General features: G+C 62.2%; 156 protein-coding genes, 3 tRNA genes and 3 pseudogenes. 75 read left to right on the plus strand and 87 right to left on the minus strand.

The window, feature by feature from the left end; translation table 11 throughout:
- Window positions 1–444 (minus strand): membrane dipeptidase (locus tag ACQKPZ_RS08500; RefSeq protein WP_427536917.1); only part of this gene is annotated, 444 nt, incomplete at its 3' end.
- Between the two features lie 285 nt (window positions 445–729).
- Between ACQKPZ_RS08500 and ACQKPZ_RS08505 the strand changes: the two genes are divergently transcribed.
- Window positions 730–1,131 (plus strand): lysozyme inhibitor LprI family protein, encoded by a 402-nt coding sequence (locus tag ACQKPZ_RS08505; RefSeq protein ID WP_427536919.1) that lies wholly within the window; start codon window positions 730–732, stop codon window positions 1,129–1,131.
- Window positions 1,132–1,297: 166 nt separating this feature from the next.
- On the opposite strand, the gene ACQKPZ_RS08510 is transcribed toward ACQKPZ_RS08505, so the two are convergent.
- Window positions 1,298–2,242: a GlxA family transcriptional regulator gene (locus ACQKPZ_RS08510; RefSeq protein WP_391128292.1), complete on the minus strand. Its 945-nt coding sequence runs from the start codon at window positions 2,240–2,242 to the stop codon at window positions 1,298–1,300.
- Between the two features lie 147 nt (window positions 2,243–2,389).
- Here ACQKPZ_RS08510 and choX point away from each other — a divergent pair, with 147 nt between their 5' ends.
- From choX to ACQKPZ_RS08535, 5 genes are all read left to right on the plus strand, one after another.
- Window positions 2,390–3,334 carry a choline ABC transporter substrate-binding protein gene (choX, locus tag ACQKPZ_RS08515; protein WP_391128295.1) on the plus strand — a complete coding sequence of 315 codons (945 nt, stop codon included), beginning with the start codon at window positions 2,390–2,392 and terminating at the stop codon, window positions 3,332–3,334.
- A 61-nt stretch (window positions 3,335–3,395) separates the two neighbouring features.
- Window positions 3,396–4,280, plus strand: coding sequence for a 3-keto-5-aminohexanoate cleavage protein (locus ACQKPZ_RS08520; RefSeq protein WP_427536920.1), 885 nt, complete (start codon window positions 3,396–3,398; stop codon window positions 4,278–4,280).
- A 165-nt stretch (window positions 4,281–4,445) separates the two neighbouring features.
- Window positions 4,446–5,411 carry an L-carnitine dehydrogenase gene (locus tag ACQKPZ_RS08525; RefSeq protein ID WP_427536922.1) on the plus strand — a complete coding sequence of 322 codons (966 nt, stop codon included), beginning with the start codon at window positions 4,446–4,448 and terminating at the stop codon, window positions 5,409–5,411.
- A 10-nt stretch (window positions 5,412–5,421) separates the two neighbouring features.
- Window positions 5,422–5,895, plus strand: coding sequence for a thioesterase family protein (locus ACQKPZ_RS08530; protein WP_427536924.1), 474 nt, complete (start codon window positions 5,422–5,424; stop codon window positions 5,893–5,895).
- Between the two features lie 255 nt (window positions 5,896–6,150).
- The gene (locus ACQKPZ_RS08535; RefSeq protein WP_159412923.1) at window positions 6,151–6,408 is read left to right on the plus strand and encodes a hypothetical protein; all 258 of its coding nucleotides are present in this window, start codon (window positions 6,151–6,153) and stop codon (window positions 6,406–6,408) included.
- 115 nt (window positions 6,409–6,523) lie between these two features.
- Here the strand turns inward: ACQKPZ_RS08535 and ACQKPZ_RS08540 are convergent, their stop codons facing one another.
- The 7 genes from ACQKPZ_RS08540 to ACQKPZ_RS08570 form a co-directional block, all read right to left on the minus strand.
- Complete coding sequence (locus ACQKPZ_RS08540; RefSeq protein ID WP_427536926.1) at window positions 6,524–8,191, minus strand: ABC transporter ATP-binding protein/permease; 1,668 nt, start codon at window positions 8,189–8,191, stop codon at window positions 6,524–6,526.
- Window positions 8,188–10,971 carry an insulinase family protein gene (locus ACQKPZ_RS08545; RefSeq protein WP_427536928.1) on the minus strand — a complete coding sequence of 928 codons (2,784 nt, stop codon included), beginning with the start codon at window positions 10,969–10,971 and terminating at the stop codon, window positions 8,188–8,190. Before ACQKPZ_RS08545 ends, ACQKPZ_RS08540 begins: the two co-directional genes overlap by 4 nt.
- 28 nt (window positions 10,972–10,999) lie before the next feature.
- Entirely contained in the window at window positions 11,000–13,732 is a 2,733-nt protein-coding gene (locus ACQKPZ_RS08550) for a secretin and TonB N-terminal domain-containing protein (protein ID WP_427537116.1), read from the minus strand.
- Window positions 13,733–14,105: 373 nt separating this feature from the next.
- Entirely contained in the window at window positions 14,106–15,068 is a 963-nt protein-coding gene (locus tag ACQKPZ_RS08555) for a FecR family protein (RefSeq protein ID WP_427536930.1), read from the minus strand.
- Between the two features lie 88 nt (window positions 15,069–15,156).
- On the minus strand, window positions 15,157–15,657 hold the full coding sequence (locus ACQKPZ_RS08560) for a sigma-70 family RNA polymerase sigma factor (protein WP_403194199.1): 501 nt from the start codon (window positions 15,655–15,657) through the stop codon (window positions 15,157–15,159).
- A gap of 182 nt (window positions 15,658–15,839) precedes the next feature.
- Window positions 15,840–16,946, minus strand: coding sequence for a GlxA family transcriptional regulator (locus ACQKPZ_RS08565; protein WP_264387346.1), 1,107 nt, complete (start codon window positions 16,944–16,946; stop codon window positions 15,840–15,842).
- Between the two features lie 514 nt (window positions 16,947–17,460).
- Window positions 17,461–18,837, minus strand: coding sequence for an L-serine ammonia-lyase (locus tag ACQKPZ_RS08570; protein WP_427536932.1), 1,377 nt, complete (start codon window positions 18,835–18,837; stop codon window positions 17,461–17,463).
- A gap of 453 nt (window positions 18,838–19,290) precedes the next feature.
- Here ACQKPZ_RS08570 and ACQKPZ_RS08575 point away from each other — a divergent pair, with 453 nt between their 5' ends.
- The 3 genes from ACQKPZ_RS08575 (at window position 19,291) to choV (ending at window position 22,343) form a co-directional block, all read left to right on the plus strand.
- The gene (locus ACQKPZ_RS08575; RefSeq protein ID WP_427536934.1) at window positions 19,291–20,238 is read left to right on the plus strand and encodes a choline ABC transporter substrate-binding protein; all 948 of its coding nucleotides are present in this window, start codon (window positions 19,291–19,293) and stop codon (window positions 20,236–20,238) included.
- An 81-nt stretch (window positions 20,239–20,319) separates the two neighbouring features.
- Window positions 20,320–21,168: a choline ABC transporter permease subunit gene (gene choW / locus ACQKPZ_RS08580; RefSeq protein WP_300032697.1), complete on the plus strand. Its 849-nt coding sequence runs from the start codon at window positions 20,320–20,322 to the stop codon at window positions 21,166–21,168.
- Window positions 21,165–22,343 (plus strand): choline ABC transporter ATP-binding protein, encoded by a 1,179-nt coding sequence (gene choV / locus ACQKPZ_RS08585; RefSeq protein WP_403194191.1) that lies wholly within the window; start codon window positions 21,165–21,167, stop codon window positions 22,341–22,343. The genes choW and choV overlap by 4 nt, the downstream gene beginning before the upstream one ends.
- A gap of 117 nt (window positions 22,344–22,460) precedes the next feature.
- On the opposite strand, the gene hisF is transcribed toward choV, so the two are convergent.
- The 6 genes from hisF to ACQKPZ_RS08615 form a co-directional block, all read right to left on the minus strand.
- A complete protein-coding gene (gene hisF, locus ACQKPZ_RS08590; protein WP_079226229.1) occupies window positions 22,461–23,231 on the minus strand; it encodes an imidazole glycerol phosphate synthase subunit HisF in 771 nt (256 codons plus the stop codon).
- Window positions 23,232–23,241: 10 nt separating this feature from the next.
- Window positions 23,242–23,979 carry a 1-(5-phosphoribosyl)-5-[(5-phosphoribosylamino)methylideneamino]imidazole-4-carboxamide isomerase gene (gene hisA / locus ACQKPZ_RS08595; RefSeq protein ID WP_016714501.1) on the minus strand — a complete coding sequence of 246 codons (738 nt, stop codon included), beginning with the start codon at window positions 23,977–23,979 and terminating at the stop codon, window positions 23,242–23,244.
- Window positions 23,980–24,006: 27 nt separating this feature from the next.
- Window positions 24,007–24,267, minus strand: coding sequence for a DUF2164 domain-containing protein (locus ACQKPZ_RS08600; protein ID WP_016714500.1), 261 nt, complete (start codon window positions 24,265–24,267; stop codon window positions 24,007–24,009).
- A complete protein-coding gene (gene hisH / locus ACQKPZ_RS08605) occupies window positions 24,268–24,906 on the minus strand; it encodes an imidazole glycerol phosphate synthase subunit HisH (protein WP_427536936.1) in 639 nt (212 codons plus the stop codon).
- Window positions 24,907–25,500 carry an imidazoleglycerol-phosphate dehydratase HisB gene (gene hisB, locus ACQKPZ_RS08610; protein ID WP_009682881.1) on the minus strand — a complete coding sequence of 198 codons (594 nt, stop codon included), beginning with the start codon at window positions 25,498–25,500 and terminating at the stop codon, window positions 24,907–24,909.
- 281 nt (window positions 25,501–25,781) lie between these two features.
- Window positions 25,782–27,440, minus strand: coding sequence for an OFA family MFS transporter (locus tag ACQKPZ_RS08615; protein WP_427536938.1), 1,659 nt, complete (start codon window positions 27,438–27,440; stop codon window positions 25,782–25,784).
- A gap of 369 nt (window positions 27,441–27,809) precedes the next feature.
- On the opposite strand from ACQKPZ_RS08615, the gene ACQKPZ_RS08620 reads away from it, so the two are divergent.
- From ACQKPZ_RS08620 to ACQKPZ_RS08635, 4 genes are all read left to right on the plus strand, one after another.
- Window positions 27,810–30,056 (plus strand): AsmA family protein, encoded by a 2,247-nt coding sequence (locus ACQKPZ_RS08620; protein ID WP_427536940.1) that lies wholly within the window; start codon window positions 27,810–27,812, stop codon window positions 30,054–30,056.
- Window positions 30,053–31,120: an A/G-specific adenine glycosylase gene (gene mutY / locus ACQKPZ_RS08625; RefSeq protein ID WP_427536942.1), complete on the plus strand. Its 1,068-nt coding sequence runs from the start codon at window positions 30,053–30,055 to the stop codon at window positions 31,118–31,120. Before ACQKPZ_RS08620 ends, mutY begins: the two co-directional genes overlap by 4 nt.
- Complete coding sequence (locus ACQKPZ_RS08630) at window positions 31,117–31,389, plus strand: oxidative damage protection protein (RefSeq protein WP_391128347.1); 273 nt, start codon at window positions 31,117–31,119, stop codon at window positions 31,387–31,389. Before mutY ends, ACQKPZ_RS08630 begins: the two co-directional genes overlap by 4 nt.
- 90 nt (window positions 31,390–31,479) lie before the next feature.
- Window positions 31,480–31,555 (plus strand) — tRNA-Phe (locus ACQKPZ_RS08635).
- 134 nt (window positions 31,556–31,689) lie between these two features.
- Here the strand turns inward: ACQKPZ_RS08635 and ACQKPZ_RS08640 are convergent.
- On the minus strand, window positions 31,690–32,223 hold the full coding sequence (locus ACQKPZ_RS08640) for a hypothetical protein (protein ID WP_427536944.1): 534 nt from the start codon (window positions 32,221–32,223) through the stop codon (window positions 31,690–31,692).
- Between the two features lie 129 nt (window positions 32,224–32,352).
- On the opposite strand from ACQKPZ_RS08640, the gene ACQKPZ_RS08645 reads away from it, so the two are divergent.
- The gene (locus tag ACQKPZ_RS08645) at window positions 32,353–32,796 is read left to right on the plus strand and encodes a hypothetical protein (protein ID WP_012270086.1); all 444 of its coding nucleotides are present in this window, start codon (window positions 32,353–32,355) and stop codon (window positions 32,794–32,796) included.
- Between the two features lie 182 nt (window positions 32,797–32,978).
- On the opposite strand, the gene gabP is transcribed toward ACQKPZ_RS08645, so the two are convergent.
- Window positions 32,979–34,364 (minus strand): GABA permease, encoded by a 1,386-nt coding sequence (gene gabP, locus ACQKPZ_RS08650; protein WP_019096869.1) that lies wholly within the window; start codon window positions 34,362–34,364, stop codon window positions 32,979–32,981.
- Between the two features lie 642 nt (window positions 34,365–35,006).
- Here gabP and ACQKPZ_RS08655 point away from each other — a divergent pair.
- From ACQKPZ_RS08655 to ACQKPZ_RS08675, 5 genes are all read left to right on the plus strand, one after another.
- Window positions 35,007–35,780, plus strand: coding sequence for an ABC transporter ATP-binding protein (locus tag ACQKPZ_RS08655; protein WP_391128362.1), 774 nt, complete (start codon window positions 35,007–35,009; stop codon window positions 35,778–35,780).
- Window positions 35,781–35,791: 11 nt separating this feature from the next.
- Window positions 35,792–36,544: an ABC transporter substrate-binding protein gene (locus tag ACQKPZ_RS08660; RefSeq protein ID WP_427536946.1), complete on the plus strand. Its 753-nt coding sequence runs from the start codon at window positions 35,792–35,794 to the stop codon at window positions 36,542–36,544.
- A gap of 54 nt (window positions 36,545–36,598) precedes the next feature.
- The gene (locus ACQKPZ_RS08665; RefSeq protein ID WP_105947365.1) at window positions 36,599–37,291 is read left to right on the plus strand and encodes an ABC transporter permease; all 693 of its coding nucleotides are present in this window, start codon (window positions 36,599–36,601) and stop codon (window positions 37,289–37,291) included.
- The gene (locus ACQKPZ_RS08670; RefSeq protein ID WP_016497592.1) at window positions 37,291–37,980 is read left to right on the plus strand and encodes an ABC transporter permease; all 690 of its coding nucleotides are present in this window, start codon (window positions 37,291–37,293) and stop codon (window positions 37,978–37,980) included. Before ACQKPZ_RS08665 ends, ACQKPZ_RS08670 begins: the two co-directional genes overlap by 1 nt.
- Window positions 37,981–38,108: 128 nt before the next feature.
- Complete coding sequence (locus ACQKPZ_RS08675; RefSeq protein WP_427536948.1) at window positions 38,109–39,314, plus strand: methyltransferase; 1,206 nt, start codon at window positions 38,109–38,111, stop codon at window positions 39,312–39,314.
- Between the two features lie 358 nt (window positions 39,315–39,672).
- Here ACQKPZ_RS08675 and ACQKPZ_RS08680 read toward each other — a convergent pair whose 3' ends face one another.
- Complete coding sequence (locus ACQKPZ_RS08680; RefSeq protein WP_427536950.1) at window positions 39,673–39,948, minus strand: DUF3077 domain-containing protein; 276 nt, start codon at window positions 39,946–39,948, stop codon at window positions 39,673–39,675.
- A gap of 564 nt (window positions 39,949–40,512) precedes the next feature.
- Here ACQKPZ_RS08680 and ACQKPZ_RS08685 point away from each other — a divergent pair.
- The 5 genes and pseudogenes from ACQKPZ_RS08685 to ACQKPZ_RS08705 form a co-directional block, all read left to right on the plus strand.
- Window positions 40,513–40,761 (plus strand): hypothetical protein, encoded by a 249-nt coding sequence (locus ACQKPZ_RS08685; protein ID WP_391128374.1) that lies wholly within the window; start codon window positions 40,513–40,515, stop codon window positions 40,759–40,761.
- A gap of 98 nt (window positions 40,762–40,859) precedes the next feature.
- A tRNA-Thr gene (locus ACQKPZ_RS08690) sits at window positions 40,860–40,935 on the plus strand.
- 165 nt (window positions 40,936–41,100) lie between these two features.
- Window positions 41,101–42,429: pseudogene (locus tag ACQKPZ_RS08695) on the plus strand (tyrosine-type recombinase/integrase).
- Between the two features lie 231 nt (window positions 42,430–42,660).
- Entirely contained in the window at window positions 42,661–43,053 is a 393-nt protein-coding gene (locus ACQKPZ_RS08700) for a hypothetical protein (protein ID WP_427536952.1), read from the plus strand.
- Between the two features lie 307 nt (window positions 43,054–43,360).
- A pseudogene (locus ACQKPZ_RS08705) lies at window positions 43,361–43,526 on the plus strand (integrase domain-containing protein); the annotation flags it as partial.
- A 248-nt stretch (window positions 43,527–43,774) separates the two neighbouring features.
- Here the strand turns inward: ACQKPZ_RS08705 and ACQKPZ_RS08710 are convergent.
- A complete protein-coding gene (locus tag ACQKPZ_RS08710) occupies window positions 43,775–47,737 on the minus strand; it encodes an NACHT domain-containing protein (RefSeq protein WP_427536954.1) in 3,963 nt (1,320 codons plus the stop codon).
- A 1,419-nt stretch (window positions 47,738–49,156) separates the two neighbouring features.
- On the opposite strand from ACQKPZ_RS08710, the gene ACQKPZ_RS08715 reads away from it, so the two are divergent.
- From ACQKPZ_RS08715 to ACQKPZ_RS08725, 3 genes are all read left to right on the plus strand, one after another.
- Window positions 49,157–49,672, plus strand: a complete 516-nt coding sequence (locus ACQKPZ_RS08715) for a sigma-70 family RNA polymerase sigma factor (RefSeq protein WP_427536956.1) — start codon at window positions 49,157–49,159, stop codon at window positions 49,670–49,672.
- Window positions 49,669–50,652 (plus strand): FecR domain-containing protein, encoded by a 984-nt coding sequence (locus tag ACQKPZ_RS08720; RefSeq protein WP_427536958.1) that lies wholly within the window; start codon window positions 49,669–49,671, stop codon window positions 50,650–50,652. The genes ACQKPZ_RS08715 and ACQKPZ_RS08720 overlap by 4 nt, the downstream gene beginning before the upstream one ends.
- A 100-nt stretch (window positions 50,653–50,752) precedes the next feature.
- On the plus strand, window positions 50,753–53,269 hold the full coding sequence (locus ACQKPZ_RS08725) for a TonB-dependent siderophore receptor (RefSeq protein WP_427536960.1): 2,517 nt from the start codon (window positions 50,753–50,755) through the stop codon (window positions 53,267–53,269).
- Between the two features lie 386 nt (window positions 53,270–53,655).
- On the opposite strand, the gene ACQKPZ_RS08730 is transcribed toward ACQKPZ_RS08725, so the two are convergent.
- Window positions 53,656–55,953 (minus strand): TonB-dependent siderophore receptor, encoded by a 2,298-nt coding sequence (locus ACQKPZ_RS08730; protein ID WP_427536962.1) that lies wholly within the window; start codon window positions 55,951–55,953, stop codon window positions 53,656–53,658.
- A gap of 140 nt (window positions 55,954–56,093) precedes the next feature.
- Between ACQKPZ_RS08730 and ACQKPZ_RS08735 the strand changes: the two genes are divergently transcribed.
- The 3 genes from ACQKPZ_RS08735 to ACQKPZ_RS08745 all read left to right on the plus strand — a co-directional run bounded on the left by ACQKPZ_RS08735 (window position 56,094) and on the right by ACQKPZ_RS08745 (window position 60,108).
- The gene (locus ACQKPZ_RS08735) at window positions 56,094–56,816 is read left to right on the plus strand and encodes a response regulator (RefSeq protein WP_427536964.1); all 723 of its coding nucleotides are present in this window, start codon (window positions 56,094–56,096) and stop codon (window positions 56,814–56,816) included.
- A 1-nt stretch (window position 56,817) separates the two neighbouring features.
- Entirely contained in the window at window positions 56,818–58,185 is a 1,368-nt protein-coding gene (locus ACQKPZ_RS08740; RefSeq protein ID WP_427536966.1) for an ATP-binding protein, read from the plus strand.
- A gap of 252 nt (window positions 58,186–58,437) precedes the next feature.
- Window positions 58,438–60,108, plus strand: a complete 1,671-nt coding sequence (locus ACQKPZ_RS08745) for an FMN-binding glutamate synthase family protein (RefSeq protein ID WP_427536968.1) — start codon at window positions 58,438–58,440, stop codon at window positions 60,106–60,108.
- Between the two features lie 154 nt (window positions 60,109–60,262).
- Here the strand turns inward: ACQKPZ_RS08745 and ACQKPZ_RS08750 are convergent, their stop codons facing one another.
- Window positions 60,263–61,582: an OprD family porin gene (locus ACQKPZ_RS08750; protein ID WP_403194118.1), complete on the minus strand. Its 1,320-nt coding sequence runs from the start codon at window positions 61,580–61,582 to the stop codon at window positions 60,263–60,265.
- A 475-nt stretch (window positions 61,583–62,057) separates the two neighbouring features.
- Between ACQKPZ_RS08750 and ACQKPZ_RS08755 the strand changes: the two genes are divergently transcribed.
- Window positions 62,058–64,127: a TonB-dependent receptor gene (locus ACQKPZ_RS08755; protein ID WP_427536971.1), complete on the plus strand. Its 2,070-nt coding sequence runs from the start codon at window positions 62,058–62,060 to the stop codon at window positions 64,125–64,127.
- A gap of 131 nt (window positions 64,128–64,258) precedes the next feature.
- On the opposite strand, the gene ACQKPZ_RS08760 is transcribed toward ACQKPZ_RS08755, so the two are convergent.
- Together ACQKPZ_RS08760 and aguA are read right to left on the minus strand one after the other, a co-directional pair.
- Window positions 64,259–64,456, minus strand: coding sequence for a hypothetical protein (locus tag ACQKPZ_RS08760; protein ID WP_026034717.1), 198 nt, complete (start codon window positions 64,454–64,456; stop codon window positions 64,259–64,261).
- A 184-nt stretch (window positions 64,457–64,640) separates the two neighbouring features.
- Window positions 64,641–65,747 carry an agmatine deiminase gene (gene aguA / locus ACQKPZ_RS08765; protein WP_403194113.1) on the minus strand — a complete coding sequence of 369 codons (1,107 nt, stop codon included), beginning with the start codon at window positions 65,745–65,747 and terminating at the stop codon, window positions 64,641–64,643.
- A 278-nt stretch (window positions 65,748–66,025) separates the two neighbouring features.
- On the opposite strand from aguA, the gene rfbC reads away from it, so the two are divergent.
- The 4 genes from rfbC to ACQKPZ_RS08785 are packed head-to-tail and all read left to right on the plus strand — an operon-like array spanning window position 66,026 to window position 70,286.
- Entirely contained in the window at window positions 66,026–66,571 is a 546-nt protein-coding gene (gene rfbC / locus ACQKPZ_RS08770; RefSeq protein WP_427536973.1) for a dTDP-4-dehydrorhamnose 3,5-epimerase, read from the plus strand.
- A gap of 42 nt (window positions 66,572–66,613) precedes the next feature.
- Window positions 66,614–68,428: a sensor histidine kinase gene (locus ACQKPZ_RS08775; protein ID WP_427536975.1), complete on the plus strand. Its 1,815-nt coding sequence runs from the start codon at window positions 66,614–66,616 to the stop codon at window positions 68,426–68,428.
- The gene (locus tag ACQKPZ_RS08780) at window positions 68,425–69,831 is read left to right on the plus strand and encodes a sigma-54-dependent transcriptional regulator (RefSeq protein WP_427536977.1); all 1,407 of its coding nucleotides are present in this window, start codon (window positions 68,425–68,427) and stop codon (window positions 69,829–69,831) included. Before ACQKPZ_RS08775 ends, ACQKPZ_RS08780 begins: the two co-directional genes overlap by 4 nt.
- The gene (locus ACQKPZ_RS08785; protein ID WP_427536978.1) at window positions 69,831–70,286 is read left to right on the plus strand and encodes a YiiD C-terminal domain-containing protein; all 456 of its coding nucleotides are present in this window, start codon (window positions 69,831–69,833) and stop codon (window positions 70,284–70,286) included. The genes ACQKPZ_RS08780 and ACQKPZ_RS08785 overlap by 1 nt, the downstream gene beginning before the upstream one ends.
- 150 nt (window positions 70,287–70,436) lie before the next feature.
- On the opposite strand, the gene cysQ is transcribed toward ACQKPZ_RS08785, so the two are convergent.
- Window positions 70,437–71,255 carry a 3'(2'),5'-bisphosphate nucleotidase CysQ gene (gene cysQ / locus ACQKPZ_RS08790; RefSeq protein WP_427536980.1) on the minus strand — a complete coding sequence of 273 codons (819 nt, stop codon included), beginning with the start codon at window positions 71,253–71,255 and terminating at the stop codon, window positions 70,437–70,439.
- On the minus strand, window positions 71,252–71,818 hold the full coding sequence (nudE, locus tag ACQKPZ_RS08795; protein ID WP_391128453.1) for an ADP compounds hydrolase NudE: 567 nt from the start codon (window positions 71,816–71,818) through the stop codon (window positions 71,252–71,254). Before nudE ends, cysQ begins: the two co-directional genes overlap by 4 nt.
- Before the next feature lie 64 nt (window positions 71,819–71,882).
- On the opposite strand from nudE, the gene yrfG reads away from it, so the two are divergent.
- Window positions 71,883–72,545, plus strand: a complete 663-nt coding sequence (gene yrfG, locus ACQKPZ_RS08800; RefSeq protein WP_427536982.1) for a GMP/IMP nucleotidase — start codon at window positions 71,883–71,885, stop codon at window positions 72,543–72,545.
- A 112-nt stretch (window positions 72,546–72,657) separates the two neighbouring features.
- Here the strand turns inward: yrfG and lysM are convergent, their stop codons facing one another.
- A complete protein-coding gene (lysM, locus tag ACQKPZ_RS08805; RefSeq protein WP_016714471.1) occupies window positions 72,658–73,098 on the minus strand; it encodes a peptidoglycan-binding protein LysM in 441 nt (146 codons plus the stop codon).
- A 177-nt stretch (window positions 73,099–73,275) separates the two neighbouring features.
- Here lysM and fdhD point away from each other — a divergent pair, with 177 nt between their 5' ends.
- The 3 genes from fdhD (at window position 73,276) to ACQKPZ_RS08820 (ending at window position 77,253) form a co-directional block, all read left to right on the plus strand.
- Window positions 73,276–74,106 carry a formate dehydrogenase accessory sulfurtransferase FdhD gene (fdhD, locus tag ACQKPZ_RS08810; RefSeq protein WP_427536984.1) on the plus strand — a complete coding sequence of 277 codons (831 nt, stop codon included), beginning with the start codon at window positions 73,276–73,278 and terminating at the stop codon, window positions 74,104–74,106.
- Between the two features lie 5 nt (window positions 74,107–74,111).
- A complete protein-coding gene (locus ACQKPZ_RS08815; protein ID WP_427536986.1) occupies window positions 74,112–76,457 on the plus strand; it encodes an FdhF/YdeP family oxidoreductase in 2,346 nt (781 codons plus the stop codon).
- A 316-nt stretch (window positions 76,458–76,773) separates the two neighbouring features.
- Window positions 76,774–77,253: a glycine zipper domain-containing protein gene (locus tag ACQKPZ_RS08820; RefSeq protein ID WP_012270060.1), complete on the plus strand. Its 480-nt coding sequence runs from the start codon at window positions 76,774–76,776 to the stop codon at window positions 77,251–77,253.
- A 55-nt stretch (window positions 77,254–77,308) separates the two neighbouring features.
- On the opposite strand, the gene ACQKPZ_RS08825 is transcribed toward ACQKPZ_RS08820, so the two are convergent.
- From ACQKPZ_RS08825 to hslO, 3 genes are all read right to left on the minus strand, one after another.
- On the minus strand, window positions 77,309–77,749 hold the full coding sequence (locus ACQKPZ_RS08825) for an acyl-CoA thioesterase (protein WP_391128466.1): 441 nt from the start codon (window positions 77,747–77,749) through the stop codon (window positions 77,309–77,311).
- A 289-nt stretch (window positions 77,750–78,038) separates the two neighbouring features.
- Entirely contained in the window at window positions 78,039–79,580 is a 1,542-nt protein-coding gene (locus ACQKPZ_RS08830; RefSeq protein WP_427536988.1) for a phosphoenolpyruvate carboxykinase, read from the minus strand.
- A gap of 179 nt (window positions 79,581–79,759) precedes the next feature.
- On the minus strand, window positions 79,760–80,659 hold the full coding sequence (gene hslO / locus ACQKPZ_RS08835; protein ID WP_391128478.1) for an Hsp33 family molecular chaperone HslO: 900 nt from the start codon (window positions 80,657–80,659) through the stop codon (window positions 79,760–79,762).
- A 119-nt stretch (window positions 80,660–80,778) separates the two neighbouring features.
- Between hslO and ACQKPZ_RS08840 the strand changes: the two genes are divergently transcribed.
- Entirely contained in the window at window positions 80,779–81,573 is a 795-nt protein-coding gene (locus ACQKPZ_RS08840) for a phosphatase PAP2 family protein (RefSeq protein WP_427536990.1), read from the plus strand.
- A gap of 112 nt (window positions 81,574–81,685) precedes the next feature.
- Here ACQKPZ_RS08840 and ACQKPZ_RS08845 read toward each other — a convergent pair whose 3' ends face one another.
- Window positions 81,686–82,087: an RNA-binding S4 domain-containing protein gene (locus ACQKPZ_RS08845; RefSeq protein WP_403194408.1), complete on the minus strand. Its 402-nt coding sequence runs from the start codon at window positions 82,085–82,087 to the stop codon at window positions 81,686–81,688.
- Window positions 82,088–82,196: 109 nt separating this feature from the next.
- On the opposite strand from ACQKPZ_RS08845, the gene ACQKPZ_RS08850 reads away from it, so the two are divergent.
- Window positions 82,197–82,679, plus strand: a complete 483-nt coding sequence (locus ACQKPZ_RS08850) for an ATP-dependent zinc protease family protein (RefSeq protein ID WP_328825613.1) — start codon at window positions 82,197–82,199, stop codon at window positions 82,677–82,679.
- Window positions 82,676–83,581, plus strand: coding sequence for a 30S ribosomal protein S6--L-glutamate ligase (gene rimK, locus ACQKPZ_RS08855; protein WP_012316721.1), 906 nt, complete (start codon window positions 82,676–82,678; stop codon window positions 83,579–83,581). The genes ACQKPZ_RS08850 and rimK overlap by 4 nt, the downstream gene beginning before the upstream one ends.
- Window positions 83,582–83,696: 115 nt before the next feature.
- On the opposite strand, the gene ACQKPZ_RS08860 is transcribed toward rimK, so the two are convergent.
- Together ACQKPZ_RS08860 and ompR are read right to left on the minus strand one after the other, a co-directional pair.
- On the minus strand, window positions 83,697–85,010 hold the full coding sequence (locus ACQKPZ_RS08860; protein ID WP_391128488.1) for an ATP-binding protein: 1,314 nt from the start codon (window positions 85,008–85,010) through the stop codon (window positions 83,697–83,699).
- A 13-nt stretch (window positions 85,011–85,023) separates the two neighbouring features.
- Window positions 85,024–85,764, minus strand: a complete 741-nt coding sequence (gene ompR / locus ACQKPZ_RS08865) for a two-component system response regulator OmpR (protein ID WP_016484407.1) — start codon at window positions 85,762–85,764, stop codon at window positions 85,024–85,026.
- A gap of 217 nt (window positions 85,765–85,981) precedes the next feature.
- Between ompR and ACQKPZ_RS08870 the strand changes: the two genes are divergently transcribed.
- The 4 genes from ACQKPZ_RS08870 to ACQKPZ_RS08885 all read left to right on the plus strand — a co-directional run bounded on the left by ACQKPZ_RS08870 (window position 85,982) and on the right by ACQKPZ_RS08885 (window position 91,052).
- Complete coding sequence (locus tag ACQKPZ_RS08870; protein WP_427536992.1) at window positions 85,982–88,306, plus strand: Tex family protein; 2,325 nt, start codon at window positions 85,982–85,984, stop codon at window positions 88,304–88,306.
- Window positions 88,306–88,689 (plus strand): PaaI family thioesterase, encoded by a 384-nt coding sequence (locus ACQKPZ_RS08875; RefSeq protein WP_427536994.1) that lies wholly within the window; start codon window positions 88,306–88,308, stop codon window positions 88,687–88,689. The genes ACQKPZ_RS08870 and ACQKPZ_RS08875 overlap by 1 nt, the downstream gene beginning before the upstream one ends.
- 153 nt (window positions 88,690–88,842) lie before the next feature.
- On the plus strand, window positions 88,843–90,420 hold the full coding sequence (gene gshA / locus ACQKPZ_RS08880; RefSeq protein ID WP_427536996.1) for a glutamate--cysteine ligase: 1,578 nt from the start codon (window positions 88,843–88,845) through the stop codon (window positions 90,418–90,420).
- A complete protein-coding gene (locus tag ACQKPZ_RS08885; protein ID WP_427536998.1) occupies window positions 90,420–91,052 on the plus strand; it encodes a TetR/AcrR family transcriptional regulator in 633 nt (210 codons plus the stop codon). The genes gshA and ACQKPZ_RS08885 overlap by 1 nt, the downstream gene beginning before the upstream one ends.
- Window positions 91,053–91,197: 145 nt before the next feature.
- Here the strand turns inward: ACQKPZ_RS08885 and ACQKPZ_RS08890 are convergent, their stop codons facing one another.
- From ACQKPZ_RS08890 to ACQKPZ_RS08925, 8 genes are all read right to left on the minus strand, one after another.
- Window positions 91,198–91,413: a TOBE domain-containing protein gene (locus ACQKPZ_RS08890; RefSeq protein WP_008095172.1), complete on the minus strand. Its 216-nt coding sequence runs from the start codon at window positions 91,411–91,413 to the stop codon at window positions 91,198–91,200.
- Between the two features lie 44 nt (window positions 91,414–91,457).
- Window positions 91,458–92,270: an aliphatic sulfonates ABC transporter ATP-binding protein gene (ssuB, locus tag ACQKPZ_RS08895; protein WP_391128505.1), complete on the minus strand. Its 813-nt coding sequence runs from the start codon at window positions 92,268–92,270 to the stop codon at window positions 91,458–91,460.
- Window positions 92,267–93,064 (minus strand): aliphatic sulfonate ABC transporter permease SsuC, encoded by a 798-nt coding sequence (gene ssuC / locus ACQKPZ_RS08900; protein ID WP_427537000.1) that lies wholly within the window; start codon window positions 93,062–93,064, stop codon window positions 92,267–92,269. The genes ssuB and ssuC overlap by 4 nt, the downstream gene beginning before the upstream one ends.
- A 10-nt stretch (window positions 93,065–93,074) precedes the next feature.
- Window positions 93,075–94,223 carry an FMNH2-dependent alkanesulfonate monooxygenase gene (gene ssuD / locus ACQKPZ_RS08905; RefSeq protein WP_391128510.1) on the minus strand — a complete coding sequence of 383 codons (1,149 nt, stop codon included), beginning with the start codon at window positions 94,221–94,223 and terminating at the stop codon, window positions 93,075–93,077.
- 59 nt (window positions 94,224–94,282) lie between these two features.
- Complete coding sequence (locus ACQKPZ_RS08910) at window positions 94,283–95,248, minus strand: sulfonate ABC transporter substrate-binding protein (protein WP_427537002.1); 966 nt, start codon at window positions 95,246–95,248, stop codon at window positions 94,283–94,285.
- 84 nt (window positions 95,249–95,332) lie between these two features.
- The gene (gene ssuE / locus ACQKPZ_RS08915; protein WP_391128516.1) at window positions 95,333–95,926 is read right to left on the minus strand and encodes an NADPH-dependent FMN reductase; all 594 of its coding nucleotides are present in this window, start codon (window positions 95,924–95,926) and stop codon (window positions 95,333–95,335) included.
- Between the two features lie 310 nt (window positions 95,927–96,236).
- Window positions 96,237–96,875, minus strand: coding sequence for a peroxiredoxin (locus tag ACQKPZ_RS08920; protein ID WP_016497546.1), 639 nt, complete (start codon window positions 96,873–96,875; stop codon window positions 96,237–96,239).
- Window positions 96,876–97,040: 165 nt separating this feature from the next.
- Window positions 97,041–98,369: an OprD family porin gene (locus tag ACQKPZ_RS08925; protein WP_427537004.1), complete on the minus strand. Its 1,329-nt coding sequence runs from the start codon at window positions 98,367–98,369 to the stop codon at window positions 97,041–97,043.
- A 644-nt stretch (window positions 98,370–99,013) separates the two neighbouring features.
- Between ACQKPZ_RS08925 and tauA the strand changes: the two genes are divergently transcribed.
- The 4 genes from tauA to tauD are packed head-to-tail and all read left to right on the plus strand — an operon-like array spanning window position 99,014 to window position 102,505.
- Window positions 99,014–99,985: a taurine ABC transporter substrate-binding protein gene (tauA, locus tag ACQKPZ_RS08930; RefSeq protein WP_427537006.1), complete on the plus strand. Its 972-nt coding sequence runs from the start codon at window positions 99,014–99,016 to the stop codon at window positions 99,983–99,985.
- Window positions 99,986–99,998: 13 nt separating this feature from the next.
- Window positions 99,999–100,787, plus strand: coding sequence for a taurine ABC transporter ATP-binding subunit (gene tauB, locus ACQKPZ_RS08935; RefSeq protein WP_427537008.1), 789 nt, complete (start codon window positions 99,999–100,001; stop codon window positions 100,785–100,787).
- The gene (tauC, locus tag ACQKPZ_RS08940; RefSeq protein ID WP_427537010.1) at window positions 100,784–101,623 is read left to right on the plus strand and encodes a taurine ABC transporter permease TauC; all 840 of its coding nucleotides are present in this window, start codon (window positions 100,784–100,786) and stop codon (window positions 101,621–101,623) included. Before tauB ends, tauC begins: the two co-directional genes overlap by 4 nt.
- A 48-nt stretch (window positions 101,624–101,671) precedes the next feature.
- Window positions 101,672–102,505 carry a taurine dioxygenase gene (tauD, locus tag ACQKPZ_RS08945; protein ID WP_427537012.1) on the plus strand — a complete coding sequence of 278 codons (834 nt, stop codon included), beginning with the start codon at window positions 101,672–101,674 and terminating at the stop codon, window positions 102,503–102,505.
- A 119-nt stretch (window positions 102,506–102,624) separates the two neighbouring features.
- Here tauD and betT read toward each other — a convergent pair whose 3' ends face one another.
- Window positions 102,625–104,586, minus strand: coding sequence for a choline transporter BetT (gene betT / locus ACQKPZ_RS08950; RefSeq protein ID WP_264363335.1), 1,962 nt, complete (start codon window positions 104,584–104,586; stop codon window positions 102,625–102,627).
- 328 nt (window positions 104,587–104,914) lie between these two features.
- A complete protein-coding gene (epsC, locus tag ACQKPZ_RS08955) occupies window positions 104,915–105,847 on the minus strand; it encodes a serine O-acetyltransferase EpsC (protein ID WP_427537014.1) in 933 nt (310 codons plus the stop codon).
- A gap of 391 nt (window positions 105,848–106,238) precedes the next feature.
- On the opposite strand from epsC, the gene tcyJ reads away from it, so the two are divergent.
- From tcyJ to ACQKPZ_RS09000, 9 genes are all read left to right on the plus strand, one after another.
- Window positions 106,239–107,033, plus strand: coding sequence for a cystine ABC transporter substrate-binding protein (gene tcyJ / locus ACQKPZ_RS08960; protein ID WP_391128537.1), 795 nt, complete (start codon window positions 106,239–106,241; stop codon window positions 107,031–107,033).
- Window positions 107,030–107,698, plus strand: coding sequence for a cystine ABC transporter permease (tcyL, locus tag ACQKPZ_RS08965; protein ID WP_391128540.1), 669 nt, complete (start codon window positions 107,030–107,032; stop codon window positions 107,696–107,698). Before tcyJ ends, tcyL begins: the two co-directional genes overlap by 4 nt.
- Before the next feature lie 2 nt (window positions 107,699–107,700).
- Entirely contained in the window at window positions 107,701–108,459 is a 759-nt protein-coding gene (gene tcyN, locus ACQKPZ_RS08970; RefSeq protein WP_427537016.1) for an L-cystine ABC transporter ATP-binding protein TcyN, read from the plus strand.
- Window positions 108,460–108,785: 326 nt separating this feature from the next.
- Window positions 108,786–110,027, plus strand: coding sequence for an SfnB family sulfur acquisition oxidoreductase (locus ACQKPZ_RS08975; protein ID WP_427537018.1), 1,242 nt, complete (start codon window positions 108,786–108,788; stop codon window positions 110,025–110,027).
- Between the two features lie 151 nt (window positions 110,028–110,178).
- Window positions 110,179–111,360: an SfnB family sulfur acquisition oxidoreductase gene (locus tag ACQKPZ_RS08980; RefSeq protein WP_427537020.1), complete on the plus strand. Its 1,182-nt coding sequence runs from the start codon at window positions 110,179–110,181 to the stop codon at window positions 111,358–111,360.
- Entirely contained in the window at window positions 111,360–112,751 is a 1,392-nt protein-coding gene (locus ACQKPZ_RS08985; protein ID WP_427537022.1) for an LLM class flavin-dependent oxidoreductase, read from the plus strand. Before ACQKPZ_RS08980 ends, ACQKPZ_RS08985 begins: the two co-directional genes overlap by 1 nt.
- Window positions 112,744–113,544: a MetQ/NlpA family ABC transporter substrate-binding protein gene (locus ACQKPZ_RS08990; protein WP_427537024.1), complete on the plus strand. Its 801-nt coding sequence runs from the start codon at window positions 112,744–112,746 to the stop codon at window positions 113,542–113,544. Before ACQKPZ_RS08985 ends, ACQKPZ_RS08990 begins: the two co-directional genes overlap by 8 nt.
- 1 nt (window position 113,545) lies before the next feature.
- On the plus strand, window positions 113,546–114,655 hold the full coding sequence (locus tag ACQKPZ_RS08995) for a methionine ABC transporter ATP-binding protein (RefSeq protein WP_427537026.1): 1,110 nt from the start codon (window positions 113,546–113,548) through the stop codon (window positions 114,653–114,655).
- A complete protein-coding gene (locus ACQKPZ_RS09000) occupies window positions 114,645–115,289 on the plus strand; it encodes a methionine ABC transporter permease (protein WP_427537028.1) in 645 nt (214 codons plus the stop codon). Before ACQKPZ_RS08995 ends, ACQKPZ_RS09000 begins: the two co-directional genes overlap by 11 nt.
- A 115-nt stretch (window positions 115,290–115,404) precedes the next feature.
- On the opposite strand, the gene dibA is transcribed toward ACQKPZ_RS09000, so the two are convergent.
- A complete protein-coding gene (dibA, locus tag ACQKPZ_RS09005; protein WP_427537030.1) occupies window positions 115,405–117,300 on the minus strand; it encodes a phosphodiesterase DibA in 1,896 nt (631 codons plus the stop codon).
- Between the two features lie 146 nt (window positions 117,301–117,446).
- On the opposite strand from dibA, the gene desA reads away from it, so the two are divergent.
- The gene (desA, locus tag ACQKPZ_RS09010) at window positions 117,447–118,631 is read left to right on the plus strand and encodes a delta-9 fatty acid desaturase DesA (RefSeq protein ID WP_427537032.1); all 1,185 of its coding nucleotides are present in this window, start codon (window positions 117,447–117,449) and stop codon (window positions 118,629–118,631) included.
- Between the two features lie 140 nt (window positions 118,632–118,771).
- Window positions 118,772–119,758, plus strand: coding sequence for a GGDEF domain-containing protein (locus tag ACQKPZ_RS09015; RefSeq protein ID WP_427537034.1), 987 nt, complete (start codon window positions 118,772–118,774; stop codon window positions 119,756–119,758).
- A 155-nt stretch (window positions 119,759–119,913) separates the two neighbouring features.
- Here ACQKPZ_RS09015 and ACQKPZ_RS09020 read toward each other — a convergent pair whose 3' ends face one another.
- The 5 genes from ACQKPZ_RS09020 to ACQKPZ_RS09040 form a co-directional block, all read right to left on the minus strand.
- A complete protein-coding gene (locus tag ACQKPZ_RS09020; protein WP_427537036.1) occupies window positions 119,914–121,176 on the minus strand; it encodes an HDOD domain-containing protein in 1,263 nt (420 codons plus the stop codon).
- Window positions 121,177–121,314: 138 nt separating this feature from the next.
- The gene (gene gabT / locus ACQKPZ_RS09025; protein WP_391128585.1) at window positions 121,315–122,592 is read right to left on the minus strand and encodes a 4-aminobutyrate--2-oxoglutarate transaminase; all 1,278 of its coding nucleotides are present in this window, start codon (window positions 122,590–122,592) and stop codon (window positions 121,315–121,317) included.
- A 182-nt stretch (window positions 122,593–122,774) separates the two neighbouring features.
- A complete protein-coding gene (gene gabD, locus ACQKPZ_RS09030; protein WP_280341375.1) occupies window positions 122,775–124,217 on the minus strand; it encodes an NADP-dependent succinate-semialdehyde dehydrogenase in 1,443 nt (480 codons plus the stop codon).
- Between the two features lie 337 nt (window positions 124,218–124,554).
- A complete protein-coding gene (locus tag ACQKPZ_RS09035) occupies window positions 124,555–126,231 on the minus strand; it encodes an aryl-sulfate sulfotransferase (protein WP_427537038.1) in 1,677 nt (558 codons plus the stop codon).
- A 17-nt stretch (window positions 126,232–126,248) separates the two neighbouring features.
- Entirely contained in the window at window positions 126,249–128,585 is a 2,337-nt protein-coding gene (locus ACQKPZ_RS09040) for a TonB-dependent receptor (protein ID WP_427537040.1), read from the minus strand.
- 192 nt (window positions 128,586–128,777) lie between these two features.
- Between ACQKPZ_RS09040 and ACQKPZ_RS09045 the strand changes: the two genes are divergently transcribed.
- Complete coding sequence (locus ACQKPZ_RS09045) at window positions 128,778–129,692, plus strand: LysR family transcriptional regulator (RefSeq protein WP_427537042.1); 915 nt, start codon at window positions 128,778–128,780, stop codon at window positions 129,690–129,692.
- A 114-nt stretch (window positions 129,693–129,806) separates the two neighbouring features.
- Here the strand turns inward: ACQKPZ_RS09045 and ACQKPZ_RS09050 are convergent, their stop codons facing one another.
- Complete coding sequence (locus tag ACQKPZ_RS09050; protein WP_427537044.1) at window positions 129,807–130,712, minus strand: TauD/TfdA dioxygenase family protein; 906 nt, start codon at window positions 130,710–130,712, stop codon at window positions 129,807–129,809.
- Between the two features lie 38 nt (window positions 130,713–130,750).
- The gene (locus ACQKPZ_RS09055; protein WP_427537046.1) at window positions 130,751–131,788 is read right to left on the minus strand and encodes an ABC transporter substrate-binding protein; all 1,038 of its coding nucleotides are present in this window, start codon (window positions 131,786–131,788) and stop codon (window positions 130,751–130,753) included.
- A gap of 297 nt (window positions 131,789–132,085) precedes the next feature.
- Between ACQKPZ_RS09055 and ACQKPZ_RS09060 the strand changes: the two genes are divergently transcribed.
- Window positions 132,086–133,687, plus strand: coding sequence for an ABC transporter permease (locus ACQKPZ_RS09060; RefSeq protein ID WP_427537048.1), 1,602 nt, complete (start codon window positions 132,086–132,088; stop codon window positions 133,685–133,687).
- Window positions 133,684–134,547: an ABC transporter ATP-binding protein gene (locus ACQKPZ_RS09065; protein WP_427537050.1), complete on the plus strand. Its 864-nt coding sequence runs from the start codon at window positions 133,684–133,686 to the stop codon at window positions 134,545–134,547. Before ACQKPZ_RS09060 ends, ACQKPZ_RS09065 begins: the two co-directional genes overlap by 4 nt.
- Before the next feature lie 31 nt (window positions 134,548–134,578).
- Here ACQKPZ_RS09065 and ACQKPZ_RS09070 read toward each other — a convergent pair whose 3' ends face one another.
- The 8 genes from ACQKPZ_RS09070 to ACQKPZ_RS09105 form a co-directional block, all read right to left on the minus strand.
- The gene (locus tag ACQKPZ_RS09070) at window positions 134,579–134,860 is read right to left on the minus strand and encodes a DUF971 domain-containing protein (protein WP_427537052.1); all 282 of its coding nucleotides are present in this window, start codon (window positions 134,858–134,860) and stop codon (window positions 134,579–134,581) included.
- Window positions 134,860–135,825, minus strand: coding sequence for a HEAT repeat domain-containing protein (locus ACQKPZ_RS09075; RefSeq protein ID WP_427537054.1), 966 nt, complete (start codon window positions 135,823–135,825; stop codon window positions 134,860–134,862). The genes ACQKPZ_RS09070 and ACQKPZ_RS09075 overlap by 1 nt, the downstream gene beginning before the upstream one ends.
- The gene (locus ACQKPZ_RS09080; protein ID WP_427537056.1) at window positions 135,822–136,673 is read right to left on the minus strand and encodes an ABC transporter ATP-binding protein; all 852 of its coding nucleotides are present in this window, start codon (window positions 136,671–136,673) and stop codon (window positions 135,822–135,824) included. Before ACQKPZ_RS09080 ends, ACQKPZ_RS09075 begins: the two co-directional genes overlap by 4 nt.
- Window positions 136,673–137,455: an ABC transporter permease gene (locus tag ACQKPZ_RS09085; RefSeq protein ID WP_427537058.1), complete on the minus strand. Its 783-nt coding sequence runs from the start codon at window positions 137,453–137,455 to the stop codon at window positions 136,673–136,675. Before ACQKPZ_RS09085 ends, ACQKPZ_RS09080 begins: the two co-directional genes overlap by 1 nt.
- A gap of 15 nt (window positions 137,456–137,470) precedes the next feature.
- Window positions 137,471–138,877 (minus strand): ABC transporter substrate-binding protein, encoded by a 1,407-nt coding sequence (locus ACQKPZ_RS09090; RefSeq protein WP_427537060.1) that lies wholly within the window; start codon window positions 138,875–138,877, stop codon window positions 137,471–137,473.
- A gap of 119 nt (window positions 138,878–138,996) precedes the next feature.
- Window positions 138,997–139,242, minus strand: a complete 246-nt coding sequence (locus ACQKPZ_RS09095) for a 4Fe-4S dicluster domain-containing protein (protein ID WP_008096634.1) — start codon at window positions 139,240–139,242, stop codon at window positions 138,997–138,999.
- 158 nt (window positions 139,243–139,400) lie between these two features.
- Window positions 139,401–141,125 (minus strand): fumarate reductase/succinate dehydrogenase flavoprotein subunit, encoded by a 1,725-nt coding sequence (locus tag ACQKPZ_RS09100; RefSeq protein ID WP_427537062.1) that lies wholly within the window; start codon window positions 141,123–141,125, stop codon window positions 139,401–139,403.
- On the minus strand, window positions 141,122–141,871 hold the full coding sequence (locus tag ACQKPZ_RS09105; RefSeq protein WP_403193963.1) for a GntR family transcriptional regulator: 750 nt from the start codon (window positions 141,869–141,871) through the stop codon (window positions 141,122–141,124). The genes ACQKPZ_RS09100 and ACQKPZ_RS09105 overlap by 4 nt, the downstream gene beginning before the upstream one ends.
- A 198-nt stretch (window positions 141,872–142,069) precedes the next feature.
- On the opposite strand from ACQKPZ_RS09105, the gene ACQKPZ_RS09110 reads away from it, so the two are divergent.
- The 3 genes from ACQKPZ_RS09110 (at window position 142,070) to ACQKPZ_RS09120 (ending at window position 144,705) form a co-directional block, all read left to right on the plus strand.
- Window positions 142,070–142,146: transfer RNA gene (locus ACQKPZ_RS09110), tRNA-Arg, on the plus strand.
- A 160-nt stretch (window positions 142,147–142,306) separates the two neighbouring features.
- Window positions 142,307–144,037: a dipeptidase gene (locus ACQKPZ_RS09115; protein ID WP_427537064.1), complete on the plus strand. Its 1,731-nt coding sequence runs from the start codon at window positions 142,307–142,309 to the stop codon at window positions 144,035–144,037.
- Between the two features lie 230 nt (window positions 144,038–144,267).
- Window positions 144,268–144,705 carry a CBS domain-containing protein gene (locus ACQKPZ_RS09120; protein WP_198749564.1) on the plus strand — a complete coding sequence of 146 codons (438 nt, stop codon included), beginning with the start codon at window positions 144,268–144,270 and terminating at the stop codon, window positions 144,703–144,705.
- 6 nt (window positions 144,706–144,711) lie between these two features.
- Here the strand turns inward: ACQKPZ_RS09120 and ACQKPZ_RS09125 are convergent, their stop codons facing one another.
- From ACQKPZ_RS09125 to ACQKPZ_RS09135, 3 genes are all read right to left on the minus strand, one after another.
- Window positions 144,712–145,350, minus strand: coding sequence for an NADH:ubiquinone oxidoreductase subunit N (locus ACQKPZ_RS09125; protein ID WP_391128616.1), 639 nt, complete (start codon window positions 145,348–145,350; stop codon window positions 144,712–144,714).
- A 69-nt stretch (window positions 145,351–145,419) separates the two neighbouring features.
- Complete coding sequence (locus tag ACQKPZ_RS09130; protein ID WP_016714420.1) at window positions 145,420–145,662, minus strand: DUF2789 domain-containing protein; 243 nt, start codon at window positions 145,660–145,662, stop codon at window positions 145,420–145,422.
- 61 nt (window positions 145,663–145,723) lie between these two features.
- Complete coding sequence (locus ACQKPZ_RS09135; protein WP_427537066.1) at window positions 145,724–146,182, minus strand: aminoacyl-tRNA deacylase; 459 nt, start codon at window positions 146,180–146,182, stop codon at window positions 145,724–145,726.
- A 125-nt stretch (window positions 146,183–146,307) separates the two neighbouring features.
- On the opposite strand from ACQKPZ_RS09135, the pseudogene ACQKPZ_RS09140 reads away from it, so the two are divergent.
- Both ACQKPZ_RS09140 and ACQKPZ_RS09145 read left to right on the plus strand, forming a co-directional pair.
- Window positions 146,308–146,877 (plus strand): annotated as a pseudogene (locus ACQKPZ_RS09140) (NfeD family protein); the annotation flags it as partial.
- A gap of 2 nt (window positions 146,878–146,879) precedes the next feature.
- Window positions 146,880–147,632 carry a slipin family protein gene (locus ACQKPZ_RS09145; protein WP_427537068.1) on the plus strand — a complete coding sequence of 251 codons (753 nt, stop codon included), beginning with the start codon at window positions 146,880–146,882 and terminating at the stop codon, window positions 147,630–147,632.
- Between the two features lie 48 nt (window positions 147,633–147,680).
- Here ACQKPZ_RS09145 and ACQKPZ_RS09150 read toward each other — a convergent pair whose 3' ends face one another.
- From ACQKPZ_RS09150 to ACQKPZ_RS09160, 3 genes are all read right to left on the minus strand, one after another.
- Complete coding sequence (locus ACQKPZ_RS09150) at window positions 147,681–148,313, minus strand: LysE family transporter (RefSeq protein ID WP_427537070.1); 633 nt, start codon at window positions 148,311–148,313, stop codon at window positions 147,681–147,683.
- A gap of 188 nt (window positions 148,314–148,501) precedes the next feature.
- A complete protein-coding gene (locus tag ACQKPZ_RS09155) occupies window positions 148,502–149,089 on the minus strand; it encodes a mechanosensitive ion channel domain-containing protein (RefSeq protein ID WP_391128627.1) in 588 nt (195 codons plus the stop codon).
- The gene (locus ACQKPZ_RS09160) at window positions 149,089–150,999 is read right to left on the minus strand and encodes an ATP-binding cassette domain-containing protein (protein WP_427537072.1); all 1,911 of its coding nucleotides are present in this window, start codon (window positions 150,997–150,999) and stop codon (window positions 149,089–149,091) included. The genes ACQKPZ_RS09155 and ACQKPZ_RS09160 overlap by 1 nt, the downstream gene beginning before the upstream one ends.
- Window positions 151,000–151,049: 50 nt before the next feature.
- Between ACQKPZ_RS09160 and ACQKPZ_RS09165 the strand changes: the two genes are divergently transcribed.
- Window positions 151,050–151,532: a TIGR02444 family protein gene (locus ACQKPZ_RS09165; protein ID WP_427537074.1), complete on the plus strand. Its 483-nt coding sequence runs from the start codon at window positions 151,050–151,052 to the stop codon at window positions 151,530–151,532.
- Here the strand turns inward: ACQKPZ_RS09165 and ACQKPZ_RS09170 are convergent.
- A complete protein-coding gene (locus ACQKPZ_RS09170; protein ID WP_427537076.1) occupies window positions 151,508–152,614 on the minus strand; it encodes an AlgP family protein in 1,107 nt (368 codons plus the stop codon). The two genes, ACQKPZ_RS09165 and ACQKPZ_RS09170, sit on opposite strands and share 25 nt — an antisense overlap.
- 380 nt (window positions 152,615–152,994) lie before the next feature.
- On the opposite strand from ACQKPZ_RS09170, the gene ACQKPZ_RS09175 reads away from it, so the two are divergent.
- Window positions 152,995–153,633 (plus strand): FKBP-type peptidyl-prolyl cis-trans isomerase, encoded by a 639-nt coding sequence (locus ACQKPZ_RS09175; protein WP_427537078.1) that lies wholly within the window; start codon window positions 152,995–152,997, stop codon window positions 153,631–153,633.
- Window positions 153,634–153,642: 9 nt separating this feature from the next.
- Here ACQKPZ_RS09175 and rsd read toward each other — a convergent pair whose 3' ends face one another.
- From rsd to ACQKPZ_RS09210, 7 genes are all read right to left on the minus strand, one after another.
- Entirely contained in the window at window positions 153,643–154,113 is a 471-nt protein-coding gene (rsd, locus tag ACQKPZ_RS09180) for a sigma D regulator (protein ID WP_427537080.1), read from the minus strand.
- Window positions 154,114–154,344: 231 nt separating this feature from the next.
- Window positions 154,345–154,851 carry a disulfide bond formation protein B gene (locus tag ACQKPZ_RS09185; RefSeq protein WP_427537082.1) on the minus strand — a complete coding sequence of 169 codons (507 nt, stop codon included), beginning with the start codon at window positions 154,849–154,851 and terminating at the stop codon, window positions 154,345–154,347.
- Between the two features lie 222 nt (window positions 154,852–155,073).
- Complete coding sequence (locus tag ACQKPZ_RS09190) at window positions 155,074–156,312, minus strand: heme biosynthesis protein HemY (protein WP_427537084.1); 1,239 nt, start codon at window positions 156,310–156,312, stop codon at window positions 155,074–155,076.
- Window positions 156,309–157,409 (minus strand): uroporphyrinogen-III C-methyltransferase, encoded by a 1,101-nt coding sequence (locus tag ACQKPZ_RS09195; RefSeq protein ID WP_427537086.1) that lies wholly within the window; start codon window positions 157,407–157,409, stop codon window positions 156,309–156,311. Before ACQKPZ_RS09195 ends, ACQKPZ_RS09190 begins: the two co-directional genes overlap by 4 nt.
- Window positions 157,410–157,454: 45 nt before the next feature.
- Window positions 157,455–158,222: a uroporphyrinogen-III synthase gene (locus ACQKPZ_RS09200; protein ID WP_427537088.1), complete on the minus strand. Its 768-nt coding sequence runs from the start codon at window positions 158,220–158,222 to the stop codon at window positions 157,455–157,457.
- Window positions 158,219–159,160 carry a hydroxymethylbilane synthase gene (gene hemC, locus ACQKPZ_RS09205; protein WP_427537090.1) on the minus strand — a complete coding sequence of 314 codons (942 nt, stop codon included), beginning with the start codon at window positions 159,158–159,160 and terminating at the stop codon, window positions 158,219–158,221. The genes ACQKPZ_RS09200 and hemC overlap by 4 nt, the downstream gene beginning before the upstream one ends.
- A 232-nt stretch (window positions 159,161–159,392) precedes the next feature.
- Window positions 159,393–160,136, minus strand: coding sequence for a LytR/AlgR family response regulator transcription factor (locus tag ACQKPZ_RS09210; protein ID WP_015268539.1), 744 nt, complete (start codon window positions 160,134–160,136; stop codon window positions 159,393–159,395).
- 296 nt (window positions 160,137–160,432) lie between these two features.
- On the opposite strand from ACQKPZ_RS09210, the gene argH reads away from it, so the two are divergent.
- Window positions 160,433–161,827, plus strand: a complete 1,395-nt coding sequence (gene argH, locus ACQKPZ_RS09215; protein ID WP_427537092.1) for an argininosuccinate lyase — start codon at window positions 160,433–160,435, stop codon at window positions 161,825–161,827.
- A 124-nt stretch (window positions 161,828–161,951) separates the two neighbouring features.
- Here argH and ACQKPZ_RS09220 read toward each other — a convergent pair whose 3' ends face one another.
- Window positions 161,952–162,614, minus strand: coding sequence for a glutathione S-transferase (locus tag ACQKPZ_RS09220; protein WP_427537094.1), 663 nt, complete (start codon window positions 162,612–162,614; stop codon window positions 161,952–161,954).
- A 147-nt stretch (window positions 162,615–162,761) separates the two neighbouring features.
- On the opposite strand from ACQKPZ_RS09220, the gene ACQKPZ_RS09225 reads away from it, so the two are divergent.
- Both ACQKPZ_RS09225 and ACQKPZ_RS09230 read left to right on the plus strand, forming a co-directional pair.
- Window positions 162,762–163,064 (plus strand): hypothetical protein, encoded by a 303-nt coding sequence (locus ACQKPZ_RS09225; protein WP_391128666.1) that lies wholly within the window; start codon window positions 162,762–162,764, stop codon window positions 163,062–163,064.
- Window positions 163,065–163,133: 69 nt separating this feature from the next.
- Entirely contained in the window at window positions 163,134–163,379 is a 246-nt protein-coding gene (locus tag ACQKPZ_RS09230) for a TIGR02647 family protein (protein ID WP_016714401.1), read from the plus strand.
- A 153-nt stretch (window positions 163,380–163,532) separates the two neighbouring features.
- Here the strand turns inward: ACQKPZ_RS09230 and ACQKPZ_RS09235 are convergent, their stop codons facing one another.
- From ACQKPZ_RS09235 to ACQKPZ_RS09270, 8 genes are all read right to left on the minus strand, one after another.
- Window positions 163,533–165,476, minus strand: a complete 1,944-nt coding sequence (locus ACQKPZ_RS09235; RefSeq protein WP_427537096.1) for an FTR1 family protein — start codon at window positions 165,474–165,476, stop codon at window positions 163,533–163,535.
- A 185-nt stretch (window positions 165,477–165,661) separates the two neighbouring features.
- Window positions 165,662–166,477, minus strand: a complete 816-nt coding sequence (locus tag ACQKPZ_RS09240) for an RHS repeat-associated core domain-containing protein (protein ID WP_427537098.1) — start codon at window positions 166,475–166,477, stop codon at window positions 165,662–165,664.
- A 125-nt stretch (window positions 166,478–166,602) separates the two neighbouring features.
- A complete protein-coding gene (locus tag ACQKPZ_RS09245) occupies window positions 166,603–168,021 on the minus strand; it encodes an efflux transporter outer membrane subunit (protein ID WP_427537100.1) in 1,419 nt (472 codons plus the stop codon).
- The gene (locus ACQKPZ_RS09250; RefSeq protein ID WP_391128681.1) at window positions 168,018–168,893 is read right to left on the minus strand and encodes an efflux RND transporter periplasmic adaptor subunit; all 876 of its coding nucleotides are present in this window, start codon (window positions 168,891–168,893) and stop codon (window positions 168,018–168,020) included. The genes ACQKPZ_RS09245 and ACQKPZ_RS09250 overlap by 4 nt, the downstream gene beginning before the upstream one ends.
- Window positions 168,890–169,102, minus strand: a complete 213-nt coding sequence (locus ACQKPZ_RS09255; protein WP_003255905.1) for a DUF1656 domain-containing protein — start codon at window positions 169,100–169,102, stop codon at window positions 168,890–168,892. Before ACQKPZ_RS09255 ends, ACQKPZ_RS09250 begins: the two co-directional genes overlap by 4 nt.
- Window positions 169,099–171,186, minus strand: coding sequence for an FUSC family protein (locus tag ACQKPZ_RS09260; protein ID WP_427537102.1), 2,088 nt, complete (start codon window positions 171,184–171,186; stop codon window positions 169,099–169,101). The genes ACQKPZ_RS09255 and ACQKPZ_RS09260 overlap by 4 nt, the downstream gene beginning before the upstream one ends.
- Window positions 171,183–171,635, minus strand: coding sequence for a MarR family winged helix-turn-helix transcriptional regulator (locus ACQKPZ_RS09265; protein ID WP_427537104.1), 453 nt, complete (start codon window positions 171,633–171,635; stop codon window positions 171,183–171,185). Before ACQKPZ_RS09265 ends, ACQKPZ_RS09260 begins: the two co-directional genes overlap by 4 nt.
- A gap of 233 nt (window positions 171,636–171,868) precedes the next feature.
- Window positions 171,869–172,663 carry a tetratricopeptide repeat protein gene (locus tag ACQKPZ_RS09270; RefSeq protein WP_427537106.1) on the minus strand — a complete coding sequence of 265 codons (795 nt, stop codon included), beginning with the start codon at window positions 172,661–172,663 and terminating at the stop codon, window positions 171,869–171,871.
- 207 nt (window positions 172,664–172,870) lie between these two features.
- On the opposite strand from ACQKPZ_RS09270, the gene ACQKPZ_RS09275 reads away from it, so the two are divergent.
- Window positions 172,871–173,428, plus strand: coding sequence for a WYL domain-containing protein (locus ACQKPZ_RS09275; protein ID WP_427537108.1), 558 nt, complete (start codon window positions 172,871–172,873; stop codon window positions 173,426–173,428).
- A gap of 121 nt (window positions 173,429–173,549) precedes the next feature.
- Here the strand turns inward: ACQKPZ_RS09275 and ACQKPZ_RS09280 are convergent, their stop codons facing one another.
- The 6 genes from ACQKPZ_RS09280 to ACQKPZ_RS09305 form a co-directional block, all read right to left on the minus strand.
- Window positions 173,550–174,413 carry an ABC transporter permease gene (locus tag ACQKPZ_RS09280; RefSeq protein WP_427537110.1) on the minus strand — a complete coding sequence of 288 codons (864 nt, stop codon included), beginning with the start codon at window positions 174,411–174,413 and terminating at the stop codon, window positions 173,550–173,552.
- A gap of 14 nt (window positions 174,414–174,427) precedes the next feature.
- The gene (locus tag ACQKPZ_RS09285) at window positions 174,428–175,291 is read right to left on the minus strand and encodes an ABC transporter ATP-binding protein (RefSeq protein ID WP_427537112.1); all 864 of its coding nucleotides are present in this window, start codon (window positions 175,289–175,291) and stop codon (window positions 174,428–174,430) included.
- Window positions 175,292–175,297: 6 nt separating this feature from the next.
- Entirely contained in the window at window positions 175,298–176,317 is a 1,020-nt protein-coding gene (locus ACQKPZ_RS09290; RefSeq protein ID WP_391128702.1) for an ABC transporter substrate-binding protein, read from the minus strand.
- A 17-nt stretch (window positions 176,318–176,334) separates the two neighbouring features.
- Entirely contained in the window at window positions 176,335–177,234 is a 900-nt protein-coding gene (locus ACQKPZ_RS09295) for a TauD/TfdA dioxygenase family protein (protein WP_391128704.1), read from the minus strand.
- A 196-nt stretch (window positions 177,235–177,430) separates the two neighbouring features.
- Window positions 177,431–177,772, minus strand: a complete 342-nt coding sequence (locus ACQKPZ_RS09300) for a tryptophan synthase subunit beta (protein WP_427537118.1) — start codon at window positions 177,770–177,772, stop codon at window positions 177,431–177,433.
- Window positions 177,773–178,093: 321 nt separating this feature from the next.
- Window positions 178,094–181,896: immunoglobulin-like domain-containing protein (locus tag ACQKPZ_RS09305; RefSeq protein WP_427537114.1), on the minus strand; the 3,803-nt coding region annotated here is incomplete at its 5' end.

The following is a 181,896-nucleotide window of genomic DNA, read 5'->3' on the forward strand; positions in this document are numbered from 1 at the left end:
CATTTCCGCCACGATCACGCGGCCGAAGCCCGACAGGCCGCCGTCACGCTCGTAGCAACCGGTACCCACCAGGTTCTGGGTGTTGTAGCACATCTGCACGATGCCCACGCCCAGCTGCTTGAACACGTCCACGTAGGCGATCTGGTCTTCGAACGCATGGGCATTCTGGAAGCCGAAGAGGATGCCGGTCTTGCCCAGTTCCTTGGCCTTGCGGATGTCGGCGGTGGTGCGTACCGGCATCACCAGGTCGCTGTTGTCGCGGATGAGCTTCTGGCTGGCAGCGATCTGGTCGACGGTGGCCTTGAAGCCTTCCCACACCGACACTGTGCAGTTAGCCGCAGTCAGCCCGCCTTTGCGCATGTCCTCGAACAGCTCGCGGTTCCATTTGGCAATGATCAGGCCGTCGATGACGATGCTGTCGGCGTGAAGTTCGGCTGGGCTCATCAGGCTGTCCCCTTTTGTTGATTTGGGCCGCGCCGAATCTTCTGCCGGCGCTTTGGGGCCAGCATATGCCTGTGCCCAACGACGCCCCGATGCAAAAACGACAGGGGGTTTGCCGAAAGCGTCAATGCGCGACAACACGCGCTCTGGCATGCGGCGTGGCGATGAGAGGCAGTCTCGATAACGACGTTTCCGGCCGTTTCATGAACATTTCGTCAGGGAGCTACCGCCTTGCCCTCGGCTGAGGGAGAATCCCAGCGATTCGTCAGCCTGTTGAGGAGAAAACGGATGAAATCATTGGCATGGATGGTACTGCTGGCCGTCGTATCAGGCGCGCAGGCCGGCGAGGAAGAAAGCACGCCTTGCGATAACGTCGAGACCGACCAGCAGACCTACGCGTGCGCTGCGTTCAACAAGCAGACTGCCGAGCGGGAGCTGAAAGCGGCTTACGATGACTTGATCCAGCGTATTCGCGACCAGTATGCCGACGAAGGCGACCAGGCTACCGCGCTGGTGGGGCGTATGGATGCAGCCGAGAAGCTGTGGACACAGCTGCGTGATGCCGACTGCAAAGTCGAGACATTTGCCGAGAAGCCGGGGAGCAAAGCGTTCCAGGCGGCGTGGGATACCTGCGTGGCGCAGCGCAGTGATGACCGGTCTGAATATTTGCAGTCCATAGGCCAGCAGTAGGAGCTGATTGCGACGCTATCCCTTGTAGGAGCGGCCTTGTGTCGCGATAGGGGCGCGAAGCGGCCCCACATTTTCAGCTTCGCCGCGGAAATAGCCGGGGCCGCTTTGCGGCCCTATCGCGACACAAGGCCGCTCCTACAAAGGTCGGCGCCTGGCTGCTAGAACCTCATACGGCCCTGGCCAAGCGGTCCTCCCGCGGGCAACGCTGGTACCGCGCCCGGTAGCAGCGGGTAAAGTACGAAGCCGACTCGAACCCGCACGCCACCCCCACCTCCAGCACACTCATATCGGTCTGGCGCAACAACTGCCTGGCCTTATCCAGCCGCAGTCGCAGATAGAACCCGCTTGGCGTGTCGTCCAGATGCACGCGGAACAGCCGCTCCAACTGCCGACGTGTCACCTGCACCGCCTCAGCCAGCACCTGGGTATTGAGCGGCTGTTCGGTATTGCGCTCCATTTCACCAATCACTTTCACCAGCTTCTTGTTACTGATGCCATAACGGCTGGCAATCTGCATACGCTGGTGGTCCTGTCGCTGTCGGATACGGCCCAGCACGAACTGCTCCGACACCTGCACCGCCAACTCACTGCCGTGGGCTTGTGCAATCAGGTCGAGCATCAGGTCGATCGAGGCAGTGCCCCCCGCACAGGTAATGCGCCGCCGGTCGATCTCGAACAGCTCCTGGGTGGCCTGCAAGCTTGGGTAGTTTTCCTTGAAGGCCTCCAGCGCCTCCCAGTGCACGGTGGCGCGGTGGCCGTCGAGCAGGCCGGCCTCGGCCAGCACCACCGCACCGGTATCGATGCCGCCCAGAATCACCCCGTCATGGTCCAGCCGGCGTAGCACCTGCTGCAGCGCCGGCCCGTAACAGGCCAGCGGATCAAAGCCGGCCACGATCAGCAAGATGCCGGCAGGCTCGCCTGCCGCCAGCGCCGCATCGGCGTTCACCGACATGCCGTTGCTGGCCTGCACCGCGCCGCCATCCAGGCTCAGCACCTGCCAGCGGTACGACGGGCCTTTGAAGCGGTTGGCCACCCGCAGCGGTTCCAGGGCACTGATGAAGCCCATGGCCGAGAAGCCGGGTAACAGCAGGAAATGAATGATGTGCGGCATTGCATGCTCCACGGCAAAGGTGGTCGCCTCCGTGCAAGTGTTGGTCGCCAGGGTGCGATTTTTCACCCTGGTTGCAGCGTAGCGTGTTCACACGGCCCAGAGAGGTCGGAACCCCATAACAATATGCACTGCCGATGGAGAGCCACCATGCACAGCTTGATCCGCCGCAGCCTGTTGACCCTTGCCCTGAGCAGCATCGCCACCTCCCCGCTTTACGCCGCCGAACCTGCGGCCTGCAAGAACGTCCGCCTGGGCGTGGTCAACTGGACCGACGTCATCGCTACCAGCGCCATGGCGCAGGTGCTGCTCGATGGCCTGGGCTACCAGACCAAACAGACCAGCGCTTCGCAGCAGATCATCTTCGCCGGCATCCGCGACAAACGCCTGGACATGTTCCTGGGTTACTGGAACCCGATCATGACCCAGACCATCACCCCGTTCATCGACGCCAACCAGGTCAAGGTACTGGAGAAACCAAGCCTGGAGGACGCCCGCGCCACCCTGGCCGTGCCCAAATACCTCTACGACAAGGGTTTGAAGACCTTCGCCGACATCCACAAGTTCGAGAAGGAGCTTGGCGGCAAGATCTATGGCATCGAACCGGGCTCCGGCGCCAACACCCAGATCAAGGCAATGATCACCAAGAACCAGTTCGACCTGGGCAAGTTCCAGCTGGTCGAGTCCAGCGAGGCCGGCATGCTCGCCGCCGTCGACCGCGCCGTGCGCCGCAAGGAGGCCGTGGTGTTCTTCGGCTGGGCGCCGCACCCGATGAACGTGAACATCGACATGGCCTACCTGGGTGAAAGCCAGGATGCGCTCGGCCCTGACGAAGGCCGCGCAACGGTATGGACCGTGACCGCGCCGGACTACGCCGACCGCTGCCCCAACGCCCACCGCCTGCTGGCCAACCTGAACTTCAGCGCCGAGGACGAGAGCCGCATGATGCAGCCGCTGCTCGACCACAAGGACGCGCTTGAGTCGGCCCGCCAGTGGCTGAAAGACCACCCCGAGGACAAGGCCCGCTGGCTTGAAGGTGTGACCACCTTCGATGGCAAGCCGGCTGCGGACAACCTCAAGCTTACCGCCAACTGACAAGGCCCTTTCGCGGGCGTGCCCGCGAAAAGGCCAGCACAGACACCACAAGGAACCCGCCATGAACCACGACGTCATCATCACCTGCGCCCTCACCGGTGCCGGCGACACCGCCTCGAAAAGCCACCTTGTCCCAGTCACCCCCAAGCAAATCGCCGAAGCCGCGGTAGAAGCCGCCAAAGCCGGCGCCACCGTGGTCCACTGCCACGTCCGCGACCCGCAAACCGGCCGTTTCAGCCGCGATGTGGCGCTGTACCGCGAAGTGATGGAACGCATCCGCGAAGCCGACGTGGACATCATCGTCAATCTCACCGCCGGCATGGGTGGCGACCTGGAAATCGGCCCGGGTGAAACGCCGCTGGAGTTCGGCACCGGCACCGACCTGATCGGCCCGCTGGAGCGCCTGGCCCACGTCGAAGCCCTGCTACCGGAAATCTGCACCCTCGACTGCGGCACCCTCAACTTCGGCGATGGCAACTCGATCTATGTGTCCACCCCCGCTCAACTGCGTGCAGGGGCCAAGCGCATCACCGAACTGGGCGTAAAGGCGGAACTGGAAATTTTCGACACCGGCCACCTGTGGTTCGCCAAGCAAATGATGAAGGAAGGCCTGCTGCACGACCCGCTGTTCCAGCTGTGCCTGGGCATCCCATGGGGCGCGCCGGCCGACACCACCACCATGAAAGCCATGGTCGATAACCTGCCCGCCAACGTGACCTGGGCAGGTTTCGGCATCGGCCGCATGCAGATGCCGATGGCCGCGCAGGCCGTGTTGCTGGGCGGTAACGTGCGGGTGGGCCTGGAAGACAACCTGTACCTGGACCGTGGCGTGCTGGCCAGCAACGGCCAACTGGTCGAACGCGCAGTGGAGATCATCTCGCGCCTGGGCGCCCGTGTACTGACCCCGGCCGAGGGCCGGGAAAAAATGAACCTCAAGCGCCGCTAAGCCTTTCAACAATTTCAACTGCGCCACAAGTCCTGTGGGAGCGGGCATGCCCGCGAAGCAGACAACGCGGTGGATGGCACCGGCTACGCCGGTGTTCGCGGGCTCGCCCGCTCCCACAGGGCTTGGCGCTTGCCCGAAGAATTCTATTTAGTCTGAGGAAGCGATATGCCTTTCATCACCGAGATCAAGACCTTCGCCGCCCTGGGTAGCGGCGTGATCGGAAGCGGCTGGGTTGCCCGCGCCCTGGCCCACGGCCTGGACGTGATCGCCTGGGACCCGGCTCCTGGCGCCGAACAGGCACTGCGCAAGCGTATTGCCAATGCCTGGCCGGCGCTTGAGAAGCAGGGCCTGGCGGCAGGTGCGTCGCAAGATCGCCTGAAGTTCGTCGCCACCATCGAGGAATGCGTACGCGACGCCGACTTCATCCAGGAAAGCGCACCAGAGCGGCTGGACCTGAAGCTCGATCTGCACGCAAAAATCAGCGCCGCGGCCAAGCCCGAGGCCATCATCGGCTCCAGCACCTCCGGCCTGCTGCCCAGCGAGTTCTACGAGTCTGCCACGCACCCCGAGCGCTGCGTGGTAGGCCACCCGTTCAACCCGGTGTACCTGCTGCCGCTGGTGGAAATCGTCGGTGGCAACCGTACCGCGCCCGAAGCCATCGAGGCGGCAAAGACCATCTATACCGCCCTTGGCATGCGCCCGCTGCACGTGCGCAAGGAAGTGCCCGGCTTTATCGCCGACCGCCTGCTCGAAGCGCTCTGGCGCGAGGCCTTGCACCTGGTGAACGACGGCGTGGCGACTACCGGTGAAATCGACGACGCGATCCGCTTTGGCGCCGGTTTGCGCTGGTCGTTCATGGGCACCTTCCTCACCTACACCCTGGCCGGTGGCGACGCGGGCATGCGCCACTTCATGTCGCAGTTCGGCCCGGCGCTGAAACTGCCCTGGACCTACCTGCCAGCACCGGAACTGACCGACAAGCTGATCGACGATGTGGTGGACGGCACCTCTGAGCAACTGGGTGACCGTAGCATCGCCGCACTGGAACGCTATCGTGATGACACGCTGCTGGCAGTGCTTGAAGCCGTGAAGGGCAGCAAGGAAAAGCACGGCATGTCGTTCAGCGATTGAGGAGGCCACGATGCCCGCACTGATCACCTACCGCACCCCAGTCCAGGAGGACTGGGTCGACTACAACGGGCATCTGCGCGATGCCTTCTACCTGCTGATTTTCAGCTATGCCACCGATGCGCTGATGGAGCGCATCGGCCTGGATGCCGACAGCCGTGGGCAAAGTGGCAACTCACTGTTCACCCTGGAGGCGCACATCAACTACCTGCATGAAGTAAAGCTGGGCACCGAGGTATGGGTGCAGACGCAGATCATCGGTTTTGATCGCAAGCGTCTGCACGTCTATCACAGCCTGCACCGGGCCGGGTTCGATGAGGCGCTGGCGGCCAGTGAGCAGATGCTGTTGCATGTAGATTTGGCGGGGCCAACGTCGGCGCCGTTCAGCGAAAGCAGCACTGCGTTACTACAGGGACTAATGGACGAACAGCGTCAGCTTCAAGCGCCCGTTCATGTAGGCCGTGTGATTGGCCTTGCAAAAAAATAACCCCGGAAAGCCGTGAGCATCCGGGGCCAAGAGCGAGCAACATCCACTGTGCATGAACGAGGGTGACCAAACCCTCCGTTGCGGGTAGATGGCCTGAGTGTGCGCACTTCCAGATCAGTCGATTTAGCCGTAAACGACCTGTTCTTAGCCAAAGCAGCCATGTCACCATTCTGTTGTTGCGGGTATGTCGCAGGCGTCACAGAATCGGTCGTAAATCACAGCAGCACTCTCTTAGCGATAAAAGGGACAACAGCCATGATGCATGCGGACTTGATTGACCAGGACGACCTCGCCGGCCACTTGCGAGCACGCGGGTTTGATATTCCGGCCGGAGCCAGTGCCGAGCAGGCTTGCGAAGCGGTGGTGCGGGGGCTGACCGAGCCTAATGCGCGGGCGCTGAAGGGCATGGTCGAGCAGATGTATACCGGTAGCGCGACCATTTTGCCGGCCGTGCGCCAGGCGATCGACAAGCAACTGTTGCCAGCGCTGGCCCAGTTCAGCCGGCGCGCCTGATTTCTCCTGATCCGGCCCCTTCGCGGGCACGCCCGCTCCCACAGGTTTTCACTGGCCTTGAAGGCAGCGCAGTACCTGTGGGAGCGGGCATGCCCGCGAAGAGGCCGGCACTGGTTTATGCAGGCTCTACCCGTTTCTCCAGCTCGAAGGTCTGATCGAACAAGCCGGCCAGGCCCTCTTGGTGAGTCACCCCCACCACCGTACAGCCCGGCAACTCCCGCCTGAGCATCTCCAGTAACCCCAGCGCACTGCCCAGGTCCAGCTGGCTGGTCGCCTCATCCAGGTACAAGGTATCTGGCCTGTACAGCAACGCCCGCGCCATGCTCAACCGCTGCTGCTCTCCGCCAGAAAGCACACGCTCCCACTCCGCCTGCTTGTCCAGCTGCCCGATCAACCCGCTCAACCCCACCTTGCCCAGTACATCCACCAGCAACACGTCTTCGACCGGCTGCACCTGTGGATAAGCCAGCAACGCGCGAAGGCTCATGTGCGGCATGTAGGGTTTCTGCGGCAACAGCAAACTGCGCCCTGGTGGCAGCTGCCAGTTACCCAGGCAGTAGGGCCACAACCCCTGCAAAGTGCGCAGCAAGGTCGACTTGCCCAGACCGCTGCGCCCACCCAGGCGCAACCATTGCCCCTGCCCTACCCGCAGGTCCAGGTCACGCAGCAGCGCACTGCCATCTGGCCGGCAAAGCGTGAGGCCCCGTGTGCACAGGCAATCACCTCGCGCAGCAACCGTTGCCTGCTCACGACTGGCGGCGATGGCCTGCTCGAATTGCTCCAGGCGCTGCAACGCCGCGCTCCAGCGCACCAGTTTGTGATAGAGCTTGATGAACCAGCTGAGCGAGCCATGCACTGCGTTGAAGGCACTGCGGATCTGCATCAACCCACCCAGGGTGATGGCCTTGGCCATGAACGCCGGCAAAGCGGCAAACACCGGGATGATCAGACTCAGGCGTTCGTAGGACACCGTGAACAAGCTGAGGTTACGCTCGCGCCCCATCAGTTGCCGCCAGTTGTCGGCAATGGCGCGGAAACGCTCAGCCAGGTGTTCACGCTCAACCGCTTCGCCACGGTACAGGGCAATTTGTTCGGCATGGTCGCGCTTGCGCAGCAGGCTGGCGCGAAAATCCGCCTCGCGGTGTTCGCGCTCGTAGTTCAACGCATGCAGCGGCTTACCGATCAGGTGCGTCAGCAAGCTGCCGGCCAAGGTGTAGGCCAGCACGATCCACACGAGGTAGCCATGAATCGTGAAGGTTTCGCCGAACAGGTTGAAGGTTTGCACCCCCGACAAGTTCCACAGGATCACCATGAATGCGCCAACCTGCGCCAAGTTGATCACCAGGGACGCCACCAGCTCGATACTTAGGCCAACCATCAGGTCGATGTCCTGGGCGATGCGCTGGTCGGGGTTGTCCGGCTCGCCGGTCAGCCCCAGGCGGTAGAAGGCCTGGTCGGCCAGCCAGGCGTCGGTCAGGCGCCCGGTCATCGCCCGGCGCCAGCGTAGCTCCAGCCCTTTACGGATGTAGTCCATGGCCACGACGATCAGCACATAACTGCCCAGATACAGCGCATATTCGCCGACCAGGCCATACAGGCCAGACGTGTCGAACGCTGCCAGGGTGTCGTAGAAGGTCTTGCTCCAGCTGTTGATCAGCACATTGATCTGCACCACCAGCAGCCCCAGGCCGATCACCGCCGCCAGCATCAGCCAGGCCGGCCACTGCTGGCGGTCGCGCCAGAACGGGCGGCTGAGGCGGTAGAAGGTGCGCAGGGTTTTCACAGTGCCTGCTCCAGTGCAGCGGCGGAGGGCAACAGGCGCAGCTGTACCTGGTTAGCGCGGGGGAACAGCTGGCGGGCCTGCTGCTGCATTTCAGGCAAGGTCAACGCTTCAGGCAGTTGCGCCTGGGTCTGCAGGTAACGCGGGTCGTGCCAGCGGCGATCACTGAGGATCAGGCGCTTGAACTGGGTTTGCGGATCGTCGCGGCGTTTGCTCTCCTGGCGCAGGAATTCGGCCCGCTCGCTGACCAGCCACTGGGCATCCGGCTGCAGGTTGGCCAGGGTCTTCTGGGCCATGGCCCACAGCTCGTCGACACGTGCCGGGTCGCAGGTGAAGTTCAGGCTGCTCTCGATGCGCTGGGTGTCGGCATTCAGTTCACTCTCGAAGCGCAGGCGATACACGCCGGCAGCCTCGCCACGCAGCTGTGCTTTCAGCCGTTGGTTGGCCAGGTCACGCAACACCGCGACCTGTGCTGCCGCTTCAGGGCTCCATGCCTGGGGCTGATAGCTGCTGGCCTGCAACACGACACGTGGTTCCAGTGCGATCGCCAGGTCATCGCGGCGCTGGCCAGGCTGTTGCAGGGCCGTCTGGCTGGCCAGCGGTGTCGCACGCGGGATGGTTGCGAGCAGTTCACTGACCATTTTTTGCAGCGATTGCGGCGCCGCATCCGCCATCAGGTAATAGGTCACCGGCGCACTCGCCAGGCGCTTCCAGTCGGCATTCAGCTGGTCGACAGTCAGTTGTTCAAGGGCGCTGATGTCCGGCGACTGCCAGTGATCGACACCGTACTTGAGCACACGCTGCCGGGTTTCCTGCAGCCCACGTACGTCGTCCGGGCGGCTGCGCAGGCGCTGCAGGAATACATCACGCGTGGTGCTGAACGTATCCTGGTCGATACTGGCCAGCTGGCTTACCCGATAGCTCTGCATTAGCGCCAGCAGTTGTTCCGGCGCTGCGCCAAGGTTGAGCTGCAGGCGCTGGGGCTGCTGGTCGAAACCGAGTGTGGCCTGCTGCTCCTGGCGCCAGGTTGCCAGGGCCTGCCGATCCATCCCGGGCAGGCCGCTGTGCATGGCCAACTGCGCGGCCATTTGCAGGCGCCAGGCCGGGGTGCCGGCAAGGTGATAGCCAGCGGATGAATCGGCCTGGAGCAGCCACTTGCCTTCCGGACCATTGCGCTTCAGCCAGACCAGCCGATCACCGTTGGCCAGGCGCCAGTGTTCCACCTGTTGCTCCGGGAAGGCCTTGCGCTCGACGATAGATGCCGCTGGCGGCGCAGCCGGCATTTCCAGGCTCGGTACCGAGACGATTGCCGGTGCCACCTGCACGGGCGCCGGCAGCACTGTTGCGGCCAGCTTCGCCTGACGTGCCTCGACCTGCGCAACGCTTGGCAGGGCCACCGTGGAACTACCCGCCGCACTCAGCTGCAATACCCGATCAGGGCTGGCGAGCCAGCGCCACAGACGGTCGTTGAGGTCATCGCGTGTGATGCTGCTTAGCACCTCCAGATAGCGCGCAGCGGTAGCATGCCGGTCAGTGACGGCATTGCCCTGCACAGCGGCATTGTTGAGTTGCTCCACCCATTGCTCGAAGGTTCGCGATGCCTGTTTGGCCAGGGTCTTGTCGCCCAGTGCACGAATATGATCGCGCTCACGTTGAAGGTCCGTTTCGCTAAAACCGTGCTGGCGCAGGCGCTCGGTCTCGGTCAGCAATTGTCGCAGTGCCTGGTCATGGGCCTGGCCCTCGACGCCAGCCGCGATGCCGAGCACAGTGGAGTGCTCACCGATCAGCGTTTTCTGCACCACCAGGCTACGCACCCCGGTATCGAGAGGTTGCCGGCGCAGGCTATCGAGCATGGCGGCGAGGGTCATCCGGTCGATCAGCCGCTCGCGCAATGCGGCACGTGTGGTACCGCGGCTGTCCGGCTCATGCAGGCGGAACAGCATCGCCACCTGGTTACTGCCCGATTGCGGGTCTTGCAGGCGGAACACTTTCAGCGTGTGGTCCAGCGCCAGCTCGCGCTGCTCGCGGCCCGGTACTTCGCCAGCCTTGGCCGCACCGAATGCCTTTTCGATCTGGGCGCGCATGGTCGCAGGGTCGAAGTCGCCAACCGCCGACAGCACCATGTTGTTGGGCAGGTACCAGCGGTTCTGGAACGCTTGAAGCGTCTGCAGGCTGGCCGAGCGGATTGCCGCTTCGTTACCGATGGTGCGGTGCCCGGGGTAGCGTGACCCCACACGTTGGGAGGCCGTGCGCTGCTCGTTCATGCGCTGGGCCACACCCAGGCCACCGCGCCATTCTTCAATCACGATCGGCCGCTCACGCTCCAGGTCCTGGGCGTTGTAGTCGCGGGCGAAGGCCAGGTCGCTCAGGGCCTGCAACGCCTGCGGTGCCTGGCGCACGCCGGCCGGTGGGCCGATCAGGTACTGGGTGCGCTCGTAGTTGGTCACGGCATTGAAGTGACGGCCCTGCACCCAGCCGAACCCGGCCATGCGTTCGCGCAGCTTCTGCTGGCCGCCAGCGCGGCTGTGAAACGCCAGGTGCTCGACCATGTGCGCCACGCCGACCTGGTCGTCGGCTTCGTCCACCGAGCCGGCTTTTACCGTCAGGCGCAGGTCGAGCCGGCCAGGCTGCGAGGTGTCGCGCACCAGCCGGTAGGCCAGGCCGTTGGCCAGTTGGCCGTGCACAACCTGGGCATCCCAGGGTAGCGGCGCGTCGGCCTCGGGCAACGTGGCGCAGGCGCCGAGCAACAGCGGGCCGAGCAGGCCCGCGATGAGCTTTTTCATCAAGGTATCCACGGTTTTTTATAAGGTGTTAGAAGCGGTAGCCAACTTCCAGCCAGTACTGGCGGCCGACTTCGTAGCTGACCACGCTGGTCGAGGTGCGGCTGGCGATCTTGTTGACCTGGTCGGTGACGTTGGTGATATCGACGTTGACGAAGAACGCCTGGTCCTTGCCGGTAGGGATGTCCCAGGCCAGGCGCATGTCCCAGGTGGGTGCGCCGGGGGTGGCGACGGTTTCGTAGCGGCTGTAGGTCTTGCCGTCGACTTCGGCGTCCGGGCTGACCTTGACCACCTGGTCGTAGGGGCCGCGGTAGCGGAAGAAGTTGCTCACCGACAGGTGCCACTGGGGAATATCGGTAATAGTCACCAGGCGTGCGGTCCAGGGGCGGTTGAAGTCGCTGGCCGGCAGTTCCTCGTAAGGCACCAGCTTGCCGTCGTAGTACACCGGCTCGTTATCCATCTCCTCGCGATCCACCCCCGCTTCGTATGTGGAGCCGTGGGCGCCCTTGCTCTGCGACCAGTCCAGCGCCAGCTGCACGCTGGTGCGGGTGCCACGGAACTGCAACGGTTGCAGCGGTGTGACTGTCAGGCTGATGTTCTCGGTCTCGCTGGTTCCGGCGTTGAGGTAGACGAAGTAGTTCTTGCTGTAGCCGGCCGGGATCTCCGCTTCATCCAGGTTGTAGTAGGGCTGCGTACGGTAGATCTGGTCATGACCCTTGCGATTGATGTACTTGAGTTGAAAGTCGGTGTTAAACCACTGCTGGTTGATACCGAGCATCAGCTCATCATCGTAGGGAATGTCCATGCTGCGGAACTGGCTCGCGTTCTGGTTGCGGCTGGCCAGTGTCCAGTCGTCGGCCTGCTGGACGCGGGTATAACGGGCGGTAAGGCTGTCGCGGCCGTCGGCCAGCCGGTACTTGAACAGGTTGCGCCCGTAATAGCGGTTGGCGCCGAACACCAGCACCGTGCTGCGGTCGCCGAAAAAGTCGTAGTCACCCGCCAGGCGGGGGGCAAGGGACTTCTTCTCCATATAGTCGTCACCCTCGAAGCGCAGCCCCGGGCGAAGGGTAAGCCTTTCGTAACCGATCTCGTCCTGCACGAACAGGGCGTACTTCTTCTGGTCCAGCTGCAAGCGGCCGGCGCCGTAGACCATCATCGCCGAGGCGTACTGGCGATTGTCACCACTAAGCTGGGTACCGATGGAACACGCTCGGTCGCTGCCGCAAGATGCGCCGTTGTCGCGCTTGAAGGTGGTATAGGCCACCGCATCGTCTTCCCGCTCCCACGTGGCGCGCTGGTAGCCGAGCTCAAGCCCGGTGCTCAAGCTGTGCTGGGTCGGCCCGACAGCAAAGGTCTGCCAGTCGGCCTTGAGCTTGTAGTCGAGGCCACGCTGGGTTTGCTGCAAGCTGCCGTAGCCGCCTTGCTGGCTACGCGCGGTGGCACGGTCCGGGTTGCCCCAGTCCTTGCTGGTGGACCAGTACCAGTTGTAGTACTCGTCGCTGTCGGAATCACGCGAGGCATACAGGTCCGTCAACGCCAGTTGCTGGGTCCAGCGGGCGCTGTCGCCTTCGTAGACGGTCTTGAACGAGGCCTGCCAGCCGCCGTTGATGTTGGTGAAACCCGAGTCGCGGCTGTCCTCGCGGAAGTAGGTGTTTTCCTGGGGGGCGTAGACGATCGAGGTGTCCAGGGTCAGGCGGTCGTTGATGTTCCAGTAGGTCTTGAGCAGAAAGTTGTCGAGGGCACGGGTCTGCTCCTGCTCGTTGTCGTTGTTGGGGCTGTTGTAGCCGTTTTTGTAGGTGCGCAGCGGCAGGTAGGAGCGCTTCTGGGAAAAGTTCAGCAGCGCGCCGAAGTCTTCGTTGAAATGGCCCTCGAGGGTGCCGCGTACGGTGGTCTTCTTGAACTCCGGCTGGCTTTGTTCACTGGAGGAATTCTCGAAGCTTTCCTTGTCTTCGCCGCTGATGTGGTAGCGGGTCCATTCGGAACGGCTCATGGCATAGGAAATCTTGCCATGCAGATCCTGGGTTGGCCGCCGGGTGATGGCATCGACCACACCGCCATTGAAGCCGCCGTACTCCACCGGCACGTTGCTGTCATAAACCTTGATCTCTTCCAGCAGGTCGGCATCCAGGGCGATACCGTGGGAGCGGCTGGGCGTGGAATCGAACTGGCGGGTATCGTTGTAGGTGTGGGAACCAGGGTCAAGGTCGTTGTTGATCGAAATGCCATCGATCATGAAGTTGTTCTGGTAGAACTTGGCGCCGTTGATGCTGATGTCGGCGGGGTCGATCTCGCCCGGGGTGCTGGAGCTTTTCTGGTCGCTGCTGAACTGCACGTTAGGGTGCATCTGCAGGATCGTGGTGATGTCGCCGTTGGCCCCAGGGAAGGCTTGAATGGCCTTGCGGTCGATGACCGTGGCGCCCATGTAACTGTTCTCCTCGGTATCACCGAGGATCATCGTGTTGTGCAGTTCGATTGCGCCAGCGTCGGCCTGCAGCAGGCGGAACATCAGCGCGCCGTACTCGTAGTCCCAGGTGATGCCGGTGCCCAGCAGCAGCTGCGCCAGTGCCGCCTCACTGCTGAGCTGGCCACTGATGGCGGTGGATTGCAGGCCGTCGAGCAGGTCCGGGTCGACGCTGACCTGCAAGCCGCTTTGCTGGCCGAAGTTGATCAGGGCAATGGCCAGTTTTTGTGCCGGAATGTCGAAAACGTGGACCTGTGCCAGTTCGGCGTTTGGCTTGGCAACCTCTTCGGCCTGTGTCGGCATCGTCACCCAGGCACTGCAAAGGCCGAGCACACTTGCCCCTGCCACATTTTTCAGGCGCAACGACCAACCCCGCGCACTACGCGGCTTCCGGCTTGTTGTTTGAGTCATCCCACATCCCCGCCCCGGACACTCGCCGGGCAGCAAAATTGAATACGAATCGCTATCAGTTGTTGCGCGCGGGGGAGAAGACGGGGCAGTGCGGGGAATTTTCAGGAATTTCTGAAATTTTTATTTGCTGGGGGATTTTGGGGCTGCTTTGCAGCCCATCGCGACACAAGGCCGCTCCTACAGGGGACCGCGTCAGCTTCGTGTTGTGCGGTCCCTGTAGGAGCGGCCTTGTGTCGCGATGGGCCGCAAAGCGGCCCCGGCAATCTCAAGGTTTACTCAGCACCAGAAGCCAGGGCCCATAGCTGCGCACCTGGCCACCATGGGGCCGGACAACTGCGCGTAATGCAGCCTCGGGCTTACGCAGGTCATACACCCCGGTCACTCGCTTGGTACCCAAGGCATCGTCGCGCAGCATTACCTTGCCGGGTACGTACCCTGCCAGCGCCTGCACCACCTCGGCCACCGTCTGGTCATCGGCAATCAACTGCCCTTGCCGCCAAGCCGCCGCTTGCGATGGCACAAAGGCACGCAACTGCACCAGACCATCGGCATACCGCAGGCGCTGCCCAGCCGTCAGTGCATTGGCCAGCACCTGCGCATCGCCAGTGTCCTCGACCCGTACCGAACCATGCTGCACATCCACCCCTACCCTGCCTGGGCGCAATTCGACGTTGAACGCGGTGCCGGTCACCGTGACCTTCACGTCATCGGCACGCACATGGAACGGCTTGGCCTTGTCGGGCATCACCTCGAAAAACGCCTGGCCAGTCAGCAGCTTCACATCCCGATGATCACCGCTGTAGTCCACGGCAATGGCGGTATCGCTGTCCATCTGCACCACGCTGCCATCGGCCAGGGTGATGTCACGGGTTTCGCCCTGTGCGGTGCGGTAGTCGGCCTGCAAACGCAGGCTCAAGGAAGGCGCGACTGCCACCAGCAAGCAAGCTGCAACGGCCGCACCCAGCCACCAACGCCGGCCTGATCGGCGCTTGATCGGCAGAGGCAGCACTTCGGCCTTGGGCCACAGGTCGGTGGTGGTCGGCGCCAGTTGGCCGGTAAGTTGCCAGACACGCTCGGCCTTCTGGTAAGCCTGGGCATTGGCCGTGTCGCTGGCGCACCATTGCTCGAACGCCCTCCGCAGCTGAGGATCATCAGGCGACTGCTGCAGGCGCAGGAGCCAGTCCAGGGCCTGCTCGCGGCGGCTGGAGGTGGGGGCTGCTGACGTCATGTCGGGCAAGTCTCCTGAGGGCTGAAGGGCGCGCAGGGTCGCACAGAGTTACCCCGTTCGGCAAAAGACGCACCAGCCTGGCGTTTTTTCACAGGTCATCCTCCAGGCATGCCATGCAGTGGCTCAAGGCATCGCGCACCAGCTGGTGCACCAGGCTGACGGAGACATTCAGGTGGCAGGCAACTTCTTGCAGGGTATGGCCGCCCAGGCGATGCATCTCGAAAGCTACGCGGGTGCGTTGCGGCAGTGCCTCAAGGGCGCGGCTGATGGCAGCCAGCTCGTTCTGCTGGGTAACGACCTGCTCGGGGGATGCGCTGGCCGAGGGCAGTTCGACGAGTATCTCGTCACCACCGGGTTGGACTTTCTCGGTGGCGGTACGGCGAGTGTGGTCGAGCGCCAGATTGCGCACGATGCGATACAGGTAGCTGGCCGGGTGGCGGATGTCGGCGTCGTCCTGCTGGCGGCTGAAGCGCAGCCAGGCTTCTTGCACCACATCCTCGGCGCGGGCGCGGCAGCCGACGATCGGCGCGGCATAGTCGAGCAATGCCGCCCGGTGGGCCAGGTAGAGCTGGAGTTTGTCGTCCGCCACGGGGGGGTATGCCAGAGTGTTTCGGGGGCGGCGATGTTACCCGTAGTCGAGAATCATTATCAACCGATGTATTTGTGTTGGCCTTTTCGCGGGCACGCCCGCTCCCACAGGGACCTCACAAGTCTCGAGGCTTGCACCTTACCTGTGGGAGCGGGCGTGCCCGCGAAGCAGGCAACGCGGTATCAGAGCCTTACACTGGCAAAGGTCGACTCGTTGCGCGCCTGGCTCAGGGCCGCCATCGGTCCGCTGTGCGGCGACAGGGTCATGGCCTGCGGGATCGGCATCATTGCCACCTGCTGCGCAGTATTGGAACCCACACGCTCATCACGCGGCGGAATGCCGAAGTACTCGCGGTAGCACTTGGAGAAGTGCGGCGTGGACACAAAGCCGCACACCGAAGCCACTTCGATGATCGACATCGGCGTTTGCTTGAGCAACTGCCGCGCACGGATCAGGCGCAGCTTCAGGTAGTAGCGCGATGGCGAGCAGTGCAGGTACTTCTGGAACAGCCGCTCAAGCTGGCGACGCGACACCGACACGTACACCGCCAGTTCGTCCAGGTCGATCGGCTCTTCGAGGTTGGCCTCCATCAGCGCGACAATTTCCTGCAGCTTCGGCTGATTGGTGCCGAGCATGTGCTTGAGCGGTACGCGCTGGTGATCCTGCTCGTTGCGGATGCGCTCGTAGACGAACATCTCGGAAATCGCCGCCGACAGTTCACGGCCGTGGTCGCGGCTGATCAGGTGCAACATCATGTCCAGCGGCGCGGTGCCACCGGAGCTTGTGAAGCGGTTGCGGTCGAGGGTGAACAGGCGGGTGCTCATGTTCACCCGTGGGAAGGCCTCCTGCATCGCGGCCAGGCATTCCCAGTGCACGCTGCAATCAAAACCATCCAGCAGGCCGGCACAGGCCAGCGCCCAGCTGCCGGTACACACGGCACCCAACCGGCGCGACTGCCGGGCCTGCGATTGCAGCCAGGTAACGTGCTCACGGGTGACCGAACGCTGAATGCCAACACCCCCGCAGACAATCACGGTATCAATGGGTGGTGCGTTGTTGATGGCGGCGTCCGGGGTGATCTGCAAACCATCGCTGGCCCACACCTGGCCGCCATCGACGGTCAGCGTGTGCCAGCGGTACAGCTCGCGGCCGGACAGCTGGTTGGCCATGCGCAGCGGCTCGACGGCCGATGCCAGGGAAATCAGGGTGAAATTGTCCAATAGAAGAAACCCGATGGACTGGGGTGCTGTGCGGTTCTGGGTTGGGTTCCCGGAGGTGTACGACGTCATCGCGATTTCTCCTCACACAAATGCAGGGTGTGCCTCAGGCGGGCACTGATTTCTTGTTATGGCCCCGGTTTCGTGTGCTGGGGCTCGGTTGCCAATCTCAACGCAAACGCCGTGCCTGAAATTGAACGGCTATCCAAAAAAACCTGAAAACGACGCCTTTGTCTGGCAAATCAGGTGCTTTGATCGAGTTGGCCTGGTGTACGCAAACGGGCGTGCTAGGCGCCGTGCGTGTAACGGCTGAGCAATTTGGTGACACGCGCAGTGTAGGTTGCCCAGAAACGACACTCTTGAGTGTCACCGACAATACAGGCACTGATAACGACACCCGACGATCGGTAGGCGTCGCACCGCACCAAAATAGAGCGCCGAAACCTGTAGGAGCGGCCTTGTGTCGCGAAAAGGCCGCAACGCGGCCCCAGGATTTCTGCTCTGATGCAAAAAATGCTGGGGCCGCGTTGCGGCCCTTTCGCGACACAAGGCCGCTCCTACAAAGCTCTGCGCAAGGCTTCGACTATCAGCACTCGATAGCGCTGACCGCCAGGCCACCGCGCGAGGTCTCTTTGTACTTGTCGTGCATGTCGGCGCCGGTGTCGCGCATGGTGCGGATCACCTGGTCGAGGGAGATGAAATGCTCGCCGTCACCACGCAGGGCCATTTGCACCGCGTTGATAGCTTTTACCGCGGCAATCGCGTTGCGCTCGATGCACGGTACCTGCACCAACCCGCCGACCGGGTCGCAGGTCAGGCCAAGGTTGTGCTCCAGGGCAATTTCAGCGGCGTTCTCCACCTGTGCCGGCGTTGCACCCAGTACTTCGGCAAGGCCCGCAGCGGCCATGGCGCAAGCCGAGCCGACTTCACCCTGGCAGCCGACTTCGGCACCGGAAATCGACGCGTTCTTCTTGCACAGGATGCCCACCGCAGCAGCACCGAGGAAGAAGTCGACCACGCTGGACTCGTCCACTTCATCGCTGAAACGCATGTAGTAATGCAACACAGCGGGGATGATACCGGCTGCGCCATTGGTGGGTGCAGTGACCATGCGCCCGCCAGCGGCGTTTTCTTCGTTGACCGCCAGGGCGAACAGGTTGACCCACTCCATGGCGCTCATGGTCGAGCCAATCACGTTGGGCTTGCCGATTTCCTGCAGGCTGCGGTGCAGCTTGGCGGCACGACGGCGCACATTCAGCCCGCCAGGTAACGTGCCTTCGTACTTGAGACCGTTGTTGACGCATTCCTGCATGGCGTCCCAAAGCTTGTGCAGGCCAGCGTAGATCTCTTCCTCGCTGCGCCAGACCTTCTCGTTGGCCATCATCAATTGCGACACGCTGAGGTCGTTTTGCTTGCACAGGCGCAGCAGCTCGGCAGCGCTGTTGAAGTCGTACGGCAGCACCGTCTGGTCGGCATCCAGCACGCCGCTGGCGGCCTGCGCGGCATCGACCACAAAGCCGCCACCCACCGAGTAGTAGGTATCGCGGTGCAGCTCGCCCTGCTCGCCTTCGGCAATCAGGGTCATGGCATTGGGGTGGTACGGCAGGTTCTCGTCCAGCAGCAGCATGTCGCGAGCCCAGACGAATTCGATGGGCAGGCGCTTGTCCAGTTGCAGGGTGTTGGTTTCACGCAGGTCGGCGATGCGCGGCACGATCTGGGTAGGATCGATGGCGTCCGGCCATTCGCCCATCAACCCCATGATGGTGGCGTTGTCGGTGCCGTGGCCAATGCCGGTGGCCGACAGCGAGCCGTACAGGCGCACTTCGATCCGTTTAACACGCTCCAGCTCGCCGCGTTCGCGCAGGCCCTGAACGAACAGGGCGCCAGCACGCATGGGGCCGACGGTGTGGGAGCTGGAGGGCCCGACACCGATCTTGAACAGGTCGAACACGCTGATGGCCATTGTCGATTCACCTCTTGCTGGGCTTGTCTGTGCGCGCCATGCGCACGGCGGGGCAGCTGCTAGGCTCAAACAGCGGGCCGCCTTGAATGCCAGCATCATCGGGCTTTTACCGGCACCCTCGCCGTCTGCAACCGACGTACTTTTGTCCAGCAGCGCCGCACGGTTTTTACAGGGAGAGCAACCCCCGCCTCGCCGTTTTCCGGCGGCCTGGTGACGTAAAAATGCGGCCGAGGGGGTGGAAAAATCCATAAGCGACATCGCCCGTACTGGATACGACCCGTTCCGTACTGGTTACGACCCCACCAGTAGGCGATTCCCCGGCGCTGGAGGATTATCGAAAGCGACTCGTAAAGCACGGCCACGCATCCTGCCCTCTGCAGGCCTGGTCGACCGGACCTTCAGAAAGCCCGGCGACCCACGCGAACCCGAAGACAAAATCACAGGAGTCCATCCATGAAAGGTTCACCCTCGCTGTTGCTGGTTGCGTTGCTGTCCGCGCCTTTGCTGGCCCAGGCTGCCGAGCCCGAGCAGTGTCAGACGGTACGTTTCTCGGATGTCGGCTGGACCGACATCACAGTCACCACCGCGACCACCAGCGTTGTGCTCGAAGCACTGGGTTACAAGACCCATACCACCATGATCTCGGTACCGGTGACCTACAAGTCGCTGGCTACCGGCAAGGACCTGGACGTGTTTCTCGGCAACTGGATGCCGACCATGGAAAACGACATCAAGCAGTACCGCGACGCCGGCACCGTGGAAACGGTGCGCGCCAACCTGGAAAACGCCAAATACACCCTGGCCGTGCCCCAGGCGCTTTACGACAAGGGCCTGAAGGATTTCAGCGACATTCCCAAGTTCAAGAAGGAACTGGACAGCAAGATCTACGGCATCGAGCCGGGCAACGATGGCAACCGCACCATCCAGAGCATGATCGACAAGAACGCCTTCGGCTTGAAGGACGCCGGTTTCAAGATCGTGCAATCGAGCGAGGCCGGCATGCTCTCGCAGGTCGACCGCGCGCAGAAGCGTGGTGAGGCGCTGGTGTTCCTGGGCTGGGAACCACACCCGATGAACACCCGCTTCAAGATGCAGTACCTGACCGGCGGGGACGAGTTCTTCGGCCCCGACTTCGGCAAGGCAACCGTGTTGACCAACACCCGCAAGGGCTATGCGCAGGAGTGCAGCAACGTTGGCCAGCTGTTGAAGAACCTGTCGTTCGAGCTCAAGGATGAAAGCACCATGATGGGCTATGTCCTGGACGACAAGATGAAACCCGAGGCCGCTGCCAAGAAATGGCTCAAGGACAACCCAGGCAAGCTGGATGCCTGGCTGGCCGGCGTGACCACTGTGGATGGCAAACCTGGCCTGGAGGCGGCCAAGGCGAAGCTGGCGCAATAACGAAATACGCAATAGCGCTACCTCGGGGCAGGACCGTGCCTGCCCCGGGTTGATTTCAATCTATGCAGGTGGAAGCTCGCTATCATGCTTATCGATCAGAAAATACCCCTGGGTCAGTACATCGCGTCGTTCGTCGAGTGGCTGACCCAGAACGGCGCGAATTACTTCGACGCCATCGCGCAAGGCCTGGAGTTCATGATCCATGGCGTCACCAGCGCCCTGACCTGGTTCAACCCATTCGTCCTCATCGCCCTGTTCGCCGCCCTGGCGCACTTTATCCAGCGCAAAGTCGGGCTGACCGCGTTCGTTGCCCTGTCGTTCCTGCTTATCTTCAACCTGGGTTACTGGCAGGAAACCATGGAAACCCTGGCGCAGGTCACCTTCGCCACGGTGGTGTGCGTTGTCATCGGCGTGCCGCTGGGCATCCTCGCCGCACACAAGCCCATGTTCTATACCGCCATGCGCCCCGTACTCGACCTGATGCAGACGGTGCCCACTTTCGTCTACCTGATCCCTACCCTGACCCTGTTCGGCCTGGGCGTGGTACCGGGGCTGATCTCTACCGTGGTGTTCGCCATCGCCGCGCCCATCCGCCTCACCTACCTGGGCATCTGCGACGTGCCGCAAGAGCTGATGGACGCAGGCAAAGCATTCGGTTGCTCGCGCCGCCAGCTGCTCACCCGTATCGAACTGCCGCACGCGATGCCAAGCATCGCCGCCGGCGTCACCCAGTGCATCATGCTGTCGCTGTCGATGGTAGTAATCGCCGCCCTGGTCGGCGCTGACGGCCTGGGCAAACCTGTGGTCAACGCACTGAACACCGCCGATATCTCCCTGGGCTTCGAAGCGGGCCTGGCGATCGTGCTGCTGGCGATCATGCTCGACCGTATCTGCAAGCAACCGGAACTGCCGGTAAGGGGTGAGGCATGAGCATCATTCGTTTCGAAGACGTCGACGTCATCTTCTCCAACAAACCGCGCGAAGCGCTGTCGCTGCTGGACCAGGGCAAGACCCGCGAGCAGATCCTCAAGCAGACCGGCCTGGTGGTGGGCGTCGAAAAGGCCAACCTGGATATCAACAAGGGCGAGATCTGCGTGCTGATGGGCCTGTCCGGCTCGGGCAAGTCGAGCCTGCTGCGCTGCATCAACGGCCTGAACACCGTTAGCCGCGGCAAGCTGTTCGTCGAGCACGAAGGCAAGCACATAGACATTGCCCACTGCACCCCCGCCGAGCTGAAGATGATGCGCACCAAGCGCATCGCCATGGTGTTCCAGAAGTTCGCCCTGATGCCCTGGCTGACAGTGCGCGAGAACATCAGCTTTGGCCTGGAAATGCAGGGGCGCCCGGAAAAGGAACGGCGCAAGCTGGTGGACGAGAAGCTTGAGCTGGTGGGCCTGACGCAGTGGCGCAACAAGAAGCCTGACGAGCTTTCGGGCGGCATGCAGCAGCGCGTGGGCCTGGCCCGGGCGTTGGCGATGGATGCCGACATCCTGCTGATGGATGAGCCGTTCTCGGCATTGGACCCGCTGATCCGCCAGGGCCTGCAGGATGAACTGCTGGGCCTGCAAGCCAAGCTGAGCAAGACCATCGTGTTTGTCAGCCACGACCTGGACGAAGCCCTTAAGCTGGGTAGCCGCATCGCGATCATGAAAGACGGGCGGATCATCCAGTACAGCAAGCCGGAAGAAATCGTGCTCAACCCGGCCGACGAGTATGTGCGTACCTTCGTTGCCCACACCAACCCGCTGAACGTGCTGTGCGGCCGCAGCCTCATGCGCAGCCTGGACAACTGCAAGCGGGTCAACGGCTCGGTATGCCTGGACCCTGGTATCGATTCGTGGCTGGACCTGGGCGAAGGTGGCGCGCTGAAGCGTGCACGCCAGGGCCAGAACGGGCTGGACATGCAGAACTGGGCACCGGGGCAGGATGTGGAGTTGCTGGAGCGCAGGCCGACCGTGGTGCACGCCGATATCGGCATGCGCGAAGCGCTACAGATTCGTTATCAGACTGGCAACAAGCTGGTGTTGCAGGATAACGACCGGGTGGTGGGGATTCTTGGGGATACCGAGCTTTACCACGCGTTGCTCGGCAAGAACCACGGTTGAGGCAATTGGGGCCGCTTTGCGGCCCTTCGCGGGCACGCCCGCTCCCACAGGTTTGATGAGGTCTCTGTGGGAGCGGGCGTGCCCGCGAAGGGCTGCAAAGCAGCCCCAATCACTGGATCAGCGAACGACGATGCCGCGCGAAGCCATGTAGGCCTTGGCCTCTGGCACCGTGTACTCGCCAAAGTGGAAGATACTGGCCGCCAGCACCGCGCTGGCATGCCCTTCCAGAATGCCGTCGGCCAGGTGCTGCAGGTTGCCCACCCCACCTGAGGCAATCACCGGAATACCCAGCGCATCACTGATGGCGCGGGTAACGCCCAGGTCAAAGCCGTTTTTCATGCCGTCCTGGTCCATGCTGGTCAGCAGGATCTCGCCAGCCCCCAGGCCTTCCATCTTCTTCGCCCACTCGACCGCATCCAGCCCGGTCGGCTTGCGCCCGCCGTGGGTGAAGATTTCCCAACGCGGCTCTTCACCCGGGCCGGACACCTTCTTGGCATCGATGGCAACAACGATGCACTGCGAACCGAAACGGTCCGCCGCCTCGCCCACGAACTCCGGGTTGAACACCGCAGCCGTGTTGATCGATACCTTGTCGGCACCGGCGTTGAGCAGGTTGCGGATGTCCTGCACGGTACGCACGCCACCGCCCACGGTCAGCGGGATGAACACCTGGCTGGCCATGCGCTCGACAGTATGCAAGGTGGTGTCGCGGCCATCGACGCTGGCCGTGATGTCGAGGAAGGTGATTTCATCGGCACCCTGCTCGTTGTAGCGGCGGGCGATTTCCACCGGGTCGCCGGCATCACGGATGTTCTCGAACTTGACGCCCTTGACCACCCGGCCGTTGTCCACGTCCAGGCAAGGGATGATGCGCTTGGCCAGTGCCATGGTTCAGTCCTCAGCCTTGGTAGTTGTCGCAGAAGGCCTGGGCCTCGGCGACATCGAGGGTGCCTTCGTAGATGGCACGGCCGGTGATGGCGCCGATGATGCCGGGGGCCTTGGCGTCCAGCAGGGCCTTGATGTCGCCCAGGTTGTGGATGCCGCCCGAGGCGATGACCGGGATGCGGGTGGCTTCAGCCAGTGCCTTGGTGAACGGCACGTTGCAGCCCTGCATCATGCCGTCCTTGGCGATGTCGGTGTAGACGATCGACGACACGCCATCGGCCTCGAACCGCTTGGCCAGGTCGATGACCTGTACCGCGCTGACTTCGGCCCAGCCATCGGTGGCAACGAAGCCGTCCTTGGCGTCCAGGCCAACGATGACCTTGCCCGGGAAGGCCTTGCACGCTTCAGCCACGAACTCAGGCTCCTTGACCGCCTTGGTGCCGATGATCACGTAGCTGACGCCAGCCTTGACGTAGTGCTCGATGGTTTCCAGCGAGCGGATGCCGCCGCCGATCTGGATCGGCAAGGTCGGGTAGCGCTTGGCGATGGCGGTGACCACTTCACCGTTGACCGGCTGGCCTTCGAAAGCACCGTTGAGGTCGACCAGGTGCAGGCGGCGGCAGCCACCCTCTACCCACTTGGCGGCCATGCTCACCGGGTCGTCGGAAAATACCGTGGAGTCTTCCATGCGGCCCTGGCGCAGGCGCACGCAGGCACCGTCCTTCAGATCGATAGCGGGGATAATCAGCATCTTGGGAACCTGTCTGTTCTTAGGGTTTCAGGGCTTTTCGAGCGCCCACAGATCACTTTCGATGCTCTCGAACCGCTCCTTGAGGTGCAGCTGAACATCGGCAATCGCCCTGTTGTAGTAATGGGGTGCAATTTCTTTGCTGAACAGCTCGAGAACCTCAGCCACCTCGAACGACCCCAGTTGCAGCTCGAAGCGGTCTTCGAGGAAGCGCTTGAGTGTGTCGAGCGCGTCGCGCTCCTGCTCGGGGGCCAGGGTGATGACCGGGGCCTTGGTTTTCGATCTGCTCATTTACCAGCGACCGTCCCAGGCAACGAAGTTCTGCAGCAGTTGCAGGCCATGGGTATGGCTCTTCTCCGGGTGGAACTGCACGGCAAAGCGCGAGCCGTCGGCCAGCGCTGCGGCAAAATCGACACCGTAGTGGCCGCGACCGACCACCTGGCCCGGCTTGCCGGCATTGATGTAGTAGCTGTGCACGAAGTAGAAACGCGCGCGGTCGGGGATGTCGTGCCACAGCGGGTGGTCGATGGTCTGGCCCACTTCGTTCCAGCCCATGTGCGGCACCTTCAGGTGCTCGCCGTCTTCTTTCAGGTCTTTGCCGAAGAAGCGTACCTGGCCAGGGAACAGGCCGATGCAGTCGACACCGTCGTTTTCTTCGCTGTGCTCCAGCAGGGCCTGCATGCCAACGCAGATGCTGAGGAACGGGCGGTCCTGGCTCACTTCGCGCACCAGGCTGTCGAAGCCCAGGCGGCGGATTTCGGCCATGCAGTCGCGAATTGCACCTACACCCGGGAACACCACGCGGTCAGCTTCACGGATGACAGCAGCGTCGCTGGTGACCAGCACCTTGCCAGCGCCAACGTGCTCAAGCGCCTTGGCCACCGAGTGCAGGTTGCCCATGCCATAGTCGATTACAGCTACCGTCTGCATTTACAGGCACCCTTTGGTCGACGGCATTTGCCCGGCCATGCGCTCGTCGAGGGTCACGGCCATGCGCAGGGCGCGGCCGAATGCCTTGAACACGGTTTCGATCTGGTGGTGGGTGTTGTGGCCACGCAGGTTGTCGATGTGCAGGGTGACCAGGGCGTGGTTGACGAAGCCCTGGAAGAACTCCTGGAACAGGTCGACATCGAAGCCACCAACGCTGGCGCGGGTGTAAGGGACGTGCATCTGCAGGCCTGGACGGCCAGAGAAGTCGATGACCACGCGCGACAATGCTTCGTCCAGCGGCACGTAGGCGTGGCCGTAACGGAAGATGCCTTTCTTGTCACCGATGGCCTGGGCGAATGCCATGCCCAGGGTGATACCGACGTCTTCGACGGTATGGTGGTCGTCGATATGCGTGTCACCCTTGCACTCGATATCCAGATCGATCAGCCCATGGCGGGCGATCTGGTCCAGCATGTGTTCAAGGAAAGGCACACCGATATCGAATCGGGCCTTGCCACTGCCATCGAGGTTGATCGAGCACTTGACCTGGGTTTCCAGGGTATTGCGCTCGACGGAAGCCTTACGTTCGACCATCACCAGCTCCGCAAAATCATTGGGCGAAAAGGGCTCCATTATAGGCCCAGAACGCGCCAGCTTGAAACGCGGATGACATATGGCAACGCGGGGAATTGCGGGGGATTGATAGCGCTACAGGTCTATACAACCGTGTAATTGGGGCTGCTTTGCAGCCCATCGCGACACAAGGCCGCTCCTACAGGGACCGCATGAGCCTCAAGCTTGCGCGGTACCTGTAGGAGCGGCCTTGCGTCGCGAAAGGGGCGCAAAGCGCCCCCACTGGCCATTGCAGAACTACCTCAATGGAACAGCACCGCCGTCTTCTGCAGGGTAATCCACACCCCCCAGGCCAGCGGCACGACCACCACCGCCCAGGCCAGCAACACCAACGGCAGGCTGCCCGGCGCGGCTTTCCATTCCAGCGAACGCACCTCGTCAGCACCCTTGTCATGGCTCAACTCCCGCTCGGCAGCCAGTTCGGCATCGCTCATGAAGTGCTTGTCGGCCACCGGGCGGACCAGCATGTTGCAGATGAAGCCCAGCACCAGCAGGCCGGCCAGAATGTACAAGGTCATGTCGTATGCCGCCGCACGCTCGACCCCCGCCGCCAATTGGTATTCACGCAGGTAAGTGATCAACACCGGCCCCAACACCCCCGCCGCTGCCCATGCCGTCAGCAGGCGACCATGAATGGCACCGACCATCTGCGTGCCGAACAGGTCCGCCAGGTACGCCGGCACCGTCGCAAAACCGCCGCCATACATCGAAAGGATGATGCAAAACGCGGCCACGAACAGCGCAACGTTGCCCAGGTGCCCCATGTTAGGCACCAGGCTGTACAGGCCCACGCCCAAGGCGAAGAAGGCGAAGTAGGTGTTCTTGCGGCCGATATAGTCGGAGAACGACGCCCAGAAGAACCGCCCGCCGATATTGAACAGGCTCAGCAGGCCGGTGAAGCCGGCGGCGATCGCGGCAATTTGTGCCAGCTGTGCAGGATTGAGCTGGCTGAAGGTCAGTTCGTTACCCAGCAATTTGCCCGCGAACACTTCCTGCAGCAGCGGCGAAGCCATGCCGAGAATACCGATGCCTGCCGACACGTTCAGGCACAGTACCAGCCAGATAAGCGCAAACTGCGGGGTTTTCCAGGCCACACTGACATGCACATGGCGGTCAGTAACCATGGCGCTGGCCTTCTTGACCGGTGCAGTCCAGCCTTCAGGCTTCCAGCCGGTGGGGGGCACGCGATAAGCCAAGGCACCCGCCGTCATGAACACGAAGTAGATCGCCGCCATGGCGACGAAACTCTGCCATACACCCACTTCGTGCTCGTTGCCAAAATGCCCCATCAGCGCAGTGGCCAGCGGTGCACCCACCATGGCCCCGCCGCCAAAGCCCATGATCGCCATGCCGGTGGCCATGCCGCGTTTGTCCGGGAACCACTTGATCAGGGTCGACACGGGCGAAATATAGCCCAGGCCCAGGCCGATGCCGCCGATCACACCCGAGCCCAGCCACATTAGCCACAACTGGTGGGTTTTGACGCCAATGGCCGAGATCAGCATGCCGCCGCACCAGCAAAGCGCCGACACCAGGCCCGCCTTGCGTGGGCCGGCGTGCTCCAGCCAACCGCCCAGTACTGCCGCAGAGCAACCCAGGAAGACGAAGAACAGAGTGTAGATCCAGCTCAGCATCGAGATCGGCCAGTCGCACTCAGCGCTGAACAATCGGGCAACGAAGCCCATGTCTGCCGCGCAGGCGACAGGGGCAGTGATGCCGAGGGCTTGCGACAGGGGCAGCCAGAACACCGAGAAGCCATAGGCCATGCCGATGCACAAGTGGATGGCCAAGGCCGCTGGCGGGACCAGCCAGCGGTTGAAGCCCGGGCGGGCGATGATGCGCTCCTTTGACAGGAAGCCTGGCGCACTGGCCGAGGCCCCTGCCGCGACGGTACTGGTCATGGATCTGATCCTTCTTATAGGGTGGGTGCTCGCAAAGCGGCGCAAGGTTAGCAGAGCCAAGTGGCATGAAAGCAATCTGATATCGTGAATTTTTGCCCGGCTGAAACGGTCCTCTCTCCGCACCGGCCTCTTCGCGGCTAAAGCCGCTCCCACAGGGATCTTCACTGCCCTTCAGACCTGTGGTGTACCTGTGGGAGCGGCTTTAGCCGCGAAAGGGCCGGCACAGGTAAATATCTGACTGAAGAAAGCCGTACCATCTGCTGCAAACGTAGGAAATGCCCTGTATCTCTGGTCGAATAAGCAGGGACATACACGGCGGCGTTATACTCTGCCGCCTGAATTTCACTAACGGACTACAAGGACTCGCCCATGAAAGCGTTCGGCAAAATCCTGGGACTGGGGCTTCTCGGGTTGCTGCTGATCATCGTGGCGCTGGGCTTCGCCCTGACCCACCTCTTTGATCCCAACGACTACAAAGACGAGATTCGCCAGCTGGCACGCGACAAGGCTCACGTCGAACTGACCCTCAACGGTGACATCGGCTGGAGCCTGTTCCCATGGCTGGGCCTGGAACTGCACGAGGCCAGCATTGCCACCCTGGCCAAACCCAAGGAGCCGTTCGCCGACCTGCAAATGCTTGGTTTGTCTGTGCGCGTGCTGCCCTTGCTGCGCCGCGAAGTACAAATGAGCGACGTGCGTGTCGAAGGCCTTAACCTGACCCTGGCGCGCGACGAAAACGGCCATGGCAACTGGGAAGACATCGGCAAGCCGCTGCCCGCGCAGAATGGCACCCCTGCCGATGCCCAGGCCAATGCACCCGTCGAGCAGAAACCGGCACCTGCCGGCGGCAACGAGCGGGCCGTCAAGCTGGACATCGACAGCCTGACCGTGAACAACGCCCGTGTGCAGTACACCGATGCCAAGACCGGCCAGAACTACAGCGCCGAGAGCATTCAGCTGAGCACCGGCCCGGTCCACGAAGGCGCGAACATTCCGCTCAAGGCCAGCGCCTTCATCAGCGCCAGCCAGCCGAACATCAAGGCCCGCACCGAACTGGCCGGCGAACTGCGCTTCGACCGCAAGCTCAAGCGCTACAACCTCGAAGACATGCGCCTGTCGGGCGAGACTTCGGGTGAGCCCACCGGCGGCAAGACCGTGACCTTTGCCGCCCAGGGCCAGTTGCTGGTCGACCTGGCTGCAAATGTAGCCTCGTGGAACGGCCTGAAAGTGTCGGCCAACCAGCTGCGCGCCCTGGGCGAGCTGAATGTGCGTGACCTGGACAAGGCGCCACAGCTGAGCGGCGGCCTGTCCATCGCCCAGTTCAACCTACGCACCTTCCTCGACAGCATCGGCCGCCCGCTGCCGGCCACCAACGACCCGGCAGCCTTCGCCAAGCTGGAGCTGGTCACCCGCCTGCAAGGCACGCCGAACAGCCTGGCCCTGGAAGACCTGGCGGTGAAGCTGGATGACAGTACTTTCAGTGGCCGCGTGGCCGTGGAAGACTTCGCCAAGCAGGCCCTGCGCCTGCAGCTTAAAGGCGATACCTTCGACGCCGACCGCTACTTGCCCGCCAAGAGCGAAGAAGCCAAGGGTGCCACGGCGGCACGCCAGGCCGAGGTCAAGCAACAGGAAGCCAGTGCAGTGGCCGGTGCCGGCACAACACCGCTACCAAACGCCCCGACGCAAGTGGCCTGGAGTGACGACAAGCTGCTGCCGGTCGACCGCCTGCGCGCCCTCGACGTGCAGGCCGACGTGGCCTTCGGCGCGCTGACGCTGGACAAGCTGCCAATAGAAGACGCCCAGCTCAAGGCCATCGGCCAAGGCGGCCTGCTGACCCTGCAAACCCTGCGCGGTGAGCTGTACAACGGCACCTTCGAGGCCAAGGGCACCGTCGATGTGCGCCCTGCCGTACCGCAGCTTGGCGTCAACACCACCATCCAGCGGGTGCCGGTTGAACACTTCATCAAGACCGAGGGCAAGGAGCAAACGCCACCGGTTAAGGGGTTGCTGACGCTGACCAGTGATCTGACAGCCACCGGCAACAGCCAGAAGGCACTGGTCGACACCCTCAACGGCAGCGCAAACTTCACCATCAACGACGGCGTGCTGGTCAATGCCAACCTCGAACAGCAGCTTTGCCAGGCCATCGCCACGCTCAACCGCAAGACCCTGAGCGGCGAGCCACGCGGCAAGGACACCCCGTTCCAGGAGCTGCGCGGCAGCCTGGTGGTACGCAATGGCGTCGCCAGCAACCCAGACCTCAAGGCGCGCATCCCGGGCCTTACCGTCAATGGTCAAGGCGACCTCGACCTGCGTGTGCTGGGCATGGACTACAACATTGGCGTGATCGTTGAAGGCGACCAACGCGCCATGCCGGACCCGGCCTGCCAGGTCAATGAGCGCTATGTGGGCATTGAAGTGCCGCTGCGCTGCCGTGGCCCGCTGGAGCTCGGTGCAAAGGCGTGCCGCCTGGACCAGGGCGGCCTGGGCAAGATTGCCGCCAAGCTGGCCGGCAACCGCCTGAAAGACAAGCTGGATGAAAAACTCGAAGAAAAACTCGGAGACAAAGTGAGCCCGGAAGTAAAAGACGCACTCAAGGGGCTGTTCAAGCGATGAGCCCCGAGCAGTTCTCCAGCGCTGTGCTGGACTGGTATGACGAGCACGGCCGGCACCACCTGCCCTGGCAACAGGGCATCACCCCGTACCGGGTATGGGTGTCGGAAATCATGTTGCAGCAGACCCAGGTCAGCACCGTGCTCAACTACTTCGACCGCTTCATGCAGGCCCTGCCGACCGTGCAGGCCCTGGCCGAGGCGCCGGAGGACGAAGTGCTGCACCTATGGACGGGGCTGGGCTACTACACCCGTGCACGCAACCTGCAAAAGGCTGCAAAAATCGTCGTCGAGCAACATGGCGGCGAGTTCCCGCGCAGTGTCGAACAGCTTACCGAGCTGCCCGGCATTGGCCGCTCCACCGCCGGGGCCATCGCCAGCATCAGCATGGGCATCCGCGCGCCAATCCTGGATGGCAATGTAAAACGCGTGCTGGCCCGCTACACGGCCCAGGCCGGCTACCCCGGCGAGCCCAAGGTGGCCAACCAGTTGTGGGCCACGGCCGAGCGCTTTACCCCGCAGCAGCGCGCCAACCACTACACCCAGGCGATGATGGACATGGGCGCCACGCTGTGCACCCGCAGCAAGCCCAGCTGCCTGCTCTGCCCGCTGCAGCGTGGCTGCGAAGCGCACCTGCACGGCGAAGAAACCCGCTACCCCGAGCCCAAGCCGCGCAAGGTACTGCCACAACGGCGCACGCTGATGCCGCTGCTGGCCAACCACGAAGGCGCCATCCTGCTTTATCGCCGCCCTTCCAGCGGCCTGTGGGGTGGTTTGTGGAGCCTGCCGGAACTGGACGACATCGCCCAGCTCGACGACCTGGCCTACCAGCACAGCCTGCGCCTGGCTGGCAGCCGCGCCATGGAAGGCCTGACCCATACCTTCAGCCACTTCCAGCTGGCAATCGAGCCCTGGCTGGTGCGCGTCGACCTGGTCGGCCAGCACGTGGCCGAGGCTGACTGGCTCTGGTATAACCTCGCCACCCCGCCGCGCCTGGGCCTTGCCGCCCCGGTGAAAAAACTGCTGAAACGCGCGGCCGACGAACTGATTGCAGGAGACGCCCGATGACCCGCACCGTGATGTGCCGCAAGTACAAAGAAGAACTGCCAGGCCTGGAACGCCCGCCCTACCCCGGCGCCAAGGGCCAGGACATCTTCGACCACATCTCGGAGAAAGCCTGGGAAGACTGGAAGAAGCACCAGACCATGCTGATCAACGAAAAGCGCCTGAACATGATGAACGGCGAAGACCGCAAGTTCCTCCAGGTCGAGATGGACAAGTTTTTCGCAGGCGAGGAATACGCCCAGGCGGAAGGCTACGTTCCACCCTCGGAATGACCCCACGAATCGTAAGCGACGGAATTAATTTAAAATTTTTTCAAAAAGTCGTTGACGGGCCGCCAGAAAATCTATTTAATTCACCTCGTCGCCCAGATAGCTCAGTCGGTAGAGCAGAGGATTGAAAATCCTCGTGTCGGCGGTTCGACTCCGTCTCTGGGCACCACCTTCAAGCTTCTGGTGGTTGCAAAGTTACCCGAAGCGACAACAAGAAACCCGCCTAGTGCGGGTTTTTTGTTGTCTGCAGTTTCTACCCTGTGGGGCAGCAATCAAGCTACCCCTGTGGTTTACCAGGAATTGTCAGAAGTTAGCCATGGCACTGCAGTACTCAGCTTTCGTGACCTGCACCGGCGCCTCTGCCCCCAGTTGCTGCAGCTTCACGCCGCAGGCACTGTAGCCATGGACCACCACTTCGTAGTCGGCGCCCTTCTGCGGCACGAAGTAGAACATGCCCAGGCAGTTGGTGACGCTGTTGTAGCTGCCACGGCCACCATCAAGAAAGTGCAGAGTGAATGGCTTGCCGGCCGGGACCAGCACCTCACTGACCACATCACCCTGCATGGCAGTAGCGCCCTTGGGCATACCCAGGCTTTCGCCATTGCGGTCGGCGAAGCCCTTTTGTGGAACGGCAATCACCCCTGCACCCGGGCTGTACCAGTCGACGCAGTCCTTGCCCGGCACCGCACGCACCATCCCATCGGCGATCACCCGCAGCCGCGCGGTATCACCAGAGGTCGGAGAGCCATACGGGGTGTTGAACGACTTGACTGCGGCGATGTTGCCGCAGCCGCATAGCGCCATAGTCAGCAGGCAAAGCGAGAGCGCTGTTTTCATCCGTGAATTCCTCGTGAGTAGATACCGGGCATCCGGCAGCGTGACTGAGACCCTCGCATGCCGCTTGGGTTTCGCAGGCAAGTGCGATTCAATGCACGCACTTTTCAGACACACCCAAGGACTCACTCGATGGCCACCCCTACCAAGCAACAGAAACGCGCCAAGCGCGCCGCCAGCAAGGCCAAGCAGAACCGCATGGTACGCAGCGGCCAGGCAGTGAAGGCCAGCGCAGGTGACAGCGCCAGCGTCGAGCAGGTGTACAACAAGGCCATGGAGTCGGGCAGCTACGACGCCATGTTCAACAAGATGAAGGAAGCCCAGGAGGGCGGCCTGGTGCCGATGATTTCGGTATTCCTGGTAGACCCGCTGCTGGCTCTGGTACTGAAGGGCCACAAGGAAGAGCACGCCACCGACTACATCGTGCTGGTGTTCAACGCCTACCGCAAATGGCTGGACGGCGCTGATGAAGAGGCCACTATGGCCTGGCTGGAAAGCGATGAGTTCCAGGAGGCTTATATCGCCGCGTCCGAGCTGGTAGCCAAGCAGCAGCAACAGCAGAAGCAGTTTGGCTGACAGGGCCATGTAGCCTGTACCGGCCTCTTCGCGCGCTCGCCCGCTCCCACAAGGGACTCCACTGGCCTTGAGGGCTGTGGTGAACCTGTGGGAGCGGGCATGCCCGCGAAAGGGCCGGTACAGGCAACAAAAAAGGCCGCGCCCCTCACAGGGCGCGGCCTTTTCATTGCAGCCAGCGCGGATCAGTTATCCAGCGCCACCCGCCCGGCAGCCTCACGCTTGCGGTGCACCAGCAAGCCAGCCGCCACCACACCAATGCTCAGCAGTGCAGTCGCGATGATCTCCGCACGGTGATCCTCACGCAGCGCCATCACCACCAGAATGGCAACGATGAAGGCAATGGTCGCCCAGGTCAGGCCAGGGAACAGCCACATCTTGAAGGTGATCTTCTCGCCACGGGCTTCACGCTGGGCACGCATGCGCAGCTGCGAAACGGCAATCACCAGGTACACCAGCAGTGCGATCGCGCCCGAGCTGGCCAGCAGGAATTCGAACACCTGGGCCGGGGCCACGAAGTTGGCAAACACGCACAGGAACGCCGCAGCAGTGGACAGCAGTACCGCCACGTGCGGGGTCGCCGACTTGGTGGTGCGCTGGGCGATGGCCGGGGCGTCACCACGCTTGCTCAGCGAGAACAGCATGCGCGAAGAGGTGTACAGCGCCGAGTTCAGGCAGCTGGTCACGGCAATCAGCACAACGATGTCGACGATCAGCTTGGCATTCGGCACGCCGATGCGGCTCAGCACGGTCTGGTAGGAGCCGGTCTCGGCCAGGGCCGGGTCGTTCCAAGGCACCAGCGCCACTACCAGGAAGATCGACACCAGGTAGAACAGGCAGATACGCCAGATCACCGAGTTGGTGGCACGGCTGATCTGCTTGCCCGGGTCCTTCGACTCGGCAGCGGCGATGGTAACGATTTCAGTACCCATGAACGAGAACATGGTGGTCAGCATGGCTGCCAGCACTGCGCCCAGGCCGTTAGGCATGAAGCCTTGGGTATCGAACAGGTGGCTGGCACCGCTCACCTGGCTGCTCGGTACAAAGCCGAACATGGCAGCGCAGCCCACGGCGATGAAGCCGATGATTGCCAGCACCTTGAGCAGGGCGAACCAGAACTCGAACTCACCGTAGTTCTTCACGCTGCACAGGTTGGTCAGGGTCAGCGCCAGGGTAATGATGAGGGAGAAGGCCCACAGGTCAACCGCAGGGAACCAGGCATGCAGGATTGCGGCGGCGGCGTTGGCCTCCAGCGGAATCACCAGCACCCAGAACCACCAGTACAGCCAGCCAATGGTGAAACCGGCCCAGCGCCCGATGGCACGGTCGGCATAAGTAGAGAACGAACCGGTGTCGGGCGAGGCAACAGCCATTTCACCCAACATGCGCATCACCAGCACGACCAGCGTACCGGCGGCGGCGTAGGCCAGCAGCACGGCCGGGCCGGCAGCTGCGATGGCGTGGCCGGAGCCAACGAACAGGCCGGCACCGATGACGCCAGCAATGGACAGCATGGTGACATGCCGTTGTTTGAGCCCCTGAGCGAGGTCATTGGAATTGTTACCGCTCATTAAAACTACCTTTGTAAGGAGTGGACCACTCCGACTGCGGGTACGGAGCGCGCCAAGGGTTGACCTAGGCGTCGCTGCAATCGGCGGTTTCCTACTGGCAATTAGCGCGCCATGTGCTGAATGCATTCGTCAGAAAATTCTGCGGGCCTTTTAGGGCGCGGTTTGGAGGGCTTTCAGCCATGCTTTGACCGAAAGGGCGCCAAAACATCGGATTACTGAAATACCCACTTACAAACGCACCAAAGGTGCTCCCCGGTAACACCTGTGCACCGCCGCAATGCAAATAAGTGCAACCCAGAGGTACAACCTTGTGAGCGCATAGAGGCCTTCGCGGGTGTACCCGCTCCCACAGGGATCGCTTGGCTTTGAGGTCAGGTTTAACCTGCGAATGGGCCGAAACCGCTTCCATGAGCGGGCCAAAGCTGGCACCATCGCGCCTTTTTTCATCAAGGCTCTGGTGCTGGGCGACACCTTCGCGGACATATGCGCGACGTTACGCTGTAGCGATGCGACAAACTGCCCCACCAGTGCCCACAGTCCCCGGCGACCCTGTTGGCCGTCATAATGCCGCTATGCTAGCTTGGCGCACGCCAGGAAGGCCGCCAACAGCTGGGAACGCACCCGAACACATGAGGACCGCACATGGCTCAGGCCACGCCCGCGCTGGAAATCCGCAACTTGCACAAACGCTACGGCGAGCAGGAAATTCTCAAGGGCATTTCGCTGACCGCACGCGACGGTGACGTGATCTCCATCCTGGGGTCGTCCGGCTCCGGCAAGTCCACCTTGCTGCGTTGCATCAACCTGCTCGAAAACCCGCACCAGGGCGAAATCCTGGTTGCTGGCGAAGCACTCAAGCTCAAGGCCGCCAAGAACGGCGACCTGATCGCTGCCGACAACCGCCAGATCAACCGCCTGCGCAGCGAAATCGGCTTTGTCTTCCAGAACTTCAACCTGTGGCCGCACATGTCGATTCTCGACAACATCATCGAGGCGCCACGCCGCGTGCTCGGCCAAAGCAAGGCCGAGGCCACCGAAGCCGCCGAAGCGCTGCTGAACAAGGTTGGCATCTACGACAAACGCCACAGCTACCCCGCCCAGCTTTCCGGTGGCCAGCAACAGCGCGCCGCCATTGCCCGTACCCTGGCCATGAAGCCCAAGGTCATCCTGTTCGACGAGCCCACTTCGGCGCTCGATCCGGAAATGGTCCAGGAAGTGCTTAACGTTATCCGCGCATTGGCCGACGAAGGCCGTACCATGCTGCTGGTAACGCACGAAATGAGCTTTGCCCGCCATGTGTCCAGTGAAGTCGTCTTCCTGCACCAGGGCCTGGTAGAAGAGCAGGGATCGCCGCAGCAGGTCTTCGAAAACCCGACCTCGGCGCGTTGCAAGCAATTCATGTCAAGCCACCGCTAACGGAGCAATACATGCACACTTACAAGAAGTTTCTCCTGGCAGCTGCTGCCACGCTGGTGATGTCGGCAAACGCCATGGCCGCAGAAAAACTGCGCATGGGCATCGAAGCCGCCTACCCACCGTTCAACAACAAGGATGCCAGCGGTAACGTGGTCGGCTTCGACAAAGACATCGGCGACGCCCTGTGCGCCAAGATGAAAGTCGAGTGCTCGGTTGTTACCTCCGACTGGGACGGCATCATCCCGGCCCTGAACGCCAAGAAGTTCGACTTCCTGGTGTCGTCGTTGTCGATCACCGACGAGCGCAAGCAGGCCGTGGACTTCACCGAGCCGTACTACTCCAACAAGCTGCAGTTCATTGCGCCGAAAAACGTCGACTTCAAGACCGACAAAGACTCGTTGAAGGGCAAGGTTATCGGCACCCAGCGCGCCACCCTGGCCGGCACCTACCTTGAAGACAACTTCCCGGGCGTCGACATCAAGCTGTACGACACCCAGGAAAACGCCTACCTCGACCTGGTGTCCGGCCGCATCGACGGCATCCTGGCCGACAAGTACGTGCAGTACGAGTGGCTGAAGAGCAAAGACGGCTCGAACTTCGAGTTCAAGGGCGAGCCGGTGATGGACAGCGACAAGATCGGCATTGCCGTGCGCAAAGGTGATACCAAGCTGCGCGACGACCTGAACAAAGCCCTGGCAGAAATCAAAGCCGACGGCACGTACAAGAAGATCAACGACAAGTACTTCCCGTTCAGCATCGAATGACCCGCCCTGACCGGCGCGCCCCCGTGGCGCGCCAGTCCCTAGAATGACCTGCCCATGAATATCGACCTGCACGGATTCGGTCCGGCCATGATGGCCGGCACCCTGATGACCGTAAAACTGGCGCTATGCGCCTTGCTGCTGGGGCTGGTGCTGGGCCTGCTCGGCGCCCTGGCCAAGACCTCCCCGATCAAGCCGCTGCAATGGCTTGGCGGCTTCTACTCAACCCTGGTTCGCGGCGTGCCCGAACTGCTGTGGGTTCTGCTTATCTATTTCGGCACCGTCGGGTTGATGAACGCCCTCGGCGAAGCCCTGAACATGCCGGGCCTGGAACTGAGCGCCTTCGCGGCGGGCGTGATCGCCCTTGGCCTGTGCTTTGGCGCCTACGCCACCGAAGTGTTCCGTGGCGCCATCCTGGCAATCCCCAAGGGCCACCGTGAGGCCGGCCTGGCACTGGGCCTGTCCAAGGGCCGCATCCTGTCGCGGATCATTTTGCCGCAGATGTGGCGCATCGCCCTGCCCGGCCTTGGCAACCTGTTCATGATCCTGATGAAAGACACCGCGCTGGTGTCGGTAATCGGCCTGGAAGAAATCATGCGCCACGCGCAAATCGGCGTGACCGTGACCAAAGAACCGTTCACCTTCTACATGGTGGCGGCCTGCATCTACCTGAGCCTGACCGTCATCGCCATGACCGGCATGCACTTCATGGAAAAACGCGCCGCTCGCGGCTTTGCGAGGGCCGAATAATGAATTGGGAAGTCATCTTCAAATGGCTGCCACGCCTGGCCGAGGGCGCAGTGCTGACCCTGGAGCTGGTGGCCATTGCGGTGGTTGCCGGTTTGATCCTGGCCATCCCGCTGGGCATCGCCCGCTCCTCGCGCCACTGGTACGTGCGCGCGGTGCCGTTCAGCTACATTTTCTTCTTCCGCGGCACGCCTCTGCTGGTGCAGCTGTTCCTGGTGTACTACGGCCTGGCGCAGTTCGATGCCGTGCGTTCCAGCTCGCTGTGGCCGTACCTGCGCGATCCGTTCTGGTGCACCGTGCTGACCATGACCCTGCACACCGCCGCCTACATCGCCGAAATTTTGCGCGGTGCGCTGCAATCGATCCCCAAAGGTGAGATCGAAGCGGCACGTGCGCTGGGCATGTCGCGGGGCAAGGCACTGTTCTACATCATGCTGCCGCGCGCTGCCCGTATCGGTCTGCCGGCGTACAGCAACGAAGTGATCCTGATGCTCAAGGCCAGCGCCCTGGCCAGTACCGTGACCCTGCTGGAACTGACCGGCATGGCCCGTACCATCATCGCCCGTACCTACCTGCCGGTGGAGATCTTCTTTGCTGCAGGCGTGTTCTACCTGGTGATCTCGTTCCTGCTGGTGCAGGGCTTCAAGCTGCTGGAGCGCTGGTTGCGTGTGGATGCCTGCCAGGGTCGCTGAGACCTTACTGTCCATTTCGCGGGCAAACCCGCTCCCACAGGTACATCACAGGCCTTGAAACCTGTGCTAATCCTGTGGGAGCGGGTTCACCCGCGAAGAGGCCCTCAAACCCGACACACATCCTTCTCATGCCCAGCCATCTCCACAGCCACCAGCTAAGCACCCGCTTCCAGGCCCTCGACCAGTTCCTGATCGAGCACCAACAGCTGTGGAAACCCCGCCCCTTCACCACCCTGCAACTGGGCTGGGAAACCACACACCCAGAGCTCGCCGCCCACTTACGCCAAGCCTCCCTGGCAGATGCAGAAAACCCCGACGCTGCTGATTTGTTGCCTGCCCCGTTTCCACAACTGGCCCGGCAAGCCGATCTGCTATCCGCCCTGGGCAACCTCCCGGCAACCGACCTGCCCCCCGCCGCCCACCGCCTGGACGTCGCCGTGCCCGGCCGCAAATGGCAGCAGATCGAAGCCTTCGCCAGCCACCTGGCCTTCCGCGCCGCGCCCCATCACTGGCTGGACTGGTGCTCCGGCAAAGGCCACCTCGGCCGCCGCCTGCTGCAACCCGGCCAGCAACTGACCTGCCTGGAGTACGACGCCGAGCTGGTCGCCGCTGGCCAGGCGCTGAGCGCTCACCATGGCTTGCCAGCGCAGCACGTACATCAGGATGTGATGGCCAGCGACAGCGCCCGCCACCTGGCTGGTGAGAAAAGCGTGGTTGCGCTGCATGCCTGTGGCGATCTGCATGTACGCCTGATGCAGCTGGCCAGCCAGCAAGGTTGCCGGCAACTGGCCGTAGCCCCCTGCTGCTACAACCGCATCGCGGTGCAGCAATACCAGGCGTTATCCACAGCTGCGCAGACTTCCAGCCTGAAACTGTCGCTGGACGACCTGGGCCTGCCCCTCAGTGAAACCGTCACAGCCGGTGCCCGCGTACGACGCCAGCGTGATACCTCAATGGCACGGCGCCTGGGCTTCGACCTGCTGCAACGCCAGCAGCGCCAGAGCGGCGAATACTTGCCAACGCCATCGCTGCCGGTAGCCTGGCTGGAAAAGCCCTTCGAGCAGTACTGCCGCGACTTGGCCGAACTGAAGGAGCTGCCACTGAACGGCAAGCCGGATTGGGCAGCCCTGGAGGCAGGTGGTTGGCAACGCCTGGCCGAAGTGCGCAATCTGGAACGCGTGCGCAACCTGTTCCGCCGGCCTTTAGAATTGTGGCTGGTACTGGATCGCGCCTTGTTCCTCGAAGAACAAGGCTACGACGTGTGCCTGGGCCTGTTTTGCGACTACCCGCTGACCCCGCGCAACCTGCTCATCCTCGCCGAACGCGACCGTTAGCCGCAGCACAACCTGTGGATAACTCTGTGAACAAGCTTGTGATTACCTGTTGGATCCCAACGCTATTTCAAGCCCTGCTCTTATTCCTGCCTTCACGTCAAGCCCAGTAAAAACAGGCGTTTGCGCAAAGACCAGCGGCGCAGCAATCCGGCATGCCTTTCGCGCAAGCTGTCAATGCCACTTGTGCATAAACATTTCTTGTGGTTGGCGCAACCCCTGCAAACGCGCTCGACTGTAGGAGCGGCCTTGCGTCGCGAAAGGGCTGCAAAGCAGCCCCGGCAATCTCTGCCAAATCGCCAAAACCGGGGGCCGCTGCGCGGCCCGATCGCGACACAAGGCCGCTCCTACACGGACCGCGTCAGTGCGCCTTGTTCTTGGCGATCTCAATATCGTTCATCAGCGCCTTGGCCATGTCGCACAGGTAGTCAGCCGCGCCCAGGAATTTATGGTCATCTTCCATATCCCCCTCGCGTACCAGGTGCTTGATATAGCCCATCAGGATCGAGACATGTTCGTAGGCAGCATCGACCGGGACGCCGGGCTCGACGCGCAGCAGATTGAGGGATGGGTTGCCGGCGGCGAGGAAGGTTTCTACGCCTGCGGTGGTGATTGGCTTGGGAATATCTTTATTCATGGCAAAACCTTGTTCTGAGGAAGGGGACTGCCAGAAATCTTTCTCACGGATTTAGGGTGGCAGCCGTACGCAGGGTGAGAAACCGAGTGAACAAGTAAGCCCGGCCAGGCCGAAGCCTGCCCGCGTACGACCACCATTGAGTGGTAGCGCTTGTTCGAAGAAGGGTTCTCACACCCGGTCACCTGAGCGACCAAATAACGGTATCCGTGAGCCACTTCCCCGACAACAGCGATACTTCGGCGGGGCGCGTAGGATAGTTCCGAAGCCTCCAATCCTGAAGCCTCAGTGCCCCTGATTCAGGATTTTCGTACAGCTGATGGCCCTTTCGCGGGCACGCCCGCTCCCACAGAATTGCCACAAACCCGGAGACTGTGCGGTCGTTGTGGGAGCGGGCGTGCCCGCGAAGAGGCCCTATCAAGCAACACAAGGCTAATCCCCCACCCCCGCAACCGTGTATCATCCCTCCCCCAAATCATTAAAAAGTGACGTCGCGCGCTGCCCGCCAGCCCCGCGGCCTTCTGGCGTTGCGCCAGAACCGACAATGGACCAACGGACCTGACCATCGTGACCCAAGCCAAGCCCCTCGCCCTGCTGACCTTCGCCCTGGCCCTGACCGGCTGCGCCAGCGGCACCTCGCCCCACCCCAACAGCAACCTGGGCTGGAACCACCCCGGCATGCAACTGGGCGGCGACAACGGCCTGCCCCTGCGCACCGAAACCCCGTGCCGCAAGCGCGGCTGCGACAACGACAAGCTGTTCTTCAACCCAGGTAAAAGCGAGCCAAGCGTCACCACAATCCACCGTGGCTGGTAGGAAAATTCTCCTTTTAGGTCGGTGACTTAGGTCATTTGCGATCTTTTGCAAGGAAGTGGTTTACAGGCGCCAAACGATCGTTATAATGACGCCCCATTGCCGGTATAGCTCAGATGGTAGAGCAACTGACTTGTAATCAGTAGGTCCCGGGTTCGATTCCTGGTGCCGGCACCATATCCAGCTCCATCGCGTTCCACCGAATGCCTTGGAAGCCCCCTAAAACCCGCCCTTTGGCGGGTTTTTTCGTTCCAGGACCCTCCGTCGGGATCCAACAAAATACCCCATCCCCGGGGGTATTTTTAGGGTACCGCGTCTTGCCTGCATGGAGAACGTACCCTTATGCCACGTCTAGCCGTTCCTCTCAGCGACCTCAAATGCCGCACGGCAAAACCTCGCGAACGCGCCTACAAGCTGTTCGACGGTGGCGGCATGTCCTCTTCGTGAAACCCAATGGCGTGAAAACGTGGCGATTGCGCTACTTCAAGCCCAGCGGCAAAGACGGCACGCTGATCATCGGCAACTACCCCATCATCTCGCTGGCCGTCGCGAGGACCAAGCGCGATGAAGCCAAGGCCCTGTTGATCGACAACCTCGACCCTATGGAAGAGAAGAAGAAAGCGAAGGTAGCGGCTCAACGAGCTTCCCTGCTTTTCGAAACCGTCGCCCTGGAGTGGCACGCCGAAATGTCCCGGCACTGGACAGAGGGACACGCCAAGACCGTCATGAGCCGGTTGCGCACCCACGTCTTCCCTTTGATAGGTCAACGTCCCATTGCTGAGCTTGATACCCATGACCTGCTTGAGATCACTCTGCGTATCAAAGAGCGCGGCACCATGGACGTTGCCCTGCGCGTGCAAAATTATCTCTCCACGATCATGCGGGGCGCGAAGCGGGCGCGGCATATCAGCCAGAATCCGGCGCTCGATCTGGCAGGGTCGATTCATGCTCCGCGTACAGTGCACCGCCCTGCCCTATCACTCAACCGCCTCCCCGAACTACTGAACCGGATCGACAACTACAACGGCCGTGAGCTAACCAAGCTAGCTGTACTGCTGACGCTGCACGTGTTCGTGCGCTCCAGCGAACTGCGTTTTGCGCGCTGGGATGAGTTCGACCTGCAAAGGGCAATGTGGGAGATCCCGGACACCCGTAAGTCAATCGACGGCGTCCGCAATTCCACTCGTGGGACAAAGATGAGCGGTGACATACAGATAGTGCCGCTCTCTCCCCAAGTCATCGCGATCCTTGAACGGTTGCGCGGCGCAGGGTCGCTTCTCCGAACTGGTGTTGCCCGGCGACCACAAGTACTGGAAGCCGATGTCAGAGAACACGGTTAACCAAGTGCTGCGCAACGTTGGCTACGACACATCCAAGGAGGTATGCGGGCGTGGATTCAGGACCATGGCCTGTAGCGCCTTGCTGGAGTCAGGGCTGTGGACGGACGCGGCGATTGAGCGGCAGATGAGCCACAAGGAACGCAATCGCGTGCGCGCCGCCTATATCCATAAGGCCGAATTTCTGGAACAGCGTCGGCTGATCATGGCGTGGTGGAGTAATTACATCGATGCCAACAGATCGGGGCATGTCACTCCACATGAGTTCGCCCACCCAGCGGGCGACAACATCACCCCCTTGCCGAGTGGGCGTGACGCATTCAATCGTCGGTAAACCTTCCAGATCGCCACTGGCCGCTCTTTAATTCGGGTCCATCCAAACAGGGCTGCAAAGCCGCCCTGTTTGGATGGACCTCGCTTGGTAAATCTAAAAGCCGACACGAATCCTTTGGATACCACTGATTTCCACCGGTGGATAATTTCATACACAAGCCCATAAGCCCCGTAAAATCTGACGTTGAGCAATTTTATCCACAGGAGTAGAACCGAGGGTGCAAACGCTGTCTTGGACAGCACCCAGGTGACTCGAGCCTTCAAGGTCACGCCGCTCATGTGGTGGTTCTCCCCCCCCCCCCAAAATGGCGATTCGCGTCCGGCAGCTCGCCCGGTCACCTCCCCGGTGATGGATGCCTACTTCAGATCATCGCGCTCGTGCGCCAGTCGAGACTTCCTGCTTCGCTGCCCTGCAGCAACCTATCCGCTTGGCCGATTGTTGCACCAACCTGCGCCCGTCTCTTTCTCCTGGAAAGAGACGGGCGCTTCTAGCACTGCTGCAGCCCTCATCGCATTTGGCTTTGCGGCAATTTCACTCGTGACAATCGGCGTGACAAACGCCGATGTCATCAGCAACAGCGCTGCAGATGATGGTGCCGCAGACCAGGGAATGGACTGCACCTGACTGACAGTCAGGCATGCCCCGGTCATCGCACCGCTGCGCTCACCCGACTCAGGATCTTCAGGCACTGGTCTCGTCAGCCAATGCAACCTCCACCCGCCCACCGGTATCGGTGCTCAGGAGGTCAGGAGGTCAGGAGGTCAGGAGGTCAGATCATGAGATGCCCTTGCTCCCGGTGGTAAGGAGCCGCCAGTCCCGCGTAGTGGACATTCCCCACAGGTCGCAGGGGCCTTGATCCCTGATAACACTCAGCATTCTTGGTGGGATGACGTGGGGCGAGGATCGGAGAACAGGCAATGATGTGATCGGAATGGCATTGGTAGGTAGGCGGGATGGCCGCAATTCAGCTACGGCAGGCAATTGAGCTACGCAAGGCATCAGGCGCTGAAAGACATGTTCTGCGGCGGCTACTTCGGCACAGTCACGCGCACTGTGATGAGTGGCAGGCATTCGTGAGGTGGCCCCGCTCAGAAGACGCATAACTCTTCTTAGTTCAGGCCAAAAACTAAGGAGCTTCTGTTTCTAATAAACAGGAGCGACTTTTACCAGCAAGTTTTGGATTACGCCGCACTAGTGAAAATGGCGAAACTACCAATCAAGGTTTTACAAACCATTCAACCTAGGCGCTGGAAATTTAAGAGGGTTTCCCGCTAAGTCTTTGCATCATAGACTCAGCGGGCGAGTGTGAATTAGCACTCCTTTTAATATATCACATTATTTTATTTCATGCCGCTGCCAACTTTGCAACTTTAGCTCTCCGAGTGCTACTAAGTTTCTGAAGGGCCTCACAAAACTCCAGGTCGATCCAGCACTCTGGCAAGTGCAAGTCGGCTTTACGAATCCTAGAGATTTTTTTGATTTCAGAGATGAAGAAAACCCTTGGGATTTTAGGATTGCAGTTCATTTTCCCTGCAATCATTTCCATCACTTGCAAACTGCGGTCAGGTTTTAGCCTCTCATCCTCTAAGTAAGTTTTAAGCAACCAACTAGGCAAGTAATGATCAACCACAGTGGCTTTATTGAGAGCCGTTGCAATTTGGTCAACATGCCCAACACCGTACACAAAATTAGCTATACCTAAGCACTCGTTCACAAAAGGGTCGTCAGAAGCAAGAGATAATTCTCTAAACTTTTCATCAGCCTCAAACCGTTGCGACGACTTGTCTCCAGCCAATAGATTTATAAGCGCTACTACTAGGCTTGGATACTTGGCGGACTTCTTTATTAGGAAGTCGTATGTCTGTTTTGGCTCTATGCTGTGTGTTGGTATCCATACCCACCCTTCTTTGCATATAGCTTCCAAAAACTCTAGGAAATTAACGTTTTCTAGGCTTTCAGCATTTAGCTGGGCAAGAACTCTCGGATTGATCCACTTTTGGCCTGGTAGTTCAGGATACTGCTTGCTGAACAACAAATACACGGTATCCAGAGAAAGCTCAAGATCATTACGCTCGCTATCAATGGCTATTTCTACATAATCTGTCAACTGGCTCTTGGGGCCGCCTTTTGCGGACTGCGCGGCGCCAATAAGTTCAGATAGGAATGATGGATTTTCATACTCCCCATTTAAAACTAATTGCGCTAATGGCCAGCCGATCGTGGCGACCGACTGATCAAAAAACTTTCCGAAACCTGATAATTCTAAGTCACACGTATCTACACCTTTGCTAGACCATCTTTCCTCTGCCTGTTGCCAGTCCTTGATGTCACCGAAGCCGCCAGCTCTGGCTTCAGCAGAGATTTTCAGGTAGTTTTTTTCTATTGATGCGATGTAGATCGCCGTACTCAGTGGCCATGGCAGTGCATTGATAAGGCTTAAAAATACTTCTTCCCAGTTGTAAGTGTCGATCATCTGCAGGAGGTCTGCTAAAGCGTCGGAACTTGGGCATTCATGAAATGCTCTCAGGGCTTGCAGGTGAGCCCATTGAGTGGTGTCTGGTACATTCTCGTAAATGGACTTTATGTGGTTAGTTATTTCCAATGGTCGATAGTTCAATTGATATCGTGATTCGCGCCCATTGATTGTGAATTTTATTGGTTTTCTTCTGTTTTTATGATTATTAAATATACGCAAGCACGGGTAATTGCTAAATATTGACTGCTGCCTTACGATGCTCTCTCGCAGCTTTGCTTCATATGTGACCTTTATAAGTTGATAGGGCGTTTCTGCAAGCTTCTCACGAAGCCTCTCTAAAAGCTTGGAGTTGGACGGCAATGGTACTGGAATTAAAAGAAGCTTGGCTAGGTGCGCTGGTTCGTCCGACCATACTTCTTCGATAAACTCATCTGTCCATTTTTGCTCAGTTACGTAGCAGTAAAATAGAAGTTTCCATGCTGCGTCTACGGTGTCAGTGACCACGTTTCCGATATAGTTCCGGAGAAGCTCCATCGTTCTAGACGGCTCGCGATCACAGTGATCCGAGAGGGTGTCTGGCAGTGTGATCGGACCTGCATGTAATATTTCGAAAGCAGCGGCTAATAGCATTCTTCTGTATTTTGGCTGGTCATAAGCAATCCCATCGTCCAATAGTGATAATGCAAGATTGGAGCCTGTCTTTAGCAGCCTGTCTATTTCGTCGCCGTTTTCGTTGATATCTCGACAAATCGTTACGATTGTATCTCTATACTGCACAGAGTCATTCTCAGCAAAACATTTGCTTGCTGCAATTTGAAAAACATGTAACCAGTGCGTTTTATTTGCTATCGTCTTCAACCGTTTTTGGACGGTTGATTCTCGCCCGGACATTACATAGGCGGCCGCCATAAACTCTTGGAGAGATCTAACTTCAAAAGTAAATCTATCTTCAGTGTTTTGGACAAGCAGAACCATCCGCTCGGTAGACACCTCAATGAGAGATTGGATACTCTCGCTGAGCTCAGCCCCTTCATATCCTTCATCCTCAAGTTGGCCCTTTACTAGAGCTTCTAAATCGCTGGATGTTAGTTGAGGTTCAGAGTGACCAAGCGTTTCAGCCTCAACATGTAAGAGGAATCCAGCCCGGTAATGAATGGCTGATATCTGACGGCTCCAGTGCCGCATTACCTCGCCGACGCGCCCCAGCTTACCTTGTTCACGCTGGAGCATGACTCCAAAATATTTATCAAATAAACTCCAGCGATCTGTTGGAGCGTCTCCCCTTTGGTCTATAAGCGACAACAAAATCGCAACTTGCAGAGGGCTCACCAATAGTCTTGCAGTTGTTTTGCTATCGGCCGCCTCAGTTATCCTCTCAAGCACTCGCTCCCGCTGAATAGTATCGACGAGCAACGCTCCAGCCAACTTTTTTGCATAAGCTATGGCTTGTTCTGGAATTAGCGGGATAAGTTCCAGCTTGGAGTAAAGCACTGGATCTAAGTCATCATTATAACCTTGCGGGCGAGTAGTAACTACCATGAGTAGATCCGCTTGGCTTGCCTCGTCCCAAAATTCATTTACCGCACGTAAAACGGTTCCTCGATTAGCACTAGATGGAACCTCGTCAAGGCCGTCAAGTATGATTACCGTGGGGTGATCAGTTAGCCATTTCCTGAGATTTTCAGCGCTAATTTCCGTATTTGCTATGTGTGAAACATGCCCCGCAATATGATCTAATAGCGATGCAGATTGGTTTGACTCTCGTTTAGACAGCCAGTCTGCAAATATCGGCAGGTCGATTCGGATTGGGAATCGCCTGGGGATCTCGGTTGAAAGCTCGACTTCTTCAGCATATTTTAATGTTTTATTTATTATTGTGCTTATTTCAGCTGGATTTTTTCCAGAGTTATTAGACTTTAGTATATTGGCTCGAAAAATTTGGGCTAAAAACTGGGAAAGCGTTGATTTACCTTGGCCTGGACCACCCAAGATAAGTATACGCTCCGGCCTTCCGTATACTTGATCCTGCTGTGCGGTAACACTAGCACCGTCCAAGCAGTCTCGGGATCGATCTAAGAGAGTCGCTAGTAAGAGTTTTTTGGGATCGTCTAGTCGGTTTTGCCTATCCGTCCGAAACGGAAGGTCTACAAAAACATCCTCAATCATCGTCTGCGCGTTGCCTGAGTGGCCCGCCTGTTGCAACCGAATAGGTTGATGCGAGCGGAGCTCTCTGGCTAAGTACCTATACATCCCATCTTTAATTGCAGCAGTTCTGGAGTTTACTTCGGCTAACAGGTCGGCTATTACGTCGCTGGTCGACAACCAAGCTGCATAAGAACGCCGGATTGAGTCAGCGTTCATAAGCATTGTGCAGAGTTGGTCTAAATGCCAAATTCGATAATCTTTTAACTGCAATGCATCCTTGAACTCAGCGAAAACTTCATCAATCTTCGCAATCCCACCTTTGGCCCGTTCGCTTTCGGGCATTGGCGACAATCGTGCGTTACTAACCAATATATAATAATCAGGTTTTCTTAACTTAGAACCAGGTTTTGCGAATTTCAGAAGCTCCGCTCTGAGTTGGGTCACTAACCAATCAGCATCTTCATGGGGGCTCCCAGGGACTTGAAGAAACTTCGCCTGCATGACTGTGTAACCCGTCCAATTCTCCCCACCTGACGGGTAGTTTAAGGTACCATCGTAGGAGGCTTCTCGACCGCCATCAGGACCGTCGCCGAAAACCATCACACCGTTGCCAAGTGTATACAGCGCCATTGATTGCGAAAAACGCTCAAAGGAGCGTGTAGAAAACGTCTTGAAGTCAAAATCCATAGAATCTCCGGGTTCCATACCTGAACAGTAGTGGGATTCTAGTGATATTTTTCTTCGGATCATAGCGCGTTGCCATCATACGATGACACGACTGCGGACGATACAGAGTTAAGCTCACTAGCGGTGCTCAAGCATACGGCGGCGATGCCAGGAAACCTTCAAATTTCGTTATGTACCGCAATGGGAAGATGTACTAATCGTTGGTGGGCCAAGGCGAGCTGCAGACGCCCATCTGCTGCGCACCATGACCTTTTGGGTATCCAAAGGTATGAGACATCGGTGTGACACGAGCCGTCCGCATGAACTTGTGAGAGCTTATCTCGTCTGACTTCGTGTCTATGCGGAGAGCTGCGACCGTTCTGGGCCGGAAGCTGCCGTTCGTAAGCGGTTTCAGCGAAGATAGATGTTACGAACCTTTCCCTGCGAGCTCTCTGAAAAGCCACCAATTAGGCGGACTATTCAGCGCTTTTCCCTCATAAGGCTCAGCATCAAAGACGTGCCGCTGCCCCCCAATACGATTCCACCAATAGCCATAAATAGCTGATTTATTTATGGCTACCCTTTGAGGTACGCCAAAAAATCCACCAAATTCCAGCCCCGCGAATATCCTGCCTTCATAGCAAGATACCGTTCGTCTGGTGCCGCCATACGCTGTACTCAAAAGGCTCACCGAAGGTGGGCCTTTTTTGTTTCCGCTGATCGGCCCACTTTGCGCCCCTCACCTGCCACATCACTAGCCACATTGGCCATAAAACAGAATTTTCCCACCCTCATCATCGAAACCCGACACCTTGTCGTCAGGTCCATCGAGGACCACCCTATCCACCTTCAAGATCCCTCTCAGCCGCACCGTAACCGTTGCGAATGCCTGATTGGATCACTTGAGCGCTTGCGCAATACACCCGCCATGCCTATGGCTGCTTCTGCAGCTATGCACAAATTGAGCGGGTTTTTTATGGCTGCCAGATTGGTATGAGCCCGTTTTGCAAGCCAGCGATCGATATCCCTGCGCAGCTTTTACTGCTAAAACAACGGGGCCTGAGCCTCCAAGATGAAGCCAAGACCCACTGCTTTCTTGAGGCAGTCAGCTTCTTCCGCCTCACGCCGTACATGCGCCCATTTCAAATACCGGATGATGCCTGCCATACCGTCAGACCGGGCACCCGACTGCGAGAACTCACACGACGATCCAAATTTGACCGGCACTTGCGGCTAGCCCTCATCTCTCAGCCATCAACTTAGACTTGGTTTGATTTGCCCGCTGCGCTCTCGTAGGGTCAATCGCTAAATCAATGCGTGAGATGAAGTTCGATAAGCGCTGACCGCGCGCCCTCTCGCAACACCTTGTCATCCCCAACCACCCCCAGCTAAGATGCGACAAATTCTCATCCGCATTCCTATCTGAACCCAAGGCCCGCAGTGTCCTCACCACCCGCTCCGCCTTCCGTGCAAACAGATATCCAGTCCCTCTACACCGAGCACCATGCCTGGCTCGTCGACTGGCTGCGCAAGCGCTTGCGCCAGGGTGACAATGCCGCAGACCTGGCCCAGGACACCTTCGTCAACGTGCTCGGCAAACCCGAGCGCCTGAAAGACGTGAACCAGCCACGCGCATGGCTAAGCACCATCGCCCGAGCCCTGGTAATAGACCGTGCCCGCCGCGACCGAGTGGAAAGGGCCTACCTTGACGCAATCGCGCATTTGCCTGAAGCCTTGGTGCCCTCGCCCGAAGCACAGATGATCCTGCTGGAAACCCTGGCCCAGGTAGACGCCCTGCTCGACGGCTTGCCGCCCAAGGTGCGCAAGGCCTTTCTACTTTCGCGGCTGGATGGCCTGGGCTACAAGGAAATCGCCCTGCAACTGGGGGTCAGCCTGAGGTCGGTGGAAAGCTACATGGCCAAGGCCATCCGCCACTGCTACTTCGCCACCTTATGACCAGCGCAGCCCGCCCCGACTTGCCAGAAGAGGTACTCGACCAGGCGATCACGTGGATGGTGCGCCTGCATTCCGGCTACGCCGACGCGCAGGCGATGCAGGGCTGCCTGCACTGGCGCCAGCTGCATCCGTTGCATGAGGCGGCCTGGCAGGCGCTGCAGCGCAATGAATCGACGCTCAGCAACCTCGCCGGCCTGTCGGGCGTACCCGGTGGTGTCGCCCACGATACGTTGGAGCGCATGCAGCATCGGCAGTTGGGCCGCAGGCGGCTGCTTCAGGTGGTGGGTACCGGCCTGATCATTGGCGCGACGGGCTGGCAAAGCCGGGAGGGTGTTCAGCGTTGGGCGGCAGACTACAGCACGGCCCCGGGTGAGCGGCGAACGCTGATACTCGCCGACGGCACACGGTTGCAGCTCAATACCAGAACGGCAGTGGATGTGGTGTTCAGCGAGCACCAGCGGCTGATCAAGCTTTTGCAGGGCGAGATATTCATCGACACCGGGCCCGACGATAGCGTGCCCGGCGGCAAGCGCAGTTTCTGGGTGCATACCGCCCAAGCCCGGTTGCAGGCGCTGGGTACCGCTTTCGCGGTGCGCCAGGATGAGTCCACTACCAGGCTTGCGGTCGAACACAGCCAGGTTGCTATTCACCAACACATGCAGCAGCAATTGGTCGAGGCCGGTGAGCAGTATTCGATCAGCGCCGAAGGCTGCGTGAAGCTGCCAATGGGCGAGATGGATGCCAGCGCCTGGACGCGGGGTCAGCTGGTAGCCCGCAGCATGTCGATGCAGGCACTGGTCAGCGAGCTGGCCCGCTACCAGCGTGGCTGGCTGGCCTGTGCGCCTGAGGTTGCCGGGTTGAAGGTTTCCGGTGTATTCCAGCTTGCTGACATCGACCGGGCGCTGGATGCACTCGAAGAGTCGATGCCGGTAAGAATCCAGCGCGTCACCCGGCTGTGGCGTCGCGTGGTAGCAGTTTGAGCTGTTTTTGCAAAAAAAGGGCGCTTCAGGGTGCGGGTTTTTCGGAGCACTTCGGCTAACAGGGAAAAGACCCCTGCCAAACGAATGGAGCTCGATTCACATGCCATCCGCGTTTCCTCCCCGCCCGGTTGCCAAAACCCGCCTTGCCCTGGCGCTGCGTGGCGTGCTGCTCGCCAGCGCGGCAAGTGTGGCGCTGCCAGTGGGTACGGCACATGCCGCCCAGGCTGACGTTCGCCATTACGACCTGCCTGCTGGCGCGTTGGAACAGTCGCTCAACGCATTTGCCCAAACGGCCAACATCAATTTCTCATATGACCCGGCGTTGGTACGCGGCAAGCATGCGGCGGCCCTGAGCGGCGACTACACCATCGAGCAGGGCCTTGGCCTGCTTCTGCTGGGATCTGGCCTGGGCGCCACCCAGGCGGCCAATGGGAACTGGTCCCTGGACCCGGTCGCCGTTACCGGGGGCGCGGTGATGGAACTGGGCAGCACGCTGGTCAGCGGCCAGGGCATGGGCGAGATGACCGAGAACAGTGGCTCGTACACCACCGGCGCGGTCAGCGTGGGCTCCAAGAGCCCGACCAGCCTGCGCAACACACCACAGTCGGTGTCGGTGCTGTCCAGCCAGCTGATCGAGGACCGCGCCGTCAACAGTCTGCAGGATGCGCTGAAAATGGCGCCTGGGGTGACGGTGCAGAAAACCACCAGTGACACCTACGAGTTCTACTCGCGTGGTTTCAATATCGACAGCATCCAGATCGACGGCGCTGCGCCAATGGCCTTGTCGTCGGTGGCCACCAGCTTCTACTCGCGCCGGCTATACAACCTGATCGAATTCGACCACGTTGAAGTACTGCGTGGTTCGGGGGCGTTGTTTGGCGGTGTGGGCGACCCGGGCGGTGTAATCAACCTGGTGCGCAAGCGCCCGCTGTCAGACTTTCAGTTGAAGTTCGAGGCCGCCGCCGGCTCCTGGGACAATTATCGCTCGCAAATCGACGTGACCGGCCCATTGACCGAAAGCGGCAACGTACGCGGGCGCGTGGTGACGGCCTACACCGACCGCCAGTACTTCACGGACAGGCTGGCCACACAAAAGCCTACGATCTACGGAGTGTTTGAGGTCGACCTGGGGCCGCAGACCATCTTCACCCTGGGCGGCATGTACGAGAGCACTCACTCCAACTCGTCGCTGGGCCTGCCGCGTTATAGCAATGGTGCTGATATCGGGCTGCCACGGCATACCAACTTTGGGCAGAACTGGTCGTACATGGACAATATCTCTCAGGAGATCTTTACCAAGGTCGACCATTACTTCGACAACGACTGGAAGCTGAACGTCTCGTACACCAATACGCGCGATGCGGGCAAGGCACTGGCCGCAGTGTCGGGTAATGCCGTCAACCCGGTGACCATGACCGGGCCTGTGTGGCGTGCCAGCTATAACGTTTACTCAACCAGCCAGGATCTGATCGACAGCAACTTGTCCGGCAGTTTCGATGCCTTTGGCCGCGAGCATCAGTTTGTGGTGGGTAGCGACTACCAGCGTGTCACCAGCCGCTGGCAGGGTGCGGGGGCGTTCACCGGCACCGGCGTGCCCATCGACATCTACGACCCGGGGTACTGGAAGCCCACCACGATTTCGCTGGAGACCCCGCGTGACTACAGCCCCAACACGCAGGAGCAGTACGGGATGTACGGGCGCCTGACCCTGCAAGTGACCGACCCGCTGAAAGTCATACTGGGTGGCCGGGCGGCCCGTTACCACTTCCAGCAGATCTATACCAACGCCGGGGTGGTGCAAAGCAACATCGACATGCGTGAACCTACGCGCTTCGTGCCTTACTTTGGCGCAATCTACGACCTCGATCAGCAATGGTCGCTGTATGGCAGCTATTCGAAGATCTTCAAGCCCCAGCAAAGCTACCTGTTCGGGCCGGAAAACAGTAACCAGGTGCTGGAGCCGCTGGTGGGTCACACCTCTGAATTGGGCATCAAGGGTGAACTGCTCGATGGCCGCCTGAATACCAGCCTTGCCGTTTTCTACACCAAGCGCAAGAACGGCGCGATACGGGACACCACCTACGAGTCCAAAGACACACTGTATGGGGGCAGCTGCTGCTGGTTGAACCAGGGTGAGGTGATCAGCAAGGGTATCGAACTTGAGGCCACGGGCGAAATCCTTGAAGGCTGGAATCTGATGACCAGCTATGTGTACAACTACAACAAGAACGAGAACACCAACAAGGGGCTGAACACGATCACGCCCAAGCATCAGTTCAAGGTATGGACGACTTACCAGTTACCAGGGGAGTTCTCGGACTGGACCGTGGGCGGTGGCGCTGATATGCAAAGCGCCACGTATGTGAGCGGTGAAACAGTGCGGGTGGATGGCAATGGCAACGTTGTGCAGCAGAAAATCCCGTTCGACTACAAGCAAAGTGGCTACGCGGTGTGGAATGCGCTGCTGAAGTACCGCGTGGACGACCACTGGACCGTGTCGCTGAACGCCAACAACCTGTTCGACAAGAAGTACTACCAGACGGTTTCCAGCGCGGCGAACGGCAATTTCTATGGTGACCCGCGCAATTACATGCTGACGTTGAGAGGCACATTCTAGTCGTCAGTAGCTTGGCCTTCAGGCGATACACCCAAGTGGCTGAACCCAACTGAAAGGGGCCGCTTTGAGCGGCCCCTTGTGGGAGCAACTGTCTTGTGCTGCTTGTGCGGACCTCTTCGCGGCTAAAGCCGCTCCCACAGATACTGTGTTAACCCAAAGCCAGCGCAGTCCCTGTGGGAGCGGGCATGCCCGCGAAACAGGCGATGCGGTGGATGGCACCGGCTTTGCCGGTGTTCGCGGCGGTTCGACGCATCGACGCGCCCGCTCCCACAGAGACAGCGCAGGGCTTGAGCGACCCCGGCATTATCTGCATGCGCGCCGAGATACTGGGGCCGCTGCGCGGCCCATCGCGACGCAAGGCCGCTCCTACACCTGACCGCGTCCGGTCAGAACGCAGTGCTCACCGTCAGCGACAGGTTGCGCGGGTCGCCATAGATGCCCCCGGCATAGAACCCGTACTGGGTGTAGTAGTGCTTGTCGAACAGGTTGTTGGCATTGAGGGTGACGGCAGTGTCATCGGTCACCTGGTACTTGGCCATGGCATTCCAGATGGCATAACCGGACCAGTTCACGTCGGTCGCACCGTTGCTCACGCCATTGGTGGGCTGGCCGGCCGGGCTGGAAATGGCCCGGATGTTGGTCTGTGCTGTCACGCCGGCACCCACGGTCAGACGGTCGAGCGGGCCGCTGAGGCGGTAGGTGGTCGAAGCCTTGAACAGGTGCGACGGGTCGCTGCGGCCGTCGCTGTCAACGCGACGGAAGTGCAGGTAGGTGTAGCCGGCATACACGTTCCAGTTGGGGGTCAGCGCGCCTGCCACTTCCAGGTCGATACCGTCGGTCTCCACGCCGGAGCCTGCCTTGTAGGCGCTGGCACCGGTTGGCGTGGTCAGGTCGCCGTCCAGCACGGCCTTGTTTTCCTGCTTGGTGCGGAAGTACGCCGCCGACGCATTCAGGCGGCCATCGAACCACTCGCCCTTGATACCTGTCTCGTAGCTTTGCCCACGAATCGGTTCGACCTTGCTGCCGCTCACCGTCTCCGACGTTTGCGGGGTGAAGATATCGGTGTAGCTGGCGTACAGCGAGTAGTTGTCGTCGAGGTCGTACACCGCGCCCAGGTACGGGGTGACGATGCCGTTCTCTTCCTGGCTGCTGCGCTCACCGGCCACGCTGCGGGTAACCGACGAGTAATTGCTGGTGCGCACGCCCACAATCACCGACAACGGGTCGGTAATGCTCAGGCGGGTGGCGGCGTACATGCCTTGCAGGCGGGTGGTGGTCTTGCTGTGCAGGCCGGTACGCGAGGCGATGATGTCGTAGTCGTCATCCACGCCATTGTGCCAGTTGGTCACCGGGAAGCCGTTGTTGGCGCGGAACTGGCAACCCAGTGCCGGTGCGCTGGCCATGCCGTCGCCAACCATGGTGCAGGTGTATTGCGGCGACCAGCCCACGGTGCGGCTGTCGTTGTAGCCGACCATGGCCTGGTGGGTGCGGCCGAACAGCTGGAACGGGCCGGACAGGTCGATCTGCGCCGACTGCTGGGTGGTGTCGCTGGAGCTGTGCAGGCCGTTGAGCACGGCGCCGCTGCCATCCTGGTCCCAGTAACCGCCATAGCTGCCGCGCCCGGCCGAGTTGACCTTGGCCAGGCCGCGGTGGTTGAGGGCTTCGGTGGTGGCCTGTGAGGCTTTCAGGTCCAGGGTCCAGTCGTTGTCGAAGCGGTGCTCCAGCGAGCCGAATGCGGTGCGGGTGGTGTACTCGCCAAAGCTCCAGCTCGGCACCACGTTGGTGCTGCGTGGCAGGTCGGTCTTGCTGCCGTCGCGGTACCACAGCGGGATGTTCGCACCCCAGCCGCCGCCGACCACCTTGTTGTACTCGTACTGGTAGCCGGCGCCCAGGGTGGTGGCGTCGTCCAGGTCGAACTCGAAGTTGGCCAGGGCGGCGCGGGAGCGCTCGGACTGGTTGTCGCGGAACGAGTTGGCGTCCTGCTGGGTCATCACGAAGCGCGAACGCAGGCGGCCGTCTTCGGACAGCGGCAGGTTCAGGTCGGCGCCCAGGCGGCGTTTGTCCCAGCTGCCGTAGGTGGCGTACGCGCTGCCGCCAAAGGTCTTGGTCGGCGCCTTGCGGATCAGGTTGACGGTGGCCGAAGGGTCGCCGGTTCCGCCCAGCAGGCCGTTGGCACCACGCACGATATCGATGCGCTCGTACAGGTCCATGTTCAGCGCGTTGCCGCTGCCGCTGAAGTCCGAACCGCCCTGGGTCTGCAGGCCATCGACCTTCCAGTTGCTGATGGAGTAACCACGGGCACGGTAGTCGGTACGCCCGCCCACTTCCGACTTGTTGGCGGTTACGCCCGGCGTGGTTTCCAGCGCCTGCTCGATGGTGTGGATGCCGCGGTCTTCCATCTGCTGGCGGGTGATGGTGGTGACCGACTGCGGCGTCTGCCGTGGGGTCAGGTTCAGGCCGGTGGAGCTGCGGGTGCTCTCGACCGTGTAGCCGATCTGGCCGGTATCGTCAGCGGAAAGCAGCGCGCTGTCTTCGATCTGGGTGGCATCCAGCTCCAGCGGCTTGCTGTCTGCGGCCACGGCACCGCCACTGATGGCGACGGCAATAAAGAAGGCGAGTGGCTTGAGGTGGCTGCCGCCACGGGTGAACGCGGAGGGGGTTTTAGGGGTACTGGTGAAGTTCATTTGGGAAGGCTTCGTATTTGCAGTTGATTTTTTGTTAGGATTCTAGGGATCGGCCCTCCCGGCTCCAGACCCGACATGTACGGGGATGTAATTGAACGTAACGAGCGCCACCGGCCCTCACCGAACAGGTATTTTCCCGCATGAGCACGACCCTGCTGGTTGTCGATGATGACGACGAGATCCGCGAACTTCTTTGTGATTACCTGACAGATGCCGGCTACAACGTGCTGGCGGCTGCCGACGGCGAGCAAATGCGCGGCCAGCTGGCCCGGCACAAGGTGGAGCTGGTGGTGCTCGACTTGATGCTGCCGGGTGAAGACGGCCTCAGCCTGTGCCGCCAGCTGCAAGCGACGCCAGGGCTGGCGGTGATCATGCTGTCGGCGAAGGGCAGCACGCTGGACCGCATCATCGGGCTGGAAGTCGGCGCCGACGACTACCTGGCCAAGCCGTTCGAGCCACGTGAGCTGATCGCGCGGATCAAGGCCGTGCTGCGTCGCCCGCAACGCCTGGAAACACCCGCAGAAGAACCTGCCGTGGTGGATGCCCAGCTGTTCGCAGGCTTTCGCCTGGAGCACGTAAAGCGCCTGCTCACGCGCCCTGATGGAGAAACCCTGACCCTGCCGCGCTCCGACTACCGCGTGCTGCGTGAATTGCTGGAAGCCAACAACCGGGTGGTTTCACGCGATCAGCTGACCCGCAGTGCATTCGGCCGCGACCACCTGCCCGACGACCGTTCGGTGGACATGTGCGTCAGCCGCCTGCGCCAGCACTTGCGCCGTGCACCGGCAGGCGCAGCGCAAATTCTCACCATCCGCAATGAAGGCTACCTGCTGAGCATCGCCAGCTTTGAGGCGGATGCCTGAGATGCGCTGGCTTCGCCGGCTGTGGCCGCGCACCTTGTTTGGTCAGCTGTTGCTGATCATGGTCAGCGGTACGCTGGTGATCCAGTTGATGTCGAGCAGCATCTGGTTCGATGTGCGTTTCGCCCAAGTGCTAGAGGCGCCCGTGCGGCTGATCGCAGCGCGCAGTGCGCCGCTGATTGCCCAGGCAAACTGCCACGCCGGCACGCTGCAGGTACCCGCCCACTACCAACTGCGCTGCGCCGAAACCCTGCCCGAGCCTGAACATGACGAGCGCCGCGGGCGCAGGCGCGTGGAGCTGTTGCTGCACCAGGCCCTCAAGTACGAACTGGGGCATGCCCAGCAGGTGCGCTTGATGAAGGTGCAACTGACCGATGAACTGGGCCAGCCGATTGTCTGGCGTAGCCTGTTCGGGCTGCGTACCGCACAGGCGCATATCCAGTTTGCCGTGCCGTTGGCCGATGGCCATTGGCTAACCATCGATGGTCAGGAACTACAGGGTTGGAGCGGCGAGTCGGCCTGGGTGCTGATCAGCGATTATCTGCTGAGGGTGTATGCGCTACGCATCGTCGCGGTGTTGCTGGTGTGCCTGATTGCCGTGCGCCTGTGCCTGCGCCCGTTACGGCGCCTGGCCGATGCCGCACGGGGGCTGGGTGGCAACCTGGAGCAGCCGCCGTTGGCACTGGATGGCCCGGAGGAAGTTCGCCAGGCGGCCCAGGCCTTCAATGCCATGCAGCAGCGGCTTATTGCCATGGTCAATGACAAAGCCTACTTCCTGGCTGCCGTGTCTCACGATCTGCGCACCCCGCTGACCCGCATGCGCCTGCGGCTGGAGCGCCTGCCGGACGACGAACACCGCCAGCGCCTGCAACAGAACATTACGCAGATGGATGACATGATCGGCCAGGTACTGGATTACCTGCGCGCGGGAGAGCAACTGAACTTGCAACAGGTGGACCTGGACCGGCTGGTGGCACGCCAATGCGCCGAATTGGCTACCGCCGAAGAGCCGCTGCCGGTGCATGGCCACGCTGGCGACTCACAGGTCGATGCCCTGCTGTTGCAGCGTTGCCTGCAGAACCTGCTGGTCAATGCACTGCGCTATGCCAAAGACGTCTCGGTCACGCTGGAACAGGCTGTGAGTGGGGTGTTCATCCACATCGACGACCGCGGGCCGGGCATCGCGCCAGCGCTGCTGGCCACCATCACCGACCCGTTCGTGCGCGGGGAGGGCTCGCGTAACCAGGCCTCTGGCGGGTATGGGCTGGGGTTGAGCATTGCCCAGCGGATCGCCACCAGCCATGGGGGCGATCTGATGCTGTCGAACCGCGACGGCGATGGGTTGCGGGTCAGCATTTTGCTACCCGGTTAAGCCGTTGCGCGGTACCCCTGTAGGAGCGGCCTTGTGTCGCGATGGGCTGCACAGCAGCCCCCGTTTAACGGTGTTGACGCGAAGATTGCCGGGGCCGCGTTGCGGCCCTTTCGCGACACAAGGCCGCTCCTACAAAGGACCGCATTAACCTCGGCATACACATTCAGGTAACAGTCTTTTACCGATTACCCAGGTTTTCCCCTGCCCGCCTTTGCCTATCCTATGCCCGGTCATCCTGCCTGCGATGGACCCATGAAACACTCTCTGCCCAGCCGTTACGCCTGCCTCGCACTCTGCCTCGTTTTCACCTTCGCCAGCCTGCCGCTACTGCCCCAGCATTCCTGGCTGTGGCCACTGACACTGATCACTGCACTGCTCAGCCTGGTTGGCCTCAATGACCTGCGCCAGGGCCACCACGCCGTGCGCCGCAACTACCCGATCCTGGGCAACATTCGCTACCTGATCGAAACCATCCGCCCGGAAATCCGCCAGTACCTGATCGAGGGCGACGACGACAAGCTGCCCTTCTCCCGCTCGCAACGCTCGCTGGTGTACGCCCGCGCCAAAAACGAAAGCGCCGAGAAAGCGTTCGGCACGCTTAACGATGCCTACAAGCCCGGCTTCGAGTTCATCAGCCATTCAATGCTGCCGGTGGCCACGCCAGACCCGGCCTCGTTTCGCATTGCCATCGGCGGGCCGCAATGCCGCTTGCCCTACTCGGCCTCGATCTTCAACATCTCCGCCATGAGCTTTGGCGCACTCAGCGCCAACGCCATTGCAGCGCTCAACCGTGGGGCGCGCATGGGCCGGTTTGCCCATGACACCGGCGAAGGCAGCATCAGCCCATACCACCGCGAACATGGCGGTGACCTGATCTGGGAAATCGGCAGCGGCTACTTCGGCTGCCGCACCGAAAACGGCCAGTTCGACCCGCAGCGCTTCGCCGAACAGGCGCGCTCGCCACAGGTGAAGATGATAGAAATCAAGCTCAGCCAAGGTGCCAAGCCTGGCCATGGCGGCATTCTGCCGGGGCACAAGGTCAGCGCCGAAATTGCCGAGACCCGTGGCGTGCGCGTAGGCGAAGACTGCATCTCACCCGCGGCGCACAGCGCCTTCCGCACGCCAGTCGAGTTGCTGCAGTTCATTGCCAGCCTGCGCCAGCTGTCGGGCGGCAAGCCAGTGGGTTTCAAGTTCTGCCTGGGCCACCCGTGGGAGTTCATGGGCATTGCCAAGGCCATGCTGGCCACCGGCATCACCCCGGACTTCATCGTTGTCGATGGCAAGGAAGGGGGTACCGGCGCGGCACCTCGCGAGTTCAGCGACAACATGGGCGTGCCCATGCGCGAAGGCCTGATGTTCGTGCACAACACCCTGGTCGGCCTGAACCTGCGCGCCAGCATTCGCATTGGTGCTGCCGGCAAGATCGTCAGCGCGTTCGATATCGCCAGCGTATTGGCCATCGGCGCGGACTGGGTCAACTCGGCACGCGGCTTCATGTTTGCCATTGGCTGCATCCAGTCGCAGAGCTGCCACACCAACAAGTGCCCGACCGGCGTGGCCACGCAAGACCCGATGCGCCAGCGCGCCCTGGTGGTGCCGGACAAGGCCGAGCGGGTCGCCAGCTTCCACCGCAACACACTGCATGCGCTGGCCGAAATGCTGGCGGCTGCGGGCCTGGAACACCCATCGGAGCTCAAGCCCAAGCACCTGGCGCGGCGCATAAGCCCCAGTGAAATCGGGCTGTTCTCGGACCTGCACACGTTCCTCAAGCCAGGCGAGTTGCTCAGTGGCTCGATTGAAAGCGAGTTCTATGCGCGGATGTGGCGGATGGCGCGTAGTGACAGCTTTGCGCCGGAGACTGGGGACATTGCGGTAAAAACTGTGACATCAGCTGTTCGCCAACAACTGGCTGAACCAGCATGACAATCAGAACTGGGGCTGCGCTGCAGCCCTTCGCGGGCTTGCCCGCTCCCACAGGTACCGCGCCGCCTTCGAATTTGGCGCTGTACCTGTGGGAGCGGGCAAGCCCGCGAAGGGCCGCAGCGCGGCCCCAGGCTTTCATGCAAGCATCTGCGGATCAGAAGATGCTGATCGGGTACTCGACGAATACGCGGACTTCGTTGCCGTCGTCGTTGTAACCGTTCTGCTGCACGGCGTTGTTGGTACGCACGAACGAGCTACGCAGCTTGATGGACAGGTCCTTGGCCGGGCCGTCCTGCACCACGTAACGGATCTGGTTGAAGATCTCGCGCTCTTTACCTTCGCCGAAGCCCTGCGGGTTGGCGACGTTGCGGGTGTTGATGTTGTCACCCACCACGTAGGCCAGCTTGTAGGTCAGGCCCGGGATGCCGTAGGCACCGAAGTCCAGGCCGTAGCCCAGCTGCCAGGAGCGCTCGTCTTCGGCGTTGAAGTCGGACCAGTACGAGTTGGCCAGGTAGATGGTCGAACCACCGTCACCCACGCCACCGGCGTTCTGGTAGAAGCCGTAGTTGTAACCGGTGCTGCCGGTGCTGCGCTGGTGTGCGACGGTGAACGAGTGCGCACCGTACGCGTAAGTGGCAGCCAGGCTCCAGATGGTGTTGGAGTCGCCGTTCAGGCCGGCAGCCTGGACGTACTGCTTGTCGATGTCCGACTTGTAGCCGTTGAAGTCCAGGGTCAGGGACTGGTCGCTGGCGATCGGGAAGACGTAGTTCAAGCCCAGGTAGTGCTTCTTCATCACGTCTTCGTTGTCGGCGGTGTACAGCGAAGCGGTGAAGTTGTCGGTGAACTTGTAGCTACCACCGAAGACGTTGATCGACTTCAGGCCACCACCGTCACGGCGCTCGGCACTTTTGCGTGCTTCCTGGGTGAAGCGACCGGCGTTCAGTTCCAGGCCCTGGATCTCTTTGGAAGTGATCAGGGTACCGGTGAAGCTTTCTGGCAGCAGACGCGCGTCGTCGTATTGCAGCACTGGCAGGGCCGGCATCTGGTCACCGTACTTCAGCACGGTGTTGGAAATGCGGAACTTCACCGCTGCACCGGCGCGGGCCAGGTTGTGCGGCGAGCTGGCGTTGCCTTCGGCATTGGTGGTTTCGTGCGGCTTGAAGAAGTCGACGCCGCCACCACCGTTGTGGCCTTTGCCGCCATCAAGGCGAACAGCGTACAGGCCGAATGCATCGACGCCGACGCCGACGGTGCCCTGGGTGAAACCGGAGGAGAAGTTGCCGATGAATGCCTGGCCCCATTCGATCTGGTCGTCGGTGCCGTGCTTCTTGTCGCGGTTGATGTACGCGTTACGCAGCAGAACGTTGGCGTGGCTGTCTTCGATAAAGCCCTTGCTGTCGGCCTGGTCATTGGCCTGTGCCTGGGTCGCGGCGATCATCGCCAGGGCGACCAGGCTGATCCTGGTTTTCAACATGTTGTTTTCCTTATTTCTTAATCAAAAACGCTCTGCAATATGACGCCAGGAACCAACGCCCCTTCGTAGGTTCGACGCTATGCGGATCCAGCCGGGTGGGCCTACCGGTAAATACACGGCGGCCCTTGGCAGCAGCTTGGCCAAGGTCATGGCCAGCAGGCGTTGGCCGAATCCTAGCCGTGTGCGATTACAAATGTCAAAAAGTCGTGAAATGCAGGTTGATATAACCAAAATGACCGGCAGGTCTGGTGCATTTTCACGCCGGTTTGCGCTATCAGCGGGCAATTTATCTTGTGTCGGAAATTGCCAGTTGATCGAACGGACAATTTCCCTAAAACCGGAAAACGCATGATGGCGTAGTCCGTTACAAACGGATACATATGTAAAGACAAGCCTTTACAAATACCCAAGCAAGAGCAAATAGCAAGCATTACCATTCGCACCTCTTTTTCACCTGCCCGGTCCGGATGTGCCCATGCTTGTACCCTGCCGCCTTTCCCCACTTACGCTTGGCCTGTCGCTATTGTTCAGCGCCAGCCTGGCCAGTGCCGCCACCACCACGCTGCCAGAGTCGTCGGTTACCGCCGACAGTGAGCGCGAGAAGGACAACCCACGCGTCAAAGAGGTGAGCACCGCCACCCGTACCTCGACGCCTGTACGTTACGTGCCTCAGGCCATCGACACGGTGAAAACCGCCAACGTGCTGGACTACGGCAGCAACACGCTGGGCAAGGCGCTGGAGGGTATTCCCAACGTCAGCAGTGGCGCCGACACCCGTTTCGACAGCGTGCGTATTCGCGGCTTCGAGGCCAGCAACGACTTCTACCTGGATGGTATTCGAGACGACAGCCAGTACATCCGCGACCTGCACAACATCGAGCGGGTTGAGGTGTTGAAGGGGCCAGCGGCGGTGCTGTACGGCCGTGGCAGCCAGGGCGGTATCGTCAACCGGGTCAGCAAGGTGCCAGAACCTGGCCGCCGCTCGACCATCGAAGCACAGGCCGGCAGCGAAGACCTGCGCAGCCTGTATGCCGACCTCAGCGCCGACCCCAGCGACACCGTCAGCCTGCGCCTGAACATGGGCAACCAGGACAACAACAGCTTCCGCGATGGTATCGACGGCAGCCGCCAGCTGTTCGCACCATCGGTCAGCTGGCAGATCAACCCTGACCTGAACTGGCTGGTGCAGTACGAATACAGCCGCTACAACCGCACGCCGGACCGTGGCATCCCCGGGGCCAACGGCCGCCCGGCCGACGTCAGCCGCAGCACCACCTATGGCGACCAGCGCGACTACATCGATGATCGCGCCCAGTCCCTGCGCTCGCGCCTGAACTACCAGCTGAACGACACCTGGCAACTGCGCCATACCTTGGGCCTGTTCAAGCTCGACAGCGAATTCGACAACACCTACGTCACCGGCTACAACGCCGGCACCAATACCTTGACCCGCCAGCGCTGGCAGCAAGACCTGAACACCCGCAACCTGTCCAACAACCTGGAGGCCGAGGGCGACTTCGACACACTGGGCCTTGAGCACAAGTTGCTGGTGGGCCTGGAGTTCGCCAACCAGAAGCGTGACCCGGTGCTGTACAGCGCCGGTAGCCAGAGCCTGTCAGGCCTGGGCAAGCCCAGCCGGCCACACACTGGTACGTTGGTGGTATCGAGCAACAACCACACCGTGGTCGACAGCCGCGGCGTTTATCTGCAAGACCAGATCCGCCTGAACGATCAATGGCAGATTCTCGCCGGCGTGCGCTTCGACCAGTTTGAAGTGGAAACCACCAACAAAGAAGGCGTGCGCGAAAAGCAGGACAGCAACAGCACCAGCCCACGTCTGGGCGTGGTTTACACCCCATGGCGCGACCATTCGTTCTACGCCTCGTGGAGCAAGACCTTCTCGCCGGTGGGCGGTGGCCTGATCGGCATTACACCGGGTGCGCCGGGCAACAGCAATAAAACCGACCCGGAAGAGACCCGGCAAAAGGAAATCGGGGTGAAAAGCGACTGGCTCGACCAGCGCCTGACCACCACACTCGCCATCTACGAGCTGGAGCTGTACAACCGCCGCACACGCGACCCGGTTGACCCGAACATCATCCTGCTCAGCGGCCTGCAACGTTCGCGTGGTATCGAGCTGACCGCCACCGGCAACATCGTTGGCAACTGGTATGTACGCGGCGGCATCGGCCTGCAGGATGCGATCATCGTCAAGGACAACAACGGGCAGGAAGGCAACCGCATCAACGATGTGGCCAAGCGCAATGGCAGCCTGTTCGTGACCTGGAAACCAGAGCTGGGCTGGTATGCCGAAACCGGCCTGACGCTGGTGGGTGAGCGTTATGCGGACAACCAGAACACCACGGTGTTGCCGGGCTATGGCCGTTGGGATGCGTTGGCAGGGTACCGCACCCATGACTGGGATGTGCGGGCGGCGTTGAGCAACATTGCCGACAAGACCTATTACAGTTCAGCGACCAGTGCAGCGCAGATCATGGTAGGCGACCCGCGTAGCCTGGTGGTGACGGGTAGCTACAGCTTCTGATCTTTATTGCCTGTACTGGCCTCTTCGCGGGCGCGCCCGCTCCCACAGGACCACCACATGCCTCGAAACCTGTGAAACACCTGTGGGAGCGGGCATGCCCGCGAAGAGGCCGGTACAGGTTTAAATGATCATCAGTGCCACACCGCCATCAGCGCCTGCATTTCTGCTTCGCTGATCAGCCCTTGGGGGTAGCGTCCGGCAAGCAGACGTCGTGGGTCGGTCGTCCTGACCCTGATGCTTCCATGGTGTTTCAACCACTTCGCCACAACCTTGAGCGATTGGTGATTCACTGCCGATGGGCGCAATGCCGACTCACTTGCTGCGTTCATTTCTACACGTACTCCCTGGCCCGTGAGCGGCTAATTTACGTAAGAATTATTACAAATCCGAGCGCCTGGACTGGCCAAGCTATCTTGTTGAAAAACAATACAAAACGTATGCCACCCCGGCCTCCGGCCATCGCCCGAAAAAAAAGGCCCGTCATAAGACGGGCCTTCTTCATCCGGTACGCGGTCAGCGCTTGACCGGCGCCGGCTGCTGTTGGGTCAGGCAGTGGATGTTGCCACCGCCCAGCAACAGTTCACGGCCAGGTATCATCACCACCTCGTGGTCGGGGAAGATCTTTGCCAGGATCGCTCTGGCTTCGGCATCTGCCGGGTCATCGAAGCTTGGCGCAATGATGCCGCCGTTGACGATCAGGAAGTTCACGTACGAACCGGCCAGGCGCACCGACGGGTCACGTTCCTGGCTACCGGCCACCTGATCGACACCGGCACACTCTTCTGCAGTGGCAAACAGCGGGCCCGGGATCGGCATTTTGTGCACGATGAACTCACGGCCCTTGGCGTCGCGGGTGTTCTTCAACACCTCCATGGCCGCGTGGCAACGCGCATAGTTGGGGTCGTTGGAATCATCGGTCCAGGCCAGTAACACTTCACCCGGGCGCACGTAACAGCAGAAGTTGTCGACATGGCCGTCGGTCTCGTCGTTGTACAGGCCATCGGGCAGCCACACCACAGTGTCGACCGCCAGTTGATCGCGCAGCACGGCTTCAATCTGCTCGCGGCTCAGGTGCGGGTTGCGATTGCGGTTGAGCAGGCATTCCTCGGTGGTGATCACGGTGCCTTCGCCGTCCACGTGGATCGAGCCACCCTCCAGCACGAAGCCCTCGGTGTGGTAGCGCTGGCAGCGCTCCATTTCCAGCACCTTGGCTGCCAGCTCCTCGTCGCGGTTCCAGGGGGCGTACAGGCCACCATCGAAACCGCCCCAGGCATTGAAGCCCCAGTCCACGCCACGCACTTCACCCTGGTCGTTGATGACGAAGGTCGGGCCGGTGTCGCGCACCCAGGCGTCATCGTTGCTGATTTCAACCACACGAATGTTCGGCTGGTCGAGTTGGCGACGGGCGTTTTCGTACTGCCCGGCGGAGGCCGCAACGGTCACGGGTTCGAATCGGGCAATGGCTTTGGCCAAGGTAACGTGGGCAGCCTGCGCCGGCTTGCCGCCCAGGCGCCAGTTGTCCGGGCGCTCCGGCCAGACCATCCACACCTGGGTTTGCGGGGCCCACTCGGCGGGCATGTGGAAACCATCGGCACGGGGCGTGGAGTTGAGGGTTTTCATGGGTGACCTCTGTGATGGCCCTGAGCCGGAGTGCGCTGGGGCGTTTGTCAATTTATAACCGATATATATCTGTATTTAAAGCCCAAATGTCGGAAGAAACGGGGCAATTAGCCTGCTTTTAATCGATAACAATCCGCCAGTGGCTACCCCTGCCTGGTGCCGATGATAGTCTGACGTCTACCATAGCCATACCTTATGCATCCTGTTACAGCTCCCAGCGGAAAATTCCCGCGGAGCCGACTAGGGTCAATACTTAGGCAATGGGCCAGCGAGCCACTATGAACATCATCCCTACCGAAATCCCTGAAGTACTGATCATCGAGCCGCAGGTTTTCGGCGACAGCCGTGGCTTTTTCTTCGAGGCATTCAACGCGCGTGAGTTCGCCCGGCAAACCGGCGTGCAAACCGAGTTCGTCCAGGACAACCACTCCCGCTCCATCAAGGGCGTGCTGCGCGGGCTGCATTTCCAGGTGCAGAACACCCAGGGCAAGCTGGTGCGCGTGGTGCATGGGGAAATCCGTGATATAGCCGTGGACGTACGCAAAAGCTCGCCAACGTTCGGCCAATGGGTCGCGGTGAACCTGTCGGCCGAGAACCGTCGCCAACTGTGGATCCCCCCAGGCTTCGCCCATGGTTTTGCAGTGATAAGCGACTCGGCCGAGTTCCTGTACAAGACTACCGATTACTACAACCCGGGCGCCGACCGCTGCATTCGCTGGGACGACCCGCAATTGGCGATCGACTGGGGGCTGCAGCAACCACCGGTGCTGTCGGACAAGGACAAGGTCGGCCTGCCACTGTCAGAGTCGGAACTGCTGCCGTAACTAGCGCATAATTGCGTCAGACTTTTCTGGCGCATTTACGTGATGATTGCAAAACCCACGCCCCCACGCCGTCCCCGCTGGCGCAGCCTGGCCTTGCTGGCCCTGTGCCTGGCCCCGTTACTGTGGCCCCTGCACCACCTGGCCGAGCGTTACTACCAGGATGAGCTGGCCTCGCAGAACCGCCAGACCCTCGACCTGTACGTCGCCAACCTGCTCGGCACCCTGCACCGCTACGAAACCTTGCCGCAGATCCTCGGCGACCTGCCGGCGCTACGTGGCGTGCTGGCCGACCCGTTCCGCCTTGAAGCGGTGACCAACGCCAACCGCCTGCTCAAGGACATCGTGCAGCAGACCGGCGCCGAGGTGATGTACCTGATGGACATCAGCGGCAACACCCTGGCCGCCTCCAACTGGGACAAGCACGACAGCTTCGTCGGCCGCAATTTCGCCTTCCGCCCCTACTTCAACGAAGCCATGGCTGGGCATCTTGGCCGCTTCTTCGGCCAGGGCACCACCTCGGCCAAGCGCGGCTACTTCTTTGCCGCAGCCGTGCGGGATCGCGAGCGGGTTGTCGGCGTGCTGGTGGTAAAGGTCGACCTCGATCACACAGAAACGCTCTGGGGTCGTACCCCCGAACAGCTGCTGCTGACCGATCACAATGGTGTGGTCATCCTCACCTCTCGGCCCGACTGGCGCTTCCGTGCTACCCGTGCGCTGACCGAAGCCGAGCGCCAAGCCATCATCGCCATCCAGCCCTACCCGACTCAGGCTCCGCAGCCACTGGTGCTCAACCCGGAAGCCTGGCTCACCCAGACCCGCGACATCAAGGAAACCGGCTGGCAAGTCAGCATCCTTGCCCCGCGTATACTGGTCGATCGTTCGGTGCAAACGGTGATGGCCATCGGCGCCGGTACCTTGCTGGTGCTGATGCTGCTGGCCGGCCTGGTGATGCAGCGGCGGCGCCACTACATCGACCGTATCGACTTCGAGGCCCGCGGCCGTCAGGAGCTGGAAAAGCGCGTGACCCAGCGTACCGCTGACCTTGAGGGCCTGAATACCCGGCTCAAGAATGCCGTGCTGGAGCGCGAGAATGCCCAGCAGGAGGCGGTGCGCGCCCAGGACGAACTGGTGCAGGCCGGCAAACTGTCGGTGCTCGGCACCATGTCGGCCAGCATCAGCCACGAGCTCAACCAGCCGCTGGCAGCCATCCGCAGCTATGCGGAAAACGCCGAAATCCTGCTCGACCACCAACGCACAGAAGACGCCCGCGGCAACCTCAAACTGATCGGCGAACTGACCGGGCGCATGGCCTCGATCATCGCTCACTTGCGTGCCTTCGCCCGCCGCGACCGGCATGCCCCGGAGAGCGTGGCCCTGCAGCCGGCCCTGGACGATGCCCTGGCGCTGCTGGCCAAGCGCCGCCGGGCAATGGCCGTGGAACTGATCCGCGACCTGCCAGAAGCCACCTTGTGGGTACAAGCGGGTGAAACCCGCCTGCGCCAGGTGCTGGGCAACCTGCTGGCCAATGCCCTCGACGCCCTGACCGAAAAAGCCAACCCGCGCCGCCTGTGGTTAAGTGCCGAGCGGCGCGATGACTGCGTCTACCTGTACATCCGCGACAACGGCCCCGGTTTCAGCCGCCAGGCCCTGGAGCACGCCAAGGAGCCGTTCTTCACCACCAAGACCCGCACCCAAGGCCTGGGCCTGGGCCTGGCCATCTGTGAAAGCCTGATGCGTGCCTTGGGCGGCGAACTGCTACTGGCCAACCACCCGGAAGGTGGCGCACTGCTGACCCTGCAACTGCGTGTGGCCGCGCCTGGCGCTACGTTGCCCAATTCGGAGGACCTCTCGGCATGACCACCGGGACACTGATCGACAGCCAACCCCAGGTCATCCTGGTAGACGATGACCCGCACCTGCGCCAGGCGCTGAGCCAGACCCTGGACCTGGCCGGGCTCAATGTGGTCGCCCTGGCCGACGCCCAAGGCCTGGCCGACCGCATCGAGGCCGACTGGCCTGGCGTGGTGGTCAGCGACATCCGCATGCCCGGCATCGACGGGTTGCAGCTGCTGGAACAACTGCATGCCCGCGACAGCGAGCTGCCGGTGCTGCTGATCACCGGCCATGGCGATGTACCGCTGGCGGTGCAGGCGATGCGCGCCGGGGCTTATGACTTTTTGGAAAAACCGTTCGCCACAGACGCCCTGCTCGACAGCGTGCGCCGCGCCCTGGCCCTGCGCCGCCTGGTGCTCGACAACCGCAGCTTGCGCCTGGCGCTGAGCGATCGCCAGCAATTGGCCACCCGCCTGGTGGGCCATTCCCCGTCCATGCAGCGCCTGCGCGAGCAGATCGGGGCGTTGGCCGGTACCCGCGCCGATGTGCTGATTCTGGGTGAAACGGGCGCCGGTAAAGAGGTGGTGGCCCGTGCACTGCACGATCTGTCCAGCCGTCGCGACGGGCCGTTCGTGGCGATCAACGCGGGCGCGCTGGCCGAGTCGGTGGTCGAGAGCGAGCTGTTTGGCCATGAGCCCGGTGCATTCACCGGCGCGCAGAAACGCCGCATCGGCAAGTTCGAATTTGCCAACGGGGGCACGCTGTTCCTCGATGAAATCGAGAGCATGAGCCTGGATGTGCAGGTGAAGCTGCTGCGCATGCTGCAGGAGCGAGTGGTCGAGCGACTGGGTGGCAACCAGCTGATCCCGCTGGATATCCGCATTATTGCTGCAACCAAGGAAGACCTGCGCCAGTCCGCCGACCAGGGGCGCTTCCGTGCCGACCTGTATTACCGCCTGAACGTGGCACCGCTGCGCATTCCGCCACTGCGCGAACGTGGCGATGACATTCTGGTGCTGTTCCAGCACTTTGCCGACGCCGCCAGCCAGCGCCATGGCCTGCCCCCCCACACCCTGCAACCGACCCAGCGCGCCGTGCTGCTGCGCCACGACTGGCCGGGCAACGTACGCGAACTGCAAAATGCTGCCGAGCGCTTCGCCCTTGGCCTGGAACTGGCCCTGGATGGCCAGGCGCCCCCGGCGGCAGTGGCCGCGCCACCCGCACTGAGCGGCAACCTCAGCGAACAGGTCGAGCAGTTCGAACGCTCGCTGATCGCAGCTGAACTGGCCCAGCCACACAGCTCCATGCGCAGCCTGGCCGAGGCGCTGGGCATCCCCCGCAAAACCCTGCACGACAAGCTGCGCAAGCACAGCCTGAGCTTCGAAGGCGGCAGTGGCGGGCACGATGATCACGAGGACAACCGTTGATGAGCACCGATAGCCAGTACTTGCAGTCCGTACTGCACAGCGACATCCCACTGACCCGCGAAATGGGCCTGGAAGTGCTCGATTGGCAGCAGCACACCCTGCGCCTGCAACTGCCGCTGGCAGCCAACGTCAACCACAAGAGCACCATGTTCGGTGGCAGCCTGTACTGCGCAGCCGTGCTGGTGGGCTGGGGCTGGCTGCACCTGCGCCTGCGTGAGCTGGGGATAGATGACGGGCATATCGTCATCCAGGAGGGGCAGATCAGTTATCCATTGCCGGTTACCGGCGCCGCAGTGGCACGCTGCGCAGCACCGGACGAGAAAACCTGGGAGCGGTTCGTGACGATGTACCAACGCCGCGGGCGGGCGCGGTTGACGCTGGAAACCACGGTAAGCAATGCCGGCAGTGACCAGCCTGCTGTCACCTTCAGCGGCCAGTACGTGCTGCACCGCTAGCACAGTTATCGCGATTCCTGTAGGAGCGGCCTTGTGTCGCGAAAGGGCTGCGAAGCGGCCCCGGTTTTCAGCTTCGCCGCATACATTGCCGGGGCCGCTTTGCGGCCCTTTCGCGACACAAGGCCGCTCCTACAAAAACCGCGATAGCTATCAGATCAGTTTCAGGAAGGCCTGGCGCCATGCAGCGTTTGCCGGCAATGCCAGGAAGAACGGGTTAAGCAGCGACTCCCGCGCCGGATACCGGAACGGCAAGCCATCCACCCCGATAACCTCACCACCAGCCCCTTCCACCACCCCCTGCGCCGCAGCAGTGTCCCACTGCGAAGTCGGCGCCAGGCGCGGATAACAATCGGCACTACCCTCAGCCAACAGGCAGAACTTCAGCGAACTGCCAATATTGGCCAGCTCCAGTTCGCCCACCGCAGCCCCCAACCCGGCCAACAGCGCCTCCTGCTCCGGGCTGGAATGCCGGCGGCTGGCAACTACCGTGAAACGCTCACCCACGGGTGGTGCATTGCGTACCTGGATCGGCTGGGCTGCCTCACCGGCCTCTGCACGCCAGGCCCCGAACCCGCGCCCGCCGAAGTAACAGCGCCCGTTGGTCGGCATCGACACCACGCCAAACACCACTTCGCCGTTTTCAACCAGGGCGATGTTGACCGTGAACTCCTCACTGCCAGCGATGAATTCCTTGGTACCGTCCAGCGGGTCGACCAGCCACCAGCGGCTCCAGCCCTGACGCTCGGCCAGCGCAATGTTGCAGTCCTCTTCGGACAACACCGGAATGTGCGGGGCCAGCGCCAACAGGCCATCGGCAATTACCCGGTGCGCCGCCAGATCAGCGGCGGTAACCGGCGAATCGTCAGCCTTGTTGGTAACCGCTACATCAGCGCGCCAGAACGGCAGGATCGCCTCGCCTGCCGCCAAAGCCAGCTTCACCACTTCATGCATCAGTTGCAGGTCGCTCATAGCTCCAGCAGCCCCCGCTGGATCAGCAGATCACGCGCCAGGTACAGCGCCGCCAGGGCGCGCCCCTCGGTAAACTGCGGGTGCATGGCCAATGCCGACAGCTCGCGCAGGTTGACCTTGTCGACCCCCATCGGCTCTGGCTCATCGCCTTCAAGGCGTTCTTCGTACAGGTCGCTGGCCAGCACCACCTGGATCTTCTGGCTCATATAGCCCGGCGACAGCGACAGCTCGGTCAGGTGCTCCAGCTGGCGTGCGCCAAAACCGGCTTCTTCCTTGAGCTCCCGGTCAGCCGCAGCCAGCACATCTTCGCCCGGCTCGATCAGGCCTTTGGGCAACGACAGCTCGTACTCATCGGTGCCGCCGCAGTACTCCTCCACCAACACCGCGTGCTCGGCGTCGAGCATGGCCACGATCATCACCGCACCGTAGCCGTTACCCCGGCCCACCAGGCGCTCGTAGGTACGTTCGTTGCCATTGCTGAAGCGCAATTGCACGGCTTCGACGCGAAACAGGCGGCTGCTGGCGACGATTTCGCGGCTGAGGACGGTGGGTTTCTGGCGCATGGGGCGGCTCCTTGGCGTGAACGGGTTACTATACCGTGGCTTGCCGACTGAACGAGAGTTTCCCATGCCTGTTCTTCCCTGGTCTGCCATCGATACCGTCCTGCTGGACATGGACGGCACTCTGCTTGACCTGCATTACGACAACCGCTTCTGGCTGGACCACCTGCCCCAGCGCTATGCCGAGCTGCACGGGGTGAGCCGGGCCATGGCGGAAATGGAGCTGCAACCGCTGTTCGAGCGCAATGCCGGCACGCTGAACTGGTATTGCCTGGACTTCTGGAGCCGCGAGTTGCGCTTGCCAATCCGCGAGCTGAAGCAGGAAATCGCCGACCTGATAGCCCTGCGGCCGGATGCCGATACCTTTCTGGCGGCAATCCGCAAGGCGGGCAAACGGGTGGTGATGATCACCAACGCACACCGCGACTCGCTGTCGTTGAAGCTGGAGCGGGTAGAGCTGGCGCCGTATTTCGAGCGGCTGATCAGCTCGCACGATTATGGCTACCCCAAGGAAAGCCCGCAGTTCTGGGATGCCTTGCAGGCGGACATTGGCTTTGAGCCGGGGCGCAGCCTGTTTATTGATGACACCCTGGCGATACTGCGCAGTGCGCGGCGGTTTGGTGTGGGGCATCTGTTGGCGGTGCGCCAGCCGGATAGCAAGGCCGGGCCGCGGGATACCGAGGAGTTTGCGGCGGTCGAGGATTACCGGGATTTGTTGGTAGGCCTGTGAGGGCCCTTTCGCGGGCTTGCCCGCTCCCACAGGGATCGCGCACAGTTCAGGCCTGTGAGTGATCCTGTGGGAGCGGGTTTACCCGCGAAGAGGCCAGAACAGGCTGCCGAGATCACTCAGGAATACGCAGCACCTGCCCCGGATAGATCTTGTCCGGGTGCTTGAGCATCGGCTTGTTGGCCTCGAAGATCTTGTTGTACTGGTTGGCATTGCCGTAAACCACCACAGAGATGGCCGACAGGGTGTCGCCCTTCTTCACGGTAACGAACCTTGCCGCCGCCACCACCGGCCCGGTCACGGTGATCTGGTCCTCGACACTCGCCACACCGTTGATGTTACCCGCCGCCAAAATGATCTTCTCCTTCTCTTCCTGGCTGGCCACCTCACCCTTGAGGATGATCTTGTCACCCTCTACAGTGGCGGAGATGTTCGGGTTACCCAGGCCGACACTTTCCACGTGCTTCTTCAACTGCTCTTCGGCATTGGCATTACCGGGGGTCAGCAGGTCGATCAACTTCTCGCCCGCTTCCTTCACAAAACTGAACAAGCTCATAGCGCTCTCCTTGTTGACGAAACCTCGGACACAGCAGTCTAGGCCAGCTTTTCCCCTCCTGCCCCTGTGCGACCAATCGACGCGGTCTATCAAGGCATAGACCCTAGCGATTAGACGCCACCGGCCCGCAAGCCTAGGCTTGTGCTATCAGAAAGCCGCCGGTATCCAGCGCCCCCGATGAACAGCAAACCTCCGGTCTGCGCGGCCTCATCGCCTTTGTCCATGCCCGCCGCCAGCAACACCTACGATTACGTCCAGCTCAGCGACGGCCAACGCGACAGCACGCCGCTGGCCGAAGAAGTGGCCTTGGCCATTGCCTACAACGGCCTCAACCAGGCAGTGATGCTGGTAAGCCCCACCGACCTTGAAGACTTCGCCGTCGGTTTCAGCGTCGGCAGTGGCATTGTCGAAGGCACGGCCGAAATCTATGACCTCAAGCTCTCCGGCAGCGGCTCGGCCATGTATGCAGACCTGGAAATTTCCAGCCGCGCCTTCTGGAACCTGAAAAACCAGCGCCGCCAACTGGCCGGTACCAGTGGTTGCGGCCTGTGCGGGGTCGAAGCGCTGGAGCAGGCACTGCCGGAACTGGCCGGGTTGCCAGGCGCCCCGCTGCCACCGGCGCAATGGCTGGTCGGGCTGCGCGAACGCATCGATGCCTTCCAGCCGCTGGGCCAGCATTGCGGGGCCGTGCATGCGGCACTGTTCATGGACCGCCATGGCGAGTTACTGCTCGGCCGCGAAGACATTGGCCGGCACAACGCCCTCGACAAGCTGATCGGCGCCCTGCTGCGCCAAGGTATCGACAGCGCCGGAGGCCTGGCCATCGTTACCAGCCGCTGCAGCCTGGAACTGATCCAGAAAGTACTGCGTGCCGGCATCCAGACCCTGGTCAGCCTGTCGGCACCCACCGGCCTTGCCCTGCAATGGGCGCGCAAACACAACCTCAACCTTATCCACTTGCCCAAGCACAGCGCACCGCGGGTCTACAGCCCAGCGGCGGAGTCTTAACAGCCGTGACCTCGTACCAGCACCTTCCAGACAACGCACCAGCCTCCACTCCTCGCTACAAGCCCTATCACGGCCCGGCCGGTGGCTGGGGCGCGCTGCGCAGCGTGGCCAAGGCCTGGGTCGGTAGCGACAACGCGCTGAAAAATATTCGCGCCCTGCTCAAGACCAACCAGAACGGCGGCTTCGACTGCCCCGGCTGTGCCTGGGGGGACTCGCCGGAAAGCGGCATGGTCAAGTTCTGCGAGAACGGCGCCAAGGCCGTGAACTGGGAGGCGACCAAGCGCCGCGTCGATGCAGCCTTTTTCGCCCGCTACAGCGTCACCGCGCTGCTGCAACAGAGCGATTACTGGCTGGAATATCAAGGGCGGCTGACCGAACCGATGGTCTACGACGCCGCCAGCGACCGCTACCAGCCGATCAGCTGGGACGCCGCCTTCGCCCTGATCGGTCGCGAGCTGAACAAACTGGCCACGCCTGACCAGGCCGAGTTCTATACCTCAGGGCGGGCCAGCAACGAAGCCGCCTACCTGTATCAGCTGTTCGTGCGCGCCTACGGCACCAACAACTTCCCCGACTGCTCGAACATGTGCCACGAGGCCAGTGGCGTGGCGCTAGGGCAAAGCGTCGGGGTGGGCAAAGGCACCGTCACCTTTGACGACTTCGAGCATGCCGACGCCATTTTCGTCTGGGGCCAGAACCCCGGCACCAACCACCCACGCATGCTCGACCCGCTGCGCGATGCGGTGAAGCGTGGCGCCCAGGTGGTGTGCATCAACCCGCTGAAGGAACGTGGCCTGGAACGCTTCCAGCACCCGCAAAACCCGCTGGAGATGCTGACCAACAGTGACCGGCCGACCAACACTGCATTCTTCCGCCCGGCCTTGGGCGGCGACATGGCAATGCTGCGCGGCATGGCCAAGTTCGTCCTGCAGTGGGAACGCGAGGCCCAGGCCAACGGCGAACCGGCCGTGTTCGACCACGCGTTCATCGCCGAACATGGGCATGGCGTCGATGAATACCTGGCAGTGGTGGATGGCACGCCGTGGGAACATATCCAGGCCCAATCCGGCCTGGCGCTGGCCGATATCGAACTGGCCGCGCGCATGTACTGCCGCGGCAAGCGGGTAATCATGTGCTGGGCGATGGGCATCACCCAACATCGCCACTCGGTGCCGACCATCCAGGAAATCGTCAACCTGCAAATGCTACGCGGCAATATCGGCGCACCAGGCGCCGGGCTGTGCCCAGTGCGTGGGCACAGCAACGTGCAGGGTGACCGCACCATGGGCATCAACGAGCGCCCACCGGTAGCCTTGCTGGATGCCATCGAGAAACGCTTTGGCTTCCCCGTGCCGCGGCACAACGGTCACAACACCGTCGAAGCGATCCACGCCATGCTCGATGGCCGGTCCAAGGTATTCATCGGCCTGGGCGGCAACTTCGCCCAAGCCACACCAGACACCGAGCGTACCGCCCAGGCGCTGCGCAACTGCGAGCTGACCGTGCACATCAGCACCAAGCTCAACCGCAGCCACCTGGTGCATGGCAAGCAGGCGCTGATCCTGCCGTGCCTGGGCCGCACCGACATCGACCTGCAAGCTGACGGGCCACAAGCCGTAACGGTGGAAGACTCGTTCAGCATGGTGCATGCCTCCAACGGCCAGCTGAAGCCACTGTCGAGGCAGATGCGCTCCGAACCGGCAGTAGTGGCCGGCATCGCCGCTGCCACCCTGGGCAAGCAACCGGTGGACTGGCACTGGCTGGTGGCCGACTACGACCGCATTCGCGACCTGATCGGCGATACCATTGCCGGCTTCAGCGGTTTCAACCAGCGCTTGCAGCACCCAGGCGGCTTCTACCTGGGCAACAGCGCCGCCAGCCGCGAATGGAAGACCGCCACCGGCCGCGCCAACTTCAAGGCCAACCTGCTGCCGGATACCTTGCTGGATGAACGTGTGCGCGCCAGCGGCCAACTGCCAGACCTCATCATGCAGTCGATGCGCTCACATGATCAGTACAACACCACCATCTACGGCCTGGATGACCGCTACCGCGGCGTGCGCGGCCAGCGCGAGGTGCTGTTCGCCAACGAAGCCGACATCATCCGCCTGGGCTTCCAGCCGGGGCAGAAGGTGGACATCGTTTCGTTGTGGGGGGATGAGCATGTACGCCGGGTGTACGGCTTCACGCTGCTGGCGTTCGATATTCCGGCAGGCCAGGCCGCGGCTTACTACCCTGAAGTGAACCCGCTGGTGCCGCTGGAGAGCATCGGTGATGGCAGCCACACGCCGACATCCAAGTTCATTGCCATCAAGCTGGAGCGGGCGCAGGACGACGGGCGCATCCTGTAGGAATGGTGTTGGGCTTTTCGCGGGCTTGCCCACTCCCACAGGGACTGTACAAGGTTCAAATCCTGTGCCGTACCTGTGGGAGCGGGCAAGCCCGCGAAGAGGCCGGCAGCCCCAGCGCAAAAAACAAAAAAGCCCTGTTCCGCAACGGTTCAGGGCTTTGTCATAAAAGTCTCAGACAGCCGAAAATAGATAAAGTTTCACAGCAAATACAGTAACTTAGAGAATTGTGTACAACTCGTGTTACTCGTCGGATTTCGTTTGCCAGCCACGCCGCTTAGCCTCAAATTCGCCTCGTCATCCCTATGAGGCTCTCTTGATGAAGAAGTACTCCTCGATTCTGTTGTTGTCTTTCAGCTTGCTCAGCGGCGTGGCCATGGCAGGCGGCACCACCGAGGCCGGCATTGGCGGCGCATTGGGTGGGGTACTGGGCTCGGTAGTGGGCAACTCCATTGGTGGTAGCACTGGCGGCGCCATTGGTGCCGGCCTGGGCGGCGCGGCCGGCGGTGCCTTGGGCGCCGACAAGCGCCAGCGCGGTGAGGCCGCAATCGGCGGCGCGCTGGGCGCTGCAGGCGGTAACGTGGTCGGCCGCTCGGTGGGCGGTACCACCGGTAGCTACATCGGTGCAGCAGCCGGCGGTGGTGCCGGTGGTGCACTGGGTAACTACATGGGCAACAAGGCCGACGAAGACGAGCGCCATGACGACCGCCGCTACCGTCGTGGCTACGATGACCGTCGCCACTACGACCGTGGCCACCATTACGGCCACCGCAAGCACAAGCGCCACTGGCGCGACTGATGCCTGAAGGCTCTGCCCCGGCAACAAAAGCCCCGCCCCTGCTGGCGGGGCTTTTTTATGCCTGCTGCGCCAGTACCAGGCCGGACAGGATCACCTGCAGCGCCTCTGGCAGCGTCACAGGCCGGCCACTGGCCCGTTCGATGAAGACCTGCACCACCGTACCTGCCGCGCACGCCTCCGGCTCGCCCGGGCGGAACAGCGCGAGGCGGTACTCCACCGTGCTACCCGCCAGGCGCGTTACCCCCAACCCTACTTCGAGCACGTCGGGGAACCCCGGCAACGCGTAAAAATCCGCAGCCGAACTGACCACGAAAGCCGCAAGCGGCCCGTCACGCAGGTCCACCTCGGCCTGTTCCACCAGGAAGGCATGGATAGCGGTTTCGAAAAAGCCATGCACGGTGGCACCCGCGATATGGCCGTTGACGTCGTTGTCCGAAGGGCGGGTGAGGATAGGGTGGAAGTGGGAGAAGGCAGTGCGCTGAGGGGATTCAGTCATATGGCTGGCTCTTGTCTTCGCAATTGATGCTGACAGTGAAACAGAAAAACCAGGTTCTCGCTGCCTGCACCGCGTCCCGAGGCCTGTCGAGATCCCCTGTAGGAGCGGCCTTGTGTCGCGATGGGCCGCAAAGCGGCCCCGACAATTTATGCAGTGACGCTGAAATCCTGGGGCCGCTCTGCGGCCCATCGCGACACAAGGCCGCTCCTACAAGGAATTGCATCAGCCGGACAGCAGGAACAAAAAAGCCGCCAATTCTGGCGGCTTTCTCGTTGCGGCTGGTTGCAGCTTACAGCTGTGGGCCAGCAGCCTTGATGGCGTCGGAAACTTCGAACTTCTTGAAGTTTTCGATGAACAGCTTGGCCAGGCCTTTGGCGGCCTCGTCGTAGGCAGCTTTGTCAGCCCAGTTGGTGCGCGGGTTGAGCAGCTCGGTTTCAACGCCCGGAACGGCTTTTGGCACGTCCAGGTTGATGATGTCCAGGTGCTCGGTTTCGGCACCGACCAGTGCGCCGCTCTGGATCGCAGCGATCACGGCACGGGTAGTCGGGATGCTGAAGCGCTTGCCAACGCCGTAGCCACCGCCGGTCCAGCCGGTGTTGACCAGGTAAACCTTGGAGTTGAAACCGTTGATACGCTTGATCAGCAGCTCGGCGTACTCGCCAGCCGGGCGCGGGAAGAACGGTGCGCCGAAGCAGGTGGAGAAGGTCGACTTGATGCCGCCGCCCGAACCCATTTCGGTAGAACCGACCAGCGCGGTGTAGCCGGACAGGAAGTGGTAAGCCGCCTGCTCGTTGTTCAGGATCGACACCGGAGGCAGAACACCCGTCAGGTCGCAGGTCAGGAAGATGACTGCGTTAGGCTCGCCGCCCAGGTTCGCTTCGGAACGCTTGGCAACGTGCTCCAGCGGGTAGGCCGCACGGCTGTTCTGGGTCAGGCTGACATCGGTGTAGTCGGCGTGCTTGTTGGCGTCGAGAACGACGTTTTCCAGCACTGCGCCGTGCTTGATGGCTTTCCAGATGACCGGCTCGTTCTTCTCGGACAGGTCGATGCACTTGGCGTAGCAGCCGCCTTCCATGTTGAAGACAACGCCTTCGCCCCAACCGTGCTCGTCGTCACCGATCAGGTAACGGCTTTCGTCGGCCGACAGGGTGGTCTTGCCAGTGCCGGACAGGCCGAAGAACAGGGTCACGTCGCCTTCTTCGCCGATGTTGGCCGCGCAGTGCATTGGCAGCACGTCGGCAGCCGGCAGCAGGAAGTTCTGCACCGAGAACATGGCTTTTTTCATTTCGCCGGCGTAACGCATGCCAGCGATCAGCACTTTCTTGGCGGCGAAGTTGATGATCACGCAACCGTCGGAGTTGGTGCCGTCACGCTCAGGTACGCACTCGAAGTTGGCAACGTTGAGGATTTGCCACTCGCCGCGTTTAGCCGGGTTGAACTGCTCAGGGTTGATGAACAGGCAACGACCGAACAGGTTCTGCCAGGCAGTCTGGGTGGTCATCTTCACCGGCAGGTAGTGCTCGGCGGCCGCCCCTACGTGAACGTAGGAAACGAAGTGATCCTGGGCGTTGTTGAACGCCTCGACGCGGTCCCACAGGGCATCGAACTTGTCGGCCGGGAACTTGCGGTTGATCGGGCCCCAGGAAATCGCGTCCTGGGTGGAAGGTTCTTCGACGATGAAACGGTCAGCCGGCGAACGGCCAGTACGGTGACCGGTCTCTACGACCAGTGCGCCAGTATCGGCTAGTACGCCTTCACCGCGTTGCAGCGCTTCTTTTACCAGCTCATCGACGCTCAGGTCGGTGTACACGGTGTTGTTGGCTTGCGTCATGAGATACCCCATCCGGCCCGAGGCCGAGTGCTCCAAACGTTTTGTAGTTGTCTTGAAAAAACTACTACAGCGAAAAAAGTGGCCGGATTATGCCAGAAACGCCCAAAAAAAGTAGGCCCCTCCTGTCGTAACCGCGCTTTTGCGCAATTAGACAGGAGATTATCCTGTGATTAACCGTTTCAGTGGCGAGTTTCTGAGGCCGCGTCAGTGCCGCCACCGGCAAACAGTTGTGCCACATCACTGGCATCGAACAAATAGCGCTGGTTGCAGAACTGGCAATCGATCTCCACCTGGCCGCCGCATTCTTCCACCAGCGCCTTGGCGTCGTGCTCGCCAAGACTGACCAGCGCATTGCCGGAACGTTCGCGCGAGCAGCTGCAATTGAAGCGCAGTGGCTGGATATCGAACAGGCGCACGGCATCTTCGTGGTACAGGCGGTGCAACAGGGTTTCGTTGTCCAGCGCCCACTCATCAGCCTTGAGCGTGGTAGCCAATGCCACCACGTGCTGCCAGCTTTCTTCACGCTCTTCATCATCGGGCTGGCGGTCACGCGGCAGTTGCTGCAGCAGCAGGCCACGGGCCTTGCCGCCTTCGGCGTTGAGCCAGAAACGAGTGTTGAGCTGTTGCGACTGAACGAAGTAGTTGGTGAAGCATTCCGACAGGTTGGCGCCATCGAGATCCACGGTGCCCTGGTAGCGCTGGCCCTTGACCGGATCGATGGTCAGGGTCAGGTGGCCGTCGGGCATCAGCTGCGCCAGCGTGGCGTCAGCCGGGATCTGATCCGCTTCGTAGCGTGCCACGCCACGGATGTCGCGATCGCCAGAGCACTCCACCATCAGCAGCGGGATCGGCCCTTGGGAGCGCGCCTGCAGAATCAGCAGGCCATCGAACTTCAGTGCGCCCACCAGCAAGGCGGTGGCAGCCATCAGCTCGCCGAGCAGTGCCTGCACCGGCTGTGGGTACTGGTGACGCGCCAGCACCGCGGCGTAGCTGTCATCGAGAGACACCCACTCGCCGCGTACGTCGCGCTCGTCGAAGATGAAACGTTGGGTGAAATCGGTATCAGGCAAATCGCTCATAGGTTTTGGCTATCTAAAAATGATGACAAAATGATTACAAGGGTTATCGAAAAACTGCGAGAACCCGTGACAGAGCGCTCACAAGACGCTCCAGTTCCTGTTTGCAATAGAGGTATTTTATGGACAATCGACCACTGTTCCAAGCAAGGTGGTCCTTGGGGCCATTGGCAGCCTGTACGCTGCTACCCATCGCTCTACTGTGTTTCTGGTTATGGCCCATTGGCCAGATCTTGTGCCTGACTTTCGACGAGTGGCTGTTCCACAGCCTGAATGCGCCACTGGCCAACAACACCACCTGGCGCTACATCTGGACCGTCGGCAGCCTGCGCCCGTTCGACATCGTCGTCGGCCTGATCCTTCTGGCAGTGCTTATCCGCGGTGACTGGGTGTTCAAGGCAGCCCAGGTTCGTCAGGCGTTTTTCGGCTTTCTGGTCACGCTACTCCTCTTAGTGGTGATTCGCGCGCTGTTTTCCAAGTGGGTGGATGCAGCCGGTTGGCAACACAAGAGCCCGTCGATGATGTTCGACGACGTGGTGCACCTGAGTGACTACTACCCGAACCTGGAGAAGGCTTGGGAGCTGAAGGACCGTTCCAGCAAGAGTTTCCCGGGGGATCACGCTTCGGTGCTGTTGATCTGGGCGCTGTTCATGAGTGTGTTCAGCCGCCGACTAGTGCAGCACCTGGTGATCTGGGGGCTGGCGGTGCTGTTCATGCTGCCGCGCCTGGTGGCCGGCGCTCACTGGGGGCAGGATGACTATATAGGCGGGTTGCTGATGGCGGTGCTGGCGTTGGGCTGGAGCTACTACACGCCGTTGGCGGCCAAGGGTAGTGAAGCATTGATGCGCTGGACGGCGCCGTTGTTTTCGATTGCGGCCAAGCTACCGTTGGTCGGGCGATTGGCGGTTATCCGCTAGATCCCCGGGGGCTGCTGCGCAGCCCTTTCGCGACACAAGGCCGCTCCTACAAGGGTACGCGATCGCCTGTAGGAGCGGCCTTGTGTCGCGATGGGGCGCGAAGCGCCCCCGGCTATTCAAAGCTCCCATGCAGCTGATGAATCTGCCGCCGCTGTTTCTTGCTCGGCCGCCCATCAGTAGTCACGCCCATCGCCCCGGCCTTGCGCAACTCAGCCGCCTGTTCCCGCCGCCGCACACTCTCTTCAGTCTCTTCGTACAGCGTCTGCGCCTCCGGCGCCCCACGCCGCACCACCGACAACGCCTTCACCACCACGGTGCGCTCATCAAACCCGGTGCGCAGCACAAACTCGTCACCCACGCGTGGCTCCTTGCCCGGCTTGCAACGCTCGCCCCGGCAATGCACCTTGCCGCTCTCGATCGCCGCCTTGGCCAGCGCCCGCGTCTTGTAGAAGCGCGCGGCCCACAGCCACTTGTCCAGGCGAACCTTGTCGTCGTCTTCGGCTTTTTGTGCCATCCCGTTACCTCGGATTCTGTCTTTCACCGAACTGTACTACCTTCACATACGGATGCAAAAAGTCCCCGCCATGCTTACAGTTCACCACCTTATTCGCAGGGTGCGCTTCGTGAAGACATTTGACCATTTGACTGTGATCGGCCTGCGCGAGTGGGTCGCCCTGCCTGACCTCGGCGTGGCCGGGCTACGTGCCAAGATCGACACCGGGGCCAGCACCTCCAGCCTGCACGCTACCGAGGTGGAACCGTTCGAGCGCGATGGCCAGCCCTGGGTACGCTTCACTGCACACCTGGGCACAGTGGTGCAACTGCGCCACCGGCGCTGCGAGGCGCCGCTGGTGAACAGAAAAACCATCAGAAGCTCCAACGGTCACGCCCAGACCCGTTATGTCATTCGCACGTCACTGGCCTTGGGTGATCGTGTGTGGGAGGTCGAATTTACCCTTGCCTGCCGCAAGAGCATGCGCTACCGCCTGCTGCTGGGCTCCAAGGCACTGATCCACGGCCAACTGGTGGTCAACCCTGGCCTGAAATACGTACAAGACAAACCGGCCTTTCCGGCCACTCTCTCTCCTGTCACAGGTGCTGCATGAAGATCGCTGTGCTGTCGCGCAATCCGCGTCTGTATTCCACCCGCCGCCTGGTCGAAGCCGGTACCCAGCGTGGCCACGAAATGGTGGTGATCGATACCCTGCGGGCCTACATGAACATTGCCAGCCACAAGCCGCAGATCCATTACCGCGGCAAGCCGCTGGAAGGCTTCGATGCAGTGATCCCCCGCATTGGCGCATCGGTTACGTTCTATGGCTGCGCGGTACTGCGCCAGTTCGAAATGATGGGCGTGTACCCGCTCAATGAGTCGGTAGCCATCGCCCGCTCACGCGACAAGCTGCGCTCGTTGCAGCTGTTGTCACGGCGTGGCATCGGCCTGCCGATCACCGGTTTTGCCCACTCACCCGACGACATCCCCGACCTGATCCAGATGGTCAATGGCGCGCCGCTGGTGATCAAGGTGCTGGAAGGCACCCAGGGCATCGGTGTGGTGCTGTGCGAAACCACCCAGGCGGCCGAGTCTGTGATCGAGGCATTCATGGGCCTGAAGCAGAACATCATGGTTCAGGAGTACATCAAGGAGGCCGGTGGCGCCGACATCCGCTGTTTCGTGGTGGGTGACAAGGTCATTGCCTCGATGAAGCGCCAGGCCAAGCCGGGCGAATTCCGCTCCAACCTGCACCGGGGAGGCGTCGCCAGCCTGATCAAGATTACCCCTGAAGAGCGGATCACCGCGATTCGTGCGGCCAAGGTGATGGGGTTGAGCGTGGCGGGTGTGGATATCTTGCGCTCAAACCATGGGCCGCTGGTGATGGAAGTGAACTCGTCGCCGGGGCTGGAAGGCATCGAAGTGACCACCGGCAAGAACGTGGCCGGGATGATCATCGAGCACCTTGAGAAGAATGGCGGGCCTAATCAGACCCGGACCAAGGGTAAGGGCTGAAATTTTTGGGGCTGCTTTGCAGCCCATCGCGACACAAGGCCGCTCCTACAGGGGATCGCGTAACCCTTGTAGGAGCGGCCTTGTGTCGCGATGGGCCGCAAAGCGGCCCCAGCAATCAAACGGCATTACGCGGTAGCAGCAACCCCAGCGGCAGCCTGACCCGCGCCTCGATCCCGCCACCAGAGCGATTGCGCAGTTCCACATTCCCGCCATGCTGCGCCGCGATCCGTTTGACGATCGCCAACCCCAACCCGGTGCCCTTGCCGCCACGCGCCCGGTCACCACGGATGAACGGGTTGAAGATGGTCTCCAGCTCCGACTCGTCAATCCCCGTACCGCGGTCCAGCACGCTCAGCACCACGTAAGGTGCACTCTCGTCACCCGACACATAAGCAGCCACCTCTACGCCTTTGCCGGCATGGTGCAGGGCGTTGCCGATCAGGTTGCCCAACATGCGCTTGAGCGAAACGCGGCGCAGCGGGAACGGCGGTATTGGCTCCAGGCAAAGGCGCACACGTTCTTTCGGCTGGTTGTACGGTGCCACCACTTCGCGCACCAGGTCGGCCAGGTCGACCTCTTCCAACGGCTCGTCACGCCCATCGCGGATAAAGGCCAGGAACTGATCGAGGATCGCGTCCATGTCTTCGATATCGCGGACCATGTCATCACTCAAGTCGCTGTCGCTGTTCAACAATGACAGCGACAGCCGCAGGCGGGTCAACGGCGTGCGAAGGTCATGGGAAACCCCCGCCAGCATGAGCTCGCGCTCGCGCCCGGCCTGCTCGACATCCTCGGCCATCTGGTTGAAGGCCTTGTACACCTCGGTCATCTCGCTGGGCGTATCGCTGATCGGCAGGCGCACGCTGCGCCCCTGGCCCAGCTGGCGAGCGGCGAACACCAGGCGCTTGAGCGGCTGGTTCAGCTGGCGAACGAAGATCCAGGCCGAGGCGGTGGACAACAGGCCAATGGCCAGGAACCAGCCCAGCACGTTCCAGATCTTCTGCCCACGCAGCGGGTGCGGGTACAGCGGGACTTTAAGCCAGCCGGGGCCCAGGCTTGGCGCATTCACCCACAACGCCGGTGGCGCGTGAATGCGCAGCCGCACCTCGGTGTCTTCGCCCAGCTCCGCCTGCATCTGCCGCTGGTAGATTTCACTGTAGGGCCAGTGCTGCTCGCCCTCCGGCACGCCCGAGCCGGTCACGCGGATAAGGCCCGCCGCCTCGGCAATCTTGTCGCGGTTTTCTTCGTCGGCAGCCCAGTAGGCGCGCAAGGTCAGCGCCACACCGTGGCTGTACTGACGGTCGACCAGCACATCCTCGTTCATCAACAGGTAGACCAGGGTCAAAGCCTTGCTGAACAGGACGACGATCAACACCAGCCACAAGGTGCGGGCGAAGAAACTTTGCGGAAACCAGAGCGGTGTTTTCATGGACGACGAGGCATCATTTACCCGCGTTTCCGTCCGGCACGAACACGTAGCCCACGCCCCACACGGTCTGGATGTAACGCGGCTTGGACGGGTCCGGCTCGATCATGCGGCGCAGGCGCGAGATCTGCACGTCGATGGAGCGCTCCAGTGCATCCCACTCGCGGCCACGGGCCAGGTTCATCAGCTTGTCGCGGGTCAGCGGCTCGCGGGCATGCATCACCAAGGCCTTGAGCACGGCGAACTCGCCGGTGGTAAGCATGTGCACTTCGTCGCCACGCTTGAGTTCGCGGGTCGCCAGCGACAGCTCGTAGTCGCCGAAGGTGACCGACTCGTCTTCGCTGCCCGGAGCACCCGGCACTGCCGGTGCCTGACGGCGCAGTACGGCCTTGACGCGGGCCATCAGCTCGTCCGGGTTGAACGGCTTGCCCAGGTAGTCGTCGGCGCCCAGCTCCAGGCCCTTGATACGGCTGAGCTCATCGCCTTTGGCGGTGAGCATGATGATCGGGATCTGGTTGTTCTGCTGGCGCAGGCGCTTGCACGCGGACAGGCCATCCTCGCCCGGCAGCATCAGGTCGAGCACCACCAGGTTGAACACCTCGCGCTGCAGCAGGCGGTCCATCTGCTCGGTGTTGGGCACCGCGCGGGCACGGTAGCCCTTGCTGGTGAAGAAACGTTCCAGCAGGCTGCTAAGCCCCGGATCGTCGTCGACGATGAGAATCTTGTCACCTTCAGCGGTGTTTGCGGTGCCGGTCATGAATAACTCCTCTGATATCGCCGCGCATTATGGCGTAGCCATTGCTGCACGTTGCGTGAGCATTGTTAGCAGATTTTTCCCCGGGCGCCAGTTCCGGCTGGCCGGGCGCCATCACCGCAAGCGGTTTGCGATGGGTATAATGCGCGGCTTTCATCCAGCGCCGCCGGGCGAAAAGCCCACAGGCGACCCCCGTATTCACAAATGTCAGGTGGTTTACATGGACAGCATCAACAGCCGTATCGCCGAGGAACTGGGCGTACGCCCCCAGCAGGTCGAGGCGGCCGTGGGCCTGTTGGACGAAGGCTCGACAGTGCCTTTCATCGCCCGTTACCGCAAGGAAGTGACCGGTAGCCTGGACGACACCCAGCTGCGCCATCTGGAAGAGCGCCTGCGCTACCTGCGCGAACTCGACGAGCGCCGCGCCAGCATCCTGTCCAGCATTGAGGAACAGGGCAAGCTGACCCCGGAACTGGCCCGCGAAATCAAGCTGGCCGACACCAAGACCCGCCTCGAAGACCTGTACCTCCCGTACAAGCAGAAGCGCCGCACTAAAGGCCAGATCGCCTTGGAAGCCGGCCTGGGCGAACTGGCCGATGGCCTGTTCAACGACCCGGCCCTGGCCCCGGAGAGCGAAGCTGCACGCTTCGTCAACGCCGAAAAAGGCGTGGCCGACGTCAAGGCTGCGCTGGAAGGCGCCAAGTACATCCTGATGGAGCGCTTCGCCGAAGACGCTGCCCTGCTCGACAAGCTGCGCAATTTCCTCAAGCAGGAGTCGGTGCTCAGCGCCCGTGTGGTGGCCGGCAAGGAAGAAGAAGGCGCCAAGTTCCGCGACTACTTCGCCCACGACGAACTGCTGCGCAACGCCCCGTCGCACCGTGCCCTGGCGATCTTCCGCGGGCGCAACGAAGGCGTGCTGAGCGCCTCGCTGAAAGTGGGCGAAGAGCTGCCTGGCACCCTGCACCCGTGCGAAGTGATGATCGGCAACCACGTCGGCATCGAAAACCGCAGCCGCCCGGCCGACAAGTGGCTGGGCGAGGTGGTGCGCTGGACCTGGAAGGTCAAGCTCTACACCCACCTGGAAACCGACCTGTTCGGCGAGTTGCGTGACAACGCCGAAGGCGAGGCGATCAACGTGTTCGCCCACAACCTGCACGACCTGCTGCTGGCCGCCCCTGCCGGCCCGCGTGCCACCCTGGGCTTTGACCCAGGCCTGCGCACCGGCTGCAAGATTGCCGTGGTCGATGCCACCGGCAAGCTGCTGGACTACACGACGGTGTACCCGCACGCGCCGAAAAATGACTGGGACCGCACCATTTCCGTCATGGCCGCCCTGTGCGCCAAGCACTCGGTGGAGCTGATCGCCATCGGCAACGGCACCGCCAGCCGCGAAAGCGACAAGCTGGTGGCAGAGCTGGTGAAAAAGTATCCAGCACTGAAAATCACCAAGATCATGGTCTCCGAAGCCGGCGCTTCGGTGTACTCGGCATCTGAACTGGCCGCCCGCGAGTTCCCGGACCTGGACGTTTCGATCCGTGGCGCCGTGTCGATCGCCCGCCGCCTGCAGGACCCGCTGGCCGAGCTGGTGAAAATCGACCCGAAATCCATCGGTGTCGGCCAGTACCAGCACGATGTTTCCCAGCTGAAACTGGCACGCGGCCTGGACGCCGTGGTCGAGGACTGTGTGAACGCCGTGGGTGTGGATGTGAACACCGCCTCGGTGGCGCTGCTGACCCGTATTTCTGGGCTCAACGCCACGCTGGCACAGAACATCGTCGCCCACCGCGACGCCAACGGCCCGTTCGCCACCCGTGCGGCGCTGAAAAAGGTCAGCCGCCTGGGCGAGAAAACCTTCGAACAGGCCGCCGGCTTCCTGCGCGTGATGAACGGCGACAACCCGCTGGACGCCTCTGCAGTGCACCCCGAAGCCTACCCGCTGGTGCAACGCATTGCTGCCGACACCGACCGCGACATCCGCTCGCTGATCGGCGACAGCAGCTTCCTCAAGCGCCTGGACCCAAAGAAATTCACCGACGAGTCCTTCGGCCTGCCAACCGTCACCGACATTCTGCAAGAGCTGGACAAGCCTGGCCGTGACCCGCGCCCCGAGTTCAAGACCGCCACCTTCCAGGACGGCGTCGAAGATCTCAAGGACCTGGAGCCCGGCATGATCCTCGAAGGCGTGGTGACCAACGTCACCAACTTTGGTGCCTTTGTCGACATCGGCGTGCACCAGGACGGCCTGGTGCACATCTCGGCGCTGTCGGAAAAGTTCATCAAAGACCCGCGTGAAGCGGTCAAGGCCGGCGATGTGGTCAAGGTCAAGGTCATGGAAGTGGACATCCCGCGCAAGCGCGTTGGCCTGTCCATGCGCATGAGCGACACCCCGGGCGAAAAGGTCGAAGGCAACCGCGGCGGCAACCGTGGCAATGGCGGCAACCGTCAGCAGCAGGCTCCACGCCAGCGTGAAACTGCCACTGCCGCACCGGCCAACAACGCCATGGCCTCGCTGTTCGCCAACGCCAAGCAGTTGAAGAAGAAGTGATGGACGTACCACGCGAATACGTCGAAAGCGCCTTCAGCCAACTGCTGGGCTGCCGCCTGCAACGCCTGGAAACAGGTGTTGCCGAAGTGGCCCTGCCCCTCGAAGCGCATTTGCGCAACCGGGGCCAGAAGCTGCACGGCGGGGCGATCTTCAGCCTGGTGGACATCGCCATGGGCCTGGCCTGCTCGGCCAGCCATGGCTTTGACCAGCAAAGCGTCACCATCGAGTGCAAGATCAACTACATGCGTGCCGTGAGTGACGGCGAAGTGGTGTGCACCGCCCGTGTGCTGCACGCCGGGCGGCGTACCCTGGTGGTCGACGCCGACGTAGTCCAGGGCGACAAACTGGTGGCGAAAGCGCAAGGAACCTTCGCGGTTCTCTAGCCCACCAAGCCGTATCTGCGGTATTTTCAGCAGTGCGCTGGCACTGCTGGAACCGCGTAAACCAGGCGACAACGCCAGTTCCTTTCTTCCTACCCTTGTAGACCGTCATCTCTACCCCCATATTGGGGCGACTGACGCGTGAAGGAATACATCTTGAGCGACCTCCTCAACCGCCGCCTGAGCCTGCTCGGCGCCAATCTCCCCCTGCTCAAGCAGTGCCTGCACGGTATTGAGCGCGAATGCCTGCGCGTGACCGACGAAGGTCGCCTGGCCCAGACCCCGCATCCGCAAGCCCTGGGATCGGCGCTGACCAACGAGCAGATCACTACCGATTATTCCGAGTCGCTGCTGGAGTTCATCACCCCAGCCCTGCCCGACCCGGCCAAGGTGCTCGAAAGCCTCGAACAGACCCACCGCTTCGTCTACAGCAAGCTGGGCGACGAATACCTGTGGAGCCCGTCGATGCCATGCACGCTGCCGGCCGAGGAGGACATCCCGATTGCCGAGTACGGCACCTCGAACATCGGCAAGCTCAAGCACGTCTATCGCAAGGGCCTGGCCCTGCGCTACGGCCGTACCATGCAGTGCATCGCCGGTATCCATTACAACTTCTCGCTGCCCGAAGCCCTTTGGCCTCTGCTGCGCGAGGCCGAAGGCAGCACTGAAGACAACCGCGACTACCAGTCGTCCGCCTACATCGCGCTGATCCGCAACTTCCGCCGCTACAGCTGGCTGCTGATGTACCTGTTCGGTGCCTCCCCAGCCCTGGACAAAGGCTTCCTGCGTGGCCGGCCGCACCAACTCGAAGAGCTGGACGCCGAAACCCTGTTCCTGCCCTACGCCACCAGCCTGCGCATGAGTGACCTGGGCTACCAGAGCAACGCCCAGGCCGGCCTCACGCCGTGCTACAACAACCTGGCCAGCTACACCGACAGCCTGCGCAAGGCGGTGGGCACGCCCTACCCGCCTTACGTGGAAGTCGGCACGCACGTGGACGGCGACTGGGTGCAGCTGAACACCAACATCCTGCAGATCGAAAACGAGTACTACTCGAACATCCGCCCCAAGCGGGTCACCTACACGGGCGAACGGCCAATCCAGGCCCTGACCTCGCGCGGCGTGCAGTATGTGGAAGTACGTTGCCTGGACATCAACCCGTTCCTGCCCGTGGGCATCGACCTGACCGAGGCGCGCTTCCTTGATGCGTTCCTGCTGTTCTGCGCGCTGGAAGACAGCCCGCAGCTGGACAACGGCGAATGCAGCCAGTGCACCAGCAACTTCCTGACCGTGGTCAAGGAAGGCCGCCGCCCGGGGCTGGAGCTGCACCGCGACGGCCAGCCGATCGGCTTGAAAGACTGGGCCAGCGAGCTGATCGAACGTATTCGCCAGTTAGCCGACCTGCTCGACCAGGCTCAAGGCGGTGATGAGCACGCCAAGGCACTGGATGCACAGCAGGCCAAGGTTGACGACACTTCGCTGACACCGTCGGCCCAGGTGCTGGCACGCATGACCGAGCATGACGAGAGCTTCATCGCGTTCTCGCTGCGGCAAAGCCGAATCCACGCCGAAGCTTTCCGCGAGCAGCCACTGAGCAATGAGCAGCAACAGGCCTTTGAAACACTGGCCCGCGACTCGCTCGCCAAGCAGTCGGAGCTGGAACAGGAAGAAGTCGGTGACTTCGACCTGTTCGTCGGCGCCTACCAGGCTAGCATCCTGGCCATCAGCAACTGATGAACCGCACCGTCACCCCGCGCAAGCCGCGCGCCAGCAGCCAGGCCAGGATCGAAGCGATCCTGGCGGCTGCGCGTGAGCTGCTGGCCGAACACGGGGTGGCGGCGCTGTCCATCTACAGCGTGGCCGAGCGGGCACAGATTCCGCCGTCGTCGGTGTATCACTTCTTCGCCAGTGTGCCAGCGTTGCTGGAAGCGCTGACTGCCGATGTACACCGGGCGTTTCGCGAGGCACTGGGCGCCCCCATCGACAGCAGCATGTTCAGCACCTGGCACGAGCTGTCACGGCTGATCGAAGAACGCATGCTTGAGATCTATAACGGGGATGCCGCAGCGCGGCAGCTGATCCTGGCCCAGCATGGGCTGAGTGAGGTGGTGCAGGCCGACCGGCAGCACGACATGGAATTGGGCGACTTGATGCACAAGTTGTTCGACCAGCATTTTCACCTGCCGGTGATGCCGCTGGATGTGGACGTGTTTGCGCTGGCCATGGAGCTGAGCGACCGGGTGTATGCGCGGTCGGTACAGCTGCACGAGGCGATCACCCCGCGCATGGCCGAGGAAGGCAAGCGGGTGTTCGAGGCGTATCTGGGGTTGTACCTGCCGCCTTTTCTGGCCAAGCGTCAGGGCTGAAATTATTGGGGCCGCTTTGCGGCCCATCGCGACACAAGGCCGCTCCTACAATGACCGCGTGTAACCTTTGGATTCGGGTTGCGCGATCGATGTAGGAGCGGCCTTGTGTCGCGATCGGGCTGCAAAGCAGCCCCAGAAGCCCCCATCACAGCTTGGCGATAGACACTTCAGTCGACTTCACGAAGGCAATCACTTCGCTGCCCACTTGCAGTTCCAGCTCTTTGACCGAGCGGGTGGTGATGACCGAAGTCACGATGCCCGAGGCGGTCTGTACGTCGATTTCCGACAGTACCGGGCCTTCGAGGATTTCTTTCACGGTGCCTTTGAACTGGTTGCGGACGTTGATGGCTTTGATAGTCATGGTGTAATTCCTTCTCTATGGCTTCAGTCGGGTAAGTGAGTGAATCAGTGAGCCCAACGCAGTTGCGTGGGCAGAGGGGCTACAGGGTCCGGCTCGGGCGCAGTGCCCGGGGCCGACAGAACACGGTTGAGCACCTCGCTTTCCAGCGCAGCCAGGCGGTGCGAACCACGCGCCCTGGGCCGTGCCAGGTCGACAGTAAGGTCGAGCCCGACCTCGCCGTCCTCGATCAGGATCACCCGGTCAGCCACGGCGACCGCCTCGCTGACATCGTGGGTGACCAGCAGCACAGTGAAACCGTGCTGACGCCACAGGCGTTCGATCAGTTGCTGCATTTCGATGCGGGTCAATGCGTCCAGCGCACCCAACGGCTCATCCAGCAGCAGCAGGCGCGGTTGGTGAATCAGCGCACGGGCCAATGCCACTCGCTGTTTCTGGCCACCCGACAGTGCCGCTGGCCACTCATTGGCGCGGTCGGCAAGGCCAACCGCCTCAAGTGCATCCAGTGCTCGTGAACGCCAGTCGCCAGAAAGGCCCAGGCCTACGTTGTCGATCACCTTCTTCCACGGCAGCAGGCGTGCGTCCTGGAACATCAGGCGGGTTTCTTCACGGGCCTCCTCCAGCGGCGCAGCGCCGGCCAGCAGTTGCCCGGCAGTAGGCTGGTCGAGCCCGGCCAGCAGGCGCAGCAAGGTGCTTTTACCGCAGCCGCTGCGGCCAACGATGGCGACGAACTGGCCAGCCGGAATGTGCAGGTCGATGCCCTTCAACACTTCGCGTTGGCCAAAGGCTTTACGCAGGCCGTTGGAGGCCAGCGGGATGCCACGCAACAGGCGTGGCGGCTGTTCCTTGAGCACGGTCATGCGCCCTCCTTCTTGGCCACTTGGTAGGCCGGGTGCCAGCGCAACCACACACGTTCCAGGCCGCGGGCGGCGAGGTCGGCGAGCTTGCCGAGCACGGCATACAGGACGATGGCCAGTACCACCACGTCGGTTTGCAGGAATTCACGGGCGTTCATCGCCAGGTAACCGATGCCGGCGTTGGCCGAAATGGTTTCGGCAACGATCAAGGTCAGCCACATGAAGCCCAGGGCAAAGCGCACGCCCACCAGGATCGAGGGCAGCGCGCCCGGCAGGATCACCTGGCGGAACAGGCTAAAGCCCGACAGGCCGTAGCTGCGTGCCATTTCCACCAGCGCCGGGTCGACGTTACGGATGCCGTGGTAGGTGTTCAGGTAGATCGGGAACAGCGTGCCCAGCGCGACCAGGAAGATCTTTGCCGATTCGTCGATGCCGAACCACAGGATCACCAGCGGGATCAGCGCCAGGTGCGGCACGTTGCGGATCATCTGCACCGAACTGTCGAGCAGGCGTTCGCCCCAGTTCGACAGGCCGGTGATGAAGCCCAACACCAGGCCGATACTGCCGCCGATGACGAAGCCCAGGCCGGCACGCCAGCCACTGATGGCCAGGTGGGTCCAGATATCACCGCTGCGTACCAGCTCGACACCGGCGCTGACCACAGCGCTAGGCGCCGGCAGGATGCGCGTCGACAGCCAGCCAGCGCTGACCGCCAGCTGCCAGGCTGCCAACAGCAGTATTGGCAGCGCCCACGGCGCCAGGCGCTGGGCCAGGTTGGAGGAAGTTGCACGACTCATGGCCCGGCCCTCAGCTCTGCGACACAGACTTGGGCAGGATGTCGTTGGCCACCATCTCGCCGAACGGGCTCACGTAGCCGCCGGTTTTCGGCTGCTCCGGGCGCTGTACGTCGAGGTGCGGGAACAGCAACTCGGCAACGCGGTACGACTCTTCCAGGTGTGGGTAACCCGAGAAGATGAAGGTATCGATACCCAGATCGGCGTATTCCTTTACCCGTGCTGCCACGGTCGGGCCATCACCCACCAGTGCGGTACCGGCGCCCCCGCGGACCAGGCCAACACCGGCCCACAGGTTGGGGCTGACTTCCAGGTTGTCGCGGTTGCCGCCGTGCAGGGCAGCCATGCGTTGCTGGCCCACCGAGTCAAAGCGCGACAGCGAGGCCTGGGCCCGAGCGATGGTGTCGTCGTCCAGGTGCGAGATCAGCTTGTCGGCGGCGGCCCAGGCTTCTTCGTTGGTTTCACGCACGATCACGTGCAGACGAATACCGAAGCGCACTTCACGGCCCTGGGCAGCTGCCTTTTCGCGCACCTGGGCGATCTTCTCGGCAACCGCTGCGGGTGGCTCGCCCCAGGTCAGGTACAGCTCGACCTGTTCGGCGGCGAGGTCCTGGGCGGCTTCGGACGAACCGCCGAAATACAGCGGTGGGCGTGGTTGCTGAATCGGCGGGTAGAGCAGCTTGGCGCCCTTCACCTGAATGTGCTTGCCGTCGTAGTCGACGTTTTCGCCTTCCAGCACCTTGCGCCAGATACGGGTGAACTCGACCGAGGCTTCGTAGCGCTCCTGGTGGTTCAGGTGCAGGCCATCACCGGCCAGTTCGTCCGGGTCACCACCGGTCACCAGGTTGAACAAGGCACGGCCATTGGACAGGCGGTCCAGGGTTGCTGCCTGGCGTGCGGCCACAGTAGGCGAAATGATGCCTGGGCGCAGGGCAACCAGGAATTTCAGGTGTTGGGTCACGGGAATCAGCGACGCGGCCACCAGCCAGGAATCCTCGCAGGAGCGCCCGGTGGGGATCAGCACGCCACCAAAGCCAAGGCGGTCGGCCGCCTGGGCGATCTGCTGCAGGTAGCCATGGTCAACGGCGCGAGCGCCATCGGACGTGCCCAGGTACTTACCGTCACCGTGCGTAGGAAGGAACCAGAAAATGTTAAGGCTCATTGGAGTTGTCTCCTCAAGGGTGGCTCAGCCAGGGCGGCGCCCCGGCACAGGCGAATCAATCAAGGCGCGCTAGCGACCTTGGCCGGGGGTGTCCAGATCACGTCCTTGATGCTCAGCGGCTTGGGGATCAGCTTGAGCGCCTGGAAGGTGTCGGCGATTTTCTGTTGTGCGGCCACGACTTCGGGGGTGAGCGGTGCAGCACCGTAGCCTTGGCGCTTGACCGAGGTCAGGGTGATGTCGGCGGGCAGGCCGAGCAGCGGTGCAACCTGGTCGGTTACCTCCTGCGGGTTGGCCTGGGACCACTCGCCCACGGCACGCACTTCTTCGATCACGGTGTTGATCACCGCCGGGTGCTGGGTCGCGTAGTTGCGGGTGGCGAGGTAGAACTGGTGGTTGTCGACCAGGCCCTTGCCATCACGCAAGGTACGCGCCTGCAACTGTTGCTCGGCGGCAGCCTGGTACGGGTCCCAGATCACCCAGGCATCGACGCTGCCACGCTCGAAGGCAGCGCGGGCATCAGCTGGCGGCAGGTAAACGGGCTGGATGTCGCTGTACTTCAGGCCAGCATCTTCCAGAGCGCGTACCAGCAGGTAGTGCACGTTGGAACCTTTGTTGAGAGCGACTTTCTTGCCCTTCAGGTCCTTGACCGACTGGACCGGTGAACCCTTCGGCACCAGGATCGCCTCGCTGTGCGGTGCTGGCGGCTCATAGGCTACGTAGAGCAGATCGGCGCCGGCAGCCTGGGCGAATACGGGCGGGGTTTCGCCGGTAACGCCAAAGTCGATGGAGCCGACGTTCAGCCCTTCAAGCAGCTGCGGGCCGCCGGGGAATTCGGTCCACTGCACCTGTACGCCCTGCTCGGCCAGGCGCTTTTCCAGCGTGCCCTTGGCTTTGAGCAGCACCAGGGTGCCGTATTTCTGGTAACCGATACGCAGGCTCTCGGCCTGGGCTTGGGTAATGGCGCCGAAGGACACAGCCGCCGCAAACAGGGCGACCAGACCGCGACGCAAGAAGACTGTGCGCATGGCGCTCTCCTGTACGTTTGGGTTCGGGTTGCACCTGCTTGCCTCGTTGTCGGGCGAGTAAGGTGGTAAAGCGGGGTGTGCCGGTCAGATGCTCCAGCGGGCGCTGATCAGCCGTTCATTCAGTACGCCGGGGGCCACGGGGCGTGGCCGACGGGCCAAGGCAACGTGGAAGGTTTCCAGCGAGTCCAGCAGGCGCTCTTCCAGCGCCGGTACCAATTGCGCGGGCTTCGTGCCCTCTGCGTAAGCCACCTGGCTGTCGTCGGCAAAGATCCCTTGCAGGGTCTCTTGTGCCTTGAGTGCCGACAGCACGGGTTTCAATGCGTAATCCACCGCCAGCATGTGGGCGATGCTGCCGCCGGTGGCGATTGGCAACACGATCTTGTGTGCCAGGGCGCGCTCAGGCAGCAGGTCGAGCAAGGTTTTCAGTGCACCGGCAAACGACGCCTTGTACACCGGGGTGGAAACGATCAGGCCATCGGCCTGGGCTACCAGCTGCTGGAAGTGCTGCACATGCGGGCTGTCGAAACGGGCATGGAGCAGGTCTTCGGCGGGGAAGTCCCGTACCTGGAACGTCACGACCTCGACGCCTTGGTCTTGCAGCCACTGGCGCGAACGCTCCAGCAACACGCCGGAGCGTGAACGAGGGCTTGGGCTACCACCGATTGATACGACCAGCATTGCAGCGCTTCCTTGTGTTCTGTTGGGAGTGACATTAACAGTCAGCGCATATATCTAGAAATCATATTTTTTTATTTGTTTATTCTTTATTGTTATTTATATGATTTTGCGATCTTGGGGCCGCTTTGCGGCCCATCGCGACACAAGGCCGCTCCTACAGAGGATCGCGGTCCCTTGTAGGAGCGGCCTTGTGTCGCGATGGGCTGCGCAGCAGCCCCAGGCCTCAAGCAGAACTTACAGGCATAAAAAAGGGCCGTCGAAACGGCCCGAAAATCCCTGCTTGGCTAAGAGCAATGCAACGAGGAATCCATTAACGATTGGGCTGAGGGGTCAGCCGCAGGTAGGGTTTGACCGCCCGGTAACCTTTGGGGAAGCGCTGCTTGATCTCTTCCTCGTCCTTGAGCGAAGGCACGATCACCACCTCGTCACCGTCCTGCCAGTTACCTGGTGTGGCGACCTTGTGGTTGTCGGTCAGCTGCAGCGAGTCGATCACCCGCAAAATTTCGTTGAAGTTGCGCCCGGTACTGGCCGGATAGGTGATGGTCAGGCGCACCTTCTTGTTCGGGTCGATCACGAACAGCGAGCGCACGGTCAGGGTGTCGCTGGCGTTCGGGTGGATCAGGTCGTACAGGTCGGACACCTTGCGGTCGGCGTCGGCGATGATCGGGAAGTTGACCACGGTGTTCTGGGTCTCGTTGATGTCCTCGATCCACTTGTGGTGCGAGTCGACCGGGTCTACCGACAGGGCGATGGCCTTGACCCCGCGCTTGGCGAAATCGTCCTTGAGCTTGGCAGTCAGGCCCAGCTCGGTGGTGCACACCGGGGTGAAGTCGGCCGGGTGGGAGAACAACACCCCCCAGCTGTTGCCCAGCCACTCGTGGAAGCGGATCTTGCCTTCGCTGGAATCCTGTTCGAAATCGGGGGCGATATCGCCGAGTTTGAGGCTCATGGGCTGCGGCTCCTTGGCTGGGTTCTGTACCGTATGGGTTCAATGTGCCTGCATTCAATTAAAAATAAAAAGAATAAATAACGATTTATTTATAACCGTAAGGCATACGAATTTACAGGCACAAAAAAACCTCGCACTAGGCGAGGCTCTTTGTGCAGCTACGGCTTACAGGAAGTTGTAAGTGTAGTTGAAGATCAGACGGGTCTGATCCTGGTCAGCCAGCGAGCTGGTGCCAGTGCCACGGTATACGCCGTGACGCAGGCTGGCGCCCAGGCCCTTGAAGGTGCCTTCCTGGATGACGTAGTCGATACGCGCATCACGTTCCCATTCGCTGAAGGTACCGTTGCCGTTGGCGTTCTTGCCGTCTTCACCTTTCAGGTAGGCAACCGAGGCTTTCAGGCCCGGTACGCCCAGGCGGGCGAAGTCGTAGGCGTACTGACCGAAGGTGGTGTTTTCACCGGCCTTGGCGAACTGGTTGATCATGCTGTCGGTGAACAGGTAGAAGCTGGAACCGCCGGCGCCTTCGTTGCGGCCGTTGCCGTCAACCACGTTGCCCTGGTTCAGCCAGACGAAACCACCGTCGTCATTGACGCGCTGGTGGCCCAGCATCAGCGAGTGGCCACCCAAGGTGTAGGTGAACATCGCGGACCAGGTCTTGTTGTCGACCTCGCCAGTGTTCTTGGCATAGCCGCCGTTGTTGCTGAAGCGGTAGCCGGCCTCACCGTTCTTGCCGTCGCTGCTGCTGTCGAAGTAGCGCAGGTCGGTCTTGAACGACTGGTCGTCAGCGATCTTGAACACGTGGGTCGCGCCCAGGAAGTGCTGCTTGTAGAAGTCTTCCAGGTTCGAGTAGTAGTACTGCAGGGTCAGGTCTGGGGTGAGCTTGTAGTCCAGGCCGCCGTAACGGAACTTGTTGCTGTCCTGGGTAGCACCGGCTACCGACAGCCCGGTACGGTTGCTCGAAGCACGGCCCATGGCGTGGGTCAGCTGACCGGCGTTGATGGTCAGGTTGTCGATTTCCTTCGACTGGATGGTGCCACCCTCGAAGGTTTGCGGCAGCAGACGGCCATCGTTGGAAACCAGGATCGGCAGGTTAGGCGCCAGGGCGCTACCGTAGTGAACTTCGGTCTTCGAGAAGCGCGCCTTGGCGTTGGCACCAACGCGAGCCCACTGGCTTACAGCCGAGCCGTCGCTGTCGCTTGGGAAGAAGCTGCTGTTGTCTGGGTGCTTGCCACGGCCACCATCCAGGTGGATACCCCACAGGGCCTGGGCATCAACACCGAAACCAACGGTGCCTTCAGTGAAGCCGGAGATGTAGTCGAGCTTGAAGCCCTGACCCGACTCACGGTTGTCGGCACCGCCGTCACGGTTGTCATTGTTGAAGTACATGGTGCGCGAGCTGAGCGACAGTTTGCTGTCTTCAACGAAACCGGCAGCGCCTGCTGTTTGGGCGAAAACCCCCAGTGCCACGGCCACGGCCAGGCTGGACTTGTACATGTTTTGCTCCTCTACGTTCTAATTCTTGTGTATCTCTGGCGGTGGGGTCTGCTGCCCCGCTCACCGTGGATTGGCGATTTAGTCCCAAAGCGTGACCATGAAGTCAATCGTTTCTAAACGTTTCGCGACTTTGGTCTAAGACGCCACCTGCGCTACAGGATAATGACAATCCTATAAATCCAAAATGACCGTTTTATGAATTTGTAAGATTTTTAAGGAATATGTTAGGAACCTTTACTGCCATTCGTTGTAGCAAGCGCCCCATCAATAACCTTTGGTTATTTGCAAACGTTTGCTCATAACCTAATAACGTATCGTTCTATAAGGACGAGAAAGCCTAGCAGCCAGCTCTGATTTCGCAATTCGTTCATGTGCGGCCTCACGCGGTCCCTGTAGGAGCGGCCTTGTGTCGCGATGGGGTGCGAAGCGTGCCCAAAAATCTCAGCTCCGCCGCAGAAATTGCCGGGGCCGCTTTGCGGCCCATCGCGACACAAGGCCGCTCCTACAAGGGATTGTGTCAGGGCATCAGGTCGTTAAAGCATTTGGCTCCTAAGCTAATGCAAAAAAGTTATTTATTTTGAATTTCTTAGATCAATTAATCTTCTCGCCATCCATCACCCTGATTGCCTGACGAGAGGTTCACCATGATCCCGCACGCTCCGCTGCGCCTGTTCGCCGCCCTGACCCTCGCCGGGACCAGCTGGTTTGCCCAGGCTGCCGACCTGACCGTGGCCTACCAGACCACGGTCGACCCCGCCAAAGTGGCGCAGGTAGACGGCGACTACGAAAAAGCCAGCAAGGCCAGCATCGACTGGCGCAAATTCGATAACGGCGCCGATGTGATCACAGCGGTGGCCAGCGGCGATGTGCAGATCGGCTACCTCGGCTCCAGCCCGCTGGCCGCAGCGGCCACCCGCAAGCTGCCGGTCGAGACCTTCCTGATTGCCACACAGATTGGCGCTGGCGAAGCACTGGTCGCCCGCGACAGCATCAAGACGCCGCAAGACCTGATCGGCAAGAAGGTCGCCGTGCCATTCGTTTCCACCGGCCATTACAGCCTGTTGGCCGCCCTGAAAAGCTGGAACATCGACCCGTCCAAGGTACAGATCCTCAACCTGGCACCACCGGCCATCATTGCCGCCTGGAAGCGCGGCGACATCGACGCCACCTACGTGTGGGACCCAGCCCTGGGCGTGGCCAAGGAAAACGGCAAAGTGCTGATTACCTCCGGCGAACTGGCCCAGAAAGGCGCGCCAACCTTCGACGCCTGGATTGTGCGCAAGGACTTCGCCGACAAACACCCAGAGGTGGTCAAGGCCTTCGCCAAGGTCACCCTCGATGCCTACGCCGACTACCGCAAAGACCCGAAAGCCTGGCTGGCCGACAAGGCCAACGTAGACAAGCTGGTGAAACTGTCCGGCGCCAAGGCCAGCGACATCCCGGTGCTGCTGGAAGGCAACGTCTACCCGCTGGCCGCCGACCAGGCCAACGCCCTGGGCGCACCGACCACCCAGGCACTGACCGACACGGCCAACTTCCTCAAGCAGCAAGGCAAGGTCGACGCCGTACTGCCGGACTACTCGCCGTACGTCAGCGCCAAGTTCCTTCCAAACTGATCCGGAGCCCGTCATGGCCTTGCTCGAACTGGAGCGCATCAGCGCACAGTACCCTGGCGCCAGCACCCCGGTGCTGGCCGACATCAACCTGAGCCTGGGGCCGCGCCAGTTGCTGGTGGCCTTGGGGCCTTCCGGCAGCGGCAAGACTTCGCTGCTGAACCTGATCGCCGGCTTTGTCGCCCCCAGCGGCGGGCGCATCACCCTCGACGGCGTACCGGTGCAAGGCCCCGGTGCCGAGCGCGGCGTGGTGTTCCAGGACGATGCCTTGCTGCCGTGGCAGAACGTGCTGGGCAATGTCGCCTTCGGCCTCGAACTGGCTGGTGTGCCTCGCGCCAAGCGAGAAGCCAAGGCCCGTGAAATGCTCGCCCTCGTCGACCTCGATCGCTTCGGCGAGCGGCGTATCTGGCAATTGTCCGGTGGCCAGAAGCAGCGCGTAGGCCTGGCCCGCGCACTGGCGGCCGACCCTCGCGTATTGCTGATGGACGAACCGTTTGGCGCCCTCGATGCCTTCACCCGCGAGCAGATGCAAGAACTGCTGTTGCAGGTGTGGCAGCGCACTGCCAAGCCGGTGTTCCTGATTACCCACGACATTGAAGAAGCCGTGTTCCTCGCCAGCGAACTGGTACTGCTGGCCCCCAACCCGGGTCGCGTAGTGGAACGCCTGCAACTGGACTTCGGCCAACGCTATGCCGCTGGCGAATCGGCCCGGGCGATCAAATCCGACCCCGCCTTCATCGAAACCCGCGAGCATGTGCTGGCGCGGGTGTTCTCCCAACGTCAAAACCTGCAGGAGCGCGCATGAGCAGCCTGGACCTGCCGGTAGCCGGCAAACACCAAGCCCAAACCCGGCCTGTTGCAACAGCACGGCGCCAGCTTTCTACCCGCTGGATCAGCACCCTGACCCTGGCCAGCCTGCTATTGGCCTGGTGGCTGGTGACGGCCGCAGGCTGGATCGAGCCGCTGTTCCTGCCTTCGCCGGGCGACATCCTGGCCAAGGCCTGGACCCTGCTGACCCAGGGTTACATGGATGCCAGCCTGTGGCAGCACCTGGGCGCAAGCCTGGGCCGTATCGGCCTGGCGCTGATAGCCGCAACCCTGACCGCGATACCGGTCGGCATCGCCATCGGCTACAACCGCGTGGCGCGGGGCATCCTCGACCCGCTGATCGAGTTCTACCGGCCTATCCCGCCGCTGGCCTACTTGCCGTTGATCGTCATCTGGTGCGGCATTGGCGAGCTGTCGAAGGTGTTGCTGATCTACCTGGCGATCTTCGCCCCCATCGCCATTGCCACTGCCACCGGCGTGCGCACGGTCGACCCGGCCAAGCTGCGTGCAGCGCAGTCGCTGGGCGCCACCAAGGCCCAACTGATCCGCCATGTGATCCTGCCCAGCGCGCTGCCCGACATTCTTACCGGCATCCGCATCGGCCTGGGGGTCGGCTGGTCGACCCTGGTGGCCGCCGAGCTGATCGCCGCCACCAGCGGCCTGGGCTTCATGGTGCAGTCGGCGGCTCAGTTCCTGGTCACCGACGTAGTGGTGCTGGGGATCCTGTTGATCGCCCTGATTGCCTTCGCCCTGGAAATGAGCCTGCGTGCCCTGCAACGCAAACTGGTGCCCTGGCACGGGCAGAGCCACTGATTGCCGACTGACCACGCCGGCAACCCGGCGCAAAGACCGAGAAACGACATGAGCCTGACCGTTACCCCCCTCAGCCCGGCACTGGGTGCGCAGATCAGCGGCGTGGACATCAGCCGCGAGATCACCGCACAAGAGCGCGACGCCATCGAACAGGCGCTGTTGCAGCACCAGGTGCTGTTCTTCCGCGACCAGCCGATCAACCCGGAGCAGCAGGCGCGCTTTGCCGCCCGCTTCGGCGACCTGCACATCCACCCCATCTACCCCAACGTGCCGGACACCCCGCAAGTGCTGGTGCTCGACACAGCGGTCACCGATGTACGCGACAACGCCGTGTGGCACACCGACGTGACCTTTTTGCCGACCCCGGCATTGGGCGCGGTGCTCAGCGCCAAGCAGCTGCCCGCTTACGGTGGCGATACCCTGTGGGCCAGCGGCATTGCCGCCTTTGAAGCCTTGTCGGCGCCGCTGCGGGAAATGCTCGACGGCCTGACTGCCACCCACGATTTCACCAAGTCGTTCCCGCTGGAGCGCTTTGGTACCACCCCCGAGGACCTGGCGCGCTGGGAGGCGACGCGGCGCAACAACCCGCCGCTCTCCCACCCGGTGGTGCGTACGCACCCGGTGAGCGGGCGCAAGGCGTTGTTCGTCAATGAAGGGTTCACTACCCGCATCAACGAACTGAGCGAGTTGGAAAGCGATGCGCTGCTGAGGCTGCTGTTCGCCCATGCGACGCGGCCGGAGTTCAGCATTCGCTGGCGATGGCAGGAGAATGACGTGGCGTTCTGGGACAACCGCGTGACCCAGCATTTTGCGGTGGATGATTACCGGCCCAATCGGCGGGTGATGCATCGCGCGACCATCCTTGGGGATGCGCCCTTCTGACAGGGCCCTGGGGAGGCCTTTGGCCTCCTTTCGCGACACAAGGCCGCTCCTACAAGGGAACGCGGTCTCTTGTAGGAGCGGCCTTGTGTCGCGATGGGCCGCAAAGCGGCCCCGGCGATCTAACGGACCAGATGCAGGTACTGCATGTGCCGCTCGTACTGGTCGAGGATGTCGTTGATGATCTGCTCCTTGCTGTAGCCCACCAGGTCGTAATTCTGGCTGCCTTCGCTCAGGTGCACCTCCGCCCGGTAATAGCGGCGGTTCTTCAAATCCTGCGTACCCAACCCACCCAAGGCAAACGACGGCGTGAAGTAGCCACGCATCTGCACCTGGTAAATGAACGGCTGCTCCTCGCCATGGCCGATCTTCAGGCTGACGTTGTCGTGGCTCGGGTCATCCTGGGTAATCAGCACCAGGCCCTTCTGCTCGAACACCTCACGCACCTCGGCAATCGCCGGGCGCACCACGTCGTCCATGAAGCGGTACACCTCATCACGCGACGGGAAGTGCACCGCCTGGCTCAGGCGCTGGCGCCAGCCGCCACGGCCGCGACGCGACTGGGCAAACGGCGCCAGCGAGTGCATCTGCGCGATCTGCCGTTGCGACTCCAGGTAGAACGCCTTGTGCAACCCCCACATCATGCACAGCAGAATCAGCGAGAATGGCAACGAGGTCAGCACCACCGCCGACTTCAGCGAGTCGATGCTGCCGGCAAACAACAGCGCACTGGTAATCAGCGCGGTCATCGCGCCCCAGAAGATACGCAGCCAGTTCGGCCCATCCTCGTCTGCGTCACCACCCTTGGCCGACAGCGTCGACAGCACCACGGTGCCCGAGTCGGCAGAGGTCACGAAGAACACGAAGCTGATGAACACCGTGGTGGCGATCACCGCCTTGCTCCAGGGGTAGGTCTCCAGCAGCAGGTACAGGCTCATCGACGGGTTATCCAGTGCCGACTGGCCCAGTGCGGTCATGCCGTGATTGATGACCTGGTCCAACGCGCTGTTGCCGAAGATCGACATCCACGCCAGGGTAAAGCCCAGCGGAATCAGCAGCACGCCAAAGACGAACTCGCGGATGGTACGGCCACGGGAGATACGGGCAATGAACAAACCCACGAACGGCGCCCAGGCAATCCACCAGGCCCAGTAGAACACCGTCCAGCCACCCAGCCAGTCGCGGTTTTCACCGTAGGCATACACGTCGAAGCTTTTGCGTGGCAACGCACCCAGGTAGTCGCCCAGGTTCTGGATCAGCGTGTTGAACAGGTGCTGGGTTGGCCCGGCAAACAGCACGAACAACAGCAGCGCGCAGGCCAGGAACAGGTTGATGTCGCTCATCACCCGCACGCCCTTTTCTACCCCGGCAACGGCAACGGCAACCGCCGCGCCCATCATCAGGGTGATGAGGATCACCTGCACCCACTGGCTGTGGCTGATGCCGAACAGGTAATCCAGGCCAGCGTTCAGGTGCAGCACGCCAAAGCCCATGTCGGCACCCAGGCCGAACACCGTGGCGATGATGCCGAAGCCATCGACCGCGTAGCCGATCGGCCCATTGATGCGCTTGCCGATCAGTGGATACAGGGCCGAGCGCAAGGCCAGTGGCAGGTTATGCCGGTAGGCGAAGTAGGCCAGTGCCATGCCGACGAAGGCGAACACGCCCCAGCCATGCAGGCCCCAGTGCAGGAACAGGATCTGCATCGCCTGGCGCCCGGCCTCGGCCGTGCCCGCTTCGCCCTGGGGCGGCTGCAACATGTGCGTCAGCGGCTCGGACACGCAGAAGAAGAACAGGGTAATGCTGATGCCGGCGGCGAACAGCATGCCGGCCCACGACAGGTAGCTGAACTCGGGTTCGTCGTGGTCGGCACCGAGCTTGATCTTGCCGTAGCCGGACAAGGCGGTGACCACCACGAAGACCAGGTACAGCGTCATCGCCAGCATGTAGTACCAGCCGACCGTGTTGGCCGCCCAGTTCTGCGCCGCCAGCAGCCAGTCGCCTGCGGCTTGCGGGTTGCTGATGACCACCAGGCCAAAGATGAGGATGAAACTTGCCGCAAAGTAGAACACCGGGGGGTTCATGCGGATCTTGCCATTGGCAAGGGATGGGGTCGGTGCACTCATCGGGCGTGCACCTCGTCAAATGACATAAGGTTCGGAATGAACGGGTTCAGCAAAGGAATCCTCCTGTTGAACACCGGCAGCGGACCAGCGTTTTTTCATTGAACAAGCGTTCAAGTTAAACATGGATTGGATATCAATGCGAATTGGGGCGCTGATTGGCGTACTCCTGCACTGGCCTCTTCGCGGGCTTGCCCGCTCCCACAGGGACTGCAGAACGCTCAAGGCTTGTGCCGTACCTGTGGGAGCGGGCAAGCCCGCGAAGAGGCCGGTACAGGCAACAGCCAGATCAGTTCTTGTCCTGGCAATCCAGCTGCAAGTTGGCCTGGGTAATGTTGCTTTCAGCCGGCACACTGCGGGTCAGCCACACATTGCCACCAATGGTCGAACCTTTGCCGATGGTAATACGCCCCAGTACCGTGGCCCCGGCATAGATCACCACATCGTCCTCGACGATAGGATGGCGCGGCAGGCCTTTGTGCAAGGTCCCCGACTCATCGCTGGGGAAGCGCTTGGCGCCCAGGGTCACTGCTTGGTAGATACGCACGCGCTCGCCGATGATCGCGGTTTCGCCAATGACCACGCCGGTGCCGTGGTCGATGAAGAAGCTCGGGCCGATCTGCGCACCAGGGTGAATGTCGATACCGGTGGCCGAATGCGCCAGCTCCGAACTGATCCGCGCCAGCAGCGGCAGGCCGGCCTGGTACAGGTGGTGCGCCAGCCGGTGGTGGATGATGGCCAGAATGCCCGGGTAGCACAGCAACACTTCATCGACGCTGCGCGCCGCCGGGTCGCCGTGATAGGCGGCCAGTACGTCGGTGTCGAGCAGCACGCGCAGGTCTGGCAGCGCGGCGGCGAAGCCCTGTACCAGGCTCAGCGCATGGGCATCGACGCCGGCCAGCTCAGCGTTGCTCTGCCGCGCCGCGTAACGCAGTTCGAGGCGAGTCTGGGCAAGCAAGGCAGTCAGCGCGGCATCCAGGGTATGGCCGACATAGAAGTCTTCACTCTCTTCGCGCAGGTCTACAGGCCCAAGGCGCATCGGGAACAGCGCACCGCACAGCTGCTCCAGAATCTGCCGCATCGCCTCGCGCGATGGCAGCTCGCGCCCGCCCTGCTCGCCTATGCTGCGGCCATTGCGGGTGCGCCATTGCTCACGGGCGCCGCGCAGGCCGCTGACGATGCTTTGCAACTGCCAATGCGCGGATGAAGGTTGTTCGCTCACGGTTTTCTCCTGCCGTATAGGCCATCTGATTTATTCGCCAGGCCCGGCCTCTTCGCGGGCGCGCCCGCTCCCACAGGAATCTCGTAAACATCAGGCCCTGTGCTGTACCTGTGGGAGCGGGCGTGCCCGCGAAAGGGCCAGGCCTGCCTACATGCAATCCACTCTACGGCAAATCCGGCCCTTGGAAAAAACAACGCTTTATTCCATCCTGCGCTAAGTCGGGCATAAGCCGCGATGACGGAGTGGGCAACCTCGCCTACCCTCAAAGCAGCCAGCACCTGACAAAACACAAAAAGGAAATAACAAAATAATTTTTTAGTATTTCCTGGCCTAAGCGGCCAACCCTATAGTCGCCACCTCACTACTTACACAACAAGCGCGGGGCTCTGTCATGTCGAAATTCGCCAAACCGCTACTCAACGCCACCCTGGCTCTGCTGCTGGGTACCGGCCTGCTCAGCCAGGCCTTCGCCGGCGAGCAGCTGAAGACCATCCAGGAAAAAGGCGTGATCAACGTCGGCCTGGAAGGCACCTACCCACCGTTCAGCTTCCAGGACGAGAACGGCAAGCTGGCCGGCTTCGAGGTGGAGCTGTCGGAACTGCTGGCCAAGGAGCTGGGGGTCAAGGCCAAGATCCAGCCAACCAAGTGGGATGGCATCCTTGCGGCGCTGGAATCCAAGCGCCTGGACGTGGTGGTCAATCAGGTGACCATCTCCGAAGAGCGCAAAAAGAAATACGACTTCTCTGAGCCCTACACCGTTTCCGGTATCCAGGCCCTGATCCTGAAGAAGAAAGCCGAACAGTTGAACATCAAAGGCGCACAAGACCTGGCTGGCAAGAAAGTCGGCGTAGGCCTGGGCACCAACTATGAGCAATGGGTGAAGCAGGACGTGCCGAAGGCCGAAGTGCGTACCTATGAAGACGACCCAAGCAAGTTCGCCGACCTGCGCAACGGCCGCATCGACGCCATCCTGATCGACCGCCTGGCCGCACTGGAATACGCGCAAAAAGCCAAGGACACACAGCTGGCCGGCGACGCCTTCTCGCGCCTGGAAAGCGGCGTGGCCCTGCGCAAGGGCGAACCCGAACTGCTGGCGGCCATCAACAAGGCCATCGACAAGCTCAAGGCTGACGGCTCGCTGGCCAAGCTGTCCGAAAAATACTTCGGTGCCGATGTCACCAAATGATTGCTGAAAGCCTGCAACTCGTTGTCGACTCCACGCCCTTCCTGCTGAAGGGCGCGGGTTATACGGTGCTGCTCAGCGTTGGCGGCATGTTCTTCGGCCTGGTGCTCGGCTTTGCCCTGGCGCTGATGCGGCTGTCGAAGCTCTTGCCGCTGAACTGGCTGGCGCGGATCTACGTGTCGTTCTTCCGCGGCACGCCGCTGCTGGTGCAGCTGTTCGTGATCTATTTCGGCATGCCGCAGATCGGCATCGAACTCGACCCCATCCCCGCCTCGCTGATCGGCCTGTCACTGAACATGGCGGCCTACATCTGCGAGATCCTGCGCGCAGCCATTTCCTCGATCGACCGTGGCCAGTGGGAAGCCGCCGCCAGCATCGGCATGACCCGCGTGCAGGCCATGCGCCGGGCGATCCTGCCACAAGCCTTGCGCACTGCCCTGCCACCGCTGGGCAACAGCTTCATTTCGCTGGTCAAGGACACTGCCCTGGCGGCGACCATCCAGGTGCCCGAGCTGTTCCGCCAGGCGCAGCTGATTACCGCACGCACCTTCGAAGTGTTCACCATGTACGTGGCGGTGGCGGTTATCTACTGGGTGCTGTGCAGCATCCTCGCGCACTTCCAGAACCGCATGGAAGCGCGGGTCAACCAGCATGACCAGGAGCAATGAGCATGATTGAAGTCAAAGGCCTGACCAAGCGGTTCAAGGGCCAGACCGTGCTCAACGGTATCGACCTGACTGTACAGCCCGGCGAGGTGGTGGCCATCATCGGCCCCAGCGGCTCGGGCAAGACCACCTTCCTGCGCTGCCTGAACCTGCTGGAAACACCCGATGCCGGGCAGATCAAGATCGGCGCCATCAGCATCGACGCCAACCGCCCGCTGGGTGGCCAGCAAAGTGCGATACGCCGCTTGCGTCAGCAGGCCGGGTTCGTGTTCCAGAACTTCAACCTGTTCCCACACCGCACCGCGCTGGAGAACGTGATCGAAGGGCCGGTGATCGTCAAGAAGACACCCCGCGAGCAGGCCATCGCACTGGGCCGGCGCCTGCTGGCCAAGGTCGGCCTGGCAGGCAAGGAAGACGCCTACCCACGGCGCCTGTCCGGTGGCCAGCAGCAACGGGTGGCCATCGCCCGCGCCCTGGCCATGGAGCCCGAAGTGATCCTGTTCGACGAACCCACCTCGGCACTGGACCCGGAGCTGGTGGGTGAAGTGCTGGCGACCATCCGCGGCCTGGCCGAGGAAAAGCGCACCATGATCATCGTCACTCACGAAATGAGCTTTGCCCGGGATGTGGCGAATCGGGTGATCTTCTTCGACAAGGGCGTGATCGTGGAGCAGGGCGAGGCCAAGGCACTGTTTGCGGCGCCGAAGGAAGAGCGTACCCGGCAGTTTTTGCGCAAGTTCCTCGGTACTGCTGCTTCCGAGTAAGTCTGTTCCGGCCTCTTCGCGGGTAAACCCGCTCCCACAGGGACTGCACAGATTCTGAAGCGTGTGCAGTACCTGTGGGAGCGGGTTTACCCGCGAAAGGGCCGGCACATCCATCGCAAATCCCTCCTTCTATACATATTCCAAAGAGTTAGTTCATAAACTTTTTATAAAGCATTAGGGTATATAAACCGGACCACCGGACCAGCACACATCTGCCGCGACCAGCTGTAGCGGCACAACTATTTTGTGAGGTCAGGAATGGTCAGGATCACAATCACCCCAGTGCGTATCGCCAGGGCATTGAGTGCAGCCAAGGAGCGGTACTGATGTCCAGCCAGCCAAATACCCAATTCCATAGCGATCTCGACAGCTCGCCCCTGCTGCTGCCGGCCAAGGTACTGCGCAATGACGCAGAGGCCCTGCAAGCGGCCCGCGAACTGGCCGAGGTTGCCCGCGAGCAGGCTGCCCGCCGCGACCAGCAACGCAAGCTGCCATGGGCCGAGATCGAGTTGTTTACCCGCAGCGGCCTGGGCAGCATCAGCGTACCCAAGGCCCACGGCGGCCCGGATGTGTCGTTCGAAACCGTAGCCGAAGTATTCCGCCTGATCAGCGCCGCCGACCCGGCCTTGGGGCAGATCCCGCAGAACCAGTTCGGCATGCTGCAATTGCTTCGCCTGACGGCCACCGAGGCGCAACAGGCGCTGATCTTCCGCAGCGTGCTCGACGGCTGGCGCATCGGCAATGCCGGGCCAGAGCGCGGCACCAAGGACACCCTCACCCTCAAGGCCAGGATTACCCGCGCAGGCGACGGCTATCGCATCAGCGGCGAGAAGTTCTATTCCACTGGGGCCCTGTTCGCCCATTGGGTAGCCGTGAAAGCAATGGATGACGAAGGCCGCCAGCGTCTGGCATTCGTGCGTCGTGGCAGCCCAGGGCTGCGCATCGTCGATGACTGGTCCGGGTTCGGCCAGCGCACCACCGCCAGCGGCACAGTGCTGCTGGACGAGGTGCCGGTAGACGCGGAGCTGGTAATCGACAACTGGCGCCAGCGCGATATCCCCAACATCCAGGGTGCAGCTTCGCAGCTGATCCAGGCCGCAATTGACGCCGGCATCGCAGAAGCCGCGATCGATGATGCGATCACCTTCGTGCGCGAAAAGTCCCGCCCATGGATTGAGGCAAACGTGGACCGTGCCAGTGACGACCCTTATGTGATCGCCGACATCGGCCGGCTGAAGCTTGAGCTACACGCCGCCGAAGCGCTGCTGCGCAAGGCTGCGCGCGTGCTCGATGAGGTCAATGCTGCGCCCATCGACGCAGCCAGCGCGGCACGGGCGTCAATTGCGGTGGCCGAGGCCAAGGTGCTGACCACCGAAATATCCCTGCAAGCCAGCGAGAAGCTATTCGAGCTGGCCGGCAGCCGGGCCACCCTTGCCGAGTTCAACCTCGACCGCCACTGGCGCAATGCCCGGGTGCATACGCTGCATGACCCGGTGCGCTGGAAGTACTACGCGGTCGGGGCTTACCACCTGAACGGCACCCTGCCTGCGCGGCATTCCTGGATCTGATTTGAAGGCCTTGGGGCTGCTTTGCAGCCCATCGCGACACAAGGCCGCTCCTACAGGGGTGCGCGACCGCATGCCGGTACGCGATCACCTGTAGGAGCGGCCTTGTGTCGCGATGGGCCGCAAAGCGGCCCCAATGGCCCCGGAGAACAACATGACTACACATATCATCACCAGCGACGCCGAAGCCCTGGCCGTCGCCGAAGACATCGCACAGCAACTGCGCCGCGACAGCGCCCTGCGCGACCGCGAGCGCCGCCTGCCCCACGCCGAACTCGAGCTGTTCACCCGCTCCGGCCTGTGGGCCATTAGCGTGCCCAAGGCCTTCGGCGGTGCCGGCGTGTCCAACGTCACGTTGGCCAAGGTGATCGCCCGTATCGCCCAGGCCGACGGCTCGCTGGGGCAGATCCCGCAAAACCATTTCTACGGCCTGGAAGTACTGCGGGTAAACGGCACGCCCGAACAGCAACAGCGCCTGTACGCCGAAGTACTGGCAGGCAACCGTTTCGGCAACGCCCTGGCCGAACTGGGTACCAAAACCGCCAACGAACGCACCACCCGCCTGAGCCGTGACGGCGACGGTTTCCGCATCAATGGCCGCAAGTTCTATTCCACCGGCGCCATCTACGCCCAGCGCATTCCTACCTCGGTCGTCGACGAACAAGGCGTGCAGCAACTGGCCTTCGTCCCTGCTGACAGCCAGGGCTTGCAGGTGATCGACGACTGGAGCGGCTTCGGCCAGCGCACCACCGGCAGCGGTTCGGTGGTGTTCGACAACGTGTACGTCAGCGCCGCCGACGTGGTGCCGTTCCAGAGCGCCTTCGAGCGCCCCACCCCGGTCGGCCCGCTGGCGCAGATCCTCCATGCTGCCATCGACACCGGCATCGCCCGTGCTGCCTATGAAGACGCCCTGCACTTCGTGCGCACCCGCAGCCGCCCGTGGGTCGACTCCGGCCTGGACAAGGCCACGGATGACCCGCTGACGCTGAAAAGCTTTGGCCACCTGGCTATCCGCCTGCATGCGGCCGAAGCCCTGCTGGAGCGCGCCGGCGAATACCTCGACCGCGCCCGCGACGACAGCACTGCCGACAACGTCGCCGCCGCCTCCATTGCCGTGGCCGAAGCACGGGCCATCAGCACCGAGATTTCCCTCGCTGCCGGTACCGCCCTGTTCGAGCTGGGCGGCAGCCAGGCCACCCTGGCCGAACACAACCTCGACCGCCACTGGCGCAACGCTCGCGTGCATACCCTGCACGACCCGGTGCGCTGGAAGTACCACGCCATCGGCAACTACTACCTCAACGATGCCAACCCACCACGCCGGGGGACCATCTGATGGCCAAGCAGATCCTGCTCAATGCTTTCAACATGAACTGCATCGGGCATATCAACCACGGCCTGTGGACCCACCCACGGGATACCTCGACCCAGTACAAGACCCTGGAGTACTGGACCAGCCTGGCGCGCCTGCTGGAGCGCGGCCTGTTCGACGGGTTGTTCATCGCTGACATCGTCGGCACCTACGACATCTACGGCCAGTCACTGGACGTCACCCTCAAGGAGTCGATCCAGCTGCCGGTCAACGACCCGCTGCTGCTGGTCTCGGCCATGGCCGCAGTCACCCGCCACCTGGGTTTCGGCCTTACCGCCAACCTCACCTACGAGGCGCCGTACCTGTTCGCCCGGCGCCTTTCCACCCTCGACCACCTGAGCAATGGCCGGGTAGGCTGGAACATCGTCACCGGCTACCTCGACAGCGCTGCCCGGGCCATGGGCCTGACGCAACAACCGGAGCATGACCGCCGTTACGACCAGGCCGACGAATACCTGCACGTACTGTACAAACTGCTGGAAGGCAGCTGGGCCGACGACGCCGTGGTCGCCGACCGCGAGCAGCGCGTCTACGCCCGGCCCGACAAGGTGCGCAAGGTCAGCCACCACGGCGAGTTCTACAACGTCGAGGGCTACCACCTGAGCGAACCCTCGCCGCAACGCACCCCGGTACTGTTCCAGGCCGGCAGCTCGAAACGTGGCCTGGCCTTTGCCGGCAACCATGCCGAATGCGTGTTCATCAGTGGCCAGGACAAAGCCGCCACACGCGCCCAGGTCGACAAGGTACGCGCCGCCGCCGAGGCCGCCGGTCGCGACCCGCAAGCGGTCAAAGTGTTCATGGGCATCACGGTGATCGTCGCCCCTACCGAGCAAGAGGCCCGGGCCAAGCATGCCGAATACTTGCGCCATGCAAGCCCTGAAGCTGGCGTTGCGCACTTCGCAGCATCCACCGGTATCGACTTTGCGGCCTATGAACTGGACGAGCCAATCGGCTTCAGCCAGGGCAACGCCATCCAGTCCGCCACGCGCCAGTTGCAGGACAACGCCTGGACCCGCCGCCGCCTGCTGGAACAGCACGCCTTGGGTGGCCGCTACGTAACCTTGGTCGGCTCACCTGACCAGGTGGCTGAGCAGTTGATCGCGTGGCTCGATGAAACCGGCCTGGACGGTTTCAACCTGACCCGCACCGTCACCCCGGAAAGCTTTGAAGACTTCATCGACCTGGTCATCCCGCAATTGCAGCAGCGCGGCCGCTACAAGACGGCCTACGCCGAAGGGACCCTGCGCGAGAAGCTGTTCCAGGCCGACCACCCGCACTTGCCCGCCGACCACCCTGGCTCGGCGCACCGTTTTACCCCTACCCCTGCCCCGACTGGAGCCCTGCACCATGCTTGATAAACTGTTCCGGCCCGTCGCGGCCATTGCCCTCACCCTGGGCCTGTCTGCCAGCGCCCTGGCTGCCGAACCGCTGAAGATCGGCACCACTTCTGCCTTTGCCATTCCGCTGGAAGCCGCTGTGGAAGAAGCCCACAAGCAAGGCCTGGAAGTGAAGCTGATCGAGTTCAGCGACTGGATCGCGCCCAATGTCAGCCTCAACAGCGGCGACATTGACGTGAACTACTTCCAGCACATCCCGTTCCTGGAGAACGCCAAGGCTGCTGCGGGCTTCAACCTGGTGCCCTACGCGTCGGGGATCATCAACAACGTTGGCCTGTATTCGAAACAGTACAAAAGCTTTGCCGAGCTGCCTGAAGGTGCCAGCGTGGCCATCGCCAACGACCCGATCAACAGCGGCCGTGGCCTGCAACTGCTGGCCAAGGCCGGGCTGATCACCCTCAAGCCGGGCGTTGGCTACAAGGCCACCGAGGATGACATCGTCGCCAACCCGAAAAAGCTGAAAATCCTTCAGGTCGAGGCGGTTCAGCTGGTACGCGCCTACGATGACGCCGACCTGGTGCAGGGCTACCCGGCCTATATCCGCCTGGCCAATACCTTCGACGCCACCTCGGCATTGCTGTTCGATGGCCTGGAAAACAAGGAATACGTGATCCAGTTCGTCATCCGCCCGCAAAGCAAGGATGACCCGCGCCTGGCCAGGTTCGTCGACATCTACCAGCACTCGCCCGTGGTACGCGCAGCCTTGGACAAAGCCCACGGCAAGCTCTACCAAGCCGGCTGGGAAGGCTGACATGAGCCAGGCCAGTGCGCTCAGGGCGCCGACACCACAACCATTGCCGCCAACGGTCAAGGAACAGGCCCTGCGCCCAGAGGTCAATGAAGCCCATGTGCGCTTCATCGGCCTGGGCAAGACCTACCCTGGCCAGGCACAACCGGCCTTGCAAGGCATCGACCTGAACATCCGCCATGGCGAGATCTTCGGCATCATCGGCCGCAGCGGCGCCGGCAAGTCGTCGCTGCTGCGCACCATCAACCGCCTGGAGCAACCCAGCCAAGGCCGGGTGCTGATCGACCAGGTAGACATCGCCCCGTTCGACGAGGACCACCTGGTGGCACTGCGTCGGCGCATCGGCATGATCTTCCAGCACTTCAACCTGATGTCGGCCAAGACCGTGTGGCAGAACGTCGAGCTGCCGTTGAAGGTGGCCGGCGTTGCCAAGGCCGAGCGCCAGCGCAAGGTGCGCGAGCTGCTGGAGCTGGTCGGCTTGCAAGAAAAGCACCACGTGTACCCGGCACAGCTCTCCGGTGGGCAAAAGCAGCGTGTGGGCATTGCCCGGGCGCTGGTACACGACCCACAAATCCTGCTGTGTGACGAAGCCACCTCGGCACTGGACCCGGAAACCACGGCCTCGATCCTTGAGCTGCTGCGCGACATCAACCAGCGCCTGGGCCTGACGATTGTGCTGATCACCCACGAAATGGCGGTGATCCGCGATATCTGCCACCGGGTGGTGGTGCTGGAGCGCGGCGAAGTGGTCGAACAGGGCGAAGTCTGGCGGGTGTTCGGTGCGCCACGCCATGAGGTCACCCGCACCCTGCTCGCACCCTTGCAGGCCAGGCTGCCTGCCACGCTGCAAGCCAGCTTGCGGGCCAGCCCGGTAAACCGCGATAGCGCTGTGGTACTGAAGCTGACCCTGCTCGGCGAACCCGAGCTGTCTGCCCTGTTCAACGACCTGGGCGGCCGCGTACGGCTGCTGCAGGGCGGTGTGGAAACCATCGGCGAACATGCCTTGGGCCAACTGATCCTGTCGGTGCAGCATTCGCCGCACGACACCCATCAATTACTGGAACGCGCCCGCCGCTGGGCCGAGGATGTGGAGGTACTGGGCCATGTGGTTTGATCGCCTGCTGGAAGGCCTGCTCGATACCCTGCTGATGGTCGGCGTGTCGTCACTGATCGCCCTGCTGGTGGGGGTGCCGATGGCGGTGCTGCTGGTGACCAGCGACAAGAGCGGCATCTTCGAGGCGCCGCTGCTGAACCGCGTGCTGGGCGCCTTCGTCAACCTGTTCCGCTCAATCCCGTTCCTGATCCTGATGGTTGCGCTGATCCCCTTCACCCGCCTGGTGGTAGGCACTACCTATGGCGTGTGGGCGGCGGTGGTGCCGCTGACCATTGCCGCCACGCCGTTTTTTGCGCGGATTGCCGAGGTCAGCCTGCGCGAAGTCGACCATGGCCTGGTGGAAGCCGCACAGGCCATGGGCTGCCGGCGATGGCACATCGTCTGGCATGTACTGTTGCCCGAAGCGCTGCCGGGCATCGTCGGGGGCTTCACCATTACCCTGGTGACCCTGATCAACTCCTCGGCCATGGCCGGAGCGATTGGTGCCGGTGGGCTTGGCGACATCGCCTATCGATATGGGTATCAGCGTTTCGACAGCCAGATCATGCTGACTGTGATCGCCATGTTGGTGGCGCTGGTGGCGCTGATCCAACTGGGTGGGGACAAGCTGGCGAAAGGCTTGAACAAGCGTTGAATGCAGGGGCTGCTTTGCAGCCCTATCGCGACACAAGGCCGCTCCTACAGGCGACCGCGGATCCCTGTAGGAGCGGCCTTGTGTCGCGATAGGGCCGCAAAGCGGCCCTGCAATCTCAATCCCAGTGCAAATCCCCAGCCGGCACCGGCCGCCCGAACCAGTACCCCTGCCCCAGCTGACACTGCTCCTGCAACAGGAAACCAGCCTGCTCGGCCTGCTCGATGCCCTCGGCATGCACCTGCATGCCCATGCTGCGGGCCAGGGCGATGATCACCCGCACGATCGCGATGTCATCTTCATCCAGCGGCAAACCGGCAACGAACCCCTGGTCGATCTTGAGCTTCTGCACGGGCAAACGCTTGAGCCGCAGCAACGACGAATAGCCGGTGCCAAAGTCGTCGATGGCCAAGGTCACTCCCAGCTCCCGCAAACGGTGCAGCTGTTCCAGCGCCACTTCCGGGTCTTCCATCACCGCGCTTTCGGTCACTTCCAGCTCCAGCAGCGCCGGCGCCAGGCCCGTCTCATGCAAAACCGCCGCTACCTGCCGATACAGCTCGTGCTGGCCAAACAGGCGACTGGAGATGTTCACCGCCACAAACGCCAGTTGCAGGCCTTCTGCCTGCCATTGCACCATCTGCCGGCACGCCTGACGCAGCACCCAGGCATCGATCTCGGCGATCAGCCCGGTGCGCTCGGCAATCGGGATGAACTCGCCTGGGGGCACCAGCCCGCGCTGGGGATGCTGCCAACGCACCAGCGCCTCGACCCCGACCTTGCTGCCAGTGGCCAGGTCGTGCACCGGCTGGAAGTAAACCCGCAGCTCATCCTGCTCCAATGCACGGCGCAGTTCACCCGCCGTCTCGACCCGGTGCTGGGCGTGGGCGGTCAACTCTTCGGTGTACAGCGCATAGCAGGCCCGCCCGTTGCTCTTGGCCTTGTACAACGCTGCATCGGCATTGCGCAGCAGTTGCTCGCTACTCAAGGCATCGCTGGGGAACAGGCTGATGCCAACGCTAACGCTGATGAACAGGCGATGGCCATCGAACAGGAAAGGCTCACGCATACGCTCGATGATGCACTGCGCCAGCTTGCCCGCCTGGCCGACCTGCTGACAGTTCTCTGCCAGCACGCCAAACTCATCGCCGCCCAGGCGTGCGAGGGTCACGCCGCTACCCAGCACCTCACCCAGACGCTCGCCCACCAGCTTCAACAACTGGTCGCCGATGGTGTGGCCAAGGCCGTCGTTGATGCTCTGGAAGTGGTCCAGGTCCAGCAGCAGCAAGGCACAGCCGCGCTTGTTGGCCTGGGCCGCCGCCAACGCCTGCTCGACGCGGTCGGTGAACAGCAGGCGGTTCGGCAGGCCCGTGAGCGGGTCGTGGTGAGCCAGGTAGGCCAGTTCCTTTTCCGAATGCTTGATCGCACTGATGTCACTGAACACCGCCACGTAATGGCTCAGTTCACCTTCATCGTCACGAATGGCGCAAATGGTCTGCCATTGTGGGTAGATCTCGCCGCTTTTGCGCCGGTTCCAGATTTCGCCGCTCCACTCACCCTGCTCGGCCAAGGTGGCGAAGATCTGCTGGTAGAACGCCTGGCCATGGCGGCCCGACTTGAACTTGTTCGGACGCTGGCCGATAACCTCGTCCTGCTGGTAGCCGGTGATGCGCATGAAGGCGCGGTTGACGTGCACGATCAGGCCCTGACGGTCGGTGACCAGTACCCCTTCGAGGGTACTGTCGAACACCGCAGCGGCCATGCGCAGCCGCTCGCGGTCCTCGCAGCGCAAGCGTGCACCCACACCGATGAAGTTCAACAGCCGCACCCTGGACACGTAGATCAGCACGGCACTCATCAACACCCACAGCACCACATTGATCTGCCGCCCCACGGTCAGTGCCAGGGGGTCGTCAGTCATGCCGTGCAGCACCACCTCGGCGAGCGCCAGCCAGAGGATCGAGAGCACCACATACAGCGCAGCCATGCGCAAGGCGTCGCGAACAGAAACAGACATGTCGGGTGGGATAGCCCTTCAGAAAAGAATGGGCATTATAAAGGCTGAAACATGTCGTGACCTCCTATCTGAACGGGTGACTGGTTTTATTTCCCTACCAAGGGATAATCAGCCCCTCCTCCTGCATCCCGAGGGTTTTTACACCTATGTGGTACAACGGCCTGCTCGACTTGTCGGCCTGGCAACTGGTCGGCATCACCTTGTTGATGACCCATGTGACCATTGTCAGCGTCACGGTCTACCTGCACCGCTACTCCGCGCACCGGGCACTGGAGCTCAACGGCGCGCTCAAGCACTTTTTCCGTTTCTGGCTATGGCTGACCACGGCGCAGAACACCCGCGAATGGACCGCCGTCCACCGCAAGCACCACGCCAAATGCGAAACCCCAGACGACCCGCACAGCCCCGTGCACAAAGGCCTGAGCACGGTGTTGCGCAAGGGTGCAGAGCTGTACCGTGAAGAAGCGCGCAACCCCGAAACCCTGCGCATCTATGGCAAGAACTGCCCGGATGACTGGATCGAGCGCAACCTCTATTCGCGCTACAAGCTGGGCGGCATCGTGCTGATGGCCGTCATCGACCTGCTGCTGTTCGGCACCATCGGCATCACCATCTGGGCAGTGCAGATGATGTGGATTCCGTTCTGGGCGGCCGGCGTGGTCAACGGCCTGGGCCATGCGCTGGGCTATCGCAACTTCGAATGCCGCGACGCGGCAACCAACCTTGTGCCCTGGGGCATCGTCATTGGTGGCGAAGAGCTGCACAACAACCACCACACCTACCCCAACTCGGCCAAGCTGTCGGTCAAGCGCTGGGAGTTCGACATGGGCTGGGCCTGGATACGCGTGTTCTGCCTGTTGCGCCTGGCCAAAGTGCAGCGCGTGGCGCCCATTGCCCACCGTGTGGCGGGCAAAGCGAGCCTGGACATGGACACCGCCATGGCCATCCTCAACAACCGCTTCCAGATCATGGCCCAGTACCGCAAGCTGGTGATCGGCCCGCTGGTCAAGCAGGAGCTGGCCCGGGTGGACGCCTCGGTTAGCCACCACTTCCGCCGTGCCAAGCGCCTGCTCTCGCGCGAGACCAGCCTGCTGGAAGACCGCCACCATGTACGCATCGAGTCGATGCTTGCCCACAGCCAGGCGCTGAAGACCATTTACGAAAAGCGCCTGGCCCTGCAGCAGATCTGGGCGCGCACCAGTGCCAACGGCCACGACATGCTGGCCGCCATGAAGGACTGGGTACACGAAGCCGAAACCAGCGGCATCCACGCCTTGCGCGACTTCGCGGCGCAGCTCAAAACCTATTCCCTGCGCCCGACCGGCGCCTGACCACCGTTAGTCGGCATGCCCCTTGGCGGGGCATGCCGCCCGGAACTTCGCGCCGTCGCCACCACTCAAATCTGCACATCGCCCGCGTGGCGGGCAGGATGCTGGCCGCACGCTTTCAAGTCGAGACCTGATTCGTGCACATGGCCAAGAACATCCCCACGATCCTGCCCGGTACCCCGCCTCCTGAAGCCGCCCAGACCCTGCTGGCCTTGCTCCACGCCCAAGGCGAAGTCGCCCGTTTGAGCGAACGCGAGCAGTTGTTCAGCTCGCTTCTCGACAGCGTCAACGCGGTGCTCTGGGCCTTCGACTGGGAAACCCGCCAGGTGCTGTACGTAAGCCCCGCCTACGAGCGCATCTTCGGTCGCCCGGTCAGCCTGGTGCTGGCCGACTACAACGAATGGCGCGACAGCATCTACCCCGACGACCTGGAATACGCCGAGCGCAGCCTGGCCCAGGTGCTGCTCAAGGGCTCGGTGGAAGACCGCGAATACCGCATTCTCAATGCCGACGGCCAACTGCGCTGGCTGAGCGACAAGTGCTACATCAACCAGCAGCACGAGAGTGACAGGGTGATCATCGTCGGCATCGCCGAAGACATCACCGAGAAAAAGCAGCTCGAAGGTGAGCTACAGCGCTTGGCCACCACCGACGTGCTGACCCAGAGCAGCAACCGCCGGCACTTCTTCGAATGCGCCCAGCAAGCCTTCGACAGTGCACGCGAGGACGGTACGCCGCTGGCCTTCCTGTTGCTGGACATCGACGACTTCAAGCGTATCAACGACAGCTATGGTCACCAGGAAGGCGACCAGGTGCTGCAGCGCATCGCCGACAGCGGCAAAGCCGTGCTGCGCCGTGGCGACCTGTTCGGGCGTATTGGTGGCGAGGAATTCGCGGCGGTGTTCCCGGGTTGCAGTGCCCAGGCGGCGGAGCAGATTGCCGAGCGCTTGCAGCGGGAGATCCAGCGCTTGAGCTTCAACCATGAAGAGCAGACGTATGGCGTTACGGTGAGCCAGGGGCTGACCGAATTGACCGATGACGATGTGACACTGAACAGCCTGTATGCCCGGGCCGACGCGGCGATGTACCAGGCCAAGCGGCAGGGCAAGAACCAGATCGTGCGCGGCTGACCTCCCTGAGGCCTGCGCTGTCCCTGTAGGAGCGGCCTTGTGTCGCGATCGGGCTGCAAAGCAGCCCCGGCGATGTCAGCTTGAAGCAAAAATCGAGGGGGCGCTTTGCACCCCGATCGCGACACAAGGCCGCTCCTACAGCGTCCGCGCCCGGCTCACGGAACCTCGTCGGCTTGTATTGGGTTTTCAGCCGCTGGCTCCGGCTTGGTTTCGGGGTTGTCCACCTTGCGCAAGCGGTTCAGCTCCGGCAGGCCAATCTTGAGCAAGCGCGCCGTCTTGCCGTTGGCCACCTTTTCCATGCCCTGCTCAGCCGGCAGCCGCGACAACTGCCCTGCCAGGTTCATGGCAAGGATCTCTCGCGAATAAACCCCGCCGCCCAGCTGGTAGATCGCTGCGATCAATTCGCGCAACGCCAGCGGCAGACGCCAGCGCGTGCGTAGCGCCGAACCGAACGCCGCACCGAACTCATCCAGCGAATGCTGCACGTTGCGTTCGTCCAGCTCACCCCCGGCCAACCGCCATTCTTGCAGGCAGCGCAGCACTGCCAGGTCGCCCAGGCAATGCAGCAGCCCCGCGCAATAGCAGCGCCCTTCGTCCAGCTCGAGCATGCGCGCCAGGGTACGGCCATATTCGGCAGTGTGCAGCGAAAGGTCCCAATAACGGGCAGCGTGCTGCGCCAGCAGCGGGTCACTGAGGCGCGCACTGCGCTTGAGGGTCATGCCCAGGATCAGGTTCATGCTCTGGGTGCTGCCAAGCTTGTTCAGGGCCTGCAGCAAGGTTTGCACCGGGGCTTCACGGTGCAACGCGGCGCTGTTGGCTGCGGCAATCAGCACGGCGGTAACCTGGGGGTCGTTACGCACTTCCTCTTCAAGCACCTTCAGGTTCAGGCCCTGAGGGTTGAGCGCGCGCTTGATTGCCACCTGCACATCGGCCAGCAGCGGCCCACCATCGGCGGTAGCGCGTCGTTGCTCAAGGTAGGCAGGCAGGCTGGCACCGGCCTGCAAGGCCGGTACCGGGCAGGCGATTTCCTCGCCAACTGCCACCAGCAACTCTTCCAGACGCTTGCGCAGGTTATCCAGGTTCAGCGGCTTGCTCAGGTAGGCGGTGGGGTGCAGCGGCAATGTTTCGCGCACGCTGGCGCTGTCACTGCGGTTGCTCATGAGGATGAACGGCAACCCCGGCCCTTTGGCGCGGACCTTGCGCAGCAGGTCGAGGCCATCGACACCGGCCAACTCGCGGGCGGCGATGATCAGGTCAGGTTTGTTGGCCAACAGGTTGAGCGCCTGCGAACCGTCGGCGCACACGTGTAGCCGTGCATCACAGCGCACGCTGAGCAGCATTTCGCTGAGCATGTCACGTACCCAGGGGTCGCCCTCGACAATCAGTACGTTTGGTGCGGTGGGGTTTGCAGCGCTCATCGCCAACAGCTCCTGATTAGCCTGACACACAGTCCGTCGCAGCTTCCAAAGCAAATCCTCCGCTAACGATAGCGCCCCGTGGCTTTTCTGGGCACAAAAAAAACCCGCCGAGGCGGGTTTTTTCAGAAGCGCGTCACATCAGGCGAGTTCAGCGAAGCACTCTTCGATGATGGCCAGGCCTTTGTCCAGCAGTGCGTCTTCGGCAGTCAGCGGTACCAGGATACGCAGGACGTTGCCGTAGGTGCCGCAGGACAGCAGGATCAGACCCTTGTCGCGTGCCTTGGCAACAACCTGGCCAACAGCAGCAGCGTTCGGGGTGTGAGTGCCTTTCTCGAACACTTCAACAGCAATCATCGAGCCCAGACCACGGACGTCGCCGATGATCGGGAACTTCTTCTGGATTTCGCGCAGACCAGTGGTCAGGCGCTCACCCACAGCCTTGCTGCGGTCCAGCAGTTTCTCTTCTTCGAACACTTCGATCACGGCCAGGGCCGCGGCGCAAGCGATCGGCGAACCGGCGTAGGTGCCGCCCAGGCCGCCTGGAGCGATGGCGTCCATGTACTCGGCCTTGCCGCACACACCGGCCAGCGGGAAGCCGCCAGCGATGGACTTGGCGAAGGTGGTCAGGTCAGGCGCAACGCCCATCTGTTCCATGGCGAAGAAGGTGCCGGTACGGCCAGCGCCAGTTTGAACTTCGTCAGCGATCAGCAGGATGCCGTGCTGGTCGCACAGGGCGCGCAGGCGCTTCATCAGCTCTTTCGGCGCTGGCAGGAAGCCGCCTTCGCCTTGTACTGGCTCGAGGATGATCGCAGCGATGTCGCGTGGCTCGGCGTCGTTCTTGAAGATGCGCTCTACCGAAGCGATAGCGTCGTCAACGCTCACGCCGTGCAGTTCGCTCGGGAACAGGGCGCGGAACACGCCGCCTGGCATCAGGCCCATGCCAGCGGAGTACGGCACGACCTTGCCAGTCAGGCCCAGGGTCATCATGGTACGGCCGTGGTAGCCGCCGGTGAAGGCGATGACGCCAGCGCGGCCAGTGGCGGCACGGGCGATTTTCACGGCGTTTTCAACGGCTTCGGAGCCGGTGGTGACCAGCAGGGTCTTCTTGTCGAAGTCGCCCGGGACCAGCTTGTTGATCTTTTCGCACAGCTCTACGTAGGGTTCGTAGGCCAGCACCTGGAAGCAGGTGTGGCTGACTTTGGTCAGCTGCTCTTGCACGGCTGCAACCACTTTCGGGTGCAGGTGGCCGGTGTTCAGTACTGCGATGCCGCCAGCGAAGTCGATCAGTTCGCGGCCTTCAACGTCGATCACGGTCGAGTTCTTCGCGGTGTCGACGAAGATCGGGTGGATCTGGCCGACGCCACGTGGGACGGCAGCTACACGACGTTGCATCAAGGATTCGTTGGTCTTGCTCATAATGCCCTCATTGCGCCGACAGGAATGGCGCTTTTATTCGGGGGTGGCTGGGAGTGCTCGCGAACAGTATTCGTTGATCGACTGCCACAAACGCCCTGGCCACCAGGTACTGCGATGTAAAAAAGGCCAGCGAGACGTCGCTCTCGCGCCCCGCTGGCAGAGGTAAAGCCTTTACCGTGCTATCAGACGCTGATGCACAGGTATTTGATTTCGAGGTAGTCCTCGATACCGTACTTGGAACCTTCGCGGCCCAGGCCCGAAGCCTTGATGCCACCGAACGGTGCCACTTCGTTGGAAATCAGGCCGGTGTTGATACCTACCATGCCGTATTCCAGGGCTTCGGCAACACGGAACACACGGCTCATGTCGCGGGCGTAGAAGTACGAAGCCAGGCCGAACTCGGTGTCGTTGGACATGGCGATGACTTCGGCTTCGTCTTTGAAGCGGAACAGCGGCGCCAGTGGGCCGAAGGTCTCTTCCTTGGCGACAGCAGCAGTCTTCGGTACGTCAACCAGGATGGTCGGCTCGAAGAAGTTGCCTTCGATCAGCTTGCCACCGGACAGCACCTTGGCGCCTTTGGAAACGGCATCTTCGATGTGTTCCTGGACCTTGGCGACAGCTTTGCCGTCGATCAGCGGGCCAGTGGTGGTGCCGTCTTCCAGGCCGTTACCGATCTTCAGCTTGGCGACTGCAGCGGCCAGCTTCTCGGCGAACGCGTCGTAGACGCCGTCCTGCACGTAGATACGGTTGGCGCAGACGCAGGTCTGGCCGTTGTTGCGGTACTTGGAGATGATCGCGCCCTCGACCGCCTTGTCCAGGTCGGCGTCGTCGAACACGATGAACGGGGCGTTGCCACCCAGCTCCAGGGAAACCTTCTTGATGTCCTTGGCGCATTCTTCCATCAGCTGGCGGCCGATTTCGGTCGAGCCAGTGAAGGACAGTTTGCGTACCAGGGAGTTGCCGGTCAGTTCGCCGCCAACTTCGCCAGCGCTGCCGGTAACGACGCTCAGCACGCCAGCCGGGATACCGGCACGGTGTGCCAGCTCGACCAGGGCCAGGGCGGAGTACGGGGTTTGCGAAGCAGGCTTGAGCACCATGGTGCAGCCAGCGGCCAGGGCCGGGCCGGCTTTACGGGTGATCATGGCGGCCGGGAAGTTCCACGGGGTGATGGCCGCGGTAACGCCGATTGGCTGCTTGATGACGATCAGGCGCTTGTCTGGCTGGTGGCCCGGGATGGTGTCGCCGTAGACGCGCTTGGCTTCTTCGGCGAACCATTCGATGAACGAGGCGGCGTAGGCGATTTCGCCCTTGGCTTCGGCCAGCGGCTTGCCCTGTTCGGTGGTCATCAGGCGAGCCAGGTCGTCCTGGTTCTCGATCATCAGTTCGAACCAGCGACGCAGCTTGGTCGAACGCTCTTTGGCGGTCAGGGCACGCCAGGCCGGCAGGGCCTTGTCGGCGGCTTCGATGGCGCGGCGGGTTTCCGCGGTGCCCATCTTCGGCACGGTACCGATGACTTCACCGGTGGCCGGGTTGGTCACCTTGATGGTCTGGCCGTTGTCCGCATCCAGCCACTCACCATTGATATAGGCTTGCTGGCGGAACAACTGAGCGTCTTTGAGCTGCATGTCGGCTTCCCGAATTGTTGATTGTTGAAAAGCGCCCAAGGCAGGGCATCGAGCGTTTGAAATCTCAAACGAATGCTAAGCGGCTGCTGGGGTGTTGGACAATAGGCTGTTCGAAAAAAAGAACGAATGGTTGAACAGCCGGGCGGAAAATTCATCATTCTGCGTGATGGCAACTGGCCCTTTCGCGGGCACGCCCGCTCCCACAGGTACCCCACCGGTCTCGAGTTCGGTGCAGTACCTGTGGGAGCGGGCGTGCCCGCGAAGGGCCGGTACAGGTTAGACGAATGAACTGAAAGAAATGTGAAGGGAGGACCGACGGCCCTCCCGGAGGGATGAGTCAGAATGCCTTGGCCAAGTCGATCACCAGTGCCCGGTAGCCGACACTGCCCGGCTGCCGGCTGTGCACCTTCAGCTCCACCAGCACCTCCTGAGTCCCGCGCCGTACCTCATTCAGCACGGTAGCGGTCAGCTTCTCGGGCGTCAGGAAATTCACCGACGCCGAGTAGATGAACTGGGTATCGGTCTCCGGCCGGTAGGCCACCACCGAAGTCACCGGGCTGTACCACTCATCGCCGCGTTCCTTGCCGTACTCCCACACCTGCTCGACAGTGCCCTTGGCCTCATCGATGCGGTACTCGACCGCCCGGCTGTAGTTGCCGCTGAGCTTGGTCGGTGCAAAGTCACGGCCCCAGCCGTTGTCGAACACGGTCAGCGTGCCCTTGCCGGTCAGCCAGGCGGTGTGCTGGGTCCATGACCAGTCGAAGCCTTCGCTCTCGACCGGTTTCAGTACCTTCGCACGCAGGTGCAGCGGCCAGCCTTGGGGCGAGGCCAGAATCCATTTCACCTGTTTGTCGCGGCCGATCTTCACCACACCCTGGTGACGTGCTGAAACGATGATGCTGTCGTCATCGGCGTCGTAATCGATGGCATTGACGTGTGCCCAGTTACGCCCGGTACCCACGCCGGGGGTATCGCCAAAGGGCAGATCACCTTCGGCCAGTTCGTTGGCCAGCCGGTCGTCCTGCTTCTGTACGCCCTCCGGCAGCTGGACAGCGGCCTTGCCCAAGGTTTCCAGCAGGTCGCCGCGGTACGGGTCGAGGATCTGGTTGAGGTCCCAGAAGTCCAGCACATCCCCGGCCTCGTTCACCTCGATGATGTGGTCGCGGATCGAGCGCACACGCTTGCCGTCGGGGCGGCGGTAGTCGCTGGTGCCCACCCGTAGCAGGTAGGTGCCGTTGCTGGTCTCGCGGATTTCATGGGAGAAATCGGCAAACTTGTCGGGCAGCGTGCGTTGCCAGATGCGCCGGCCCAGCAGGTCGTACTTGGAATAGGTCTGGCCCTGGCCCCAGATCAGTTTGCCGTCGCGGGTCTGCTGGAAGCCCATGGTGCCACCCAGGCTGTCACGCCGGTTGGAGTCGTGGATCTGCTCGATATCCAGGTACCAGCGCACATCGCCATTCGTGTCGGCGATCCAGTTGTTGCCCACCTGGTCCCATTCCGCCGCGCCGCCCAGGGCGTTCCACTTGAAGGCACGGCCGCCCGGGATGTCGCCCTGCAAGTGGTTGAACAGGTAAAGACGCTTTTCAAAACCCGACGCCACCTTGATCGGCTCAACCTCCGGCAACGCGGCTGTCTGCTTCGCCACCACTGGCAGGCGTACGGCCGGGGCGTAGATCTGGTACTGCTGGCGGATACGCTCGCCGTCCAGCTTGTAGGTCACTTCCACCTGGTTGACGTGGTCCGGGTACAGGCCAAATACCGGGATGCCGCCGTAGGTCCACAATGACCGGTCAGACACGTCATAGACGATGTCCACGCCGCGCTCACCGCGCCCCAGCACGCGCACATGCGCGTCACTCAGGCTGCGGCCACCGTCGCGGATGATTGCGGTCAGCGGCGCCAACCGGTACGGGTTGACTACCACGTCACCCAGCAGCGCTTCGTCGTGCTGCGGGACTTTCGCGGTAAGGCAGGCGCCTTCAGGCAAAGCTGGGGTTTCGGTCTTGGCATTCATGGCAAAGCTCCTTGTGCTCAGAAGTCGTAACGGGCAGTTGCGCCGAAGGTGCGCGGGGTACCGAGTACGCCGGCATAGCCACCGTTGGCGGAGTTCCACAGGCTGGTGAAGTAGGTTTTGTCACCGGCGTTTTTCACCCACAGCGACAGGTCGACCACGCCGTCGCCCTGGTCCAGGCGTACACCGGCTGAAAGGTTGACCAGCGCATAGCTGGGGATCTGGCCGAAATCGGAATCGTCGATGGTGCCCACGGCCTTCGAGCGGAAGGCATAGCTGGCGGTAACGTAGGGCTCGACATGGTCGGTGGCTTGCCACTTGTACTGGGTGTTGAGGTTGGCGATGTACTTGGAGGCGCCGACCACCTGGTGTCCAGACAGGTCGCAGGTGGCGGCGGCATTGGCCAGGCTCACCTCCGGCGGGCATGGCGCGTCCTTGTATTCGGTGTAGCGCACGTCGTTCCACGAGCCGTTGAAGTTGACGGTAAGGCCGCGGATCGGCAGCGCCGTGGCTTCGAACTCAAGGCCGCGAGAGCGCACGCGGCCGGCGTTGGCCAGGTACTGCACGCGGTTGATCTGGTCGTAGACGTTGGCCTGGTAGCCGTGAACTTCAGCCCAGAACAGGTTGCCGTTGAGTTGCAGACGGCCGTCTAACAGGGTGCTCTTCAAACCCAGTTCGGCGTTGTTGACCCGCTCGGTGCCGACCAGCAGCGAGTCAGTGCCCAGCCGTGGTGCTGCGCCGACCGTGAGGTTGACGCCGCCAGACTTCTCGCCGTGAGTCAGGGTGGCGTAGCCCAGCAGCTGCTCGTTGAAGCGGTAGCTCAGGCCCAACAGGCCGGAAGGGCTGAAACTGTACTGGTTGAGGTCGCCCGAATCGTAGGCACCTATCCGGCCCTGGCGCGCTGTGGCGGCGGCACCGGTCACTGCCGCGCCGCCACTGGGTGCATCGCGGGTTACCCAGGCGCTCTTCTCTTCATAGGTACCGCGAATGCCTGCGGTGAAATCCAGGCGGTCGGTGACATGCCAGGTGCCTTGGGCGAACAGCGCATAGCTATCGGTATCGATATGCCCGTCACCAATGGTATTGACGTTGTTCAGCGCGCCGGCAGGTGTGAGGTTCCAGACATCCGCCTGCGGCCCGTAGTAAGTGAAGGATTTGTTGTCCAGGTCCTGCTTGAAGTAATAGGCACCCAGCACGTAGTCGAAGGCGCCACCGGTAGGCGAAGCCAGGCGGATTTCCTGCGAGTACTGCTTGTCGCGCACCGATACCCCGGCGCTGTAGAACACCGGCACGTTCAGGCCATCGTCATTGCGCGGGGTGAAGTCCCACCAGCGGTATGCGGTGATCGAGGTCAGGGTGAAGTCGTTAGGCAGGGTCCAGTTGGCCTCTACCGAGGTGCCGCCCTGGAACACCGTCACCTGTTGGTCGGCGTCGAAATTGACCTTGCGGTCCTTGCCCGACACCAGCGTCGCACCCGCCTGGGCAGCCAGGCTTTCGTAGCGGTTGACGCCGTTGATGGTCGGGCCGGTGCTGTACAGGCTGAGGATGCCGTTGTTGGAATCCTCTTCGTTGTACTCGCCGATCCAGCGCAGGTTGAAGGTTTCGCTGGGTTTGAACAGCAACTGGGTGCGAAAGCCCTGGCGCTTGCCGCCGTTGAGGTCGTCGCCGTTGTGGATGTTCTTCACATAGCCATCGTCTTCGGTGCGGTAGGCGCTGATGCGCCCGGCCAGGGTCTCGCTGATCGGCCCCGAGAAGCTGCCTTGAGTTTGCACGTAGCCGTCTTCGCCAATCGACTGCTGGATACTGCCTTCGCGGTGGAAGGTGGGCTTGCGCGTGGTGATGTTGAGCACGCCGGCCGTGGTGTTCTTGCCGAACAGCGTGCCCTGCGGACCGCGCAGCACTTCGAGCTGCTCCACGTCCAGCAGGTCGAACACCGCCATGCCTGGGCGGCCAAGGTAGACGTTGTCCAGGTAGATACCGACGCTACCCTCCAGGCCGTCACTGGCCGGGTTGTTGCCCAGGCCACGGATCGAGATGCTCGACTGGCGGGCATGCACGTAGGCGACGTTGGTGCTGGGCACCAGCTGTTGCAGATCCTGCACACGGTAGATGCGTTGGGTTTCCAGGGTTTCGCTGTCGAGCACGCTGATCGGCGTGGGCACGCTTTGCGCGGTTTCTTCGCGGCGGCGGGCATTGACCGTGACGGTGCCGAGCTTGGCTTCCTGTTCCACCGCCGGGGTGGCGCTGACCGGCTCTTCGGCGAAGCTGCCAGAGGACGCCGCCAGCAGCACGCCAGCGGCCAAGGGTTGCAAGGTAAAGCGCGACGCGCGCGCAGGCCAACGGGAAAGTCCGGACATGCAAATGCTCCTTGAGGCATGGGCCCTGGCGAGCATTTCCGTTGGCGGAACCGAATCGCGGTCAGTCGGGCTTATATTCTTTTAAGTGATACAAATATTTGTAATTCATATTTAGTGGAATAAGTAACACCCTTTATAAGGGGACTCACCCTTGTCAGCAATTGCATTTGACCGAAGGTTTTAATGTAGAAAATGCATATCGATCTGCGTCAGCTGCGCCACTACATCGCCCTTGTCGAACACCGTAGTTTTGTGGCCGCAGCAGCGGCGGTGAACCTGTCGCAATCGGCTTTCAGCCGTAGCATCCAGACCTTGGAGCACAACATTGGCTGCCGCCTGGTGGACCGCGCCAGCAAGGAACTGGCGCCAACCCGCCAAGGCTTGCTGGTGCTGGAGCACTCGCGGCGGCTGGTGCATGGGGCGCACAACCTGGTCAACGAGATCCACCAGTTCAACGGCGCCACTACCGGCGTGGTGCGCTTTGGCTCAGGGCCTGCGCCGGCCGGTGGCCTGGTGCCGCGAGCGGTGGCGCGTTTCGTGGCCGAGTACCCGGCGGCGCGCACCTGCTTCCAGGTGGACAACTGGCAGGCGTTGAACCGCAAGCTGGTTGCCGAAGAGATCGAGTTCTTTGTCGCCGACACCCGCCAGTTCGAGTCCGACCCGGACTACCAGGTGCACAAACTGACGCCACAGCGCTGGCACTTCTGCTGCCGCGCCGGGCACCCGCTGACCCAGCAGGAAGCCGTGCAGGCGCGAGACCTGTTCGACTACCCGATGGCCACCACCTTCCGCCCGCCGAACATCCGCAAGATCCTCAGCGACCTCAGCGGGCGGCAGGACTTCCTGCCAGCGGTAGAGTGCGAGCACGGGTATGCGCTACTGAATGTGGTGATGCACTCGGACACCATCGGCATTGCCTGCAATGCCAATTTGCGGCCGTATCAACGCGAGGGCGGGTTGGTGAAGTTGAACCTGGCGGACCTGACGCCCGAGCAGGAAGAGGCGTGCCATACCCGCTATGGAGTGGTGAGCCGGGTGGGGTATGGTTTGTCGCCGTTGGCCCAGGGGCTGGTCAGGCAGTTGATTGCCTGTGATACCGAGGTGTAGCTGGCGGGGGCTTCGCCCCCGTTTCGCGACACAAGGCCGCTCCTACAAGGGTGCGCGACCTCCTGTAGGAGCGGCCTTGTGTCGCGATAGGGCCGCAAAGCGGCCCCGGCGATATCAGCCTTTACGCGTAGTCCGGCTCAACTGCCCATCCACCCCGACCGGCACTTCACCCGCCAACGTCACCCGCCGCACCACCCGTGGCTGGGTCCCGTAATCATCCACCGCATAATGCTGCGTCGCGCGGTTATCCCAGATCGCCACATCCCCGGCCTGCCAGCGCCAGCGCACGGTGTTCTCCAGGCGCGTCACATGCCCTTGCAGCACGGCAAACAGGTGCTGCGAATCCGCCAGCGAATAGCCCTTGATGCGTTTCACGAAATGCCCCAGTTGCAGTGCCCGCTCGCCACTGATCGGGTGCACACGCACCACCGGGTGCTCGGTTTCGTACACCGTCGAGGTGAACACCTTACGGTAACGCTCCAGTTTGGCCGGGTCCACATCGGGTTTGAGGCTGGCGTAGTCGTACTCGTTGCTGTGCACCGCCCACAACTTGTCGGCCAGTTCACGCAGCGGCTCGGGCAGCTCCTGATAGGCCGCCGCCGTGTTGGCCCACACGGTATCGCCACCCGATGCCGGCGCCACCACGCTGCGCAGGATGGAGGCCTTGGGGTAGGCGTCGACGAAGGTCACGTCGGTGTGCCAGGAGTTGGCCCGCTGGCCATCGGCGCCATCGAGTTGCAGCAGGTAGCTGGTACCGTCCACCACCGGCACGGTGGGGTGGGCAACCGGCTCGCCGAGCAGCTTGGCAAAGCCTTCCTGGCTCTGATCGTCCAGGTGCGTCTGATCGCGGAAGAAGATCACCTTGTGCTGTACCAGCGCAGCCTGGATCGCCTCGATCGTGGCTGCATCGAGGTCGGCAGACAGCCTCACCCCGCGGATTTCGGCGCCGATACGGCCGGCAACCGGGTGAATGTCGAGTTCGAGGGCTTGTGGCGCGGTGGCCAGGGCGGCATTGCTCATGGTCGTGGTCCTTGCGGTGATTGTCGGGTTATCAGGTTTCAGCGAGCAGCCTGCACGGCCTGCTCCTGTTTCAATGCAGCATCGAGAAAGCGTGGTTCGATCCAGTCGGCTACCTGGAAGCCACGGCGGATCAGGCGCTCCTTGGCTGCCAGGTCGACGCCCTGCTGCAACTGGCCGACAAATTCGGCGTCCAGGCGTGGGTCGAAGTAGTGGGCGAGGTTTTCCTTGGCCAGGTCATCGCTGAGGATGCTGCGTGGCCAGTTGGCGTTGGTGGCCACCAGGTCCACATACGCCTCGCGGTTGTGCTCATCGCGCAGCCAGTTACTGGCTTGCTCCTGGGCGTTGACCAGGCGCTGGACCAGCTCGGGGTACTTGCGGATGAAGTCGCCCGTGCCCAGCAGCACCGCCTGGGTGCTGCCGGCACCTTCAAGGTCGCGCGAGTTGACCGGCAACTCCACCAGCCCGCGCTCACGCAGTGACAGCAGGTTGGACAGGCCCCAGGTGGCATCGATCTGCTTGGCGGCCAGCGCGGCGTTGGCGGCATTGAAGTCCAGGTTGATGACCTTCAGGTCGCGTTCGGTGAGCCCCTGGCTGGCCAGTGCACTGGCGAACGACAGCTGGTTCGCTGTACCGCGGAACACCGCCACGCGCTTGCCCTTGAGGTCGTGCAGGGTCTTGATGCCGGAGCCGGGCACTACGCCCAGGTAACTCTTTACCCCTCGCACACCTGCCGACAGCACGCGGGTGTCCAGGCCATTGGCCTTGCCGACGATCGCGGCCAGGTCACCTAGGTAGGCGAAGTCGGCCTGGCCGTTGGCCAACGCCTCGTTGACCACAGGGCCGGCCCCCTTGAAGAAGTGCCAATCGATGCGGATGCCGTCCTTGGCAAATTCCTTCTCAAGCAACTGCTGATCACGCAGCACATCAACTACGCCGCCCGCACTGGGCTTGCTACCGGCACTGAGGTCGGGCACGGCAATACGGATGCTCTCAGGCTTGGCGGGCTCGGCCGCCTGGGCACCGAGGGTGAAGGCCAGCCCAAGGGCGGTAACGAGGTGGCGCAACGGGGTTTTCATGGCAAGGCTCCTTGGCAGGCTGCCACCGGCGATGGCCGGCGCTTTGGCCAGAAGCTAGGCAGGTCTGGTTAGAACCTACAAAGACCAAAACTTCATCTTTCAGTAACTGGAAGGCATAAATCAGGCTGCATGCGGGTCTGCGAGGTGCTTGCGCAAAGCGCATGGAAAATATGAGGAAAACGCAACGACGGGGGGCTTCCGTATGCAGGGGACGCATGCTCTTATCTCTTGAAAGTCGCTTGTCGGATTTTTTAATTCCATAAGTGAATAAACTAACAACGTCTCGAGAGATGGCCGATGAATGGAGTTCTGAGCAGGAATCGGAGGTGGCTTCGGGGGCCGCTGCGCGGCCCTATTGCGAAACAATGCCGCCCCCACACAGGCCGTGACCGCTTGTTGCCTTGGTTGCTGCCTGTGCTGATTGCGCTGCTGTGGGTGGTGGCGAGCCGGCAGCACTGGATGAGCGAGCAGATCCTGCCGGCGCCGGCACTGGTGTGGCAGAGCGCGGTGGAATTTGGCTCTGGCGAGCTCTGGGGGCACCTGTGGATAAGCCTGCAACGGTTGTGCTGGGGGCTGGCGGCGGGTATCGGCAGCGGATTGCTGCTGGGGGTGTGGCTGGGCGCTTCGCGGCAAGCACAGACGCTGGTTTTGCCGACTTTCGTGGCGCTGGCGCAAATTCCCACTCTGGCCTGGATCCCGCTGTTCATGCTGTTCTTTGGCATCGGTGAACTGCTGAAGCTCGTGGTGCTGGTAAAAGCCGTGGTGGTGCCCGTCACCTTGCACACACTGGTGGGTGTGCGCGATGCCCAGCCAAAACTGCGTGAAGCCGCTGCGGCCCTGCGCCTGCCACGCCACCTGCTGTTCCTGCGCCTGCTGCTGCCAGCGGCCCTGCCCGCTTTTCTCACCGGCGTGCGCCTGGCCCTGGCCACCGGCTGGACCTCGCTGCTGGCGGTGGAGCTGCTGGCATCCAGCGAAGGGATCGGCTACCTGATGGTGTGGGGACGCCAGCTGTTCATGCTCGACCTGGTGCTGCTGTGCATTCTGGTAATCGGCCTGGTGGGTGCCGTACTGGAACGCAGCTTCTCCGGCCTGGAAAAGCGCCTGCTGTACTGGCCACAACCGGCCACGGGTGAACAGCAGCGCGGGCCGGTGCCACGCGGATGGCAAAGCTTGCTGCTGCCTCTGGCACTACTGGCGCTGTGGCAAGCCAGCAGCAGCTTCGGCTGGGTTGACCCGAACATTCTCACTTCGCCACTTGAGGTGCTGCGCACACTGCTGGTCGGTCTGGCCGATGGGTCACTGCCGCAGGCCTTGCTGCTAAGCCTGGAGCGCACCCTCACCGGCCTGCTGCTGGGTGGTGGCGCCGGCCTGCTGACCGGCTTGCTGCTGGGGCTTTCAAAACCGGCAGATCGCCTTTTCGGGCCTGGCCTTACGGCCTTGCGCCAGGTAGCGCTGTTCGCTTGGGTGCCGCTGCTCACCGCCTGGTTCGGCCTGGGTGAAGGGGCCAAGCATGTGTTCGTCGGCTTGGCCGCATTCTTCCCGCTGCTGATCGCTACCCAGCGTGGTATCGCCAGCCTCTCGCCACAACTGGGCGAAGCGGCCCGCACGTTACGCCTGGGCCTGTGGCAACGCTTGCGCCTGCTGGTGCTGCCCGGTGCCGCCCCGGCCATTTTTGCCGGCCTGCGCCTGTCGCTGATCTATGCCTGGCTGGGCACCATCGGCGCCGAATACTTCATGCCTTCGGACGGCGGCATCGCCAGCCTGATGATCGGTGCCCAGCAACTGTTCCGCATGGACCAGGTAATGGCTGCGATGGTGCTGATCGGCCTGGTCGGCGCCCTGCTCGGCACCCTTGGACAACGCCTCGAATCGCGCGCCACGCGCTGGAGAACTGCATGAACGCCTTCAACACTTCGCACCTGCACGCGGCCAACCAGCCCGACACCACACCGCCCTTGGTGAGCTTCGAGGGCGTCAGCAAGGTTTTCACCGTGGACGGCCAGCCGTTCGAGGCGATCCGCAACTTCAACCTGTCGATCAATGAAGGCGAGTTCATCGCCATTGTCGGTGCATCCGGTTGTGGCAAGTCCACGTTGCTGCGCTTGCTGGTAGGTCTGGACACCGACTACAGCGGCAGCATCCGCGTAGACGGGCACAGCGTGAGCGGCATTGGTGGCGAACGCGGCATCGTGTTTCAGGAACACCGGTTGTTTCCCTGGCTGAACGTGGAGCAGAACATCGCCTTGGGCCTGGTCAATGAGTCGCTTACCCAAGGTGAGCGTGCGCGGCGCGTACACGAGTTCGTGCAGTTGGTGGGGCTGGTGGGCTTCGAATCGGCCTACCCACACCAGCTATCAGGCGGCATGGCCCAGCGCGTGGCCATCGCCCGCGGCCTGGTTGCCAGCCCACGGATCTTGCTGCTCGATGAGCCCTTCGGTGCGCTGGATGCACTGACCCGCCAGCAATTGCAGGACGAACTGCTGGCCATTCGCGAACGCGCGGGCATCACCACCTTGCTGGTCACTCACGATGCAGAAGAAGCCACGTACCTGGCTGACCGGGTAGTGGTGCTGGAGCCACGCCCGGGCAGGATCAAGTCGGTGGTCGAGATCGATCTGCCGCACCCGCGGTTGCGCACGGGCGTTGCGCTGCATGGCCTGCGCGAAAAGGTACTGCACCAGATCACCGGGGATGGCGGTTACCTGCCGCCGCCGGTGCGACGCGTGGAAGGGCTGAGGCCGGAACTGATTGCGCTCTGAGCCTGTTCGCGGGCAAGCCCGCGAAGAAGACTCACTGGCCAGTCAGGTCACGCAGGTAGGCCCAAGGGTAGATGCCCCGCTCATGCCCGTCGCTGAACACCAGTTGCACACCGTACCCTTGTGACTCGATCTGCACCACACGCACATCGTCGGGCACCAGGTTGATCCCGCCCGACAGCCGGGTCGCACGGCATCGTGAACAAGGGCAAGCACCGCGCAAACGGATATGGCTGAGGCGGTGCTCGCCGTCTTCCCATTGCAGTACCAACTGCCCTGGCCCGCGCAGGTTACGAATGACTTGCGGGGCGTTCATCAGGCAGCCCCGCGCAGTTGCGCCAGGGCAATCCGCACCGCCTTGCGCACCTCGGGGTCGCTATCGGCCTCGGCGGCCTGCAGCACCGGCAAGGCACACGCCTGGCCCAGCTCGCCCAGGGCCAGCGCCGCTTCCTTGCGCAGGTTGGCAATGCCATGGCCAAGCAACGCGCCAAGCGGGCCCAGTGCAGCGGCATAGCGCAGCCGACCTAGTGAACGCGCTGCCCGCAGGCGTACCTGCCAGAAGTCATCGGCAAGGGCATCCACCAGCGCCGGGCCTGCTTGGTCCTGACCGATTTTGCCTAACGTGGTGGCGGCTTCCTCGCGTACTTGCCAGGCCTGGTCAGCCAATGCCGCCACCAACGCAGGCAGCACCGAACTGTCCCGGGCAAGGCCCAACGCGCCGATGGCCGCGCGGCGCACCTCGGTGTCCGGCTCGTTCTCGGCGAGCGCTGCCAGCGCCAGCAATGCAGGCTGGTGCTTGAGCCAACCTAGAATGCCTACAGCCTCACGCCGCACGGCGGCGTCGTCATCGGCCAGCGCCAGCAGCGCAGGTTCGGCAGCATCCTCCAGGCGCAGCTCGCGCAAGGCTCGCAGGGCACTGGAGCGGACGAAGGCATCGGCGTGCTTGACCCATGGCAGGATCAGCTGGCCGGCTTCAAGGCTCTTGAGTTCGCTGAGGCTCTGCGCAGCTGCCAGCCGTACCGGTTCGGCTGCATCCGCCAGCGCAGCACACAGTGCCTGCACAATTTCAGGTTCCTCCCAGGCCTCAAGCAGGCGCGCGGCCTCGGCACGCACTTCGTCGGCAGCATCCACCAGCAGTGCATCGGTAAGCCATGGCAAGCCATCCGGGTCTTCCAGGTCGGCCAGCTCAATCAGGGCGATGCGGCGCACGCCAGCGTCGCTGGCATCAAGGCGAGGCAACAGGGCAAGGATGTCGGGGTTGTCAGTCGTTCGGTCAGTCATAGCGCGATCCGTAGCGGTGGGTGGTCAGTGTCCGGCAGGCCCAGCGGGGTCAGGCGCGGCAGTTCGCGGCCTTCCTCGTGGCGGAGCAAAGCCAGGCAGTGACGCTTGAGGTGAGTGAATTCAGGGCTGGTCAGCAGGCTGGCGTGGCGGGGTCGCGCAAAGTCCAGGCGCAGGTCGTCGATGAAGCGACCGGGGCGCGGGCTCATCACCAGAATGCGGTCGGCCAGGAACAGCGCTTCGTCGATATCGTGGGTGACGAACACCACGGTGGTGCGGATGCTGGCCCAAATCTCCAGCAGCAACTCCTGCATGCGTGCACGGGTTTGCGCGTCCAGGGCGCCGAAGGGTTCGTCCATCAGCAACAGTCGCGGGCGGTTGATCAGCACTCGGGCAATCTCGGCCCGTTGCTGCATGCCGCCGGACAGCTGGCTTGGCCAGCGCCCGGCAAAGTCGGCCAGCCCCACCAGTTGCAACATTTCACCCGCTTGCCGGTAACGTTCGGCGCGGCCAATGCCCTGCATCTTCAGGCCGAAGGCCACGTTGTCGAGCACGCTGCGCCAGGGCAGCAAGGTGTGGTGCTGGAACACCATGCCACGCTGCGGTGATGGCCCGGCAACAGGCTGGCCGTCCACGTTCAACTGGCCGCTGTTGGGCACCAGGTGCCCGGCCAGGGCGCCGAGCAACGTCGACTTGCCACAACCGGAGGGCCCCAGGATGCATACGAACTCACCCGGCTCAACGGCAAAATCCAGGCGCTGTACCGCCTCGAACGCTTCGTTGCCGTGCCCAAGGCGTATCGACAGACCGCGACCATCGATACGCCCCGGTGCCTGTTGATAACTGTTCATCAACTGGCCCTCCGCGTGCGGTACCACGGCGTGGCCAGCGCCCCCAGGCGCTTGACCAGGGCGCTGCTGCCCATGCCCAGCACGCCGATCAGCAGCATGCCGACGATGATGTCCGGGTAATTTTGCAAGGTGTATGACTCCCAGGTGTAGTAGCCGATGCCGAACTGCCCGGAAATCATCTCGGCAGTGACCAGGCAGAACCATGACGTCCCCATGCCGATGGCCAGGCCGGTGACGATGCTCGGCAACGCCCCAGGCAACACCACTTCGCGCAGGATCGCCCGGCGCCCGGCGCCGAGGCTGCGCGCCGATGCCACCAGGCGCGGGTCGACAGCCTCGACGCCGTGCACGGTGTTGAGCAGGATGGGGAACAACGCGCCGGTGAAGGTGATGAACACCATCGACAGTTCCGACGACGGGAACATCAGGATCGCCAGCGGGATCCACGCCACCGCCGGAATCGGTCGCAACACTTCCAGCGGCGGCAGCAGGGTGTCTTCTGCCCATTTCGAGCGGCCGATCAGCAACCCCAGGGCCACCCCAACCAGCGCCGCAGTGGCATAACCGGCAAACACCCGCGACAGGCTGCTGCCCAGGTGCGCCAGCAGGGTGCTGGAGGTCAGCAACTGCCAGGCAGCGTCCAGCACCGCCCTGGGTGTAGGGACATAGGTGAACGTCAGCAGACCGAGGTCCAGTTTTGCGCTTGCCGCCACCTGCCAGAACAGCAGACAGGCCAGCAGCGAAGCCAGGCGCACCGGCCAGCGCTTGTGGTTGCGGGTCATGTCGGTGCCTCCCGGTCAGCGCTGGGCGACCAGCTTCTGGTTGGCGCTGACGAAGTCCAGCGCCTCGCCACCATGAGCCTTGGCATACTGCTCGGCCTGGTCCTTGAGCAGGAACGCCGCCAGTTCGCCGTTGGCGTTGCGCACAAACCAGGCCTGGTTGGCCAGCAGCTTGATGCCGCTGTCAGCGGCCTGGGCGTAGATGGCGCGGATGTCCTTGCCCTCTTGCTCCAGCTGGGCCAGGGCACCCAGGGCGGCCTCCGGCGAAGCATAGTGGCGAACCTTGTCTTCACCACGCACCCAGATCTGCGCCAGACGGCTGAAGTCGGTGATCGGTTTGCCGGTCAGCGCGTCATTGGCCTTGAGCGGCAGCGGGTCGTAGTCTTCAAGGGCCTTGTCGTAGTCCAGGCCTGCCTGTTTGAAGGCGGCACGGATGTACTGGTCGTCGATGAACTTGTCGGTGTCCAGGCCACGGTCGGTCTTTTTAAGCAGCTTGAGCGTATCGATAGACGTAGCGACTGCCTGGCGGTATTCGGGCTTCCAGGTCAGGTCGCGGGTCTGCAGGCCGAGCGGGCCGTGGAACAGGTAATTGACCTCGGCTTCGATACCCGTGACCTTCTCGATCAACTCGCTGTACTTCTCAGGCTCCGCCGCGATCAGGCGGTCGGCTTCAAGGCTGGCGCGCAGGTAGGCGGTGACCACTTCCGGGTACTTCTTCGCGTAGTCGGCATCGACCAAGGCACCATGGAAAGTCGGGGCGTTGGCCTGGGCGCCGTCATAGATCTTGCGAGCGAAGCCGCGGTTGGGGAACAGCTCGGCGAACGGCACGAAGTCGGCGTGGGCTTCGATGCGGTTGCTGCGCAGGGCGGAGCCGGCGATCTCCGGCGCCTGGGCGATGATCCGCACATCCTTCTGCGGGTCCCAGCCCTGGGCTGCGACCGCCCGCAGCAGCATGCCGTGGGCGGTGGAGGCAAATGGCACGGAAATGGTCTTGCCCTTGAGCTCAGCCAGCGACTGCACGCTGGACGCCGCAGGCACGACGATGCCGTTGCCGCTGCCATGCACGCTACCCGACAGCACACTGATGAACAGGCTGCGCTTGCCGGCATCCAGGTGCGCAACGCCGTTGAACGAGCCCGGGAAGTCGGCCATGGCGCCGAAGTCGAGTTTGCCGGCGACCATCTCGTTGGTCAGCGGCGCACCGCTGGTGAAGTTCTTCCACTCGACCTGGTAGGTGGCGTCCTTGTACTTGCCGTCGTGCGGCAGGTACTTGTCCAGCAGGCCCAGCTCACGGATCAGCAGGCCGCCGGTGGCGCAGTTGATGGTGGTGTCCTGGGTGCCGATGGCGATGCGAATGGTTTCAGCGCTGGCATTCAGGCCAGTGAGTGCCAGCGCGAGGCCAGCCACGGTTGTAACAAGGCGCATGGGTGTTTCCCCTCGAATCGTTATAAGAGTTGGAGTCGTCTCCGCCGCCCGGCTTGGGTGGTGGGAAACGAGGGGCACATCTGGAGGGCGTCCGGTGGTTCGCCGGATGGCGGGATCAATCAGCGCAGCAGGTACGGGATGTCGACCTTCACCGCGCCGGTGGGGCAGTCTTTCTCGCAGGGCATGCAGTACCAGCATTCGTCGAAGGCCATGTAGGCCTTTTGCGTGGCAGGGTTGATTGCCAGCAGGTCCATGGGGCAGACCTCGACGCACACGGTGCAGCCTTTTTCGGCGATGCATTTGTCCTCGTCGATGGTGACCGGGGCGCTGCTGCGGAAGAAGATTTCTTGCGGCTGGTAGGCCATTTCACGGAGTCCTTGGGGCCTTCATGGGCTCCCTTTTTATCTAAAGGCTTGCACATTTCCCTGTGGGAGCGGGTTTACCCGCGAAGAATCCAACACGGTGGATGGCACCGGCTTCGCCGGTGTTCGCGGGTAAACCCGCACACAAGGAGAGGTGTCGCTTAGGCGGCATCGGCTTTGACCCGCAACCGGTCGTAAGCAGTCTGCTCATCTGCATCCAATGGGATCAGGTACGGTTCGACGGCCTTCTTGAAACTGGTCATTTCACCGTTCTCGCCCTTTTTCAGATGGCAATGGCAGAACCACTCGCCATCGTTGCGCTCAGGGAAGTCCACCCGGTGGTGGTACAGCCCCCAGCGGCTTTCCTCACGGAACAGCGAGGCCCGCGCCGCCATCTCGGCGCAATCGCGAATCACCGACACTTCCATCGCACGCATCAGTTCATGAGGGTTGCTGGCCTTCATCTGCTCCAGATCGCGCTCGATCTCGGCAAACCGCGCCAGGCCGATTTCCATCTTCTTGGTCACCTTCGGCGGCTGCAGGTAGTCGTTGACCATGCGCCTGAGCTTGTACTCGACCTGGGCTGGCGGCAGGCCATGCTCACGCTGCAGCGGGGCAAACACCCGCGCACGCTCGCGTTCGACCTGCTCGGCATCTACCTCGGCCAGTTCACGCCCGGCCACGTAATGCGCAGCGTTCACACCGGCAAACCAACCGTAGGTAAAAGCGCCGAGCATGTAGTTGTGCGGCACCGCAGCCATGTCGCCCGCGGCATACAGCCCTTTGACGCTGGTCTCGGCCTTCTCATTGACCCACACCCCCGATGCCGAATGCCCGGAGCAGAAACCGATCTCGGAAATATGCATCTCGACCATGTGCTGGCGGTAGTCGGTGCCACGCCCGGCGTGGAACTGGCCACGGCTGGGGCGTTCGTTGCTGTGCAGGATCTCTTCGATATTCTGGATCGTCTCCTCGGCCAAGTGGTCCAGTTTGAGGAACACCGGGCCATTACCGCCCTCAAGCTCCTGGTGGAACTCCCACATCATCTGGCCGCTCCAGTAGTCGCACTCGATGAAGCGCTCGCCCTTGCTGTTGGCGGTATAACCACCCAGCGGGCCGGTGACATAGGCGCAGGCCGGGCCGTTGTAGTCCTTGATCAGCGGGTTGATCTGGAAGCACTCGAGGTTGGCCAGCTCGGCGCCTGCGTGGTAAGCCATGGCATAGCCATCACCGGCGTTGGTCGGGTTCTCGTAGGTGCCCATCAAATAACCCGACGACGGCAGCCCCAGGCGCCCGGCGGCACCACAGGCAAGGATCACTGCCTTGGCCCGCACCACACGAAACTCGCCGCTGCGGCAGTCAAAGCCCAGCACACCCGCGGCGGCACCTTCGCCATCGAGCAGCACACGGGTGCAGACCATACGGTTGCTGATCTCGACCCGTGCACGCTTGAGCTGGCGGTACAACACCTTCTTGATGTCGTGGCCTTCGGGCATGGGCAGCACATAAGCGCCCATGTGGTGAACCTTCTTCACCGCGTAGTCGCCGGTCTCGTCCTTCTCGAACTTCACGCCCCAGCGGTCGAGCTGCTCGATGGTTTCAAAGCTGTGGGTGGCGTAGGCATGCACGGTGGCCTGGTTGACGATGCCGTCATTGGCCACGGTAATTTCCTTGGTGTACTGCTCGGGGGTGGCATGGCCGGGGATGATGGCGTTGTTCAAGCCGTCCATACCCATGCTGATGGCACCGCTGCGCTTGACATTGGCCTTGTCCAACAGCAGCACGCGCAGGCTTTTGTCCTGCTCCTTGGCCTTGATCGCCGCCATCGGCCCGGCGGTGCCGCCACCGATGATGATGATGTCGTAGTCCTGGGTCTGGATGCTCATGCCTTGCCCCCTTTCTGGCGATCAATGCGCAGGCGGTACTGGAAGGCATCGCCGCGGTAGTACAAGTGTTCGAAGTCCAGTGGCGTGCCGTCGGCAGCATGGGTCAGGCGCTCGATGCGCATGATCGGCGAGCCTTCTTCAACATCCAGGGCCTGGGTCAGGTCGCTGTCGGCCAGGACCGCATCAATGGCCAGGTCGGCGTGGCCAAGGGCGATGCCGCAGTCGTTTTCCAGCAGCAGGAAGATGTCGCGGGTAACCAGGTCGGCCTTCTCCAGTTTTTCGCCGACGGCCTTGGGCAGCCAGGTGAGCTCCAGCGATACCGGCTCGCGGTTGATCAGGCGGACCCGGCGGATCTCGGTAACCAGGCTGCCCTCCTCGACCTGCAGCCGGGCCGCCACCAAGGCGTTGGCCGGCACATGGCGGAAGCTGCGCAAGCGGTTGATCACTTCGTAGCCCATCTGCGTCATCGACTCGCCCAGGCCCTGCAGGGTGCTGACGTTCTGGAACGCCTTGGGCTTGGCAACGAAAGTGCCTTTGCCGTGGATCTTGAAGATCAGCCCTTCCTTCTGCAGGTCGCCCAGCGCCTGGCGCACGGTGATGCGGCTGACGTCGAAGGCCTTGCCCAGCTCGCTTTCAGACGGCATACGGCTATGCGATGGATAAGTGCCGTCGAGAATGCGCTCGCGCAGCAGTTCCTTGAGCTGGGTATAGAGCGGTACCGGGGACAGGGGGAGCAGTTGGGCCATGGGATCTCTTCACTGAGCGATTACTTGTTATAACAAGTTGTGACCAGAGAATAGTGGGCATAAGAATGATTGGGGAAATACCGATATCGCATATTGATAGATGAAGTTCCGGCTGTCGGTGCTGGCAACAAGGGAAAAAAGGCTACAGATCAAGGCGATGGACGCCACCGATTCAGATGGGTATCATGCGTGCGCGTTGCACTCGTAGCTCAGCTGGATAGAGTACTGCCCTCCGAAGGCAGGGGTCGTGGGTTCGAATCCCGCCGAGTGCGCCATATCAAAAAGCCCTGGGCCTGAGCCCGGGGCTTTTTCGTTTGTGCGACATGTCGCGTTTCTGGCACTCCCGTGCCAAGGGTCATTGGTGTTAGCGTGGGCGTCTTCCCGTTTCCTGACGGGTAACCCATAACAATGATTGGCGAAGGAATGCGCACAACCATGCACCTGAAAAAACTGACCGCCACCACCCTGCTGCTGGCCAGCATCGGCCTGTTCACCCAACCGGCCCAGGCCAACCTCACCCAGCAGCAATCCGCTGCCATCGTCAAAGCCTTCGACGGCAGCAACCCGAGCGACTTCAAGCAGTTTCTCGGCAAGCTCAAAGGCAGCGACCTGGCCAAGGCCGACAACCTTGAGGCAACCCTGGACGCCTACTTGGCCAACAAGCAACTGGCCGCCGAACAGCAAGATGAAATCAACCGCCTGCTCGGCCTGTATACCCGCATCAAGTACGGCAAGGCCGCCACCGAAACCCTGCGCGAACTGGTGGCCATCCCCACCTTCAGTGTCGAGGGTACGCCACAGCACGAGAACCCCGAGTTCCTGAAGATTGCCGACAAGCTCAAAGCCCTGGCCGACAGCTTCGGCCTGGCCTTCCGCAACATCGACAACCGGGTGTATGAGGTTTCGCTCGGCAGCGGCAAGGAAGTGATCGGCATCCATGCCCATGCCGACGTGGTGCCGGTCAACCCGGACAACTGGAAGCTGGCCGACGGCACGCGCCTGGACCCGTTCAAGGTGACGCTGGTGGGCGACCGCATGTACGGCCGCGGCACCGAAGACGACAAGAACGGCATCGTGGTAGCCATGTACGCCCTGAAAGTGGCCAAGGACGAGAACCTGCCGCTGGCCCGGCAATTCAAGCTGCTGATCGACACCACCGAAGAAACCAGCGGCGACGCCATCCCCTACTACTTCGAGCGCAACCCCACGCCCGACTACAACCTGGCCCTCGACGGCGGCTACCCTGTGGTAATTGCCGAGAAGGGCTACGGCACGGTCATGGCCAGCTTCAGCAAGCGCGCGGGCACCGGCAAGGGCGCAGAAATCATCAACCTGACCGGCGGCCTGGCCACCAACCAGATACCGACTACCTCGGTGGCGACCCTGGTTTCGGACAACCCGGCTCAGCTGGCCAAACAGTTGCAGCAAGCCGGTGCCAAGTACGTGAAGAAACAGGGCGGCGACTTCAGCATTGACGCCAAAGCCGATGGCAAACAGGTGTTACTCACCGTGACCGGTGTTTCCGCCCACTCCTCGGAGCCCGAGTCCGGGGTAAACCCGGTAGCGCGCATGCTCGGCTTCATCAACGGGCTGGGCCCGCAGGTACCACTCAAGCAAAACCACTTCACCGACGCAGCCCGCTATGCCGCCGACAACTGGGGCCTGGACTATCTGGGCAACAAGCTCGGCATTGCTTTCAAGGACGCTTTCATGGGCCCGCTGACCGCCTCGCTGACTTTTGTCGGGGTGGATGACAAAGGCCTGAAACTGGCGGTGAACCTGCGCATTCCCAAAGGCAAGCCAATCGCCACGATCAAGGACGAGTTGGCCGACAAACTGGGCAAGTGGACCCGGCAAAGCCACACCTCGGTGGCCTTCGACTACAGCCTGGACGAACCGATGTACCGCAACCCCGAGGGCGAATGGGTCAAGGCCCTGCTCGCGGTGGCCACCGAGAACCTGGGCATGAAGCATGAGTTCGGGACCTCTGCCGGCGCAACCTCGGTGCACGACCTGCCCAACGGCGTGCAGTTCGGCCTGGCCATGCCGGATGTGAAGTACACCGGGCACAACGACAACGAGTTCAAGACTGTGGACCAGTTCATGCTGGACCTGCAGATCGTGAGCGAGATGGTGGCGCGGCTCGGGCAGATGCCGAAGCTTTGATTGGCAGTACCGGCCTCTTCGCGGATAAACCCGCTCCCATAAGGACTCCGTATGCCTGAGGCCTGCGATGTACCTGTGGGAGCGGCTTCAGCCGCGAAGAGGCCGGCACAGGCGACACTCATGACGTTTTTCAATCGACTCCATGCCGTTTCCTGCATTGCCGTGCAGAGCGCCGTACCGGATGCTTTAGTTACACCGAGACAGCGCTTTTTCCACCCGCAGAGGCCCACATGAAAACCGTCGAACAAATCCTCAAGACCAAGTCCCAGCACCAGACCGTGTACACCATCGGCCCGGATGACTCGGTGCTCGACGCCCTGAAAATGCTGGCGGAGAAAAACGTCGGTGCGCTGCCCGTGGTCGAGGGCAACCAGGTGGTGGGTATCGTCAGTGAACGGGACTATGCACGCAAACTGGTGCTGAAGGGGCGCTCGTCTGCGGCCACCCCGGTACGCGAAATCATGAGCGCCCCGGTCGTTACCGTGGAGCCAAAGCAGAACCTTGAGTACTGCATGAACCTGATGACCAACCGCCACCTGCGCCACCTGCCGGTGGTCAGCAATGGTGAGCTGCTGGGCCTGCTGTCGATCGGTGACCTGGTCAAGGAAACCATCGCGGAACAGGCCAGCCTGATCCTGCAGCTGGAGCAATACATCCGCGGCGAATGAAGCGCCTCAATGGTAGGCGCGCTCCAGTTCGTCCAGTTGATGGTCGAAGCTGCGCAGGCGCGCCGACCAGGTGTATACCAGCACTTCCAGGTCACGGTTCAGCACTGCCGTGTTGCCGTGGCCGCTGTGCGTAGGCTCGCCCAGGTCCAGCTGGTAGCGTTCACGGGCCATGGCCTGGGCCACGCTGGACAGGTCGCGAGCGTTGGCCAGCCAGTGATGATGGTGGTCATGGATTTCACGGTCGAGCACGCGGCACTGGCGCTTCAGGGCATCCAGGCTTTGCTCCAGCGGTGTGCCCTTGAGCTCGCCCATGACCTCTTCGAAGGTACGCCCCGAATGCCAGTAGCTGCCCCAGAAATAACGGTCGAACACCGTTTCAACGCGGCGTAACGCCACCTTGGTGTTCCAGATGGTCAGCAACGTGCGCCCCTGAATCACTTCACGCTTGTTCAGGTGCAACTGCTGCCAGGCGATCCAGGTCAGCGTCACCAGTGCAAACGCCACAGTGACAGCGGCAGCGGCATACAGGAAATGCACTGCCTGGTTCATCTGTTGCGTCTGCCTGATGCCGTAGAAGTAACTGGCCGTCAGGGTGCCCAGGATCGTCACGGAGCACCAGAAGCCTGGTGCATAGGGATCTTTCATCGCGCTATCCCCTTATTGTTTTCCTGAGCATAGCAACGGCCGATCACTCGTCAGGTGCCGCTCGGCGCTTTATTTTCGGGGGCGACGCAACGCTTCGTTGAGTTGATCGAAAGGCTCCGCCCAATCGGCATCCTCAATGATGCTGTCCTTGAGAAAGGCACGCTGGGAGTCGGTCCAGAACGGCGCATCCACCAGCTTGATTTCGTTCTTCAGCGGTGAATGGCTGGTGATGAACTGATCGATACTCTTGGGATCGTCGGGTAGGCCCAGCTGTTTGAACAGGTCGGCAAAACGATGAATCGGCGCTTCCATGGTTCCTCCTCGGGGCCAGGCAAGCCGTCCACGACGCCCGCCTGGCATTGGTGTGAAAACATCAGCAAAGCTCGCGCACTTCGGCTTGAGGTACCAGCTTCATGAACTGCTCCATGCTCATGTGGATCAAGTGATCGTGGTCACCCGCCTCCAGGTAGACATCGCCTTGGCGGGTCAGGCTCGGATCGAGCAGCATTTTTATCTGGTAGGCATCGCCAAGGGCTGGTACGGCGCCGCGCTCGCAGTCATTGAACAGGCTCGGCAGGCCGCTTTCACGGGTCAGTTGCCAGGCGCCGGACGTGCGCACCTTGCTCATGTCCAGGTGCCGGTTGGCCGGCAGCACGGCCATGATGTAGTTGCCATGCCGGTCATCGAGCATCACCGACTTGGCGACCCGCTCGGCGGGCACACCGGCCGTACGGGCAGACTCCAGGCTGGTGGCCGAATGTGGATGGGGAATGATGTCGTAATCGCAGTTGGCCTTGTCCAGGCGGGCCTGCAGGGTCTTTGCCATACGCATGATGCACCTCCGGTTTCGCCCCCCAATCTTCAATTTTAGGCCTGGCAGCGCAAGGCAGGGCTAAACTTGTGTAATAGAAGCAAACGAGGTGACGACAGGTGATCGCGCGCTGCTGGCGCTGGTTGTTGCTGCTGGTGCTGCTTGGCATTGCGCCAGGCGGGCAGGCTGCGACTGTTGCCGGGGGCCACGCCGTAATGGCGGCCAGCGAACAGGCCGTGTTGGTCGTTCCGGTGAGTTTCGCCGGTGCTGCCCTGATCCTGCTGGGCCTCGCCTTCATGATTGCCGAGCTCGTCCTGCCCAATTACGGCGTAGTCGGGTTCTTCGGCCTCATCGCTTTCGTGGTCGGCGCATTGAGCCTGATCGACGCCGACGCCCCTGGCTTCAGCATGTCGTTGACCATGATCCTCTCCTTGGCGTTGCTTTTGGTAGTGCTGCTGGCCACAGTGCTGGGCATGGCCGTGAGGGCGCGCCGGCGGGCGTTGGTCAGCGGCGACGCTGGCCTGGTCGGTAGCCTGGCCACCGTGACCCAGGTAATGGCAGGCAACCCGTTCTCTGGCGTTGTGCTGGCCCAGGGCGAGCAATGGCAGGTGCAGTGCGCAACGCCGCTGCAAGCTGGCCAGAACGTGCGGATCACCGCGCGCCTCGGCGTCAGGCTGCAAGTGAGCGCTGCCGCGCCTGCGGCGCAAGGAGAATGAGCATGTTCATGCAAATGGGTCTCGGCGCAATACTGATCGTGCTGGTGATGCTGTTGCTGTCGGCCTTTCGCATCCTGCGCGAATACGAACGCGGGGTGGTCTTTCAGCTGGGGCGCTTCTGGCAGGTCAAGGGCCCGGGGTTGATCCTGTTGATTCCGGTGATTCAGCAGATGGTCCGGGTCGACCTGCGCACTGTGGTGCTGGATGTGCCGCCGCAGGATGTGATTACCCGTGACAACGTCTCGGTCAAGGTCAACGCGGTGCTGTACTTTCGCGTTCTAGACCCGCAAAAGGCGATCATCCAGGTTGAAGACTTCCTCGTGGCAACCAGCCAGCTGGCCCAGACCACGCTGCGCGCAGTGCTGGGCAAGCACGAACTGGACGAACTGCTGGCAGAGCGCGAGCAGTTGAACCTGGACATCCGCCAGGTGCTGGACGCACAGACCGATGCCTGGGGCATCAAGGTGGCCAACGTCGAGATCAAGCACGTGGACCTCAACGAATCGATGGTGCGTGCCATCGCCCGGCAGGCCGAGGCTGAACGGGAACGGCGGGCCAAGGTGATTCATGCCGAAGGCGAGTTGCAGGCATCGGAGAAGCTGATGCAGGCGGCGCAGATGCTGAGCAAAGAGCCGGGGGCGATGCAGTTGCGTTATATGCAGACGCTGGGGGCGATTGCCGGGGACAAGAGCTCGACCATCGTGTTTCCGTTACCAGTTGATCTGCTCAAGGGATTGGTGGACAGGCAGAAATAGCGTTCGCCCATTCGCGGGCTTGCCCGCGAATGACCGAGATACGGTGTATCAGATGGGCGCCCGGCGCAGGGTCGCCAGGAATGTTGCCGCACCAATGAACAACCCGGCAAAGGTCCGGTTCAGGCGCTTCTGTTGCCTGGGCGTACGCAGCAAGCGCAACACCCGCGAAGCCAGCCCGGTGTAACCCGCCATCACCAGCATGTCCACGCTGACCATGGTCACGGTGATTGCCACATACTGCGGCAACAGCGGCGCATGCGGGTTGAGGAACTGCGGCAGCACCGCCAGCATGAACACCAATGCCTTAGGGTTGCTGACGTTGACCAGAAAGCCACGGAACACCAGGCTCAGCGGTTTGCCGATCGGGCGGACGTCGGACTCATCGGCCATGTCCATCGGCAAGGCGCGCCACTGCTTGTAGGCCAGGTAGACGAGGTAGGCAACGCCGAACCATTTGATGATCTGGAACGCCGTGGCCGAGGCGGCCAGGATGGCGCCGACGCCAGCGGCGATGATGGCGATCTGCACGATCAGGCCTAGCTGCAGGCCCAGGGCATTCCAGTAACCACGCCAGAACCCGTATTGCAGGCCACTGGACATCGAGGCGATCGCCCCGGCACCGGGTGAAAGGCTGATCACCCAACAGGCGGCAAAGAAGCCCAACCATACTTCCATCGACATCACACACCTCGCTCGAACATATGTTGCAAACCGCTAAGCTAAGGTGTTGGTGAAAAAATAACCAGTAAATTTTGAGGAATTTCACGGCCTGTACCGGCCTCTTCGCGGGCGCGCCCGCTCCCACAGCTACAGTGCAGGCTTCGGGTTCTGTGGGAGCGGGCATGCCCGCGAAGAGGCCGGCACAGGTTTTAGTCGGCCTCCACAGGCGCCTCTTTGTGCAGGGCCTGCACCTCGGCCCCGCGCCAGCGCCGCACTGATTTCTGGAAGAACTGGCTATTGGGCACCTGCACCAGCGCCCCGCCCGCCTCGGGCATTTCCAGCAGGGTGGTGAACAGCAGGTTGATGGCGATCACACGGCCTTTGACGCCCGGCTTGTCGAGTGTATCGACCAGCTCGACCACATCGCCGATGCGAAACGGCCCAACCGTAAAAATCAGCACTGCGCACAGCAGGTTGGACAACACGCTCCACATGGCGAAGAACGCCACTGCCGCCACCGCGACGAAGCCTGACAATGCAGTCCACAGGACTGTCGCGGAAACACCCAGCCGCTCCAGCACAAACAGCAGCGCGCTGCCCATGATCAGCCAGCGTAAGCCACCGCGCACCGGCACCAGCAACTCTGGTGGCAGCGGGTAACGCTGACCCAGGCGGCTCAGCCCGCGCGCGATGATGCGCTGCAGGACGAAGGCCGCCACCAGGATCAACAGGATCTGCAAGCCCAACCAGAAGGTATCCATCCATTGCCCTGGCAGCAGCGAACGCAGTTCCTCCATCAGGACAGCGCCTCGAGCTCAGCCTGCATGCTTTCGAGCGTTTCCAGCGCTTCCATCCAGGCTTCTTCCAGCTCGCCTTCGCGTTGCTTGAGCTTGGTCTGGCGCGCCAGCAGGTCACGCAATTCGTCCTTGCGTGCGGCCTCGTAGAGGCCACCGTCACCCAGTGCGGTCTCGATCTCGGCCAGTTGCGCGTGCACCTGGTTAAGCTCGGTTTCCAGCTTGTCGGCGGCCTTCTTGTGCGGTGCCAGCTGCTGGCGCAAGGCCGCGGCAGCCTGGCGCTGGGCTTTCTTGTCGGTCTTGTCCGGGTTGACCGGCGCCGTACTGGCCGGTGCGCTGCGCTGGCGGTACTCGACCAGCCAGCGGCTATAGTCGTCCAGGTCACCGTCGAAGGTATCAACCTTGCCGTCGGCCACCAGCAGGAAGTCGTCGGTCGTGCTCTTGAGCAGGTGACGGTCGTGGGATACCACCACCACGGCGCCGGCAAACTCCTGCAACGCCATGGTCAGCGCCAGGCGCATTTCCAGGTCGAGGTGGTTGGTCGGTTCGTCGAGCAGCAGCAGGTTCGGCCGTTCCCAGGCGATCAGCGCCAGCGCGAGGCGGGCCTTTTCACCACCGGAGAAGTTCACCACCGGCTCGTCAGTACGGTCGCCATGGAAGTCGAAACCACCCAGGAAGTCGCGCAGGGTCTGCTCGCGCTCGGCGGGAGCAATACGCTGCAGGTGCAGCAGCGGGCTGGCCTTGTCGTCCAGCGAATCCAGCTGGTGCTGGGCAAAGTAACCAACAGCCAGGTTCTCGCCACGTACCAGGCGGCCCGACAACGGTTCCAGCTCGCCCGCGAGGTTCTTGATCAGGGTCGACTTGCCCGCGCCGTTAGGCCCGAGCAAACCAATACGTGCGCCAGGGGTGAGCTGCAACTTGACCTTGTCGAGGATGGCCTTGTCGCCATACCCCAGGCGGCCTTCGGACAGGCTCAACAACGGGCTGGAGATTTTCTGCGACTCGCGGAAGACGAAGTCGAACGGTGAATCGACATGCGCCGCCGACAGCTCCTCCATGCGCTCCAGGGCCTTGATCCGGCTTTGTGCCTGGCGGGCCTTGGTGGCCTGGGCCTTGAAGCGGGCGATGTACTTTTCCATGTGCGCGCGCTGCGCCTGCTGCTTCTCGTAAGCCTGCTGCTGCTGCGCCAGGCGCTCGGCGCGGGTGCGCTCGAAGGCGGTGTAGCCGCCCTTGTAGAGGTTGAGCTTGCGTTGTTCGACGTGCAGCACATGGTCGACCACGGCGTCGAGGAAGTCACGGTCGTGGGAGATCAGCATCAGCGTGCCGGGGTAACCCTTGAGCCAGTCTTCCAGCCACAGGATGGCATCCAGGTCCAGGTGGTTGGTGGGCTCGTCGAGCAACAACAGGTCGGACGGGCACATCAATGCCTGGGCCAGGTTAAGGCGCATCCGCCAACCACCGGAGAAGTCGCCGACGCGGCGGTCCATCTGTTCGTTGGTGAAGCCCAGGCCCGCCAGCAATTTGCGGGCGCGGGCGTCGGCAGTGTAGCCGTCGGCGCTTTCCAGCTCACTGTGCAGGCGCGCCAGGGCGGTGCCGTCGTGGGCCTGCTCGGCCGCGGCCAGGTCAGCCTGGACCTTGCGCAGGCGCACGTCGCCATCAAGCACATAGTCCACGGCCACGCGGTCGAGGGTATCGACTTCCTGGCGCATGTGGGCGATGCGCCAGTCGCCGGGCAGCTGGCAATCGCCGCCGTCAGGCGTCAGCTCCCCGCGCAGCAAGGCGAACAGGCTGGATTTACCGGCGCCATTGGCGCCGATCAGGCCGGCCTTGTGACCGGGGTGCAGGGTCATGTCGGCGCCGTCTAGCAAGCGCTGCGGACCACGCTGTAAAGTGAGGTTGGATAGTCTGATCATGATGGTCGCGGAGTCTATCAGCTTCCTCGGCCCATAGCGCGAGTAGAACCATGTACACCGACCTGTGGAATCACGCCCTGGCCCTGTATGCCAGGCCCGGCGTGGAAGCTGCTTGCCTGGAGCTCCAGGCGCAGGGTGGCGATGTCTGCCTGCTGTTGTGCGCAACCTGGCTGCAGGCGCGTGGCGTGGCTGTGCTGGATGAGCGCGCCCAGGCGTTGAACGAAATTGCCGGGCCTTGGCAGCGTGAAGTGGTCTTACCGTTACGTAGCCTGCGCCAGCAATGGCGAGCAGCAGCGCAGAATGATGTGCAGCTGGGAGCGATACGTGAACAGGTGAAGGGGCTGGAGTTGCAGGCCGAAAAGACCTTGCTGGAGCGGTTGCACGAGCGCTCGCGACAGTGGCCCGCAGACTCGGGTGGGGGCACTGACGACTGGCTGGCCCGGCTGGCGCCGGAGCCTGCCCGCCACCACGACGCGCTGACTCAGCTGCGCGTCGCGGCGGCTACGCTTCAGGATGCCGAAGACGGCGCCTGAGCCGGGGTGCTGGCGGGTGCCGAGGGCGCTACCGAAGCAGCCGGGGTGGCCGAGTTGGTTGCGGCAGCCGGGGTGCTGGCGGCAGGCGTAGCGGGTTTGGTTTCCGCTGGCTTGCTGGCAACAGGTTTGGCGGCAGCGCGTGCCGGGGCTTTGGCGGCAGCGGGTTTCGCGGCTGGTTTGGCTGCAGGTTTGGCCGCAGCAGTCGGTTTGGCAGCTGGCTTAGCGGCAGGCTTGGCAGCAGCGGTCGCCTTGGCAGCTGGCTTAGCCGCAGGCTTGGCAGCAGCAGTCGCTTTGGCAGCTGGCTTAGCGGCAGGCTTGGCAGCAGCGGTCGCCTTGGCAGCTGGCTTAGCCGCAGGCTTGGCAGCAGCGGTCGCTTTGGCAGCCGGCTTGGCCGCAGGCTTGGCAGCAGCGGTCGCCTTGGCAGCCGGCTTGGCCGCAGGCTTGGCAGCAGCGGTCGCTTTGGCAGCCGGCTTAGCCGCAGGCTTGGCAGCAGCGGTCGCTCTGGCGGCTGGCTTCGCGGCAGGCTTGGCAGCAGCGGTTGCCTTGGCAGCTGGCTTCGCCGCAGGCTTGGCAGCAGCGGTCGCCTTGGCAGCTGGCTTCGCCGCAGGTTTGGCTGCAGCAGCGGTTCTGGCCGCTGGCTTGGTTGCAGGTTTGGCAGCCGCTGGTTTGGTGGTTTTGGCAGCACGCGAATCCAGCGCTTTGGCTGCTGCTTCGCGAACCTTGCCTACACCCTGGGCCAGCTTGAGGCTGTCCTGAGCGTCTCGTTTGAGTTGCTGAATATAAGAGCGGGTCTGGGTTTGGCGTTCCTTGAGGGAGTCGAGCAGCCCTTCAAGTTCGCCAATGGCTTTTTGCGCTTTGGTCTGCGCCTTGGCTTTACCTGCCTTGGCCGCATCCTGCAATTTCAGGCGACCGGTGTGCAGTTTTTCCTGGGCTTTGCCACGCTGTTTTTCCAACTTGGCCAGCAGTTTTTCCGCATCAGCCAGCGCTTGCGAGCAGGCATCTTCCAAATGTTCGAGCAGGCTGCCCGAAAGTTGCTGGAGCAGGTGTAACGGCGTACTTACTGGCTTCTTTTTGGCCGACATGGTTTACCTCCTGGCTGACGAGATTGCGGCTCATACTATGCTTCTGCTGCTACCGCCGCTAGGGCATGTTGACCGTAATATTTACGCCGCGTTGCATGCCTGGGCAAAGTTGTTATCTTGCAGCTGCGTGAAAGTGTAGTTGCTGAATTAATCATTGCTGATATTTGGCAATTGCCTGACTTGCAGCACATCCCTTGTAGGAGCGGCCTTGTGTCGCGATGGGCTGCGAAGCAGCCCCGGGATTTCAGCGTCTGCGCAAATACTGATGGGGCTGCTTCGCAGCCCATCGCGACACAAGGCCGCTCCTACAAGGACCGCGAGCACACCATAGATAATCTAACGCTGGCATACTTCCCCGCTCATTGGCGCAGGAACTGACCATGCCTCGATATCTTGTTTTAGGTTTATGCCTGCTGGCCCCCATCGCCTTGGCCGACAGTGACGAACACGACCTGGCCTACAGCCTGGGCGCCAGCCTGGGTGAGCGCCTGCGCCATGAAATGCCGGGCTTGCAACTGGACGCACTGGTCGAAGGCCTCAAGCAGTCCTATCAGGGGCAACCGCTAAAGCTTGACAAGGCACGCATGCAGGCAGTGCTTCAGCAGCATGAAACACAGGAAAGTGATGCCGCCACGCAAAAATTGCAGGCAGCCGAAACACGCTTCATGGCCAATGAGCGTGGGCGTTATGGGGTACACGAACTGCCGGAAGGCGTGCTCTACAGCGAACTGCAGCCAGGCACGGGCGCGCAACCCAAGGCAGGTGGCAAAGTACAAGTGCGCTATGTGGGCAAGTTGCCGGATGGCTCGGTGTTCGACCAGAACCAGACGCCCCAGTGGTTCAACCTGGATTCTGTAATCGAGGGCTGGCAGGTGGCCCTGCCGCGGATGCACGCGGGCGCCAAATGGCGCCTGGTGATTCCTTCAGCGCAAGCCTATGGCGCCGAAGGAGCGGGTGACCTGATCGCACCCTATACACCCTTGGTATTCGAGATCGAGCTGCTGGCGGTTGGCGACTGACGCCAACCTTCAGGCCTCGACTGCGCCCTCTTCCTTGTGCGCGTTGTGCAGCACTTCGATCAGGCAGTCTTCCAGTTCGAAGCGCTCATGCAGCAGACCACCCAGCTTGCCCAGCTTTTCGGCGAAACGTTCGGTGTCCTTGCATTCGCCTTTCGCGCAATGGTCATTGAAGGCCAGGGCGATCTGGGTAATGTCGTTGATCCGCGGGTTGATCTCTTCGGCCAGCTTAAGCGCTTTCTCGTCATCGAAAGCCTTGGCCTCACTGACCAGCTGCTCGCAAACCTCGAAATGCCACGCCGAACAGTAGTCGACCAGCAGGCCGCAAAAATCCCCGTTGGTATCTTTGTCGGCAAAGGCCAGCTTTACATCGCGCAGCGCGCGAAAAGCCTGCACCAACTCCTGGCGCTCCTTCAGCCAACGGTCGATCAGGTCGTGAACCCCACCCCAGCGTTCCTGGGCATTCTGACAACTATCGAGCATGGCGATCTCTTCCCTTCTGGGTAGATGCCGCTGCACCTCGCACCACGACCGCGCAGCACAAAGGTGACATCAGCAGGACGGCATCGAGCAGTTGTATTTTCGGTATTCGTGCTGGGAGATTATTCCCGTGCGTGCTGCCCATCAAGGTACGCAGCAGACAAAGTTCATACAAGTGTTTAATACCCTTATACAGCGCCATTGGTCGCGCTATCGGCCCAGCCTTGCGCCAGGTCAACTTCTTGCCAGGCTGCGGAAACGATACGCCAGCAGGCAACTCAAGGGCAGCGCCGCCAACAGCAGGAAGGCCAGAAGGCTCCACTCGGGCAGCGTCAGGTCGAGAAAGCTCCAGGTCAGCGAGTTGCAATCCGGGCCACCCAGCAACAGTTGCCGTACCGCCTCGCCCCAGGACTGCTCGAACACTCGCCCGATCGGCACCGGGCATACATGTGTTGCCCCGGCGGCGCCCTGCAGCCAGACGTGCCGCGCCGCCAGCAGCGCCCCGCCCAGCGAGCAGCCCAGTGTTGCCTGCGCGTAACGGCGGATGCCCTGCGTGCCCGGCGCCTGCAGCACTGCCCCCAGGCACAGCAGCGCATACACGGCAAGCAGCACCCGCTGGCTGAAGCACAGGGGGCACGGCACAAGCCCTGGCATGTTTTCCAGTTGGAAAGACGCAGCCAGTACCGCCAGTGCGGCCAGGCAGGCAGGAACGAAAAATGTGCGTAAGCGGGCCGGCAGCATGGGCAGGGAAGGTCCCGGGGAAATGGTGGTGGCTTGAAACGGTAGAGGAAAGACGCACTTTGTTTCAAGGCGCGACAGTAACGACAAGTCGCTTAATCGTGTAGGAAATTTCCAGCAAAGCGGCAGGAGGTGCCTGAAGAAATGGCTTGCAGAGGTAACGTGCAGGCGTAGATCAGTTACCAACCCCCAAAGCCCGCGCCTTGGCGCGGGCTCTGGGGTAGGTCAGGCGCGCACGCCTTCTGGCAGCGGCAGGGCCAGCAGGCGTTCGTCCAGCAGGCCAAGGCCCTCCTGGAACAGCTGGTTGCTGCGCTCGGTTTCGCCCAGGCCAGCGAGCAGGCGGGCCAGTTCGGCACAGGCCTCAGGGTTACGTTCCATGCGCAGGCTGCTTTCCAGATAGTCACGCGCCTTGCCCCAAAGGCGGTTCTGCAGGCTGAGCCGGCCCAAGGTCAACAGCAGGCTGGCATCTTGCGGGTGAGCCTTGAGCCAGCCTTCGGCGGTTTGCAACTGGCGCGCCGGGTCATCACCACGCACCAGGCCGTACAAGCGGGCCAGGTGGCTTTCGTAGTCGCGCTTGAGGGCCGTGCGCAGTACTTGCTCGGCCTCGCTCTGTGCACCCACCTGGCGCAATTGCTCGGCGTAGGCCAATACCAGCTGTGGTTCCTGGCGCTGCGCCGCGGTCAGTTGCTGCCAGGCGCGCTCCAGGGCTTGACGTGCACTTTGCGTGTCTTCGCCACGGGTGGTGGCCAGGCTCAGGTTCTGGCCCCAGGCACGCTGCTCCAGGGCAGCCAGCTCGGCGGGCGGCAGCACTTTGCCCTTGCGCAGGTCTGGAAGCAGGCGGATCAACGCCGACCAGTCGCCCCGCTCCAGGTGCAGGCGCTGCAGCAGGCGCAATACCTGGCCGTTGTGCGGGTGGCGCTCCTGCATGGCCAGCAGGGTTTCCAAAGCACCTTCACTTTCACCACGGTCCATCTGCAACTGGGCATGGGTCAGGGCAATGGCAAGTTCCGCTTGCGGCTGGCGCTCCAGCGCACGCTCCAGCAGGTTGTCGCTGTCTTCGCTGCGGCCTTGCTCGTTTGCTGCACGCGCAGCACCGAGGTAGTAAAGCAGCGGCTGGCGCTCGGCCTCGGCGGCACGGTGCAAGTGGCGTTGCGCACTGGCCCAGCGGCCTTCGGCGAGGTCCAGCTGGCCTTGCTCGATGGCCACGCGGATACGCCGGCTGCGGTTGCGCCGCGACCACGGGTTGACCACGCCGCTGGAGGTCAGCACCAGGCCAACCAGGTAACGCAACAACCACACCAGTGCGACCACGGCCAGCAGGCCGGCCAGGGCCGCCCACAGCCCCGACTGATAGCGGAAGCTTCCATAGGAAACCAGCACATAGCCGCTGTGTTTGGCGACCGCGATACCCAGCGCTGCGGCAACCACAATCGCCAGCACGGCCAGCAGGTAGACACGCTTCATGGCTTGCCCCCTTCAGCGTCGGCCGGCAGGTGACGGCGCTGAATGTAGGCCTGCACGGCCGCCAGGCTTTCGCTGAGGTCGGGGGTTACCACCGACACGGGTTGATCGGCCAAGGCATTGAGGCTGTCGAGCATGGCCTTGCTTTGCGGGTTGTCGGCATTGAAGTTGGCCAGCAGCACGCTGCGGGCGTCGTCCAGCGCCTGGGTATAGACCTTGGCGTCACCATTGAGTGCCGCCCACTGAGCCTGCTCGATGGTCAGGCTCAAGGCCAGGCGCAGCTGGTTGAGCTGCTGCCCGGCCAGCAGCGGCCGCACGTTGTCATCGGCATTGAAGTCGATCTGGAAGTACTTGGAGATTTCTGCCCACCACTGCGACAGGCGGCTGGCACCATCACCGTCAGAGGTCAGGGCGCCAAGCGCATCGGCGTTGCTGGCGAACTCGGGCGACTGGGCACTGAGCTGCTGCACCAGCTCGCGCTGTGCAGCCAGTTTCAGGAACAGGCCGGTACGGTCCGGTTGCTGGGTGCTGTTGAGCGTGGCCAGGCTGCGCGCCAATTGTTCGCGGGCGGCAAAGGCACCTGGGTCGCTCTGCTCGCGCAGGATTTCGTCGGCACCCTCGACCAGGGCCTTGGCACTGGTGATGTCCTGCAGCGCCGACAGGCGCAGTGTGGCCAGGCGCAGCAGGTGCTCGGCCTCGGCCAGGCGCCATTCCTTGCGGCTCTCGCCCAGTACGGTTTCCACCCGCTGGCTAAGGCGCTGCTGGTCGCCTTGCAATTGCGCTACCAGGCGGCGGCGATCTTCCAGCTCGCTGGCAGCCGGCAGGCTGGCCAGTTGCGCACTGATCTGCTGTTCGCGCTGCTGCAGGGCCTCGGCGCGCTGGTTCAGCGCCTCGATGTGCTGGCCCTGGTTGAACTCACTGCCTTGCAGTTGACGCACCTGCCAGACACCCCAGCCACCTACCGCCACCCCGGCAGCGCCCAGCAGCAAGGCCAGTGCTGCCAGGCCAGTGCCGGAGCGCTTGGCAGGTGGGGGGGTGACGGGTTCTGCCGGCGCCTGTGCCGACGGCTGATCGTTATTGGACAAGACAGTCTCGCTCACGTATCCATCCTTTGCATGGGGGCGCATCGCGTTCAGCTTAGCGCCTTAAGAGGCAGGTGCAGCGCTGCGCTGCACGGCTGCCAGCAAGGCCGTGGCACTGGCGCCACGGCAATCCACAACCTGTTGGGCCCCGGCGGCCCTGGCCTGATCGGCGACCCGAGGGCTGGGCACGAACAGCGGCAGCTGTGCCAGCTGCGGCCAATCGGCGCCGGCCAGCTGCTGCAGATGTTCAAAACCCTGCCCACTGCTGACCACCAGGCCATTGAGGCGTTCCGCTTCGATGCGGCGCACCAGGGTGCCTGCCGGGTACGCCGGCAGGCAGCGACGATACAGTTCCAGATATTCGACACTAGCACCTTGCTCTGCAAGACGCTCTGCCAGCAGTTCGCGACCTCCGACCCCGCGCACGATCAATACACGCGGCGCAGGCACGGCAACTGCCTGGCGCAGGGCCGGCAGCGCCAGCAAGGCTTCGCTGTCATCACCACGCTCGGGAACGCTTACCCCCAACCCGGCACCCTGCAACACCGCCGCAGTCGCCTCGCCCACGGTGAACCAGCCTTGCAGTGGCGGTTGCAGGCCGGCATCGGCCAGTTGCTCAAGCAACAGCCGAGCAGCCGGCTTGCTGACGACGATGATCGCCTGAAAGCCTTGCAAGCCTTCGAGCAGCAGGCGTTGCCGCGCCTCCAAGGCCACGGGTTCTATCGCCAGCAGCGGCATGCAGCAACTGCCTACCCCCGCTGCCGCCAGGCTTTGTGCCAGCGCCGCGCAGTCCTCGGCAGGCCGGGTCAGCAACAGGCGCCATTGGCTCACGGCTGACCAGCCTCGCCGTAGACTTCCTTGAGGATGGCCTCGGCGCCCTGGCCCAGCAGGTCTTCGGCCACCTGTACGCCCAAGGTCTCGGCAGCCGCGCGAGGGGCACGGGCATCGGCCACCAACAGGGTGCCGCCGCTAGGCTGGCCGACCAGGCCACGCAGCCACAGTTGGTCACCTTCGAGTACCGCGTAACAGGCGATCGGTACCTGGCAGCCGCCATTCAGGCGTTTGTTCAGGGCACGTTCGGCCACCACCCGGTCGGCAGTATCGGCATGATGCAGCGGGGCCAGCAGTGCATGGATCTGGATGTCGGCGCTGCGGCATTCGATGCCCACCGCACCCTGGCCACCAGCGGGCAGGCTGTCGTCGACGCTGATGGTGGAAGTGATGCGGTCTTCGAAGCCCAGGCGGATCAGGCCAGCCGCAGCGAGGATGATGGCGTCGTACTCACCGGCATCCAGCTTGGCCAGGCGGGTATTGACGTTGCCCCGCAGGAATCGGATTTGCAGGTCTGGGCGGCGTGCCAGCAACTGGGCCTGGCGTCGCAGGCTGGAGGTGCCGACGATGCTGCCGGCAGGCAGCGCTTCCAGGCTGTCAAAGGTGTTGGAGACGAAGGCATCGCGCGGGTCTTCACGCTCGCAAATGCAGTACAGGCCCAGGCCTTCGGGGAAGTCCATGGGAACGTCCTTCATCGAGTGCACGGCGATGTCGGCTTCGTTGTCCAGCAGGGCGGTTTCCAGCTCTTTGACGAACAGGCCCTTGCCGCCGATTTTCGCCAGCGGTGCGTCGAGCAGCTTGTCACCACGGCTGACCATGGGCACCAGGGTCACCAGCAGACCGGGGTGGGCCTGCTCGAGGCGGGCTTTGACGTATTCGGCCTGCCACAGGGCCAAGGCACTTTTACGGGTGGCAATGCGGATTTCGCGAGTGGACATGGAACGCCCCGATCCAGAGAAATGCCGCCGATGATAACAGCATCGCCGGTATCGCTAGCAGATACGGATCAACAGGCCATGCGCAGTCTGGTGTAGGAGCGGCCTTGTGTCGCGATGGGCTGCGCAGCAGCCCCGGCAATTCTTGCGGCAAAGCTGGGATCCCGGGGGCGCTTCGCACCCCTTTCGCGACACAAGGCCGCTCCTACACGGGGACCGTGCAAATCGAAGGACCTCAGAGGGTTTGCATCATTTTGCGCACACCGGCCACATGCCGCCGGCTGACAGTAAGGGCGTCGCCATCCAGGCCCTTCAGGTACAACTGAAAATGCCCCAGCGGGGTGCGCTGCAGGCGTTCGATGCGTTCGCGCGCCACCAGCGCATTGCGGTGGATACGCACGAAGCGTTCGCCAAACTCGTCTTCCAGAGCCTTGAGCGGCTCGTCGAGCAGCACTTCCCCAGCCTCGTGGCGCAAAGTCACGTACTTGTGGTCGGCAATGAAATAGATCACCTGGGGCAAAGGGATCAACTCGATGCCTTTGCGCGTACGGGCACTGATGTGGCTGCGTGGGCCGCCACCCTCATTGGCTGGCCGGGTGAGCGCCGCCAACTGGGCGCGATTGGGTTTTTCGGCCTTGCGCAAGGCATCGCGCAGCGCCTGGGCCTGGAAAGGCTTGGTTACATGGCTGAGGGTGCTGTCCTTGAATGCCTCGGCACCGTATTCATCATCCCCGGTGCAAAACACCACCGCCGGCGGCGCCTCGCGTTCGCACAAACGTGCGGCAACCTGCAGGCCATCCAGGCCTGGCATGCCGATGTCCAGCAGGACCACATCGGGCTTGAGGCTTTCGATCAGCGCCAGGGCCTCCTCGCCGTTGGTGGCGCTAGGCTCCAGCACGGTGTAACCCTCCAGTTCGCCGAGCAGCCGGCTGAGGCGTTCACGGCCTTGGGGTTCGTCATCAACGATCAGGACATTCATAATTGCGCTGGATTCCTGAATGAGTCTCGCACAGGTATAGCGTAGACAGGTGTGGTTCGAGCGACACTGCGGTCACGCTCTAGACCGGTGCGATGGCCAAAGATTCACTCGGCCGGCAGATTCACTGCCAGTCCTCTGTCCAACTGTAGACGGTCCGTGGAACACTGCCGTTCATTCCTTAAAATCCTTCTCTGCCGTTTTCCGGGCATTTCTCTCGACCGGTGCCCTGCGGCAGCCAGCCCAACCCTGCTATCATCGGCGCCACTTTTTCGTTCACGCCTGCAATGAGTGAATCCATGAGCACCGACAAGACCAATCAGTCCTGGGGCGGCCGCTTCAGTGAGCCCGTCGACGCCTTCGTCGCCCGTTTCACCGCCTCGGTCGATTTCGACAAGCGCCTGTACCGCCACGACATCATGGGTTCGATCGCCCATGCCACCATGCTGGCGCAGGTCGGCGTGCTCAGCGATGCCGAGCGCGACACCATCATCGATGGCCTGAGGACCATCCAGAGTGAAATCGAGGCCGGCAACTTCGACTGGCGCGTCGACCTCGAAGACGTGCACATGAACATCGAAGCACGCCTGACCGACCGTATCGGCATCACCGGCAAGAAGCTGCACACCGGCCGCAGCCGCAATGACCAGGTGGCCACCGATATCCGCCTGTGGCTGCGCGACGAAATCGACCTGATCCTGGCCGAAATCACCCGCCTGCAGCAGGGCTTGCTGGAGCAGGCAGAGCGGGAAGCCGAAACCATCATGCCTGGCTTCACCCACCTGCAGACTGCCCAGCCGGTCACGTTCGGCCACCACCTGCTGGCCTGGTTCGAAATGCTCAGCCGCGACTACGAGCGCCTGGTCGACTGCCGCAAGCGCACCAACCGCATGCCGCTGGGCAGCGCCGCGCTGGCCGGCACCACCTACCCGATCGACCGCGAACTCACCTGCAAGCTGCTGGGCTTCGAGGCCGTGGGCGGCAACTCGCTGGACGGCGTGTCGGACCGCGACTTCGCCATCGAATTCTGCGCCGCAGCCAGCGTGGCGATGATGCACCTGTCGCGCTTCTCCGAAGAGCTGGTGCTGTGGACCAGCGCGCAGTTCCAGTTCATCGACCTGCCTGATCGCTTCTGCACCGGCAGCTCGATCATGCCGCAGAAAAAGAACCCGGACGTGCCAGAGCTGGTACGTGGCAAGACCGGCCGTGTGTTCGGCGCCCTGACCGGCCTGCTGACCCTGATGAAAGGCCAGCCGCTGGCCTACAACAAGGACAACCAGGAAGACAAGGAGCCGCTGTTCGACGCCGCCGACACCCTGCGCGATTCGCTGCGTGCCTTTGCCGACATGATCCCGGCGATCAAGCCCAAGCACGCCATCATGCGTGAAGCGGCCCTGCGCGGTTTCTCCACCGCTACCGACCTTGCCGACTACCTGGTACGCCGTGGCCTGCCGTTCCGTGACTGCCACGAAATCGTTGGCCACGCGGTGAAGTATGGCGTGGATACCGGGAAGGACCTGGCCGAGATGAGCCTGGACGAGCTGCGCCAGTTCAGCGACCAGATCGAGCAGGACGTGTTTGCCGTGCTGACGCTGGAAGGGTCGGTGAATGCCCGTGACCACATTGGTGGTACGGCACCGGCGCAGGTGCGTGCCGCCGTTGTGCGTGGCAAAGGTCTGCTGGCTTCGCGTTAAGGCACATTGCGAGGGCTTCGCCCTCGTTCGCGGGTGAACCCGCTCCCACAGGCATTGCACCGGTTTCAAAAACTGTGCATTCCCTGTGGGAGCGGGTTTACCCGCGAATGGTCCAACACTGATCTCAGCGTTTGCCGCTGCGAATCATCTCCATGAAGGCCGGCATCGACGCCTCCTTGTCTGCCACGATCCGCGCCATGTGCGGGTTCTCGCCCATCAGTTGCAACAACGCCTTGCCCTGCGGGAAGTCTGCCAGGAAGTCGATGTTCAGTACCTTCTTGCCCACCGCGTAGGCCAGATCGACCGAGAAGCAGAACATCAGGTCTGCCAGTGTCAGTTGCTCGCCCGCTACATAAGGCGCGAAACGCCCGTTGCGCTTGAGGGTGGCAAAACCGGCCAGCAAATCGGCCCGGGCCTTCTCCTTGACCAGCGGCTCAACCGACATGCCGAAGAACGACTCGGCATAGCAGGTACGCGCCGGCAGCTCGATGTACAGCTCGATTTCCTTGAGCAGCTCACGCACTTTGGCCTGGCCGAACGGATCGGCTGGCAGCAGTGCCTTGCCGCCCTGGGTCTGCTCGATATAGTCGAGGATCACACTGGTTTCGCTGAGGAAACCGTGTTCGGTTTCAAGCACTGGCACCTTGCCGCGCGGGCTCACTGCCAGCGCCTGTGGCGCCTGGCCGCCATAGAATGCGACTTCCTCGAAGGGCAGGCCTTTTTCCAACAAGGCCAGCTTGAGCATGTTGTAGTAGTTGCTGACCGAGAATCCGTAAAGCTTGAGCATGAGGTAACAGCCTCCAGGCCGTAAGGGGTTGGCTCGGCTTTTATAGACCCATCGCCCGCCCCTGAACAGCGTCATGCACCCCGTCAATGCCCGGGCATTGCCGCCACGGGCATGGCACACTGTGTGTCCCACAACAGGAGTACCGCCATGAGCGAGCCCACCGACATCGACAATGACGACGACGAAGCCTTCGCCGAGGCGACGCTGACCCAGGCTATCGAGAACCAGATTGAGAGCGGCGATCCGGCCGCGGCCAAGGCCACTTTCAACAAGCTGACTTTGGTCGGCTACGAGCGTGAAGACATTCTCAACCTGATGGCCCATGTGCTGGCCTTCGAGGTTGACAACATGCTGAAGGAAGACCGCGAGTTCGACCGTGAGTGGTACGAGAACGCCCTGAGAGCGCTGCCGGAGCTGCCGCCTGAGATGGATCAAGGCGAGGACGAATAACCCGACTACACTCGAAGGTCAGGCACCGTTGACGGTGCCGCCATCCTTGTCTGGAAGTCAGGAGCTGCCATGCCTTTTACCCCCGATCTGATCGACGAACTGGAAGTACTCGCGCTGTTCAAACACGACAGCAGCCAGGAAGGCATCAAGATAACCAGCACCGCCGCCCCGGCCCTGATCGCGGCTGCGCAACGCCTGCATGAAAAAGGGCTGACCGATCAACCTGATGGCGGCTACCTGACCAGCCTGGGTCATGACGCCGTAGAAAGTGTCCAGCTGCTGCAGAACATTCTCAAGGCGCCACAACCGGCCTGAGTTCCCTTCGCGGTCTGCGTGTAGGAGCGGCCTTGTGTCGCGATCGGGCCGCAGAGCGGCCCCCACAATTTGTGCAGCGCGGCTGCAATCCTGGGGCCGCTTTGCGGCCCATCGCGACACAAGGCCGCTCCTACAGGGGACCGCGCAAGGCTTTCAATTTGCAGTAGCCCTGCGCTTCTCCGCCAGGCGCGAACGCCCGTACAAGAACATGATGGCCAGCAAGGCCACAGCCTGCGCCGACAACGAATACGCGTCGGCATGGATGCCCAGCCAGTCGAACTCGAAGAACGTCACCGGCCGCGTACCCAGCACCCCGGCTTCTTGCAGCGCCTTCACGCCATGCCCGGCGAACACCACCGACAGCGCGCACAGCAGCGCGGCGTTGATGCTGAAGAACAGCGAAAGCGGCAGCTTGGCCGAGCCACGCAGGATCACCCACGCCAACCCCACCAACAACACCAGTGCCGTGGCGCCACCCGCCAGCACCGCCTGGTGCCCGGCAGGGCCTGCCTGCAGCCACAGGGTTTCGTAGAACAGGATCACCTCGAACAGTTCGCGGTATACCGAGAAGAATGCCAGCAAGGCGAAGCCGAATCGCCCGCCACCGCTGACCAGGCTGCTCTTGATGTAGTTCTGCCAGGCAGCGGCGTGGCGTCGGTCGTGCATCCACACGCCGAGCCACAGCACCATCACTGCGGCAAACAATGCAGTGCACCCTTCCAACAGTTCCCGTTGAGCGCCGCCTACATCGATCACATATGCCGCCAGCGCCCAGGTGGCAAAGCCGGCAACCAGCGCCAGGCCCCAGCCGATATTGACGCTACGCACCGCCGACTGTTGCCCGGTGTTGCGCAAGAAGGCCAGGATCGCTGCCAGCACCAGAATCGCCTCAAGGCCTTCTCGCAGGAGGATCAGCAAGCCGGAGATAAAGCTCAGCGACCAGCTCAGGCCATCGCTGCCCAACAGCTTCGCGGCCTGGTCGAGCTTTGCCTTGGCCTCGGCCAACCGCTGCTCGGCCTGGGCCACAGGCAACCCGTCCTGCAACGATTGACGGTAGGCCATCAGGGATTTCTCGGTGTCCTTGCGCACCTGGGTGTCAATGTTGTCCAGCGAGCTTTCCACCAGCTCAAAGCCTTCCAGGTAGGCCGCTACCGACAGGTCGTAGGCTTGGTCGTGGTCACCTGCGCGGTAGGCCGCCAGGCTCTTGTCCAGGGTGCTGGCGGTGTACTCAAGCAATTGCGCCGGGCCGCGTTTGACCTGTGGCGGCTGGGCACGCTGGGCGCGGAACGCCTCCAAGGCCCCTGCCCCCTCGTTGGCAGCCACTTCCGCGGGTGTCTGGCGAGCCAGGTCGGCGATATTCCAGGTTTTGTCGCCTTTGCCGGCTTCCGGCTTGGCGGTGAAGCTGGCGATGTAGGCGGCTACATCCCAGCGCTGGCGGTCGTCCAGCTGGTCGGCAAACGATGGCATCTCGGTGTTGTCGATGCCCAGGGCCAAGGTGTTGTAGAGGTCGAACAAGCTCAACTGGTCAAGGCGTGCGACATTGCGCAGGTTGGCCGGGGCCGGCTCCAGGCCCACACCTGCCGGGCCATCGCCGGCGCCGGTGTCGCCGTGGCAGATCGAGCAGTTTTGCGCATACAGCGATGCGCCACGGGCCGGGTCAGGGGTGATAACCGGGGCCTGGCTGACCTCGTAGGCCACGGCCAGACGTGCGCCCAGCTGGCGGGCCTGCCTGGCGACTGCCGGTCCGTCCTGGCGCTGGTCGATGGCCTGGCGCAGCGCCTGGATACCCTGCCCGAGGGCTGCCTGCTCGGCATTGGCAGGCAGGTCTTTGACCAGATCGGCCAACACCGTGCTGAACTCCTGCTGCTCACGGTATTCGCTATCGTCGATCACCTTGCCGTCCTGCACGGTCGGCGGGTAGTCGGCGCCAATGTAGTCCAGCAAATGCAAAGCCTTGGTAGCCTCGACGGGGGCTTCGGCCAGCGCCGCATTACTACACAGCGCCAGCACCGGGCCGAGCAGTAAAGCCGACAGCCAGGCAAGCAGACAGGAACGGGTTTTCATGGCCAGTCTCGAAGGGAATGCGAAAGAGAACATTGTTCACTCCGACTTGGCTTCGCTCAAGGGTGCTGGGCGGATTTCATGAAAAATCTTGCAACAAAGATGAGGCGCTTGATGCCTTTGGTCGAGCATTGCCTAGGCGATCTTGCGCAGGGAGGCCGGGTACACTTCCCAGCCAGCTTCAGACTTGGCCGGGTGCTGGCCCTCGCCCGTCAGCAGTCTCATGTATGTCCACCTACCTGACGAATAATCGCTACCTTTCCCTCGATCTCGCCTGATACACGCTGCGCTTTGCTCAGTCGAACCTGAAAGTTATCAACTTTACTGTTGGACAGAAGCTTGTAGTTACTCGCACCCGCCAGCATTGCAGCGTCTTTGGGAGACATTCCAAAGTGATGTATCGCGTTCTGAAAAACATCAAATACTTTCTGCTCGGTCTCTGTCAAAACCTTGAAGCTCGCACCGGTTTTTTTTAGCTGCCATCCTTTGCTGGAGTCTGACGAGGTGCTGGAGCTCCATGAGATTTGTGAGCTGTACCGGGTGCTTCGTGCCGAACTTTGTGGTGATGGGGTAGAAGGCGTCAGAGATGCCGAGGAACCGGAAGCGCTTGAATTTGATCGAGATTTCGGCGGTGCACTTGCCTCAGGAGAGCTTGGCTTCTGAGGTGGCAAGGCTAACGTGTCAGGCCTTTTTGCCGGCTGCTGCAGCGCTCCCTGAGGGTGCTTTGCATGCCCTGTAGGGTCGCAGAAATTCACCGGGTCACACGACACATAGGCATAGCTATTCCACCCGCCTTCGCCGAACGGACTCCAACTGTCCGAGCTGTTGAACCGCATCAGTACTGGGCTGAAGGCGCGGTAGCCGGCGCCCAGCAGATAACATCCTGCCACTCGGTCGCGGGGCTGGCCATTGAAGCCCAGCGCCCGGATTGGCAGGGTCTCATCGAACCCGTACGGGGTATAGCCGGACTTTGAACAGGCGTAACCAGCCTGCCTGGCCGTGATGCCATTGGGTAAATTGCATTTAACTTTTTCCATGTTCCACCTGATTGGTTAAGTCAGGCAGAGCATGACAAGCGCTCGAAGGAGCACGTAACTAGTAGAGCTATGGGCTGGCAGGGGCCTGTCTTGAGGTTTTCAGTGCCCGTCGGCCCCCACCAACCTCAGTGCTTGGCGGTATCCTTCCACCCCCCACCCAACGCCAGGAACACCCCAATCTGCCCCATGGCTACCTGGCTATTGGCCGTTGCCAACTGCGCGCGCATGTCGGTATAAGTCCGCGTCGCCTGCAAGTCCGCCAGGAACGACTCACGCCCCGCCTGGTAATAGCGGTGGGTCTGGTCTGCCGCCTCCTTGGCCGATTTCTCCGCCTCGGCCAGCGCATCGCGCCGGTCCAGCAGGGCGCTGTATTGCGCCAGGCGGGTCTGGGTTTCGCGGACGGCGTTCAGCACGACCCCGTCGAAGCTGGCCAGGGCTGCCTGGGTCGAGGCCTCGGCCATGCGAATGCGGGCGCGTGTGCCGTTGGTGGGAATGCTCCAGCTGATCTGCGGGCCGAAACCCCAGCGGTTGGTCGACGGATCGCCAAGGTCGTCGACGATACCGATGGTACCCACCTGGGCACCGATACTGATATCCGGGTACAACGCGCCGGTCGCGACACCTATGTAGGCAGTGGCTGCAGCCAGCTGGCGCTCGGCCTGGCGCACGTCCGGGCGGCGCTTGAGCAACGCAGCGCCGTCGCCTACCGGGACCAGCTGGCTCAGGTGCGGCAGCTCGGCACAATCGGCGGTGCCGGCAGGCAGCTGGTCAACCGGCCTGGCCAGCAACGCAGCCAGGGTGTACATGCCGGTTTCACGCTCGGCCTTGAAGCGTGGTAGTTCGGCACGCAACGATTTGAACTGGGTCTGCGAGCGGGTGACCTGGGTTTCATCGCCACGGCCGGCATCACGCAGGCGCTGGTTGAGCTTTACGCTCTGCTCCTGCAAGTCGAGCGATTCGCGGGCGATGTGGTATTCCTCGTTGGCCGAGCACACTTGGGTATAGGCTTTGACCACGTCTGCCACCAAGGTGATGCGCGCGGTATCGGCAGCCGCCTGCACCGCATCGGCATTGGCTTTTGCGGCCTCGGTGCCGCGCTTGAAGGTGCCCCACAGGTCGAACTGGTAAGAAGCGCTGATGATGGCTTCACCAATGTTGGCCACTGGCACCTTCTCGGGCAGCAGGAATGCCTGGCCAGCCTCTTGCAGGCGCTGGGCACCAAGCTTGACGCCACCGTTGAAGCCACCCTGCGATTCGGCCACTTCGACCTGGGCGCGGGCCTTGGCGATATTGGCGGCGGCCACGCGCAGCTCGGTGTTGGCACTCAGGGCCTGGCGAACCAGTTCATTCAGCCGTTGATCCTGATACAGCTGCCACCAGTCCTCGGGTACCGGCGCCGAGACCACGCTGTCGGCATCCTTGCGCAGCGGGCCGTTGAGGTCGCTGCGTTGTACTGCCGCGTCCTTCGGCACTTCATAGTCGGGGCCCACCATCATGCAGGCCCCCAACGACAGGCACAGGCCGGCCAGGATCAGCTGTTTCATGGGTGCTGGCCCTCGATGATGGACACCGTGGCGGTACGCCCGGCGATCATGCGGAAGTCCTGCGGTACTTCATCGAAGGCGATGCGCACCGGAATACGCTGGGCCAGGCGCACCCAGCTGAACGCCGGGTTGACGTTGGGCAGCAGGTTGGCGCCGCTGCTGCGGTCGCGGTCTTCAATGCCGGCGGCAAAGCTCTGCACATGGCCACGCAGGCGGGTGTTGTCGCCCATCACGCGAATGTCCACGGCATCGCCAATCTGAATGCCACCCAGCTTGGTTTCCTCGAAGTAACCATCAACGTGGTACGAAGCGCTATCAACCACTGACAGCACCGGGCGACCAGCAGTGACGAACTCGTGATTACGCGGCGCACGGTCGTTGAGGTAGCCGTCTACCGGGCTACGCACCACCGAGCGGTCGAGGTTGAGCTGGGCGGTATCGACCGCCACCTGGGCCTCACTCACAGCCGAGCGGGCGCGGGCCTCGCGGGACTGGCTTTCTTCCAGTTGCTCGGCAGCCACCAGGTTGCCCAGCTTGCGGTTGCGCTGTGCCTCGCGTGAAGCCTGGGCCAGGGTTTCCTGGCGCTCGCCGAGGGTAGCCTTGGCCTGGCGCAGGGCCAGGGTGAAGCGGTCCTGGTCGATGGTAAACAGCACGTCGCCGCGCTTGACGGTCTGGTTGTCGCGCACCTCGACTTTCTGTATCAGCCCCGACACATCGGGGGCGATCTGGATCACGTCGGCGCGGATGTGGCCGTCGCGGGTCCAGGGAGCAAACATGTAGTACACCACCATCTGCCACACGAGCACGGCGGCGAAGGTCACTACCAGCAAGGTCAGGACCACACGGCCCAGGGTCAGCAAAGGTTTTTTCATGGCAGCATCAGGTTTCGGCAAAAGTGGTCCACCGCGCCAAGCAGCACGGCATACAGAGCAACGTTGAACAACGCCCGGTGCCAGACCAGGCGGTAGAAATGCAGGCGCACCAGCACCGCATGCACCCCCAAAAACAATAGGTAGGTGCCAAACATCATCACCAGCAGCGTGGGCAGGAACACCCCGCTGATATCCAGTTCACCAATCACAGGGGTGCTCCGTCGAGGCCGGGGGGCAGTTGCGGTTGTTCGGCGGGTTCGAGCATCACTTCCACACCCGGCAACAGCGCCAGGCGCAGGCCGCTCAGGGCATGCAGCAGGTGGGTGCGGGCATCGCCGCGCTCGTACAGCTCGTCCAGGTTCAGCGCCAGCCGCGCACGCTCCATGTTGCGCAATAGCGCGGCCGGGGCATGCAAGCGCTCACCGGCACGCAGGCAGGCGGCGTAGTGCGCACCGACTTCCTCGATCACCGTGGTCAGCCGCTCACGGGCCTGCTGGCCAGCGCGCGGCAGATAAGCCAGCAGGTCGAGCAGGTTCAGCCCGACGCGCAAGTCGCGCAGGGCTACGCCGCTGTCCTGGCCGGTTTGCGACAGGCGCGGCAGGTGCTGCATCAGGCGGTCGAGCATCTGCACGCCCACCTGGCGGTGCTCGGCCAGGGTGGCGGGTGCGGTCATTTCGACGATGTCGCGCCAGGCAAAGCGGGTCATGCGCTTGGCCGCCAGTTCTACGCCAAACGGGCGCATGACCAATGTCCAGATGAACGCGAACAGCAGGCCCACGGGGCCGGCCAGGTTGGAGTTGAGGAAGGTGAAGAAGTCGGCGTCGTAAGCGCCCTGGATGCTGATGAAGGTCGAGGTGTTGACGATGGTCAGCAACGTGCCCAGGTAGAAGCGCGGCTGCACGGTCAGGGTGCCGACGCAGATGAACGGCACGGCAAAGGCCAGCACCAGCATCGGGAAGTCGTGCAGGTTGGGCAGTACCAGGAACAGGTACAGGCTGGAGAAAATGACCGACAGCAGCGTCCAGAAGAAGAACCGGTAGATCTGCGGCGCCGGGTCATCCATGGCGGCAAAGAAGCTGCACGACACAGCGGCGAGGATTACCGCACTGGCGCCGTCGTTCCAGCCCAGGCCGATCCACAGGCCACAGGCCACAACGATCGCCAGTACGGTGGAGAGCACCGAGTAAAGCATCAGGCCGCGGTCGAAGAAGGCTGTCAGGCGGCCAAGGCGCCAGTGGCGGTACACCGCGCGCCAAGGCTTGGCGTCGTCGGTGCGCAGGGCGTGTTGCAGGGTGCAGCAGTCCTGCCAAAGGTCAGCCCACTCGGTCAGGCGATACAAGGCGTTGGATAGCAGCAGGTCGGCGCGTTGGTCCAGAGCGGCAGCGCCGGGCTGAAGGCGGCCGATCTGTTCGTGCAGCGCGGTCCAGCGCGCTACCGAAGCACTTTCGGCAGTGCCCTTGAGCCATTCGCGGGCCGCTTCAAGCACTGGCTGAAGCTGGGTGAACTGGGCCGGAGCGCGGCCTTCGAGGGCCACCAGGGCGTCGTCGAGGGCGTCGATCACCGGCAGCAGGTGAATCATGCGCCCACGTAACTCGCGGGCGTTTTTCAGCGTGTGCGGGCCGGCGCCTTCGTGGCCGAGCTGGCCGATCATCAGCTCCAGCGAGTTGAAGGTCCCGACCATCGCCCCGCGCATGCCACCGACCTTGTCGGCGCTGACTTCGCGGGCCAGGTAGGTATCGCTGTAGCGGATCGCTTCGGTGAACCAGCTACCCGTGGCGCCGACCACCACGGGGGCCAGACGTCGCGGCCAGAAAATGGCGCCGACCACTGCCGCGCAGACAATGCCAAGGCAGATTTCCTGGGCACGGGAAGACGCCACGTCGAATACCGCCAGCGGGTTATCCACAACCGCCAGGGCGATCATCGGCAAGGTGTAGCCGGCCAGCATCAGCACGTAGTTGTTGGCCGTGCGCAGGTTCAACGACAGGAACAGCAGGGTGCCGGTCCAGAGCGCAATGGCAATGCTCAGCAGCAGTGGCGACTGCACCAGCGGCGGCACCAGGAAAATTGCACCGCCGGCCCCCAGCAGCGTGCCTACGGCGCGGTACAGGGCCTTGGAGCTGGTCGGGCCGACGAACGGGCTGGAGACGATGTACACCGTGGCCATGGCCCAGTAGGGGCGCGGCAACTGCATGAGCAACGCGATGTACAAGGCGATCATGGAGGCGCCGAAGGTTCGCACGCCGTAGAACCAGTCGCGGGCCGGAGGTACCGAACTGAAGAAGCCGTTCATGCCACCCCGCCCGCACTGCCCAGGCCGGCAGCTTCGAAGGCGCGCAGCACGCGCAAAGTGGCTTCCAGGTCGGCCTGGTCGATTCCATTGAGCACATCGCGGCGCAGGCGCACCAGTTCGGCTTCGATCGCTTCGGCCAGGGTACGGCCTTCGGCGGTCAGGCTCAGGGCTTTGGCGCGGCGGTCCAGTGGGTCTTCGCTGCGGCATACCAGGCCGGCTTTACACAGTTGGTCGAGCAGGCGCACCAGTGATGGGCTTTCCAGGCCGGCGGCCTGGGCAACGGCTACCTGATGCACGCCATCGCCCAGGCGCACGATCATCAGCAGCGGCGCAGCGCAGGCTTCGGAAATGCCGTAACCGATCAGCGCGGTATGGCAGATGCGCCGCCAGTGGCGGGCGGCAACCACCATGCCACTGCTGACTTGCAGGCGCAGGAGATCAAGGGACATGAAGAGAACCAAGGATATTCATAGTTTGCTAACTATCAATATACGCCTTGCCCTCCCCCTGTCGTCAACAGGGGGCGACGGATAGCCTGGGTTAAATGTTGTTCATTATTTGCCTGTGCCGGCCTCTTCGCGGGCACGCCCGCTCCCACAGGTACTGCACAATTTCAGAGGCCTATGGTTTTCCTGTGGGAACGGGCGTGCCCGCGAAGAGGACGGCACAGGCGACTCAAAACTCAGGGTTGTATCTGGTCTTCCAGCTTCATGGTAAGGGCCAATGTGCTGCCCATCTGCACGGCCCGGTCCCGCCACTCCTCATAACGCACCGCGTCAGAGCTACTGAAATGCACCGCCAGTTCCTCCGCCGCCTGCACCACCCCTGCCGCTGCCGCCAGCTCCAACCAGTACAGCGCGGCCTTGAGGTCGGCTTCAACATACAACCCATGCATCAACCGGTAACCCACCTCGAAACGGCACCGGGCCTCACCGCGCTCAGCCCCGCGCATGAACCACTGGTAGGCCTGCACCAGGTCGACCTGCCAATCCTGGTCGCCATCGCACACCTCCTCCTCATACAGGTCTCCCAATGCCGCAGCCGCGTGCAGCATGCCCCGCTCGAAGGCTTGCCGGTAACACTCCGCCGCCTGGCTGTAGGAAGGGTCGATGCCTTTGCCAAAGTAGTGCTGCTGCCCAAGATTGAACCAGGCAGCGGCATTGCCTTGCAGGGCCGCCATGCGCAACAGGTGCCCAGCCAGCACGGTGTCGGCGCGCCAGTACTTGCCGTTGAGCCAGATCCAGCCGAGGTCATTCAGTGCTGCCACGCTGCCGTGCAGCGCCTGGCGGCGCAGGTCGGCATAAACCACCTGCAAGTCACTGGCCTCATCCAGGCGGTTGACCAGCAGCGAGCGCTGGCTGGGCAAGCCCACACCGGCAAACAGAGGCAGCCTCCGCCCGGCGGGAGCAGGTGGAGCGATCACCCGCTCGGGCAGAAGGCGGGCAAGCAGCGAATGGATATTGCTGGCAGCAGACATGTTCATCCTCATTGAACGGCGCACAACCCCAACCTTCGGCTGTGATGAGGCGTGATTTTGCGTGACGTCACGTCAAAACCTGTCGCGAACGATTCGGCACCAGGCAACCAAATGCGACTTCCTTGATCTGAGCAAGCTGTGGCCAATTGCCATGCCGCTCGCGTGCCGCCATCCTATTGCGGCAAGCCTAGACAAGGACGTTAACTTTTGCCGTTCGCCACCACCCGCGCCACCCTCAGCCGTCAGTGGGCGCTGCTACGCCAACTGCCCAGCCGCTCCCCGGGCATTACCAGCGCCGAGCTCGTGTGGGGCTTGCGTGACGTCGGTTTCAGCGTCAGCAAGCGCACGGTCGAACGCGACCTGAACGAGCTATCGCTGATCTTCCCATTAGAGCGCAATGACAAGAGCATCCCGTTCGGCTGGCACTGGTCGGCGAGTGCAGTGGGCGAGATGCGCGGCAATTTCGACTTGTTGACGCACCTGCGTGGTGATGCATTGCAACCGGCCAAGGGTGAGGGCGTGGGGCTTGTGGCGCGGATCAGCGATGCTTTGGCACGGCAGCTGCGGGATGCGCCGTTGAGTAGCGACATGCAGTTGACGGCGCTGGAGCATGGGCACCGGTTGCGGGCCACGGTGAGCGATGGCTGGCCGTTGCGATGGTGGCTGCTGAGCCATGGGGATGGCGTGGTGGTGGAGCAGCCTGCGGGGTTGCGCGAAGAGATTGGCAGGATCCTGAGCAATGCGGCGGCTCAGTACCTTGGTTGATAGCCTGTGCCGGCCTCTTCGCGGGCAAGCCCGCTCCCACAGGTAGTCCACAGGCCTTCAAGCTGGTTGCTTTCCTGTGGGAGCGGGCATGCCCGCGAAGAGGCTGACACAGGTTTACCTGCTAGCGCTGCATCCCCCACCGCCGCACGGTCAGCCGCTCCAGGGTGTTGAATACCAGCCCTTCCACCAGCAAACCGATCAGGATCACCACTGCCAACCCGGCAAATACCTTGTCGGTGTACAACTCGTTACGGTTCTGGAAGATGTACCAGCCCAACCCGCCTTTACCGCTGCTGGCACCAAACACCAGTTCGGCGGCGATCAGTGTGCGCCAGGCAAAGGCCCAGCCGATCTTCAGCCCCGACAGAATCGATGGCAAGGCAGCCGGCACGAGGATATGCAGCACCAGCCGCAGCCCTTTCAGGCCATAGTTGCGGCCCGCCATGCGCAGTGTTTCCGACACGCCGAGAAAGCCCGCATAGGTATTCAGCGCCAAGGCCCACAGCACCGAATGCACCAGCACGAAAATCAGGCTGTTGTCACCCAGCCCGAACCACAGCAAGGCCAGTGGCAACAGGGCAATCGCCGGCAACGGGTTGAACATGGAGGTCAACGTGCCCAGCAGGTCCCGCCCCAGTTGGGTCGACACCGCCAGGCTGGTCAGGCCGAAGGCCAGGATGATGCCCAGCACATAGCCCTTGAGCAGGATCACCAGCGAAACCCCGACCTTGGCCGGTAGCTCACCGCTGATCAGGCCGTCCCACAGGGCTGCGGCGGTTTGCAGGAAGCTGGGCAACAGCAAGTCGTTGTCCTGATAACGGGCGACGGCCTCCCACAGTACAGCGATCACCAGCAGGATCACCGCCTTGCGCAGCCAGCCTTGCTGCCACAGGCGCTGGGCCAATGGCAATTGTCGTTCCAGCGGCACACTGAGCAGGGGCTCCAGCTGCACCTCGTATTCCTGGCGTACAGGTGTAGTGGTCATGGCTGTAGCTCCTGTCAGTAGGCGATGCGGATATCGTTGAAGCCAAGGTCGTCGGGCTGCTCCGGGGCATCCGCCTCTTCGAACAGCAAACGGTGGATACGCCGGGCGCTGGCCTGGAAGTCGCTGCCACCCAGGCTGCCCAGGTCGTACTGATGGCTATGCACTTCGGCACGTACCCGCCCAGGGTGCGGCGACAGCAGCAAAATGCGGTTGCCGACCACCAGCGCCTCCTCGATGGAGTGGGTGACGAACAGCAAGGTGAAGCGCACCTCCTCCCACAACAGCAACAGTTCTTCCTGCATCTTGCGCCGTGTCAGCGCATCCAAAGCGGCGAACGGCTCATCCATCAGCAGGATCTTTGGCTGCGTGGCCAAGGCGCGGGCAATTGCCACGCGTGCCTTCATGCCGCCCGACAAGGTGTGGGGATAGGCATCGGCGAAGGCGGCCAGGCCGACCTTCTCCAGGTAATGCAGTGCCCGCTGCTCGGCTTCGGCGCGCTTGAGCTGGCCAGACACCAGCAGCGGGAACATCACGTTCTGCTTCACCGTTTTCCACGGCGGCAGCTGATCGAACTCCTGGAACACCACGATACGGTCGGGGCCTGGGCCGCGGACCTCCTGGCCCTGAAGCAGAATCTGCCCTTCCTGAGGCGGGATGAAACCGGCGACAGCCTTGAGCAAAGTGGACTTGCCGCAACCGGAGGGGCCGAGCAGCACAAAACGGTCGGCACGGTCGACTTCGAAGCTGACCTGGTGGGTGGCCCGCACCACGCGTTGCGCGGTACGGTACTCGAGGCTGAGGTTGTCCACCTTGAGCAAAGGCGGCGTTGCGACACGGCTCAGGTTGCTGGCCGTGTGGCCTGGCAATGGGGCGGTCATGATCGGTCAGCTCCCCTGCAACGGGCGTTCATCCTGGAAGAAGTAGTCCTTCCACGATTCCGGCTTGTGCTTGATTGCGCCTACCCGGTAGAGAAAATCGGCCAGCTTGTAGGTGTTCTTTGGCGTGACGGTGAATTCGTACTGCGGGTTGTCGATCAGCTTGATCAGCGCGTCGCGGTCGATCTTGGCCTTGGTCACACGGATGTAGGTATCGGCGGCAGCCGCCTTGTCTTTCTGGGCAAAGTCAGCGGCTTCGGCCAGGGCGTCAACGAAAGCCTTGTAGGTTTTAGGGTTGTCCTTGCGGAATTTCTCGGTGGCAAACAGCAAGGTCGGCGAGTTGGGGCCGAGCAGGTCGTAGCTGTTGAGCACCACGTGCACGTCCTTGTTGGCCAGTACCTGATCCTGGAACGGCGGGTTGGAGAAGTGCCCGTTCAGCTCGGTGCCGCCAGCCAGCAACGCGGCGGTGGCGTCCGGGTGCGGAACGGCGAGGGTGTACTTGTCGAGGCGGTTGTATTCCTTGTCGCCCCACTGCTGGGCGGCGGCATACTGCAGGAACCGCGACTGCACCGACACGCCTACCGCTGGCACGGCGATGCGGTCTTTGTCGGTGATGTCGGCGATGGTCTTCACGTTGGGGTTGCTGCTGACCAGGTAGTACGGGAAGTTGCCCAGCGAGGCCACGGCCTTCACGTTCTGCCGGCCCTTGGTGCGGTCCCACACGGTCAGCAGCGGGCCGACGCCAGCGCCGGCGATGTCCACCGAACCGGACAGCAGTGCGTCGTTGATGGCCGAACCACCCGACAGCTGCGCCCAGTCGACTTCGATGTCGATGCCCTGCTCCTTGCCGTGTTTTTCGATCAGGTGCTGGTCACGCACCACGTTCAGCAGCAGGTAAACGATGCCGAACTGCTCGGCAATACGAATCTTGCCTTCGGCCTGGGCCACGGCGGGGGCGGCCAGGCTGCCGACAACCAGGCTTGCGCCCAGGCCGATACTTGCCGCCAGGCGGCTGATGGATTTGCGCATGATGTTTTCCTCAGTCGTCAGAACGGGGCATCGCCCTGGATGGTGGTGCGGTACAGCTTGCGCCGCAGGTGCGCGGGGCAGCCGGCGGCCAGGTGGATCAGAGAGCGGTTGTCCCAGAACACCAGGTCGTGGGGCTGCCATTGGTGGCGGTAGATGTTCTGCTCCAGCACACTCAGGGCGTAGAGTTGTTGCAGCACGTCGCGGCTTTCGTCGTCTGGCAGGCCGACGATGCGGGTGGTGAAGCCTTCACTGACGAACAGCGCTTTGCGGCCGTTTTCCGGGTGGGTGCGGACCACCGGGTGGATGACTTCCTTTACCTGCGCCAGTTGCTCGGCCGTCAGGGTCGGGCGCCAGTTACCTTCGAACTTGGTCTCGGCGTAGCGGGCGGTGTAGGAGTGAGCGGCACCGCGGCCTTCGACGACTTTGCGCAGGGCGTCAGGTACGGCATCCCAGGCTTTGTGCATGTCGGCGAACAGGGTGTCGCCGCCTTCGCTGGGTAGCTCCTGGGCATGCAGCATGGAACCGAGGCTGGGCAGTTCCTTGTACGAAAGGTCCGAATGCCAGAACTTGCCGGCATCACCCAGGCCGATGTTCTGGCCATTCTCGACGATGTTGGAAACGATCAGGATCTCGGGGTGGCCGGTCAGCAGGAACTGCTTGAGCACATGGATCTGCAATTCACCGAAGCGGCGGCTGAAGGCGATTTGCTGTTCCGGGCTGATGCGCTGGTCGCGGAACACCAGCACATGGTGGTCGAGGTGGGCGCGATGGATACGGGTAAAATCCTCGGCGTTGACCGGTTTGGCCAGGTCCAGGCCGATGATCTCGGCGCCTACGGCACCAGAGAACGGGCGGATTTCAAACACTTGCGGCTGGGCGCTGTCGATGGTCGACAAGGCGTTCGAGGCGGCTGACATTATTCACTCCCACGCAGTGCGCGACTTCAATGGCGCGCAACGATCAGAAACGCACGGGGTTTTCCCGTGTGGGTTCAAGTCGTGCGGCGCATCGATTGGTCGACGGGTACGCAGTGGTGTGACTATAAAGTCATAAGAGCGATATTTTAAATACCTTTAATGAATAACCATAGCACTGGGCTTTGAGTAGCCAGGATCAGATCAGCCCGCCATGCTCTTCTTCATCGATGAGGTTGTTCAGGCTGCTGAGCGCCTTGCGCGCAGTGGAGCGGTTGAGCAGCTTGGCCTGGGCACCTGGGGGCAGGTCGGTGATCTTGAATACACCCTTGGCGGCCAGCACGTCGATCAAGTCTTCAAGTACGCGGATCATGTCCAGATCGCTTTGCTTGAGCTGGTTGAGGCTGTTTTCCACGACGTCATCGGCAAACCATTCCTGGACGTCGGCATGGTCAGCGGGGAGCATTTCGGTGAACTGGTCAAAAGCGGCTGCTTCTACCCGCAGCAACTGGCCCGCGGCGTCGCGTTGCACGTAGAACATGGCGGTGTCCCTCGTCACGTTGTTTCCTTGTTGGTAGACAGCAGCATAGGCAAAGATCGCCGGGCGCGCAGGCCGGGCGCAAGAGTATGCGCTGTCGGAAGATGGCAGGAAAGAGCCGGTGTGCCTACCGCCTGGCTGACGCGCTCTCTGTAGGAGCGGCCTTGTGTCGCGAAAGGGCCGCAGAGCGGCCCCGCGGTTTCAGCGTCAACGCCGAAATCGCCGGGGCTGCTTTGCAGCCCTTTCGCGACACAAGGCCGCTCCTACAGGGGACCGCATCAGTCGGGCAAAGGCCGCGCCTGTCAGGCACGGCCCACTCGCACATCAGCTGTCTTTGTTGTGGATGATGATGGTCGGGTCAGCACCGCTGATCAACGAGTTGATCGTGGTGTTGGACCAGTTCACCCCTTCCAGCTTGATGGTCACGTCGGCGTTGGCGACACCACCTTCGGCGTTCAGCTTGCCTTCGCTGCTGACTTGCAGCGTAGTCGTGCCTTCCACCGTGGTGAGCTTCAGGTAGTTGTCGATGGTGCTGCCCTTCTCGCCCTGGAGCAGGTCCTTCAGGTCGATGCGGTCACCTTCGGCCACTTTGAAGTCCTTGATCACGTCGTTGCCGTAGTCGCCAGCCTTCCAGACGAAGGTGTCGGCACCGCTACCACCGATCAGGATGTCGTTACCCAGGCCACCGATCAGGGTGTCATTGCCAGTACCGCCCAACAGGATGTCGTTACCTTTTCCACCATCGAGCGTGTCGTTACCGCCTTGCCCGAAGAGGATGTCGTTGCCATTGCCGCCCGACAGGATGTCGTTGCCATCGTTGGCACCGGAGATATCGAACTCGTTGTAGTGCTCGGTGATGTACTGGTGCACATTGCCGGTGGTGACGGCACTGACTTCCACACCGCTCTTCTGCGCAACGTAGGTCTGCAGGGCCTGGTAGCCCTCGCTGACAACACCGTTGAGGGTGATCAGGTCGCCGAAGATGATGTCGTTGCCGTTACCGCCATCGACCGTATCGGCACCTGGCAGGGTCGCCTCGGAGTGACCGAGAATCGCCTTGGCCAGGTCGGACGGGTCGATGTTGGTTTGTGGCTTGCCAGCAGTGTCATAAGCTTTCAGGTCGTTCAGTGTGACATCGCTGTTCAGGCCAATCGCCTGCACCTTGCTCAGACCGCTGGTTTTATCACCCAGTACGGTAAAGCTCGCACTGGACCCTGCCGCCGAGTAGTAATAGTTCCAGGATTCAGCGTAGCCAGTACCGGCCAGGTCGGACAGCTCGTATGTACCATCACCCTGGGCATGGATAGTACCCAGTTCGTTGGTCGAGTCCAGGCGACCGTTACTCTTGTAGGTATAGAGCGTGACCGTCCCGTTGCTGCTGATTTCCAGCTTGTGGGTGCTGTCGACCATGGTGCTGAACGAGTCGCCAAGCTTGTAGTTGTTGACGTTGACGACATCATCCAGGTACTTGCCACCCGTCCACAGGCGAGGATTGGACGATTCCCCGTTCTGGTAGTACGTCGGTTTACCGTCGGTGATGAAGTAGGTCAGGTTCTCCGCACCCGTGTTGCTGGTGGCCATGGTGCTCTTGAAGAAGTTGGCCGTGGCCTTGAAGGCATCTTCATAGTTGGTACCACCGCCGCTGGCCATCGAGGTCAATACGCTCTGCAGCTTGCTCAGGGCATTAGGGTCGGCAAGGTTCACCGCCACGTTCTGCTTGACCTGGGTGTCGAAGTCGACCAGGAAGATATTGACCGTGCCCGAGGTATCGGAGCCCAGGCTGGCTTTGAGGGTATTGAATACCGAGGCCAGCTGCGTCTTCGCATCGGAAATCGATTTGTCGCTCATGCTGCCCGAGCTGTCGACAATGAAGGCAATGTTGTAGTTCTTGCCCTGGACCACGTTCAGGCCCGACACGTCGGCGACGATGATGTCGTTGCCCTCGCTACCGGACAGCGTGTCATTACCCGAGGTACCCACGCTGGCCTTGTAGGTCGCGGCGTACACGGTCACCGGGATGTTGCCGGTGGTGATGGCCGAACCGCCCAGGCTTTCGGTGGCAGTCGAGGTGACCGTGATGTCGAACGAGCCTTTGTAGTAAGCCGGCGGGGTCAGTGTCAGGCCGCTGAGTTTCCAGCCAGTCACATCCACCGGCGTGCTGCCGACAGTCACGGTATGGCCGGCGCCATCGCTCAGCACGGTCCCTTTCGGAATACCGCTGAGGGTCACGGCGAGCGTCTCGGAGCCGTCGGTGTCGGTCAGGGCAGTATTGATACCGACCAGTTTGACCGAGCCACCTTCCGGTCCTTCGTTTAGCTTGTAGCCGTCGTAGTAGCTCTGGCCGTTCACGGTGTGCAGGTCGGACACGCCCAGGCCGGCGTTGGCCATCTCGGTCACGTTCTGGTACATCTTGACGTTCGAGCTGCTCAGGTCGGTGACGGCACCCGAACCCACCTGGATGTTCAGGTCATAGCTTCCAGGACCGGACTGGTTGGCGTGGTACACCTCGATCGGGTAGTAGCCGCTGGTGGTCGGGGTGAAGCTGCCCGAAACCGCGCCACCCGCGCCCCAGGTAGCAGTGACCACAGTCTTGCCGCCGATGGTGACCACGAAGCTGTCATCGGCAGTACCGCTGAAGGTGTAGGTCTTGCCGGCTTCCAGGTAGATCAGGCCCGAGGTTTTCGAGCCGCTGCCACCTGCGACGCTGGCATCCGACTGAACGTTGGTGGTGGTGCTGCTGGAGTTGGCGTTGCCAGAGTTGGCAAACACTGTCTTCAGCTCCTCACCGGTAATACCGTTACCGCCAGTACCCAGGTTTTTCAGGGTCGTCCAGACTTCCTTGGTCAGGCCTTTGGACTCGATTTCGGCGCTGCCGAAGCTCAGGGTCGGTTTGTCGGCAACCGGGCTGATGTCGACCTTCATGGTCACTTCACTGCCCAGGTTGGTGCCGTCGTTCGGCTTGAACTTGAACTGCGCGTAGTCGGCCTGCTGATTGCCCACGCCGTTGCCACCATAGTTGTCCGCGCCCGACTGATTGAGAGCCGGGACGAACTTCAGGTTCTTGGCAGTAATGTCCGCTTGGCTGATCACCTGGTTGACGGTCACGTTCACCCACGCAGTACCGTTGTAGAACTGCAGGCTACCAGCGGCCGGGAGCGAGGTAATGGTCACGGACAGGCCGGTGTTGCCATCAGCATCGGTGGTTTTGAAATCGCTCCAGGCAAACACGTAGTCAGTGTCTTCCACGCCAAACACCGCACCGCCAGGCGAAACCGGCAGGTGGTCGTTGTCCAGGATGGCAGTAGTCACGCTCGACTTGGTGCTGTCGACCTGCAGGTTCTCGAAGGTGCCGCCGGTGGCGGTCTCGATCTTCACGGTGAAGTTCTCGGTACCTTCGACCAGTTTGTCGTCGATGGTAGCGATGTTGAACGTGGTGCCGGTGCTGTTGGCCGGGATCTTCACGGTGGTGACACCGGTGAAGTCCTCACCATTCTTGGCGGTGCCGCTGTAGCTGAGCGTGATGGTGACTTCGGACTTGGACGCGTTGCTCAGGGTCAGCGTGTACTGGCCGGTTTCGCCTTCAGTCAGCGAAGTGGTGCCGGTGATGCCGACCGTGGTGACGTCGCCCTGGTTGCCGGTGCCTGGAGTACCCGAGCCTGGCTCGTCGGTGACGGTGGTGGTGACCGAAGTCTTGTCCAGCGTCAGTTGCTCGAACTTGCCGACATCAGTGCCGCTGACCGAGGCGATCGACTTCACGACCGGGTCGTTGGCGCCCACGTACGGGTTGTCCGACGCAGTCACGGTGGCAGTACCCACAGTGCCGTTGGCCGGCACGGTGATGGTGGTCTTGCCATCGTTCAGCGTGAAGGTCAGGGCCGAGTGGTTGTTGATCGGCAGGCCGTCTTTGTTGGTCAGCGTCACGGTGTAGGTGATCACGCCGCCTTCGGTGACCGAAGGGGTGGCGGTCAGCTTGGCGATCACTTCGTCGGTGGTGTCGGTGACGGTGACCTTCGCCGCGTCGCCCAGCTGCAGGTTCTCGAACGGACGGTTGCCGATGTCGGCGGCCGACTTGATGCCCAGGCTGATTTCACCGCCGTCTTTGTAGACGTCGTCGCCTTGGGCAGCAT

The sequence above is a fragment of the Pseudomonas sp. NPDC089547 genome (genome assembly GCF_050280665.1).
GTDB lineage: Bacteria > Pseudomonadota > Gammaproteobacteria > Pseudomonadales > Pseudomonadaceae > Aquipseudomonas.

Bases quoted from the DNA above. Each gene is read 5' to 3' on its own strand.
- hisF (WP_079226229.1), bottom strand. From the start codon at position 23,231: ATGGCACTGGCCAAGCGCATCATCCCTTGCCTGGACGTGGACAACGGC.
- ACQKPZ_RS09115 (WP_427537064.1), top strand. From the start codon at position 142,307: ATGCACCTGAAAAAACTGACCGCCACCACCCTGCTGCTGGCCAGCATC.
- ACQKPZ_RS09175 (WP_427537078.1), top strand. From the start codon at position 152,995: ATGCCTCGATATCTTGTTTTAGGTTTATGCCTGCTGGCCCCCATCGCC.
- aguA (WP_403194113.1), bottom strand. From the start codon at position 65,747: ATGAAAACCCTCAACTCCACGCCCCGTGCCGATGGTTTCCACATGCCC.
- ACQKPZ_RS08875 (WP_427536994.1), top strand. From the start codon at position 88,306: ATGGACGTACCACGCGAATACGTCGAAAGCGCCTTCAGCCAACTGCTG.
- ACQKPZ_RS09220 (WP_427537094.1), bottom strand. From the start codon at position 162,614: ATGCTCAAGCTTTACGGATTCTCGGTCAGCAACTACTACAACATGCTC.
- ACQKPZ_RS08615 (WP_427536938.1), bottom strand. From the start codon at position 27,440: ATGACCAGTACCGTCGCGGCAGGGGCCTCGGCCAGTGCGCCAGGCTTC.
- ACQKPZ_RS09080 (WP_427537056.1), bottom strand. From the start codon at position 136,673: ATGAACAGTTATCAACAGGCACCGGGGCGTATCGATGGTCGCGGTCTG.
- ACQKPZ_RS08975 (WP_427537018.1), top strand. From the start codon at position 108,786: ATGTCCAGCCAGCCAAATACCCAATTCCATAGCGATCTCGACAGCTCG.
- ACQKPZ_RS09295 (WP_391128704.1), bottom strand. From the start codon at position 177,234: ATGTCAGCCGCCTCGAACGCCTTGTCGACCATCGACAGCGCCCAGCCG.
- ACQKPZ_RS08645 (WP_012270086.1), top strand. From the start codon at position 32,353: ATGGCCACCCCTACCAAGCAACAGAAACGCGCCAAGCGCGCCGCCAGC.
- hemC (WP_427537090.1), bottom strand. From the start codon at position 159,160: ATGTCCACTCGCGAAATCCGCATTGCCACCCGTAAAAGTGCCTTGGCC.
- rfbC (WP_427536973.1), top strand. From the start codon at position 66,026: ATGAACATCATCCCTACCGAAATCCCTGAAGTACTGATCATCGAGCCG.
- betT (WP_264363335.1), bottom strand. From the start codon at position 104,586: ATGAACCCCCCGGTGTTCTACTTTGCGGCAAGTTTCATCCTCATCTTT.
- ACQKPZ_RS08665 (WP_105947365.1), top strand. From the start codon at position 36,599: ATGAATATCGACCTGCACGGATTCGGTCCGGCCATGATGGCCGGCACC.
- ACQKPZ_RS08630 (WP_391128347.1), top strand. From the start codon at position 31,117: ATGACCCGCACCGTGATGTGCCGCAAGTACAAAGAAGAACTGCCAGGC.
- ACQKPZ_RS09070 (WP_427537052.1), bottom strand. From the start codon at position 134,860: ATGAACGCCCCGCAAGTCATTCGTAACCTGCGCGGGCCAGGGCAGTTG.
- tauD (WP_427537012.1), top strand. From the start codon at position 101,672: ATGAGCCTGACCGTTACCCCCCTCAGCCCGGCACTGGGTGCGCAGATC.
- gabT (WP_391128585.1), bottom strand. From the start codon at position 122,592: ATGAGCAAGACCAACGAATCCTTGATGCAACGTCGTGTAGCTGCCGTC.
- ACQKPZ_RS08825 (WP_391128466.1), bottom strand. From the start codon at position 77,749: ATGACTGAATCCCCTCAGCGCACTGCCTTCTCCCACTTCCACCCTATC.
- ACQKPZ_RS08740 (WP_427536966.1), top strand. From the start codon at position 56,818: ATGCGCTGGCTTCGCCGGCTGTGGCCGCGCACCTTGTTTGGTCAGCTG.
- ACQKPZ_RS08760 (WP_026034717.1), bottom strand. From the start codon at position 64,456: ATGAACGCAGCAAGTGAGTCGGCATTGCGCCCATCGGCAGTGAATCAC.
- ACQKPZ_RS09145 (WP_427537068.1), top strand. From the start codon at position 146,880: ATGTTCATGCAAATGGGTCTCGGCGCAATACTGATCGTGCTGGTGATG.
- ACQKPZ_RS08600 (WP_016714500.1), bottom strand. From the start codon at position 24,267: ATGAGCAGATCGAAAACCAAGGCCCCGGTCATCACCCTGGCCCCCGAG.
- ACQKPZ_RS09090 (WP_427537060.1), bottom strand. From the start codon at position 138,877: ATGCGCCTTGTTACAACCGTGGCTGGCCTCGCGCTGGCACTCACTGGC.
- ACQKPZ_RS08510 (WP_391128292.1), bottom strand. From the start codon at position 2,242: ATGCCGCACATCATTCATTTCCTGCTGTTACCCGGCTTCTCGGCCATG.
- ACQKPZ_RS09075 (WP_427537054.1), bottom strand. From the start codon at position 135,825: ATGACTGACCGAACGACTGACAACCCCGACATCCTTGCCCTGTTGCCT.
- ACQKPZ_RS09245 (WP_427537100.1), bottom strand. From the start codon at position 168,021: ATGAAACAGCTGATCCTGGCCGGCCTGTGCCTGTCGTTGGGGGCCTGC.
- ACQKPZ_RS09085 (WP_427537058.1), bottom strand. From the start codon at position 137,455: ATGACCCGCAACCACAAGCGCTGGCCGGTGCGCCTGGCTTCGCTGCTG.
- ACQKPZ_RS09150 (WP_427537070.1), bottom strand. From the start codon at position 148,313: ATGTCGATGGAAGTATGGTTGGGCTTCTTTGCCGCCTGTTGGGTGATC.
- ACQKPZ_RS08530 (WP_427536924.1), top strand. From the start codon at position 5,422: ATGCCCGCACTGATCACCTACCGCACCCCAGTCCAGGAGGACTGGGTC.
- ACQKPZ_RS08680 (WP_427536950.1), bottom strand. From the start codon at position 39,948: ATGAATAAAGATATTCCCAAGCCAATCACCACCGCAGGCGTAGAAACC.
- ACQKPZ_RS09125 (WP_391128616.1), bottom strand. From the start codon at position 145,350: ATGAAAGATCCCTATGCACCAGGCTTCTGGTGCTCCGTGACGATCCTG.
- ACQKPZ_RS09100 (WP_427537062.1), bottom strand. From the start codon at position 141,125: ATGAGCATCCAGACCCAGGACTACGACATCATCATCATCGGTGGCGGC.
- rsd (WP_427537080.1), bottom strand. From the start codon at position 154,113: ATGCTCGATAGTTGTCAGAATGCCCAGGAACGCTGGGGTGGGGTTCAC.
- ACQKPZ_RS09260 (WP_427537102.1), bottom strand. From the start codon at position 171,186: ATGAACGGCTTCTTCAGTTCGGTACCTCCGGCCCGCGACTGGTTCTAC.
- ACQKPZ_RS09095 (WP_008096634.1), bottom strand. From the start codon at position 139,242: ATGGCCTACCAGCCGCAAGAAATCTTCTTCCGCAGCAGCGCCCCGGTC.
- ACQKPZ_RS08555 (WP_427536930.1), bottom strand. From the start codon at position 15,068: ATGACGTCAGCAGCCCCCACCTCCAGCCGCCGCGAGCAGGCCCTGGAC.
- ACQKPZ_RS09015 (WP_427537034.1), top strand. From the start codon at position 118,772: ATGGCCAAGAACATCCCCACGATCCTGCCCGGTACCCCGCCTCCTGAA.
- ssuB (WP_391128505.1), bottom strand. From the start codon at position 92,270: ATGACCGTGCTCAAGGAACAGCCGCCACGCCTGTTGCGTGGCATCCCG.
- ACQKPZ_RS09285 (WP_427537112.1), bottom strand. From the start codon at position 175,291: ATGACCGCCCCATTGCCAGGCCACACGGCCAGCAACCTGAGCCGTGTC.
- tauB (WP_427537008.1), top strand. From the start codon at position 99,999: ATGGCCTTGCTCGAACTGGAGCGCATCAGCGCACAGTACCCTGGCGCC.
- ACQKPZ_RS08885 (WP_427536998.1), top strand. From the start codon at position 90,420: ATGAACCGCACCGTCACCCCGCGCAAGCCGCGCGCCAGCAGCCAGGCC.
- ACQKPZ_RS09280 (WP_427537110.1), bottom strand. From the start codon at position 174,413: ATGACCACTACACCTGTACGCCAGGAATACGAGGTGCAGCTGGAGCCC.
- ACQKPZ_RS08845 (WP_403194408.1), bottom strand. From the start codon at position 82,087: ATGGCACAAAAAGCCGAAGACGACGACAAGGTTCGCCTGGACAAGTGG.
- ACQKPZ_RS08780 (WP_427536977.1), top strand. From the start codon at position 68,425: ATGACCACCGGGACACTGATCGACAGCCAACCCCAGGTCATCCTGGTA.
- ACQKPZ_RS09300 (WP_427537118.1), bottom strand. From the start codon at position 177,772: ATGTTCTACGTGCAACGCGACGCCGCGGGCCAGTTGCTGCGGGTAGAA.
- hisB (WP_009682881.1), bottom strand. From the start codon at position 25,500: ATGGTCGAACGTAAGGCTTCCGTCGAGCGCAATACCCTGGAAACCCAG.
- ACQKPZ_RS09120 (WP_198749564.1), top strand. From the start codon at position 144,268: ATGAAAACCGTCGAACAAATCCTCAAGACCAAGTCCCAGCACCAGACC.
- ACQKPZ_RS08755 (WP_427536971.1), top strand. From the start codon at position 62,058: ATGCTTGTACCCTGCCGCCTTTCCCCACTTACGCTTGGCCTGTCGCTA.
- ACQKPZ_RS09065 (WP_427537050.1), top strand. From the start codon at position 133,684: ATGAACGCCTTCAACACTTCGCACCTGCACGCGGCCAACCAGCCCGAC.
- ACQKPZ_RS09240 (WP_427537098.1), bottom strand. From the start codon at position 166,477: ATGGAAAAAGTTAAATGCAATTTACCCAATGGCATCACGGCCAGGCAG.
- ACQKPZ_RS08985 (WP_427537022.1), top strand. From the start codon at position 111,360: ATGGCCAAGCAGATCCTGCTCAATGCTTTCAACATGAACTGCATCGGG.
- nudE (WP_391128453.1), bottom strand. From the start codon at position 71,818: ATGCGCCAGAAACCCACCGTCCTCAGCCGCGAAATCGTCGCCAGCAGC.
- tauC (WP_427537010.1), top strand. From the start codon at position 100,784: ATGAGCAGCCTGGACCTGCCGGTAGCCGGCAAACACCAAGCCCAAACC.
- ACQKPZ_RS08640 (WP_427536944.1), bottom strand. From the start codon at position 32,223: ATGAAAACAGCGCTCTCGCTTTGCCTGCTGACTATGGCGCTATGCGGC.
- ACQKPZ_RS08840 (WP_427536990.1), top strand. From the start codon at position 80,779: ATGGACAATCGACCACTGTTCCAAGCAAGGTGGTCCTTGGGGCCATTG.
- ACQKPZ_RS08860 (WP_391128488.1), bottom strand. From the start codon at position 85,010: ATGAAAACACCGCTCTGGTTTCCGCAAAGTTTCTTCGCCCGCACCTTG.
- ACQKPZ_RS08990 (WP_427537024.1), top strand. From the start codon at position 112,744: ATGCTTGATAAACTGTTCCGGCCCGTCGCGGCCATTGCCCTCACCCTG.
- tcyJ (WP_391128537.1), top strand. From the start codon at position 106,239: ATGTCGAAATTCGCCAAACCGCTACTCAACGCCACCCTGGCTCTGCTG.
- ompR (WP_016484407.1), bottom strand. From the start codon at position 85,764: ATGACCGGCACCGCAAACACCGCTGAAGGTGACAAGATTCTCATCGTC.
- gabD (WP_280341375.1), bottom strand. From the start codon at position 124,217: ATGCAGCTCAAAGACGCTCAGTTGTTCCGCCAGCAAGCCTATATCAAT.
- ACQKPZ_RS09155 (WP_391128627.1), bottom strand. From the start codon at position 149,089: ATGGAGGAACTGCGTTCGCTGCTGCCAGGGCAATGGATGGATACCTTC.
- ssuE (WP_391128516.1), bottom strand. From the start codon at position 95,926: ATGCTGGTCGTATCAATCGGTGGTAGCCCAAGCCCTCGTTCACGCTCC.
- ACQKPZ_RS08870 (WP_427536992.1), top strand. From the start codon at position 85,982: ATGGACAGCATCAACAGCCGTATCGCCGAGGAACTGGGCGTACGCCCC.
- ACQKPZ_RS08925 (WP_427537004.1), bottom strand. From the start codon at position 98,369: ATGTACAAGTCCAGCCTGGCCGTGGCCGTGGCACTGGGGGTTTTCGCC.
- ACQKPZ_RS08785 (WP_427536978.1), top strand. From the start codon at position 69,831: ATGAGCACCGATAGCCAGTACTTGCAGTCCGTACTGCACAGCGACATC.
- ACQKPZ_RS09020 (WP_427537036.1), bottom strand. From the start codon at position 121,176: ATGAGCGCTGCAAACCCCACCGCACCAAACGTACTGATTGTCGAGGGC.
- ACQKPZ_RS09190 (WP_427537084.1), bottom strand. From the start codon at position 156,312: ATGAAGCGTGTCTACCTGCTGGCCGTGCTGGCGATTGTGGTTGCCGCA.
- ACQKPZ_RS08910 (WP_427537002.1), bottom strand. From the start codon at position 95,248: ATGCGCACAGTCTTCTTGCGTCGCGGTCTGGTCGCCCTGTTTGCGGCG.
- ACQKPZ_RS09290 (WP_391128702.1), bottom strand. From the start codon at position 176,317: ATGCGCAAATCCATCAGCCGCCTGGCGGCAAGTATCGGCCTGGGCGCA.
- ACQKPZ_RS09055 (WP_427537046.1), bottom strand. From the start codon at position 131,788: ATGAAAACCCCGTTGCGCCACCTCGTTACCGCCCTTGGGCTGGCCTTC.
- ACQKPZ_RS08520 (WP_427536920.1), top strand. From the start codon at position 3,396: ATGAACCACGACGTCATCATCACCTGCGCCCTCACCGGTGCCGGCGAC.
- ACQKPZ_RS08535 (WP_159412923.1), top strand. From the start codon at position 6,151: ATGATGCATGCGGACTTGATTGACCAGGACGACCTCGCCGGCCACTTG.
- ACQKPZ_RS08745 (WP_427536968.1), top strand. From the start codon at position 58,438: ATGAAACACTCTCTGCCCAGCCGTTACGCCTGCCTCGCACTCTGCCTC.
- ACQKPZ_RS09035 (WP_427537038.1), bottom strand. From the start codon at position 126,231: ATGAATGCCAAGACCGAAACCCCAGCTTTGCCTGAAGGCGCCTGCCTT.
- ACQKPZ_RS09040 (WP_427537040.1), bottom strand. From the start codon at position 128,585: ATGTCCGGACTTTCCCGTTGGCCTGCGCGCGCGTCGCGCTTTACCTTG.
- cysQ (WP_427536980.1), bottom strand. From the start codon at position 71,255: ATGAGCGACCTGCAACTGATGCATGAAGTGGTGAAGCTGGCTTTGGCG.
- ssuD (WP_391128510.1), bottom strand. From the start codon at position 94,223: ATGAGCCTTAACATTTTCTGGTTCCTTCCTACGCACGGTGACGGTAAG.
- ACQKPZ_RS08750 (WP_403194118.1), bottom strand. From the start codon at position 61,582: ATGTTGAAAACCAGGATCAGCCTGGTCGCCCTGGCGATGATCGCCGCG.
- hisA (WP_016714501.1), bottom strand. From the start codon at position 23,979: ATGCTGATTATCCCCGCTATCGATCTGAAGGACGGTGCCTGCGTGCGC.
- ACQKPZ_RS08775 (WP_427536975.1), top strand. From the start codon at position 66,614: ATGATTGCAAAACCCACGCCCCCACGCCGTCCCCGCTGGCGCAGCCTG.
- ACQKPZ_RS08675 (WP_427536948.1), top strand. From the start codon at position 38,109: ATGCCCAGCCATCTCCACAGCCACCAGCTAAGCACCCGCTTCCAGGCC.
- ACQKPZ_RS09250 (WP_391128681.1), bottom strand. From the start codon at position 168,893: ATGAAAAAACCTTTGCTGACCCTGGGCCGTGTGGTCCTGACCTTGCTG.
- ACQKPZ_RS08980 (WP_427537020.1), top strand. From the start codon at position 110,179: ATGACTACACATATCATCACCAGCGACGCCGAAGCCCTGGCCGTCGCC.
- ACQKPZ_RS08655 (WP_391128362.1), top strand. From the start codon at position 35,007: ATGGCTCAGGCCACGCCCGCGCTGGAAATCCGCAACTTGCACAAACGC.
- choV (WP_403194191.1), top strand. From the start codon at position 21,165: ATGAGCATCATTCGTTTCGAAGACGTCGACGTCATCTTCTCCAACAAA.
- tauA (WP_427537006.1), top strand. From the start codon at position 99,014: ATGATCCCGCACGCTCCGCTGCGCCTGTTCGCCGCCCTGACCCTCGCC.
- ACQKPZ_RS09050 (WP_427537044.1), bottom strand. From the start codon at position 130,712: ATGAGCAATGCCGCCCTGGCCACCGCGCCACAAGCCCTCGAACTCGAC.
- ACQKPZ_RS09130 (WP_016714420.1), bottom strand. From the start codon at position 145,662: ATGGAAGCGCCGATTCATCGTTTTGCCGACCTGTTCAAACAGCTGGGC.
- gabP (WP_019096869.1), bottom strand. From the start codon at position 34,364: ATGAGCGGTAACAATTCCAATGACCTCGCTCAGGGGCTCAAACAACGG.
- ACQKPZ_RS08670 (WP_016497592.1), top strand. From the start codon at position 37,291: ATGAATTGGGAAGTCATCTTCAAATGGCTGCCACGCCTGGCCGAGGGC.
- hslO (WP_391128478.1), bottom strand. From the start codon at position 80,659: ATGAGCGATTTGCCTGATACCGATTTCACCCAACGTTTCATCTTCGAC.
- ACQKPZ_RS09000 (WP_427537028.1), top strand. From the start codon at position 114,645: ATGTGGTTTGATCGCCTGCTGGAAGGCCTGCTCGATACCCTGCTGATG.
- ACQKPZ_RS09225 (WP_391128666.1), top strand. From the start codon at position 162,762: ATGAGCGAGCCCACCGACATCGACAATGACGACGACGAAGCCTTCGCC.
- ACQKPZ_RS08730 (WP_427536962.1), bottom strand. From the start codon at position 55,953: ATGAACTTCACCAGTACCCCTAAAACCCCCTCCGCGTTCACCCGTGGC.
- mutY (WP_427536942.1), top strand. From the start codon at position 30,053: ATGAGCCCCGAGCAGTTCTCCAGCGCTGTGCTGGACTGGTATGACGAG.
- ACQKPZ_RS08570 (WP_427536932.1), bottom strand. From the start codon at position 18,837: ATGGCCATCAGCGTGTTCGACCTGTTCAAGATCGGTGTCGGGCCCTCC.
- ACQKPZ_RS09270 (WP_427537106.1), bottom strand. From the start codon at position 172,663: ATGTCTGCTGCCAGCAATATCCATTCGCTGCTTGCCCGCCTTCTGCCC.
- dibA (WP_427537030.1), bottom strand. From the start codon at position 117,300: ATGTCTGTTTCTGTTCGCGACGCCTTGCGCATGGCTGCGCTGTATGTG.
- tcyL (WP_391128540.1), top strand. From the start codon at position 107,030: ATGATTGCTGAAAGCCTGCAACTCGTTGTCGACTCCACGCCCTTCCTG.
- ACQKPZ_RS08550 (WP_427537116.1), bottom strand. From the start codon at position 13,732: ATGCCGACACAGGCCGAAGAGGTTGCCAAGCCAAACGCCGAACTGGCA.
- desA (WP_427537032.1), top strand. From the start codon at position 117,447: ATGTGGTACAACGGCCTGCTCGACTTGTCGGCCTGGCAACTGGTCGGC.
- rimK (WP_012316721.1), top strand. From the start codon at position 82,676: ATGAAGATCGCTGTGCTGTCGCGCAATCCGCGTCTGTATTCCACCCGC.
- ACQKPZ_RS08725 (WP_427536960.1), top strand. From the start codon at position 50,753: ATGCCATCCGCGTTTCCTCCCCGCCCGGTTGCCAAAACCCGCCTTGCC.
- ACQKPZ_RS09105 (WP_403193963.1), bottom strand. From the start codon at position 141,871: ATGGCCCAACTGCTCCCCCTGTCCCCGGTACCGCTCTATACCCAGCTC.
- ACQKPZ_RS08735 (WP_427536964.1), top strand. From the start codon at position 56,094: ATGAGCACGACCCTGCTGGTTGTCGATGATGACGACGAGATCCGCGAA.
- ACQKPZ_RS08920 (WP_016497546.1), bottom strand. From the start codon at position 96,875: ATGAGCCTCAAACTCGGCGATATCGCCCCCGATTTCGAACAGGATTCC.
- ACQKPZ_RS08830 (WP_427536988.1), bottom strand. From the start codon at position 79,580: ATGACGCAAGCCAACAACACCGTGTACACCGACCTGAGCGTCGATGAG.
- ACQKPZ_RS08525 (WP_427536922.1), top strand. From the start codon at position 4,446: ATGCCTTTCATCACCGAGATCAAGACCTTCGCCGCCCTGGGTAGCGGC.
- ACQKPZ_RS08820 (WP_012270060.1), top strand. From the start codon at position 76,774: ATGAAGAAGTACTCCTCGATTCTGTTGTTGTCTTTCAGCTTGCTCAGC.
- ACQKPZ_RS09165 (WP_427537074.1), top strand. From the start codon at position 151,050: ATGTACACCGACCTGTGGAATCACGCCCTGGCCCTGTATGCCAGGCCC.
- ACQKPZ_RS09045 (WP_427537042.1), top strand. From the start codon at position 128,778: ATGCATATCGATCTGCGTCAGCTGCGCCACTACATCGCCCTTGTCGAA.
- ACQKPZ_RS09135 (WP_427537066.1), bottom strand. From the start codon at position 146,182: ATGCGTATGGCAAAGACCCTGCAGGCCCGCCTGGACAAGGCCAACTGC.
- ACQKPZ_RS09060 (WP_427537048.1), top strand. From the start codon at position 132,086: ATGAATGGAGTTCTGAGCAGGAATCGGAGGTGGCTTCGGGGGCCGCTG.
- argH (WP_427537092.1), top strand. From the start codon at position 160,433: ATGAGCACCGACAAGACCAATCAGTCCTGGGGCGGCCGCTTCAGTGAG.
- ACQKPZ_RS08505 (WP_427536919.1), top strand. From the start codon at position 730: ATGAAATCATTGGCATGGATGGTACTGCTGGCCGTCGTATCAGGCGCG.
- ACQKPZ_RS09170 (WP_427537076.1), bottom strand. From the start codon at position 152,614: ATGTCGGCCAAAAAGAAGCCAGTAAGTACGCCGTTACACCTGCTCCAG.
- ssuC (WP_427537000.1), bottom strand. From the start codon at position 93,064: ATGAGTCGTGCAACTTCCTCCAACCTGGCCCAGCGCCTGGCGCCGTGG.
- choX (WP_391128295.1), top strand. From the start codon at position 2,390: ATGCACAGCTTGATCCGCCGCAGCCTGTTGACCCTTGCCCTGAGCAGC.
- ACQKPZ_RS09185 (WP_427537082.1), bottom strand. From the start codon at position 154,851: ATGCTGCCGGCCCGCTTACGCACATTTTTCGTTCCTGCCTGCCTGGCC.
- ACQKPZ_RS09235 (WP_427537096.1), bottom strand. From the start codon at position 165,476: ATGTTCTCTTTCGCATTCCCTTCGAGACTGGCCATGAAAACCCGTTCC.
- fdhD (WP_427536984.1), top strand. From the start codon at position 73,276: ATGAACAGCAAACCTCCGGTCTGCGCGGCCTCATCGCCTTTGTCCATG.
- ACQKPZ_RS08720 (WP_427536958.1), top strand. From the start codon at position 49,669: ATGACCAGCGCAGCCCGCCCCGACTTGCCAGAAGAGGTACTCGACCAG.
- tcyN (WP_427537016.1), top strand. From the start codon at position 107,701: ATGATTGAAGTCAAAGGCCTGACCAAGCGGTTCAAGGGCCAGACCGTG.
- ACQKPZ_RS08620 (WP_427536940.1), top strand. From the start codon at position 27,810: ATGAAAGCGTTCGGCAAAATCCTGGGACTGGGGCTTCTCGGGTTGCTG.
- ACQKPZ_RS09160 (WP_427537072.1), bottom strand. From the start codon at position 150,999: ATGATCAGACTATCCAACCTCACTTTACAGCGTGGTCCGCAGCGCTTG.
- ACQKPZ_RS08995 (WP_427537026.1), top strand. From the start codon at position 113,546: ATGAGCCAGGCCAGTGCGCTCAGGGCGCCGACACCACAACCATTGCCG.
- ACQKPZ_RS08710 (WP_427536954.1), bottom strand. From the start codon at position 47,737: ATGGATTTTGACTTCAAGACGTTTTCTACACGCTCCTTTGAGCGTTTT.
- ACQKPZ_RS08575 (WP_427536934.1), top strand. From the start codon at position 19,291: ATGAAAGGTTCACCCTCGCTGTTGCTGGTTGCGTTGCTGTCCGCGCCT.
- hisH (WP_427536936.1), bottom strand. From the start codon at position 24,906: ATGCAGACGGTAGCTGTAATCGACTATGGCATGGGCAACCTGCACTCG.
- ACQKPZ_RS08660 (WP_427536946.1), top strand. From the start codon at position 35,792: ATGCACACTTACAAGAAGTTTCTCCTGGCAGCTGCTGCCACGCTGGTG.
- ACQKPZ_RS09265 (WP_427537104.1), bottom strand. From the start codon at position 171,635: ATGTCCCTTGATCTCCTGCGCCTGCAAGTCAGCAGTGGCATGGTGGTT.
- ACQKPZ_RS08565 (WP_264387346.1), bottom strand. From the start codon at position 16,946: ATGACGTCGTACACCTCCGGGAACCCAACCCAGAACCGCACAGCACCC.
- ACQKPZ_RS09230 (WP_016714401.1), top strand. From the start codon at position 163,134: ATGCCTTTTACCCCCGATCTGATCGACGAACTGGAAGTACTCGCGCTG.
- yrfG (WP_427536982.1), top strand. From the start codon at position 71,883: ATGCCTGTTCTTCCCTGGTCTGCCATCGATACCGTCCTGCTGGACATG.
- ACQKPZ_RS09210 (WP_015268539.1), bottom strand. From the start codon at position 160,136: ATGAATGTCCTGATCGTTGATGACGAACCCCAAGGCCGTGAACGCCTC.
- lysM (WP_016714471.1), bottom strand. From the start codon at position 73,098: ATGAGCTTGTTCAGTTTTGTGAAGGAAGCGGGCGAGAAGTTGATCGAC.
- ACQKPZ_RS08545 (WP_427536928.1), bottom strand. From the start codon at position 10,971: ATGAAAAAGCTCATCGCGGGCCTGCTCGGCCCGCTGTTGCTCGGCGCC.
- ACQKPZ_RS08890 (WP_008095172.1), bottom strand. From the start codon at position 91,413: ATGACTATCAAAGCCATCAACGTCCGCAACCAGTTCAAAGGCACCGTG.